This window comes from Dyadobacter sp. BE31, from assembly GCF_031457695.1.
GTDB lineage: Bacteria > Bacteroidota > Bacteroidia > Cytophagales > Spirosomataceae > Dyadobacter.
Genome location: NZ_JAVDXA010000005.1, coordinates 230,549 through 461,234, shown reverse-complemented (window position 1 = coordinate 461,234; position 230,686 = coordinate 230,549). Strand labels below are relative to the sequence as shown.

Annotated in this window: 193 protein-coding genes, 6 tRNA genes and 1 riboswitch (2 of these 200 cut by a window edge); of the genes, 85 read left to right on the top strand and 114 right to left on the bottom strand. The window is 49.7% G+C overall.

Annotation, left to right across the window (positions count from 1 at the left end):
* Positions 1-61 carry the 3' end of a sodium:solute symporter family protein gene (locus J2Y43_RS25210; protein WP_309988076.1) on the top strand. 1,340 nt of this gene lie to the left of the window's left edge, so the window shows 61 of its 1,401 coding nt (coding positions 1,341-1,401); its start codon lies beyond the left edge, outside the window; it ends in the stop codon at positions 59-61.
* 5 nt (positions 62-66) lie between these two features.
* On the opposite strand, the gene J2Y43_RS25205 is transcribed toward J2Y43_RS25210, so the two are convergent.
* The 5 genes from J2Y43_RS25205 to J2Y43_RS25185 all read right to left on the bottom strand — a co-directional run bounded on the left by J2Y43_RS25205 (position 67) and on the right by J2Y43_RS25185 (position 5,068).
* Positions 67-1,941: a monovalent cation:proton antiporter-2 (CPA2) family protein gene (locus J2Y43_RS25205; protein ID WP_309988077.1), complete on the bottom strand. Its 1,875-nt coding sequence runs from the start codon at positions 1,939-1,941 to the stop codon at positions 67-69.
* 3 nt (positions 1,942-1,944) lie between these two features.
* On the bottom strand, positions 1,945-2,535 hold the full coding sequence (locus J2Y43_RS25200) for an NAD(P)H-dependent oxidoreductase (protein WP_309988078.1): 591 nt from the start codon (positions 2,533-2,535) through the stop codon (positions 1,945-1,947).
* A gap of 23 nt (positions 2,536-2,558) precedes the next feature.
* The gene (locus J2Y43_RS25195; RefSeq protein WP_309988079.1) at positions 2,559-3,560 is read right to left on the bottom strand and encodes a quinone oxidoreductase; all 1,002 of its coding nucleotides are present in this window, start codon (positions 3,558-3,560) and stop codon (positions 2,559-2,561) included.
* 48 nt (positions 3,561-3,608) lie between these two features.
* Positions 3,609-4,187 (bottom strand): TetR/AcrR family transcriptional regulator, encoded by a 579-nt coding sequence (locus J2Y43_RS25190; protein WP_309988080.1) that lies wholly within the window; start codon positions 4,185-4,187, stop codon positions 3,609-3,611.
* A gap of 86 nt (positions 4,188-4,273) precedes the next feature.
* Positions 4,274-5,068 carry an SDR family oxidoreductase gene (locus tag J2Y43_RS25185; protein ID WP_309988081.1) on the bottom strand — a complete coding sequence of 265 codons (795 nt, stop codon included), beginning with the start codon at positions 5,066-5,068 and terminating at the stop codon, positions 4,274-4,276.
* A 78-nt stretch (positions 5,069-5,146) separates the two neighbouring features.
* On the opposite strand from J2Y43_RS25185, the gene J2Y43_RS25180 reads away from it, so the two are divergent.
* The gene (locus J2Y43_RS25180) at positions 5,147-6,025 is read left to right on the top strand and encodes a PIG-L family deacetylase (RefSeq protein WP_309988082.1); all 879 of its coding nucleotides are present in this window, start codon (positions 5,147-5,149) and stop codon (positions 6,023-6,025) included.
* Here J2Y43_RS25180 and J2Y43_RS25175 read toward each other — a convergent pair whose 3' ends face one another.
* The 9 genes from J2Y43_RS25175 to rocD all read right to left on the bottom strand — a co-directional run bounded on the left by J2Y43_RS25175 (position 6,026) and on the right by rocD (position 18,231).
* Entirely contained in the window at positions 6,026-6,793 is a 768-nt protein-coding gene (locus J2Y43_RS25175; protein ID WP_309988083.1) for a class I SAM-dependent methyltransferase, read from the bottom strand.
* Positions 6,790-7,710 carry a glycosyltransferase family 2 protein gene (locus J2Y43_RS25170; protein ID WP_309988085.1) on the bottom strand — a complete coding sequence of 307 codons (921 nt, stop codon included), beginning with the start codon at positions 7,708-7,710 and terminating at the stop codon, positions 6,790-6,792. The genes J2Y43_RS25175 and J2Y43_RS25170 overlap by 4 nt, the downstream gene beginning before the upstream one ends.
* Positions 7,707-8,801 (bottom strand): DegT/DnrJ/EryC1/StrS family aminotransferase, encoded by a 1,095-nt coding sequence (locus tag J2Y43_RS25165; protein ID WP_309988088.1) that lies wholly within the window; start codon positions 8,799-8,801, stop codon positions 7,707-7,709. The genes J2Y43_RS25170 and J2Y43_RS25165 overlap by 4 nt, the downstream gene beginning before the upstream one ends.
* The gene (locus J2Y43_RS25160; protein ID WP_106595540.1) at positions 8,798-9,193 is read right to left on the bottom strand and encodes an FdtA/QdtA family cupin domain-containing protein; all 396 of its coding nucleotides are present in this window, start codon (positions 9,191-9,193) and stop codon (positions 8,798-8,800) included. Before J2Y43_RS25160 ends, J2Y43_RS25165 begins: the two co-directional genes overlap by 4 nt.
* Positions 9,194-9,489: 296 nt before the next feature.
* Positions 9,490-10,689 (bottom strand): hypothetical protein, encoded by a 1,200-nt coding sequence (locus tag J2Y43_RS25155; protein ID WP_309988090.1) that lies wholly within the window; start codon positions 10,687-10,689, stop codon positions 9,490-9,492.
* 48 nt (positions 10,690-10,737) lie between these two features.
* Positions 10,738-13,836, bottom strand: a complete 3,099-nt coding sequence (locus J2Y43_RS25150; RefSeq protein ID WP_309988092.1) for an SMC family ATPase — start codon at positions 13,834-13,836, stop codon at positions 10,738-10,740.
* Positions 13,837-13,954: 118 nt separating this feature from the next.
* Complete coding sequence (locus J2Y43_RS25145) at positions 13,955-15,469, bottom strand: GH3 auxin-responsive promoter family protein (protein ID WP_309988094.1); 1,515 nt, start codon at positions 15,467-15,469, stop codon at positions 13,955-13,957.
* A 111-nt stretch (positions 15,470-15,580) separates the two neighbouring features.
* A complete protein-coding gene (locus tag J2Y43_RS25140; RefSeq protein ID WP_309988096.1) occupies positions 15,581-16,972 on the bottom strand; it encodes a S41 family peptidase in 1,392 nt (463 codons plus the stop codon).
* Positions 16,969-18,231, bottom strand: a complete 1,263-nt coding sequence (gene rocD / locus J2Y43_RS25135; protein ID WP_309988097.1) for an ornithine--oxo-acid transaminase — start codon at positions 18,229-18,231, stop codon at positions 16,969-16,971. The genes J2Y43_RS25140 and rocD overlap by 4 nt, the downstream gene beginning before the upstream one ends.
* A gap of 151 nt (positions 18,232-18,382) precedes the next feature.
* Between rocD and J2Y43_RS25130 the strand changes: the two genes are divergently transcribed.
* From J2Y43_RS25130 to J2Y43_RS25105, 7 genes are all read left to right on the top strand, one after another.
* Positions 18,383-18,619 carry an addiction module protein gene (locus J2Y43_RS25130; RefSeq protein WP_309988098.1) on the top strand — a complete coding sequence of 79 codons (237 nt, stop codon included), beginning with the start codon at positions 18,383-18,385 and terminating at the stop codon, positions 18,617-18,619.
* Positions 18,620-18,628: 9 nt separating this feature from the next.
* Positions 18,629-18,931, top strand: a complete 303-nt coding sequence (locus J2Y43_RS33655) for a type II toxin-antitoxin system RelE/ParE family toxin (protein WP_409014483.1) — start codon at positions 18,629-18,631, stop codon at positions 18,929-18,931.
* A 44-nt stretch (positions 18,932-18,975) separates the two neighbouring features.
* A riboswitch (TPP riboswitch) is annotated at positions 18,976-19,070 on the top strand.
* A gap of 69 nt (positions 19,071-19,139) precedes the next feature.
* The gene (locus tag J2Y43_RS25125) at positions 19,140-21,587 is read left to right on the top strand and encodes a TonB-dependent receptor (RefSeq protein ID WP_309988100.1); all 2,448 of its coding nucleotides are present in this window, start codon (positions 19,140-19,142) and stop codon (positions 21,585-21,587) included.
* Between the two features lie 104 nt (positions 21,588-21,691).
* Positions 21,692-22,369, top strand: coding sequence for a DUF433 domain-containing protein (locus tag J2Y43_RS25120; protein WP_309988101.1), 678 nt, complete (start codon positions 21,692-21,694; stop codon positions 22,367-22,369).
* Complete coding sequence (locus tag J2Y43_RS25115; protein WP_309988103.1) at positions 22,366-22,767, top strand: hypothetical protein; 402 nt, start codon at positions 22,366-22,368, stop codon at positions 22,765-22,767. The genes J2Y43_RS25120 and J2Y43_RS25115 overlap by 4 nt, the downstream gene beginning before the upstream one ends.
* A 48-nt stretch (positions 22,768-22,815) precedes the next feature.
* Positions 22,816-23,844, top strand: a complete 1,029-nt coding sequence (gene hemE / locus J2Y43_RS25110) for a uroporphyrinogen decarboxylase (protein ID WP_309988105.1) — start codon at positions 22,816-22,818, stop codon at positions 23,842-23,844.
* A gap of 2 nt (positions 23,845-23,846) precedes the next feature.
* Positions 23,847-24,371 (top strand): HAD family hydrolase, encoded by a 525-nt coding sequence (locus J2Y43_RS25105; protein WP_309988106.1) that lies wholly within the window; start codon positions 23,847-23,849, stop codon positions 24,369-24,371.
* A 241-nt stretch (positions 24,372-24,612) separates the two neighbouring features.
* Here the strand turns inward: J2Y43_RS25105 and J2Y43_RS25100 are convergent, their stop codons facing one another.
* Positions 24,613-26,106, bottom strand: coding sequence for an arginine decarboxylase (locus J2Y43_RS25100; protein ID WP_309988108.1), 1,494 nt, complete (start codon positions 26,104-26,106; stop codon positions 24,613-24,615).
* Positions 26,107-26,657: 551 nt separating this feature from the next.
* On the opposite strand from J2Y43_RS25100, the gene J2Y43_RS25095 reads away from it, so the two are divergent.
* The 11 genes from J2Y43_RS25095 (at position 26,658) to J2Y43_RS25045 (ending at position 43,891) form a co-directional block, all read left to right on the top strand.
* Positions 26,658-27,299 carry a TetR/AcrR family transcriptional regulator gene (locus J2Y43_RS25095; RefSeq protein WP_309988110.1) on the top strand — a complete coding sequence of 214 codons (642 nt, stop codon included), beginning with the start codon at positions 26,658-26,660 and terminating at the stop codon, positions 27,297-27,299.
* Positions 27,274-28,635, top strand: a complete 1,362-nt coding sequence (locus J2Y43_RS25090; RefSeq protein ID WP_309988112.1) for a TolC family protein — start codon at positions 27,274-27,276, stop codon at positions 28,633-28,635. Before J2Y43_RS25095 ends, J2Y43_RS25090 begins: the two co-directional genes overlap by 26 nt.
* A gap of 46 nt (positions 28,636-28,681) precedes the next feature.
* The gene (locus tag J2Y43_RS25085) at positions 28,682-29,812 is read left to right on the top strand and encodes an efflux RND transporter periplasmic adaptor subunit (protein WP_309988114.1); all 1,131 of its coding nucleotides are present in this window, start codon (positions 28,682-28,684) and stop codon (positions 29,810-29,812) included.
* A 137-nt stretch (positions 29,813-29,949) separates the two neighbouring features.
* Complete coding sequence (locus J2Y43_RS25080; protein ID WP_309988116.1) at positions 29,950-33,381, top strand: efflux RND transporter permease subunit; 3,432 nt, start codon at positions 29,950-29,952, stop codon at positions 33,379-33,381.
* 124 nt (positions 33,382-33,505) lie between these two features.
* Positions 33,506-33,579: transfer RNA gene (locus tag J2Y43_RS25075), tRNA-Pro, on the top strand.
* 621 nt (positions 33,580-34,200) lie between these two features.
* Complete coding sequence (locus J2Y43_RS25070; protein WP_309988117.1) at positions 34,201-35,250, top strand: hypothetical protein; 1,050 nt, start codon at positions 34,201-34,203, stop codon at positions 35,248-35,250.
* 256 nt (positions 35,251-35,506) lie between these two features.
* Positions 35,507-36,064, top strand: a complete 558-nt coding sequence (locus J2Y43_RS25065) for an RNA polymerase sigma-70 factor (RefSeq protein ID WP_309988119.1) — start codon at positions 35,507-35,509, stop codon at positions 36,062-36,064.
* Positions 36,065-36,147: 83 nt separating this feature from the next.
* Positions 36,148-37,281, top strand: coding sequence for a FecR domain-containing protein (locus J2Y43_RS25060; RefSeq protein WP_309988121.1), 1,134 nt, complete (start codon positions 36,148-36,150; stop codon positions 37,279-37,281).
* 220 nt (positions 37,282-37,501) lie between these two features.
* Complete coding sequence (locus J2Y43_RS25055; RefSeq protein WP_309988123.1) at positions 37,502-40,876, top strand: TonB-dependent receptor; 3,375 nt, start codon at positions 37,502-37,504, stop codon at positions 40,874-40,876.
* Between the two features lie 20 nt (positions 40,877-40,896).
* A complete protein-coding gene (locus J2Y43_RS25050) occupies positions 40,897-42,687 on the top strand; it encodes a RagB/SusD family nutrient uptake outer membrane protein (protein ID WP_309988125.1) in 1,791 nt (596 codons plus the stop codon).
* Between the two features lie 115 nt (positions 42,688-42,802).
* On the top strand, positions 42,803-43,891 hold the full coding sequence (locus J2Y43_RS25045) for an acyltransferase (RefSeq protein WP_309988127.1): 1,089 nt from the start codon (positions 42,803-42,805) through the stop codon (positions 43,889-43,891).
* A 25-nt stretch (positions 43,892-43,916) separates the two neighbouring features.
* Here the strand turns inward: J2Y43_RS25045 and J2Y43_RS25040 are convergent, their stop codons facing one another.
* Positions 43,917-47,246 (bottom strand): C25 family cysteine peptidase, encoded by a 3,330-nt coding sequence (locus J2Y43_RS25040; RefSeq protein ID WP_309988129.1) that lies wholly within the window; start codon positions 47,244-47,246, stop codon positions 43,917-43,919.
* 248 nt (positions 47,247-47,494) lie between these two features.
* Between J2Y43_RS25040 and J2Y43_RS25035 the strand changes: the two genes are divergently transcribed.
* A complete protein-coding gene (locus J2Y43_RS25035; protein ID WP_309988131.1) occupies positions 47,495-47,776 on the top strand; it encodes a hypothetical protein in 282 nt (93 codons plus the stop codon).
* An 86-nt stretch (positions 47,777-47,862) separates the two neighbouring features.
* On the opposite strand, the gene J2Y43_RS25030 is transcribed toward J2Y43_RS25035, so the two are convergent.
* From J2Y43_RS25030 to J2Y43_RS25010, 5 genes are all read right to left on the bottom strand, one after another.
* Complete coding sequence (locus tag J2Y43_RS25030) at positions 47,863-48,228, bottom strand: hypothetical protein (RefSeq protein ID WP_309988133.1); 366 nt, start codon at positions 48,226-48,228, stop codon at positions 47,863-47,865.
* 233 nt (positions 48,229-48,461) lie between these two features.
* A complete protein-coding gene (locus J2Y43_RS25025; protein ID WP_309988135.1) occupies positions 48,462-50,402 on the bottom strand; it encodes a KUP/HAK/KT family potassium transporter in 1,941 nt (646 codons plus the stop codon).
* Between the two features lie 53 nt (positions 50,403-50,455).
* On the bottom strand, positions 50,456-51,427 hold the full coding sequence (locus tag J2Y43_RS25020; RefSeq protein WP_309988137.1) for a hypothetical protein: 972 nt from the start codon (positions 51,425-51,427) through the stop codon (positions 50,456-50,458).
* 134 nt (positions 51,428-51,561) lie between these two features.
* Positions 51,562-53,706 carry a molybdopterin cofactor-binding domain-containing protein gene (locus tag J2Y43_RS25015; RefSeq protein ID WP_309988139.1) on the bottom strand — a complete coding sequence of 715 codons (2,145 nt, stop codon included), beginning with the start codon at positions 53,704-53,706 and terminating at the stop codon, positions 51,562-51,564.
* Positions 53,707-53,708: 2 nt separating this feature from the next.
* On the bottom strand, positions 53,709-54,170 hold the full coding sequence (locus J2Y43_RS25010; RefSeq protein ID WP_106595588.1) for a (2Fe-2S)-binding protein: 462 nt from the start codon (positions 54,168-54,170) through the stop codon (positions 53,709-53,711).
* Positions 54,171-54,385: 215 nt separating this feature from the next.
* Here J2Y43_RS25010 and J2Y43_RS25005 point away from each other — a divergent pair, with 215 nt between their 5' ends.
* On the top strand, positions 54,386-57,247 hold the full coding sequence (locus J2Y43_RS25005; RefSeq protein WP_309988141.1) for a M12 family metallo-peptidase: 2,862 nt from the start codon (positions 54,386-54,388) through the stop codon (positions 57,245-57,247).
* Here J2Y43_RS25005 and J2Y43_RS25000 read toward each other — a convergent pair whose 3' ends face one another.
* The 17 genes from J2Y43_RS25000 to J2Y43_RS24920 all read right to left on the bottom strand — a co-directional run bounded on the left by J2Y43_RS25000 (position 57,248) and on the right by J2Y43_RS24920 (position 73,961).
* Positions 57,248-57,577 carry a DUF3467 domain-containing protein gene (locus tag J2Y43_RS25000; RefSeq protein WP_041736494.1) on the bottom strand — a complete coding sequence of 110 codons (330 nt, stop codon included), beginning with the start codon at positions 57,575-57,577 and terminating at the stop codon, positions 57,248-57,250.
* Positions 57,578-57,734: 157 nt separating this feature from the next.
* Positions 57,735-62,057 carry a DNA-directed RNA polymerase subunit beta' gene (gene rpoC, locus J2Y43_RS24995; protein WP_309988145.1) on the bottom strand — a complete coding sequence of 1,441 codons (4,323 nt, stop codon included), beginning with the start codon at positions 62,055-62,057 and terminating at the stop codon, positions 57,735-57,737.
* A gap of 81 nt (positions 62,058-62,138) precedes the next feature.
* The gene (gene rpoB, locus J2Y43_RS24990) at positions 62,139-66,005 is read right to left on the bottom strand and encodes a DNA-directed RNA polymerase subunit beta (RefSeq protein WP_309988147.1); all 3,867 of its coding nucleotides are present in this window, start codon (positions 66,003-66,005) and stop codon (positions 62,139-62,141) included.
* A 280-nt stretch (positions 66,006-66,285) separates the two neighbouring features.
* On the bottom strand, positions 66,286-66,672 hold the full coding sequence (gene rplL, locus J2Y43_RS24985; protein ID WP_223400673.1) for a 50S ribosomal protein L7/L12: 387 nt from the start codon (positions 66,670-66,672) through the stop codon (positions 66,286-66,288).
* 89 nt (positions 66,673-66,761) lie between these two features.
* Positions 66,762-67,292 carry a 50S ribosomal protein L10 gene (gene rplJ, locus J2Y43_RS24980; RefSeq protein ID WP_090381982.1) on the bottom strand — a complete coding sequence of 177 codons (531 nt, stop codon included), beginning with the start codon at positions 67,290-67,292 and terminating at the stop codon, positions 66,762-66,764.
* Position 67,293: 1 nt separating this feature from the next.
* Positions 67,294-67,992, bottom strand: coding sequence for a 50S ribosomal protein L1 (gene rplA / locus J2Y43_RS24975; protein WP_015812906.1), 699 nt, complete (start codon positions 67,990-67,992; stop codon positions 67,294-67,296).
* Between the two features lie 36 nt (positions 67,993-68,028).
* Positions 68,029-68,478, bottom strand: a complete 450-nt coding sequence (gene rplK, locus J2Y43_RS24970) for a 50S ribosomal protein L11 (protein WP_019944910.1) — start codon at positions 68,476-68,478, stop codon at positions 68,029-68,031.
* A gap of 75 nt (positions 68,479-68,553) precedes the next feature.
* Positions 68,554-69,108: a transcription termination/antitermination protein NusG gene (gene nusG, locus J2Y43_RS24965; protein WP_015812908.1), complete on the bottom strand. Its 555-nt coding sequence runs from the start codon at positions 69,106-69,108 to the stop codon at positions 68,554-68,556.
* A 33-nt stretch (positions 69,109-69,141) separates the two neighbouring features.
* Complete coding sequence (secE, locus tag J2Y43_RS24960; protein ID WP_015812909.1) at positions 69,142-69,333, bottom strand: preprotein translocase subunit SecE; 192 nt, start codon at positions 69,331-69,333, stop codon at positions 69,142-69,144.
* 19 nt (positions 69,334-69,352) lie between these two features.
* A tRNA-Trp gene (locus tag J2Y43_RS24955) sits at positions 69,353-69,423 on the bottom strand.
* 102 nt (positions 69,424-69,525) lie between these two features.
* Entirely contained in the window at positions 69,526-70,713 is a 1,188-nt protein-coding gene (tuf, locus tag J2Y43_RS24950; RefSeq protein ID WP_106595592.1) for an elongation factor Tu, read from the bottom strand.
* A 164-nt stretch (positions 70,714-70,877) separates the two neighbouring features.
* A tRNA-Thr gene (locus J2Y43_RS24945) sits at positions 70,878-70,949 on the bottom strand.
* A 97-nt stretch (positions 70,950-71,046) separates the two neighbouring features.
* A tRNA-Gly gene (locus tag J2Y43_RS24940) sits at positions 71,047-71,119 on the bottom strand.
* 63 nt (positions 71,120-71,182) lie between these two features.
* Positions 71,183-71,265: transfer RNA gene (locus tag J2Y43_RS24935), tRNA-Tyr, on the bottom strand.
* Positions 71,266-71,429: 164 nt separating this feature from the next.
* Positions 71,430-72,554: a hypothetical protein gene (locus J2Y43_RS24930; RefSeq protein WP_309988151.1), complete on the bottom strand. Its 1,125-nt coding sequence runs from the start codon at positions 72,552-72,554 to the stop codon at positions 71,430-71,432.
* A gap of 11 nt (positions 72,555-72,565) precedes the next feature.
* Positions 72,566-73,390 (bottom strand): hypothetical protein, encoded by an 825-nt coding sequence (locus J2Y43_RS24925; RefSeq protein ID WP_309988152.1) that lies wholly within the window; start codon positions 73,388-73,390, stop codon positions 72,566-72,568.
* Entirely contained in the window at positions 73,371-73,961 is a 591-nt protein-coding gene (locus J2Y43_RS24920; RefSeq protein ID WP_309988154.1) for an RNA polymerase sigma factor, read from the bottom strand. The genes J2Y43_RS24925 and J2Y43_RS24920 overlap by 20 nt, the downstream gene beginning before the upstream one ends.
* Before the next feature lie 132 nt (positions 73,962-74,093).
* Between J2Y43_RS24920 and murI the strand changes: the two genes are divergently transcribed.
* Positions 74,094-74,903 carry a glutamate racemase gene (murI, locus tag J2Y43_RS24915; RefSeq protein WP_309988156.1) on the top strand — a complete coding sequence of 270 codons (810 nt, stop codon included), beginning with the start codon at positions 74,094-74,096 and terminating at the stop codon, positions 74,901-74,903.
* A 33-nt stretch (positions 74,904-74,936) separates the two neighbouring features.
* On the opposite strand, the gene J2Y43_RS24910 is transcribed toward murI, so the two are convergent.
* The 21 genes from J2Y43_RS24910 to smpB form a co-directional block, all read right to left on the bottom strand.
* Positions 74,937-77,459 (bottom strand): glycosyl hydrolase, encoded by a 2,523-nt coding sequence (locus J2Y43_RS24910; protein ID WP_309988158.1) that lies wholly within the window; start codon positions 77,457-77,459, stop codon positions 74,937-74,939.
* Between the two features lie 134 nt (positions 77,460-77,593).
* Positions 77,594-77,875, bottom strand: coding sequence for a hypothetical protein (locus J2Y43_RS24905; protein ID WP_309988160.1), 282 nt, complete (start codon positions 77,873-77,875; stop codon positions 77,594-77,596).
* Entirely contained in the window at positions 77,872-78,411 is a 540-nt protein-coding gene (locus tag J2Y43_RS24900) for a DUF420 domain-containing protein (protein WP_309988161.1), read from the bottom strand. The genes J2Y43_RS24905 and J2Y43_RS24900 overlap by 4 nt, the downstream gene beginning before the upstream one ends.
* Positions 78,412-78,417: 6 nt before the next feature.
* Complete coding sequence (locus J2Y43_RS24895) at positions 78,418-79,014, bottom strand: hypothetical protein (RefSeq protein WP_309988163.1); 597 nt, start codon at positions 79,012-79,014, stop codon at positions 78,418-78,420.
* A gap of 9 nt (positions 79,015-79,023) precedes the next feature.
* Positions 79,024-79,359, bottom strand: coding sequence for a cytochrome C oxidase subunit IV family protein (locus J2Y43_RS24890; protein WP_309988164.1), 336 nt, complete (start codon positions 79,357-79,359; stop codon positions 79,024-79,026).
* Positions 79,360-79,390: 31 nt separating this feature from the next.
* Entirely contained in the window at positions 79,391-80,161 is a 771-nt protein-coding gene (locus J2Y43_RS24885) for a cytochrome c oxidase subunit 3 (protein WP_106595602.1), read from the bottom strand.
* Between the two features lie 14 nt (positions 80,162-80,175).
* Positions 80,176-80,763: a cytochrome c oxidase subunit 3 gene (locus J2Y43_RS24880; RefSeq protein WP_223400682.1), complete on the bottom strand. Its 588-nt coding sequence runs from the start codon at positions 80,761-80,763 to the stop codon at positions 80,176-80,178.
* Between the two features lie 17 nt (positions 80,764-80,780).
* Complete coding sequence (gene cyoE / locus J2Y43_RS24875; RefSeq protein ID WP_309988168.1) at positions 80,781-81,674, bottom strand: heme o synthase; 894 nt, start codon at positions 81,672-81,674, stop codon at positions 80,781-80,783.
* A 20-nt stretch (positions 81,675-81,694) separates the two neighbouring features.
* Entirely contained in the window at positions 81,695-82,723 is a 1,029-nt protein-coding gene (locus J2Y43_RS24870) for a COX15/CtaA family protein (RefSeq protein WP_309988169.1), read from the bottom strand.
* Positions 82,698-84,581, bottom strand: coding sequence for a cbb3-type cytochrome c oxidase subunit I (locus tag J2Y43_RS24865; RefSeq protein WP_309988170.1), 1,884 nt, complete (start codon positions 84,579-84,581; stop codon positions 82,698-82,700). Before J2Y43_RS24865 ends, J2Y43_RS24870 begins: the two co-directional genes overlap by 26 nt.
* Before the next feature lie 29 nt (positions 84,582-84,610).
* On the bottom strand, positions 84,611-85,720 hold the full coding sequence (locus J2Y43_RS24860) for a cytochrome c oxidase subunit II (RefSeq protein ID WP_309988171.1): 1,110 nt from the start codon (positions 85,718-85,720) through the stop codon (positions 84,611-84,613).
* Positions 85,721-85,741: 21 nt separating this feature from the next.
* Positions 85,742-87,118, bottom strand: coding sequence for a quinol:cytochrome C oxidoreductase (locus J2Y43_RS24855; RefSeq protein WP_309988172.1), 1,377 nt, complete (start codon positions 87,116-87,118; stop codon positions 85,742-85,744).
* A 34-nt stretch (positions 87,119-87,152) separates the two neighbouring features.
* A complete protein-coding gene (locus J2Y43_RS24850) occupies positions 87,153-87,776 on the bottom strand; it encodes a cytochrome c (protein WP_309988173.1) in 624 nt (207 codons plus the stop codon).
* The gene (locus J2Y43_RS24845) at positions 87,776-88,306 is read right to left on the bottom strand and encodes a DUF3341 domain-containing protein (RefSeq protein ID WP_309988175.1); all 531 of its coding nucleotides are present in this window, start codon (positions 88,304-88,306) and stop codon (positions 87,776-87,778) included. The genes J2Y43_RS24850 and J2Y43_RS24845 overlap by 1 nt, the downstream gene beginning before the upstream one ends.
* Positions 88,307-88,354: 48 nt before the next feature.
* Entirely contained in the window at positions 88,355-89,788 is a 1,434-nt protein-coding gene (gene nrfD, locus J2Y43_RS24840; protein WP_309988177.1) for an NrfD/PsrC family molybdoenzyme membrane anchor subunit, read from the bottom strand.
* Between the two features lie 51 nt (positions 89,789-89,839).
* Complete coding sequence (locus J2Y43_RS24835; RefSeq protein WP_309988178.1) at positions 89,840-92,938, bottom strand: TAT-variant-translocated molybdopterin oxidoreductase; 3,099 nt, start codon at positions 92,936-92,938, stop codon at positions 89,840-89,842.
* A gap of 45 nt (positions 92,939-92,983) precedes the next feature.
* Positions 92,984-94,255, bottom strand: coding sequence for a c-type cytochrome (locus tag J2Y43_RS24830; protein WP_309988957.1), 1,272 nt, complete (start codon positions 94,253-94,255; stop codon positions 92,984-92,986).
* Positions 94,256-94,549: 294 nt separating this feature from the next.
* Positions 94,550-94,620: transfer RNA gene (locus tag J2Y43_RS24825), tRNA-Cys, on the bottom strand.
* Positions 94,621-94,707: 87 nt separating this feature from the next.
* Positions 94,708-96,504, bottom strand: a complete 1,797-nt coding sequence (rpsA, locus tag J2Y43_RS24820) for a 30S ribosomal protein S1 (RefSeq protein ID WP_291200783.1) — start codon at positions 96,502-96,504, stop codon at positions 94,708-94,710.
* A gap of 293 nt (positions 96,505-96,797) precedes the next feature.
* Positions 96,798-97,307, bottom strand: coding sequence for an HNH endonuclease (locus tag J2Y43_RS24815; protein ID WP_223400692.1), 510 nt, complete (start codon positions 97,305-97,307; stop codon positions 96,798-96,800).
* Positions 97,308-97,454: 147 nt separating this feature from the next.
* A complete protein-coding gene (gene smpB, locus J2Y43_RS24810; RefSeq protein ID WP_291200789.1) occupies positions 97,455-97,913 on the bottom strand; it encodes an SsrA-binding protein SmpB in 459 nt (152 codons plus the stop codon).
* 59 nt (positions 97,914-97,972) lie between these two features.
* Between smpB and J2Y43_RS24805 the strand changes: the two genes are divergently transcribed.
* On the top strand, positions 97,973-98,446 hold the full coding sequence (locus tag J2Y43_RS24805; protein WP_309988181.1) for a nuclear transport factor 2 family protein: 474 nt from the start codon (positions 97,973-97,975) through the stop codon (positions 98,444-98,446).
* Between the two features lie 95 nt (positions 98,447-98,541).
* Here the strand turns inward: J2Y43_RS24805 and accD are convergent, their stop codons facing one another.
* The gene (gene accD, locus J2Y43_RS24800; protein ID WP_223400695.1) at positions 98,542-99,384 is read right to left on the bottom strand and encodes an acetyl-CoA carboxylase, carboxyltransferase subunit beta; all 843 of its coding nucleotides are present in this window, start codon (positions 99,382-99,384) and stop codon (positions 98,542-98,544) included.
* Between the two features lie 219 nt (positions 99,385-99,603).
* Between accD and J2Y43_RS24795 the strand changes: the two genes are divergently transcribed.
* Positions 99,604-100,146, top strand: coding sequence for an NAD(P)H-dependent oxidoreductase (locus J2Y43_RS24795; RefSeq protein WP_309988182.1), 543 nt, complete (start codon positions 99,604-99,606; stop codon positions 100,144-100,146).
* 45 nt (positions 100,147-100,191) lie between these two features.
* Here the strand turns inward: J2Y43_RS24795 and ftsZ are convergent, their stop codons facing one another.
* The 15 genes from ftsZ to J2Y43_RS24720 all read right to left on the bottom strand — a co-directional run bounded on the left by ftsZ (position 100,192) and on the right by J2Y43_RS24720 (position 114,882).
* Positions 100,192-101,631, bottom strand: coding sequence for a cell division protein FtsZ (gene ftsZ, locus J2Y43_RS24790; protein ID WP_309988183.1), 1,440 nt, complete (start codon positions 101,629-101,631; stop codon positions 100,192-100,194).
* Positions 101,632-101,664: 33 nt separating this feature from the next.
* The gene (gene ftsA, locus J2Y43_RS24785; RefSeq protein ID WP_309988185.1) at positions 101,665-103,011 is read right to left on the bottom strand and encodes a cell division protein FtsA; all 1,347 of its coding nucleotides are present in this window, start codon (positions 103,009-103,011) and stop codon (positions 101,665-101,667) included.
* A 15-nt stretch (positions 103,012-103,026) separates the two neighbouring features.
* Positions 103,027-103,803, bottom strand: coding sequence for a cell division protein FtsQ/DivIB (locus J2Y43_RS24780; RefSeq protein ID WP_309988186.1), 777 nt, complete (start codon positions 103,801-103,803; stop codon positions 103,027-103,029).
* Positions 103,804-103,828: 25 nt separating this feature from the next.
* Positions 103,829-105,232 carry a UDP-N-acetylmuramate--L-alanine ligase gene (murC, locus tag J2Y43_RS24775; RefSeq protein ID WP_409014492.1) on the bottom strand — a complete coding sequence of 468 codons (1,404 nt, stop codon included), beginning with the start codon at positions 105,230-105,232 and terminating at the stop codon, positions 103,829-103,831.
* Positions 105,233-105,250: 18 nt separating this feature from the next.
* Positions 105,251-106,348 carry an undecaprenyldiphospho-muramoylpentapeptide beta-N-acetylglucosaminyltransferase gene (gene murG / locus J2Y43_RS24770; protein WP_309988190.1) on the bottom strand — a complete coding sequence of 366 codons (1,098 nt, stop codon included), beginning with the start codon at positions 106,346-106,348 and terminating at the stop codon, positions 105,251-105,253.
* Between the two features lies 1 nt (position 106,349).
* Positions 106,350-107,504, bottom strand: a complete 1,155-nt coding sequence (locus J2Y43_RS24765) for an FtsW/RodA/SpoVE family cell cycle protein (RefSeq protein ID WP_106595622.1) — start codon at positions 107,502-107,504, stop codon at positions 106,350-106,352.
* Between the two features lie 64 nt (positions 107,505-107,568).
* A complete protein-coding gene (gene murD / locus J2Y43_RS24760) occupies positions 107,569-108,912 on the bottom strand; it encodes a UDP-N-acetylmuramoyl-L-alanine--D-glutamate ligase (RefSeq protein WP_409014484.1) in 1,344 nt (447 codons plus the stop codon).
* A gap of 152 nt (positions 108,913-109,064) precedes the next feature.
* Entirely contained in the window at positions 109,065-109,394 is a 330-nt protein-coding gene (gene mscL / locus J2Y43_RS24755; protein ID WP_309988192.1) for a large-conductance mechanosensitive channel protein MscL, read from the bottom strand.
* A gap of 25 nt (positions 109,395-109,419) precedes the next feature.
* Positions 109,420-110,352, bottom strand: a complete 933-nt coding sequence (locus J2Y43_RS24750) for a DUF3078 domain-containing protein (RefSeq protein WP_309988194.1) — start codon at positions 110,350-110,352, stop codon at positions 109,420-109,422.
* A 99-nt stretch (positions 110,353-110,451) separates the two neighbouring features.
* Positions 110,452-111,054 (bottom strand): RNA polymerase sigma factor, encoded by a 603-nt coding sequence (locus tag J2Y43_RS24745; protein ID WP_309988196.1) that lies wholly within the window; start codon positions 111,052-111,054, stop codon positions 110,452-110,454.
* Positions 111,055-111,190: 136 nt separating this feature from the next.
* Positions 111,191-112,027 (bottom strand): translation elongation factor Ts, encoded by an 837-nt coding sequence (gene tsf / locus J2Y43_RS24740; RefSeq protein ID WP_223400705.1) that lies wholly within the window; start codon positions 112,025-112,027, stop codon positions 111,191-111,193.
* 184 nt (positions 112,028-112,211) lie between these two features.
* Positions 112,212-113,030, bottom strand: a complete 819-nt coding sequence (gene rpsB, locus J2Y43_RS24735; RefSeq protein WP_090382083.1) for a 30S ribosomal protein S2 — start codon at positions 113,028-113,030, stop codon at positions 112,212-112,214.
* 191 nt (positions 113,031-113,221) lie between these two features.
* Positions 113,222-113,608, bottom strand: coding sequence for a 30S ribosomal protein S9 (gene rpsI / locus J2Y43_RS24730; protein WP_015812950.1), 387 nt, complete (start codon positions 113,606-113,608; stop codon positions 113,222-113,224).
* A gap of 3 nt (positions 113,609-113,611) precedes the next feature.
* Positions 113,612-114,055 (bottom strand): 50S ribosomal protein L13, encoded by a 444-nt coding sequence (gene rplM / locus J2Y43_RS24725; protein ID WP_026350982.1) that lies wholly within the window; start codon positions 114,053-114,055, stop codon positions 113,612-113,614.
* 125 nt (positions 114,056-114,180) lie between these two features.
* Positions 114,181-114,882 (bottom strand): hypothetical protein, encoded by a 702-nt coding sequence (locus J2Y43_RS24720; protein WP_309988198.1) that lies wholly within the window; start codon positions 114,880-114,882, stop codon positions 114,181-114,183.
* 18 nt (positions 114,883-114,900) lie between these two features.
* Between J2Y43_RS24720 and J2Y43_RS24715 the strand changes: the two genes are divergently transcribed.
* The 4 genes from J2Y43_RS24715 to J2Y43_RS24700 all read left to right on the top strand — a co-directional run bounded on the left by J2Y43_RS24715 (position 114,901) and on the right by J2Y43_RS24700 (position 118,226).
* Entirely contained in the window at positions 114,901-115,653 is a 753-nt protein-coding gene (locus J2Y43_RS24715) for a DUF1080 domain-containing protein (protein ID WP_309988200.1), read from the top strand.
* 53 nt (positions 115,654-115,706) lie between these two features.
* Positions 115,707-116,510, top strand: a complete 804-nt coding sequence (locus J2Y43_RS24710; protein ID WP_309988202.1) for a DUF2520 domain-containing protein — start codon at positions 115,707-115,709, stop codon at positions 116,508-116,510.
* A gap of 64 nt (positions 116,511-116,574) precedes the next feature.
* The gene (locus J2Y43_RS24705) at positions 116,575-117,096 is read left to right on the top strand and encodes an HAD family hydrolase (RefSeq protein WP_223400709.1); all 522 of its coding nucleotides are present in this window, start codon (positions 116,575-116,577) and stop codon (positions 117,094-117,096) included.
* 11 nt (positions 117,097-117,107) lie between these two features.
* On the top strand, positions 117,108-118,226 hold the full coding sequence (locus J2Y43_RS24700) for an acyltransferase (RefSeq protein ID WP_309988204.1): 1,119 nt from the start codon (positions 117,108-117,110) through the stop codon (positions 118,224-118,226).
* Here the strand turns inward: J2Y43_RS24700 and J2Y43_RS24695 are convergent, their stop codons facing one another.
* Positions 118,227-119,054, bottom strand: a complete 828-nt coding sequence (locus J2Y43_RS24695; protein WP_309988206.1) for a polysaccharide deacetylase family protein — start codon at positions 119,052-119,054, stop codon at positions 118,227-118,229.
* 44 nt (positions 119,055-119,098) lie between these two features.
* Here J2Y43_RS24695 and J2Y43_RS24690 point away from each other — a divergent pair, with 44 nt between their 5' ends.
* Positions 119,099-120,319, top strand: coding sequence for an exonuclease subunit SbcD (locus tag J2Y43_RS24690; protein ID WP_309988207.1), 1,221 nt, complete (start codon positions 119,099-119,101; stop codon positions 120,317-120,319).
* Positions 120,320-120,524: 205 nt separating this feature from the next.
* Here the strand turns inward: J2Y43_RS24690 and J2Y43_RS24685 are convergent, their stop codons facing one another.
* The 5 genes from J2Y43_RS24685 to J2Y43_RS24665 all read right to left on the bottom strand — a co-directional run bounded on the left by J2Y43_RS24685 (position 120,525) and on the right by J2Y43_RS24665 (position 129,155).
* Positions 120,525-120,911, bottom strand: coding sequence for a TraR/DksA C4-type zinc finger protein (locus tag J2Y43_RS24685; protein WP_106595637.1), 387 nt, complete (start codon positions 120,909-120,911; stop codon positions 120,525-120,527).
* A 190-nt stretch (positions 120,912-121,101) separates the two neighbouring features.
* Positions 121,102-122,082 carry a pyruvate dehydrogenase complex E1 component subunit beta gene (locus J2Y43_RS24680; RefSeq protein ID WP_309988210.1) on the bottom strand — a complete coding sequence of 327 codons (981 nt, stop codon included), beginning with the start codon at positions 122,080-122,082 and terminating at the stop codon, positions 121,102-121,104.
* A gap of 208 nt (positions 122,083-122,290) precedes the next feature.
* Positions 122,291-123,166, bottom strand: a complete 876-nt coding sequence (locus tag J2Y43_RS24675) for a transglutaminase family protein (RefSeq protein ID WP_309988213.1) — start codon at positions 123,164-123,166, stop codon at positions 122,291-122,293.
* A complete protein-coding gene (locus J2Y43_RS24670; protein ID WP_309988214.1) occupies positions 123,156-125,708 on the bottom strand; it encodes a circularly permuted type 2 ATP-grasp protein in 2,553 nt (850 codons plus the stop codon). The genes J2Y43_RS24675 and J2Y43_RS24670 overlap by 11 nt, the downstream gene beginning before the upstream one ends.
* Before the next feature lie 27 nt (positions 125,709-125,735).
* Complete coding sequence (locus tag J2Y43_RS24665; RefSeq protein WP_309988217.1) at positions 125,736-129,155, bottom strand: transglutaminase family protein; 3,420 nt, start codon at positions 129,153-129,155, stop codon at positions 125,736-125,738.
* A gap of 222 nt (positions 129,156-129,377) precedes the next feature.
* On the opposite strand from J2Y43_RS24665, the gene proC reads away from it, so the two are divergent.
* Together proC and J2Y43_RS24655 are read left to right on the top strand one after the other, a co-directional pair.
* The gene (gene proC / locus J2Y43_RS24660; protein WP_309988219.1) at positions 129,378-130,181 is read left to right on the top strand and encodes a pyrroline-5-carboxylate reductase; all 804 of its coding nucleotides are present in this window, start codon (positions 129,378-129,380) and stop codon (positions 130,179-130,181) included.
* Between the two features lie 76 nt (positions 130,182-130,257).
* A complete protein-coding gene (locus J2Y43_RS24655; RefSeq protein WP_309988222.1) occupies positions 130,258-131,169 on the top strand; it encodes a DUF1338 domain-containing protein in 912 nt (303 codons plus the stop codon).
* On the opposite strand, the gene J2Y43_RS33650 is transcribed toward J2Y43_RS24655, so the two are convergent.
* From J2Y43_RS33650 to J2Y43_RS24645, 3 genes are read right to left on the bottom strand one after another with little or no spacing between them, the layout of a single operon-like run.
* On the bottom strand, positions 131,166-131,453 hold the full coding sequence (locus tag J2Y43_RS33650; RefSeq protein WP_409014486.1) for a type II toxin-antitoxin system RelE/ParE family toxin: 288 nt from the start codon (positions 131,451-131,453) through the stop codon (positions 131,166-131,168). The genes J2Y43_RS24655 and J2Y43_RS33650 overlap by 4 nt on opposite strands.
* Positions 131,428-131,676: a hypothetical protein gene (locus J2Y43_RS24650; protein ID WP_309988225.1), complete on the bottom strand. Its 249-nt coding sequence runs from the start codon at positions 131,674-131,676 to the stop codon at positions 131,428-131,430. Before J2Y43_RS24650 ends, J2Y43_RS33650 begins: the two co-directional genes overlap by 26 nt.
* A gap of 56 nt (positions 131,677-131,732) precedes the next feature.
* Positions 131,733-133,670, bottom strand: coding sequence for a GDSL-type esterase/lipase family protein (locus J2Y43_RS24645; protein ID WP_309988228.1), 1,938 nt, complete (start codon positions 133,668-133,670; stop codon positions 131,733-131,735).
* Positions 133,671-133,771: 101 nt separating this feature from the next.
* Here J2Y43_RS24645 and J2Y43_RS24640 point away from each other — a divergent pair, with 101 nt between their 5' ends.
* Positions 133,772-134,056 carry a hypothetical protein gene (locus J2Y43_RS24640; RefSeq protein ID WP_291200882.1) on the top strand — a complete coding sequence of 95 codons (285 nt, stop codon included), beginning with the start codon at positions 133,772-133,774 and terminating at the stop codon, positions 134,054-134,056.
* A gap of 181 nt (positions 134,057-134,237) precedes the next feature.
* Here J2Y43_RS24640 and mraY read toward each other — a convergent pair whose 3' ends face one another.
* The 5 genes from mraY to rsmH form a co-directional block, all read right to left on the bottom strand.
* Positions 134,238-135,452: a phospho-N-acetylmuramoyl-pentapeptide-transferase gene (mraY, locus tag J2Y43_RS24635; protein ID WP_309988232.1), complete on the bottom strand. Its 1,215-nt coding sequence runs from the start codon at positions 135,450-135,452 to the stop codon at positions 134,238-134,240.
* A 71-nt stretch (positions 135,453-135,523) separates the two neighbouring features.
* Positions 135,524-136,999, bottom strand: coding sequence for a UDP-N-acetylmuramoyl-L-alanyl-D-glutamate--2,6-diaminopimelate ligase (locus J2Y43_RS24630; RefSeq protein WP_309988235.1), 1,476 nt, complete (start codon positions 136,997-136,999; stop codon positions 135,524-135,526).
* A gap of 6 nt (positions 137,000-137,005) precedes the next feature.
* Positions 137,006-139,150 (bottom strand): penicillin-binding protein, encoded by a 2,145-nt coding sequence (locus J2Y43_RS24625; RefSeq protein ID WP_309988237.1) that lies wholly within the window; start codon positions 139,148-139,150, stop codon positions 137,006-137,008.
* A 22-nt stretch (positions 139,151-139,172) separates the two neighbouring features.
* Complete coding sequence (locus J2Y43_RS24620; protein ID WP_106595648.1) at positions 139,173-139,586, bottom strand: FtsL-like putative cell division protein; 414 nt, start codon at positions 139,584-139,586, stop codon at positions 139,173-139,175.
* 274 nt (positions 139,587-139,860) lie between these two features.
* A complete protein-coding gene (gene rsmH / locus J2Y43_RS24615) occupies positions 139,861-140,778 on the bottom strand; it encodes a 16S rRNA (cytosine(1402)-N(4))-methyltransferase RsmH (RefSeq protein WP_309988240.1) in 918 nt (305 codons plus the stop codon).
* Between the two features lie 140 nt (positions 140,779-140,918).
* Here rsmH and J2Y43_RS24610 point away from each other — a divergent pair, with 140 nt between their 5' ends.
* The 4 genes from J2Y43_RS24610 (at position 140,919) to J2Y43_RS24595 (ending at position 145,737) form a co-directional block, all read left to right on the top strand.
* Positions 140,919-142,166: a TlpA disulfide reductase family protein gene (locus J2Y43_RS24610; protein WP_309988243.1), complete on the top strand. Its 1,248-nt coding sequence runs from the start codon at positions 140,919-140,921 to the stop codon at positions 142,164-142,166.
* Between the two features lie 145 nt (positions 142,167-142,311).
* Positions 142,312-142,779, top strand: coding sequence for a MarR family transcriptional regulator (locus tag J2Y43_RS24605; protein WP_309988246.1), 468 nt, complete (start codon positions 142,312-142,314; stop codon positions 142,777-142,779).
* Positions 142,780-142,815: 36 nt separating this feature from the next.
* Entirely contained in the window at positions 142,816-145,221 is a 2,406-nt protein-coding gene (locus J2Y43_RS24600; RefSeq protein ID WP_309988249.1) for a 3-hydroxyacyl-CoA dehydrogenase NAD-binding domain-containing protein, read from the top strand.
* Positions 145,222-145,293: 72 nt separating this feature from the next.
* Entirely contained in the window at positions 145,294-145,737 is a 444-nt protein-coding gene (locus tag J2Y43_RS24595) for an Rrf2 family transcriptional regulator (RefSeq protein ID WP_223400728.1), read from the top strand.
* A 9-nt stretch (positions 145,738-145,746) separates the two neighbouring features.
* Here J2Y43_RS24595 and J2Y43_RS24590 read toward each other — a convergent pair whose 3' ends face one another.
* The 8 genes from J2Y43_RS24590 to dctA form a co-directional block, all read right to left on the bottom strand.
* Positions 145,747-147,369 (bottom strand): hypothetical protein, encoded by a 1,623-nt coding sequence (locus J2Y43_RS24590; RefSeq protein WP_309988252.1) that lies wholly within the window; start codon positions 147,367-147,369, stop codon positions 145,747-145,749.
* Between the two features lie 4 nt (positions 147,370-147,373).
* Entirely contained in the window at positions 147,374-148,321 is a 948-nt protein-coding gene (locus J2Y43_RS24585) for a glycosyltransferase (protein WP_309988254.1), read from the bottom strand.
* Between the two features lie 54 nt (positions 148,322-148,375).
* Positions 148,376-149,452 (bottom strand): NAD-dependent epimerase/dehydratase family protein, encoded by a 1,077-nt coding sequence (locus J2Y43_RS24580; RefSeq protein ID WP_106595656.1) that lies wholly within the window; start codon positions 149,450-149,452, stop codon positions 148,376-148,378.
* Positions 149,453-149,692: 240 nt separating this feature from the next.
* Complete coding sequence (locus J2Y43_RS24575) at positions 149,693-149,947, bottom strand: hypothetical protein (RefSeq protein ID WP_309988257.1); 255 nt, start codon at positions 149,945-149,947, stop codon at positions 149,693-149,695.
* Between the two features lie 77 nt (positions 149,948-150,024).
* Entirely contained in the window at positions 150,025-151,758 is a 1,734-nt protein-coding gene (locus J2Y43_RS24570; RefSeq protein WP_309988259.1) for a M3 family oligoendopeptidase, read from the bottom strand.
* 61 nt (positions 151,759-151,819) lie between these two features.
* Complete coding sequence (locus J2Y43_RS33645; RefSeq protein WP_409014488.1) at positions 151,820-152,170, bottom strand: DUF5615 family PIN-like protein; 351 nt, start codon at positions 152,168-152,170, stop codon at positions 151,820-151,822.
* Positions 152,167-152,397 carry a DUF433 domain-containing protein gene (locus J2Y43_RS24565; protein WP_309988262.1) on the bottom strand — a complete coding sequence of 77 codons (231 nt, stop codon included), beginning with the start codon at positions 152,395-152,397 and terminating at the stop codon, positions 152,167-152,169. The genes J2Y43_RS33645 and J2Y43_RS24565 overlap by 4 nt, the downstream gene beginning before the upstream one ends.
* 45 nt (positions 152,398-152,442) lie before the next feature.
* Positions 152,443-153,714 carry a C4-dicarboxylate transporter DctA gene (gene dctA / locus J2Y43_RS24560; RefSeq protein WP_309988266.1) on the bottom strand — a complete coding sequence of 424 codons (1,272 nt, stop codon included), beginning with the start codon at positions 153,712-153,714 and terminating at the stop codon, positions 152,443-152,445.
* 213 nt (positions 153,715-153,927) lie between these two features.
* On the opposite strand from dctA, the gene J2Y43_RS24555 reads away from it, so the two are divergent.
* The 7 genes from J2Y43_RS24555 (at position 153,928) to J2Y43_RS24525 (ending at position 161,326) form a co-directional block, all read left to right on the top strand.
* Positions 153,928-154,275: a DUF6686 family protein gene (locus J2Y43_RS24555; protein WP_309988268.1), complete on the top strand. Its 348-nt coding sequence runs from the start codon at positions 153,928-153,930 to the stop codon at positions 154,273-154,275.
* A 59-nt stretch (positions 154,276-154,334) separates the two neighbouring features.
* Positions 154,335-155,114 carry an ABC transporter substrate-binding protein gene (locus J2Y43_RS24550; protein WP_309988270.1) on the top strand — a complete coding sequence of 260 codons (780 nt, stop codon included), beginning with the start codon at positions 154,335-154,337 and terminating at the stop codon, positions 155,112-155,114.
* Positions 155,115-155,121: 7 nt separating this feature from the next.
* Positions 155,122-156,228: an iron ABC transporter permease gene (locus tag J2Y43_RS24545; protein ID WP_309988274.1), complete on the top strand. Its 1,107-nt coding sequence runs from the start codon at positions 155,122-155,124 to the stop codon at positions 156,226-156,228.
* Entirely contained in the window at positions 156,225-157,022 is a 798-nt protein-coding gene (locus tag J2Y43_RS24540; RefSeq protein ID WP_309988277.1) for a heme ABC transporter ATP-binding protein, read from the top strand. The genes J2Y43_RS24545 and J2Y43_RS24540 overlap by 4 nt, the downstream gene beginning before the upstream one ends.
* Positions 157,023-157,047: 25 nt before the next feature.
* The gene (locus tag J2Y43_RS24535) at positions 157,048-158,094 is read left to right on the top strand and encodes a ChuX/HutX family heme-like substrate-binding protein (RefSeq protein ID WP_309988280.1); all 1,047 of its coding nucleotides are present in this window, start codon (positions 157,048-157,050) and stop codon (positions 158,092-158,094) included.
* 287 nt (positions 158,095-158,381) lie between these two features.
* Positions 158,382-160,934 (top strand): adenosylcobalamin-dependent ribonucleoside-diphosphate reductase, encoded by a 2,553-nt coding sequence (locus J2Y43_RS24530; protein ID WP_309988285.1) that lies wholly within the window; start codon positions 158,382-158,384, stop codon positions 160,932-160,934.
* A 161-nt stretch (positions 160,935-161,095) separates the two neighbouring features.
* Positions 161,096-161,326, top strand: a complete 231-nt coding sequence (locus tag J2Y43_RS24525) for a helix-turn-helix transcriptional regulator (RefSeq protein ID WP_223400741.1) — start codon at positions 161,096-161,098, stop codon at positions 161,324-161,326.
* A gap of 5 nt (positions 161,327-161,331) precedes the next feature.
* Here J2Y43_RS24525 and purB read toward each other — a convergent pair whose 3' ends face one another.
* Positions 161,332-162,687 (bottom strand): adenylosuccinate lyase, encoded by a 1,356-nt coding sequence (purB, locus tag J2Y43_RS24520; RefSeq protein ID WP_090149533.1) that lies wholly within the window; start codon positions 162,685-162,687, stop codon positions 161,332-161,334.
* A 154-nt stretch (positions 162,688-162,841) separates the two neighbouring features.
* Between purB and J2Y43_RS24515 the strand changes: the two genes are divergently transcribed.
* On the top strand, positions 162,842-163,582 hold the full coding sequence (locus tag J2Y43_RS24515) for an MIP/aquaporin family protein (protein ID WP_309988289.1): 741 nt from the start codon (positions 162,842-162,844) through the stop codon (positions 163,580-163,582).
* 1 nt (position 163,583) lies between these two features.
* On the opposite strand, the gene J2Y43_RS24510 is transcribed toward J2Y43_RS24515, so the two are convergent.
* Together J2Y43_RS24510 and J2Y43_RS24505 are read right to left on the bottom strand one after the other, a co-directional pair.
* Positions 163,584-169,043, bottom strand: a complete 5,460-nt coding sequence (locus J2Y43_RS24510; protein WP_309988293.1) for an MG2 domain-containing protein — start codon at positions 169,041-169,043, stop codon at positions 163,584-163,586.
* Between the two features lie 141 nt (positions 169,044-169,184).
* Positions 169,185-170,408 (bottom strand): 4-hydroxy-3-methylbut-2-enyl diphosphate reductase, encoded by a 1,224-nt coding sequence (locus J2Y43_RS24505; RefSeq protein WP_309988296.1) that lies wholly within the window; start codon positions 170,406-170,408, stop codon positions 169,185-169,187.
* A gap of 178 nt (positions 170,409-170,586) precedes the next feature.
* Here J2Y43_RS24505 and J2Y43_RS24500 point away from each other — a divergent pair, with 178 nt between their 5' ends.
* The 3 genes from J2Y43_RS24500 (at position 170,587) to J2Y43_RS24490 (ending at position 173,070) form a co-directional block, all read left to right on the top strand.
* A complete protein-coding gene (locus J2Y43_RS24500) occupies positions 170,587-171,150 on the top strand; it encodes a sigma-70 family RNA polymerase sigma factor (RefSeq protein WP_309988299.1) in 564 nt (187 codons plus the stop codon).
* A gap of 287 nt (positions 171,151-171,437) precedes the next feature.
* Positions 171,438-172,046 (top strand): hypothetical protein, encoded by a 609-nt coding sequence (locus J2Y43_RS24495; protein WP_309988301.1) that lies wholly within the window; start codon positions 171,438-171,440, stop codon positions 172,044-172,046.
* Positions 172,006-173,070 carry a hypothetical protein gene (locus J2Y43_RS24490; RefSeq protein WP_309988302.1) on the top strand — a complete coding sequence of 355 codons (1,065 nt, stop codon included), beginning with the start codon at positions 172,006-172,008 and terminating at the stop codon, positions 173,068-173,070. The genes J2Y43_RS24495 and J2Y43_RS24490 overlap by 41 nt, the downstream gene beginning before the upstream one ends.
* A gap of 9 nt (positions 173,071-173,079) precedes the next feature.
* Here J2Y43_RS24490 and bshC read toward each other — a convergent pair whose 3' ends face one another.
* The 7 genes from bshC to J2Y43_RS24455 all read right to left on the bottom strand — a co-directional run bounded on the left by bshC (position 173,080) and on the right by J2Y43_RS24455 (position 183,550).
* Entirely contained in the window at positions 173,080-174,630 is a 1,551-nt protein-coding gene (gene bshC, locus J2Y43_RS24485; protein ID WP_309988304.1) for a bacillithiol biosynthesis cysteine-adding enzyme BshC, read from the bottom strand.
* Between the two features lie 251 nt (positions 174,631-174,881).
* On the bottom strand, positions 174,882-176,696 hold the full coding sequence (locus J2Y43_RS24480) for an acyl-CoA dehydrogenase family protein (protein WP_309988307.1): 1,815 nt from the start codon (positions 176,694-176,696) through the stop codon (positions 174,882-174,884).
* 165 nt (positions 176,697-176,861) lie between these two features.
* Positions 176,862-179,750 (bottom strand): putative Ig domain-containing protein, encoded by a 2,889-nt coding sequence (locus tag J2Y43_RS24475; protein WP_309988309.1) that lies wholly within the window; start codon positions 179,748-179,750, stop codon positions 176,862-176,864.
* Position 179,751: 1 nt separating this feature from the next.
* Positions 179,752-180,867 carry a glycosyltransferase gene (locus J2Y43_RS24470; protein WP_309988312.1) on the bottom strand — a complete coding sequence of 372 codons (1,116 nt, stop codon included), beginning with the start codon at positions 180,865-180,867 and terminating at the stop codon, positions 179,752-179,754.
* On the bottom strand, positions 180,864-181,871 hold the full coding sequence (locus J2Y43_RS24465) for a glycosyltransferase family 2 protein (RefSeq protein WP_309988315.1): 1,008 nt from the start codon (positions 181,869-181,871) through the stop codon (positions 180,864-180,866). Before J2Y43_RS24465 ends, J2Y43_RS24470 begins: the two co-directional genes overlap by 4 nt.
* A gap of 106 nt (positions 181,872-181,977) precedes the next feature.
* Complete coding sequence (locus J2Y43_RS24460) at positions 181,978-183,156, bottom strand: acetyl-CoA C-acyltransferase (protein WP_309988318.1); 1,179 nt, start codon at positions 183,154-183,156, stop codon at positions 181,978-181,980.
* A gap of 160 nt (positions 183,157-183,316) precedes the next feature.
* A complete protein-coding gene (locus J2Y43_RS24455; protein WP_309988321.1) occupies positions 183,317-183,550 on the bottom strand; it encodes a PspC domain-containing protein in 234 nt (77 codons plus the stop codon).
* A 295-nt stretch (positions 183,551-183,845) separates the two neighbouring features.
* On the opposite strand from J2Y43_RS24455, the gene secA reads away from it, so the two are divergent.
* Entirely contained in the window at positions 183,846-187,190 is a 3,345-nt protein-coding gene (secA, locus tag J2Y43_RS24450; protein ID WP_309988323.1) for a preprotein translocase subunit SecA, read from the top strand.
* 261 nt (positions 187,191-187,451) lie between these two features.
* Positions 187,452-188,111, top strand: a complete 660-nt coding sequence (locus J2Y43_RS24445; RefSeq protein ID WP_309988326.1) for a phosphatidylserine decarboxylase family protein — start codon at positions 187,452-187,454, stop codon at positions 188,109-188,111.
* Here the strand turns inward: J2Y43_RS24445 and J2Y43_RS24440 are convergent.
* Together J2Y43_RS24440 and J2Y43_RS24435 are read right to left on the bottom strand one after the other, a co-directional pair.
* Positions 188,103-188,723, bottom strand: coding sequence for a rhomboid family intramembrane serine protease (locus tag J2Y43_RS24440; protein WP_223400756.1), 621 nt, complete (start codon positions 188,721-188,723; stop codon positions 188,103-188,105). The genes J2Y43_RS24445 and J2Y43_RS24440 overlap by 9 nt on opposite strands.
* Positions 188,724-188,747: 24 nt before the next feature.
* Positions 188,748-189,722: a polyprenyl synthetase family protein gene (locus J2Y43_RS24435; RefSeq protein WP_309988328.1), complete on the bottom strand. Its 975-nt coding sequence runs from the start codon at positions 189,720-189,722 to the stop codon at positions 188,748-188,750.
* 151 nt (positions 189,723-189,873) lie between these two features.
* Here J2Y43_RS24435 and J2Y43_RS24430 point away from each other — a divergent pair, with 151 nt between their 5' ends.
* Positions 189,874-190,704, top strand: a complete 831-nt coding sequence (locus tag J2Y43_RS24430; protein ID WP_309988330.1) for an aminotransferase class IV — start codon at positions 189,874-189,876, stop codon at positions 190,702-190,704.
* A 62-nt stretch (positions 190,705-190,766) separates the two neighbouring features.
* On the opposite strand, the gene J2Y43_RS24425 is transcribed toward J2Y43_RS24430, so the two are convergent.
* The 3 genes from J2Y43_RS24425 to J2Y43_RS24415 form a co-directional block, all read right to left on the bottom strand.
* The gene (locus J2Y43_RS24425) at positions 190,767-191,621 is read right to left on the bottom strand and encodes a hypothetical protein (protein WP_309988333.1); all 855 of its coding nucleotides are present in this window, start codon (positions 191,619-191,621) and stop codon (positions 190,767-190,769) included.
* Positions 191,622-191,765: 144 nt separating this feature from the next.
* Positions 191,766-192,788 carry a thiamine-phosphate kinase gene (thiL, locus tag J2Y43_RS24420; protein WP_309988336.1) on the bottom strand — a complete coding sequence of 341 codons (1,023 nt, stop codon included), beginning with the start codon at positions 192,786-192,788 and terminating at the stop codon, positions 191,766-191,768.
* Positions 192,789-192,869: 81 nt separating this feature from the next.
* Complete coding sequence (locus tag J2Y43_RS24415) at positions 192,870-193,325, bottom strand: hypothetical protein (protein WP_309988338.1); 456 nt, start codon at positions 193,323-193,325, stop codon at positions 192,870-192,872.
* 139 nt (positions 193,326-193,464) lie between these two features.
* On the opposite strand from J2Y43_RS24415, the gene J2Y43_RS24410 reads away from it, so the two are divergent.
* The 28 genes from J2Y43_RS24410 to tssD (J2Y43_RS24275) all read left to right on the top strand — a co-directional run bounded on the left by J2Y43_RS24410 (position 193,465) and on the right by tssD (J2Y43_RS24275) (position 220,887).
* Positions 193,465-193,701 (top strand): cytochrome b5 domain-containing protein, encoded by a 237-nt coding sequence (locus J2Y43_RS24410; protein WP_309988340.1) that lies wholly within the window; start codon positions 193,465-193,467, stop codon positions 193,699-193,701.
* A gap of 19 nt (positions 193,702-193,720) precedes the next feature.
* Positions 193,721-194,590, top strand: coding sequence for an N-acetylglucosamine kinase (locus J2Y43_RS24405; RefSeq protein ID WP_309988342.1), 870 nt, complete (start codon positions 193,721-193,723; stop codon positions 194,588-194,590).
* Between the two features lie 105 nt (positions 194,591-194,695).
* Complete coding sequence (locus J2Y43_RS24400; RefSeq protein ID WP_223400764.1) at positions 194,696-195,946, top strand: sensor histidine kinase KdpD; 1,251 nt, start codon at positions 194,696-194,698, stop codon at positions 195,944-195,946.
* A complete protein-coding gene (locus J2Y43_RS24395) occupies positions 195,946-196,632 on the top strand; it encodes a response regulator transcription factor (protein WP_223400765.1) in 687 nt (228 codons plus the stop codon). The genes J2Y43_RS24400 and J2Y43_RS24395 overlap by 1 nt, the downstream gene beginning before the upstream one ends.
* Before the next feature lie 93 nt (positions 196,633-196,725).
* Positions 196,726-196,965, top strand: coding sequence for a 50S ribosomal protein L28 (gene rpmB, locus J2Y43_RS24390; protein WP_090384950.1), 240 nt, complete (start codon positions 196,726-196,728; stop codon positions 196,963-196,965).
* 91 nt (positions 196,966-197,056) lie between these two features.
* Complete coding sequence (folK, locus tag J2Y43_RS24385; RefSeq protein WP_309988348.1) at positions 197,057-197,548, top strand: 2-amino-4-hydroxy-6-hydroxymethyldihydropteridine diphosphokinase; 492 nt, start codon at positions 197,057-197,059, stop codon at positions 197,546-197,548.
* 279 nt (positions 197,549-197,827) lie between these two features.
* Entirely contained in the window at positions 197,828-200,191 is a 2,364-nt protein-coding gene (locus tag J2Y43_RS24380) for a TonB-dependent receptor (protein ID WP_309988351.1), read from the top strand.
* Between the two features lie 35 nt (positions 200,192-200,226).
* Positions 200,227-201,150 carry a DUF4249 domain-containing protein gene (locus tag J2Y43_RS24375; protein WP_309988354.1) on the top strand — a complete coding sequence of 308 codons (924 nt, stop codon included), beginning with the start codon at positions 200,227-200,229 and terminating at the stop codon, positions 201,148-201,150.
* 90 nt (positions 201,151-201,240) lie between these two features.
* Positions 201,241-202,359, top strand: coding sequence for a P1 family peptidase (locus J2Y43_RS24370; protein ID WP_309988357.1), 1,119 nt, complete (start codon positions 201,241-201,243; stop codon positions 202,357-202,359).
* Between the two features lie 236 nt (positions 202,360-202,595).
* Positions 202,596-203,246 (top strand): response regulator transcription factor, encoded by a 651-nt coding sequence (locus J2Y43_RS24365; protein WP_309988360.1) that lies wholly within the window; start codon positions 202,596-202,598, stop codon positions 203,244-203,246.
* 92 nt (positions 203,247-203,338) lie between these two features.
* A complete protein-coding gene (locus J2Y43_RS24360; RefSeq protein ID WP_262903923.1) occupies positions 203,339-203,575 on the top strand; it encodes a response regulator transcription factor in 237 nt (78 codons plus the stop codon).
* Positions 203,576-203,596: 21 nt separating this feature from the next.
* Positions 203,597-204,760: a hypothetical protein gene (locus tag J2Y43_RS24355; RefSeq protein ID WP_309988363.1), complete on the top strand. Its 1,164-nt coding sequence runs from the start codon at positions 203,597-203,599 to the stop codon at positions 204,758-204,760.
* A 170-nt stretch (positions 204,761-204,930) separates the two neighbouring features.
* Positions 204,931-205,875 carry a hypothetical protein gene (locus tag J2Y43_RS24350; protein WP_309988366.1) on the top strand — a complete coding sequence of 315 codons (945 nt, stop codon included), beginning with the start codon at positions 204,931-204,933 and terminating at the stop codon, positions 205,873-205,875.
* A gap of 32 nt (positions 205,876-205,907) precedes the next feature.
* Positions 205,908-208,379, top strand: coding sequence for an ATP-dependent Clp protease ATP-binding subunit (locus J2Y43_RS24345; RefSeq protein ID WP_309988368.1), 2,472 nt, complete (start codon positions 205,908-205,910; stop codon positions 208,377-208,379).
* Between the two features lie 42 nt (positions 208,380-208,421).
* The gene (locus tag J2Y43_RS24340; RefSeq protein WP_309988370.1) at positions 208,422-208,889 is read left to right on the top strand and encodes a hypothetical protein; all 468 of its coding nucleotides are present in this window, start codon (positions 208,422-208,424) and stop codon (positions 208,887-208,889) included.
* A gap of 43 nt (positions 208,890-208,932) precedes the next feature.
* The gene (locus J2Y43_RS24335; RefSeq protein ID WP_309988373.1) at positions 208,933-209,772 is read left to right on the top strand and encodes a hypothetical protein; all 840 of its coding nucleotides are present in this window, start codon (positions 208,933-208,935) and stop codon (positions 209,770-209,772) included.
* 42 nt (positions 209,773-209,814) lie between these two features.
* On the top strand, positions 209,815-210,963 hold the full coding sequence (locus tag J2Y43_RS24330) for a hypothetical protein (protein WP_309988376.1): 1,149 nt from the start codon (positions 209,815-209,817) through the stop codon (positions 210,961-210,963).
* A gap of 42 nt (positions 210,964-211,005) precedes the next feature.
* A complete protein-coding gene (locus tag J2Y43_RS24325; RefSeq protein ID WP_309988379.1) occupies positions 211,006-211,836 on the top strand; it encodes a fibronectin type III domain-containing protein in 831 nt (276 codons plus the stop codon).
* Between the two features lie 4 nt (positions 211,837-211,840).
* Positions 211,841-212,962 (top strand): hypothetical protein, encoded by a 1,122-nt coding sequence (locus J2Y43_RS24320; RefSeq protein WP_309988382.1) that lies wholly within the window; start codon positions 211,841-211,843, stop codon positions 212,960-212,962.
* Entirely contained in the window at positions 212,959-214,293 is a 1,335-nt protein-coding gene (locus J2Y43_RS24315; RefSeq protein WP_309988385.1) for an OmpA family protein, read from the top strand. The genes J2Y43_RS24320 and J2Y43_RS24315 overlap by 4 nt, the downstream gene beginning before the upstream one ends.
* 16 nt (positions 214,294-214,309) lie before the next feature.
* Positions 214,310-215,311 (top strand): hypothetical protein, encoded by a 1,002-nt coding sequence (locus J2Y43_RS24310; protein ID WP_309988387.1) that lies wholly within the window; start codon positions 214,310-214,312, stop codon positions 215,309-215,311.
* Between the two features lie 66 nt (positions 215,312-215,377).
* A complete protein-coding gene (locus tag J2Y43_RS24305; protein WP_309988390.1) occupies positions 215,378-215,677 on the top strand; it encodes a PAAR domain-containing protein in 300 nt (99 codons plus the stop codon).
* A gap of 32 nt (positions 215,678-215,709) precedes the next feature.
* Positions 215,710-216,159, top strand: coding sequence for a hypothetical protein (locus tag J2Y43_RS24300; RefSeq protein ID WP_309988393.1), 450 nt, complete (start codon positions 215,710-215,712; stop codon positions 216,157-216,159).
* 62 nt (positions 216,160-216,221) lie between these two features.
* Positions 216,222-217,589 carry a DUF5458 family protein gene (locus J2Y43_RS24295; protein WP_309988395.1) on the top strand — a complete coding sequence of 456 codons (1,368 nt, stop codon included), beginning with the start codon at positions 216,222-216,224 and terminating at the stop codon, positions 217,587-217,589.
* An 84-nt stretch (positions 217,590-217,673) separates the two neighbouring features.
* Complete coding sequence (gene tssD / locus J2Y43_RS24290) at positions 217,674-218,081, top strand: type VI secretion system tube protein TssD (RefSeq protein ID WP_309988399.1); 408 nt, start codon at positions 217,674-217,676, stop codon at positions 218,079-218,081.
* 2 nt (positions 218,082-218,083) lie between these two features.
* Complete coding sequence (tssD, locus tag J2Y43_RS24285; protein ID WP_309988403.1) at positions 218,084-218,584, top strand: type VI secretion system tube protein TssD; 501 nt, start codon at positions 218,084-218,086, stop codon at positions 218,582-218,584.
* Positions 218,585-220,423 (top strand): phage baseplate assembly protein V, encoded by a 1,839-nt coding sequence (locus J2Y43_RS24280; RefSeq protein WP_309988406.1) that lies wholly within the window; start codon positions 218,585-218,587, stop codon positions 220,421-220,423.
* A 47-nt stretch (positions 220,424-220,470) separates the two neighbouring features.
* Entirely contained in the window at positions 220,471-220,887 is a 417-nt protein-coding gene (gene tssD / locus J2Y43_RS24275) for a type VI secretion system tube protein TssD (RefSeq protein WP_106595708.1), read from the top strand.
* Positions 220,888-220,937: 50 nt separating this feature from the next.
* Here the strand turns inward: tssD (J2Y43_RS24275) and J2Y43_RS24270 are convergent, their stop codons facing one another.
* On the bottom strand, positions 220,938-221,705 hold the full coding sequence (locus tag J2Y43_RS24270; RefSeq protein WP_309988411.1) for a TssN family type VI secretion system protein: 768 nt from the start codon (positions 221,703-221,705) through the stop codon (positions 220,938-220,940).
* A gap of 78 nt (positions 221,706-221,783) precedes the next feature.
* Here J2Y43_RS24270 and J2Y43_RS24265 point away from each other — a divergent pair, with 78 nt between their 5' ends.
* The 3 genes from J2Y43_RS24265 (at position 221,784) to J2Y43_RS24255 (ending at position 225,041) form a co-directional block, all read left to right on the top strand.
* Positions 221,784-222,212: a GPW/gp25 family protein gene (locus J2Y43_RS24265; protein WP_309988414.1), complete on the top strand. Its 429-nt coding sequence runs from the start codon at positions 221,784-221,786 to the stop codon at positions 222,210-222,212.
* A 1-nt stretch (position 222,213) separates the two neighbouring features.
* Positions 222,214-224,055, top strand: a complete 1,842-nt coding sequence (locus J2Y43_RS24260) for a type VI secretion system baseplate subunit TssF (RefSeq protein ID WP_309988417.1) — start codon at positions 222,214-222,216, stop codon at positions 224,053-224,055.
* An 86-nt stretch (positions 224,056-224,141) separates the two neighbouring features.
* Complete coding sequence (locus tag J2Y43_RS24255) at positions 224,142-225,041, top strand: type VI secretion system baseplate subunit TssG (RefSeq protein WP_309988420.1); 900 nt, start codon at positions 224,142-224,144, stop codon at positions 225,039-225,041.
* A gap of 32 nt (positions 225,042-225,073) precedes the next feature.
* Here the strand turns inward: J2Y43_RS24255 and J2Y43_RS24250 are convergent, their stop codons facing one another.
* Positions 225,074-226,309, bottom strand: a complete 1,236-nt coding sequence (locus tag J2Y43_RS24250; protein ID WP_309988423.1) for a hypothetical protein — start codon at positions 226,307-226,309, stop codon at positions 225,074-225,076.
* A 210-nt stretch (positions 226,310-226,519) separates the two neighbouring features.
* Between J2Y43_RS24250 and J2Y43_RS24245 the strand changes: the two genes are divergently transcribed.
* The 3 genes from J2Y43_RS24245 to J2Y43_RS24235 all read left to right on the top strand — a co-directional run.
* Positions 226,520-226,912, top strand: a complete 393-nt coding sequence (locus J2Y43_RS24245) for a hypothetical protein (protein WP_309988425.1) — start codon at positions 226,520-226,522, stop codon at positions 226,910-226,912.
* A 125-nt stretch (positions 226,913-227,037) separates the two neighbouring features.
* Positions 227,038-230,025 (top strand): protein translocase subunit SecDF, encoded by a 2,988-nt coding sequence (gene secDF / locus J2Y43_RS24240; RefSeq protein ID WP_309988428.1) that lies wholly within the window; start codon positions 227,038-227,040, stop codon positions 230,023-230,025.
* A 123-nt stretch (positions 230,026-230,148) separates the two neighbouring features.
* Positions 230,149-230,686, top strand: the beginning of a protein-coding gene (locus J2Y43_RS24235) for an amino acid permease (protein ID WP_309988431.1). Its footprint extends 1,112 nt past the window's final position; only the first 538 of its 1,650 coding nucleotides appear in the window; its start codon is at positions 230,149-230,151; the stop codon falls past the right edge of the window.

The window sequence follows — 230,686 nt, the reverse complement described above, 5'->3', positions numbered from 1 at the left end:
GGGTTGGATTCGGGAAAAAATCCGCCGGTCGTCGGACGCCGAACCATCGCGCATATCCTGAGGAAATCAGGCTGTTTCGGCTTCCGCTTTGCGATCCCAGCCGGCCAGCGCATTCAAATTCACGGCATCCCTGTCGGCTTGCATAATCATTTCCAGCTCTTCCATGTGCTGCCGCGCGGCGTGGATATATTCCTCGTCGTTCCGGATGCTCGACAAATGCTTCAAAGTCCGTTCGTCATGGACAAAAAATGTCTTGGCCATGCGCGTCGCTTCATGTGCGCGATGCCCGAGCAATTTCAATGCATCCACGCCCAGGCGGAGGCTTGTATCGAACGTCTCCCGGTAAATGTGCATCATCCCTGCATTCATGAGGTCGTATGCATCATTGCGGTTGGTCGAGCGCACGAGCATATGCAGGTGAGGGAAATGTTTTTTCACGGTTTCAATCAATTCCAGTCTCTTTTCTTCGTCACTGATCGCGATGATGATCATCTGCGCACGACCTGCTCCGGCAATATCCAGCAATTCATAGCGGGTAGCATCGCCATAATACACTTTAAGGCCCATCCGGCGGAGGAAATCGACGTTGTCACTATCATTATCGAGTACCGTCGCCTCCACGCCGTTCGCCCGCAAAAAGCGGCCTACGATATTTCCGAAGTGCCCATAACCGGCGATGATCACCGGGTTATCCTCCTCTTCGACATCACTTGGGCGCTGCGCCGTTTGCAGCCCTGCGCTTACGAGGCAGAATCGCGTCAGGATAAATTTCTCATTCACCATCATCGCCAGCGGCGTCATGGCCATGCTGATCGCCACCACGGCCGTCATCGTATCCGAAACTTCTTTACCCAAAACACCTTCCTGGACCGAAAAACTGAGCAATACAAACGCGAATTCGCCGATCTGGCTCAAACCGATGCTAAATATGAAGTTCTGCGCATTCCGCACTTCGAATATTTTGCCTAAAACAAAGAGAACAGCCATTTTCAGCAGCATCAATCCGGCCACCAGTCCAATAATCAGCAGCGGCTTGGAAACCACCAGTGAAAAATCAATGGAGGAACCGACCGAAATGAAGAATAGCCCCAGCAACAGGCCCTTGAAAGGATCGATAGAACTTTCCAGCTCGTGGCGGTATTCGCTGTTGGCGAGTACTACCCCAGCCAGAAATGCACCCAGCGCGGGGCTAAGGCCTACCGACGTCATGAGCACGGCAATCCCCACCACGAGCAGCAATGCCGTGGCGGTGAACATTTCGCGCAATGCGGTACGGGCCATCATGCGGAAAACGGGCCGCAGCAGGTATTTCCCGGTCAGCACAATAGCCGAAACCGAGAGCAATACCACAATAGCCTGCTGCCAGGCGGGCAATGCACTTACGAGCGAGCCTCCGCCGGCATGGCCGTCGGCCAATCCCGCGTGGTCTGCGAGTAGCGGAAACAATGCAAGCATCGGGATGATCGCCAAATCCTGGAATAGAAGCACCGCGAACGAGCTCTGGCCGGCAACGGTTTTAAGCCAGCCTTTTTCATTCAGCGTCTGCATGACAATCGCCGTGGACGACATCGCGATGATCATCCCCAGCGCGAGTGCCTCCTTCCAGCTGACGCCGAATAGCATAGCAACTCCGGCCACGAGGGCGGTCGTAACGCCTACCTGCAACCCGCCAAGCCCGGCAATGCTCTTGCGCATACGCCACAAGCGCGAGGGTTCAAGTTCCAGGCCGATGACAAAGAGCATCATCACCACGCCGAATTCGGCAAAATGCATAATATCCTGGCCTTCCATTCCAATGAATTTCAGGCCCGCCGGACCGATGATCACCCCGGCAACCAGGTAACCCAGCACCGATCCCAACCCCAGCCGTTTGGCAATAGGGACCATTACCACCGCAGACGCGAGGTATATCATTGCCTGAAAAAAGAAGGATTGTTGCATGGTTCAGTGTGGAAAAAGTTCGTTCAGATATTCGACCCCGGCCAACTCCGCAGGATCGATGCGATCGTGTACAAGCGCATCCAGCAGTTCGGCATATTGCTCGCCGTAAGCTTTCAGCGTGTAATCTTCAATCGTATAGGTTTCATGCACCACAAACGGCGGCAAATAATCCATCCGGCATAAATAAGCCGTCTGGTTGAATGGCAGCAGGTACTGCCCTACGGGAAAGCGGTTGTACCCCGACGCCGTGTAGGCATCGCGCCCGCCCCCGCACGACACCGCATTGAATATCTTCTTGCCTTTCAATGCATGTCCTTTCGGCCCGTAGGCCCAGTTATATTCCAGCACAAGGTCCTGCCACTGTTTCAGGATCGGAGGACTGCTGTACCAGTAGAAAGGGTGCTGGAATATGACGATATCGTGCTTTGCCAGCAACTGCTGCTCCCTTTTGATATCTATGAAAAGATCCGGATAATGTTCATACAGATCATTAAAAGTCACCCCTTTTACCTTGCGGGCATATTTTTCCAACGTCTTTTGTACGTTGGATTTACTGTGAGTGGGGTGGGCAAACTGGATCAGGACTTTGGACATAACATAGAATTGATGCAAAAAACTTACGGTACCAAAATTACGGAACCTATTGTTTTCCGCGCTTCGAGATCGGTCTGCGCCTGATATGCTTTCGATAATGGATACCTTGTAATGGCGAGCTCTCCGAAGATTCCGCTGCTGAATGCATCGAAAGTATCGGCTGCATATTCTTCCAGCGTCTCGCGGTCGGTGATGTACGCGCTGAGCGTGGGAGTTGCCATCACGATGGATCTTTCACGCAGCAAGGCGTGGTCGATGTGCTCGGGCTGGCCCGACGACGACCCATAAAGCACGACTTTACCGCCCTTGCGGATCACATCCAGCGAATAGCTGAATGTATCTTTCCCTACCCCGTCGAACACGACATCCACACCGCGGCCCTCCGTGATTTCCAGCACCGAGTGTACAAATTCCCGGCATTCTGCCAGAAAAACGTAATCGGCCCCATTCGCCAGCACCACTTCTTTCTTCTCTTCCGAGCCCGTCGTGCCGATGACCGTCGCGCCGAGTGCCTTGGCCCATTTGGTAACCAGGGTACCTACGCCACCGGCCGCCGCATGCACCAGCACCACGTCGCCCGGCTTAATGGGATTCACTATTTTCACGAGCATCCTGGCGGTAAAGCCCTTCACGAGCATGGCCGCCGCTTGTTCCGATGTGATATTGTCCGGAATATGGATCAATTGCTGCGTGGATACCACGCGGCTTTCCGCATATGCTCCGGGGATGAAGTGGTAACCCACGCGGTCGCCCACATTGAATTCCGTCACCCATGGCCCTACGGCCTCGATCACGCCCGCGGCCTCGACGCCCGGCGTGTAGGGAAACGATTTGACGGGAAACTTCCCGTCGCGGTAATAGGTATCTACAAAATTCAGCCCTATGGCTTCCTGCCGTACTCTTACCTGGCCGGGCCCCGGCTCTGTGATGGTCTCGCGTTCGTAACCCAGCACCGAAGGCGCTCCTTGCTTGTAGATTTTTACTATACCCGATTTATTTGCTATTGCTGTAACTAACCCTGACATGTCCGTAAGCATTGTCATTATGGAATGCTTGTTCCATCATTGGACAAATTATTTTTTGATAGATTTTATTAAAAATTCGGCTTGCTGCTGTACCAGTTCCCCATCACCATACACCAGGAAAGTCTGCCAGAAGCCGGTAAAATTCGATACAATAAAGTTTGCAAGCATTGCCGGATCTCTTTTATTACTGATTTCCTCCGCTTTCTGGGCCTTTTTTAAAAGGTCTTTCAGCAGGGCCGTCAGATTGCTGGTGTTTTGTTTTAACAGGGCGTGTACTTCTTCGTCCACGGAACCCAGCTCGAACGTCGATTTCACGCCCATGCAGGTCCTTTCCTCCTCCACCGTCCTGATCGCCGCCTTTTTGATGATCTTTTCGACGGCCTTTATGGGCGACTTCGTTTCCTCCGCCACTTTCCGATAATCTTCAAACATGCCTTCGGTATAACTTCTGAGGCATTGAAGGAACAAGCTGTGCTTGTCGCCGTAAGTGTCGTAAATACTTCCGCGGTTCAGCCCCATCGTATCGACGAGGTCTTGCATAGAGGTGGCGTTGTAGCCCTTTTGCCAAAAAAGGCATTTCGCCTTTTCCAGCCTCTCTTCCGGTTCGAATGCTTTATTGCGTGCCATGACTATCAGACAATTATTTCAGAACGAACGTTCCAGAATTGGCAAATATTCCGATCACGAATCTAAAACACCGATCGTGCAGCGTATCAGATAATGAACTTAGCCACGCCGCCGTCTACTTTCAGGGCAGCGCCGTTGGTAGCCGATGAGAGCGGGCTTGCTACGTAAGTTACGAGGTTAGCAATTTCCTCCACCGACGCAAAACGTTGCAGCAGCGACGTTGGCCGCGCATTTTTAAAGAAGTCCTTTTCGGCCTGTTCCGCAGACATATTGTTGGCTTCTCCCAGCTGTTTGACAAAATCGGCGACGCCTTCGGATTTGGTCGGACCGGGCATGACGGTGTTCACAGTAACGTTCGTACCCTTGGTTAGTTCGGCCAACCCGCGGCTCACGGCGAGCTGGGCAGTTTTGGTGGTGCCGTAGTGAATCATTTCCTCGGGGATATTCACACCCGATTCGCTGGAAATGAAGATGATCCTGCCCCAGTCTTTGGCGATCATTTTCGGAAAGAAATGCCTTGCCAGGCGCACGCCGCTCAGCACATTCACTTCAAAAAAGCGGAACCATTCATCGTCCGAAATCTCGGTAAATTGCTTCGGTTCGAAAATACCTGCGTTGTTAACCAGGATATCGATATCCGGCAGCTGTTGCAGCAGTGCATTCACTTCTTCCACTTTTGAAAAATCGGCCGCAATGCCGCTTACATTCGCTCCCGGCGTTGATTCTTTCAATTTCTGCACTGCTTCCGCGATTTTACTTTCCGAGCGGCCATTGATGATCACATGCGCGCCTTCTTTCAATAAACCTTGTGCAATGGCAAAGCCGATACCTTGTGTAGAACCGCTGACGAATGCGATTTTTCCGTTGAGTTTCAAATCCATAAAACTTTGATAATAAGAGCGTGATGAATGGTTGAAGAATCCATAATTTTACAACACATCACCTAACAAAATGATCGCATGAGACACATTTATCTTTTGTTACTATTGCTGCTTCCTCCATGCCTGTACGCACAAGGCCCACGTGTTCTGATCGTTACGGCACACCCGGACGATGAAACCATGTTTCCGGTGACGGTCTTTAAAATTACCCACGAACTCAAAGGCTCCGCCGATCTTGCGTTGATCACCGATGCCTCGGGCGGGTACAACGGCCTCGTAGCATCGAGCTACTACGGCCTGAACCTCGTGGATTCTGCAACGGGCAGGAAACATTTACCCTTGATCCGTAAAAAAGAGCTCATGGCCTCCGGAGAGGTGATGGGAATTGGGAATTTCTTCTTCCTCGACCAGCTCGACGATTACTACAACCGCGACGAGAAACCCTATTTGCAAGGCAAGAACTGGGACATTGCCTACGTGGAGAAAAAGCTGGATAACATCCTGGCCAACGGCAACTATGACTTTGTATTCTGTCTCATTCCGCACGAAAGCCAGCATGCGCACCACAAAACCGCGTCTATCAGCGCAATACGGGCCGTGCAGCGCTATAAAGGTGCGAAAAAGCCGATTGTATTAGGCGGGCAGTCACAAAACAAGGGTTATACTTTCTCATTCGCCGGGCTTGCCGGTTATCCTGAAACCGACATTCTCAAAACCGCTCCCGTTTTCGAATTCGACCGTTCACATAGCTTCGGAGAGGATAACAAGCACAGTTACATGATCGTCGCCGACTGGGTGAAGGCCTCCCACAAGTCACAGAGCGGTGATATGAACCAGGCCATGCACCGGGGCGATCTGGAAGTGTTCTGGTATTTTGCGCTTAATGGCGCGGAAGGAATTGCGAAGACAAGGGCGCTGTTTGACGCGGTGAATTCCTCGGGGTATTCTAAAAAGTAATCAGACTGGCTGGAAAGTCATGAAAAGCGAACTCCCGAAAGGCGCCTTGCCGAGAATGGAAGACTCGGTTTTGGTAATGGCTTTTAAAACCGCATTCACCGTGTCGCCCGGGTATTCAACATCCGAGTCGAGGTGATCGACATTGATCTTGTTTCTGCGGATCTGGTAATTCTGCCATTGCCGCACGAGCAAAATCGGCAGGGACAGTGCAAAAGGCCAATAGGTGTTGTAACCAATGCGCAGCCCGGCCGCCTTGCCGAATGCCTGAAACTGCTCCAATTTGAAACGTCGCGAGCTGCCTACCGCGAGATCGTGCGTGCCAGAGAAGGCTTCGAATGCGTGAATATTAATGATGATCAGCCCGTTGCGGTTCAGTCGGTTTTTGAATGCGGCGAGCGCGCGGATGATCTCCTCGTCGGTCAGGAAATAGAGCGCGTCGTTGCAGGTAATGATATCGAAAGTCTCGCCCGGTTCGAATGCTTCCACATTCCTGAGGTCGCCGAATACGACATTCAGGCCGCGCTCGTTCGAGAAATCGATCGCATGCTGCGAATAATCGAAGCCCCGCAGATTGGAATAGCCATTCTCCTTTAAAAACGACATTAACCCACCCGTACCGCAGGCGGCGTCGAGGATTTTGAGATCGGGGTCCATGGCCCGGAAATGCTTGCGAATCTGGCCCAAAACCTTGCCGTGGAGGATCTGGTACCACCACAGCTTGCGTTCGGTTTCGTACATACGCTGGTATTCGAGCCGGTTATCGATCATACGTGTTCGGAGCTGTTATATTTGATCACATACTGCGGCTGACCGCTCTGTGCCATAAAACTCTTACCGATGTATTCCCCCAAAACGCTCAGCAGCATGCATTGAATCCCTCCGATGAAAATGATGGTAGCCGTCACTACCTGCCAGCCTTTCGGGTCCGGACCGATGATCCATTGGATGGTCAGGAAGAGCAAAAGCAAAAAGCCTAAACTGAATAATCCCACGCCAATAGGCACAAAAAAGCGAATCGGCAACGACGAGTAACAGAAAAGGATATTGAGGAAAAGTGATATTAACTTATGAAACGTGTAGTTGGAAGCCCCTTCTTCGCGCTTCTGGTGCGCTACCTGCACTGTACCGATGTTCCGCGTGATCCGGAATATCAGCCCGTCGATGTAGGGATAAGGCCCATGGTATTTAATAATTTCCTGCACCACTTCCTGCCGGATCAGCTTGAAGCTCGACAAATACAGGTCCTTGGGTTTATTTAAAAGGTAGCTGGTGAGCCAGTTGACAAACTTGCTGCCCATATTGCGGCCAACAGAATGCTGTTTTTTGGCGTAATAGGTGTAAACCACGTCGTAATCCCCCGATTCGGCGGTTTCCACCAGCTTCAATATCTCCTCCGGCGGGTTCTGAAAATCATCGTCGATCATCACGCAGTAGTTGCCGTAAGCCCAGTTGAGGCCGCACATAACCGCATTGAACTCCCCGTAATTCCGGCGCAATGAAATAAACCGCACATTGGCATAGGTATCGGACAACTCGCGGCACACCTGCTCCGACCGGTCGCGGCTGCCGTCGTTGACCATCACGATCTCGAATGATATTTCTGATAAAGTGGCTTGTAGCTTTTCGATCAGCGGCCGGATGGTTTTTTCGCTGTTGTAAACCGGGATAATGACCGATAGCTTCATTGACGATCGAATTGGTTGACGGTTTGTATGATATAAGCCACTTCATCGTCCGTCAAAACCGGGTTAAGTGGCAAGCTGATCACCTGCTGATGGATCTGCTCTGTCAAAGGCAAATGTAAATCTTTAAATTCTTTGTAAGCCAATTGCTTATGGATGGGCTGCGGGTAATGAACGTTCGTCTGCACGCCATGCGCATCCAGGAAAGCGACAAACTCCGCGCGACGGGGATGCCGCACTACAAAGAGGTGCCACGCATCCTCCAAAATCCGGTCGGCGGGAGGCAAAATCAGCTCGCTGCATTTCAATTCCTGCAAATACCGGCCGGCAATCTCCCTCCTGCGCACATTTTCAGGGTCAAGATAAGGCAGCTTCACGCTGAGTATCGCAGCCTGCATTTCGTCCAGGCGGCTGTTTACACCCTGGTACTCGTTCTGATAGCGGATTACCGAACCGTAATTGCGCAGGTACCGGATCTTTTCGGCCAATGCGGCATCGTTGGTCGTAATGGCACCGGCGTCCCCCAAGGCTCCCAGGTTTTTGGTAGGGTAAAAACTGAATGCCGTTGCGTCCGCCCATGCGCCTACCTTCCGGCCTGCGTGCGTTGCCCCGTGCGCCTGCGCGGCGTCGGTAATCACTTTAAGGTCGTGCTTACGTGCAAGATCCAGGATCTGTGCAATTTCGCAGCTTCGCCCGTAAAGGTCTACGGTGATAATGGCTTTCGTCCGCGGTGTAATAGCTTGTTCGATCAGCGCGGGGTCGATCAGCATCGTATGTGGGTCGGGCTCCACGAACACGGGTGTCAGGTGCAGGTAACTCACCGGCAACACCGAGGCGATATACGTATTGGCGGGAACGATGATTTCGCTATCCTTGGGCAGCTCCATTGCCAGCAGTATCAGCGTAATTGCGTCGAGACCGTTGGCCGTCCCTACACAATGCTCCGCCTCGCAATATGCAGCAAATGCCTTTTCGAACGATTTTAACTCATTGCCCAAAATATACCACCCCGAGCGGATCACACGGAGGGAAGCATCTTCGATCGCTTGCAGATAAGGGGCATTTACCTGATTTAAATCCAGAAATGGGATCATTGAGATACTGTCTGGATTAGCTGATTCAGGGGATAAGGATCGTCGATGTAATCGGCTTTGTCATAATATTCGTTGGACAATACCAACAGGATCGCATCGTCCGAGAAAGAATCCATAATGTGCCAGTCTTTCGGTTCAAGGATCAGGCACGACACTGGATTGTCGAGGATGAAAATCTCCTCCTTCTCGCCGTCGTTGGAGTATATACGACAACTTCCGTGAATACAAACCAGGGCATTCCACGTTTTGTGATGCCTGTGCCCACCTCGCTGCGTCTCACCCGCGCCGTAAATGTAAAATACGCGTTTAATTGTACCGGGGATGATTTTTTCAAAGACTGTGAGATTGCCCGATCCGGTGTTAAATGTATCCAGCTGTACTAAAAGCGGCATATGGAAATTTCTAGGTTGTTAGGGTGTGGTCAAACTCTTTCAAATACACGATCTGCTTCAAAAGTAGCCGATTAGTAAATGTCAGACATTTTTTCCTTTAAAATACAAAAATACCTTCCACATAAAAAAATCGATTATCCTGAGGCAAGGCTTAATGATCTTTTAATGCGTACCGACACCGAGTGCTGCCACTCTGGCGTTGACCAATGTTATCAGGTATTGGTTGGGAGAGGACGAAAATAATCGGCGCTACCCCTATCCGGAGGACCCTATCCGGGCGACCCTGTCCGGGCGACCTAACTAAACAGCCCCCATTGCAGGCGGTGGTCGATCAGCATGAAGATCTTCACAGGCAGCGGTTCCAGCCAGAGTATTTTATTATAACCCATGTAAAAAACCTGCGGATGTGCCACGCAGACGACCATCGTGAAAAACAGGATAAGCCGGACAGACGATGTAGAGGAGGTTTCGATTAATATAAAAACGGCGAGCAGAATAAACGGAAAACCGTATGACAATGCCCGGTCGATATCGTGGACGTAGATCCCGGTAGCCACCAGTACCGCGAAACCGGCCATGAGCGCCAGCAGAAGCCAGTAACGCCTCGTGAGGCATAGCACCGCAAAAGCGGCGATCAGGATCAGCCACGTACCTTCAAATGCACCCCAGATACTGCTTCCCAGCCCATTGCGGTGGGCATTGGCCAGCAATACCGGCGTTCCGATCGTAGAGTAGGAATGGTGTGGGAAATAGGTAGTCTGCACGTATTCACGGATGGTGAAATAGATCGCCCACGCTACCCACACGACGAGGCTCTCCCCGGTAAAAGCCGATCTGATCAAGCCGGGAACACCAAAATTGTTATTCCGATAAGCTTTTGTCCCCATCCACCAGAGCAGCAAATAGCCCCCCGCCACCACAGCCCGCTCGTCGGTGAAGAATGCGATCAGCAGCGAGAGGAATATCACAAGCGAGTTTCTGCTCAACAATGCCAGCAGGAGAAAGAAAAAGGCGAACTCGTCGCCGTACCCGTGCACGTCGGCAAAGGCCCACACGCTTACGAAGATGTTGGCAATGGCCGTCACAAACAGCGCAGTGATCACTTTATCGCCCGACACCGAAAAGATATAACCAGCTGTTTTATAAAGGAATAACACACCCAAAACTGCCTGAATGATCAGGATCAGCAGCACATTATGGCCTGTCAGGAATGAAAGGGCCGGCAATGTCCAGCGAAAGATCATATTCTCCCGGCGAACGTCGTAATCCATGTCTTTCGGATGCAGAATGTCCTGCGCCTGATTGTGAATAAAAACCCAGGCATCGAGACTCACTCCATTGCTTCTTAAATGGTCGAGCAGGAGCGAATAGGGTGGAAATGCAAGAAAAAGCGATAGTGCGACAGCAAAAAAAGTGAGCTTCCACAACCAGTTCTTTCCAGACAACTGTGCTTCAATCCAAAGGAGAGACGACCCGTAAAAATTTTCCAAAAGCATAGGACGGCTTGGCCAAATACGCTCAAATATACATTTAATGTGCAATACTCATTTCCAGCTCGGCACGATCCGGCTGCCTTCTTCGCTTTCGGTAATGCGCAGGTAGGTCTGGATTTCCTGTTGCAGGTCCTCTACGTGACTGATAATGCCCACGATCCGGTTCTCCTTTCTCAATGATTTTAACGTTTCAAAGACCGTTTGTAATGCATTTTTGTCGAGGGAACCGAAACCTTCGTCGAGGAAGAAAAAGTTGTGTTTCGATTCATTCCTGACGTGAATATGGTCGGCCAACGCCAGTGCCAGCGACAATGCCGCCTGAAACTTCTGCCCGCCTGAAAGTGTCTTCAGCAACCGCATATGCCCGCCGTTGAGCAGGTCCCTCACCCAGAAACTGTTCCCTTCTCCTAGTTCGAGGTGGAGTTGCTGGTGGGTCATCTGGTGGAAACGGTGATTGGCCGCCTGGATCAGGTTTTGCAGGTAAATACTCGACGCATAATCCACAAAACCGCTGGAACGGAACAATTTCGCCAAGTCGTCCAGATGTTCTTTCCGAAGCTGCAAACGGCCTTTCTCTGTCAATAGCGTAGCTTTTTTGGCCAAATCTTCCGCCATTTGTTTCAGCCGCCCGCCGATATTCCCTTCTTCTTTCCGCTGGGCATTGAGGTTTTCGGTCAGCGTATTTTTTAATGCCGTTACTTCCTCGTGTTTTGCGGCGTCGTATTGTTCGCCGACATGATCTTCCAGCAAAGTTTTCAACTCCGCGCCGGTTGTTTCAAGCGCCATTTTGAACTCGTCGATCGCCTTCCGCTCGGTATCAATCCGGATGGGCTTTTGCAGGATTTCCGCCACCTGCGCTTCCGATTCGAATGCATAAGCGGCCAATTCGCTATCAATCCTTTCCTGAACGATCACGAGCTCTCGCCTGCTTCCTTCCAGCGCGGCCAGCAATGTAGCCTGGCTTCCGGAAAGCGTGTTTTGCTCTTTTTCCAATGCATCCACTTGCTTTTCAGCCTCTGTAAATGCACTGGAAAGCTGCTGGTATTCGGTTTTGAGGGCAGCTATTTTCTCGGTAATAGTAGTTTTTTCAACTGTTTCAAAATCCGCCAGATTCACCCTTGAAAGCTGTTCCGAAAGCGTCTGAACCGTGTTTTCAAACCTTAAAATCTCGTCCCTCAATACTTGCAGCGGCTTTTCGATCCGCTCTGTTTTCTCTTTGATGGCCGCCTCGATTTGTTCCGCCAGTGCTTTCAAAGTTGCTTCGCCGGTTTTGATTTCAAACTGCAAACGGCTGCTTTCCGCAAATCGCTTTTCAAAACTTTCCCTGTCCGTTTTATTGAATGCAGGCCAAATAAAAGCTTCATCGTGCGCTTTCAACCGCCCTTGTGCCTCGGTATAGCGCTGTTTGATCGAGCCTTTTTGCTTTTCAAGGCTTTCTATCTGGTTAAAAACGCGCTCTATCGGAGATTGCAAACGCCTTAACAGCCTTTCCTTCTCATCCAATGCATTCAACTGCTTTTCAATCGCCGCTATTTGCGCGGACAACGCGCCATCGGCAGTTAACACTTCGGGATGGTGCAGCGAACCACAAAGCGGGCAGGGCTCTCCGTCTTCAAGATTACCCGCATATTGATGCAACGCGACCCGGGTACTAATGTGCAGCAACTGACGGTTCAGCTCCTTCCTGCCACTTTCTCCGCCTTCCAGGTATGCGCCAATGCCTTTTTGAAATCCCTCCAATGAATGCTCCTCGCCAAACTGAATGCCGAAGTCGCCCGTAATCTCGCGCAAGCGCTGCGCGAGGCCGTCGCTAAGGGTTTTGATCTCCGCAGCCAGGGCTTCGGCCTCTGCTTTGATTACCTGGCGATCCGCTGCAAGGTCGTCGACTTTCACGAACCACGATTTCACAAGCCCCATTTCGAGCACATCGCCCAGACCTGCTTTGCGCTGCTCATTGGCAGTTTCCAGCTCTTGTTTTTGTTGTTTTTGTATTTCAATGGCGTTTTCCTTCTCCTTCAACTGCTCTTCGCCGCGTATTAATGCATCTTTCCGTTTGGTAACCGCCTGCGAATGCTCGATAATCCGTATGATCTTTTCGAATTCCTCGGCAGTAGCAAGCAACTCGTCACGCTTTTCATAGCGCGGTTTTAGAATTTGGAGTATCTCCTGCTGTCTGCTAAGTGAAGTCGTCAGTTCCGCCAACCTCGTGTGATTATCAGCCGAAATACGCTCGTCCCTCGCGATGTCGGTCAGTAGCTTACTTTTTTGATCAAAAATGGATTTGAAATGCAGCGAGCAGGTTTCAAAAGTCTTTAACGTCGCCTCCCGCTCCTGCATGGCAGCGCGCTGAGCATCAAGTGTCGCCAGGCGGCTTTGCAGCATCCGGATCTTCTCTGCGGCAAGTTTGAGTTTCTGAAACTTACTTTCAAGTTCGGTTTGAACCACCAGCTCGTTTGAAATCTGCTGAATTTGCAGGCGAAGGTACTTCAACTGTTGCTCACCCTCTGCGAGCATTTCCTTCGTCACCTCCCCGAGGCCCAGCAATTGACCATCCACGTTCGATAATGCGAGGTCGTTCTGCTTGCTCAACGAGCCTACATTGCGGCTCAGGTCATACTTTTCGAGCTGGAAGAGCTCTTTCATCATTCGGGTGCGCTCGGCGTCTTTCAGTTCGATAAACTCCTGAAAACGCCCCTGCGGTATGATGATCGTCCGACGGAAATTGTCGTAGCTAAGGCCGATAATGCTTTCGGTCGATTCGCTTTCTGCCAAAGGGACCCAGTCGTTCTCTTGCCAGACGTAACCTTTCCGTTCAAAGGTCTTTACATCCTTGAAGTTCTTGCTATTCCGCTTGCCGCGCACGGTGAACCTGTAACGCTCGCCGTTTTTGCCTGCAATACATTCAAAATCGATCAGCAGATCGTCCGACCGCAGGTTCATCATATTGTAAGTACGGTCGTCGCCCGACTTGTTGAGCCGCTCGGTATCCCCGTATAATGCAAATGTGATTGCTTCCAGAATAGAGGATTTCCCGCTCCCCACAGCCCCGAATATACCGAACAACGAAGCGTCCGTCAACGGATCGAAATCAATTTCCTGCTCGGTTTGGTAAGAATATAGTCCTTTGATTTTTAAGCGTTTGGGGATCATGGATGGCTATCGGCAGTCAGCTATCGGCTATCGGCCGTTGGCTTTGTGCCTGTCGAATACGGTTTTTATAAAATATTTGCTTAAAAAATCCGACAGCCGATAGCCGACTGCCGAAGTACTACAAAGCATCGAGCAAGTCATCCAGATACTCCCGTGTATTGCTCAGCCTCGGTACCTTGTTCTGGCCGCCGAGCTTGTGCTGCTTGCCGAGCCAGGCGTAGAAGGTACCTGCGGGCGCAAAATGCACTTGCGGGCGTGTGAGGGCCATATCTTTGTATCGTTTGGCATCATAATCGGAGTTGACTTCGCGCAATGCGGCGTCCAGCGCCTGCACAAATGCATCGCGGTCCTCCGGTTCTTTGGTGAATTCGATGATCCATTCATGACAGCCGCGTGAACCATCGCCCATGTACACGGGCCCGGCGGTGTAGTTGGCCACCAATGCGTCCGTCTCGTGCGCTGCTACCTTAATCGCGTGGTCGGCATTTTCCACGATCACTTCCTCCCCAAATGCATTGATAAAATGCTTCGTGCGCCCGCTCACCTTCACGCGGAACGGGTAGATAGAAGTAAATTTGACCGTGTCCCCAATCAGGTAGCGCCAGAGCCCGGCATTGGTCGAGATTACCATGGCGTAGTTCTTTCCTACTTCTACTTCGTCCAGCAACAATGCTTTGGGATGTTCCTTACCCATTTCTTCAATGGGTATAAATTCATAAAAAATGCCATAATCGAGCATTAGCAGCATTTCTCCTACCCTATTAATATCGTCCTGGATCGCGAAAAAGCCTTCCGACGCGCTGTATGTTTCAAGGTACAGCACCTGGTCGGAAGGGAAATATTTGGTCATGAACAAATCACGGTAGGGCTCGAATGACACCGCCCCGTGCACAAAAACCTCAAAATCCGGCCAGATTTCAAGCATATTCTTTTTGCCGGTACGTTCGAGTATCTGGTCGAGTAACACGATCGTCCAGGTAGGCACGCCGAGAATGCTGGTCACGTTCTCCTGCGAGCATATCGACGCCATTTTGTCCAGCTTGCTTTCCCAGTGGTCCATCAATGCAACTTCCAGCGGCGGGGTGCGCATAAACTCCGCCCAGGAAGGCAGGTTTTGCATAATAACCGCCGACACGTCGCCGATCTGGGTATAATCGTCAAAAGGGTTGGCATGCAGAGTCCCGCCGATCGAAAGGCCCTTTCCGTCGAAAACGCGGGTATCGGGCCGGTTGTTGATCAGCAAGGTCATCATGTCCTTTCCCCCTTCATAATGGCATTCCTCCAACGCCTCCGGCGAAACGGGCAGGAACTTGCTCCGTGCGTTCGTCGTACCCGACGATTTGGAAAACCATTCGATCTGCGATGGCCACAGTACATTCGGCTCGCCTTTCAGGACGCGCTCGATGTAGGGGTAAAGTTGCTCGTATGCCGAAACGGGTACCTGCTCCTGAAATTCCTTGACCGATTTGATTTGACCGTAATTGTAGCGGCTGCCCCATTCGGTGTAGCGGGCGGTTTCGATCAATTCGGAAAATATACGCTGCTGGGTTTCAATGGGGTACTTCATAAACTGTTCGATCCGTTCGAAGCGCCGCTTCATAAACCAGACAGTCATATCATTTACCAGCTTCATAAAGGTCAATTAGTTAGAAATACGCAAGTTTGTAAAAATAGCAATAAAAAATGGTGAGAGAACAGTTGCAAGCTGTTCTCTCACCATTCGGGAAATTTTATCGGCAGGCGGTTATCTGTCGAAGAACATATTGCTGCCGCCCGCCTTTTGGCTGATCGACGACGACAGTTCCGCGCTTGCTTCCTCCGCCAGCACGCGTGCACTCCGGAGCTGCCGCGTCACGTGCGTACCCGTGATCTGGAAGAGCGCCTCGCCCAGCAAAGGATCGCGGGGATCACCATATGGATAAAGGATATTTCCTTCACTCACCTTCACATCCGGCTCAAAGCCAACATGGTAGTCCGACTTTTTATCCTTATTCAGTGATTTGGAGACAATCGGCTGCAATCCCACCTTAATACCATTCTTCTCGTCGCTGATCGTGACCGACCCTACATTCTTGCCAACTGTTTTCCCTCCCACCAATGTTACCGTCATAAATGGCTTCAATCCGTTGATCACCAATTCACTGGCGGAAGCGGTCCGTGACGACACCAGTATCACAAGGTGTTTCAGGTCGTTGCCGACATTTTGGCTTTTGGATACAAACTTGTCGTAGAAGTAGGTTTCACCATATTTTTTGAGGCTTGTCTCGGTCACCTGCTTGTTGTATTCTTTGTAATAAAATACGTCGTTGGCCGTCACCTTGCCCATAAGACTCGCCAGGTTGGTTGCAGAACTTACGTAACCTCCCGGGTTATAGCGCAAGTCGAGGACCAATGCATTGATGTTACTGTTTTTGAACTCCGAGAAAATCGCATCCAGCTTCTTATCGTACGCTTTGCTGCTGGTTTGATAAGGCTCGGGAATGAACTGGTGATAAACCACATAACCGATTTTGCTGGCCCCGATCGTGTAAACCGAATCGAAGAACACCGGATCCTCCTGCAATACGATGGGCGTCACGTCGCGAGTCGTTGTGGTTTCCTTCAATGTGCCGTCCTTAATGTCGGCCAGGGTGTAAGTGGTCTTATCCTGGGTATTCAGCAGTTTCGAGTAGTTCGAGTCCGTCATTTTCTGACCGTTCACGCTGCTGAAAACATCGCCCCGCACAAAGCCGGCCTTGGCGGCGGGCGAGTCGGGGATCACGTAAAGCACAATGCCTACAACATTGCTGGTATTGGCGGGGAAATACACCAGTTTATATTCCATGCCGCTGGTTTTGGATTCGCCTCCCAAAGACGCTTCCAACTCCTTCGCGCTTTCCTGCATCCACGAAAACCGGTCGCCGTCGGGGCGCGCGGTCGCATCATACTTATAAAGGAGAGAGCTGAAAAAATCACTCGGCGTTTTGTTGTAATCAGGCGACGCTGTGATGTGGTCTGTCCAGTAATACCAATATTTCATGTTGGTATAGATCCACTCGTTAGTCTCGGTATCATTCTTGGGATCGGCGTTTTTTTCCTTGCAAGAAAAAAGGCAAACAGCGAGTAAAATGACAGGCAGGAGAAGTCTCAGTTTCATAGATTTCCGTTCATTTCTAAAAATACCTCTTCAATAATGCGGCAAGCTGCCTCCATCTGCGACTCATTGATCACCAATGGCGGTGCAAAACGAATTTTGTTGCCGTGCGTAGGCTTGCACAACAGCCCTTTTTCCATCATTTTATAACAAAGATCCATGGCCGTGCTGCTATCCTCGGAGTCGTTGATCACGATCGCATTCAGCAACCCTTTCCCTCTAACGCTTTCGATCAGAGAACATTGTTTTTGCAGCTCTTGCATTCTCCTGCGGAAGATCCGGCCCATTTGTTCGGCATTTTCAGCGAGGTTCTCCTCCTGAACCACCTGTAATGCGGCGATCGTCACCGCGCATGCCAACGGATTGCCGCCATAGGTAGAGCCGTGCTCACCTGGTGCGATCGTCAGCATGATTTCATCGTCGGCAAATGCGGCCGAAACCGGCATCGTGCCGCCCGACAATGCTTTGCCGAGAACCAGGATATCAGGCTTCACCCCTTCCCAGTCGCACGCCAGGCGTTTCCCTGTACGACCGATGCCGGTTTGCACTTCATCGGCGATGAAAAGGACATTATATTTTGTGCACAGTTCACGCACACCTTTCAGGTAACCATCCTCGGGCACCACCACTCCCGCTTCGCCCTGAATGGGCTCCACCATGAAACCGGCGATGTTCGGGTCATTTTTCAGCAGATTTTCCAGTGCGGCAAGGTCATTATAAGGAATGATTTCGTAGCCGGGAAGGAACGGGCCGTAATCGTTGGTCGACGAAGGGTCTGTGGAAGAGGATATCGCCGCCAGTGTCCTGCCCCAGAAATTACCGGCCGCATACACTGTCTTCGCCTTGCCGGGTTCGATACCTTTTACTTTATATGCCCATTTCCGGGTCAGTTTCAATGCTGTTTCGCCGCCTTCCACGCCCGAATTCATCATCAGGACCTTATCATACCCGAAATAATCGCAAAGAAATTTCTCGCATTCGCCGAGGCGGTCGTTGTAAAAAGCACGGGACGTGAGCGTCAGCTTTTGCGCCTGTCGGACCATCGCATCCACGATCTTCGGATGGCAATGCCCTTGGCTCACCGCGCTGTATGCCGAGAGGAAATCGAAATACTGCTTTCCCTCCACATCCCACAAAAAAACTCCTTCGCCCCGCTGGATCACTACCGGCATGGGCTTGTAGTTGTGCGCCCCGTAGCGGTATTCGAGGTCGATGGCGCTCTGGGAAGGTGATATATCGGTTGTGTCTGTATAGTTTGGCATATCCGGCAGAAAAATGAATGACGATGTTCGTATTAAATTAGGTAAAATTAAGGAAAACCGTTAGAAAATTGGGGGCAAAGCGGATTTAAAGGGTTGCCCAACTTTCGCTATATTTGTTCAAAGCGAAAGCAACACCATCCAGTTGGCAATCATGAAACTTCGATATTTATCAGGGCGCGGAAGTATACCCAAAAGCTTTCTCATACCAATCTCAGAATGGAACGCTCTCAAAGCCAAATCCCGGAACGCCAGCGAAAAAGAATGGCCTGAAATACCGGAATGGCACAAACGCCTGTTGGAAGAAAGAATCGAAGCCTATGAAAATGGGGTTGAAGAAGTATTTGATTCTGAAGAGGTTTTAAAAGACATCGAAAAAGAGTTGTATTGATATTCTTGAATGTACAAAACCGTATTCCTGAGTCGCGCCAGGAAGGACATCCGGGATGCTGCGAGATGGTATGATACACAGCAACCAGGCCTGGGCAGGCGATTCACACACGCTATCAGAAGCAAACTTATTTTGATTGGAGAGAACCCTTATCTCTACGCAGTCCGTTACAAAAAAACGAGGGCAGCATGGCTGAGGTATTTCCCTTTCCTGATTCATTTTAATATTAGTGAGCGGCAAAAGATTGTTGTCGTAATGGGAATATGGCACACAAGCCGAAACCCTGATGAAATTCAGGAGCGGAAACAATAAATCTTTTCACTTGAAAGATCCCGAGCCAACCCTTAATTTTGCAGCATAATCTCAAGGGGTGCCCTACCGAACGGGCTGAGATCATACCCATTTAACCTGATCCGGGTAATGCCGGCGTAGGGAGAGAAAGCCGGATCGGCTGTTTTCTGTTAACATTTTATCGAACTTTCTGATAGGTGGCCCCTGCCTGTTGTAATTATTGATCGCAATGCGAAAAATTACTACCTATCTGCTGGCACTCGTGCTCAGCACCACGTCACTCCTCAGTTTTGCACAAAAAAGCGTTTCCGGCCGTGTGACCGATGCCGAAGACGGCAAACCGCTCCCCGGTGCAACCATTAAAGCCGGCGAAATCCGCGGTACGAGCACCGACAAGGATGGTCATTTTGTTTTGAAAAACATCTCCGACAATATCGATGCGCTCGACATTTCTTACATCGGCTATCAAACTTCGAAAGTCGCCATCGGCGCTGCAAATCAGCTGGAAATCAAGCTCAATAAAAGTACTTATCAGGCTGATGAAGTGATCATTAATGCCACCCGAGTGAACGACAAAACAGGAATGGCGTACACCAACGTGACCGCAGCCCAAATCGACAAACAGAATATGGGTCAGGACCTGCCGGTACTCCTCAACTTCTCGCCCTCCCTCGTGAGCACAAGCGACGCAGGCGGCGGCGTGGGCTACACGGGCATTCGCATACGAGGCTCCGACGCGACGCGTATCAATGTGACCGTGAATGGCATTCCTTATAATGATGCTGAAAGCCAGGGCGTTTTCTGGGTAAATATGCCCGATTTTACATCTTCGGTGAGTAGTATCCAGATCCAGCGCGGCGTTGGAACTTCCACCAACGGCGCCGGCGCATTTGGTGCTTCGGTGAATATCAACACCAATGCATTCCGTGAAACAGCGTATGCGGAGCTTAATAACTCCTACGGCTCGTTCAACACATTTAAAAACACGTTGAAAGTAGGCTCAGGCCTGATTAAGGATAAGTTTACATTCGATGCGCGGCTTTCGCGGGTTTCTTCGGATGGTTTTGTGGACCGGGCTTCTTCGGAATTGCATTCTTATTACCTCTCCGGCGGATATTTTGGCAAGAAGAGCTTTGTACGAGTGAATGTATTTTCGGGAAAAGAACGCACTTATCAGTCGTGGAACGGTGTGCCGGAGGCCAAACTGCGCGGCGATCGCGAGGGTATTCTGGCTTATATTGACAGAAATTATTTAGGAGAAAAAGACGCCCAAAACCTGCTCAATTCCGATAACCGGACTTATAATTCCTATACATATAAAAATGAGGTGGACAACTATCGCCAGGACCATTATCAGATCGTTTCGTCTCATAACCTGAGTAATAAACTGACGTTCAACCTCAATGCATTTCTCGTCCGCGGACTGGGCTACTATGAGCAATATCGTTCCGGTGATGATTACAGCAAATACAATCTTCCCAATGTGATCGTTGGGAAGGACACACTTACCAGCACCGACTTCATCCGCCGTCGCTGGCTGGATAATTACTTTTACGGAAGTACCTTCTCGTTCGATTACAACAGCTTCAAAAAGCTGACAACAAGCTTCGGCGGTGGCTGGAACCAATACGACGGCGACCACTATGGCCAGATTATCTGGGCACGCAATGCCGGAAACATCGAGAATGAGCATCAATACTATTTCAGCACGGGTAAAAAGAAAGATTTCAATTTGTATGGAAAGGTTTACTACGCATTCACCGATCGGCTGACTGCATTTGCGGATTTGCAGTACCGTCGCGTAAGCCACGCCATCCACGGAACAGACAACGACCTGGTTCAACTGGCATTTGACCAGTCGTATTCATTTTTTAATCCAAAGGCTGGTATTACTTATCAACTGGCTGAGCAAAGCTCGGTTTACGCCTCATACAGCATTGGTAACCGTGAGCCAAACCGGGATGATTTCACATCTTCAACCGCCAATCTTTTCCCCAAAAGCGAGCGTTTGCAGAACGTAGAAGCGGGTTTCCGCACGCAGCAGGGTAAATGGGCATTTGCGGCGAACTACTATCTGATGAGTTATAAAAACCAACTCGTGCTTACCGGCCAGATCAACGATGTAGGCGGCTCGGTGCGTGTGAATGTGCCGAAAAGCTACCGCACCGGTATTGAATTGGAAGGCGCTGTGGTTTTCAACAGCCATTTGAAATGGAATGCGAATGCGACTTTCAGTCAGAACAAAATCAAAAACTTTACGGAATACATTGTGGACTATGATAATGGAGGTTATAAAACCGTCGATCATGGCAAATCGGATATTTCATTCTCTCCGAATGTGATTGTCGGAAGTCAGTTCACATATTCGCTCCGTAAAAACCTGGAATTAGCCTTGCTAACCAAGTATGTGGGCAAGCAATACCTGGACAACACCTCCACCGAAACCCGCAAACTGGACGCTTATCTCACGAACGACATTCGTTTGTCATGGACAATCAAGCCATCGTGGGCGAATGAAATCGCATTCAATTTGCTGGTCAATAATGTCCTGGACGAGAAGTATGAATCCAATGGTTATACCTACGGTTATATTGCCGGCGGCGCGCTCACGCAGGAGAATTTCTACTTCCCGCAAGCGGGGCGAAATTTCCTGATCGGGGTTAATTTCAGGTTTTGATAACCACTTTCTCCAAGCCCGGCACGCGATTGCCGGGCTTTTTTGTGTTTGTCGATTTCTTTAAATTGGCAGACTGTTTAACATTCACACACCACACATCGAATATGACGCCCTTCGAACCACAAAGCCTTATCGGTGTCGGCACCGGAATCTACACGCTCCCCGACATCTCTTACATTTTGCACCTACCAACCGGAAAGGTTCGAAAATGGATGCACGAGTATTGGCAACTCCGTTTCAGTTCATCTGCGGAATCAGGATTTTCTCATGGATCCGGCAAAGAGCTTGTCACTAACTTCCTTACGCTGATCGAATTTTTTACATTCTACCAACTTCGGCAGGAAGGAGTGAGCGCACAAAAAATTGTTAAAGCGCACCAGATTCTGGCAAAAACATTCCGTACAAAATACCCTTTCGCCAAGTCCAGTCTTCTGACCGATGGTGAACGAGTCTTGTTCAACGGCGATGCCGGGAACATCATCCAGGCTGATGAAACGCTGCAAATCAATATCAAAGAAGCGATTGAACCATTTTGCAAAAAGGTTGAATTTAATGACGATGATATGGTCAAGCGTTTCTACCCCCTAGGCAAGGATCACAGCATTGTCATCGACCCCAAGCGGCAATTCGGTCAGCCAGTTATTGGCGATACCAATATTCTGGCGGAAACGATCTATAACCTTCATCGGGGTGGAGAATCCATAGATACGATAAGCAGCCTATACTCACTAACCGTCGGCCAGGTAAACGATGTAATTAACTACTATCGGAGGGCGGCATGACAAAAATTTATATAGACGAAAACCTCCCGCTGAACATCGCGGAAGGACTGAATATCCTGGAAGCTCCGAATCGTGACGGATTTGAAGTACTCTCTATCAAAAAAGTATTTGGCTCCGGCACGGCTGATGAGGATTGGCTCGCAAAAATCGGCCGTGAAAATGCGGTTGTTATTACGCAGGACTTCAACATTCATAGAAATCATTATCAACGGGCGCTGTATCAGCAGCATAATGTGGGAGTTTTCTTCATAAGTCCGCCTTCCAAAACGGGTTATCAATATTGGGAGATGGTCGAGCAGATCATCAAACGTTGGCGTGACATCAAAAAACATTGCAAAAGCCAACGACCGTTTGCCTTCCGATGCACCTCTCGGAGTACTGACTTTGAGCGACTATAAATCGCCATCGGCTCTTTTCCATAACCACTTTCTCCCTACCTTTGCCGCATGAATCTGAAAAATGACCTTTTGCTTCGGGCGGCGCGGGGGGAGAAAACCGAACGCACGCCTGTTTGGATGATGCGCCAGGCCGGACGCATCCTTGTAGAATACCGGGCCGTTCGCGAAAAAGCCGGAAGTTTTATCAATTTGGCCACTACACCTGAAATGGCAGCAGAAGTGACCCTGCAACCTGTCGACTTGCTGGGCGTGGATGCTGCCATTATATTTTCCGACATCCTGGTAATCCCCGAGGCAATGGGGCTGCCTTACGAAATGGTGGAACAGCGTGGGCCGGTGTTTCCAAGCACGGTACATTCATTGGCTGACCTGCAAAAACTGCATATCGCCGAGCCGGAGACGGACCTCAAATATGTACTGGACGCCATCAAAATCACGAAAGAAGGTCTCGCAGGCCGCGTTCCGCTAATCGGTTTCGCCGGCGCGCCTTTCACGATCTTCTGTTACATGACGGAAGGTAAAGGCTCCAAAACCTTCTCGGTTGCGAAAAAGCACTTGTACGCCGATCCCGAGTTTTCGCATACATTATTACAACAAATCACCGACAGTACGATCGCTTATCTGAAAGCACAGATCGCAGCCGGTGCCGACCTTGTACAACTCTTCGACTCCTGGGCGGGCATCCTGTCGCCTGAGCAATACCGCGTGTTCTCGCTGCCTTATATCAAGCAGATTTGCGATGCAATCACCGAAGTACCGGTGACCGTGTTTGCAAAAGGTGCATTCTTCGCAAGAAAGGAAATCGGTGAACTGAGCTGCTCAGTGGTAGGCCTCGACTGGAATATGGACATCGCCGAGTCGCGCGAGTTGATCCCGAACAAGACTTTGCAAGGTAATCTCGATCCGTGTGTGCTCTATTCTTCTTACGATCAGATCAGGGCGGAAGTGAAGAAAATGGTGAACCAGTTTGGCACCCAACGGTACATTGCCAACCTGGGCCACGGTGTTTATCCCGACACCGATCCTGATAAAGTAAGGTGCTTCATCGAGGCGGTCAAAGAGTTTTCTTCCCTTTAAATATGGCTTTGCATCAAAATAAATGTGTATTCCTCGACCGCGACGGAGTACTGAACGAGGATTGCCCGGATTATTTGTATAAACTGGAAGAACTCGTCATACCGGAAGGTGTTGCAGAAGCGCTCAAAATGCTGAAAGAGGCTGGTTATCTGCTCATTGTGATTACCAACCAGGCAGGGATTGCCAAAGGTCTCTATACGGCGGATAATGTGTATGCCATTCACGAAGCCATGCAGCAAGTGTCTGATAATGCATTGGACGACCTGTATTTCTCGCCTTACCACCCGTCGTATTCCGGCAATTCACTGTCGCGGAAGCCGGGTTCGTTGCTGATCGAGAAGGCCATGGCCAAATACGATATCGATCCGGCACAATCGTGGATGATCGGCGACCGGGACCGTGATATGGAAGCAGGAAAGAATGTCGGTTTGAAAACGGTTCACATCATCCCGAATGCGGAAGACTCGACGGGTGATTATGCCGCTGTGAATTTGCTGGAAGCCGCCAGGCTTATATTGCAGCGGTAAATTAAGCTTTTACTACCGGCGCAGGCTGAGTTTTCTGTACTGATCCGTAAGCAGGGCAGGCGTGTTTCGTGCAAGATGATGCCACCGCCAATGTTCCGCAGACAGCCAGGAGAAGTAAGATCTTTTTCATTTTCCAGTTCGTATAAGTTTTTGTCACTACAAAAATATTAAATTAAGTTCTTTGGATGAGCGTTTTAGCCTAACTAATAACGAACTCATCCAAAGAACTTTATATACGGCGTCAGATTTTTGTTTCTGCCAGCTCCTCTTCGTGCTCTACCGTTTTGGTATCCTTCTGCGGCTGGCGGTCCTGCGGGGCACGGTCCTGAGGGCCGAAAGGCTCTTCTCTGAAACCCAACACCCTCAACATCGAGTCGCTGTTTTGCTCCTCTGCAAAAACGCGGGTCGTCAAACGGCCTTCCTCGTCACGATCGATCAGCACGTGTTTCGGTGCCGGGATCAGGCAGTGCTGAATGCCGCCGTAGCCGCCAAGTGACTCCTGATAAGCTCCGGTATGGAAGAAACCGATGTATTGCGGCTCGTTATCTTCGAAAATAGGCATGTACAAATCCGCACTATGCATTTCACTGTTATAGAAATCCTGCGAATCGCACGTTAATCCACCGAGATTTACCTTCTGATAAGGATTATCCCAGTTATTAATCGGCAGCATAATGTACTTCTGATTCATGCCCCACGAATCGGGAAGCTGGGTAATGAACGATCCGTTGATCATATACCAGAGCTCCTTGTCGTTTTGAAGCTTCTTGTCGATGATTTCATAAATCACCGCGCCGCTCTCTCCGACGGTATAGCTTCCGAACTCCGTGAAAATATGCGGAACAGGAACATTGTTCTTGTTGCAAATCCACTGGATGTTCTCGATGATCTCGTCGATCATCTGCTGGTAATCATAGTTCGATTGCAACGAAGTCTGGATCGGAAGGCCGCCGCCGATGTCGATCGAATCGAGATCCGGGCAGATCTTCTTCATTTCGCAGTATTTGAACATGAAGCGGGTCAATTCACTCCAATAGTAGGCACTGTCTTTGATGCCAGTATTAATGAAGAAGTGAAGCATTTTGAGCTTGAAACGAGGGTTTGGCTCGATCTTCTCCTTATACAGCTGCTGTACATCATTATAACGGATCCCCAAACGCGACGTATAGAATGCAAAATTCGGTTCTTCGTCCGTAGCAATGCGCATTCCGAAATGCACCGAATCCGCCGTTACCTGTGCCTCGTACGATTCGATTTCTTTGAGGTTATCCAGAATAGGCACCACGTTGAAACCTTCGTTGATCAGCTCGCTCAGGTATTGCGTGTAGCGCGGTAGCTTGTAGCCATTCGCCAGAATGTACGTGCTCTTATTGACCTTGCCACGACGGTAAAGCTCCCGGATAATGGGGATATCGAAAGCGGAAGACGTCTCGATATGGATGTTATGCTTCAGTGCCTCTTCCAGCACGAAGCTGAAATGTGACGATTTCGTGCAGTAGCAATAGGTATAAGTGCCTTTGTAATTATGTCTTTTGAAGGCATTCCGGAAGAACATGTTGGCATTCTCGATGTGTTCTCCGATCTTGGGCAGATAATTGATCTTTAACGGCGTACCATGTTCCTTGATGATATCCATCAGAGGTACATTGTTGAACAGCAATTCATTATTATCAACGTTGAACTCCATGGTGGGAAACTCGAACGTCTGCTGAATCAGGTCAATGTAGCTTTTCATTGATTTGTTTGTCGCGATGGCAATTAGTGAATTGGGTGTTAAAAAATAGGAACGAAAATGACCCGAAAATTGGGCAGAATATGTGTCATTTCCAAACACGGATCACTGTCAAATCATTCCCGTTCGAAGGCAATTTATCTCTCTATTTGCCAAGTTCATACCTGAAAATCCCCGCTTAATAATTTTTTAATTGACGAACCGGCGCCACGCTACCTATTTTCAGGCCGGAAATTCGGAAATCAACTCCACGCTTTCTGCTTCCGGACTCATTCACAGTATGTTAGATTGGACTATTTATTCTCAATATAATCCTATTTAAAATTTATACATTTCTCAACAGCTAAAAACCATTTCTATGATCTCTCTCAAAATGGCCTCGCTTTGTAAACGGCCTAAACACCGTCGAAACTGCTAATTACCAGCGTTTAAGGGCTTTCACCAGCTCGCCTTGTGCCCTATTTGACGACAATTGATTACTAATGCGTAGAAAACTTTAAACATTCTCAGAGTTTTCTTAGTTTTTGTCATTCGAAAATTTCAAATTTGTCGCTGTGAAAGAGCGAATTATCAAATCGGCACTGAACCTTTTCTGGCGTTACGGTATCCGTAGCGTCACGATGGACGACATTGCCCGCGACCTGGGGATTTCGAAGCGTACCATTTACCAGCATTACTCCGACAAGGAGGCCATTCTCGCCCTTGTGATACAGGAAGAGATCCGCACCCAGAAATGCGAAATGGAGAAATTGGAAGAGCTCGCCGAAAACCCGATCGAGGAAGCGATGTACGCCACGGTGCAAATGCAGGAAACACTGGCCGACATGAATCCCACGCTTTTGTATGATTTGAAAAAGTATTATCCCAATGCCTGGGAGCTGTTTCAGACCTACAAGCACGAGTACATTATCAAAAACATGCGGGAAAACCTCCTCAAAGGAATCGAAATGGGTCTATACCGGCCTGACATCGACGTGGAGGTTCTTTCCTTGCTGCGTGTCGAGCAGATCGTGCTCGCTTTCGACCCGACCGTTTACCCCGCCAAGAAGTTCAATATTATGCACGTGCAAACCCAGTTTCTCGGGCACTTTTTAAGGGGGATACTTTCGGAAAAAGGCTTTGAATACTACAACACCATAAAAGATAAACCAGCAACTGAACTCAATATCCATGAAAAATGCCAGAACAATACGTAGCACTTTGATGCTGCTCGCGGCACTGATCTATTTTGTACCACTTCATGCACAAACCGGCTATTCATTAAAAGAGGCCGTTGACTACGCGATCAAGCACAATCTGAATGTCAAGAATGCACAACTGGATGCGGTTTCCGCCGAAGCGCGCATCGGAGAAATCCGTGCAGCGGGTCTGCCGCAGGTTACAGGAGCTGTTTCGCTAACGAACAACATTATTATCCCAAGGTTCTTCTTGCCGGCGAAAACCTTCGATCCATCGGCGCCGGACGACGCACCACCGAGCGCCGTGAAGTTTGGGATTCCCTGGCAAGGCTCCGCTTCCGCCAATCTTAATCAGCTGATTTTCAACGGATCTTATTTCATCGGATTGAAAGCAGCTGCTACTTACCGCGAACTGGCGCAAAAAAGCACTACTTCTTCGAAAGTGACTGTCGCCGAAGCGGTAACCAAGGCTTACTACTCGGCCCAAGTAGCGGAAGAACGCGCCAAGCTGCTCGACCTGAACATCGCCCGTGTAGACTCGTCCATGCGCGAGACGAAAGCGATGAATGCAAGCGGTTTTGTGGAACTCCTGGATGTAAATCGCCTCGAAGTGCAGATCAACAATTTGCAAACCGAGCGCCAAAAAGTGCAGAACCTGATCGAGCTGAGCTATGCATTGCTGAAATTTCAGATGGGTATGCCCGCGAACGAGCCCATTAAGCTGACGGATGATATCAATGCGGTAAACGTGGCCGAGCTTCGGTCGGAGTCCGAGAGCCTGGATGTGAGCTATGAGAAAAGAATTGAGTATTCTTTATTGAACACACAGGAAAAACTGGCCATGCTCGATCTGCGCAATGTACGCTCCGGCTACCTGCCCAGCTTATCGGCATCCCTGGGATACGGCTACAATGCGGGTATGGACAAATTTTCCCAGCTATTCAATAATCCTTGGTTCAACAACATGGTACTGGCCGTGAACCTGAACATTCCGATTTTCGACGGTTTCACCAAAAAGTACCAAATCGCTCAGAAAAAGATCGCGCTCGACAAGGTCAAGAACAACCAGACCCTGCTGAAACAGTCGATCGATCTGGAAAACAATCAGGCGAGCATTAATATCAAGAATGCATTTGCCACGCTGGAAACCCAGAAACGGAACCTGACGCTTGCCGAGGAGATTGTGCGCGTTTCGAAAATCAAATATAAAGAAGGGGTAGGCTCGAACATCGAGGTGGTCAATGCCGAATCTTCTTTGAAGGAAGCGCAGACGAACTACTTCACCGCGTTGTACGACCTGATGATCGCCAAAGTGGACCTCAGTAAGGCCAAAGGCGAGCTTTATTCCGAATGATACCAATAACACTTAACAAAATTTGAAACAGCTACTTACCAATACCATGAAAAGCAATATTCTGATTATAACCGCCGTTGCCACCGTTCTGGCCTCCTGCTCCGCCAAGAAAGAAGGCCTGGAAGGTAAAAAAGAAGAACTTGCCGCGCTGAAAGCGGGGCAAGTTGAGACTGCCAAGAAGATCAAGGAGCTGGAAATCGAGATCGCCAAGCTGGATCCGAAGAAAACAACGGAAGCCAAAGTGAAGCCGGTTTCGATCACGACGTTGAATGCCGAGACGTTCAAGCACTATGTAGAGCTGCAAGGCACCGTCGACGCGAAAAACAACGTGATGGTTACACCCAAAACAGGCGGTGTGATCGTGGCGATGTACGTCAGGGAAGGCGACGCAGTGAAGGCAGGAAGCGTGATCGGCAAGATCGACAACAGCATTCTGACCGAATCCATCGAGGAACTGAAAACTTCGCTGAGCCTCGCCAATACGCTTTACGAAAAGCAGAAAAACCTCTGGGACCAGAAGATCGGTACCGAGCTGCAATACCTGCAGGCGAAAAACAACAAGGAATCGCTCGAAAAGAAACTGGTTACGCTGAATACCCAGCTTTCGCAGACGAATATCGTATCGCCGATGGCAGGCGTGGTGGACCTCGTGAATGTGAAAGTAGGTGAAATGGCTTCCCCGGGCGTGGGCGTAGTTCGCGTAGTGAACCTGGCCAACCTCAAAGTTTTGGCCAAAGTATCGGACGTTTATGCTGCCAGCGTGAAAAAAGGCGATGAAGTGATCGTCAAATTCCCTGACCTGAAAAAGGAATTCAAAGCGAGAATTTCATTCGTGAGCACCGCAGTTGATCCGTTGTCGAGAACATTCACCATTGAGGCCAACCTGCCTTCCGACCGCGACATCAAGCCCAATATGATGGCGCAGGTACAGATCAACGACGCGACCAGCAAAAACGCACTAGCCATCGATCAGAACTACGTTCAGAGCACGGAGAAAGGGAATGTGGTGTACGTAGCCGTTACCGAAGGCAACAAAAAGGTGGCCAAAGCGAAAGAGGTGAAGACCGGTCTGAGCTACAATGGCAAAGTCGAGATCCTTTCGGGCCTTTCGGCAGGAGATCAGCTGATTACGCTCGGTTACCAGGAAGTTTCCGACGGCCAGCCGATCAGCTACTAAATACGAATAAGAGTGACGGCCGTCAAAAGGTCAGTTATAGTCAGGAGTTGTCAGGAATGTACGACTCTTGCCCGTCCCGGCGGGATCATTCACTCATTCACTCATCGCACCGGCGACCCGGTCAATCATTCAACATTATGAAATTTAGCGAATATAAAACCTTAGGCTTCACCAACTGGTGCGTAGAGAACAGGACGACGATCTACATCTTTACGTTCATCATCACGCTGGCGGGCTTCATGGTGTACAATAACCTGCCGAAGGAGCAGTTCCCGGATATTAAAATTCCGCAGATCTACATTAATACGGTGTATTTCGGAACAGCGCCGGCCGATATCGAGAACACGATCAACAAGCCGATCGAGAAGCAGCTCAAATCCCTCAACGGGGTCAAGAAGATCAAATCCAATGCATTGCAGGATGTTTCGGTAATCCTCGTAGAATTTACCCCGGATGTGGCTGTGGAAGTGGCTTTGCAAAGGGTGCGGGATGCCGTAGATAAAGCCAAAACCGACTTGCCCCAGAACCTCGACTCCGGCCCGACAGCCCAGGACGTGAACTTCTCGGAGTTCCCGATCATGAACGTCAACATAGCCGGTAACTATTCTTTGAAACAACTGAAGGAATACGCCGAAGACCTGCAAGACGGCATCGAAGCATTACCTGAAATTACCCGTGTGGATATCCTGGGGGCATTGAACCGCGAAATCCAGATCAACGTGAACCTGGATCGCATGAAATCGACGGGTTTGACATTTTACGACGTTCAAACGGCCATCCAGAGTGAAAACATTAACGTGTCGGGTGGCGAACTGAATGTGCAGGGCGTTCGTCGTACGCTGCGCGTGAAAGGCGAGTACACCGATGTGAACGACATGGCGAACATCCGCATACGCACGTCCACGGGCGCAACCGTCCGCCTGGGCGACATCGCCGAAGTGGTCGATAGCTTTGAAGAACAACAGGATTTTGCTCGTCTGGCCAACAAATCGGTAATTACGCTGAACGTGATCAAGCGTTCGGGAGAGAACCTGGTCGACGCGGCCGATAAAATTGAAAATGTCATCGCGGATTATAAAGAAAATCGTTTTCCTGCCGGTCTGGATGTTAAAATTACCGCCGACCAATCGATCCAGACGCGCGCCGACCTGCACGACCTGATCAACACCGTTGTACTTGGCTTCATTTTCGTGGTACTCGTACTGATGTTCTTCATGGGTGTGCGCGACGCGATCTTTGTCGGGCTCTCCGTACCGCTATCCGCGCTGGTAGCATTTGTATTAATGCCGATCATCGGCCCGATGGTAGGCACCGAATTTACATTGAACACCATCGTACTATTCGCATTCCTGTTGGGTATCGGTCTGGTAGTGGATGACGCGATCGTGGTTATCGAGAACACGCACCGCTTGTTCAACATGCATAAGGATTGGACGATCCAGCAGGCAGTGAAAGCGGCGGCCGGTGAGGTATTCATTCCCGTACTTTCAGGTACACTCACGACCATCGCGCCGTTTTTCCCGCTCCTTTTTTGGTCGGGGATAGTCGGGGAATTCATGAAATTCATGCCGCTCACGCTCATTATCACGCTCGGAGCATCGCTTTTTGTGGCTTATGTGATGAACCCGGTATTTGCGGTGTCGTTCATGGGCCGCCATGATGATGAGAAGGAAGCGCATGACACCAGTTTCAAAGCGATCCGCCGGCCGGTGATTATCCTTGTAGTAGCCGCAGCAGTCGGCTATCTGATCGACCGCGGCGTGGGTAATTTCTTTGTATTTATATTGATACTCTGGATTTTCAACCACTACATTCTGACGCCGCGCATTCTCGTCCCATTCCAGGACAACTTGCTTCCTGCACTAAAGAACGGCTACCGCAAGCTCATCGACTGGCTGCTCAGAGGATGGCGCCCGGTGGTAGCGATTATAGGTGTGTTCATCCTGTTGATTGCCACCTTTATCATTACCGGCATCGCGCAACCCAAAGTGTTGTTTTTCCCAAGCGGCGATCCCGACTATGTGTATGTTTATAACAAACTACCGATCGGAACAGACGCCCGCGTAACCGACTCCGTAACCAAGATCATCGAGAAACGTGTTTTTGATGTTTTGGAAAAGGAAAAAGCCATGGATATGGTGAATTCGGTGATTGCCAACGTGGGCAAAAACGCGGGTGACCCATACAACCCCGACCGCTCGGCCACGCCGCACAAATCCAAAGTGACCGTAGCATTCGTGTATGGCACGGAGCGCGGCGGCAGGTCTTCCGAATTGATCCTGCGCAAAATCCGCGACGCCGTATCAGGCATTCCGGGCGCTGAAATCTCCGTAGAACGTGAAGCAGTCGGACCGCCGACCGGTAAACCCATTTCGATCGAAATTTCCGGTGATGAATTTGAAGTACTTCAAAAACTGGAAAAAGACGTGCTGAAAAAGGTGCAGGATTCAGGTATTGAAGGAATCGACCAGCTCCGCTCCGACCTTGTAACCAACAAGCCCGAGATCGTGATCGACATCGACCGCGAGAAGGCACAACGTGAAGGCATCAGCTCGCAGCAGATCGCGCTGGCAGTTCGTACGGCATTATTCGGTCTGGAAGTTTCGAAATTCCGGGATGATAAGGATGAATATCCGATCATGGTAAGATTGGAAAAAGACGACCGTGAGCAGATAGAGAAACTATTGAGCCTGAATGTGGTTTACCGCGACATGAATATGGGCGGTGCATTGCGTCAGGTCCCGATTACTTCCGTTGCCAATATTCACTATTCAACGACTTTCAGCCAGATCAACCGCCAGGACCAACGCCGTATCGTAACATTAGGCTCCGACGTATTGCCAGGCTACAATGCCAACGAGATCGTGGCACAGATCCAGACGCTGATCCAGGATATGGAGGTGCCTAACGGCTATATTATTAAAATGGGGGGAGAGCAGGAAGAGCAGGCCGAATCCATGTCGTTCCTTGGAACTGCATTCGGTGCGGCGATCATGCTCATTTACCTGATCCTCGCGACGCAGTTCAACTCCGTGATCAAGCCATTCATTATCTTCTTCACGATCGTACTATCGCTGATCGGGGTGTTGCTGGGCTTTGTCATCTTCCACAAAGACTTCTCAATCATCATGTCTGGTGTGGGTATCATCGCGCTGGCTGGTATTGTGGTGAAAAACGGTATTCTCCTCATCGAGTTCATCGAAGAGCTCCGCGGACGCGGGTACCCGATGCGCGAGGCTATTATTGAAGGCGGCGCGATCCGTTTGACTCCGGTATTGCTCACAGCTTCTGCGGCTGTACTTGGTCTGGTGCCGCTTGCATTGGGTATCACAGTCGATTTCGTCGGCCTTTTCCGCGACCTCGAACCCCACCTGATCGTCGGAGGCCCTAGCTCAGTGTTCTGGAACATCCTCGCCTGGACGATCATTTTCGGTCTGACATTCTCAACCCTGCTGACGCTCATCATGGTACCATGCATGTATTACGTGAACGAGCGCATCCGCGACAAATGGTTCCGGAAAGGCAAGGTGGATGTCGTGAACCCGAACTGGCAGAACGAAAGCATCTAGTTAACCAAGCATTTATTGTTCATTTCAGGTTAGTTCAATTTTTTTCAACCTGAAATGAACAATAATCCAAAACATTCTTAGATTTGCAACCCCAAAGAGCAGCCGTAAGGCATTCTTAGAAGTTCGGGATGTAGCGCAGCCCGGTAGCGCACTAGCATGGGGTGCTAGGGGTCGCAAGTTCGAATCTTGTCATCCCGACATTGATTATCAGGCTTTTAAGTGTAACAACTTAAAAGCCTGTTTTGTTTAGTCGGACATTTTGCGAGATTGCTTGGGCTGTTGTGGACAGAATTGTTAGTGACCTATTAAAATCTAGATAAAACTTTTCGAGATTTTCACTAGCAGCTTCTCGACCAGCACTAAAATACCGTCACACCTCCGGCGAATTACCCTGCTGCCAAGCAACACTTGAATCAAATATTACAAACCGATAAGATCGGCTTAGAGTGAATTTCATCTCTTGATCGGAGGCTGGCTGCTTATAATATCATACTGTTATATAACATTTCGTATACACGTATCCTAATTCACTGATAAATTCGGCTCAGAGCTTAGCCGGGATTGCAATTACGGATTTTCGTAGTGGAAAGATTCACGGTGAAAACGTACTGTAAACTCAAAAAAGAGAGACGATTACGATGAAAATCAAATTTTCATCTTTCCCAGATAACACTAAGTACTGTGTTAGTGAAAGGTTGATAGAGTCCGAAATCCGGCGGATAATAGCGGGGAACGCTTGGTATTAATTTTAGAAAAAACAAGGTATATCTCTGTTTACTTTGATACATTTGGCATGACTCAATATGTATCAAAGTATCAATGCGCCTCTATCAACCAGTATTAACCTTTCTTGCCTTTTTGGCGTTGTCTATTTCCTGTAAGAAAAAAAATGAAGAAGTTAAACCCGTCGAAAACTGCCGGTTTGTGGGCAAATCGATTATCTCGGAACAAAAAACCGCTGCTGAGACATCGGTTGGGACAACCGAGTCGAATTTCAAGCAGGATGACCAAGGCAGGTTAACGCTTGTAACGTTCTCGCGAACCGAATCCAGGAAAGACTCAACGGGTGTTTATGCCAGCAGCACAGACGAAGAGACCTACGAATTTGTTTACGATACAGAAGGTTTTTTGACAGAGTTGAAGCGACACGACTTGCGATTACAACAAGGGTCCGCAAATTTTTTATTCGGCTATGCTACCCTTCGATATCGAAAAGGAAGAATGGAAACAACCAGCGTTACATCCTTTGTATATAATGAAGGCCGGTTGCAATCGTCAAAATATGTCAGCAATCTTGTTGTTCAAGGTGATAACCTGCCGGCTGCAAACTTTCCTGAAAGTTACACAATCAGCTATAAATATGATTCGAAAGGCACTATCCAAACAGCGACTGGCGGTGGCTGGGTAGCAAAGTACACAAATGGAGTCCGTGCATCCAGCGCCTCAGATGATGGCAAAATTGTTTGGAAATATGATGACCTGGGAAGAATGATCAGCTATTCGTCTCCATATGACGAAAGAACTTTCAAATATGATCAGAGAGGAAATCAAATTTTTCAAGATTCCTATGACAACGGGGTGTTTGTTTTCTCAACCGAAACCAAATTTGATGACCATACGAATCCGGACAGTACAATCCCATCTCGCTACAAGGGAATTCCCGACCCCATTAAAGTCACTTATGCGGATGACAATTCAAACAACATGATCGAAAGTACAGTTCTTCATCGAAATGACGAGCCACTGATCACATCAAATGTTTGGACTTATCATCCCAACGGCTTGCCAGCGGCATCCACTATGAAAACCGGAACGGATTTCTATAAGACAACCCAAATCACAAAATTTAAGTACGAAAACTGCGATTAGGATTCAACCCCAGATAATTAAGTAATGAACTGAGAAATATCCAATAGGTACCAGGAGCCTTAAAGGCGAGTCTGGTCATCCTCTCCGAATAGTAAAATGCCTTCGGTATACACCAAAGGTTACTTTCAACCTGCTGATTATCTGGCGTGGACGAGCCTTAGAAATTTAACATAATGGTCATGAACAGCCGTGACGGACGCCGTAAAAATGATTACCTTTCGAGTTAATTTAAGCTCGTGAATAATCTGCGCTGTCAATGAAAGACCAAGTTCCATATTGGGCCGAGAGAATAGCTCTTTACAGCGATCAATCGGCCTATGAAAATTTGTTTTTTCATCTTTACGATCCCCTGGTAGGATGTTCATACGCCATTCTCAAAAACAGGGAGACTGCGGAAGAGATTGTATCCGATGTGTTTGTCAAATTATGGCGCGAACGTGGCAGGGTATCGGAAATCCTCAATCTTCGCGTTTACCTGTATGTGTGCGTCAAGAATGACTCGCTGAAATGCCTTGCCCGCACCAGCCGCATGAAGGAAATCAGCTGGCACGACTTGCCTACCGACGCTCAAACCGGAGCTTCGCTGTCGCCGGAAGAAATGCTGATCTCCAATCAGACCGTCAGACAAATTGAAGCCGCCATAGAATCCCTCCCGCCCAGGTGCAAAGAGATTTTCAAAATGGTTAAAGAGGACGGACTTAAATACAAGGAAATAGCAGAAATGCTGAATATCTCCGTCAAGACGATCGACGCTCAGATGGCGATCGCCGCGAGAAAAATCACGGAATCCATCGGTTTTCTGATGAACCATTAAAATTTTAAAAAAACTTCCCCCGCGCTTAGGTGATTCCGCTGATTTCGGGATCCTTGGTTCAGAAGTCCTAATGAACCAGAAGCATGACCAACGATCAAGTATACGAGCTGATTGCCAGAAAACTCTCGGGAGAGGCCACTCCGGATGAGCTGAAGGCATTGGATCTCCACCTGAAAAACGAGCCAGAACTTGCCCATCAGGCCGAACTACTTGATCTGTATTTTTATCAGCCAGCATCTGTTAAAGCGGATACCGATGAAAAATCCCGGGCCTGGGAAAATCTTCGGTCGAAGCTGAATAGCGAGTTTCCGGATGAATATCCTGTTAAACCGCTCGCTTCAAAATCCGTCAGACCTGCCATTTTCATCCAGTACAGAAGTTGGATAGCCGCCGCTGCGAGCGTGTTGCTCATTGTTTCATTGGCAGTGTTTTATTCAGGCTGGCGCAGCCGGCACGGCGTATCTGCTTCCCTGGCCATTAGCAAAAAAGCATTTATTGAATTAAAAACGGAAAAAGGAACACGGCTTAACAAGGTGTTGCCCGACGGCACCAAGGTATGGCTCAATGGAGATAGCTACCTTTCCTACAATGCCGACTTCGGCAAAAGCAAGCGCGACATCACGCTCGTAGGCGAAGCGTTTTTCGATGTAGCACATAATACCCGTGTACCATTGACTGTTCATGCGAAGGATGTAAATATCCTCGTTACCGGCACCGCGTTTAACGTAAAGAGTTACTCCGGAAACAATAAAGTGGAGACAGCCCTGCTCCGCGGATCGGTGGAGGTTTCGCGTCAAAGCCAGCCTGAGCAGGTGGTCAAATTAAAGCCCAACGAGAAAATCACCATCAATATCGACGATCCAGCGTCGGCATCCTCCCATGAAGTACTCCCAATTGGCAAAGCAACGGAACGTAACGGAGCCTCCTCAGTGAAGTATCAAATTGAGGGCCTTAAGGAAAGCTCGATAGCCAATATGATCCCCGAAGTTTCGTGGGTGGAGAATGTGCTGCTGTTCGACAACGAGCCTTTCGGCGAAGTGATCGACAAAATGGAGAAATGGTACAATGTTGACATTCAAGTGCAGAATCAGGAATTGATGTCGCGGAGATTTTCAGGCGTTTTCAAGGATGAGAATATCATACAAGCCGTTGAAGCTCTTCAAATCATCATACCGCTGCAATTTGAGCAGCATGGAAAAACGATAATTATTAGATAACCTAAACCAACCTCTATGGCATAACCTCAACCATCCCATAAACAAAAAGAGATGCGCTAACATCTCTTTGAGTTTACCCGATTTCAAAACGATACATACTTCTTTGAGCGGACGTCTGTATCATTTTTTCAACCTTCAGGTCTTCAAATTTATGAAAAAAATGATTGTATCCCAATCATCATGGGATACCCTTGCCAAATTCCGCAAACTGTTCTTAATCATGAAATTGACTGCAATCCTGTGCATTGTAGTGTGTTTGCATGTTTCTGCAATAGGCTATGGACAAAATAAGATCAGCATCAAGGTCAAAGACATTGCGCTGAAACATTTGTTCACCAAGCTTCAAAAGCAGACCAGCTACCGTTTTCTGTATGAAGACTCGCAATTGCCCAAAAATGCGCGATTTGACGTTGATGTGGAAAATGAATCCATACAGGGAGTGCTGGACAATGCCCTGAAAAACAGCTCTCTGCAATACAAAATCCTGAACAACAATCTGGTGGTAATTACCTCGGTGGCGACCGGGCCGTCCGTCCGGGTATTGAATGGAGAGGTTAGGGATGAAAGCGGTGAACCGCTTCCGGGAGCGAACATCCAGATCAAAGGAAGCAGGTCGGGAGCGACTTCCGACGCAAATGGCCGGTTTTCGATTGAAGTCACCGAGAATACGACTCTGATTATCTCGTTCATCGGATACATTACCCAGGAAATCAATGCACCCGACAGCGGTTATATGCGGGTCAGTCTGGTACCTGGCGACAAAAACCTGAATGAGGTAGTTGTGGTGGGCTTTGGTGTGCAGAAAAAAGCAAATCTCACAGGCGCCGTTGATGTAGTGACCTCTCAGCAGTTGGAAAGTCGCCCGCTGTCAAGCCTGGGTGGAGGGCTCCAAGGGCTTATTCCGAACCTGAACATCACCCTGGATAACGGACGCGCTACGACTGCGGCCAATTTCAACATTCGCGGTTTCACGAGCATCAATGGCGGAGAGCCGCTGATCCTGGTGGACAATGTACCTTTTACGATGGCCGAAGTAGCGATGTTCAATCCTAATGACATTGAAACAGTGTCGGTTTTGAAAGATGCAGCAGCTTCTGCTATCTACGGCTCCCGTGCTGCTTTCGGCGTTGTGTTGATCACAACCAAATCGGCGAAGGGAAACAAAATGAATGTCAGCGTGAATGCGAATATGGCCTTCAGAACTGTGGGCAAGTTGCCGGAACTCGTCACAGACCCATACCTGGTAATGAAGTACAAGCATGACGCGGCCATCCCTCTCTACAACTTGTTTCCCGATGCGGCGCGCGTGTACGCAAAGGAACGATCGGAAAACCCTTCATTACCGGCCGTCATCATCAATCCGACCAACACGGCCAACTGGGCTTATTATGGTTCCACGGATTGGATCAAGGAAGCCTATGAAAAGGGCGCACCGACGTACAATACCAATATTAGTTTGTCAAAAAAATCGGAGAAGCTGAGCTATTATTTTTCAGGAGATTACTATCGCCAGGATGGAATGCTGCGGTTCGGAAATGACATTTACAACCGCTACAATGTCCGAGGCAAGGTTGACTTGAACGCAACGCGCTGGCTTACATTCTCCAACAACACGCTGCTCACCGGCAATAAATATGATTCGCCGGTATTTATCGACGGCGACTTTTTCTGGAACGTGAACAGGACCAGTTCCCTTGACGTTCCCAAAAACCCCGATGGAAGCTGGACTTCCGCAGGAGCCAGCCTATTAGGCAGGTTACAGGAAGGTGGCAGGGCCGACAGCCGCACCAACGATTTCCAGACCACGTTTTCATTCAATGCGGCCTTAGTGAAGGATGTCTGGGATGTAAAGGGAGAAGCTACCGTCAGGCGCGGCGCGACGTTCGTGAAGTCGTTCGATATCCCGATTGGTTATAAAACCGGGCCGAACAACCCGATCGGCTATGCCGGCTCTACCAATACCTGGGCACAAAACGGCAGCACCAACACCAACTACACGGTGCTCAACCTCTATACGGATTTCCATAAAAACATCGGCAGCCATTTTGTGCAAGGGCTCGTCGGCTACAATCAGGAATACCGGATTGCAAAGACGTACACCGCCCGGCGCAACAACCTGATCGCCAACACGCTCCCTTCCATCGGATTGAGCACCGGCTCCATGGTGGAATCGGAAAATATCGGAGATTACGCCTTGCGAGGATTGTTTTACCGGCTTGCCTACAATTACAAAAACCGCTATTTGCTCGAATTGAACGGAAGGTATGACGGATCTTCCCGGTTTCCTCAAAACAAGCGCTGGGGATTCTTCCCTTCGGCATCTGCCGGCTGGCTGTTGTCCGAAGAGCAGTTCATGGCGCCTGTCAAGAGTGCCATTGGCCTCACTTTGCTGAAAGTTCGAGGTTCGTACGGCTCGCTGGGTAACCAAAGCGCAGTGGGCAACTACGATTACATCCCTACGATGAGCAGCGCTCAGGTGGGTCAGATATTGGGAACCGGCCGCCCGATGACGGTAAATGCTCCCGGCGCAGTTTCCGACAATTTTAGTTGGGAAACCGTTTCTACGCTCAATTTTGGCGTTGATCTAGGCTTTTTCTCCAACAGGCTTGAATTCAATTTCGACAAGTACACCCGTTACACCCGCGACATGCTGATTGCAGGAAAAACCCTGCCTGCTGTTTTCGGAACGTCGGTGCCGCGCGTGAATGCCGGTGACCTCAAGACCAGCGGATGGGAATTGCGGTTGAACTGGCGGGATAAAGGAGAGCTGGCCGGATCGCCGTTTTTCTACAATATCAATTTCTCCCTGGCCGACAACCGGACCACCATTACCCGATTCGACAATCCTACCAAACTCCTCAGCAACTACTATGTCGGACAGCAGATCGGCGAGATCTGGGGAGCGGAAATCGAAGGATTCTTTCAAAATGAGGACGAACTCAAGAGCCATCCTAACCAGCGGGCTATGGGTACCGACGATCAGTCCTACCAGTTTTTTGTGGGCGATCCGAAATTCAAAGACCGCAACAACGATGGCATTGTCGACAAAGGAAACAGCACGGTTGATAATCCCGGGGATTTGTACAAAATCGGGAACTCTACCCCGCGCCTGGCCTACGGCCTCGATCTTTCGGGAGGATGGAAAGGATTCGATTTGCGGGCTTTCTTACAGGGAGTCGGCAAACGCGACTGGTATCCTGGTGCCTCAAATGTTTATTTCTGGGGTGTTTACGCCCAGCCATGGACCAATGTTACCGTGCAGAACCTCGATAGCTGGACCCCGGACAACAGGGATGCCTATTTCCCCGCGATCCGTGCCTACACCGCCGAGGATAATATGGAGCAATTGGGGATACCTAACAAAAGATATCTGCAAAATGCGGCCTACATGCGCGTGAAGAACATTACGCTCGGCTACACGCTGCCACGATCGATGCTCAAAAAGGTGGGTCTGGAAAAAGTACGTTTCTATATCAGCGGAGAAAACCTCTTTGAGATCTCGCATATCAAAGTCAATATCGATCCGGAATCATTTGGAAAGGCAGCCTACCCTTTCCAGCGCACCTATTCATGCGGGTTGAACTTCAATTTTTAGGAATAAAATCTCTTACTGACATGAGACTTTTTCAATATATACTAACTCTTGCGGGCATTTTCCTGCTTGCGTCTTGCGACGACGACTTTCTCCAGAGAACGCCGCAGACGGCGATTACCAAAGAAGATTTCTTCAATTCCCCCCGCGACCTGGAAACATACACCAATGGCCTTTACGGGAACCTGGGCGCGAGCTGGGATGACATCTATTCCGACAACATTTCCATCTACACGGGCGGAAATGAAACAGACAATCTGATTCGCGGCGGTGTGACGCCCGCTACCGTAGGCGGATGGAATTCGTGGGCTCAGCTTCGCAGTATCAACTATATGCTGGACAATACGTCCAAAACTACCGGTGACGCTTCACTCATCAACCATTATGTAGGGGTTGCCCGGTTTTTCAGGGCGCTGATTTACTACCGTATGGTGAAAAGATACGGCGATGTGCCCTGGTACTCCCACGTAATGGGTACCAACGACGAGGAAATGCTTTACAAAGCGAAAGACCCGAGAACTGTCGTGGTCGATTCCGTTATGAGCGATCTGGAATTTGCTGCCGCAAACGTACTGCCTTCCCGAACCAACAACACTTTGCTAACCCGCTGGGCGGCGCTGGCGCTTCTTTCCAAAATAGCTTTACACGAAGGGACTTTCAGGGCCTATCATGACGAGCTTGGGTTAAAGGCTTCCGCGCCTCAATTCCTGCAAAGAGCAGCCTCCGCCTCGCAGGAGCTTATGGAAAAAGGTGGGTTCGAGATTTATAATACCGGGGCGGGAGCTGCCGATTTCCGTGCATTGTTTTCAAGCAATAATCTTTCTGCCAACAAGGAGGTGATATTCCTTCAGAAGAACAGCAAGGAAGAAGGCGTCGCCAACAACACCCACGTGGTACTCGACTGGCAATGGGCCCTGAGCGGCAGCCTGGCCAATGAATTCCTGATGAAAGACGGAACGGCATTTACCTCGCTGCCTGGCTACGATAAGAAAACGTTTGCCGACATCTTCCGTGATCGCGACCCAAGAATGGCCGAGACGATCATGCCTCCGGGATTTTCGACCGTTCCGGCGACCAACAATCCGTACATTATCAAACCGAGCTTCGGCGGTTACCTGCAACTCAAATTTTATCCGCGTGATCCCGCTTTGAGAGGAGGTTGGGCGCTGAATTATACAGACCTCCCCATTTTCAGATATGCGGAAATTTTGCTGATCAATGCCGAAGCAAAGGCTGAACTCGGAACGATTACGCAAGGCGATCTGGACAAAACGGTAAACCTTTTAAGGCGGCGTGTAAAAATGCCCGACCTCAGTCTATCGGCGGCAAATTCATCCCCGGATCCTTATCTGGCTGCGCGGTACCCGGCGGTAACCGGTGCTTCAAAGGGCGTTATTCTCGAAATCCGCCGAGAACGCCGCACCGAAATGGCTTGTGAGGGGTTACGCTTCGACGATCTTTACCGCTGGAAAAGCGGTGCATTGCTCGGGCAGGACTCCAAAGGTATGTATGTGCCCGGATTGGGCGGACTGGATGTGACGGGCGACGGCGTTGCCGACATCGCCATCCTGAAAGCAGTGGGCGAAGAGGCCCCCATCGCCGGACTTCCCGAAGAGGTTAAATCGAAAGTGGTGAAATACTACCTGTCCGACGGCAGCTTTTACCTTTCGAATGAAACATCCGGCAATATCATGTTCGGCAGGGACAAGCAACAGCCGAGAAGTTTCAACGAAGCGAAATACTACTATTTCCCAATTCCACTCGAACAAACGATTCTCAACAAAAATTTGAAACAACCCAAAGGCTGGGAATAAGATACCACTTCTGATTATGCTTTTTCAGGACATGGGACTTTGCTATCAAAGGCCCATGTCCTTGCATAACCGGAACAAAGTCGGGTTATTTGAGTTTCTTTTTTAGATCCGAGATTTGAGCACGAACAAAACCGCCTCCACACTTCCACAAACCAAACAGCATTTCGAAACTCTCGACGGGCTCAGGGGCGTTGCCGCATTCGCCGTTGTCATATTTCACTTTATGGAATGGGTTTATACCGACCCCTCCCAAAACTTTATCGGCCACGGCTTCCTCGCAGTCGACTTCTTTTTCTGTCTTTCAGGCTTTGTGATCGGCTACGCCTACGACGACCGGATCGGCAAAATGGGTCTCCGCCATTTTTTCATATCACGGATCATCCGGCTCCATCCGCTCGTTATCGCGGGATCGGTATTGGGCCTGCTGGCGTTCTTATTCGACCCATTTGGCGGCCATCCCGAACTATACAGCACCGGTAGAATCATTCTCACGTTTCTGTGCTCGCTATTCCTCATCCCCTTTCCTACAATAGCCGACCGCGCATTCAACCTGTTCAGCTTCAACGCGCCGGCATGGTCGTTGTTCTGGGAATATGTAGCCAATATTGCTTATGCATTGGTACTTTACCGGATTGCCCGCAGCTATCTGCTTTTACTGACGATCCTTTCAGCTCTGGCTATCTGCTTTGTAGCTTACCAATCGGGAAATCTGCTCGGCGGTTGGAGCGGCCCTACATTCTGGGACGGATGCGCCCGCGTTTCGTATTCCTTTTTGGCGGGACTGCTCATTTACCGTTCCAACTGGATCATCCAAAACAAACTTGGATTCGTGGGAATGGCAGCATTGCTATTGCTTGCTTTTCTGATGCCCATTTCTCAATGGAACTGGCAATCTGAGCCCTTGGTAGTGTTATTTTATTTCCCTTTACTAATCGCTTTGGGGGCAGGAACCACGCCATCCCCCCGCTTAAAAGCACTTTCCATGTTCTCCGGCAAAATCTCCTATCCTCTGTACATGACGCATTATGCAGCACTATGGATGTTCGGAAATTATTACCTTAGCCACAAGCCGGATGGTATGCAGTTGACCCTCGTTATCGTCGCCGGAGTGATGGCTCTGACGGCGGCGGCATACTTGGTAATGGTGATTTATGATATTCCGGTGAGGAGGTATTTGAGCGATAAGCGGGCTGGGAGGGTTTGACGAAGAGAAGTAATCGGCTGGTATATTAAGGCTGCAAAATCACTTTACCTGTTTTGCTATCGAGCATTGTCCCATCTTCTCCTTCCAGGAATACCTTGTAGCTGAAAACCCCTGCCCGGATATTCTCTGGAATCCAGAACCACTCGACTACCGGTAACCCCGCAGCAACCGTCAAAGTTTTATCATCTATTTCGTTCCCCCGCTGATCATAAATAATATAGCGAATCGACCTCAATGCCTCCGACTTAGTAGTTTTTAATTCAAATCGTACAAATGAAGTCGCCGGATTGGGGCTCGCCACCAGGCTGTACTGTATTTCATCTTGTTTGAATATTTCAAAGCACATTCGATATGGCTGGGAAACTTCAATGCCGGCCCGATCCCGGGCATTAACCATCATTTCGTACTTTCCCGGCCCCAACTTACTCGAATAATTCAACGTCACTCCTCTGCTTCCCAACGCTTGCATGGCCAGTTTGTTTCCTGCATAAGAAAGCCGCTCAAAATCGCAACGGTCATCGGTACAAGGCTTTATAAACACATCAATAAGTGTGGTATCTGGCGACAGGACATTATCGTCGCAGAGGATTATACTAAATGATGGATTGATGGCAACAGGTTCATTTTGTTTCAGAAAACGTCCTGCGGACTGGACGACCAAAATGGGCGGAATGTTGTCTTTTAACGATTTACTGGAAAACATCTGCCTGTCTTTCACCAAGTCCCAGTCAATCAGCAATTCGGCATTGTTATTCTCACGTGTAAGCTCATTCAAAGTGTGCCCAGGGTCGATCCGCACTTTGATCGAATTGAGATCCTTTTCATTGGCGAAGGATAACTTTAAAAGTTGCTGGGTGGGGAAAGATTTAATATCGAGCCTGATCGAATGTGTCGCTTGCTTTCCTGACCAGGTGATCTCCAACGGCACAGTTTGTCCTGTCGTAAATCTGCCGAAATTCTTTAAATCAATATGCACACGCAGCGAATCCGACTCGCCAATCGTTTTATCCGACGAATCGGAAAATAGTGTGATCCCGCCGTCGGTCCCGAACGCATAATCGGGCTTCGCCGCTGCAAGCATCCGTAGGGCAGGATCGCCCTGCAACAACGATTGGTGTACGTAGGCAATGTTGTACTTGTCCTTATACCTGGATAAAATATCGTTGGCTGTTGCCAGCTGTATCTTGCCGATAGGCAGGTTGACAGTCGCCTGATTCTCGAACATATAATGGTACAAAGTATTCAGATAAGTCATTCCTGGGCTCACAAAACTTTCAAAAGAACTTGCAATGACCGCGATAGCCCCCCGCTCCGGTGCGAGGAGCCAATCGAGTGACAGCGTAATCCGGTCACCTGCATTAGGTGTGGATGGGAAAGGGTTGAAACGATTGCAAAACACGTTTCCGACCCCGCAACCATTAAAGTACATTACCGGATATTTGTTCAGGTTTCGGTAACCTCTCGCTTCATCCCTGGCGTGACCTATGTTCGGGTCGGTAATGATTGTCGAACCATGACCGAAAAATGTGATCATTCCTACGCCTTCATTCACATCTGCGGTGATATCGACGGGCTCCACTTCCTCCGTGGCCTGATGCTTTACATAGGCCTTCACCGTCCCGCCCACAGCGCCTTGTTGGACCATCGGTTCCAATGCGCGTAAATAATCCCGGAGCTGTATAATTTCACTGGTCGTTTTCCCTCCGCTCAAATGCAGGATCTTCTTCCGCCAGCCCGTTTCGCCTGGCCCGGCAGCCTCGTAAATTTTTACTTTCTGAAGATAGTCAACAATATTCTGGTTAGTCACTGCCGACAGCCTGCCAACGGGAATCACCGGTGCATTGACCATCCCGCCAGCTATCCCTTCCACCAGCAATGCATCCGAACCTGGAAAGCCAATCGTAGGAACTTCGTCGGGTAACTCTCGTACCATGCGTTCATTTTGCGTAATGGATTTCCCGATCAGAAACAGATACTTGTCCCTCACTCCATCAGAAAGCATGAAAGACATGAAGTTTTTGATTGCGACTGGGCTGGGTTCGCCGTAGTTGAACTGGTTATAAATGTCTTGTATTTCAAAAATTGCGGGCTTTAAATTTCCTCCGGCCAGCGATGCCCGGTACGTTGCATAGCTCATAGCACCCTTCCTGAGTGGTTCTGTGGTGATGATAATATAGTTCGCCGATTGAGGATCGTGCGCTTTTAACTTCACCTCGCTGATTTTTGTAGGAGCAACTTCGAATATTTCGGATGTGGCCAGCAATACTTGTTTCTTACCTGGTTCTCGCTCAATCATCAGGGTTTCTCCCACTCTGTTGAGAACTATCGGATCGTCCGCATCCGAAATATCGACAAACCTAAATTGGGGCGGAACACCTTTGACAAGGACCTTACTCCATTTGCCCGTAACACCGCTCAATCTGAATTCTTTGCTTGGCTGACCTCCGATTTTAAGCACCTGAGGATACTCAATCGAATAGTAAGCGATTGAAAACCGCTCCAACGGATCATCACTTACAGAACGGATCACCAGTACACCATTCTTCCCGGAATCCATATCTTCTGGTTTCATGTCAAATGTACATTCGGACGCAGCAAAGCCAGAATTGTCTATTACTTTTACGAGGCGTAATACCTCCTTGTTCTTGCCTATATAGCATTGCAATTTCCGGTCATTTTTACTCCTCCCATACAGCAGCAACTTGACCGTCGGTTTATAGGTATTTGAAGCAAAATCATTCAACTTAAACTCAAATACTGCTTCCTTCCCATTCTTATACACTTCACTTGTCCTGCTCGCCCCCAGCTCAAAATAACTATTGAAAAACCCTGGATTAATCGAGGATTTAGTTCCCATGGAGTAATCCTGCTGAAAAATCTTTATGAGCTGCTCGTTGTGATCCGGCATAACCGGCAGGGAGGGATCATTTGGCTGGTCTATCACCCGAGCCCTCTTACCCGGCTTATCACCCACCGTCAAAAAATACGCACCTTCATCCCCGTACATGCTGAAATACGGGTTCACGCGTGAGCTCATGGGCCGGTAGAGCAGCGAATCGCTTGCGCCATCGTTCGGAACCGCGTAAAAAATAATTTCCTGGTTAGCTGTACTGATGATGGACACCTCTTTGCCACGTCTCCATAGCTGCAATTTTTCAGGGGAATTAGTAGGAAAACCTTTCGGCAAGGATGAGAATGCAACCCGGTGCAAGCCCTTTTTCAATATCCCGATTTTGACGTAAGGCTTATTATAGTCGATCCAGCTGTTGGCATAAGGCGCCGTCCACTGGGCTTGTAATTGATGGCCGGCCAGCAAAGCCACAATCAGTAGCGCCTGCCTTGTGAAGTACCGCATATATTCAGGAATGTCTGATGAATCCTCAATAAAACATTACCTGGCGACTTCATCAGCTTCCTTCCAGCGAGCGTCATAGATGGATTAGCAACTGGCTTTTGCTGCCACTCCGCGTTTGTCGTAGCTTTGTTGAAATATTTCTACCCATCGATTCACCAGAGATACTACACCCATGCCGCTCTTGAAAATGTATAATTTCTGGCACAGGATTTGATTTTTATGTTCCTGCATAAATCAACTCATGACCAATGGACACTTTTAAGTTTATGAAAGACGATTGGGTGAAGGAAAAAGGCGGCGACCAGCTCATGCAGGTCGACGAATACCAGATCGTCGAGACCGTGGTTAACCATAACGGATCAGCCACACATCCTGTCACCAGACGGGTGTTCAGTGGGAAGGTTTGGTGTACCTGGGTCAACAAAAACAAAGCGGTGGTCACACAGCCGTTTTGGGAAGACGATCTGGAGCCTGCTACGCACCGGCAGAACGACCAGTACATCCACTCATCCCTTAATCACGCACACTAGTTCACGAAAGCCTATTCTCTTCTCGAAACTAAACACCAAAGCCCGGAATCTCTCCCGGGCTTTTTCAGTTTCTGATCTCTCCGTTATCAAGGCTTTCCCGCGGGATCTCTTTGCGGTTTCACCGAAGTGGTGTCATCGGTTTCAGCTGTTCCTTTGCGGTTTTTCCGTCGTTCCGAACGCTCTTTTCGCTTGTCATCGGTAGGCATCAGCGTATCGTGAATCACGGCTCCCGAGCTTTTTTGTCCCTTAATGAGCGTATCCTCCGAGGGTATCTGAGCAGGCCGGGCAGGTGATTGCGGCGAATTGAATTCAGGCTTCGTTTCTGGTGCTGTTGTCGGAACAGGACTTTGCGGTACTGGCTGTGGCACAGACGGTTCCGGCGTTACCGGGTTCTGTGCAAATGCCCCTGCGATTCCCAGGAGCATCATGAACGTGTATGCAAGGTATTTCATGGTCCATGCTGGTTTAGTGAACAAAAACTACCTCTACTATGGCGGCTTTTTGCACTAAAAGCATTCCAGAACCGTGCGGCGCTCCCAGGCCTTCAAGGGCATGCTTCGAAAGCGGTTCCAAATGCGTTGACCACAAAATGCGTAGCGATATACCCAAAATGTGCGACGCATCTTTGGATAAATGTGGTTTTAAAAACCTGCCTCCTACCTCGAAATACTTCGTAGACTTTTTACTAGCTGTACACCCGTTTCATGCGGATCTTCTCGCTCGGGGTTAACACCAGCGGCACTTTTTCCACTTTCACCGAGCTGCTGTCGAGCCCAAACCACTTATCCTCCGACGTAGTAATGCTTTTGATCCCGAAATAGATCTTCATGATCAGTTCTTCCATGAATGGCAGGTTGTTTTCAAGCGACAGGTAGCGTTCGAGCACAATAAAACGGAAGTCACCGGTAATATTCTGCCGGCTCAGCGACTCGTAACGGCTCGTAATATCCACCTCTTTATTAAGCACCATATCTTCCACTACCTTACGGAAGAAAAGGTTAATGCGTTGCTCGATCCGGAAACCTAAACGGAACGTTACTTTGATCACATCGTCCTCCGCGAGGGTATTCACATGATAATCCATGGTGTACGGCTCATCGGTGGTTTCCACATGCACAAACCAGTAGATATCGGCGCGTTTCGGGCGTTTATAGAAGATCGAATAGATGATCTTGTTCTCGATTTCGCTCTCCCGCGAGGCATTAGACATGAATATCAGGTGCGTCGAGTATTTGGGAATACTGATGTCGTTGCTCAGCTCCTTCAATGGACCGATGTACTTTTCCAGGCTTTCGAACTCCGTCAGTCGCATTTTGATATAATATGCTTTCAACCAAACGGTAATCACCAGGCCGATAACCGTGGCCAGTACCAGCGAAACCCAGCCGCCGTGCGTGAATTTCAACAAGTTCGCCGCCAGGAAAGAGCCTTCAATAGCCAGGTAGATAACCAGGAAAACAATCACAATAGATTTGCTTACCCGTTTCACATACAGATATACCGACATGAGGATCGTAGTCATGATCATCGTAAGCGTGATCGCGAGCCCATACGCCGCCTCCATATGCGACGACTCCTTGAAATACAGCACAATACCGATACAACCCGCCCAAAGCAGCCAGTTCACGCTCGGTACATAAAGCTGCCCCTTCTGATCGCTCGGATAGACCAGCCTTACTTTCGGCCAGAAGTTAAGCCGGATCGCCTCCGAAATGAGGGTAAACGAGCCGCTGATCAGCGCCTGGCTGGCAATAATAGCGGCAGTAGTAGCGATGCCGATCCCCGGCAGCAACCACCAGTCGGGCATGATTTCGTAAAAAGGCTTGCGGCCGTTCAGCAGATCGCCCGAATGCACGATCAGCCAAGCACCCTGCCCGAAATAGTTCAGGATCAAACAGGTCTTAACAAAAACCCAGCTGATACGGATGTTTCCACGCCCGCAATGCCCCAGATCGCTGTACAATGCTTCCGCACCCGTCGTACACAGGAAAACAGCGCCAAGCATCCAGAACCCTCCGTGATGGTTGGCGAGGAGCCGGTAGGCATATACCGGGCTCAGTGATTTCATGATCTCGGGGTGGTCGATCACCTGCGCAACGCCCAGCACAGCCAGCATGAGAAACCAAATCATCATCACCGGGCCAAATGCGCGGCCGACAATCGTCGTTCCAAAAACCTGAATAATGAACAGCAGCGTGAGAATACCGATCACAATCGGGATCGTCTGAATATCGGGATAAAGTATGCGCAAACCTTCCACCGCGGACGACACCGAAATGGGCGGTGTAATGATCCCATCGGCTAATAGGGTACTCGCCCCGATAATGGCCGGTACCGTCAGCCAGGCCGCACGCCTGCGCACAAGGGCGAACAATGCCAGAATACCACCTTCCCCTTTGTTATCGGCCCTGAGAATGAGGATTACATACTTAATGGTCGTTTGCAACGTGAGCGTCCAGAAAATGCAAGACACGGCCCCGTAAACGACGTCACTCGTAATCTTATTGGTACCGATTACCGCCTGCATTACGTAGAGCGGCGAGGTTCCGATATCTCCGTAAATAATCCCTAATGCTACCAGAAGCCCGGCGGCCGATGCTTTATCCAGGTGTTTATGCGAACCCATTCGTTAGTCTGTTGAAATGCGGTGCGAATTTAGAAAAATCCGGCTGCTCTTCGTTAAAAGGTGTAAAACTCGTAGGTCACCTTCCATTTGATCTCCTGGCCCGGCTGAGCGGCGATCTTAATGTATGGCTCAGGGCAGGAAGTGGTCGGGCAAGCCCAGTAAACCAGCTTTTCCAGTGGCTGATCGCAGGTAATCCTCACGCCCGCCTTTGTTTTGGTATTTTCAATCCTGATATCATAATCTTTTGCAGTAGGTCCGAAGCCTTGCAAACCGGCGCTGAAAACCTGGTCGCCTTTGACCACCTCCCGCGAGTAGTTCAGCATTTTACCATTTGCATTGATAATGCTTCCGAAACCTTTGCCCTCGCCTTTCACTTCAAAAGGAAACACAATGCGGATGTTCTCATTCGACGGCTCGTTGTCGATCATGAAGAAATTGTGGTTGTAAGTACTCGCCACGATCGGTTTGGAGCCTGTGTTTTTCAATGTATGTTCCAAAACGAGCTGCGGTTTTCCTTTTACCAGTTTCAATGTCTTATGGTAATCATAGCCGTAGCCGGTTTCATCCTTCAATTCATGGGTAAATGCGACCTGGTCTTTACCCTTCGTCACCGACCATTTACCCGGATTTCTGATCGCATAATTAGTCGCGAAAGAGTACTTTTTATCGTCGGGTTTCGTAAGAACGCCTACACCGATCTTGACAAACTGCTCTCCCGGCTTTGCTTCATCGAAATTCAGCGGTGTGAATTCTTCCACGGGTCCCATGATCGCGTCGTGTAACTTGGGATCGTAAGGCGCCTGGTTCCAGGTGCCGAAGTAGGTATGCCCTTTGTATTCCAAACTCGGCACCACACCCGCCCAGTCGAAGCGGACGCCCCGGTAATATCCTTCGTTTCCATCAGGCAAATACAGTTTGGCCTTGATCACTCCGTTTGAAATATCGGTTTGCGGAAACTCCGCGATGGTAAATGCAGTGATAGCGAGGCATATCAATGCAGAAAACAGGATAACGATCTTTTTCATTTGAATGCAATGGTTTAGGAAGAAAAACGGGCCGGACAGACAACACTTCGGACGCGCTATAAATAAAGGCAGTAAGATAAAAATGCGGTATCACATTTTCACCTTACTGCCTTACTATTTACATGATTTAATATCTACGAAATGCCTTTGAAAGCTTCCTCATTGATAAAAGGCTGGTTCCTCAGGCGCTGCTTGGTCGCTTTATAAAACGCATTGGCCACTGCTCCTCCCGCCGGCGGCAACGCAGGTTCCCCTAAACCGGTTGGAGAAATGCCGTTGTCCACGAAATGCACATCGACCTCGGGAATCTCGTTCATGCGGATCAAACGGAATCCGTTGAAGTTGCTCTGGTCTGGAGTACCCGCTTTGAAAGTCATATTCCCGAACATCGCATGGCCCACACCGTCGACGACCCCGCCGCGTACCTGCTGCAACGAGCCACTTTTGTTGATCACAATGCCGCAATCGACAGCCGCAATGATGTTTTTCAATGTAGGCTTACCTTTTTCAACGACTACTTCCCCTACCTGGGCCACGTACGACCGGTGTGAAAAGTAAACGCTGAAACCCTGGTGAACGCCTTTTTTCTTACCCCAGTTGCTTTTCTCTGCCGCCAGTTTAATCACCGCAATCATTCGGTCGACGTCATATTTCACTTCGCCGGCCGGTGATTTTTTCGCTTTTTCCAAAAGGGCGAGGCGGAACTGTACCGGATCCTTACCCGCTGCCTCAGCCACTTCATCGATAAACGACTGCTCGGCATAGGCGAGGAAGTTAGTAATAGGCGCACGCCACGGACCGGTGGTAATAGCCGATTTGTGCTCCACCGAATCGATCAGCAGGTTATCCACAGAACCGGAAGGAAAATTATCCTCGCGGGTAGGATTACCCGAGTTGATACCCACGCCACGTAGCTTGTAGCCGATCATTTCACCATTTTTATCCAATGCAGCCTCGAACCGATACCGCACCGCCGGGCGATAGGTTCCGCCGGTCATATCATCTTCACGTGTCCAGATTACCTTCACCGGCGCTTTCACCAGTTTGGAAACATGTACTGCTTCAATGGCAAAATCGGCCGAAAGTCTGCGGCCGAAACCACCTCCCTGCCGTGTGATTTCCACGGTGATTTTTTCAGTCGGGAAGCCGGTAATTTTTGCCGCTGCCTCGCGTGCGCGGTCGGGTGTTTGCGTCGGGCCTACGAGTTCCACGCCGTCCTCGCGTACATGCGCGAAAAAGTTCATGGGTTCCAGCGGGCTGTGAGGCAGGAACGGGCATTGGTATTCGGCTTTAATCACTTTCGCTGCGCTCTTGAATGCAGCCTCGACGTCGCCATTCTTCCTGCGAACGGTGGCCTCGCCATTGTCCATCAGGTTGGAGAAAATGCGGTTATGATCTTCCGAGCTTTCGAGGTCGGCCGCCTTTTCGTATTCGATTTTGAGAACCTCGCGCGCCTTTTTGCATTGCCAGGTCGATTTCCCAACTACGGCCACACTGTTTTCGAAAGTAACGACGTCCACAATGCCGGGCATTGCCTTGGCCGCAGCCGCGTCAACCGATTTCAGTTTAAATCCGAATGCCTTAGGCCGCTGGATAATGGCAAACAGCATTCCTTCGCGATAGAAATCCAGCCCGAAAAGCGGCTTACCGGTCGCAATGTTCTTGTTGTCGACATTCCGAACCGATTGTCCTATTAGCTTGAACGACTTTTCATCTTTTAATTTAATGTCGGTCGGAGCCGTGAGCTTACCAGCCGCCTCCGCGAATTCTCCATAACCGGCAGATTTACCGGATGCTTTATGGAACAACTTACTATCCGCAGTCGTGATTTCGGCCGCAGGTACGCCCCATTTGGCCGCCGCTGCATTCACGAGCAGATGCCGCGCCGTCGCGCCGGCCTTGCGCAGGCGCTCCCATGAATGCGGAACCGCGCCACTACCACCCGTTACCTGCCGCTCGAACGCTGCATTGTCCAGCTTACCCTGCACGGTTTTCACGAGTTTCCAATCGGCGTCCAGCTCTTCGGCTACCACCATAGGAAATGCCGTTTTAATTCCCTGGCCTATTTCGGGGTTTGGAGAAACGATCGTAATGATGTTATCGGAACCGATTGACAAGTAGCTATTGAATTTCACCGATCCCGCAGCGATTTGCTTGGCGTCCACCACAACGGGTGCCGCTGTTGTGTCCGACCAGTTGAATCCCAGGAACAAACCGCCACCGGCCGCAGCCGCGATCTTCATGAAGTCGCGACGCGATGTCTGATTTAACGTGCTCATGGTTAATTGGTTTTAGAAGCTGCAACTTTCACGGCCTCGCGAATGCGGTGGTAGGTTCCGCAACGGCAAAGGTTGCCGCTCATCGCTCCGACGATCTCCTCTTCGGTTGGTTTGGGCTTTTCTTTGAGGAATGCCGCGGCCGTCATAATCTGGCCGGCCTGGCAATATCCGCATTGCGCCACATCCACTTCGTCCCACGCTTTCTGAACCGGGTGATCTCCTTTTTCCGACAACCCTTCGATCGTGGTCACCTTTGCTTTGCCCACCGCCGACACAGGCAATACACAGGAGCGGACGGCTTTGCCATCCAGGTGAACAGTGCAAGCGCCGCATTGCGCGATCCCGCACCCGTACTTGGTGCCTACAAGGCCCAGATTATCGCGCAATACCCACAGCAGCGGGGTATCACCCTCCACGTCTGCGCTGTATGCACGATTGTTGATTGAAAGTTTGAATAATGCCATGGTGATTAAGAGTTTGCCAAAAAGTTACAAAAAAAACACTAAGGAAGCCAAACTCTTAATTCGCGAAGTGCCTGATTGATAGCGATGTAGCCTTGCTTACATTTCGCTCCGACGATACATAGGATAAATTTATATATCTGTGTAAATCAGGAGTTTCACATAAATAGTATAATTTGGTTACTTAAATTGATATTAGCTGCCCCTTTCCTATCAGTATGCGTTTTCTCTATCTTCCGTTAATACTGTTTCTTTCGTTATCCACGGTTTTTGCTCAGCAAAAACCGGTGGTCTGCGGCACCAGCGACGATGCATTACCCAAAGTGATTCTCGACAAAATGGCCATGCTGCCGACTATCCTGCAAGAGCAGCAAGCCCGCACAGGCGCAGGTGAAATGAACGTCTGCCGGATAGCGGTTGAAATCGACTATCAGACCTACGTCCAGTTCGAGAAGGACACAAACCTTATTTACCGACAGGTTCACGAAGACATTCAAAAGGTTTCGGAGGTTTACGAAAGGGAGATCAACACGCGGATGGTGGTTACGGGTATCCGCATTTTCAAAAATCCCGATACCGACCCCTTCGGTAGCACATACGACATTTTTCAAATAATTGGCATTCTCGAAGCCATGGCTCCGGTAAATCCGGACTTTGATAAGAAGGCGTATCTTTTTACAAAAACGCTCATAGGCGCAGGAGGCGTGGCAAACCTGAATGGAAAAGCGAGTGTATCGCCACTGGGTAATCCGCAAGTAGCCATGCATGAATTCGGGCACAATTTTGCATCGCTCCACACGCACAACTGCAATTGGCCCGGCGGCCCTATCGACTTTTGTGTAAATGCTGAGGGCGATTGCTACGATAAAGCACTTGAAACGCTCCAAGACCGGTCGGGAACGCTCATGAGCTACTGCACGAAACAGTCGACTTTCCATCCGTTGTGTCAGGCCATTATGCGGGACCACGCCGACCAACTGTTTTCAAAGATCCGCAGCATTCCGGCAACTCCCGCATTAAGTGCCAATGCCCAGGTAGCTCCGGGGGATTTCCTTTTTTGGCAACCTTCACCTACCGCACTTTCATATGAAGTCACTTACGCCCCAAGCGCTGACTTTTCCAATTCAAAAACCGCTTCCGTTGCATTCAACGGTTTCCAGGTCAGGGGAGTTGGGGTAGCCAATACTCTATTCGTCAAAATAAGGGCTGTTAACACTTTCGGCGCATCTTCGTGGTCGCAGCCTGTTACAGTCAGCACAGGTTCGGGCAAGCTTCCGCCTCCTGAAATCAATGTCCCGGCAACACCACCTATTTTTCCAATGGGTACGGTTGTGAAATTGTCGTACGCCGCCGTTCCTGGTGCAACGAGTTATGAAATACAGATTGGAAATCCGACCGACGCCTCATTCGAAAACCCGTATCTTAAGATTGTTTCAACTACTTCGGAAGCACAATACACGGCGAATCTGCCCACAATGCTCAAATGGAGAGTGCGGGCGGTTAATGCTCAGGGACAAAGCAAATGGTCTGAGTCAGGCTTCTTTTCCGTGAATCCTTCCCGAACGTTTCCATTGTCGATCCCCTTTTACCAAAATGCTCCGACGACTTTCCCGTTTGCGTATAGTCCGCCGTCTTCCCGTGTGAAGGTAAGGGTGAGCATCGCTGACAATCATGATTTTAGCGATGCTGTCTTTATGAAGGAATATGACCATATTGGTCCGGTAACGGACGTGGTTTCAAATCTTCCACCCAATACAAATCTGTTTTTCAAGCTGGAAGAATGGAACGAGAGCGATAACGGTTATCCCAAAACGAAAACCATAGATTATACATTCTCTTTTTCCACTGCAAATACGACGCTTCCAGCCGGCCTTACATTCCTGTCGCCATTGGCACCGGATGTATTCAACTATGCCTATCCAAAGATTGCTCTGACGTCCAAGAACGTATGGATGGCATCCCGGACCAAGGGCTTTGTGCGTGTAGATCAGAAAGATTTCCGTTATCAGGCTTTTAATAGGGGCAATACCGACGGGCTTCTTGGTTCTATGGATCTGCCCGCCCCGTTTCAGGTAGATGATAGTCTGAATATCGAGTTTACGAGTTTTCGAAACATCAGCAGCTTTGTCAGGACCAAATTTCGTGATGACGAGCCATCGAATCCCACGCCGCTTAGTCCCCTTAATTTCACCGGCGGCATTGCAGGGTACAATCCGTCCCATCGGCTTTATTGGAGCAATTCAGTAGTTTACAAGGAAATCAACAATACCCTGGCCCCATTGAAATCATTTCCCGGAGACTGGTTTATCAGGAAAGTAGTCGTAATGTCGGGCAAGGCGTGGATTCTTGCAGCCAACTACAAGGGACAGGCTGAAATTACGGTGATCGACCCGGTTTCCGGTTCAGACATAGAACGGATTAATTCCTCGACCCATCCGGAGCTGTTACTCGGGATGGATTCGTTTGCACTTAGTCCTGATGGAAAAATCATGATTCTGCAATACGACCCGATCGCGATGGGAAATCGCGTATCATTGTGGGATAAACAAAAATGGACTGTGCTGGACGGGCGGGATCCACTGGTATCGGGCGGCGCGATCCGATCGATCGCCAGCTCTCCGTCCGGTGAGCTCTACACTATGGTATGGGGCTTGCAAACCCGTATTTTGAAATACAACGGATCGGAGTGGGAGAAAACAGGCGAGGATATTCCTCTGCTGGAATTCGCAACCAGTATGGATATCGACGCGAGCGACAATATCTGGCTCACTGGTATCTATGGACTCGCTAAGTTGGCACAGATAGTTCCCGAGCCTATTACGGGCATTGCCGAGCCGTCTTTGCCCAAGGTGAGCGTTTATCCCAATCCGAGCTCGGATAGAATTTTAATTCAGTATGCCGAGCACAATAGCAAGCCCGATTCTTACCACATTGCCGATATCCGGGGCAATATCCTGGCGTCGAAACAAGTCCGCGAAAAACTGACTGAATGGGATATCAGCAACCTCGGAGCAGGAATTTATGTATTATGGACCGTCCACAATGGTCATAAACGGTCCTGGAAAATCGTGAAGGATTGATTATGCCTCGCCACCCGGCCCCCCGAAACTGATCGGGAAATTGAATGTAGGCTCGCTGTCCTGCGAATTCTGAATGGGGCCGTATTGATCTTCGTATTTCTGGATATTGTCGCGCAATGCGGCTACGAGGCGCTTTGCGTGCTCGGGCGTTACGATTATGCGGGCCTTTACCTTCGCACGCGGAACGCCTGGCATGAGGCGGATAAAGTCAAGAATAAATTCACTGTTGGAATGGGCGATCATCGCCAGGTTGGAATACACACCTTCGGCCATTTCTTCCGACAGCTCCACATTAATCTGTTGTTCGTTCTCCTTGTTTTCTTCTTTCATTGGTTTTAATTAGCTGCGCTATCGAATTTACTTTGGGTGGGGAAATTACTAAAAATACCGGGCTTGGAAAAGCCCGGCCTTCCATGCCGGGCCTGGAAAGCAAAGAGCCGGTCCCGCTAATGCAGGCCGGCTCTTTGTTTACTCCTATTCGGCTGGATTACGCCAACTCTTTTTTCTTGCGTGATTGTCTCTCGCGAGAATCGGATAGCGCATCGTATTCTTCTTTCGATCCAACGATCAGGTTTTCGTATACACGCATACCTGTACCGGCCGGGATCAGGTGACCTACGATCACGTTCTCCTTCAAGCCTTTCAGTTCATCGCGTTTACCACGAACAGCCGCTTCGCTCAATACTTTGGTTGTTTCCTGGAATGAAGCCGCAGAAACAAAACTTTCGGTACCCAAAGAAGCTTGTGTAATACCCATCAACGTTGGTCTTGCAACCGCAGCCTGTGCATCACGAGCAGTAACCAGTTTCAGGTCGCGACGTTTCAAGCTCGAATTTTCATCGCGCAAACGACGTACTGAAATGATCATACCCGGCTTCAATGTTTCGGAGCTACCAGCGTCTTCAACCACTTTCATGTCGAGGATCTTGTCGTTTTCCTCGCGGAATACCACGCGGTCGACAGCCTGCATTTCGAGGAAGTTGGTGTCACCAGCGTCCAGGATATCCACTTTCTGCATCATCTGGCGTACGATACATTCGATGTGCTTATCGTTGATCTTCACACCTTGCAGACGGTATACTTCCTGAATCTCGTTCACGAGGTATTCCTGCACCGCGGTTGGTCCTTTGATAGAAAGGATATCCGCAGGGGTAATAGCACCGTCGGAAAGCGGGTCACCGGCTCTTACGAAGTCACCATCCTGAACGAGGATGTGTTTCGAAAGAGGTACCATGTAACGGCGCTGTGTTCCGTCTTTCGATTCGATATGGATTTCACGGTTACCGCGTTTTACGCCACCATAAGATACTACACCGTCGATTTCAGAAACCGTTGCAGGGTTGGACGGGTTACGTGCTTCGAACAATTCGGTCACACGTGGCAGACCTCCCGTGATATCGCGTGTTTTACCAACAACACGTGGGATTTTCGCCAGCGGCTGACCAGCCTTGATAGCTGCACCTGCCTTCACAACCAGACGCGCTCCGACAGGAAGGTTGTAACCTTTTTCAGTCTGATCTTTCAACAAGGTAGACTTACCTTTCACCACGATAGCCGGGTTTTTGGTTTTGTCACGTGTTTCAATGATCACCGACTCCTGGAAGCCTGTTTGTTCGTCAAATTCTTCACGGAATGTGATACCTTCTTCGATAGCGTCGAAAGATACAGTTCCTGTGAATTCAGAAAGGATTACCGCGTGATAAGGGTCCCAGGTACAAAGTTCCTGTCCTTTGAATACGGTATCGCCTTCTTTCACTTGCAAATGCGCACCGTAAGGTACGTTGTTCGAGATCAGTAGTTGTTTCGTTTCAGGGTGAACGATTTTCACCTCACCTGAACGGCCCATTACTACGGTTACCTCGTCGCCTTCTGAATTAACAGATTGTACCAAACGAAGGTCTTCGAACTGGATCAAACCGTCGAATTTCGCTTTGATGTTGGCTTCAACAGAAATGTTGGAAGCCGTACCACCCACGTGGAATGTACGGAGTGTCAGCTGTGTACCCGGCTCACCAATTGACTGGGAAGCGATTACACCCACTGCCTCACCGATGTTTACCATCTGGGCAGACGCCAAGCTGCGTCCGTAGCACTTCGCACAAACACCGTCACGGGTTTCGCAAGTCAGTACCGAACGGATTTCGACAGTTTCAAGGCTTGTTTCGTCGATATAAGCCGCGATCTCTTCCGTGATTTCCTGTCCGGATGTAAGGATCAATTCGTTGGTCAACGGATCGAACACGTCGTGAACGCTCACACGGCCGAGGATACGCTCCGACAATGGTTCTACGATATCCTCATTGTCTTTCAATGCTGAGATCGCGATACCACGGAGCGAGCCGCAGTCTTCTTCTACTACTACCACGTCTTGTGCAACGTCGTGCAAACGACGGGTCAGGTAACCCGCATCCGCAGTTTTCAACGCTGTATCGGCAAGACCTTTACGCGCACCGTGGGTAGAGATAAAGTATTCCAAAACGTCGAGACCTTCTTTAAAGTTAGAAAGAATCGGGTTTTCGATGATTTCACCGGCACCACCAGCGATGTTTTTCTGAGGCTTGGCCATTAGACCCCTCATACCACCCAACTGACGGATCTGCTCGCGGGAACCGCGGGCCCCGGAGTGCATCATCATATAGATTGAGTTGAATCCGCCTTTGTCTGTTTCCAGCTGCTTCATCAACGTTTCTGTAATGCGTGAGTTAACGCGCGTCCAGATATCGATCACCTGGTTGTAACGTTCGTTCTCGGTGATAAGACCCATCAGGTAGTTGTTCCAGACGTTTTCAACATCGCCTTTCGCTTGCTCGATGAGTTTTTCTTTTTCACTTGGAACCATTACATCGTCCAATCCCATTGACAAACCGCCTTTGAAGGCCATTTGGAAACCAAGTTCTTTGATTTCGTCAAGGAATTGTGCCGTACGGGCCACGCCAGCCTGTTTGAACACCAAACCGATGATCTGTTGAAGTTTTTTCTTGGTCAACAATTCGTTGATATAACCAACTTCCTCAGGAACAGCCTGGTTGAACAGGAGACGACCTGCAACGGTATCGATCAGCTTAATTTCAAATGTACCGTCCTCGTTACGAACGCGAACGCGGCATTTGATATTCGCATGTTTCGAAAGCTTGCCTTCGTTGATCGCGATGATAACCTCATCCGGACCGTAGAAGATTTTGCCTTCGCCTTGAATAGGATATTGCTCGGTGCTTACGCGACCTTTTGTCACATAATACAGACCCAAAACCATGTCCTGAGATGGTACCGTGATCGGCGCACCGTTGGCAGGGTTCAAGATGTTATGCGAAGAAAGCATCAGCATCGAGGCTTCCAATACCGCTTCCTGGCCCAGTGGTACGTGTACCGCCATCTGGTCACCGTCAAAGTCGGCGTTGAATGCCGTACACACCAATGGGTGAAGCTGGATCGCCTTACCTTCGATCAGTTTAGGCTGGAATGCCTGGATACCCAAACGGTGAAGTGTCGGAGCACGGTTGAGGAGCACAGGGTGTCCTTTCAAAACGTTTTCCAAGATATCCCAGATCACAGGATCCTTACGGTCTACGATCTTCTTCGCTGATTTCACCGTTTTAACAATACCCCGCTCGATGAGCTTGCGGATAATGAACGGTTTGAAAAGCTCGGCAGCCATATCCTTAGGAAGACCGCATTCGTGCAGCTTCAATTCAGGACCTACCACGATAACCGAACGACCAGAGTAGTCGACACGCTTACCGAGCAAGTTCTGACGGAAACGGCCTTGCTTACCTTTCAGCATGTCTGAAAGTGATTTCAAAGCACGGTTACCTTCCGAACGTACCGCGTTCACTTTACGGCTGTTGTCGAAAAGGGAGTCAACCGCTTCCTGCAACATCCGTTTTTCGTTACGCAGGATCACCTCAGGTGCCTTGATCTCGATGAGGCGTTTCAGACGGTTGTTACGGATGATCACACGACGGTAAAGGTCGTTCAAATCCGAAGTCGCGAAACGGCCACCATCCAGGGGCACAAGCGGACGCAATTCTGGTGGAATAACCGGTACCATTTTGATCACCATCCATTCAGGGCGGTTTTCGATACGGGTATTCGCATCACGGAATGCTTCTACCACTTTCAGACGTTTCAAAGCTTCCGCTTTACGTTGCTGGGAAGTGTCGGTAGCAGCCTGGTGACGGAGCTCGTAAGAAAGTTCGTCGAGTTTAATGCGGCTCAACAGCATTTCCAATGCATCGGCACCCATTTTCGCGATGAATTTGTTGGGGTCCGTGTCAGGAAGCAACTGGTTCTCGCGTGGGAGCTTGTCGATGATATCGAGGTATTCATCTTCGGTCAGGAAGTCGAGGTAGCCAACGCCGTCCTCTTCTTTGATACCTGGCTGAACAACTGCGTACCGTTCGTAATAGATGATCTGGTCAAGTTTCTTGGTAGAAAGTCCCAGCAGGTAACCGATTTTGTTCGGCAAGCTGCGGAAGTACCAGATATGGGCAACAGGAACCACGAGTTCAATGTGACCCATGCGCTCGCGGCGAACCTTTTTCTCGGTTACCTCTACACCACAACGGTCACAGATGATTCCTTTATAACGAATGCGCTTGTATTTCCCGCAGTGACATTCCCAGTCTTTTACAGGACCGAAAATGCGCTCGCAGAACAGACCGCCCATCTCCGGCTTGTAGGTCCGGTAGTTGATGGTTTCAGGCTGGGTTACTTCACCGAAGGAGCTTTCTAGGATAGACTCCGGTGACGCCAGACTGATCGTCATTCTGGAAAAGTCGCTGTTTAATTTTTTATTCTTTTTGAAAGACATAATAAAGAGTCGTTTGTCTGTTAGTCGAAACTAATTCAATTGCATTTCTATGGCGCGGTTGCCCGCGCCAACGACTAGAAATTAGTCCAGTGTAATCTCCAATGCTAGTCCACGAAGCTCGTGAACGAGTACGTTGAATGACTCTGGGATATTTGGTTTCGGAAGGTTTTCACCTTTCACGATCGCTTCGTACGCTTTGGCACGGCCCACCACATCATCGGATTTCACCGTAAGGATCTCCTGAAGAATGTGCGATGCACCGAACGCTTCAAGCGCCCACACTTCCATTTCACCGAAACGCTGTCCACCGAACTGCGCTTTACCACCCAATGGTTGCTGGGTAATGAGCGAGTATGGCCCGATAGAACGCGCGTGCATTTTATCGTCAACCAAGTGGCCCAGTTTCATCATATACATCAGACCGACTGTTACCGGCTGGTCGAACTGCTCACCAGTCAAACCATTGTACAGATAAGTACGTCCCCAAGCCGGCAGACCCGCCTCTTTCAATTCGGCAGCTACTTCCGCTTCTGTTGCGCCGTCGAAGATCGGTGTCGCGTAACGACGGCCGAGTTTCAGACCAGCCCATGCCAGAATCGTTTCGTAAATCTGACCGATGTTCATACGTGAAGGTACCCCAAGTGGGTTCAACACGATGTTTACCGGAGTTCCGTCTTCCAGGAATGGCATATCTTCGTCACGAACGATACGGGCAACAACCCCTTTATTACCGTGGCGACCCGCCATTTTATCACCCACTTTCAGCTTGCGCTTCTTAGCGATGTAAACTTTGGCAAGTTTCACGATACCGGCAGGTAGCTCATCACCAACTTCCAATGCGAAACGATCGCGTTTGAAGCGGCCCATTACTTCGCTGCGGGCATTCAGGTAGTTTTTCAACACCAGTGAGATCTGACGGTTGGTGTCAGCATCTTCTGTCCACGAGTCAGTCAATACGTCACCGATGAGGTTAACCTCTTCTGGTACTGCGTACTGGCTTTCGTCACGATACGGGTTGTTTGCAGGGAACAGGTTCTCGGAGATGTTTCTCACGTTGAACTTCATTCCTTTGCTGATCAGCTCGTCACCGAATTTATGTTTTACACCCGAGCTGGTTTTGCCGTCAGTCAGCGTCACCAGTTTGTCGATCACACGACCGCGCAATGCAGTCAGGTCGCGGCTGTATTTTTTCATCAACAGACGAAGCTCGTCTTTGTGTTTTGCACGCTCTTCTTTGGTTGGGCGGGAGAACAGTTTGGTATCGATTACCACACCTTTCATCGATGGTGGTGCCTTTTTCGAAGCATCCTTCACATCACCGGCCTTATCACCGAAGATCGCACGAAGCAATTTTTCTTCCGGAGTAGGATCAGATTCTCCTTTTGGAGTGATCTTACCGATCAGGATATCGCCTTCTTTAACTTCTGTACCAACTTGTACGATACCGTTTTCGTCGAGGTTCTTCACAGTTTCCTCGCTTACGTTCGGGATCTCAGCAGTCAGCTCTTCTTCTCCGCGTTTGGTATCACGCACTTCGAGTTCGAATTCTTCAATGTGGATTGAAGTAAAGATATCGTCGCGTACTACTTTCTCGGAGATTACGATCGCATCCTCGAAGTTGTATCCCTGCCAAGGCATGAATGCAACCAAAAGGTTACGGCCCAATGCAAGCTCACCACCTTCGGTACCATAACCCTGGCAAAGCGGTTCGCCTTTTTTCACTTTCTGACCTTTCAACACCATTGGTTGGAGGTTCAAGCAAGTGTCCTGGTTGGTACGACGGAATTTCACGAGGTCGTAGGAAACGCTGTCGTCAATGAAGCTCACCAAACGATCTTCGTCTGTACGGTCGTATTTCACGACGATCTTCTTCGCATCCACGAATTCGATTTCGCCGTCGCCTTCTGCTACTACCAATGCACGGGAGTCCATTGCCACGCGGCGTTCCAAGCCGGTTCCTACGATAGGAGCCTGCGGACGCAACAGAGGCACACCCTGGCGCTGCATGTTAGATCCCATCAAGGCACGGTTAGCATCATCGTGTTCGAGGAACGGAATCAATGAAGCCGCTACTGATACGATTTGGTTGGCCGCAACGTCCATATAGGATGCTTGCGAAGGATCCACCATCGGGAAGTCACCTTCGAAACGCGTTTTGATTTTATCAACGGTGAAGTTTCCTTCTTTATCCACAGAAGCATTGGCTTGTGCGATGTATTTGGAATCTTCTTCTTCCGCTGTCATATAGATCAGCTCGTCGGTCAGTTTACCAGCGCTATCGATCACACGGTAAGGTGTTTCGATGAAGCCCATGCCGTTCACTTTCGCAAATACGCAAAGTGACGAGATCAGACCGATGTTCGGACCTTCCGGCGTTTCGATCGTACACAGACGCCCGTAGTGGGTGTAGTGAACGTCACGAACCTCGAAACCTGCTCTTTCGCGGGAAAGACCACCTGGCCCGAGTGCCGACATACGACGTTTGTGCGTAATCTCAGCCAATGGGTTAGTTTGGTCCATAAACTGAGAAAGCTGGTTGGTACCGAAGAACGAGTTGATTACGGATGACAATGTTCTTGCATTGATCAAATCAACAGGTTTGAAATCTTCGTTATCACGTACGTTCATACGCTCCTTGATGGTACGCGCCATACGTGCAAGACCTACGCCGAACTGTGCATATAGCTGCTCGCCCACGGTACGTACACGACGGTTCGACAAGTGGTCGATATCATCAACTACCGCTTTCGCATTGATCAGACCGATCAGGTATTTCACGATGGAAACGATATCGCCGGTGGTCAGAACGCGCACGTCGAGGCTGGTATCCGATCCCAATTTCTTATTGATACGGTAACGGCCTACATCGCCTAGGTCATAACGCTTATCCGAGAAGAACAAGCTCTGGATCACGTCACGTGCAGTTTGCTCATCCGGCGCTTCTGCATTACGCAGCTGACGGTAAATTTGCTCAACAGCTTCCTTGTCGGAGTTTGAGCTATCTTTTTGAAGCGTGTTATAAATGATGTTATAATCCGCTACGTTCATGTCCTCTTTGTGCATGATGATCGACTTCTGACCTGATTCCAGGATCACATCGATATCATCTGCCGAAATGGAAGAATCACGTTCCAGCAACACTTCGTTACGCTGGATAGATACTACCTCCCCGGTGTCCTCATCCACGAAGTCCTCAGTCCATGTACGGAGAACCCTTGCTGCCAACCGGCGTCCCACTGCCTTTTTCAGGTTCGCAGGTGTTGCACTGATTTCCTCAGAAAGGCCGAAAAGGTCGAGGATGTCTTTATCAGATCCAAAACCGATCGCTCTTAGAAGGGTTGTTACCGGGAACTTCTTTTTACGGTCGATGTACGCGTACATCACGTTGTTCACGTCCGTAGAGAATTCGATCCAGGAACCTTTGAATGGAATAATCCGCGCAGAATATAGTTTAGAACCGTTGGTGTGCTTGCTCATAGAGAAGAACACGCCTGGTGAACGGTGAAGCTGAGATACGATTACACGCTCAGCACCATTGATCACGAACGAACCGCGTTCGGTCATGTAAGGAATGTTTCCGAGGAATACTTCCTGCTCAATGGTTTCAAATTCTTCATGATCGGCGTCGTTACAGATCAAACGCAGTTTCGCCTTCAGAGGCACTGCATAAGTCAGACCGCGATCAATGGATTCGTCGACAGAATACTTCGGTGGTTCAAGGAGGTAATCGATGAACTCGAGAACGAAGTTTTCGCGTGAGTCGGCGATGGGGAAGTTTTCAGCGAAAACTTTGTAAAGTCCTTCTCCGGAGCGGTCTTCAACCGATGTATCCAGACTAAAGAAATCACGGAACGATTGTACCTGGATTCCCAAAAGATCGGGATAATCGATAATCTGATTAATCCGAGAGAAATTCTTTCTTGGTGTTTTTGGATTAATAGTAGCCAAGGCTATGTGTGATTTGGGTTAGCAGAAAAACTAATTAGTTTTAACCTAATCTATTGCCTCGTAGAGAAAGGTTAACCGTCCCTGTTCTTCCATTCTACGAGTAAGGAAGTGTTTCGGACAAAGTAAACCGGAAGGGGATTTTGGAAGTGATCTCGTCACCGCCTCTAACCAGAACGACAAAAAAGTACTTTTCGTTTGGTTTGTATACAAAAACAGGAAAAGACCTGACGGTTGTCAGGCCTATTCCCTAAGAATTTATCTTCTAATGCTGTGGAGCAAATTACTTCACTTCAACTTCTGCACCAGCTTCTTCAAGTTGCTTTTTCAGAGCGTCAGCTTCGTCCTTAGCAACACCTTCTTTTACAGGTTTTGGAGCGCCGTCAACGAGTTCTTTCGCTTCTTTCAGGCCAAGACCAGTCAGGTCTTTAACCAATTTCACAACAGCCAATTTACCAGCACCAGCCGATTTCAAGATTACATCGAAAGATGTTTTCTCTTCAACCGCAGGAGCATCAGCACCAGCGCCAGCGCCAGGACCTGCTACCATTACTGCACCAGCAGCTGCTGGCTCAATACCGTACTCGTCTTTAAGAATTGCAGCCAATTCGTTCACTTCTTTAACCGTAAGGTTAACAAGCTGTTCTGCGAAAGCTTTCAAATCTGCCATTTTTATTTTGATTTTTTTGATTATACAATAAGATGATTTAAAAAGGCTCCTTTAATTATAAACCCGGGGAGCAAAGCCTGGCTATTTAATTAGTCTTCTTTTTCAGACAAAGTTTTCAAGATACCAGCCAGGTTCTGTCCGCCGCTTGTAAGAGCGCCGATAACATTTTTGGCAGGTGATTGCAACAATCCGATCACTTCGCCGATCAGTTCTTGTTTCGATTTCAGAGAAATCAGAACGTCCAGCTGGCTTTCTCCAACAAACAGGGCAGTATCAACAGAAGCTCCTTTGAACTTCAATTTGTCGCTGCCTGATTTCTTTTTGAAATCCTTGATCAGTTGCGCAGGAACTTTACCTGACTCCGGGTGAAACATTACTCCAGAAAATCCTTTCAACACTTCGTCGAAAGAAGAATAGTCTGTATCTAATGTCTCGAGCGCTTTTTTAATCAATGTATTCTTCACAACACGATACTCAACACCACGCTCGAAGCAAAGGCCTCTGAGGGTATTTACCTCGCTCACGGTCATACCGGTAGCGTTGGTAATGTAGAAGTATGGCGTGCTGGCGAATTTCTGACTTAATTCGTCAATAATTACTGCTTTTTCTTCCCGTGTCATATTACAATCCTGGAATCGTGTTTTTGTCAATAATAACACCCGGGCTCATCGTGCTTGACAAGTGAATGCTTTTTACGTAAGTTCCTTTGGCCGATGAAGGCTTAAGGCGAACCAAAGTATTGATAACTTCCGTTGCGTTTTGTGCAAGCTGGTCAGTTCCGAAAGAAACTTTACCGATGCTCGTGTGGATGATACCTGTTTTGTCAACTTTGAAGTCGATTTTACCAGCTTTCACCTCTTTCACCGCTTTCGCTACATCCGGAGTTACAGTTCCTGACTTAGGGTTTGGCATCAGACCGCGAGGACCCAACACTTTACCAAGTCTACCTACTTTTGCCATTACACTCGGCATTGTAATAATCACGTCGATGTCTGTCCAGCCTTGCTCGATTTTTGTAATGTATTCGTCAAGACCAACATAATCCGCTCCTGCCTCTTTCGCTTCTGCCTCCTTGTCGGGAGTACACAGCACCAATACGCGAACTTCTTTTCCGGTTCCGTGTGGCAATGTTACCACGCCACGCACCATTTGGTCAGCTTTACGAGGATCTACGCCCAAACGAACGTCGATATCTACGGAAGCATCAAATTTGGTATAGGAAATCGTTTTCAGAACATCCGCAGCTGCTTCCAGGGTATAAGCCTGGGTTGCGTCGTATTTTGAAAGAGCTTCTTTTTGCTTTTTGGTCAATTTTCCCATGTTCTTTGTTTCTTTGGCGTATCTATAAATCTACGCTCAGTTGTTTTCTTCCCATGGGGCCTTGCCAGCCACGGTGATACCCATACTACGAGCCGTTCCCGCGATCATTTTCATAGCAGACTCTACGGTGAAGCAGTTCAGGTCGGGCATTTTAGTTTCAGCGATCGTTTTAACTTGATCCCATGAAACTGATCCTACCTTAATACGGTTTGGCTGAGCCGAACCTGTTTTCACTTTTGAGGCTTCCAGAAGAAGAATAGCGGCCGGGGGGGTTTTGATGACGAAGTCGAAAGACTTGTCTTTGTAGTATGTAATAACTACCGGCAATACCACACCCATTTTATCCTGGGTACGGCCATTGAACTGCTTGCAAAACTCCATGATATTCAAACCCTTCGATCCTAGTGCAGGACCAATTGGAGGTGATGGGTTGGCTTGGCCACCTTTCACCTGCAGTTTGACGTATCCACCTATTTCTTTTGCCATTGTTTTGGAATTTGTCGGTTCATCGATTGACTAGCGGCTCACATGCAGTTGGAAGCCTACCTGCCCGCTATTCGCTCAACTATCCTTTTCTACTTGTGCGTAACTGAGTTCCACGGGTGTATTACGCCCGAATATTTTTACAACTACATTGAGTTTTTTCTTCTCATCGAATACTTCTTCCACCAGACCGATAAATCCGCTGAACGGACCATCTACGACTTTCACAGTCTCGCCTTTGATGAAAGACATGCTTGGCGCTTCTTCGTGCTGTTCTGCTTCGTCGACCTTACCGAGGATACGGTTAATTTCCGACTGGCGAAGAGGAACAGGCACTTTAGAATTTCCTTCGGCATTGCCCAGGAAACCAATTACGCCGGGAATACTTGTAATAATGTGCAGAACCTCCCCTTTGGACAGATCGGCTGAAATGATAATGTACCCGGGAAAGAAGTTCTTCTCCCGTACACGCTTTTTACCGTTACGCATTTCGTAAATCTTCTCCGAAGGGATTAGGATTTGCGGAACGAATTCATTTAGCTTCTGGCGTGTGATTTCATTTTCAATGTAGGACTTGATTTTTTTCTCTTGCCCAGACACTGCCCTTAATACAAACCAATTTAGACTACTCATACCTTTCAGGGGGTTATCTTTACTAAAATAGCCTTAGAAAGACTGGTAAAACAGTTTCAGTGCGTTCTCAAATACGAGATCCATTACACCTACCACGAAGGCAAAAATGAGCGAACCTACAAGCACCAGTGTGGTGTTGGCTTGCAGCTCGTTGAAAGGCGGCCATGTCACATGTTGGGTCATTTCTTCCCAGGACGCTTTCAAAAAAGAAGTAAATTTTTCCATTTCACCTTTTCGATTTATGCACGGGTGGAGAGATTCGAACTCCCATCAACGGTTTTGGAGACCGCTATTCTACCCTTGAACTACACCCGTTTATCGTGCAATTGCCCATTCGGGGCTGCAAAGATACGACTTTTTTATAAAAAACAAGTGCATTCCAAAAGAAATGCACTTGTTTTAATATTGCTATCTTGATTAGTCAAGAATTTCAGTTACCTGACCAGCACCTACGGTACGTCCACCTTCACGGATCGCGAAACGAAGACCTTTTTCCATAGCGATTTTGTTGATCAGCTTCACTTCGATAGTGATGTTATCACCTGGCATAACCATTTCAACACCTGCTGGAAGTGAGATTTCACCTGTCACGTCAGTGGTACGGAAGTAGAACTGAGGACGGTATTTGTTGAAGAATGGAGTGTGACGTCCACCTTCTTCTTTCGACAGTACGTAAACTTCACCTTTGAAGTGCAGGTGAGGCTTAACTGAACCTGGCTTACAGATTACCATACCACGACGGATCTCTTCTTTGTCGATACCGCGAAGCAACAAACCTACGTTGTCACCAGCTTCACCGCGGTCAAGGATCTTACGGAACATCTCAACACCAGTTACGGTTGATTTAAGACCTTCTGCACCCATACCGAGGATATCCACAGGATCACCAGAGTTGATCACACCACGCTCGATACGACCAGTTGCAACAGTACCACGACCAGTGATCGAGAATACGTCTTCAACAGGCATCAAGAATGGAAGATCAGTCATACGTGGAGGAATTGGAATCCAAGTATCCACAGCTTCCATCAGATCTTCGATCGTTTTAACCCACTTAGGCTCGCCGTTAAGACCACCCAAAGCAGATCCCTGGATTACAGGAATGTTATCGCCATCGAATTCGTAGAAGCTCAGAAGCTCGCGGATTTCCATCTCAACGAGTTCAAGAAGTTCTGGATCATCAACCATGTCCACTTTGTTCATGAACACAACAAGCTGAGGTACACCTACCTGACGAGCAAGAAGGATGTGCTCACGAGTTTGTGGCATAGGACCGTCAGTAGCAGCAACCACGATGATTGCGCCGTCCATCTGAGCAGCACCAGTTACCATGTTCTTCACGTAGTCAGCGTGACCTGGGCAGTCAACGTGCGCATAGTGACGGTTGGCTGTCTGGTATTCTACGTGAGAAGTGTTGATTGTAATACCGCGCTCTTTCTCTTCAGGAGCATTGTCGATTGATGAGAAGTCGCGTTTCTGTGCAAAACCTTTATCAGCCAACACAGTTGTAATCGCCGCTGTAAGGGTAGTTTTACCGTGGTCAACGTGCCCGATAGTACCAATATTTACGTGGGGTTTCGAGCGGTCAAACGTCTCTTTTGCCATGACTTAAGTACGCTTAAAATTAAAAGTTATTACGAATTTATTATACACTACTAATTGATCCTGCTGGCTTTACTGCAATCAAACACCGCAATCATTTACCAAACCAGGATCAAACCATCGCAGGTCAACCTGCTCTTTTGAATCTCGCAGACTCAAAATTTCTGAGCTTTTGAGGGGATTTGAACCCCTGACCTCTTCCTTACCAAGGAAGTGCTCTACCCCTGAGCTACAAAAGCATTGTTACTAAAAGCATTGTTCTTAGAACCAAAAAGCGATTAGCGAAAGTTATCTATTGAATGTTTTCGCTAATCGCTTCGATGATGCTTCTAATTGAGCGGAAGACGAGGTTCGAACTCGCGACCTATAGCTTGGAAGGCTATCGCTCTACCAGCTGAGCTACTTCCGCATTTGTTTTCGTCTTTACCTCAAAAACTGGCCTTAATTGAAGCATTTTTTCAGACTCAAACTGTGGGGGCGGATGGATTCGAACCACCGAAGACATAAGTCAGCAGATTTACAGTCTGCCCCATTTGGCCACTCTGGTACACCCCCAGACAACATTTCAACACAAGCGTGAAAACCGTTTGTTTCACAATTTGGAGTCGCAAAATTATACCCATTTTTTAGATTCTCAAATTCTTTTGAAAAAAAAAATTAAAAAAAATGCGGCCTGGAATCAAAAACAGCGATTCCAGGCCGCATGGGCACTTTTCGACTTAAAATAATCTCACTCCAAAACTCAGCATCCGGACCGACGGCCCCCGGTTGGCTTCGAAAAGATAGTTCAAGTCGTAGTTCACAAAGAAGTCAGGAAAGTTACGGATACCAATTTCAGCTGCTAAACCATAGCGCAAATCTTCGATGTAAAAGTTACGCCGGTCGTGGTCCACATCCTTCGTTCCGACCTTGCGGACCTTCGTGTAACTACCGATCCGGTAACCGCCGTAAGCACCCGCGCTGATATACGATATGAATGAGTGTGAAAAGCTTAGCGTAGGCATAACGGAGAGATTGACGTACGGCACCACAAGTTTCGATTTCCTTACTTCCACCGGTTTACCCTGGTCGTCCACCACATCCCGGAACTCGACCCCGTCATCCGTCTTGGCAATTGTATTATTCCCGTCGTACATCATGTTGTACCACGAAAAATCGACGCCGAAGTCCAGATGTAGCCGGGCATTCTTACCCCGTGCAACACTTGCGCTGGCCACATAACCCAGGCTCACGTAGCGCGATCCGAATGGTTTCAGGTCGTAATCCGATTTATTGAAACCTGCCGTAGCCTCATTCGTACCATAGGTGTTCAGCCCCAATGCGACATTAAAACCCTTCCTCGGGCTCGATCCCCCCCATGACTTTCGCTGGAACCGTTTCCCGATGCGCCGGTAAGTCGAATCCGACCCGACCACCTCGTCACCTTCTTTTACCTCCACACCCGAGCCATCAATGGAAACCTTTGTGTCCCCATCCTTGATATGAATACCACGAAGGCCAATCCTTACGTAGTCCTTATCCGCCACCTGATCAGCATCTTTCAGATATTTGTTCCCATTGAATTCTTCCCGCAGGAACGTCGTATCCGCCTTTGTACTGTCCAATCTCATTTTCAGGTCCTTCAAAAGCGCGTTAAGGTCGTACTTCATGATCTTTTCGAGCTCCGTCCGGTTCTCTCCGTAAATGATCAGCCGCGTTTTATCGCCGAAAGTCACGATAATCGAGTCCTTGTCCTGGATACCAGGGCGCCAGTGTTTTTCATCGTTGGATTTCAGCGAACCGGCGCGCGTGCCAATGGCTGCCAATACAAACAGCACCGCCATTGCATATATTTTACTTTTCATGGCACAATAGATTACAGTTTTGTCTTGTCTTTAGGGTGGTCTTTTTCTGAACTTCTGTCTTCCTTGTTACGCAGGCGATCGTCCACACGTGCTACAAGGTTTTTTGGATTAAAACCCACTTCATCCCAGTCGACTTTCTCGCCTGCTCTCGCATTTTTGAGCTGACGGAAAACCCTTGCAAAACGGGTATTACGTGGTTTCTCTTCCGCTTCATTAGTACCGGTCTCTACCGCAACGACAATCGTTCTTGTCGGTTCGGGTTCCGGCTTGCTTACCCGGCTAACAGCTGGCTCATCGGGCAAAGTCTTTATATCCTGTGCAACAGGACTTTTTATTTGTCCGGGTTGAATGGTATTCACCGGCACATCTGATTTCTCTGCAATAGCCACCACCTGCGCATTCTGAATTGGCTCAGCATCAGCAACCGATGTTTCAATTACCTGGTGGGTAGCTTTTGGTGTTTTGGCTATTTTGGCGAAATGGGTAGCTGGTTTAATATCGTTTTCTTCCGTTGCCGCTAACTGCCCAACCGCCTCTTCTGGTTTTTCAATCGGCGGAAGCACCGAATCAACAGGCGCAGGCTTAACCACGGCAACAGTCTGTTGTGTTTGGATACCGCCCGGCGAAACACCCTGCTGATTCTGCCAAACCAGGTATCCTCCTATCACCGCCGCAGCCACACCGGCCGCAGCATACCAACCCCACACAACCGGGCGCCGCCGCACGGGACTCGCCGATTGTTTCTCCTGAATTTTCAGCCAAGCATTTTCCGAAGGCTTTCTTTCCAATCCTTCGAGTTTACGTTTGAAAAGATCATCAACAGGATGCTTTTTCATAGTCTACTTTTTTTTTATAATCATTCTGCCATTCCGCCACCATCTTCTGCAACAATGCGCGGGCGCGGTGCAACTGTGATTTCGATGTACTTTCGGTAATACCCAGCATCTGGGCGATTTCAATGTGTGCATAGCCTTCAATGGCGTAGAGGTTAAAAACCGTCCGGTAACCCACCGGCAATGCTTCAATCAACGCCATCAATTCTTCGGTTTCCAGGTTCTGATCGGCGTGGAGGTAATCGGCAATGTTATTGGCTTCATCCGAAAGGTTGTCTTCCAGAATCCGCTTTTGTTTCCGCAAATACCCCAGCGCCTCATTCACCATAATCCGCCTGATCCACCCTTCGAAACTTCCTTCGCTGTTAAACTGGTTTATTTTTTCAAAAACCTTCAAAAAGCCCTCCACCATCACATCCTCGGCCGCCATTTCGTCGCATACATAGCGGAAGCATAAAGCCAGCATTCTATGGCTGTACTTGTCGTAAAGCTGTCGCTGCGCCTTCGGATCTTCTTTCCTGAGGGCTTTGACAAGCTGTGCTTCCTGGCTAAATAGTGCTAAAATTCGACCCATTCTAATTGGTGGTTTCGACAGCAAGATGCGCAATCCTCCGCGTGAGGTTGCATGTGCCGGAAAAGTTTTTTGATATATTTTTTAGCTTTGATGCGAATATCACTCATTGATCACCAAAAGGACTTTTCTCCAATGCTCGACTCCTCTGCGCCCATCGGAATTTTTGACAGTGGAATCGGCGGTATGACCGTCGCCAGCGCCGTAACCCGGTTGCTTCCACAGGAAAACACCATCTATTTCGGCGACACGGCGCATTTGCCTTATGGCGATAAATCCACGGCTGCCATCCAGGCCTATTCGATCAAAATATGCAATATGCTTTTACAGCAAAACTGCAAACTGATCCTCATCGCCTGCAACTCCGCGTCCGCGGCCGCCTACGAGCTCGTGCGCGAGTACGTGGGAAGCAAAGCCAAGGTGCTGAATGTGATTGATCCCGTGGTAAATTATGTGAAGGAGCATTATGAAGGAAAAACGATAGGCCTGATCGGTACCAAGCAGACGGTCCTGTCCAATGTGTATAAAAAGAAAGTAGATGCGCTGGATCGAAACATCCACCTGAAATCCCTCGCTACGCCATTGCTCGCACCCATGATCGAAGAAGGCTTTTTCGACAATAACATCAGTGAAAGTGTGATTGCTAATTACCTTTCCGATCCGTCTCTCAATGGCATTGAGGCATTGATCCTCGGTTGCACGCATTATCCATTGATCAAAACGCAGATCCGTAAATTCTACGGTGATACGGTAGAGACGCTCGACACCTCGGAAATCGTCGCGCGCTCGCTAAAAGCCTGGCTCGAACAGCATTACCTGATCAACGAGAAAGGGGAAGGCAAGCGGCAGTTCTATGTGTCGGATTATACCCTGTCATTCGAGCAATCGACTAACATATTCTTCGGCCGGCAAATCCAGCTCGAACATTACCCGCTTTGGGAATGACGCTTTTCCAGTGGAGCATTTACCATTAATGCATTAGTAAACCAACTTCACCGGCCCCAGCAAGCCCGACGGCATCGGCTGCCAGAGCGTGGCATCAAACTTCTTGTAAGTAATGTCCACGATGTTGATATCGTAAAATTTCTTCCAATTGGGCTGTTGCTGATCGAGGAGGCGCATGTAGTTGGCGGAAAGGTTGGTTACCTCTATTTCCAGCACATTACCTTTCGTTTTTAATGCATTTCCTACCGGAAGAATGAATGGAATATGCCAGGCCACGCCGAGGTCTTTCCCATTCAGCTTTACATTAGCCACTTCACGCACATCGCCCAAATCCAGCGACGCGTTGGCATAGCTCGCAGCAGAACCGGGCAGGTCGAAAGTAATGCGGTACCGTGCTTTGCCTGAAAAATACCCGGCAGAATCCGGCAAAGAAGTCCACGAGGTAAGCCCGGTAAGTTGTGCGGCGGCGGGTAGTTTGGGTTTACCATTCAAAAAGGTAAGCTCCCACTTGCCCTTAATGTCGAAATGTTTGCCGGTACTGCTCACTTCCGGCGCATCCTGCCCGTCGGCGGAAGTAGTCAGGAAGCACGATTCACCCGGTAAAAGCCGCAGAAAAATCTCTTCGCTGCCTTTGGTTCCACGCATCCTAGGTGTAGAAACGCCGCTGAGGGGATCTGATTTGAAGAATACTCCTCCCTTACCAATTTTTACCCAGCCTCCTTTAAATGTATTTCCAAGATTCGCTACGAAATAAAGCGGTACGCCCTCGCCGAGGCGCTTGCGTATGAATGTCAGTCCTTTTTCAGCTAATTGTTCCCTCACCACGCCATTCGCAGCCAGATCAGCGTTCAGGTCCGTTGAAACCTTTACATTTTTCAGTTTCGAAAGTCGTGTCAATGCGTCGCTGAATGCATTTTGCCGTTGCTCGTGATTGGCATTACCAGTTACGGTAGCAGGCAACTTTTGATCAAAAACAATCTTCGCGCCTGCATCCGCGAGCCGCTGTAATTCTTTCAATGTCTCCTCGGGCAGGTACGTTGCCGACGGGATGAGCAAAGTCTTGTAGTTAGCATTGCCGGAACTCAAAATACCATTCACTTCGACTGTGAACTTCTTCAATTGCAAATCCGACACGAAATCGAATGCGTAACCTTCCTTCCAAAGCTTTTCGGACAGTTTTCCAAAGGGCAGATCCAGCAACCAGCGGTCTACGTGGTGAACTTCGAGTAAATGCACACCTCCGCCCGATTTAGCCTTCGTAGCCCACAAATCATGAATCGGGAAATAGACCAGCACATCATTATCCGGCTGGCTATTCTGCAATTGGCGTTGGCAAAGGTCTACATACCGGTTCAGCAGCGGGAAATGCTCCGAGAAATGGGAGGTTTTGCCAAAATTGGTGGATGCATAAAATAGCCAACCCGGGAAACCTTCCTTGTCCGGCGAATAAGTGGTACCATGGTAAAAAACGTGGTTTATACCGGCAGTAAAGAGCTCGTCGATTTGCGGCTTGATTTGGGACAATGAAACTTTGAAATGATTCGCCAGCCAGGTCCCGGTCTCAGAACTTACCAGTTTCTTCCCCGACAAATTGGCCGCCGAAGAAGCAAACTTCATCGCCAGGGGGTTCGGGGTCCCGAACTGATCGATCGAATAATCCGGATCGACGCGCAAGCCGGAAATATTGAAACGGCTGGTACCGAATGATTCCGTTTCCGGGATATCCGCAGCTTCGTAAAGGTCGAGCAGGTTACCCGGTGACCCGTGTGCCTGGTAGCGGGTCACAAATCCGTGCGCGCGGCTCCAATCCGTCCAGGGCTTTGCGTAGCGTTCCAGTAGCAGCTCCGCCAGTGTCTGGTGATAGTCTATTTTTACCAGCGTAGCCTCCGCGTTTCCTGTCGAATCGTTCAATAGTGACAGCTTATCCAGCAGGTGATATTTCCGGCGGGATTGAAATTGCTGGACAAAATCCTCGGTCCAATTGGCTCCATAGGCTTCGTAGGAGTCGTTATACATCGCTCTGGGCTTAGCGGAAGCCTTGCTGAATGCCGAATCAAACCGGGAGAGATATTGCGACATTCCATTTGCATTAAAGGGATCCAAAACCAACCCTTCTCCGCCCGGAGCCGCCCGCTTCACTTTCTGGCCCGTTGGCTTTACCACCGGCTTCCCATCAACGACAGTCATACTTTGCGCCGCAGTGGCCACCGTCACATTCGGGCCGCCGAACGGCCATCCGGTACCTGTGGTCATGTCCACCCCCAATCCTAGGCGCTTACCTTCGCGCAGGGTGTGCTGCATGACTTCCAGCCATTGGTCCCCTAGAAAACGAATCGCCGCTTTTTCATACCCTTTAACCCCATAAATCGGAATAATATGCACGCCACCGAGCCCCGACTTGCTGAAATATTCGAGCTGGGCCGTGATATCCGCCTTGGTAACCGCGCTCCCCATCCACCACCAGTATGTCCAGGGTTTGGACGTCGACAATTTTTGGGCATTGCTATGGGCAAACTGGGCGAATATCAGGAGGACAGCGAGTAGAATCCGAAACATGACAGGACAGTGTTTTTCTTTAAAGACACGCAATGCATTATCTACGCCACTATAAAGGAATATTTTGTAAAATGGAACGCACAAAAAAGGCAGAACCGATTGGCCCTGCCCTTGAATGTCTTCTTTTTTGCAAATCAGTTCTCGTATGCAGACCGCACGCGCGCCGCCACGAACTGACGCTCGGCCTGTGCCCGCTTGGAATTGCGGTACCAAAGGTAACCGATCACCGCTACAAGGATGTATGGGATCACAAAGAGGAACATAATGCCGGTGTTCAACCCGACACCTACATTGTTGCGCCCGTTACCCATCGAGCTCTCCACTGATCCGCGGCACATCGCGCATTGCGCAAATGCGCCTGCGCTGTTCAGGACGAACATGATCACCAATCCGGATATTGCCAAAAACTTTTTCATACGTAATAAGGACTAATCATCAAGTAAACGATTACACCGGTAACACTCACATAAAGCCAGATCGGCATGGCCCATTTCACAGCCTTCCGGTGTTCGGCGATTTGATTGGTATATCCAAAATACACCGCTCGCAATACAAACCAAACGACCCCAATCGACAACACGATATGCGAGATCAGTAAAAAGTAATACACGGGCCGTACAAATCCGGTTCCCCCGAATGGTGTCGCCTCGTTGGAAACATGGTAAAGCACGTAGCATACCAAAAACACAGCGCCTAGCGCGAATGCTGTGGTCATCGTCTGCCGGTGTGCTATTACATTTTTTTGCTTGATAAAATAATAGCCCATGATCAGCAACATAGCCGTCAGGGTGTTAATTACGCCAATCACGTGCGGGAGTACTTTCGTCCACGCCCCGAGATCGATCTTCTGCCGGATTCCCAGCAGTAATGCAACCACCACCGGAATGGCAATTGCCAGAATATTGATGATACGCTCGTACTTCGGTTTTCTTTCGATTGTTAATGTAGCCATACCCACTTATTTCTCATTCTTTTTTTCATAATCGAGGATCTTGATCTCGGCCATCAGCCGGTCGGTCTCCTCTCCATCTCCGGCTTTATAAAAGCCTCTCACATATTTGCTACGGTCGATCAGTACTAACTGCCCTGCCCGGCCGTTAAATGCGTCACTTTTTCTTTCCGCATCTGTTAATTCCTGCGCAAAGCAGTCGGCTATCGTCACACTATCCGCCTTTACCGATTGCCATTCTCCGCGTCTCACAGTATCGGTCGCAATCACCAACACTTGCAATTCCGGGATTGCAGCTTTCAATGCGGCAATGCGAGCTATTTCATCGACCGCCCTATCACAAGGCTCTCCGCATTTCGAGGGCATTCGGCTTACGATGGTCAATCTTCCGTCCAGGTTTACACCACCGAACACACCGCAATCCGCCGAAACCTGATGAAACACCGTATCGCCATTTTGCACGACGATCGAGCCGTTACCATCCTTTTCCGCCACGAAGTATGGCAGGTCGTAATGGTTCGTCCCGAACAGTTTCAGTAAAGCAAAAATCAAAGCCGGTATTACTAATGTGACGATCAGTAATCCGGCTTTGGGAAATTTCTTCATTCTAATCTATTATCCGAAAATCGCTTCGAAAATTGCATTGCCTTCGAGCATGAGCGCCAGGATGAGCCAGGCCACAAATATCACCGGCACTAATATGGACCAGATGAGCGTCTTTGTTTCATGTTTCAAGTGCATAAACTCTCCTACGATATAAAATGCTTTCACGATCGTCAGGACGATAAAAATCGATATTTTGAAAGTTCCGTGTGGAATTGTAAATGCGATCGCAAATTCGCCAGCTGTAATGAAGAGAAGAATCCAAAAGGTCTTCCAGATCGCTTTACGTTGCTCGGCTCCTGCCTCGGGATCCTGGTTATGTACGTGGTGATGTTGTACTTCCGCCATTTTACTTCAATTTTAAATATTGTTCTATAAATTAAACCAGGTAGAAGAATGTAAATACAAACACCCAAACCAGATCCACAAAGTGCCAGTAGAGACCTACTTTCTCAACCATTTCGTAGCTTCCTCTCTTGTCATAGAACCCTGTCGCCGCACGGAAGAAGATCAGAATGTTCAGGATCACACCCGAGAATACGTGCGTTCCGTGGAAACCGGTAATGAAGAAGAAGAAGTCGGCAAATGCGGGAGGGCCGTATTGGTTCTCCGTCAGGTTAGCACCGAAGATCGTTTTCTCAACCCATGTACCGTTTTCGATCACTTTCATCACCGTACCGGCATCGGTTCCGTGGATGAAGTGGCTCCATTCCCAAGCCTGGCAACCAAGGAAGGTAAAACCGCCGAGGATAGTCCAAAGCATATATTTCTCAACATTCGCGCGGTCCATGCGGTGACCTGCCTCCACTGCAAGTACCATGGTAACGGAGCTCGCGATGAGGATGAATGTCATGATACCAACGAATACCAGCGGCAGCGAAACACCGTGCAGGAATGGTACGGCTTCGTAAACCCTTTCAGGTACCGGCCAGTACATGTTGGAGAAGGTGAAATCTTCGTGTTTTCCGGTGAATGCAGGGAAACTAAACCGGGCTGTACCATATGCCACCAGCAAGGCAGAGAAAGTAAAGGTATCCGAGATGAGGAAGAACCACATCATCAGTTTACCGTAACTTGCTTTCATAGGCTCAATACCCCCCAACCACATTTTGGGTTCTACCGCGCCGGGTGTTGTTACATGTGCCGCCATTGATAAAGAAATTATTAATTAAAGGTCAATAAAAAAACAAAAAGGTATAACCAGAGTATGTCCAAAAAGTGCCAGTAAGTAGCACTGATCTGAATTCTTCTCAGATTTTTGGAATGCACGTTCAGCTTAAATGCCGAGAACAGCGCGAATACCAAAACAATCAGGCCGGTAATGATGTGGAAACCGTGAAGCCCGGTGAACACGTAAAAGAACGAGCCGGACGGGTTTCCTACAAAATAGACATTCATCGCCACCAGCTCTTTCCAGCCCTGAAACTGCATGTAAAGGAAGATCAGGCCGAGTACAAAAGTAATAGAAATTGCTATTTTCAATTGTTGGAACTGATCTTTTTTTGCCGAGAAATAGGCCCATTGCATCGCTACACTACTCATTATGAGCACCACGGTGCTGTACCAGAATATCTGCGGCATTTCAAATTCGAGCCAGTTACCTTCTGCGCGACGCACGAGGTACGCGCTGCTCTGAGAGGCGAAAAGCATGATGATCGTCACGAGGAACAACCAGAGAATAAACTTCTTCGGGTCCATCGCCAACGTCTCCTGCGGCTCTCTTTCCAATTTATATTGCTGAACGTTTTCCATTTTCTCTCAATTCAATATCACAATTTATCCAACAAAAAAGCAATCTGTACAATGGGCAGGTAAATGAACGATCCGAACATCAGCTGCTTCGCGGTCTTGTCCGTACACTTACGCATAAGGTGGAACGTCTGCGCGAGGAACAATACCCCGAAAACCGTCGCAATGAATGCGGAATTAATACCCGTCATTCCCAGCTCGTACGGCAACCAGCCGATCGGAAGCAGGAACAGCGTATAGATCATGATCTGCAATGTCGTATCAGAATCTTTCAAACCGTTGGCGGGCAACAATTTGAAACCTGCTCTTTTGTAATCTTCGTCCAGTACCCATGCAATGGCCCAGAAATGCGGGAATTGCCAGAAAAACTGGATCGCAAACAGGATACCGGGTTCCAAGCCAAAATGATTGGTTGCCGCTACCCAACCGATCATCGGAGGAAACGCTCCCGGGAATGCACCCACGAACACCGCGATCGGACCGACGCGCTTCAACGGTGTGTAAACAAAGCCGTAAAGCACGAGCGACAGCAGGGAAATAAGCCCCGTTGTCAGGTTAAATACCATTACAAATATCGCCAGCGAGGCTACCCCGAGGATCACTGCCCACACAGCAGCCTGTTCCACGGTAATTCTTCCGCTTGGCAACGGCCGTGAAGCCGTTCTTTTCATCATTTTGTCCAGATCTTTTTCCAAAATCTGGTTGATAATGTTCGCAGCACCAGTAATACCGATCGACGCCAACACAAAAAGGACCATATCTCCGGCCTTCACATCCCGTGAACCCAGGCAATATCCCATTGCTCCGGAGAACGCGATCAACGACGCCAACCGGAATTTGAGTAATTCAAATAAAACCCCTAATCTCTCTCTGATCTTCCCAACCCCGCTTACACTTTCCTCTACTGAAATCATTATTACAGAAATTGATAATGCTAAAACTGGCTACCAGCCGTCGCGGCCACGCCTTCATATTTTAAATACTTCTTGCCATTCACAACCAGCCATACGATAAACTGCAAGCCGATTAACAGGATGGCGAATGTGAGATGAACAGGCTGGGCAAATGCGGGAACCCCGAAATATGCCATGATTACACCCGTTGCAATCTCCGCTATCAATATCCAGAAGCAGGCTTTGGCGATTTTACCCGCTACCGTTCCCTGGTTACCGGTTTTCAAGACTTTGTTGATCCAGATTGCATTCACAATAAAGACCAGAATTGAAAATGACCGGTGTATGTAAAAATTAGCGCCTAATTCATCTATCCATTGTGACCGGGCACCGTAACCGAGCCGCATGATCACTACATCCATTGCTTCCCGAACTTGCGTTCCGAGCAGGATCTGGAACAACGACAGCACCATTACCGCGATCCCAATTCTGCTGAGTACTTTCTCGCTGCCTTCACGCAGTGTAAGCACCTTCTCGACATAGCCGGCCCACGTAAAAACGTAAAGCACGATGAAAATGATCACTATGGCGAGCAGCATGTGTACTGTGACGATCAGCGGGTGCAACTCGAAAGAAACTACTTTCGCACCGAGCCAACCCTGGAAGCCGGTAAGCAAAAATGCAGTGAGGCTCCAAAAGAATACTTGCTTGTTTCCGGATTTAAGAAAAGGAATGGAGGCCAGCAGCATCAGGAAAATAATGACACCAGTGAGCGCTCCTACAAGCCTGTTTACGTACTCAGTCCAGGTTTTCGTCGCATTAAACTCGACTTCTCCTTTCAGCTTCGCACCGTAAATCTCCTTGTAATTGGCAGGAAGTTGTGATGCTTCGGTAGGAGGGACCCATCTGCCGAAGCATTTAGGCCAGTCGGGACAGCCCATTCCTGAGCCTGTGCTTCTCACCACGCCGCCTGCTATGACTACCAGGTACAGCGAAATGAGCGTATTTAAAGCGAATCGCCGGAACCGGCGATTCGCTTTAAGATCAATGATGTGTTTTGAACTGGTCATTGAAGTTTTGTGACTCAATCACCTTCTCGGTCGCGATCAGCTCATTTTCATGAGGGAAGTTCGATTCAGGTGTTTGAGAATACGGGATGTTCTGAGGGATGAAATCCTCTTTCGCACCCGGTTTGCTGTAATCATATGACCAACGATATACCGCAGGAATTTCCCCTTCCCAGTTTCCGTGACCCGGAATAATAGGTGCAGTCCATTCGAGCGTGTTTGAACGCCATGGGTTTTGCGGAGCTTTTCTTCCTTTGAAAATGCTGTAAAAGAAGTTCCAGAGGAAAATGAACTGTGCAAGGAACGTGAATATCGCTGCGATAGAGATAAACATGTTCATATCCATGAACTTATGTGTAAAGTCGTAGCTGGTGAACTGGTAGTAGCGACGAGGGAAGCCCGCGATACCTACGTAGTGCATTGGAATAAATACCAGGTAAATTCCGATGAAAGTCAACCAGAAGTGTGCCTGACCCAATGAAGTGTTCATCATGCGGCCGAACATCTTAGGGAACCAGTGGTAAACCCCGGCGAACAGACCGAAGGCCGACGCAGCACCCATTACCAAGTGGAAGTGAGCTACTACGAAGTAAGTATCGTGCAATTGAATATCCAATGCACTGTTACCCAGGATAATACCGGTAAGACCACCTGATACGAACAGGGAAACCAGACCGATTGAGAACAGCATACCCGGAGTGAACACGATGTTACCTTTCCAGAGTGTTGTGATGTAGTTAAAACCTTTCACCGCAGAAGGCACCGCGATAATCAGCGTCAGGAACATGAAGACCGATCCGAGGAATGGGTTCATACCTGTTACGAACATGTGGTGCGCCCATACGATAAATGCGAGGAATGCAATACCGAGCATGGAAGCGATCATTGCACGGTAACCGAAGATCGGCTTGCGTGAGTTCGTCGCGATTACTTCGGATGTGATACCCAAAGCTGGCAAGAGTACGATGTATACCTCAGGGTGACCGAGGAACCAGAACAAGTGCTGGAACAAGATCGGGCTACCACCCACGTTTGGCAGCGCTTCACCATTAATATAAATGTCAGAAAGATAGAAGCTGGTACCGAAGTGACGGTCGAAGATCAGCAGCAATACAGACGAAAGCAATACAGGGAAAGAAATCAGACCCAGCACCGCAGTGATCAGGAATGACCAGATCGTCAGAGGCAGGCGGTCGAAAGACATACCTCTTGTACGCAGGTTGATAACCGTAGTAATGTAGTTAATACCACCCAACAGCTGCGAAACGATAAAGAATGCCATACTAGCCAACCACAATGTCATACCCATGCCTGAGCCAGGGTGCGCCTGTGGCAATGCGCTCAATGGAGGGTAAATTACCCAACCGCCGGCAGCAGGTCCTTGTTGCAGGAACAAAGATGCGAACATGATCACGCTGGCCAGGAAGAAGAACCAGTAAGATAGCATGTTCATAAAGCCTGACGCCATATCACGTGCTCCGATCTGAAGCGGGATCAGGAAGTTACTGAAAGTACCGCTCAACCCTGCCGTCAATACAAAGAATACCATGATGGTACCGTGCATTGTAACCAAGGCCAGGTAGAAGTTTGGATCGAGCTTACCTGCGTCGCTGATCCAGCCACCAAGGACAGGCTTCAACCATGACAGGTTAGAATCGGGCAAACCGAGCTGGATACGGAAGATCACCGACATGGTAATCCCGATAACAGCCCACAAAATACCCGTGATCAGATACTGCTTGGCAATTACCTTGTGATCTTCACAAAATATATATTTCTGCCAAAAGCTTTGTGCTTCGTGGTGGTGGTCATGCTCGTCTGCGTGGTGGTGAGCTGTTTCCAATCCTTCAATAGCTGACATATACTTTTATTGTAATTTAATTAATAGAATTATCGTAGACTAGAACTTGCTCCGGCACCGCCAGCTGATGTTGCTGAGGTATCAGCCGCAGGGGTAGCTGCTTCGGCAGGCACATATTTCATCGCCTTTGCTTTCAGGTTCTCAGGAACTTTCGCAAGATACTCTGGGTAAGTCGACAGGAAAGTAGCCTGCTCTGAAACCCATTTTTTGTATGTAGCCTCGTCGTCTACGATCAATCTCATCTTCATTGAAAAGTGACCTTGTCCACATACCTCCGTACAAGCAATCTCGTAGTCAAATTTCGGGTTACCGGTCTCGGCGCGCATATCAGCGGTTGTCTTGTCCGGAACGAACCAGAATTTGGTCGGCATACCTGGAACAGCATCCATTTTCACACGCATGTGCGGAATGAACACGCTGTGCAATACGTCGCGGGCGCGGATTTTCAACAATACCGGACGGCCCACCGGAATGTGCATTTCAGAAGGGTTGGTAAAGTCGTCGAAGGAGTTTTCATCCGACAGGTCGATACCTACCTCGTTTTGAGCATCAATCAATTTATAATTGTAATCACCAAGCTTGTTATTATCCACACCGCCGTAACGAGCGATCCAGTTGAACTGCTTACCGGTGATCTCGATCACTTCCGCGTCGCGTGGCGCCTCCGCCGTGATATCCGACCATGCTTTCCAGCCTGTGAATACCAGCAATGCCATTACGATAGCAGGGATGATAGTCCAGATCAATTCCAGCTTGTGGTTCTCAGGATAGAATGTCGCTCTGTGTCCCTTTTTGTGTTGATATTTCCAAGCGAAGAAAAACACCAGGAAGTTTACAATAATGAAAGGAATGGTAAGGATTCCCATCGAGAACCAGAACAGGTCATCGGTTCTTCTACCGTGGATCGAAGATGCTTCGGGAAGGAAGAATTCACGTGCATGCAGGTATGACCAGGTAATGGAAACAGCGCCTCCAATCAGGATCACGATAAACATGGCACCATTGAATTTATTACCAGAAGTTTCAACCTCCTCTGAATCGGTTTTGTTGATACTCTTCAAAACACCCTGCAGCCTGGATATCACAACCCCGGTGAGGACAATAAATACAAGAGCAACTAATGCGATAATAATATACATGATGATTTACTGGTTTTGCAATTAGGCGATATCGTGATGCAGTGATTCCTCCAACATCGGGTGATTTCTCGGGATCAGATTTGCCTTGGTCAACTGGTTTGCGATTGAATATGCAAAGGCACAAAGGAAGATCAGGAAGAAGCCCCACTCCAAAGGTCCAAGCTCAGCGCTAGCACCTACCGTTCCCGGCATAACGTTCGTGTAGAAATCGAACCAGTGTCCGACGATTACACTCCAGCAAGCCACTTTCAGGATCGAATGTGTGAACTTCGCGTCGCGGGTCATCAATACGAGGAACGGGAAGAAGAAGTTCAGGAACAATGTAATGAAGAAAGGTGCCTTGAAGAACCCACCGTGTCCGCGGAAACGCTCGATGAAATAGATCGTTTCTTCCGGAAGGTTAGCATAGTAGATCAAAAGGAACTGTGCGAACCACACATATGTCCAGAAAATACTGAATGCAAATACAAACTTGCCAAGGTCGCGCAGGTGGCTTGAATTAACAGCTCTCAGGTAACCTCTTTCGCGGAGCATTACGATTGTCAGGGTGATTACCGCCAGACCAGCTACGTGCCAGCTAGCCAAAGTATACCAGCCGAACATGGTGCTGAACCAGTGTGTGTCGATTGACATCACGAAATCCCAGGCAGATGTAGAAGACGTAACACCGAATACCACGAGGAACGCAGTTCCGATGCGGATTGATTTTTCGTAGAACTCAGTCCCACCGATTTCGTCTTCCTGCAATGACAGGTTACGAATCACTTTCCACAGGTAGTACCAGATTGCAAAGTAGGCAACCAGACGCGCCAGGAAGAAAGGGGTATTCAAATATCCGCGCTTGCCAGCGATGATCTTGTCATATTCAGGACCGCCCACTTCGTAAAGTCCTTCATGCGTCCAGTGGAACAAGTCATGTCCGCCGAGGAGGAAAGTAACGATCAGCACTACGCCTGTTACTGGGAGGAATGCAGGCAGCGCCTCAGGTACTCTTTTGAATACTGCCGACCAGCCAGCTTGCGCCAGGTAGTTATAAGAAAGGAAGAACATCCCGATAACGGACATTCCGGTAAAATATACACCATTTACCCACAGGTTAGCCCAAATGCGAGCCACCCAGCTTTTCGCGTGGTGACCGCCTTCTGCTGCAGCGCCGTGAGCGTCCGCGCCGTGTGCCGCAGCCGCTGCTCCGTGCTCAGCTGCCGCGTGGCCTGCTGCCGCAGCATGTTCTGCTCCGTGCGCAGCCACTTCATGACCACCACCGCCATTGGCTGCGAGGTATGCTCCTAATAGTACAAGAGCCAGTCCTACACCGCCACCAATGAGCAAACTTCTCTTAGCTCCCGATGTAAATTCAAACCGTTCTTCAATAGAAGGAATCGAATGTCCTGATGCCATTATTTAAAATATTTCTCTGTTTTCAAAATTGTACTTAAGCCCCTTTCTGCAATTTCTGTACGTAGTGTACGATCTTCCAGCGTTCCTCAGGGTTGATCTGGGATCCGTGAGGCCACATGCGTGCTTTCCCGTGTGTGATCACGTGGAAAATATGTCCTTCATTCAGGTTTTTGTAAGCATCGCTCGCGTAGTTGGGAACACCTTTGTACATCGCTCCCACTTTTCCATCGCCGGCACCGGAAGCACCGTGGCAATGCTGGCAGTATCTGTCGTAAAGTACTTTTCCTTCTGCCAGCGTTTTCTCGTTCAGAGGAACCGGATTTTTAAGTACTCTTTCCGAAATCTCGATGCTGTCGGCAGGAATGTTGTAAACCATCAGGTCAACCACTGCCGAATCAGAAGATCCGAAGCTTGTGTGGTAGTTACGACGAGCCACAGTACCAGCCACCGGCAAACGCATGGTCAATCCCTGCGGGTTGATCGGGTTGGCCTTTTCCTGCTTATATGGTTCATAACCTACGGGCAGGTACATGTTTGGTGCATATTCCTTTCCGGGGTTGCTTGGATCCTTTTTACAACCAGCAGCGGCAGTAAGCAATACGGCAGCAACCAATAGAGATCTATATAAACTTTTCAATTTCATTGCTTTAAACGCCATTAGAATTGCTTAATGTTGACTTCTTCCGCTCCGCTGTCCTTCAATGCTCTTGCTATTTCTTCCTCGCTCATTGAGTTTCTGCTCATTTCGATCGCCATGATAAACTTGTTGTCGGTGGCGCGTACGTCAAACCGCGGGTGGAAATGCGTACCAGGTCCAAGTCCATTCGAAATCAAGAAGGTGATCACCATACCGAAGGCGGTGAAAAGTACCGTCCCTTCGAAAGTAATGGGGATATAGTTAGGAATCGAGATCGGATCTTTGCCACCGATGATCATCGGCCAGTCAAATCCCATTGTCCAGATCATCAGCGTCAGCACACAGCAGCATCCTGTCACTCCAAACATAAAGGCAGCGATACCGATACGTGTTCTTGGGTGACCCAGTGCTTCGTCCAGCCCGTGGATAGGGAATGGAGAGTATACTTCTTTGATTTTCACACCGGCTTTTCTCAGCTTGGGAACCGCGTGAAGAACAGTATCGTCATCGTCGTAAACTCCGACCAAATATTTACCAGATAATTCTGCCATACTATTACTTAATTATAATCTCTATAATTCGCTTTTACGCAATGCTTTTTATTCCTGATCCTTATTGTAAGCGGGCTCAGCAGCTCCGCGCTGTCTTACTTTCGCAACTCCGGCGATTTTAGCAGGTAACTGCGCAGATGTCGAACGCAATACCGCTTTTACTTCCGCCATGTTTACTACCGGCAGGTATTTCGAGAACAGAAGGAACAATGTGAAGAACAAACCGAAGGAGAAAATGTAGTCCCCGATGTCGTACCGTGTTGGCGAGAACATTGTCCAGCTCGAAGGAATATAGTCACGGTGCAGGGAGGTTACGATAATTACGAAACGCTCGAACCACATACCGATGTTTACGATCACAGAGATGAAAAATGTAAATGAGATGCTACGGCGCAGTTTTCTTGACCAGAAAAGCTGTGGAGAGATTACGTTACAAGTCATCATCGCCCAGTATGCCCACCAGTAAGGACCAGTCATACGGTTGAAGAATGCGTAGTATTCGTATTCAACACCACCGTACCATGCAATGAAGAACTCAGTAATGTAAGCCACACCTACTACCGAACCGGTAAGCGTGATTACCTTATTCATGGTCTCGATGTGTTCAAGGGTAATGTAGTCTTCCAATTTGTAAACTACACGTGTGATCAGCATCAGGTTTTGTACCATCGCGAATCCGGAGAAGATCGCACCCGCAACGAAGTACGGAGGGAAGATGGTTGTGTGCCATCCCGGGATTACCGAGGTAGCAAAGTCCATACTTACAATGGTGTGTACAGAAAGTACGAGTGGTGTAGAGAGACCCGCAAGGATCAAAGAAATGTATTCGTAACGTGCCCAGGTTTTTGCTGAACCATCCCAGCCCATTGCAAATGTTCCGTACATGAATTTCGAAACTTTGCTGGTAGCGCGGTCGCGGATGGTGGCAAGGTCAGGGATGAGACCGATGTACCAGAATACCAACGATACGGAGAAATAAGTACTGATCGCGAATACGTCCCAAACGAGCGGCGAGTTGAAGTTAACCCAAAGTGAACCGAATGCATTTGGCAATGGGAGCGCCCAGTAAGCCATCCAGGGACGACCCATGTGCATCAAAATAAAAGAAGCAGCACAAATAACGGCGAAGATCGTCATCGCTTCCGCTGCACGGTTGATGGAAGTTCTCCATTTCTGGCGGAAGAGCAAGAGGATCGCGGAGATCAGCGTTCCCGCGTGACCGATACCTACCCACCATACGAAGTTGGTGATGTCCCAGGCCCAACCTACTGTTTTATTCAAACCCCAAACTCCGAGGCCTTCCCACCAGGTCCAGGCTAGACACACAGATCCATACGCCAGAACGATGAGCGAAAGTCCGAAAGCAATCTTCCATTCTTTCGTTGGAGTTGCCTCCACGTGACGACATATGTCTTCCGTTACGTCCGCGTACGTTTTCCCACCTTGGATCAGCGGTTCTCTTACAGGTGAAGTAACATGCATACTACTATTTATTTATAATGATTGGATCGTCAATAATTCTAAACTCTGATATTAAGCGTGCTCTTTCTCAACCTTCTCAGCTTTGGCAGCTGCCGCGTCCTTGTTACGGACTTTGGTGAGGTAAGAGATTTGCGGACGAACGTTGATTTCTTCCAGCATGTGGAATGCACGTCCTTCTCTTTCGACTTCGAGCAATTTCGAAATGCGGCTTTCCGGATCGTTCATATCTCCAAAAGTAATCGCGTCGGTAGGGCATGAAGATGCACAAGCTACGTTTACTTCACCGTCAACAATGCGTCTTCTTTCTTTCTTCGCAGTAAGCTTAGCTTCCTGGATTCTGTGAACACACATCGAGCATTTCTCGATAACCCCTCTTGAACGTACAGTTACATCAGGGTTAATGACCATTTTACCAAGGTCATTGTTGAAATTGTAATCGAAGTTGTCGTTATCAAAATATTTGAACCAGTTGAAGCGACGTACTTTATATGGGCAGTTGTTTGCACAATATCTGGTACCTACGCAACGGTTGTAAGTCATTTGGTTCAAGCCCTCGGAGCTGTGGGTGGTAGCCAATACCGGACATACCGTCTCGCAAGGAGCATTGTTACAGTGCTGGCAAAGCATTGGCTGGAATGTAACTTCCGGGTTTTCAGAAGCGATTTCCAATCCGCGAAGATCTTCCACATCCGCATCGCTGCTGTAATAGCGGTCGATACGCAGCCAGTGCATTTCACGTGCATTGATGATCTCCTGACGGCCAACAACCGGAATGTTGTTCTCGTTCTGGCAGCTGATCACGCAAGATCCGCAACCGAAGCAGGTGTTCAGATCGATCACCATACCCCACGAGTGGTTTTTGTATTTGTGACCGTTCCACAACGATAGGTCAGTTGCATCAACTTCACCTTCCGAAGTCTGAATTTTCGGAACGAAACGTCCGGCCATCGGGTCTTTCTGGAAGTGAGCGAGTACAGTCTCTTGCAGAACCGACTTACGGTTCATTACTGTATTGTGCGTCTGAGTCTGAGCGATTTCGCGGGTTTCACCTGTTTTTGAAACAGTTACTTCGCCCGGAGTGAAGTTCAGGAAGCCGTCGGTGAATGTAGCAAACGGGAATACGTTTTTACCTACACCATTGGCAGATTTACCAGCTTTTTCACGACCGAAACCAATCGCAACGGCAACGGTTCCTTGTGCAAGACCTGGCTGAATGATCACCGGCAATTCAACTGATTTGCCTTTCAGATCTACCTTCACGACGTCACCTTGTGCGAGGCCAAGTTCCTTCGCAGTCTTTTGTGAAAGACCAGCGTGGTTATCCCAGCAAGCTTTTGTGATCGGATCAGGATTTTCCTGCAACCATGGGTTGTTCGCGGCAAAACCGGTACCCATGCCTACGTTTTCGAAAATCGCCAGCTCCAAGCCTGATGAAGACGCTTTGTATCTTTTTGCGATCGCAGCAGCAGCAGCAGGAAGATTTCCTGAGAATGCAGCACCAGCTCCCGTAGCAGCCGAGGCCACTTCGAACACACCGTCGTGCAATGACTTAATCCAGAATTTCTCAAAGTCGCCACCACCCGCCTGCGGGAAGATGTTCTTTCTCCAGTATGCTTTTACATACTCATGGTAGTCAGCCGAAGCTCCCGCCCATTTCAGAAGCGAAGATTGTGCCTGGCGAGTGCTGAAAATCAGGCTGATCGCTGGCTGCATCAAGCTGTATGATCCTGCAACAGGCTCTGCATCACCCCATGATTCGAGGTAGTGCGGTGCAGGAAGGATGTATTTCAAAAGTGAAGACGTTTCATCAGCGCGGTCGTTGAATGACACGCTCAATGAAACCTGTGGCAATGCCGATGCCAGTTCAGCACCACGTGGGTGATCGTAAACCGGGTTAGCACCCCACAAAATCAATGCAGATACTTTGCCGCCTTTGATCTCGTCGATCAGTTGGTTGGTAGCAATATCGTTACCCTGGCGGTAGTTTGCAGGTTTGTCAAGGTTAATGGTAGAACCGTAGCTTCCGAGCAGGCTGTTCAGCGCGTTCACTACCACTTGTACCGAAGGATCGTTGATACCCGATACAACCAATGCCTGTCCTTTCGCCGCAACGAGGTCCGCAGCAGCTTTGTCCAGGTTATCGATAGTCAATGCAGGTGTTGCAACAGCAGCACCGCCCAATTTCGCCGCTACTTTATTATATAGTGCAGCTGCAACCAGACCGATCTGCGAAGGTTTCACAGAAGTACGGTAATCCGCATTGGCGCCAGTTAGTGAAAGCGTCGATTCGAATTGGTACAAACGGGACATTTCCTTCTTACCTTCTTTCTCGCTGCTCACGCGACGAGTGTCTGCGAATTGCTTAGAGAAGGTATCAGGAGCAAGCCATGTTCCGAGGAAATCGCCGTCGATGCCTACGATTACTTTCGCTTTGCTGAAATCGTAAGAAGGGATAACGGCTTTACCGAATGACAACTCATTGCCTTTTACAATCGCGTAAGAAGAGTTGGCATCGTAAACCACGTGAGTAGTGGTTGGATATTTTGCGGTGAAGTCTGCGATTACCGCCTTGGTCGACGGGCTCAATACAGTGGAAGTAAGGATGCGGATCGCTCCGCCTTTTACTGCGATTTGTCCAAGCTGATCAGCGATCTCCTTGTCGACAGTTTCCCAGCTTACTTTGGTATCTTCTCCTTTTTTAGGACCTTTCAGTTTCTCATTGTCGTAAAGGCCGAGCAATGAAGCGTGTGCGCGTGAGCTCACACCCCAGGAAACTTTTGAAAGGGAATTGCTTTCTATTTTGATAGGTCGGCCCTCACGGGTTTTGACCAGGATACTCGCGTAATCTCCACCTTCTGCGTAAGTGGATGCATACCAGTTAGAGATAGTAGGGAATTCGCCTTCGGGCTTGTTTACGTAGGGGATGGCCTTCTTAACCGGTGTTTCGCAAGCTGCGAGAGATACGGCTGCCATTCCAAAACCCAGTACTTTAAGGAAATCACGACGGTGGGTTCCTACGCCATCCACCAGGCTTTCATACTGACTTTCGGTCGGTGCGCTTGGGAACTCAGAACTTGCATCTTTGACAAACTTTTCGTCATTCCTCAGCTCTTCAAGTCCCCGCCAGTATCTTTTATTAGTATTTTCCATAAAACTATTCAATACAATGAGTTGTATCCGGTATTAATTTCTTGATTAGTAGTGGCACTTAGAACATTCCAGACCACCAATATCCGCTACTTTCAAAGCCTCTTTGCTTTCAGAAGCGTGCAACTGTACCAGCTTGTCGTAGTACTGATTGTCCTTAGTATTTACCTCAGTTTTACGGTGACAATCAATACACCATCCCATCGTCAGTGACGAACGTTGCTGTATTACTTCCATTTTCTCCACTTCGCCGTGGCAGTTCTGGCATTCCAGGCCACCCACGTTCACGTGCTGGGCGTGGTTGAAGTAAGCCAGGTCAGGCAAGTTGTGAACGCGCACCCATTCGATAGGCTGATTGTTCTCGATAGAAGTATAAATCTTTTGAATTTCAGGAGATTCCTTTTTGATAACACCGTGGCAGTTCATACAGATGTTAGCAGAAGGTATGTGTGCCGATTTACCGCGGTTAACGCCGGTGTGGCAGTAGTTACAGTCGATTTTGTATTCGCCTGCATGCAGTTTGTGAGAGAATGAAATAGGCTGCTTAGGAGCGTATCCTTGCTGAACCCCTACATTAAACGCACCGTCCAAAGTAGATTTCAAAACGAGCAAAACGAAAATCCAGAGTGTCGCAGAACGAATGGCAGGATCAACAGTGATTCTTTTCAGCAATCCACCGAAACCTTCACCGGCAGCAGCCTCAGTTTCAGCGCCGCCACCTTTAACCGCTTTCGATAGAAGCGATACGATCACGAGCAGAACGCCGAGTACCAGTACCATTACAACTACCAATGCAACCAGTACGATCACGAACAGATCGGAAGGCGCACCGCCTTTGGCATCGCCGGCAGCAGCACCACCAGCAGGAGCAGCACCGGCCGCCGCAGCAGCAGGAGCAGCAGACGCCTGGTCTACATAAGCGAAGATCGCTTTGATGTCATCATCCGAAAGGTTCGGGAAGCTCGTCATCTGAGCTTTCGAATACTCGTTGTAAATCTTGACAGCGTAAGCATCGCCGGAAGCGATCATCGCCGAAGAGTTACGTACCCATTTGGTAAGCCATGCAAAATCGTGGCGGGAGCTTGCCCCTTTCAAACCTGGACCCACTACACGTTCGTCTGTCGGAGCGTGGCACTGGGCGCAGTTGTTTTTGAAGATCGACTCACCTTTTGCAGCGTCGCCACCACCAGCGGGTGCAGCAGCAGCGGTAGCGGTGCTATCCTGGGCTGACACTAAAGTGGGTACGCTTAATAAGATAGCTAAGAGGATAGCTACAAAGGTTTTTGAGTAATTAAAGAAGGAACAAAACTTAGCGTCCATTCGGAATGGTATATTCATAATCAACTATTCATTATTCTTCAACAGACAAAACTAGCTTACGATTTTTTATCCACAAAAGTATTTCAGGGATATTTTACCCCACCTTCTTATTTATAATTTGTCTAATTTGCTAGACTAAATTAACAACAGTTACAAAATTCATAGGGCCTGATTTTCAGCCAACTAGCAAAAAAAATACCATTTGGAGCTCGTTTAAAAAGCGGTATCCAAATGGTATTTTTCAGGCATTTAATTGTGTCCAAAATCTGGGGAAAATGACCACAATTCAAGGGGAGGTTCCGAGCGGATTCGAACCGCTGTACGAGGTTTTGCAGACCTCTGCCTAGCCACTCGGCCACGGAACCATTTTTTAAAATCAGCTGCCTGCACGAGGCTGGCAGCTGATTCCGGGTGCAAAAGTATTAAAAAATTCTTCTACACCATATTTTATTTTACTTTTTTCCTTTCTTTTCGCTCTCTTCCAGCTGCTCTTTCAAAGCAGACAGAACGCTAAGGTCTCCGAAAGTAGATTTTTCTACTTCTTTGTTCACTGATTCAGCAGCAGGAGCTTTGGCAGCTTTTGCTTCTTTCTTTTCTTCAGCAGGAACACCTTTTACTTTAGAGTGAGTCAGAACGATCTTCTTCTCGTCTTTCAGGAATTCAAGAACAGTGAAGTCAAGGCTCTCACCTACCTCAGCAAATGTTCCATCTTCTTTCGCAAGGTTTTTGATAGAAGCAACACCTTCGATTCCGTAAGGAAGTTCGAGTGTAGCGAATTTATCACCCTTAGCAACGATAGTCGATTTGTGTACTGAACCTACTTCGAAAATGCTTTCGAAAGTATCCCATGGGTTTTCTTCAAGCTGCTTGTGACCCAGAGCCAGACGACGGTTTTCCGCGTCCAGTTCAAGTACAACTACTTCCAGCTCGTCGTTTACTTTCACGAAGTCGGAAGGATGCTTGATTTTCTTAGTCCATGAAAGGTCAGAAACGTGTACCAGACCGTCGATACCTTCTTCCAATTCAATGAAGAGACCGAAGTTGGTCAGGTTACGAACAACACCTTTGTGACGGGTACCGATCGCATATTTCTCTTTCAATGAACCTTGAGTCCAAGGATCTTCGGTAAGTTGTTTGATACCCAGAGACATTTTGCGCTCCTGACGGTCAAGCGTCAATACAACCGCGCTGATCTCGTCGTTCACATTCATGAACTCCTGTGGATTGCGCAGGTGCTGAGACCATGACATTTCAGAAACGTGGATCAGACCTTCAACACCTGGTTTGATTTCAAGGAAAGCGCCGTAGTCAGCAACGTTCACGATGCGACCTGTAACTTTCGATCCAACCTGGATTGACTCGTCCAGAGAATCCCATGGGTGAGACTGAAGTTGTTTCAGACCCAAAGAAATGCGTTTTTTCTCTTCGTCGAAGTCGAGAACAACCACGTTCAGTTTCTGATCCAGTGAAAGGAGGTCAGATGGGTGGTTGATACGGCCCCAAGAGATATCAGTAATGTGCAACAGACCGTCAACACCACCCAAGTCGATGAACACACCGAAGTTGGTCATGTTTTTGATCACGCCTTCCAGTACCTGACCTTTTTCAAGGTTGTTCAGGATTTGCTGACGTTGTGCTTCGAGGTCTTTCTCGATCAGGATTTTGTGAGATACTACTACGTTATCGTTAGCGTAGTTGATTTTCACAACTTTTACTTCCATGCGCTTTCCAACGAATACGTCGAAGTCGCGGATTGGTTTCACATCGATTTGTGAACCTGGCAAGAAGGCTTCAATGCCGAAAATATCAACGATAAGACCACCTTTGGTTCTTCTCTTAACATTTGCATCGATAACAACATCCTCGTCGAATGATTTCTGGATGTTATCCCATGCAGTGATAACTTTCGCTTTTTTGCGTGAAAGTACCAGCTGACCTTGTGCGTCTTCCTGGTTCTCTACGTAAACTTCCACTTCGTCGCCGATTTTCAAACCTGGCAGGTCGCGGAATTCATTGGATGAAACGATACCATCAGATTTGAATCCGATGTTTAGGATCACCTCACGGTCTGTAATACCTACTACAACACCTTTAACTACTTCTTTTTCCGAAACCGGAGAAAGGGTAGTCTCATACATTTGTTCCAGACGGCTACGGTCAGCTGATGAATAAGCGGTTCCGAAACCTTTGTCTGATGCTTTATCCCAATCGAATTCGGGAAGCGGTTGATTTTGTTTTTCCTTAGACATAAATAGGAATAATGGCCCTTGAATACATCAGCCGCCAGGCTAATCGGCTGAAAATTAGTTCAACAAGTATTTTTGAAAAATCAGGACGCAAAATTACACAATCCCAGCGAGAATCCGAAGGGTTGGCAAATTTAATTTGGCAGAAAGGAGATGGGCGCCATTCGGGCGCGAAAAAGTCAGGTTGTGGTCAGGAAGTAGTCAGGTAATCGTCAGGTTTTCAGGAGGCATAATTTGAACAAAACAACAAATAACCTCTCCTGACAATGCATGACAATAAGCGAAGAAGATGCCGATCAGCAAGACCGTTCCTTTGATCCAAGATAAGGCAGCCATTCATCATCGGCCATGCCTGAGAAATCACGAATGAACATTAAAAAAGAAGGCCGGAACGGTCGCTGCTTTAACGGCATGTCAACCTCTTCCGGCGTATGGTCTCCTTTGCGGGAGTTGCATCTTTTACATGCGGTGGCCAAATTATCCCAGGTGGTTTTCCCTCCCCTACTTTTCGGCATCACATGGTCCAGGGTCAGATTATCGTGGGTTCCGCAATACTGGCACCTGTTGCCGTCCCGCTTGAAGAGGTTTTGCCTGGTCATGACTACGCCCCTGTACGGTATGTGTATGTAACGATGGAGACGTATCACGACGGGCATGGGATACCTGTCGTTGACAGTCCTGAGATGCTCCTGTTGAGACTCTGCGAGCATTTCCGCTTTTTTCATATAAACCAGCAGAAATGCCTTCGGAACTGTGCAAACACTTAGTGCGCTATAATCTTGATTCAGAACCAGTACTTTACCCATGAGCCCTGTGGTAGTTAATTCCCACAATATAAGAATATTTCACCAGAAAAAACGCTCCGGTATTTTCAAATATTGTTGAAGAAATTTAACAGAAAGTCCCGAGGATCACTGGATTAGCACATTTTGCATGTCAAAGCTGCTGGCTAGTCAGTAACCCGCCCTGTCGTTCTCACGCTTCACGTCCCGTTCTTTTATACTATCGCGCTTGTCGTAAAGCTTTTTACCTTTGGCCAATGCAATGTGCAGCTTCGCTAACCCACGATCGCTGGTAAATAACCGGACAGGTATAATCGTAAGGCCCACATCCTTCAAGCCTTCTATTAACTTTTTACGTTCGCGCTTGGTAATCAGCAGTTTGCGGTCTCGCATGGGCTCGTGGTTGTAATGCGTACCTTCCGTATAAGGCGAAATGTGGAGGCTGCGGATAAAGAGCTCCCCATCCATAAAGAGGCAGTAAGCGTCCTGAAAATTGACCTTACCCTGCCTGATCGACTTGATTTCGGTGCCCGTTAGCACCATACCGGTCGTGAACTCTTCCAGAAAGAAGTACTCGAATGAAGCCCGCCTGTTCCTTATATCTACTTTTTTAACTATTTTTTCCGACATATCGATTCCCAAAATTTTACGAAGGGGCTCAAAATTAAGTTTTTGTTAAAACTATACCAATGAAACCTATTAGCCATTTCCTGACACTTGCACTACTCGCAAATGCATTTGCCTCCGCCGCAAGCGCCGCTATGCCGCCATCCGACGAAACCGACGCCCGGCAGGTCGTGGATAAGCTGTTCACGGGGATGCGCACCGGCGACTCCACGGCCGTCAGAAGCGTATTTACCAAAACAGCCGCATTGACTTCCATTTCCAAAAACGCCGCCGATTCGGTGATCACTCACAAGGGTAGCGTCGATGGCTTCGTAAAGGCTGTTGGCACTCCACACAAGGAACAATGGGACGAGCGCATTTACGACGTCAAGGTTTCCATCGACGGGCCAATGGCCGTTGTTTGGGCGCCCTACAAGTTTTACCTCGGCGACAAATTCTCGCATTGCGGCGTCAACGTTTTCAATCTGATCAAAACCAACACCGGTTGGAAGATCAACGACATTACCGACACGCGGCGCAAAGACGCTTGCCCCTGATCCGCACATTCCGCATTCAAATGCAAATGGCATTTACCTAAATACAAAGCGGCCCGCCAGATAACCTGACGGGCCGCTTTGCTAAATGTTATTGCCTATTTGAGCATATTCAGCAGGCTTGTCAATTTATCCTTCAAATCCTTGCGATCGACGATGAAATCGAGGAAACCGTGTTCCAGAACGAATTCCGCGCTTTGGAAGCCTTTCGGCAGGTCTTTACCGATCGTCTCCCGGATTACACGCGGACCGGCAAAACCGATCAATGCTTCGGGCTCCGAAATATTAAAGTCTCCCAGCATCGCATAAGACGCTGTTACACCGCCGGTTGTAGGATCGGTTAGCAGAGAAATATAGGGTACTTTGGCCTCCGACAATTGCGCCAGGCGTGCCGAGGTCTTAGCCATCTGCATCAGTGAAAACCCTGCCTCCATCATCCGGGCTCCTCCGGACTTCGAAATCATCAGGAAAGGGATCTTCTTTTCGAGCGAATAGGAAATCGCGCGGGCAATTTTTTCTCCCACAACCGACCCCATCGATCCGCCGATGAAACTGAAATCCATACAAGCGATCACGAGGTCCAGGCCATTCATTTTACCATGTCCTGTGCGAACCGCATCCTTCAACCCGGTTTTCTTCATGGTCGACTTAATCCGGTCGGGATAAGCTTTGGTATCCACAAAACCCAGCGGGTCACCGGAGATCAGGTTAGCGTCGAGCTCGATGAACTCGTTGTCGTCGAAAAGCAAATTGAAATATACATCCGAACCCACCTTCTCGTGGTAGTTACAATGCGGGCAGGTAAAAGCATTCTGCTTATGTTCCCTGGTAGGAGTGATTTTTTTGCAATTAGGACATTGATACCACAAACCGTCCGGCGCTTCGCGCTTCATTTCAGTTGGTGTATTGATACCTTTTTCTTTGCGAATAAACCAGGACATATTTTATGTGGGTTGATTTATGTATAACAATCTGAAAGCCAGATAATTACTTAAATTTCATGATGAATAACGGGCTCAAATATAACAATAATTGTTGTGTATCATGAAAACCACCATGGTAAGGTGTCGGTTTGACGGTTAGATTTGCTGCCAGTAACGGCGTCGCTAGAACAATTTCAAACATAATTTGTTACTAGTGACAAGAACATTAACCGGCACATGACTGCATCTACATCGCCTATTGTGATCATCGTTGGTACCAACCGGCCCAACTCGATGTCCAGGAAAATAGCGGAATATTATCAGGGAATTCTACAACAGTTGCACGCACCGAGCATTATCCTTGATCTGGTGAACCTACCCGATGATTTTACGGTATCCGCATTATATGCCAATACCGGCAAGAACGAATCATTCAACAACCTGAAATCATTACTGGAACAGACCGACAAATTCGTTTTCATCGTGCCTGAGTACAATGGCTCCTACCCGGGTGTGCTCAAAGCGTTTATTGACGGTCTTCCTTATCCTAACAGTTTTTCCAACAAAAAAGCCGCATTGGTAGGATTGTCGTCCAACATGCAAGGCGCGGCCATTGCATTAAGCCACCTGAACGACGTTTTCAGTTACCTGGGCATGAACACGCTCGCGCTACGTGTGAAGCTCGCGCAGATCCGCTCGCATTACAACGAAAATGTGATGTCAAACGCATTATATAAAGAACTGCTCGAAATACAGGCAGGACAGATCATCCACTTTTAGGACATTTAAATGCATTAAAAAAGGGAGCTCATCGCTCCCTTTTTGCTATTTCAGCCAGTGCTGTTCCATTTCATGTGCCGGAATCGTAGGTCGCTTCCAGAGTTCCACCCTGCTGCGACGATACGCCGGGCCTTCCAGATCGGCATATTTCACCAGCCCATCCCGGAACGACTTCACCATCATTTCCATTTTTAGGGCATCTTCGTCGGTCCAGTCGTTCGCCGGTTCAATTTCCGTCAGCGAAATGTTGATCGGATCAAAGCCATGCGTTACTCTTTCATCTTCCAGAACGAGGTCGATCGAGCTGGTTGGTGTATTTTCTTCCAGTTCACCTGTCAATACCAATTCCTCTTCTTCAACTACAACGGGAGGAAGCTCTTCTTTGGGCTCTTCCACAACTACGGGAGTCGGTTCGGGCTGCCCTTTCACTCCTTTGAGCTGAATACCGGGGATCGGCGATTCGATGCTGTCGAAACCCGCCGCCACGACGGTAACCCGGAGCTTATCGCCCAGCGAATCGTCGGTGATCGTCCCCAGTTTGAACATACGTGCTTCGCCACCCACTTGTGAGAGCACATATTGCCAGATTTCGCGCTGCTCTCGCATGGTAGCCTCCTTTTTCTTGCTGGTAGCAAGCGTTACGAGGATCCTTTTTGCGCCACGAATGTCGCGGTCGTTCAGAAGCGGTGAGTCCAGTGCTTCTTTGATGGCATTCTGCGCACGGTCGGCACCGGTGGATTCCGAAGTCCCCATAACCGACTGACCGGCACTTTTCAACACTTTCTCCACATCTTTGAAGTCGGTGTTGATATTACCATTCGTGGTAATGATCTCGGAAATACTTTTCACGGCATTGAGCAAGATCCCGTCCGCTTCTGCAAACGCCTGCGTCAATGTCATGTCCTCGTACAATTCTTCGAGCTTGTCGTTGAGCACCACGAGGACCGTGTCGCTATATTCTTTCAGCTGCTCGATACCTTCGAGCGCTTGCTCTTTCTTATCAAGTCCCTCCCAGGTATAAGGAGCGGTCACTACGGCCACCGTCAGTTTGCCCATTTCCTTGGCCAATTGAGCAATCACCGGTGCTGCACCCGTTCCCGTTCCACCACCCATACCGGCGGTGATAAATACCATCTGTGTAGAACCTCCCAGGAGGCCTTTGATCTCCTCGATGGTCTCCAAAGCCGCTTCCTTGCCTTTCGTGGCGTCGGTACCGGCTCCCAGGCCTTGTGTCAAAGTCGCACCCAACTGGATTTTGACAGGTACCGGGCTATTAGCCAGCGCTTGCCTGTCAGTATTACAAACCGCAAATTCTACATCCTTGATTTTTTTCTCAAACATGTAGTTCACAGCATTGCTACCACCCCCACCAACACCAATCACCTTGATGATAGCCGGTTCACCGTGGCCTTCTCCGTTTGGGTCTTTGATGATTTCGTTCACTATATAGTCCTGGTCTAATGCGTGCAACAAGCTATTGTTCATATTCTTTCCGGGGTTGAGTATGTGATATGGCTGTTAGTAGTCTCCCAGACTCTCGTCTTTCTTACCGATAATGCCTGTTATGTTATCCCAAAACGTACCATTACGCTTTGGTGCCTCTTTTACTTCCTTCACAGGTTCCTTCTGAACGACATTGCCCGTGTTGAATGCAGATGCAGGCTTGCAAACCGATTTCACCCGTGGATCCACTGATTTCAATCCAGCCCAGGCCAGTCCGATTGCGGTATTAAACGAAGCATTGCTTACCGCATCCGCCTTCGCCGTCCGTTCCAGGTTTTCGGGATAACCCACGCGCACCGACATATCGGTAACCCTTTCGAACAATGCCTCGATCTCCGGAATATTCGCCGAGCCGCCGGTGAGGACGAGCCCGCCGATCAGTCTGTCGGCATACCCCGACTTGATGATCTCCGCATACACCATCGCCGCGATTTCTTTCAGACGCTCTTCGATGATCAAGGCCACATTCTTTTTCAAAACCGGTTTCGGCTGGCGCCCTGCCAGGTAGTTGATCAGGATTTCTACGTTCAAAGGAACGTCTGCGGACACTGCCACGCCATATTCCTTTTTCAAATGCTCCGCATTCTCAAACTGAATCCCGCAGCCCACTTCTAGGTCGGAGGTGATGTGCCGTCCGCCGATCGGGAACGAGGCAATATGACGCACAATGCGATCGTGGTAAATGATCAAGTCCGTAGTATGGTCGCCAATATCCACCATCGCGATGCCGGCTTTCATTTCGTTGTCGGTCAGCACGGCCAGGCTGGTTGCCAATGGCGCCAGTACCAGCTTATCGCATTTCAACGCCTGGTCCGCTTCGGCGAGGCTTTTCTTGGTACGCAATACCGACTGGCTGTTGGCAGATACCACCAGGAAGTTACCTCCCAGCTTAATGCCCGTGCGGCCTACCGGCTCACGTACGCCTGTCGAGTTATCGACGGTGAAATCCATCGGCAACACATGCAGCACATCGAAGTTCGGTTCGATTTTCGCGCGGTACATATCGTCGACCAGCTGATCTACATCCCGCTGCGTTACTTCCTCTCCCGACGATGCCGACGGTCTGATCACGCCGTCGCTCTGCGCGCTCACTTTCACGTGCGTGCCGCCAAAGCTCACATTGACTATTCCTATATCGAGATCGGACCGTGAACCGGCTTCCGCCAGTGCTTCCTTGATCGCGCTGCCAACCTGTTTAATGTTTTCAACGGAGCCGTTTACTACTGCTCCCGACGGCACAGGGACTTCGCTGAAGCCCAAAATCTCGATATTGTTCCGGCGTGTCGCTGAGCCTTGCGCAGCCACCACCGTTATTTTAGTACTTCCAATATCTACCCCAACTACAATCTTATCGTGTGCCATGCTGATGGTGAATTATTATTCACAAACTATTTGATCTTGAAACTTAACACTAATTCTCTTATACCTGCCCCAATCCTTGCTAAGCACCTTATCGTAAAAGATGCGCAGCTTTTTGAATTTGGACTCGAAATCTTCCGCCATCCCCAGTTCGATCCGTTGATCGCCCAGCAATGTCGTAAGGTCTATCTCACCATCCTTATCCACATTCATTTGCGTAACCTGCGCCTTCCAGAACGGGTCGGTATTCAGAAAACGCAATAACTCCAAAACCTGAGCGCCCTTTTCGGACCTCAGTTTTTGAGGGTTCTGGAAATACGCCCCTGAAACCAGTAACGTTCTTGCTGAATAACTTTCTGATAGAGGAAAAAAAACGCCCTCATGGTTGATATAGTATCCCGAGGTGTTTCGCATTTCCCCATTATCCGACGTGTTAATCCAGCGCGCAAGCGGTTTCTCCTGCTCTACTTCGACTACTATATTGCCCCTGAGGTCACGAAAAACCTGACACTTCTTGATCAATTTGTTGCGGCTGACACGGTTTTCCAGATCATGCAGGGCTACATCACTGAGCCTGGCTCCGATCAACGGGTCACCGCCGTTCTCGGTCAGCAGCATTTGTACATCCATTTGGTTCAGGAATCTTGTACCCGAATCGCCCTGGATCGATATTACGAGATTTGTACAACGCTGTTGACCCAGCTTGCTTTCCGCCATACCGATGCCGGCAATTGGCAGAATAAGCCACAAACTACGCTTCAACAAAGTCCATGAATAGTCAAATTTACGTAACATCTTAGTAATATTAAAAATGCTTTGACTAATTATTCGCAACTGGATTTTGCAGCAAATCGCGTATCGGGCCTACCAAAGTATCGATGTCCCCGGCGCCTATCGTGACCACAATATCCGTATTTAATTCTTTTAAAAGTTGTAAAACTTCTTCTTTTGCAACCAGTTGTTTATCATTCGAGGTCACTTTGTCCAGGATCATTTCAGAATTGACGCCTTCGATCGGCAGTTCGCGTGCGGGGTAAATGTCCAGTAACAAAAGGCGATCGGCCAATGATAAACTTTCTGCGAAGCCGTCGGCGAAGTCGCGCGTGCGGGTGAACAGGTGCGGCTGGAAGATCGCCGTCACATGGCGCCCTGGGTACAGGCCCTTCACCGAAGACAGGAATGCCTCGATTTCCGTCGGGTGATGCGCATAGTCGTCGATATATACATTGCCTTCTTCCTCGACCTGGTATTCGAAACGGCGCTTCACGCCACCGTAACTTTCGAGCGCTTCCTTGATTTTCGCAGGTTCCACACCCACATACAATGCTACGGCACTCGCCGCGATCGAATTTTCGATGTTATGGTAACCCGGGATTTTCATCGCAATGCCTTCGATCACACCGCCGGGGTAGATCAGGTCGAATACGAAACGGGCGTTTTCAATGCGGATATTCTCCGAGCGGTAAGGGCCGCTATTTAATGAGTAGGAAAACACCTTCGCCTTACAACTGTCGGCGATTTCGAGGCCCTCGCGCATGAACAATGCCCCGTTTTCGTCGATCTGGCTCACATAATCGCGGAACGATTCGAGCACGGCTTCGTGCTTGCCGTAAATATCGAGGTGGTCGGCGTCGGTAGATGTTACAATCGCGATTTCCGGGAACAATGTAAGGAAAGAGCGGTCGAATTCGTCGGCTTCAACTACACAAAAAACCTCTTCCAGTTTGTCGGTAGGTTCGTTGAGCAGCAGGTTCGTGCCGTAGTTTTGGGTAATACCGCCCAAAAATGCTGTATTGTTCACATGCGCGTGGCGCAGGATATGCGCTACGAGTGAGGACGTGGTCGTTTTCCCGTGCGTACCCGCGACACCGATCGTCCTCAGGTTTTTGGTCAAAATACCCAGTACCTGCGAGCGTTTCAGAATCATGAAATTTTCGTCCCGGAAATAAAGCATTTGCTTGTGCTGCACAGGCACGGCAGGTGTGTACACGACGAGCGTTTGCTGCGGATCGGCTTTAAAATCAGCCGGGATCGTCGATATTTCATCTTCGAGCGTCACCGGAATGCCTTCTTCAATGAGTTTGCCCACCAGTGGAGTCATGGTTTTGTCATAACCGGCCACTTCAAAGCCATTAGCCTTAAACCAGCGGGCCAGCGCACTCATTCCGATCCCGCCTATTCCTACAAAATAGATATATTTCCAGTTTGTCACAGAGGATGACATCATATTCAAATCTTGGGGTTATTGAATCAAATTAAAAACTTCCGCGGCAATATCGTCGGCTGCGCTGGGACGTGCCAGCTTATTGATATTCGTCTGCAATTCGCGTTGGCGCGTCACATCATCGAGCAACGCCAATGCCTGATCCACCAGTCTCGTGCGTGCTTCGGAATCTTTCACAAGAATGGCCGCATTGCTGTCGACGAGGTTCATCGCATTCTTGGTTTGATGGTCTTCCGAAGCATACGGGAACGGCACGAGGATGGCCGGCTTCGCAGCAAGGCACAACTCCGAAACCGATAACGCACCAGCACGTGACACTACCACGTCGGCCACAGCATATGCCAGGTCCATCGTGTATATAAAGTCAAATGCTTTTACCCGGTCGGTTCCCAACTTTTCAATAGCGGCTTTGGCCTTGTCGATATCATTCTTACCGGTTTGCCATAATACCTGATACCCGGCCTCTACCAACCGGCCCAGCCCTTCGGTAATGCTTTCGTTGATCGAGCGCGCGCCGAGGCTGCCACCCATGACGAACAGTGTTTTTGCGCCCTCATTCAATTCAAAATGCTCCAAAGCCGAGGCGCGCTTTAAATGCACATAGGTAATATCACTCCGAACGGGATTGCCAAGCATCGTGATTTTCTCTTTCGGGAAAAACGCTTCCATACCGGGGTAAGCCACGCATATTTTGGCGGCTCGTTTGGCAAGCAATTTGTTGGTAACGCCCGCATAGGAATTCTGTTCCTGGATTAAGATAGGAATGCCCGCCATAGATGCCATCATCAGCAATGGCCCACTGGCAAAACCACCTACGCCCACTGCAACATCAGGTTTGAAGTCTTTGATCACCGCCCGGGCCTTCATCAGGCTTCGAAGCATTTTGAACGGAAGTGTGAGGTTTTCCAGCGAAAGACTTCTTTTAATCCCCGCAATGGGAAGCCCTACAATTTTATATCCTGCCCGGGGGACTTTTTCCATCTCCATTTTGCCCAAAGCGCCTACAAACAGGATTTCCGTGTCCGGCTCCCTGTGCTGCAATGCATTGGCAATGGCAATAGCCGGGTAAATATGCCCGCCGGTGCCTCCCCCGCTGATAATGATTCTCTTTGCCATGTTAGATGCGTTTTTCCTCCACGATTTCGCCCCGGCTCACGCTGAGGATCATGCCCATTGCAATACCCGTAAATAGCAGCGACGTTCCCCCCTGACTAAAAAAAGGCAGCGTTTGCCCGGTCACCGGCACCAGCCCGACCGTCACAGCCATCGCCGAAAATGCCTGGCTCACCACGATGAATGTAAGCCCGGCCGACAGCAGCCCGCCGAATGGTCGTTTGGTCGCCTCGATGGCTTTCAGGCCGCGATATAATAGGATCAAATAAAGGATAATCAATGCAGTACCGCCCAATGTGCCGTATTCTTCCACCGCCACCGCGAAAATGAAGTCCTTTTGGGGCTCCGGGAGGAAGCGGCGCTGGCGGCTTTTGGAAACTCCTTCTCCATACAATCCGCCGCGGGCCATAGCCATGTAGGATTGCTGGGATTGGTACACGACCACGTCTTTATCAAAAAACGTCGAAATCCTGCTTTGCGCCGTTCCGGATCGCTGCGTGGAGTTGAGCAAAATGGCGATCGTCGCGAAGAATACCAGACCGAGCGCTGTAAATGCGAGGTAATGCAACGGCACTTTTCCAACAAACATCAGCAAAAAGCAAATGCCTGCCAGCATCACGGCCGTCGATACGTTACTCACGAAAATCAGCCCGCACACGACGCCTACGAGCGCGAGCGGCTCCATGAAAAGCTCCCGGGTATTCCAGCCGCCTTTGATATGCCGGGCTAATATCAGCGACAAATGCGCTACCAATGCTACCTTGGCCCATTCGGAGGGCTGGAAGCGCTGGCCGATCACCGGGATTTCGATCCAGCGGGCCGCGTCGTTCACCGATCTCCCGAAAAACATCGTGAATATCAAAAGCAGGATGGAGCTCCAAACGGCAAGCCGCGTTACATACACGAATTTGATGTAAGGCACACGGTGAACGAAATACATCACACCGAGCGACAGCACGCACAGCAATGCATGTTTATAGAGGTAATATTCGGTGTTACCGTCCATCTGGCTGTAAGCGTCCTTGACAGAGGCGCTGTACACCACCACGATGCTCCACATCAGCATGATGATGCATATCCCCCATATCCAGGGATCGCCTTTAAGGTTTTTGCTAAACCATGCCTGGGTATCTTCCCTCGTTTTGTTCAGGAAATCCATATCGTTTGGCGGCTAAATTTGTTGTCAGGTATAGTCGGGAATGGTCAAGTATTGTCAGGGATGGTCATTGAATGAGGTTTCTGACAGCAGCTTTAAATTGATCGCCCCGGTCTTCGTAGTTTTTGAACAAATCAAAACTCGCGCAGGCGGGCGAAAGCAGAACGATATCCCCCGGCACGCCCCATTCCCGTCCTTTGTTGACGGCGTCCTGGACGTCCTCGGTGGCATATATTTGCGGGACTTTGCCTGAAAAGTAGTTTTCCAGCTTTGCCGGATCTTTCCCCAGCACAATCAGTCCTTTTACTTTTTCCTTTACCAGTTCATCGATTTGTGAATAATCATTCCCTTTATCCACACCACCAGCAATCAGGATCACCGGTTTGTCGAAACTACCCAACGCATAGAATACAGAATCCACATTGGTAGCCTTGGAATCATTAATGTACGTCACATCATCGATCACTTCCACCTGTTCCAAACGATGGGGTGCATTGGTGAACGATTTCAGGCCTTCGCTGATCTTTTCCGCATCGATACCGAGTAGCTGTGCAACCGAAATTGCTGCCAGCGCATTGATCGCATTGTGCGGGCCTTTGATCGGCAGCTCACTGAATGCCTGCCCAAATGCACGGCCATTGATATTGGAAATCAGCTGACCGTTTTCAAGGTATGAGCCCGATTCCAATACATTTTCCAGCGAAATCTGCACCGTCCCAACCGCCGGGTTCCTCTTGTCGAGCTCCTTTGTAATCACTTCACTTTCTTTATAATAAATGAAATGATCCGCGGCTGTCTGGTTACGGATAATGTTAAACTTGGAATTCACATAATTCTGAAAATCATACCCATAACGATCGAGGTGATCGGGAGTGATATTCAGGAGGAGCGAAATATAAGGATGGAAATCGACGATGTTGTCGAGCTGGAAGCTACTGATTTCCAATACATAATAATCAAAATGCTTTTCAGCAACGGCCCAAGCGAAACTGTCGCCGATATTACCGGCGAGGCCTACATTCAGCCCGGCGGTTTTGAGTAAATGATAGGTAAGTAATGTGGTCGTTGTCTTGCCGTTACTGCCCGTGATCGCGATCAGCTTCGCATCCGTGTAGCGCGAGGCAAATTCGATTTCAGAGATCACCGGAATGCCCTTTTCTTTCAATGCGACGATCAGAGGCACCTTATCCGGAATACCCGGGCTTTTCACCACGAGGTCACTTTCGAGGATGCGTTCCTCCGAATGCTGTCCTTGTTCAAACGGAATATTTTCACTGTTCAGAATGTCAGCGTACTTCTGATGCAACTGGCCCTTATCCGATAAAAAAACTTCAAAACCTTTGGATTTCGCAAGAATCGCGGCACCGGCGCCGCTTTCTCCTCCACCCAGAATCGTCACCTTTTTTTGCACAAGAATCGAATTAAAACGTTGAACAATCTGCAATAACCACGAAGGTAAATCTTTTGCCGAAAACTTTTTTTAATGCCCTCCCAATAACATGGATAAAAAAAGAGGCACACGAAATATGCCTCTCTTTTATTATTTATGAACTTTAACTAGTTCTACTCCTTCTTCAAGGATTCGGATAATTTGAGTCGATTGGCTGCTTTTACGATCAGGAATATCACCCAGGCGATAAGCAGGAATTGAATGAGGGTCTGGATAAAGTTTCCATAACGGATCGCCACTTCCGGGGTTTCCCCCACAGCTTCTTTGAGCACCACTTTAAGCTGTGTAAAATCCACTCCACCGAGGATGAGGCCCAGGATCGGGTTGAGAATATCTTCCACCAACGAAGTAGTGATTTTTCCAAATGCGGCACCGATCACGACACCGACAGCGAGGTCGAGCACATTCCCTTGTGCAATAAACGTTTTGAACTCCTTTAGCATAACAAGATGAGGTTAGTTGATTAGATTAAAAAGCGAACAAAAAGCCTATGCTGAGGGCCTGAGCAAACTGTATCTTGTTGCTCTGGTCTTCGTCGTAAACCATAATGGCGCCGAGGTTGACATTGACATACTTATTGATCTTCGCTGTCAGCTGGGCATCCAGACGGTTATCTATATTCAAAGGATGTTTAAAGCTCGAAAACATCAGGTACCGGAATTTCAGGTTGACATCCTTCGCGATATCCTTGTCAAAATTGGCTACCAGCTGGATCAGCGCCGCTTCCGTACGCACTCGTTTGCCGATAGGCACGCCATAGTTCTTCTGGTCGGGGGTATTCACGTATAGTTCCTTGTCTACAACGATGGTCTGCCGCAATGCCCCGGGCGCGAGGTCAATGAAGAAATAGGGAACGGGACGGTATTCGATACCAATCGCCTCGGTCAGATAGGCGGGAGCGAGTATTCCGGATACCTTTTTCTTGAACTTAACCGTATCCGTCTCGGAGGAATACTCATAACCGTTACCAAATTGCGAAAGGAAGTTGACATTGGCGAAAAGGCTCCATTTGGCTGTCAGTTCGCGGTTATACTTGGTATCGAAGAATATCCGGTCGACGTTCTTACGGCTTTGCTGGCCCTTGTTGCGGACGATACCATACTGTCCCTGGAAGTCATTTCGCCATGAATTCTTACCTACTTTTTTCTCGCTCAATGCATTCAGGAAAAGCCCGAGCGCAATGGAGTTTACGCCGCCACCCGTCCAGTTGGAACTGAAAGAACCCTGGTTCAGGTTGGCACCGAATTCGACTTTGTGCCAGGCAGTGTCATTAGCGGTTTTCAAACGGCCGGAATTGATCGAATTGGAGAGATCAACTTTGTTTTGGGAAACGGCCGGGAATGTCAGAAGTGCGAGTAAAGTTAAAGCAATAAAGGATGTACGTTGAAGTTTTTGGCTCATAGTCAATGTGTTTAGTGGGACCATACTCATTAAATTTCCACAGTTTACAACTAACAAATGAGGAGGTTTACGGCCAAAGTAAAGCAATTTCTGACGCTTTCAAAAAAAATTGCCGCCATCTGAAAGTTTATGATACCACTTGCGGAGTTTCCTCCGCGACCGCATCAGGCGCATTTTAACCGCACTTTCGGTGATCTTGAAGAGGCTTGCAATGTCGCGGATACTACGGTCGTCGAGGTAGCGGAGGTAGATCATCGCCTTGTCTTCCAGCCCGAGCAAATCGAGCGCCTCTTTCAGCATCATCAGGTTCAGCTCTTCCTCAAACAAGCCTTGCAAACAAAGCTCTTCTTTCCCTACACATTCGGGTGTTTCCGCCTCGTGCACGAGTATAACCCTGCGCTTGCTCCCGCGCGCGAGGTCCATGCAATGGTTATGAGTGATTGTGAAAAGCCAGGTGGAGAATTTGGCGCCGGTCTTAAAAGAACCCATTTTATGGATAAGTTTAAGAAAGACATCGTGCATAATGTCTTCGGCGCGGGTAGCGTCTCTGGTGAGTGTGACGCATTTTTGATAAACCTTGACGGCATAACGCTCGTAAAGTTGCTGAAAATGACGATTGTCCCTTGATTCGAGGAAGAGTCTAACTAATTCTTCATCTGTCGAATTATGCTCCGAACAGGAAATGCTCCGTGTTTCAACCATTCTGCCTGATGAAATGCCGCCGATAGCGTGTGTAGAAAATTAAATTGCATTTAACTTTCTGTAAATATGAAAAAACAACGCCTGGTATACAAATTAGATACCAGGCGTTGTCAATATATTTTGTTGCTGAAAAGGCTTATCCGCCGATCGCTACACGTTTGAATGAGGTTACAGACAAACCTTTTGAAGTTTTCTCAAGCAACTGACGGATAGTCAGTGAAGAATCCTTCACGAACTCCTGGTTCAACAGGGTGCTGTCTTTGTAGAACTTCTGAAGTTTGCCCTGAGCGATTTTCTCAAGCATTGCCTCAGGCTTACCTTCTGCACGAGCCTGCTCTTTACCAACTTCGATTTCGCGCTCGATAGTAGCAGCGTCGATACCGTCTTTGTCAAGCGCCACCGGCTTCATAGCGGCAATCTGCATTGCTACGTCTTTACCAAGTTCAGCAACATCCGTTCCGTTTACGCCGGCGAATGCTACCAACACACCCAATTTACCGTTTGAATGGATGTAAGGGACAACTTTGTCGGCTGTTACGTTCTCGTAAGCGCTGATTTCCAGTTTCTCTCCCAGTTTACCTGTCAGTTCAACCATATGCTCTGACACAGGACGGCCGTCCGCCAAAGTTGCAGCCAAAAGGGCATCTTTGTCAGCGATGTTATCCGCTACTGCTTTGTCAAGGATAGATTGCGCAAGGTTTTTGAAATCTTCCACGTTCGATACGGGCTCAGTTTCGCAAGCCAAAGCAACGAGTTTACCATTGGTACCGTCTTCGCTGATGTTGATCAGAACAGTTCCTTCTGATACAGCGTTGTCAGCACGTTTTGCAGCAACTTTCTGTCCTTGTTTACGGAGAATATCAACGGCTTTGTCGAAATCGCCATCTGCTTCCTGCAGGGCTTTTTTACAATCCATCATGCCCGCGCCGGTCATCTGGCGGAGTTTGTTTACATCTTGTGCGGTAATTGCCATGATCGTGATAAATATTATGTATTAATGTTTTGGATCGAAAGGACCGTTAACCTCGAATGATCAAATAGTTAAGGAATCCGTTTCAGGGAATTTTAAAAAAACGTAGCCCATAGCAAGAGGCTATGGGCTACCGTATATGTCAAGTATGGCGGGTCATTTTGAAAACTACGCCATATTGCCCTTTTTACTCTTCGTCAGATTCAGCAACTTCTGCTTCTGCTGCAACTTCGGCGCGAGGGGCTGCCTCTTCACCTTTGTCAGCTGCGCGTTTAGCTTCTTCCTCCTCTACCAGGCGCTGATCGTCTTTATCTTGTTTGCGTTCCATCAAACCTTCTTCGATAGCCTTACCGATCGCCAGCGTGATCAACGAGATGGCTTTGTAAGCATCGTCGTTAGATGGGATAGGGAAGTCAACCAATTCAGGGTTTGAGTTGGTATCGCAGATCGCAAAAATAGGGATGTTCAATCTTTTTGCTTCTGCAACCGCAATGTGCTCGCGTTTTACATCAACGATGAAAAGTGCCGCTGGAAGGCGAGTAAGGTCCGCTACACCACCTAGTACTCTTTCCAGTTTCTCCTTTTCACGTGTAAGCATCAGGCGTTCTCTTTTCGCAATATTGCTAACCGTGGCTTCGTCTTTCAGCATCTTCTCGAGAGTCTGCATTTTTTTCAAAGACTTGCGAATCGTGCCAAAGTTTGTCAGCATACCACCCAACCAACGATCGGTCACGTAAGGCATTTTAAGGCGTTTCGCCTCTTCCGTTACGATTTCCTGCGCTTGTTTTTTAGTAGCAACAAACATGATCTTACGTCCTGAACGAACGATCTGTTTCAACGCAGCTTCCGCTTCGTTAAGGCAGCTCAAAGTTTTGTTCAGGTCAATGATGTGGATCCCGTTCTTCTCCATGAAGATATACGGAGCCATCCGTGGATCCCACTTGCGGGTAAGGTGACCAAAGTGGACACCTGCATCCAATAGTTCTTTATATTCTATTTGTGCCATTGCCAAATTTGATTTAAAAATATTTTAGACTTGTTACGCAGCACGAAGCATCGGGCACGATAAGCGACGTCTGGACAATTTTTAGTCAGGTTTTGTCAGTTATTGTCATTTGTAGTCAGGCATTGTTCTAGCAAAACAAGAAAACAACACATGACCATTCTTGACTATAAATGACCACATCTGACCACTTATTAACGTTTCGAGAACTGGAATCTTCTGCGAGCCTTAGCGCGTCCGTATTTCTTACGCTCAACCATACGTGGGTCACGGGTAAGGAATCCTTCTTTTTTCAATGCGCCACGGAATTCGCCGTTGTATTGAACCAGTGCACGTGAAACCGCCATACGGATCGCTTCCGCCTGGCCTGAGATTCCACCACCTCTTACGTTTACTTTGATATCGTAACCATTTCCACCGGAGATTGTCGCGAACGGTTGTTGCAACACGATCTGGTGTACTTCAAATGGAAAATATTCTTTGTAATCACGACCGTTAACTTTGATGTCGCCTTTACCAGGTGTAAGGTAAATACGAGCAACGGCTGTTTTTCTTCTACCTATTGTGTTGATCACTTCCATGAATTACAATTGGATTTGCTTTGGTTGCTGTGCGCTGTGCGGGTGTTCTGCGGCAGCGTAAACAAACAGGTTTGTAAATAAACGACGTCCCAAACGGTTCTTTGGAAGCATGCCTTTCACGGCTTTCTCGATCACACGCTCAGGGTGTTTTTCGAGCAACTCGCGAGGAGTTTGAAAACGTTGACCTCCTGGGTAACCTGTGTGGCGAACATAAACCTTGTCCGTCATTTTCTTACCTGTCAACTTGATCTTATCGGCGTTGATAACGATAACGTTATCACCACAATCCACATGAGGAGTGTAGCTTGCTTTGTGTTTGCCTCTGATAATCTTAGCAACTTCGCTGGCCAAACGACCAAGAACTGCATTTTCAGCATCCACAACAATCCACTCCTTGTTTACTGTGTTTTTGTTCGCCGAGATGGTTTTGTAGCTTAACGTATCCACGATTAACAAAAAATTAAATTGATTTTCAATAATTTACACTGTAACAAGACAGTCCATCGCAAAATGGGAGTGCAAATATAGAGTTTAACAAATTGAATTACAAGTATGTTTGTGAAATTCATTTGTCAATTCCCTAATCCAAAGGCCAATGCGACGTATGGAAGGCCGTAAAGTTTGGACACATGTCGCTGGTTGTTATCGAGGTAAACGTTGAAACCGTCGCTTTTTTTCGTGGTATACGTAAGCCGGGTATAAGTGTAACCGAGCTTCACGCCCACTCTTCGGGTTGCCATCAAACGCACAAATGCTTCCGACTGCCCGGTGTTCCTGCGCAGCGCCAGCGGCAACGCATTGAACAGCGTGGGTTTGCTGGCTAGCCACTGATTATAGTTGGGCACGCCGGTACCGTTTGTGGGAACATTTTTCTCATAGTACCCGTGCCTTTTCGAGCCGTAGGTCAGGCCGATCAGATCGGTATTCACACCAATATCCAGTTTCCAGAAACTCACGTTCACACCTGCGATAAAGCTGAGCCCGTTGACAGAAACGTCCCGATATTCCAGGTAGTCCTTGACACCCGCAATGCGCTCGGTGTAGAGGTTTGCCCTACCGCCGTAGAGGCCCCATGCCCTGAAACCGACACCAATCCGCAACCAGGGTAGCCGTTGCGAACCTATTTCCTCGTGATACATGATAGAGGGTGCCCACGAGTTGCTCCCTAAGCTGGCACCGACATCCACACCGCCAGCAATCGGGGAAGTATATTGTGCGTGTGTGGAAGTGGCATTCAGTAATAAAATGATCAATAGTCCTTTTAAAATTTTCATTGCTGAACCCATAGTTAGATGATGAATTCTACAATAATAACTCATACCCGAAAGAAATCGCGGGTTATCCGTTTGCAAGCGGCTATATTGCTACTCTGCGGATTATCCGGGGCCAATTTGCTCGCACAAAGCACCGATCATCTGGGATTTGTGCCACTTTTTAACGGCAAAAACCTGAATGGATGGGTTGACGTGAACACCTCCAAAGAAACCTGGAAAGTCAAAAACGGGACATTGATCTGCTCCGGTAAACCCATTGGCGTCATGCGCTCCGACCGGCAATACGAAAACTTCATCCTCGAAGTGGAGTGGAAGCATATGGAAGCCGGCGGCAACTCGGGCGTATTCATCTGGAGCGAGGGCACCCCGCAGGAACACGACCCGCTCACCAAGGCCATCGAAGTCCAAATGCTCGAACTCGAATATGCCCCGCAACACAATGCGACCGAAGACTACGTGCACGGCGAGCTCTTTCCTACGATGGGCATGACCGCCATCCCCGACAACCCACGCGGCATCCGCAGCAAATCGCTCGAAAAACGCTGCAAGGGCAAAGGCGAATGGAACAAATATGTGGTCGTGGCCGTGGATGGTACTGTAAAACTGTCCGTCAATGGCAAATTCGTGAATGGCCTACGCGCCTCCGAGCGCAAGAAAGGCTATATCTGCCTCGAAGCCGAAGGCGCCGAAATCCATTTCCGGAACATGCGCATTATGGAATTGCCGGGTGGGATCACTACGCCGGAACAAGTGGCGCCGGTGGTGCATTGATTTGGGAAGTTGCCTTTCTCCGAATATCTTGTTGAAGATTTCAATCTTTTGACATGAAAATCTCCTTCATAGGCGCTGGTAACGTTGCCTGGCATCTGGCGCAGGCGTTTGAGGATGCGGGGCATTGGATTTGCGAGGTGTATAGCCGCGAGACGCAGAAAGCGCGTCAGCTGGCTTCTTCCTTATATGATACCAATATCCAGCCCGACCTCAATTTCTCGGAAAGCGAAGCGGAAGTAATCGTGATTGCGGTAACGGACGACGCTATCGAGAGCGTGATCCAGCGCATTGTGTTGCCCGAAGGTGTAATACTCGTGCACACTTCAGGCACACGCTCGCTGGCTGAATTTCAGAAACTTGTGGAGATTTACAGCGACGTATATGTCCACACGGGCGTGTTCTATCCTTTGCAGACATTCACAAAGGACGTCGAAATGGATTACAGCGAGCTGCCGTTCTGCATCGAGTCGCGGAATGAGCTCATTGAAGGAAAACTAATGCACCTGGCGTCGAGCGTGAGCAATAATGTAACCCGGATGGATTCCGACGAACGCTTCATTCTGCATGTAGCAGCCGTTTTTGCGAGCAATTTCACCAATTACATGCTCACAATCTCCCACGACCTGCTCGAACGCGAGCAACTCAACTTCGACCTGCTGAAACCGCTCATCCAAACCACTATTTACAAGGCCCTGGCTTCCGACGACCCGTCGATCGGCCAAACCGGCCCGGCCCGGCGAGGCGATTGGAAAACCACCGCACGCCACCTCGAATATTTGCAGGAGACCAACGAGGATTATACGGAAATATACCGCCTGCTCACCGACAAAATCCGCAACCTCTACATTTCAAAATAATAAGTAGCCGCATCGTCACGAAAAAAGTTAGGCTATATTTGCAGGATTCACAATTCGGCTATTCATGGATTCGACTTTAACGGAACGTTTCAAGCGCATTACTACCTTCATTTTTGATATCGACGGCGTCATGACCGACGGTAGCGTCATTGCTCTCGAAACCGGCGAGCAGCCCCGCATTTTTAATGTGCGCGACGGGTATGGCATCAACCGGGCGATCAGAATGGGCTACCGCGTGGCCATTATCTCCGCGCAAAGCCAGGTAGGTGTTCGGAAGCGTCTCGAATACCTGGGTGTTTCCGACATTTTCATTGGCACATCACCGGACGGCAAACTCCCCGTTTTCAAGAAATACCTTGCAGAAACCGGCCTTACCGAAGACGAAATCGTGTTCATGGGCGACGACCTGCCCGATTACGAGGTCATGCGCACGAGCGTAATGGGCGCCTGCCCGGCCGACTCCGCTGACGAGATCCTCGCTATCGCCGACTATATTTCCCCAAAAAACGGCGGCCGTGGCGCCGTTCGCGACCTGATCGAACAAGTCATGAAAGTGCAGGGGAAATGGATGGCCTGGTTTGAATAAAAAGCTTGGTGGTGGACAAGAAAAAGCGCTATTTCCCGAATCTGAACGGTATCCGTGCCATTGCCGCATCGCTGGTGGTATTTCACCACCTCGAACAGGCTAAGCATGCATTGGGCATTGCCAATGTGTACGATATGCCCATTATCCAGCATGCGGGAAGGCTTGGTGTGGGGTTGTTTTTCGTGCTGAGCGGCTTTCTGATCACCTATTTGCTGCTCGAAGAGCGTGGGCGGTTCGGGGATGTTGACGCCAAAAAGTTCTATCTGCGCCGTGTTTTCCGCATATGGCCCATTTACTTTCTCATCATAGGGTTATCGTTCTTCATTTTTCCCCACATTCCGATATTCGACTACCCGGGCATTGAAGAAAAGTTGACCATAAACCTGCCCGAGCGGCTCACGTTGCTGCTTTTGGTACTGCCCAACTTCGCATTTGTTCTGTACGATCTGCCCTACTGGTGCGCGCAAACGTGGTCCATCGGCGTGGAAGAGCAATTCTATTACCTCTGGCCGTGGTTGATCAAATATCCCAAAAAGCGTGTTCCGATATTCATTTTTTTCCTTTTACTAACCGCGGGATTGCTTTATCTAGGCCTCGAAATGGTTGACCCGTCGGAGGAAACCCGCAAGTCGATGATCACGACATTCCTCGGCCAGTTCCGCATTCAAACGATGGCATTGGGCGGCCTGTGCGCGTGGCTGGTTTATAATGATAAATTGAAATTCCTCGGTTTCATTTTCCGGAAAGACGTGCAGATCGTCGCGTACACAATCCTGCTTGCATTGTTCTTTTCCGGCGTGCATTTCTTTGGATTCCTCGAAGTATATGCGCTTTTCTTCGCATTCTTTGTGCTCAATGTCTCCTGCAATCCGAATACAATCGTGCATTTGGGGCATCCGGTGATGGATCATCTGGGCAAGATTTCCTATGGCCTTTACATTTACCACGTAGCGGTGATTGTCATGATTATCAACCTGTTCGAAATGTATGCGCCGGGCTGGCGGGATGCGGGTTATCAGGCGGTACTTTATGTCGTAAGCTTCGTCGGCTCGGTGGCGGTCGCTACTTTTTCATTTAATTATATTGAAAAACCCCTCCTGGCGTACAAAGATCGTAAGTTCGGCCGCTAGCTATTTCACCTTCGGCAGTTCCGACATCGTGTAGAATTTCAGTTTCTGCTTATCCGCCTCGCGCAAAACCGCGGCCAGAAAACTTACATTGAACCCATATTTACCATTCTGAGGCGCGCTATATAATGGTTCATGCCCGAAAACCATCAATGCAGTGCCATTTTCCTTCGCTTCCCGAATCGCCTCCACAATTTCCTCTTCGGTCACTTCGTCGTAGTCGATCATCAATGCATCCACTTTTTGCTCTCCTTTGAATGCATAATATATCGCATTCATCCACCGCGGCGGCCAGGCATAAAGCTGAATGCCTTTGAACTTCCTCCTTGAAATAGCCACATCGCGTAAAATTGTAAACCCTTTCGCCAAAAGCACTGAATCGACGCGATCGTTATGGTTTCCGCCGGGGTGCGCATAGGAGGTGGGTTTGAAACCAGCCGCATGCATGTGGCGCAGGCCCGGTTCGAGCTCGGCTTCAATGTATCCTTTCGGTCCGCCGGCAGCCATGAGTTCGGTGGATTTGGCGTGGACTGTTCCATGAAAACCGATTTCGTGACCTTCTTTTTCAAGCTGTTTCAGCATCGCTACCTCTTCCGCATTCAGGCTATCAGGGCAAGTTATGAAGAAGGTCGCTTTGGCATTATATTTCTGAAATAATGGCCGGAGCTCGTACCATTCTTTGATAAAATGATCGTCGAATGAAATGGCAATGCCGCCCGCATCGGGCTTTCCGGATGGGCTTCCGCAGCCCCAGAATACGCTCGCCAGCACGAAGAGCAATAGCCCACGCAATCCATTCAATGCATTGGAAGACGTTTTAATGTATTTCAAAACTTCGGAAATGATCTGTTATTTTCGCTAAATTAATGACACGGATGAAAATACTGCACACCGCCGACTGGCATATCGGCAAAAAGCTCGATAACTTTTCCCGCCTCGACGAACAGCGCCTCGTCCTCGAAGAAATCTGCGAAATCGCAGAACGCGAGGCCGTTGACGCGATCGTCATTGCAGGCGACTTGTTCGACAATTTCAACCCGTCGTCCGAAGCGACCGAGCTTTTGTACAGTACATTACACCGCCTTTCGGCCAACGGCACCCGCGCGGTAATCGCCATTGCCGGCAACCACGATTCCCCCGAGCGCATACAAGTACCCGACGCGCTCGCGAAGGTATGCGGCATTCTCTTTGTTGGTTTTCCGAATACGGAAGTCAAGCCATTTTGCACGCAGGGGCAGGTGGATATTGTCAAAACCGCGCCCGGTTTTCTGGAAATCAAACTTCCTAATGCCCCCTTCCCCTTGCGCGTCCTGCACACGCCTTACGCGAACGAGCAACGTTTGAAAACCTTCCTCGGCGTGGAAGAGTCGGAAGAAGCATTACGCATTCATTTGCAGGAACATTGGCAAAACCTTGCGGATCAATATCTGGATGATAACGGCTTCAACCTGTTGGCCACGCATTTGTTCGTCATGCAAAAAGGCGGTCCCATGCCCGAAGAGCCCGACGACGAGCGCCCGATCCTGCACATCGGCGGCGCCCAGGCCATTTATACCGAAAATTTCCCGAAACAGGTGCATTACATCGCATTAGGACATTTGCACCGGTTCCACCAGGTAGATAAAGTTCCGGCGCCATCGGTATATTCCAGCAGCCCGCTGGCTTACAGCTTTTCGGAGGCCAATCAGAATAAATATGTGATCCTGATCGAAGCAGAGGCCGGAAAGTTGGTCGGCTACAAGCCTATTGAATTGTTGAAAGGGAAAAAACTGCGTCGCAAGAGTTTTCATAGCATCGATGAAGCCATTGAATGGCTGGCTGAGCATTCGGAAGATTTAATTGAGCTCACCATCATTTCCGACAATTACCTCGAAGCCTCTGATAAAAAGCGGCTTATGGAAGCGCATTCGGGCATTATTCAGATCATTCCGCAGATTAAGAAGAGCGAGGTGGCGGATAACTCATCCGAAGTCGATCTATCCCTGAGTATGGAGAAGTTGTTTCAAGAGTATTTCAAAAGCAAAAACAAAGGCCAGGAGCCCTCCGAAGGCTTAATGGAAGTTTTCCGCGAGGTACTGGGAAGCGAAGCGGAGTAGTAAGAGCAATGGCGCGAAGGTTTCCTTCGTGCGCACTATTCGCAGGCCTCCGGCCGGTCATTTATGCAAAATCGTCTTTCGGTGAAGACCGGCCGGAGACCTGCGAATAGGGTGTGCAAAGCAGGAATTTTGCACCATCGCACAAAAAAGCGGGCTATCCCATTTGGAATAACCCGCTTTCTGTCCTATTTGGTCTTGATGAATATCAGCTTGCTCTTTTCAGCTTCGCTTCAATGGTTTGCTGTGTATGCGGTACAATGCGCAGACGTTCTTTCGGGATTAGTTTACCGGTGTCGATGCAAATGCCGTAAGTACCGTTTTTGATGCGGATCAGCGCGTTTTCGAGCTGTACCGAATATTTTTGAAGACGTGCGGCCAATTGGCTCAAATTCTCACGCTCACTGGCATCTGCCCCATCCTCCACTAATTTGGCCGCTCCGGCTGTTACGTCCGTGCCGCTATCGTTCTTTTTACTCAATCCTGTTTTGATGTATTCGAGCTCACTTCTTGTCGCTTCCAGCTTCCCACGGATCAGCTCTTCAAACTCCTTTAATTCTTCCTCTGAATATCTTGTTCGTTCTTCTTGCATAATCTGAATTGATTTGTTAGTCTACATCAAGGAGCGTTCAAAGCACAAAAGTACTAGTATTCTGCCTATTTCGGAATAGTATTTAATTAATAACCACTTTCAAATGAGAAACTTACTAACACTGACATCAGGGGCTATAATCAACAAAGCCAAAACCTGGGTCGGTAATGGCTTCGCTGAGAATCTCTGAAGATTATTTATAAAGCACCGATTTCACGGCCTCCACTGTGCGCTTCACGCTAGGCAGGATCTCCTCGATCAGCGTAGGCGCATAAGGCAGAGGTACATCGCGGCTGTTCACACGGATCACCGGCGCATCCATATAATCAAATGCATGGCGTTGGATGTGGTAAGCAAGTTCCGAAGAAATAGCAGCCAGTGGCCAGGCTTCTTCCACCACCACGCAACGGTTCGTTTTCTTAACTGACTCGATCACGGTAGCGTAGTCGATCGGGCGAACAGTGCGCAAATCAACCACTTCCACGTCGATACCTTCTTTTTCCAGTTGAAGCACCGCCGGCATGACCACGCGGGGGATCATTTTACCAAAAGAAACAATGGTAACGTCTTTACCCTGGCGTTTGATATCTGCCTTACCCAGCGGAATGAGGTACTCTTCCTCAGGTACCGCCATTTTATCACCGTACATCACCTCCGACTCCATGAAAATCACGGGGTTATTGTCGCGGATGGATGATTTCAAAAGACCTTTTGCGTCGTAAGGGTTCGAAGGAACGACCACTTTCAGACCGGGCGTGTTAGCAAACCAGTTTTCGAAGTTCTGGGAGTGCTGTGCACCCAATTGGCCTGCATTACCGGTCGGGCCGCGGAACACGATCGGGCAACCGTACTGGCCGCCTGACATCGAAAGAATTTTCGCCGCGCTGTTGATGATCTGATCGATCGCCACCAGCGAGAAGTTGAATGTCATGAACTCGACGATCGGACGAAGGCCGTTTCCGGCAGCACCCACCGCAATCCCCGCAAAGCCAAGCTCCGCGATGGGCGTATCGATCACGCGGTCGGGACCGAACTCATCGAGCATTCCCTGACTCGCCTTATAAGCACCGTTGTATTCCGCAACCTCTTCACCCATCAAAAAAATACTCTTGTCAAGGCGCATCTCTTCCGACATAGCGTCGCGAATGGCATCTCTAAATGCTATTTCTTTCATTCGTAATTCTGATAATTATTAATTCTTAGAAGAAACCACCGCAGCATCATTGCATCTGGTACAGACCGACCTGCGCGGTTACATTAAAAGAGGTTTTGTACACTTGTTTCAAAATGATCTGGTAAAATTAGGCAACACCGGCCAATTCTCAAATTCTTTACTTGAACCATTCTGTTAAAAAATGGGGTAAATGCAGCCCATTCCAGTATTAAATCGGGATCACGTCCACTTCTACCGAAAGCGTGTGTTTTCCATAACTGAAAATAATGCCTTTCAGCGGCGGCACATCGCTGTAATCGCGGCCCCAGGCGGTGACGATGTGGCGTTCGCCGGGCACTACATTGTTCGTGGGATCAAAGTCGCACCAGCCGTAATCCGGGATAAAAACCGAAATCCACGCATGCGACGCATCGGAGCCCTGCAACTTGGGTTTTCCCGGCGGAGGAAGCGTTTCGAGATACCCGCTCACATACCGCGCGGCAAAGCCGAAACTGCGGATACAAGCAATGGCCAGATGCGAAAAATCCTGACAAACGCCCTTTTTAGCCGCCAAAACCTCTTTAATAGGGGTATTAACAGTCGTAAAATCCGGCATGAACTTGAATTCGGTGTAAATCTTTTTGCAAAGCTTCGCAATGCATTCGTACAAAGGCACCTGATCATCGAAACAATCGCTCGCAAATGCCCTCACTTCGGCGTCCCATTTCACCTGCGGACTGGGTAATGTGTATTCCAAAACCGAAATCTTCGTCGCGCGGTCGCTTGTAAGCCGCTCTCTGGCCTCTCCACTGGTGACCGACGACGGAATGAACAGCGAGCCCGTACGCTCTTTCAGACGTTCGACAATAGCCGTTGTGAGCACAGTGAGCGTTTTATGCGGCGAATGCAGGGAAAAATAATGCGTGGTATTGCCGTAAAAATCGACCCGCTCGCTGATCTGAGCGGGTTCAGGGGTGATTTTAATGCTGAAATCCTGACAAAGCTGGTCCGGTAGTGTGCGCGGCGTAAGACACACGAGGCTGTGGTAATTGTTCACTGCCTCGGCGTATTTGTATTCGGTTTTATGGATCAGCTTATACTTCATCCGTATCGTAGTCCAACGGTTCGAAAGAGTGGTGTATCAATGTATGGCTGAAATACTGGTTGGTGAGGTAAATGGATACCGAACTCACCAGCCTTGCTACCTCTCCGAGCAGGGTGAAGAGCTCGTCCCGCTCGTCGTCGGCATTGCATTTGCACAAATCCTGGATGTTCGAAAGTTTGATCAGCGTCGATGCTTTCAATGCAAGCTTTTCGGCCTCATTCAGCCTTTCCCCATGCACGGTAGCAGGCAGTTCCGCCAGGTTTTTACCCAGTTCATCGAGCATATATGTCAACGAATAGGGCAGCCGCGGTTCAAGCAAAATCATATCCAGCATGGCTTCCACACTCAAATGCGACTTATAGATCTGCCGGTAATTCACCAGCATATGATGGTTGATCAGCGTCGCTTCTATCAGCTCATTCTCCACGGCAGCCGTACGCCCCACGCCGAAGTTCGACTGGATCACGCTGATTCTCGACAATATCCGCTCAATCAGTTTCCCGGTTTCCAGCAACAAATAGCTATTATCCCGCGGCATGCTTTCGGCGATCACACCCAGGAACGTGAACATATTGTTGAACAGCCCGTCGAGCGTGCGCTGGATGTTGGTGCTGTTCATGTGCGACGCATTCCGGATCTCGTGGTAGCCGTTGTCGATCAGATCCACGATCCGCCATATTTCCAGCTCCCATTGGTTCCGTACCGCACCCACAGCATTCAGGAACGAGCCAATATTCGACGCGACGGTGCCTGCCCGCCCACTATCGGAAATCAATGCGATGATTTCCTTGTAAGGGTCATTCAGCTTTTCATCCCCATCCAGAAACCCGGGATACGTGGATGAGACGTGCGTCAGCGACTGTAAAAGCACTTTGATATGCTCCTGCTTCGCCGACCCTCCGAAGTTCCGATCGAGGTTGAGCACATTGATCGTAACATTCATAAACTTGATCACGGCCATTGCCCGCTCGCAGTACCGCCCTACCCAGAACAGGTTTTCGGCACTACGGCTCGGAAGCGACACATGCTTATTCACCGCGGCAGGGGTGTTCAGCACAATGCGTTCCTGCGGCTCGTCGGATTTGTCGGAGACGATCCAGGTATCTTTGGAAAAACCACCCTGTTGGTTGGAAATCACAAACCGGTCCTTCACCGCCGAGCTCCGCGTAAGCCCGCCCTGCATTACGTGATAACCGTTTTCGTCGGCCACCATAAATGCCCGCAGCGCAGCATAGCGCGGCTCAATCGCACCGTTGATCAATGAAGGTGTTGTGGAAAGGCTTACTTCCTGCTGCGCGATAAAATCGTGCGGTCGCTGGATAATCATCGCTTTCAACTTCTCTTTTTCCTCCTTGCTCTGGGTCCGGCCATAAATCGAGGCGAATTTGGATTTGCGGTTCGCCTTTTTGATGATCAGCTCGTCGATATTGTCGAGTACGTAAGCCAGTTCTTTCTGATGCCCGCACCACCAGGTGGCCACATTAGGCATAATCAACTTTTCGCCCAGAAAATACTGGCATATATTTTCCATGAATGCCAGAAAAGCGTGGTTTTCGAGCACGCTCGATCCCGGCGGGTTCATCACCTGCACGTTGCCCAGGCGGATCGCTTGTAAAAGTCCCGGTACACCCAGCCGGGAGTCCTCCCGCAATTCCAGCGGATCGCACCATTCGTCGTCGACCCGGCGGACAATCACGTCCACTTTTTGCAAGCCGTCGATGGATTTCAGCCATACGCTCCCATTACGTACAAGCAGGTCATCGCCCTGCGCGAGCGTGTAGCCCAGGTACGAAGCCAGGTAAGCATGTTCGAAATAGGCCTCATTGCCCGGTCCGGGGGTGAGGTACACGATATTGGGGGCATCGCGGGTTTTGTCCGCCAGCCTGAGTACCGTGTTTTGAATGCTGTTAAAAAAAGGCGAGAGCTTGCTTACATACATGCCGTCGGCCAGCTCGGGCAATAGCTTGCTCATTACAATGCGGTTTTCGAGCGTATAGCCCGAGCCCGAGGGCGCCTGCGTGCGGCTGTCGAGCACCCACATTTGCCCGTCCGGTCCCCGCGCCATGTCGGCCGCGAATAACGTCAGCTGCCGCGGGCCGGGGACTTTGATATCAATGCAAGGCCGTAAAAATCCTGTGTTCTCAAAAACGAGCTCCGCCGGGATGACGGCGTCCTTCACCAGGTTTCTGGGCCCGTATATATCTTTTAAAATAAGGTCGAGTAATACCGCCCGCTGCTGTAAACCTTTCGAAATCTTCTCCCATTCACGATGTTCTATCAGGAAAGGGATCGGGTCGAGCTGCCAGGGACGGTTCATGCCGTCGGGACTGCCGTAGACATTGTAAGTCACACCATTCTCCCGCAGCTTACTGATAATCTCCTGGTTACGGTTTTGGAGCTCCCCGATGCCCAGCTTTTCCAGCGTGGCAAAAAGCGCCTGCCAGTGTGGCTTCAATTTTCCGTTGGGATCCAGCACCTCGTCGTAGGAAGTCAGGCCGGCTTGATAGGATTGTAACAGATTCACGGAAGCCTCGGTAAGCATATTCAAAGTCAGGGTTATACTGCAAATCTATCGCGATTTCCAGAATTTGCGTAAATCCAGCGTATTGGGATACTCCGGATTGATCAGTTCGATCGGGGTGTCGCCGCGCATTTCCTTTTTCGTTTCGGCTACAAACCGGGAAACACCCGAGGCCGTTTTCTCGATAACCGGCACCTCGCGGGTAGCCGACGGTGTATGCCCGAATCCCTGGAACAAGCTGATTTTGCGTGATTCGGCCTCGAAACTATTGACCGGATAAGTATCAAAACTACGCCCGCCAGGGTGCGAAACGAAATAGGTACAGCCGCCCAATATACGGTTATTCCAGGTATCCACAATATCAAAAACCAGTGGTGCATCAGCCCCGATCGTCGGGTGCAATGCCGACGGCGGGTTCCAGGCTTTGTAGCGGATTCCCGACACATATTCGCCCTTGATACCCGCACTCCGGAGTGGGACGCGGCAGCCGTTGCAGACCAGAATATGCCTTCCTTCCACAAAACCGCTCACTTTCACCTGCAACCTTTCGAGCGAGGAATCCACAAACCGCGCGGTACCCGCATTCGACAATTCTTCTCCTAAAACATGCCAGGGCTCAATGCCCAGGCGCAATTCCAGCTGAATATTGTCGACCGTAATTCCGCCGTAATACGGGAAGCGGAACTCGAAGAACGGGTCGAACCACGAAATATCGAAATTGTAACCTGCCGCTTTCAGGTCGTTCACCACATCCACCATATCGAGGTAGGCGAAATGCGGCAGCAGGAAGCGGTCGTGAAGCTCCGTACCCCAGCGGATGAGTTTATGTTTGTAAGGTTCTTTCCAAAACTTCGCGATGAGCGCGCGTATGAGGAGCGTCTGCACGAGGTTCATATGCTTGTGCGGCGGCATATCGAATGCCCGGAATTCGAGAATACCCAGCCGTCCGCTCGATGAATCGGGCGAATACAGTTTATCCATACAAAACTCCGAGCGGTGGGTATTGCCCGTGATATCTACCAATAAATTCCTGAAAATGCGGTCGACCATCCAGAACGGCACTTCGCCATGCTCGGGAATCTGGTCAAATGCGATTTCTACTTCATACAATCGCTCGTCACGGCCTTCGTCGATACGCGGCGCCTGGCTGGTGGGGCCAATGAACGGGCCCGCGAAAAGGTAGCTCAACGCCGGGTGATGTTGCCAATAGGTCAAAAGGCTGCGCAGCAAGTCGGGGCGGCGCAAAATCGGGCTGTCGGCCGGTTTGGCACCGCCGATGGTCACGTGGTTACCGCCGCCGGTGCCGGTATGCCGGCCATCGACCATGAATTTATCCGTTCCGAGCCGCGAGAAGAACGCCTCTTCATACAATGCGCTGATATTATCGACCAGTTCCTGCCAGTTTTTCGCCGGATGGATATTCACCTCAATCACCCCGGGATCTGGCGTGACGATCAGCTTCTGCACCCGGTAATCCGACGGCGCCGGATATCCTTCGATCCGCACCGGCATTTTCAGCTTCTCGGCAGTGGCTTCAATGGATGCCATCAGGTCGAGGTAATGTTCCAGGTAATCGGTGGGCGGCAGGAACACGTAAATAATGCCGTCGCGCTCCTCCACGCAAATCGCCGTTTTAATCACCGGCACGTCGAAAAGCAGGTTATTCTGAGCTTCTTCTTCCGGTTTTTTCTTTGAATCCTCGTCAATCGGCAACACATTCAAAGGCAATTCGTATACGGGTGCTACCGAACCGTAGCGTGCCTGCACAATGGGTTGGTAATCGGCCAATGCAGGCAAATCCTCAAACGGGCTGCGCTCCACAGGTTGCTCCCGCCGTTCTTTGGCGATTTCGGGCAGCGAGTTCAATGGTAAACGATAACCCATCGCCGAATTCCCTGGGATCAGGAAACAGTTGCCGCGGCGGAACTGCCAGGCCGTACTCGTCCAATGCTTCCCACTTTCGTCCCATTTCACCGGAATCACGAACCCGGCAGGGTTATTCAAGCCCTTTTCGAGCAATTTGGCCAATGTCCTGCGTTCGACGGAATCTTTGAGATTCACCTTCAACGGGTCGACATTCACCGGCAATTTGCCCTCTTCCATGGCCCAGTAGATAGGATCCTCGTAGGCCGGGGTAATGTTGTTGGTATCGAGGCCGAGGTATTTGGTTAATTCATTAGTAAAAACCTCCGCATCCCCGAACGTGAATTTCGTTTGTCCTTCCTTGGCTACCAGATCATCGTTTTTCCACATCGGGACGCCGTCATTCCGCCAGTAAAGCGCATATTGCCAGCGCGGGAACAATTCGCCCGGGTACCATTTACCCTGACCAAAATGCAACAGCCCGCCATGCGCAAATCTGTTTTTAAGCCTCAATGAAAGGTCATAAGCCAGTTGCCGCTTCAACGGCCCGTCGGCAGCCGTATTCCATTCGGCCGATTCGTAATCATCTATGGAAATGAAGGTAGGCTCGCCGCCCATTGTGAGGCGAACGTCGTTTTCCTGCAAATCCTTTTCCACATCATACCCGACCTGCATCACCTGCGCCCATTGTTCCTCAGAATAGGGCTTGGTCACGCGCGGGTCCTCGTGAATGCGGAAAACCTTGTTATCAAATTCAAAGGTCACTTCGGCAACATCCGTAGCCCCCGAAACCGGGGCTGCGCTGGCGTAATCGGGCGTGCAGCAGAGCGGAATGTGGCCTTCGCTGGCAAAAAGTCCGGAAGTAGGATCCAGGCCAATCCATCCCGCTCCGGGTACGTATGCCTCCGTCCATGCGTGAAGGTCGGTAAAATCGGCCTCCGGCCCGGAAGGCCCGTCGAGCGACTTGATATCGGAAGTAAGCTGCACCAGGTAGCCCGACACAAACCGCGCTGCAATGCCCAGATGCCGCAGGATCTGCACCAGCAGCCACGCCGAATCGCGGCAGGATCCGCTTTGGATCGTGAGCGTCTGTTCGCAGGTCTGCACACCCGCTTCCATGCGGATGTTGTAATTAATGGCCTTGTACAGCTCCTGATTGAGATACACCAGGAAATCGACCGTTTTGATATCCTGCTGAATATTCAGTTTTTGAATAAAATCCATCAAAAGCGGCCCCGCTTCGCGTGGCTCGAGGTAAGGCCCCAGCTCCTTTTCCAGGGTTTCCTCGTATTTGAACGGATATTTATCCGCGTAATCCTCCACAAAAAAGTCGAACGGGTTGATCACCTGCATTTTGGCGATCACCTCCACATCAATGCTTAGTTCTGTTGCTTTTTCGGGAAACACCACCCGCGCCTGGTAATTTCCGAACGGGTCCTGCTGCCAGTTGATGAAATGGTTTTCGGGCGTAATTTTCAGGGAATAGCCCTCGATCGGCGTGCGTGAATGCGGCGCGGGGCGCAATCTGAAAATATGCGGTGAAAGCGAAACACTCCGGTCGAACTTATATCTTGTTTTGTGCGAAATAGCAACTTTTATAGCCATAATAGGAGTATTATTATAAAATCATATAATTTGGCGCACGGGAAAATACATTACCCTAAACAAATGCTTTACGCTTATTTTTCAAAATATAAGATTGAAGCAAATGAATGAAACGAAATTTTCTTTCAGGCCTATAATCATACCCGCCCGTCCGGGGCTGATAATTCCTTAAAAGTTACGACATTCGCCAAAATCCTTACGATACCATTAGTTTAGTCCAAAATGAAAATTGCTATCATCGGCTGCGGCAACATGGGTATGGCCTTCGCCCGCGCCTTCCTGAAATTTGACCTTGTCAAAAACCAGGACTTTTTACTGGTTGAAAAAAGCGCAGACCGTATGGACAGCCTCACAAGCTTCCAACCGGGCGTAATTACGGGCATTATCGGCCCGCAGATCGGCGAGTACGACCTGATCATCCTTTCAGTGAAGCCGCAGGATTTTCTTTCGGTAGCCGGCGCACTCAAAGAAGTCATCAAACCCAGCCAGGTAGTATTGTCGATTATGGCCGGCGTTACCATCGAAGGCATTCAGAATGCGCTGGACCACAAAGCGGTGATCCGTGCAATGCCTAACACGCCTGCAATGCTTGGAATGGGCATTACGGCCTATTCAGCATCCCCCGAAGTGGATATTCATCAACTACGCAAAATAGAAAACCTCATCAACGCAACCGGCCGGTCGGTATTTCTTGAAGAGGAGGAACAACTGAATGCGGTGACGGCGTTGAGCGGCAGTGGTCCGGCTTACTTTTTTTATGTCGTAAAAGCGATGATCGAAGCCGGCAAGCAAATGGGCTTTGAAGAAAACGTGGCCGCATTGCTCGTGAAACAAACCATGCTCGGCTCCTACCACCTGATCAACACGGCCGATAAGTCGCTCGACGACCTGATCAAGGCGGTTGCTTCCAAAGGTGGTACTACCGAGGCTGCATTGCGCCAGTTTGAAGCCGGTGAACTTGATAAGACACTTGAAAAAGGCATTTTTGCCGCGCAAGTGCGGTCGGCAGAGTTGTCAAGAGGATAATAGTATTGAATAAAGCCCCGCGCGGCAAGCGTCCGCGCGGGGCACACACTTCACAATCATCAAACACAGAAAAATAATGGGAACGTCCGCCAGTAAACTCGCCACCCTTGACATTGTTCTGAACGGCCTCATGCGCCGCTACAAAGAGCGCGTCCCCGACGTAGGTGTTATCCTCGACGCGATGGTAGCTGATGGCGTCGTTGAAAATGCTAACGATATCGAAAACGACCACATCGCATTCCGTACGATGGGTGTGCCTCAGCTCGGCGTGCAGTCGTTTGAGAAAATTTTCCTGCATTACGGCTACGAAAAGCGCGACCATTACTTTTTTGAAGGCAAAAAGCTCGATGCATGGTGGTACGCCCCGCCCCGCGAAACCGATCCGCGCATTTTCGTGAGCGAGCTTCGCGTTGGCGATCTTTCGGAGGAAAGCCAGCGCACCATCCGTAGCTACACCGACGAAGTGCTCACGGATCCCGCCGATTCGCTCGACCTCGACGATGGCGAAGCCGTGGACGCATTCCTGCACCAGCCGCTCTGGCGCACGCCGACGGTTTCGGACTACCAGTCGTTGCTCAAAGAAAGTGAATACGCCGCATGGGTCATTTACAACCGCTATTATCTCAACCATTTCACGATCAGCGTCCATAACCTCCCGGAAGGCTACAACACCGTCGCGCAGTTCAACGAATTTCTCGAAAAGCACGGCATTAAGCTGAATACTTCGGGCGGTAAGATCAAAGTAAGCCCTGACGGAGGGTTATTGCAAAGCGCTACTGTGGCCGAAATGCTGGATGCCGAGTTTGCTAACGGCGAAAAACTGCGCATTTCAGGCTCTTATGTGGAGTTTGCGGAGAGGAAGGTGCTGCCGGAATTTGTCAGTCTTCCAGCCGGTGAAATCAAGAGAAAACACCGCCGGGATGGCTTTGAGGCAGGTAATGCGGATAAAATTTTTGAGAGTACCTATACAACGCAGACGGGTCGTTAGGAGTTATTACGCCGTGTATTCCTGATTGATAACACATTAATTAGCCGATTATCGACGATTCTATAATAAATGATAATATGCTTGTTCACCACGCATTCCCGGACACCGGGTTGGTTTGCGGACTCACGACACATATGGGGCATTTCGCTGATGGCCTCCATTTTGTCAGTGATGCCGATCAGAAAGTCCATTTTTACTTTCGCCGACCAATTCTGTTCCAAATATTCTGCAATTTCTTCAATGTCTGCCCTTGCCCGGTCAGATAGTCTTACGTTCAATGCCATGTGTGTCCTTCATATATGCGAAGAAATCGATGTCGCGACCAGCATCGGCATCGGCAATGCCTTCTTCAATTGCCGCTTTCGTTTCTTCATCTAGTGTGTCCCAGAAATCTTCCTCAACTTGCGCTTTTCTGGCCAGGAAAATAATACAGGCTTCTAGTATTGCCTTGTCATTTATCCGGTCTATCAGCGAATACAGGGTGGACTTCAGATCTATTTGTGTCATCACAATAGTGGTAATGTTTAATACTAAGTTAATCAAAATTTACCACCCAAAAAATCTTACTCATTCACAAGCAAATGCACAACCCGCAGCGCATTCCCTTCACTCTTCTCATTTTTCTCCGTTGAAATCGTCAAATGCAGCTTGTGCTTACCTGCTGATAGTTCATCGGCCAGCATGAGATACCATGGCAAGTGCAGCTGATTGCTCCAAGGCGTGTAAGTATCGAGCGTCTGCGGCTTTTTGCCGTCGATGGTGTAGGTGATTTTGCCCGCGTCGGGTCCTGAAATGATCGCGATACCGACGCCACGCCCTTTGAATTCGAAATCCAGCGAAGAACCGGCCGTTTCGCTCACCAGCATCGGTACGTTCACAAATCCAGGCCTGGTAGAAAACTTCACCTTCGGTTTCCAATCGGGATCGAGCGTGAATCCTTTGAGATTTTTAGCTTCTTCCAGTTTATGGTAGCTCCCTTTCTCGTAGCTAAAACGGTCCATCGCAGCGGGAAGCTTTATAGCACCAGCGGCAGGAGATTCCATTTTCAGCATTTCCTTGATGGTTTGGGCATAAATTTCCTGGCCATACGGCGACGGGTGCAAGTCTTTGAAATCGTATTTCCAGGTGAATTCACCAGCCTTAATGCGGTCGTACACCTCTTTGGCGAGGTTAATGTAAACGGCCCCGTAATATTTCGCCACGCGCTCGTGCACACCTACCTCCACAGGTTCCTTGCCGGCTTCATAGTCGTCATTCTTTTTCGGCTCTGCAAAAGCCATCATCACCACATTCGCTGTCGGATTGGCTGCATACATTTGCCTCAAAATACCGTCCAATGCCCTAATTTGCGCCTTTTCGCTGAAACCATTCCCACGGTCATTTACGGCTGCCTCTACGAAAAGTAAGTCGGGCGTTCCTTTCGCGAGCACGTCGCGGCTGAAACGCATGGAATGTGGCGTGCTGCCCAGCGATGGAATGCCCGCAGCGATGAATGTGAACTGAGTATCCGGAAAATGCTCCTGCAAATATTGGGAGGTTTTATCGCGCCAGCCGGGGTTGTGGGTGATCGAGCCGCCGAGGAATGCGACAGTGCCTTTTTTGGTAGTCCTGAATTTGTCAAATGCATTGCCCAGGCCATTATTTAAAGTGATATAAGGCGTGTGCAACAGCGGTTTTTGAACGGGTACACTATTCTGTTCGATAAAATTGGCGAAAAATTCGGGATGCTCGATCGGGAAGTGATGGCCTTCCAGCGTCTGCTCGCCGCGCGTCATCGGGTATACGCTCACGGGCCCGCCTAATGCGAGGTAATTTTTGACAAGCAAATCCGTATTTTCAGCAACCGGCGCATGTTCGTCTTTTAAGCCTACCACATGGACGATAGGCACTTTATAGGAAGCTAACCCGGCCAGGTCGTTCAGTGGGATGTCGGTGAATGTGGCCGCCTGCTCTTCGGTCATATTGAAAATCTGCTTCCACGCCTCCCAGTCCTTGGGCGAGCCTTTGCCCTTACCCTTTCCGCCGGGCCAGCTTTTCGGATCGGCAACGGGTGCTTCGGCGTAAATGCAGCTTATTTTATCAGGATTCCGTTTCGCCCAGCCATACACGTACAGACCACCGCGGCTGACGCCTTCCAATGCCACTTTCGGGGCGAAATGCTTTTCCTTCACGAGGTAATCGTAAAAAGCGTCCCATACCTGCATGGCTTTCGGATGTGCGAACATGTCGTTCGTGTTGACGTACGCCACGTGAAACCCGCGTGAGAGCAAAATACTGTCCATATCGGTGTGCCATGTGGGGAAATGTGCCCTCCATATCCACGGATTGCCGTCGATGGCCTTTCTGGGCTTCACGTACCACGCATTGCGGTCCTGAAATGTGAATTCCACTTTTTCAAAACCTTTCCACTGGGTCGTTTTTTCGGGGATTTGGGCTGAAATATAGGTTGCGGACAGTAGCAAAACGGCCAGCAGGTTCCATGAGAAGCTTTTCGTGTTCATAGCCTTCAAAAGCACGCACGCGACCCATTTTACCGGGAGGCACATCTGCTTTGGTATGATATTTTAAATATTTACCCTGAAAACAATCTTGAAAAAGACTTATGGATAAGATCGAAAAGTTTAAGACCATGGAGAAAATCCTGCGCGAGATCGAGGATTTGAAAAACAGCGAGACTGCCGTGATCAAGAAGATTGGTCAGATTGAAACAGAAAACATGAACGTCAACGTCCAAAACCTCGACAAGTCACTGAACGAGATTTACGACGGTGTTTATAAAAATCTCCAGAATGTGGAAAACCTTCAAAACTCGTTCACCGAAACGGTAGCCGATTTCAAGGAGAAGAACAAAATCACCGATGAGATGTTACTTGAACTAAGAGAATAAATTACCCCTATATCATCAGACTAAAAACCAAAAGAAGCCCGGATCGCATGATCGCGGGCTTCTTGTTGATGGGAGAAAGGAGGAAAAGGAGGAAGGGGAGGATGGGGAGGAAGGAAGAAAGGGAAAAGGCAGATTAAAAAATCCCTTTCCTCCCCTTCCTCCATCCTCCCTTTTCTCCCTGCTAACGTAGCTTCAACGTAGCGAGCGTCAGAATCGCGAGGATAATGCCGACAATCCAGAACCGTGTTACGATTTTGGCCTCGTGAATGCCTTTTTTCTGGTAATGGTGGTGCAGCGGCGACATCAGGAATATTCTTCGCCCTTCGCCGTATTTCTTTTTGGTGTATTTAAAATAACTGACCTGTAATATCACCGACGCATTCTCGACGATGAAAATCCCGCACATGACCGGGATCAGCCACTCTTTACGGATCGCCAGCGCTACCACGGCGATCACCCCGCCGAGCATCAAACTACCCGTATCACCCATAAATACCTGTGCAGGGTACGCGTTATACCATAAAAACCCGACACAGGCCCCTATGAACGCCGCACAGAATATTACCAGCTCTCCCGAGTTGGGGATGTACATGATGTTCAGGTACTGCGAAAATTTGGTATTACCCGACAAATACGCCAGCACGCCGAGCGTCAATGCGATAATGCCCGACACACCCGCTGCAAGGCCGTCGATACCGTCGGTAATGTTAGCGCCATTGGAGATCGCGGTGATGATGAAAATCGCGATAATGGTGTAGATAACCCAGGTATATTCTTCGGGCAGCCAGCCAAAAAGCAGCGCCTTGTAGTCGAATTCATTGTTCTTGATAAAGGGAATGGTCGTTACCGTCGGATGGATAATGTCGCGGTAGCGCTGCACCTCGCCCAGGCTGGAACTCAGCACCGGCTGGTCATACACGCGGATTTTGACATTATCATTAAAAGAAAGTGTAATACCGACGATCAGACCCAAGCCTACCTGGCCGACGATTTTGAAACGGCCGGCCAAGCCGTCCTTATTGTTCTTGAACTTCTTTAGATAATCATCCAGAAACCCGATACCGCCCGTCCAGACAGCTGTGATAATTAGCAAAACGATGTAGACATTGCTCAATTTCGCAAACAACAAAACGGGGATCAGCAGCGACGCCAGGATAATAAACCCACCCATGGTAGGCGTTCCCGCTTTCTCCATCTGGCCTGCCAGCCCAAGGTCACGGATCGACTCGCCCATTTGCTTTCTCCGAAGGAGATTAATAATCGACTTTCCGTAGGCAGCAGCGATAAACAGCGACAAAACCGTCGCACCCAACGCCCTGAACGAGATATACTGGAATACCCCGGCCCCGGGAATGTTGAATTGTTTGTCTAAATAATCGAAGAGATAATAGAGCATGAAAAAGCGTGTTGGGATGACGGCTGCAAAATTGGTTTTTTTAATAGACTACGCCAAAAGCATAGTGATTTTTAATTGCCCGCCCGTTTTGCGAACACTTCCATCAGCACTTCTTTGTCATCAAAATGATGTTTTACGCCTTTTACATCCTGGTAATTCTCGTGTCCTTTACCGGCGATGAGGATAATGTCGCCCGGCGCCGCTTCGAGCCCTGCTTTGAGAATAGCCTCGTGGCGGTCTTCGATCACCGTCGTTTTTTTGTAATCCAATGGCGGCACGCCTTTCCGCATCTGGTCGAGGATGTCCATCGGATCTTCAAAACGCGGGTTATCCGATGTCAGGATCACGCGGTTGCTGTACCGGCAGGCGATTTCCGCCATTTTGGGACGTTTTTCTGCATCGCGGTTACCGCCGCAGCCCACCACCGTTATCACTTGCTCATTACCCTGCCGCAAATGCGTGATTGTTTCCAGCACATTTTCGAGCGCGTCGGGCGTATGTGCATAATCCACAATGCCCACAATATGGTCAGCCGAATGGAATTGCTCGAAGCGTCCCGGAGGGCTTTTCAGGTTGGAAAGTTCGGTTAAAACAGCCTCTTCTTTCTCGCCCAAAAGCACCGCTGCACCATATACTGCAAGCAGGTTGTAGGCATTGAAACGGCCGATCACACGAAACCAGACTTCCTGGCTATTGATTTCCATATGCATTCCCGCGAGCGTATCCGAGATGATCTTGCCTTTGAAAGTCGCGAGCGTCTGGAGCGAGTAGGTTTCGATACGCGCTTTGGTGTTTTGCACCATCACATTCCCACGGCGGTCATCGATGTTAATTAATGCAAATGCGGATTTAGGCAATGCATCGAAAAAGCCCTTCTTGGCTTTGATATAGTTATCGAAAGTTTTGTGAAAATCGAGGTGATCGTGGGTAATATTGGTAAAAATTCCCCCCGCAAAATGCAGCCCGGTAATGCGGTGTTGCGCCACGGAATGCGAGCTCACCTCCATAAACACGTGGCTGCATTTCCGGGCAGCCATTTGCACCAGCAATGCATTCAATGCAACGGCGTCCGGCGTGGTGTGTGTAGAAGGGATAACCTCGTCTTCGATCTGGTTCTGGACCGTCGATAGCAAACCGCAGCGATAGCCCAAAGCCCTGAAAAGCTGGAACAGGAAGGTTGCCACCGAAGTTTTACCATTGGTGCCGGTTACCCCCACGAGTTTCACTTTTTTGGAAGGATGCCCGTAGAATGCGGCGGCGATCAGCCCCATGGCCGCGGCGGAATCCTCCACCTCTACGTAGGTAACATCTTCCCTTACATTTTCCGGCAATTCCTCACACAGGATGGCCGTCGCGCCGAGCTCGGCAGCTGTGTGGATAAACTGATGGCCGTCTACCTGTGTGCCACGCAATGCCACAAAAAGGCTTCCCGGCAGTACTTTTCTGGAATCCAGAATGATATTCTTGACCTTGACGTCGGCATAGCCATGAATAATGGCCCCTTTAACTTCGCCGAGCAGGCTGCTCAACACTTGTTCGTTTTCCATGAAGGATTATTGTAATGTAAGCAGGATTGTCTTGCTTCCTGATTTATTGCTGCCCGGCGGTAGCGATTGCTCCACCACCTTGCCCGAGCCTTTGAATGTGACCCTGAAACCCTTGTTTTCCATTAAATACAAAGCATCCCGCATCGACATGCCTTGCAGGTTGGGCACATCGCGCGAGTCGACTTCGCGCGGGTTCCATTTGGTTTTACCTTTTTTATAGAGCGATGCCGCCGCATATTCGCTTTCTTCCGGTGCCGGTGTCATGTTCAGTGATTTGCTGATCACATTCAGGTCGCTGGTAATGCCCGCCCATTTCACATCCTCCGATTTCTCAGGAACCGAGTCCCTCACCGGTTTCTGAATGGCCACGTCATAAGCATAAATGCGATCGGCTACTTCCTTGAACACAGGTGCAGCCACACTTCCCGCGTAACGGGTATAATCGGCACCGGTACTTTTCGGGTTATCGATAATCACAATGCAGCTGTATTTGGGCTTATCGGCCGGGAAGTAGCCCGCAAATGAGGTATAATTCTTACCCTCGGTATAAACGCCGTTGATCAGCTTCCGCGCCGTACCGGTTTTCCCCGCAATCTGATACAAATCACTTTTAATGTGCTTTGCCAAACCCGCATTCACGACGCCTTCGAGCATTTTCTTCACTTTTCGAATCGTTTCGGGCGAGCAAATTGGCTTTTCTTCCACATAAGGCGGGATTTTGTCTTCGATTTCCTCTGCATTCCGGATCTCGCGCACAATCATCGGCCGCACCCAGTAACCGTTATTCGCCACGGCATTGTAGAAAGCGAGCGTTTGCAGAGGCGTCATTTGCATTTCATAGCCATGCGCCATGAAGTACATCGAATAACTGCTCCATTGCTTCGATTTGCGGTCGCGGATCAACGGCGGCTTTTCGCCCTTCATATGAATGCCGGTGGGCTGGGTGAGGTGGAATTGTTTGAGGTAGCTCAGATATTTGTCGGGCTTATTAGCAAAGTAGCGTTGCATAAGCTGTACAATGCCGATGTTGGATGATTTTTCTAAAACCTGCGAGGCAGTAATGGTACCGAAGCCCCCCCGGTGCGCGTCGCGGATAATGTGGTTGCGGAACTTCATGGCACCATCGCCGGTATTCACTGTCACCTGGTCGGGATCCATGTGGGTTTCTTCCAGCAAGGCCATCATCGTCGCCAGCTTGAATGTCGAGCCGGGGTCGTTGCTTCCAGCCAAAGCATAATTGAAAACTTCCTCGTATTTACCCGGACCGCGCTTGGTAAGGTTGGCCATGGCTTTAATTTCGCCCGTAGCCACCTCCATAATGATCACCGAACCGAAATCCGCATCCATTTCGAGGAGCTTCCGGCGCAGTGCGATCTCCGTACGCTCCTGGTAGTTCATGTCGAGCGTGGTGTAAATGTCCCTTCCGGCCGCGGGCTGCACGTTCAATGCATCCCCTACCGGGATTTTCAGACCACCTTCTACTTTTTCTACCCAGCCGATACCGGGGCGCCCTTCGAGCTGCTTGTCAAAACTCGCTTCCAGGCCGATATACCCGCGTCCGCTTTTCGGATCAATGCCGCCAATGGTACGGTCGGCCATTGGGCTGAATGGCTTGTAGCGCTTGTAAATCGTTTCGAACTTGCCGCCGCCGCCTTTACGGTCCTTGGCAAAAAACGGCCACTTTTTGAGCCGCTCGCGTTCCAAATGTGTGATTTCCTTGCTTTTCAGGCGCAGGTACCGCTTGCTTTTGCTTACGCGGTAGCGCATGATCTTGCTCTTGTAGCCTTCGGCCGTGTTTTCCTTGAAGTTTTTGGCGAGCAGCGACGCCAGCTCGTCGATATGGTTATAGAAATAGGCCGAATCGGCGACTTTGGTGTCAAAACCTACATAATAATACGGCAACGAGGTCGCGAGCAAGCTGTTGTCGCTCGCGTAGATGTTCCCGCGCATAGCCGGGATCGTGTCCAGTTTCAGGTCGTTCTTTTCCGAATACTCCGCCCAGGTTTTCCCCTTGAAAGTATCGTAATACTGTACCCGTATCAGCTTCACGAAAACCATGATCGCCAATACAAACAGCAACCAGCCGACCAAACGGGCCCGGTTGATCAGCGCTTTTTTATTGTTCTGACCGCTTTCGACTTCGTTTTTCATGAGGCGTTGAGAAAAAAACGGCTTATTCTTCGTCTTCTTTTAAAATGATTTTCTTAGGCGGGGTAAGGTTCTCTACCAATCCTTCGGCCTGTACTTTCTCTACCACCACCGATTGCTTCCCTGCCCGCTCATATTCGGCATGAATGGAGGTATACTCCGCTTTCAGGTCGTCGACCTCCTTTTTGAGCTTAATGCTTTTCCGCACATAATCCTCGGACTGGAACCCGATCCGCTCGTAAGCGACGAGCAGGATGATCACCCAGCCGAAATAGTAAAAGTATTTCACCGGCAAACGCTCTTCCTGCCCCGGCAGCTTCTCGCCAAAGACCTTATCGAGCGGCAAAAACTTGTTCAGCCAGTTGAACAGCGAATATTCCCGCTTTCGTTTCGGCGGTTTTGGCGGTACCGGCTTTGGGCGTTTTCTATTTTCAGCCATGTTTTGTTCGACGTTACATTAAGTATTGGTCGGATTGCATTTAGTCAGGAGGTTGTCAGGTGTAGTCATGTATTGTCAGGAATTGTTAAGTGTTGTCATTTATTGTAAAAAATTCTCTCTCAAATATCATTAACTACCTCTGGCAACACCTGACTATCAATGACCACACTTGACTACAAATGACTATCAATGACTACACTTGACCACAAATGACTACCCTTGACTACACTTGACTACACTTGACAATACCTGACCCCTCCGCAACCCGGTATCGTCACGCCCTGGTCGCTACGCGCAACTTCGCACTTCTGGCGCGCGGGTTTACGGCTACCTCCTCGGCAGTTGCTTCGATGGGCTTGCGGGTGACGCTTTTCAGCGGCTTGATCTCGTTCCCATAAAAGTCCTTTTCGACCTCTCCGTAAAACTTCCCTTTCTGAATGTAATTTTTCACCAGCCTGTCTTCCAGCGAATGGTATGACATTACCACCAGCCTTCCGTCGGGCGCAAGCACCTCGGGTACCTGCGTGAGGAACTCTTCGAGCACCGCCAGCTCATCATTCACCTCGATCCGCAGCGCCTGGAACACCTGCGCGAAATACTTGTTCTCGCGGTGCTTGGGCGCGTAGCGCATGAGAATGCTTTTCAGATCATTAACGGTTTCGATTTGCGAATTGTATCGGGCGGCGATGATCGCCTCCGCCGCAGTGCGGGCATTGGTCACTTCTCCGTACATCCCCAAAATCCGTTGCAATTCCCCTGCCGAGCGTGTTTTGAGCACCTCGCGGGCCGTTTTTTCGGTATTAGGGTTCATACGCATGTCCAGGTCGGCGTCAAAACGGGTAGAAAACCCCCGCTCAGGCGTGTTGATCTGGTGCGACGAAACACCCAGATCGGCCAGAATGCCATTCACCTGGGGTGCTTTGTTCAGTTTCAGATAGCGTTTGAGGTGCCTGAAATTGGCTGGAATGAATGTAAAGCGCTCATCATCCTTGAATTCCAGCGCGTTGGCGACCGCATCGGGGTCCTGATCGAAAACCAGCAAGCGGCCGGTCGTAAGCCTTTCCAAAATGGCCCGCGAATGCCCGCCGCCACCGAAAGTAACGTCGACATAAATGCCATCAGGCTGTATTTGAAGGCCTTCCAGACACTCGGACAACATGACAGGAACGTGGTAGGTACTAGGCGAATCCATTTATTAAAAGCAATGTACTGAGGAACTATTTCCGGCAATCCGGCAGTTACAAACTTAGCAATTTTCAAGCGTAGGAATCACGCCCGCGCGGGGAATTAATTTTAGCACCACTAATGTCTTTAAACACCATTTAATTGAATATGAGACTCCTGTTATTATTTGGAATACTTTCATCTTTTATCATCTCAACGAGTTTTCCAGCATTCTCCGACACTCCCGTAAAATCGGGCATCTGGCGGGCCACGCTCACCCGCGACAAGCAAAAGCTGCCCCTGATACTCGATATTTCGCAGAATCCCGACGGCAAAACGCTCACCGTGCACATCATCAACGGAACGGAAAAGCTGAAAATGGACAGTAGCTATTTCCAGAACGACTCTCTCGTGATCCCGATGATGATGTTCGACGCCAAGATCATCGCCAAATCCACCGGCGACGAGCTGAAAGGCACTTATTACCGCTATGCCAACGGCGCGGTGGCAGGCTCATTGCCTTTCGAAGCCGAGCAGGGCGAAAATTATAAGTTTTTCAAAAAAGGCGAAGCCAAAAGTAGCCGTAATGTAAGCGGCAAATGGGCCACTACCTTTAAAAACCCCGCTACGGGCGACGAATCGTTTGCAGTAGGAAATTTCACCCAGCAAGGTACCGACGTAACCGGCTCGTTTCTGACGCCAACAGGCGACTACCGCTTCCTGACGGGCAGCGTAAATGGCGACAGCCTCTATTTATCCACATTCGACGGTTCATTTGCCATGCTGTTCAAAGGAGGCTTCCAGCCAGACGGATCCCTGAGCGGCAACCAGTGGTCGGGTGTAAAAGCATTCAAAACCTGGACGGCCAAGCCCGACGCGAATGCCAAGCTGCCGGATGCGACTAAAATGACATTCCTCAAACCAGGCTTCGAAAGCGTCGATTTTGAGTTAAAAGATACCAAAGGCAAAACCTGGACACTGAAAGATCCGCGTTTCGCGGGTAAGCCGGTCATTATCCAGATCATGGGATCATGGTGCCCCAACTGTATGGACGAAACCAATTACCTCGCGCCGTGGTACAAAAAGAACAAAAGCCGGGGCGTCGAGATTATAGGCTTGTCCTTCGAGCGCAACGACAAGCCCGAGATCGCCAACCCTAAAATCGATAAAATGGTGAGCCGCTTCGGTATCGATTACCCGGTAGTACTCGCGGGCACCAGCTCCGATGCTTCTACCGCAAAGGCATTGCCGATGCTGAATAAAGTAATGTCCTACCCGACCACTATTTTCATCGACAAGCACGGCAAAGTGCGCGAGATACACACCGGTTTCAACGGCCCGGGCACCGGCCATTATTACGACGAGTTCGTGACCGATTTCAACACCTTAATGGATAAGCTTATCAGCGAGAAATAATCGGCAAAAACAAGAGAGGCACACCGTCACATTGCGAGGCGGTGTGTTTTTTATTGACCACAAATTAGTATGCTTGCATAATAGTAAGCACATTGCTTACATTTGTGATAAGGGCATTACCTGATACCAATAGCTTTTTGAAACGATGCGCAAGGAAAAAACAATCGATTTCCAGATCAAATGGGCCTGGCATTCCATATCGCGGATGTACAATGCCTATGCCGCCCGTTTTGACACGACGATGGCCGTCGGGTATGTGCTCCTGAATATCGACATCGAACACGGCACGCCGGCGACGAAAATAGCTCCTTTGCTCGGCATGGAACCACGCAGCCTGGTACGGATGCTGAAAAACCTTGAAGAAAGGGGCCTCATCCGCCGGGAAGTGAGTAAAGACGACAAGCGCTTCGTCCGCATTGTGCTCACCGAATTGGGTAAGGAAAAACGCGAACTTGCACGTGAGGGTGTGATCTCGTTCAACACGATGATCCGCGATAAGATACCGCTCGATAAGCTGGTCGTGTTTTTTGACGTCATTAAAGATATAAACCGATTGGTGGAAGAAGAGAACCAGAAGCTGAAAGCCGGCGAGGTCGCCGAAGATCTGGAATAACCATCAATCCCATCCTGAAAACCAACCTGAGTAAAAATGAATCGTTCCATTCGTAAAGTAGCTGTTCTTGGTTCAGGCATTATGGGTTCACGCATTGCGTGCCATTTTGCCAATATAGGCGTTGAAGTACTCCTGTTGGACATCGTCCCGAAAGACCTTACCGACGCCGAAAAAGCGAAGGGCATCACGACCGACCATCCCGCGTTTCGGAACCGGATCGTGAATGATTCGTTCCAGGCGACGCTCAAAGCGACGCCCGCGTCATTGTACAGCCCCGCATTCGCGTCGCGGATCAAGCTCGGCAACTTTGATGATAACCTGGCCGATATCAAAAATTACGATTGGGTCATAGAGGTGGTGGTCGAAAGGCTGGATATCAAGAGAAGTCTTTACGAAAAAGTGGACGCGCTCCGCAAGCCGGGCACGCTCGTTACTTCCAATACATCCGGGATTCCTATTCACCTGATGGCCGAAGGCCGCAGCGAGGATTTCCGTAAGAATTTCGCAGGAACACACTTTTTTAACCCGCCACGTTACTTACGCCTGCTGGAAATCATCCCGACGGCCGATACCGACGAGAGTGTGGTGGATTTCCTGATGCATTACGGCGAGCTGTTTTTGGGTAAAACGACCGTGCTCTGCAAAGACACACCGGGCTTCATTGCCAACCGGTTGGGTATTTACGCATTAATACAAACCATTCGCGTGGCCGAAGAAATGGGCCTGAGCGTGGATGAAGTGGATAAACTGACCGGCCCCGTTGCCGGAAGGCCGAAATCGGGTACTTACCGGCTTTCGGACGTGGTCGGGCTTGATACGACGGTACATGTGGCCAATAACCTCTATGCGTCCGGCGAAGGCAAGGATGAATCGCGTGATGCGTTCGTGCTGCCGGAGATCATGCAAAAGCTGTTTGATAACAAATGGCTGGGCGATAAAACAGGACAGGGTTTTTATAAAAAGATCAAAGACGACAAAGGCAAGTCGGTAATCCTGGCGCTGGATTTCAAGACTTTGGAATACGTGCCGTCGGGTAAAGTGAAATTCGAAACGCTGGAAGGCACGAAGAATATCAGCGACGTGTACAAACGCTTCGGCGCGCTGGTAGCGGGTAAGGATAAGGCCGGCGAGTTTTACAGAAAGACGTTTGCCGATGTGTTCAAATACGCCACATTCCGCATTCCTGAAATCTCCGACGAAATATTCCGCATCGACCAGGCCATTACTGCCGGATTTGGCTGGCAATACGGCCTTTTCGAAACCTGGGATGCCATTGGTGTGAAAAATATGCTGGCGATCATGGAATCGCTGGATCTGAAACCGGCTGCTTGGGTGTACGAAATGCTAGCGGCAGGTAACGAGTCGTTTTATAAAGTTGAGCATGGCAAGCGGCTGTATTATGATATTCCTTCCAAATCGTACAAACGCATTCCGGGGCAGGACAGCTTTATTTTGCTCAGCAACCTTTCCAACAATATTGTGTGGAAAAATGCAGGTGCTAATCTGTACGACATCGGCGACGGCATCCTGAACCTTGAATTCAAGTCCAAAATGAATACCATGGGCTCGGAAGTGATCGAAGGCATTCAGAAAGGCATCGGCCTTGCCGAAAAGGATTTCCGCGGATTGGTGATCGGTAATGAAGCGGTGGAAGCATTTTCGGCCGGAGCCAACCTGGCGATGCTGTTTATGTATGCGGTCGAACAGGAGTTTGACGAGATCAATCTCGTGATTTCACAGTTCCAACAGACAATGATGCGCGCCCGGTACTCGTCGGTGCCGGTGGTGGTGGCGCCTCACACGCTCGCGCTCGGGGGCGGCTGCGAGCTTACATTACACGCAGACAAGGTGGTCGCGCACGCGGAAACCTATATTGGTCTGGTCGAATTTGGTGTGGGATTGATCCCTGCCGGCGGTGGTACCAAAGAAATGGCGCTGCGCTGCTCGGATATGTACCAGGCAGGCGACCCTGAATTGAATATCCTGCAAAACGCATTCATGAACATCGCGCAGGCAAAAGTGTCCACGTCCGCGTACGAGGCGAAAGCGATGAATTACTTGCAGGATAAGGACCAGATCGTGCTCAACCGCTCCCGGTTGATCGCCGAAGCGAAACAGGCGGCGATTGATTTGGCTGAAAACGGTTATACGCAACCCAAACCACGCCACGATATAAAAGTACAGGGAAAAACGGGCATTGCATTGTTCCTGGCGGGCATTACCCAAATGCGGCTCGCCAATTACATCAGCGACCACGATGCTAAAATCGCGGGCAAACTGGCCTATGTGATCAACGGCGGTGATTTGAGCTACCCTCAGCTGGTTTCGGAACAATACCTGATCGACCTTGAACGCGAAGCCTTTCTTTCCTTGTGCGGGGAGAAAAAGACACTGGAAAGAATGCAGGGGCTCCTCAACGGCGGAAAACCACCCAGAAACTGATCGGGAATTATTGTTTCACCAAATTATGTTTCATCTTTACGGTTGCTGACCCAAAAGTACATTTGATCAACAATGATTTCGAAAAAAGCTAAATACGCGCTCAAGGCCCTCAAAGTTCTGGCGGAACAATATGGAAAAGGACCGGTATTAATCTCTTACATTGCTGAAAAAGAGAAGATTCCGAAAAAATTCCTGGAAGCGATCCTGCTCGATCTGCGGAACAATGGCGTACTGCAAAGCCAAAAAGGAAAAGGCGGCGGTTATCTGCTTCGCGTACCTCCCGGGGAAGTTAATTTCTCGAAGGTGTTGCGGATCATCGACGGCCCTATCGCCCCTGCGCTCTGCGTTTCCATGTTCTTTTATGGCAAATGCGATGACTGCAAGGATGAAGAAACATGCAGCTTGCGCACCGTTCTCGAAAGATGGAGAGATGCCAACCTGGCTGTTTTGGACAAAACAACGCTGAATGACCTGTTGCAGGCTGAAAACGCCGCGTCAACCGACATTCTATCGTAAGGCGGCCGACTACTGGCGCGGGGTCGCCCCCCGATTGTTGCGGATGTAAAGCCGCACATCGTCATATTCGCCCAGCAAAGTGTAGTGATTACGGATATATTGATTTAACTCAGGGTAGCTTTCGATGCCCTGAGTTTTTTTGTCCTGTACCCAATGGCTGTTCTTGCCCACAGCATCGACGACAAATGCAGGTTTGGTCCTTTCCAGGTCCGACATATAGCGCTTGCGATAAGTATCACGCATCGGATGTTCAAAAATGGATCGTTCGGAGTGATTTTCGGCCGTTCCCTGCGCTAGTTGGGCTTCTACATAATAAGAGCAATTCCAGCCCCATACCACCATATAGTCGCCTTCTTTCTTCCGTTTCAGGATCTCGGTTACCACCGGGCTTTGCTGCAACGTCGTTTTGCCCACCGAATCGAACGCATTCAACCGGCGCTCTTTCACAAAATGCAGCGCGTCATAGCCGCCAAACCACAGCACAAGGATCGCCGGAAATGCAAGCGACCAGCTTTCAACAGCCGAAAAGCCGTAGGCAGCCAGCAATGTCCAGGGAATAATGCAGAAATTGAGGTAATGGATAAAATCGTTACCCGACTTGGTAGCGGCGTAAATGCTCGCCAGAACAAGGAACAAAATGGTGAACGGCACATGGAAATCCATTTTCCCGGGCACGTAAAGCCGCACGATCCTGACCAGCCCGATCACAATCGGAACGATCAAAGCGAGGCTGAAAAATTGAAAATCCGTCGATAGCGAAACAATTTTATAGAACTGAGCGGGAATTTCTACGAAAGTGCTTCCGCCCGCATAAATCGCATTTCCCAGTACATAAAAATCGATGAGGTCGTCGAAAACACCGAACACCAGGGTGAATACAAGGAAAAAGAGCGGCACAGTAAGCCCTCCCAAAACCAATGCGCCGGCAGGTTTGAACTCCCCATATCTTTGAAAACGGCTGAACAATACCCAGAATGCCGACAAGACGATTACAGCCACAATCGGTACGGCCTGCAATTTCCCGAAAGGAACCGCTCCCGCAGCCAATCCCAGCAGATAAAGCCCGCCCAATGAAGGCGCCGTTTTCGGATCGAGGCGCGAGAGTTGGTACACACAGAATGCGAGCAACAGTACCGGAAGCTGCTCACTCGAATAATGCACGAAATCGATTTCCTGCGTAAAAGCAACGAAAAGCAGCGAAACTATGGAAACGCCGCGCGCTATGGTCGTGCCAAACCAGTTTTTCAATGCCGAAAACAGCAAAAGCCACGCTCCGGCAACGCAAAGCAAGCCCATGAAACGGGCAGCCGTATAATCGATCTGGAAACCCAGCAGTTTGGGAAGTACGAGCAGATAGTTATCCAGCGGGCCGATGGTCGTGCCATCAACCGACCGCCAATATACCGGATCCTGCAAAAGCGTAATCGCGTGGCTGAGCATCTGGCTCTCGTCCTGGTTGAGCTCACGGTTGAAAACGATCACCGGCAACCGCATCATCACAAGTAACAAAACGCCTAATGACAGGTACGCCCGGTTAGAGAGTGACTTGTTTTGTGAGATAAAAATGACAACAGCTGCCAATAAATAGCCCAGGAACCAATAAACAGGCGGAGAATTGTCGAAGCTCAACATACGATTAGCTAAAAGACTCTACTTTCTCGACAAAATCGCGGTAGTGAACGGCGGGAATAAAATGTTGCTGCGACCGATACTGCAACACCATAAACACCAGAAACAGCGAAATAAGGAAGGATTGCAGCATGAGGATCATGAGCGTACTACCCAATGTCGATGCCCAACCGGGCGTAGCATTCCCGATCAGTTTCAGGAAAAGAATGAAGAATATAAATCCAATGGCGACGGCCGACATGAAGATCGAGAAGATCAGAATGCGCACCGCAGTGGTATCGACCATGACCGAGATGGCACTCAGACCGTGCAGTACGAGCGACACGAAGTTCATTTTACTCTCGCCGGCCAGCCTTTTGGCGCGATTGGTGAGCACCGAGTCGTAAGGAATGCGCGATTTGATTACACCGCCCGGATAGTTGTTCCAGATTTCGGAAACACGAACGAGGTTCTGCAAACGGCTTTGCGGCACCAGGCTGAAATTGCCGAAAGTGATCACTTTGCCGGTCAGCAGTTTGAAAACATATTTGTAAATCACATAGAAAAACCGGAACAGAAAGCCTTCGGTACGCTTGTTGCGCTCCGCAAAAATGATCTTGTCGGGCTCCTCTGCCGACCTCTCCGCCAGCCTGTTAATATCACCCGGTGCATCCTCTCCATCCGCGTCCATCACAATCACCTTATCTGCCTTCATATTTTCGGCGGCATACGACAACCCGATCGCAATCGCTTTCTGGTGGCCGAGGTTGCGGTATAGCCGCAGCACTTTCAGCTCTTTTCCGCCGAAAGTCGCAAATGGTGCCGTTCTCGCGCGCGAAGAGCAATCGTCGACGATGAGCAGTGTGGTATTTTGAAGGATCGGGGTATTTAAATCTGCATTAATCTTTTGAATCAGCAGATTAAGTGCCTCCCAGTCATTGAATTGGGGGATAATAATGACGTAATTTTCTGGCATGGGAGAGAGTTACGAAAGCCTCCGGAAAGAAGTTCCGGAGGCTTTAAGTGTGATTTAAACCGTTTTTACGCCCAATCGCGACGAAATTCCGTCGTGGATCTGGGTGAGTGTTTCCACCAGGCCGTATTCCCAGTTCCAGTCCGGGTAATGCGACTTGAACTTCGAAAGATCACTCACGTACCAGATATGGTCTCCGATACGGTTGGTCTCTGAGTAAGAGTAAGAAAGTTTGTTTCCGGTAATCTGCTCGCACAACGCGATCGCTTCGAGCATCGAGCAGTTGGCAAAACGACCACCGCCGGCGTTGTAAACTTCGCCCGGACGCGGGTTTTGGTAATAATGCCAGAACATGTTCACCAGGTCGTGGCTATGGATATTGTCGCGTACCTGCTTGCCTTTGTATCCGAAAATCGTGTAATGCGTTCCGGTAATGGCACATTTCATCAGGTAGGCCAGGAAGCCGTGCAGCTGTGCGCCAGAGTGGTTAGGGCCTGTGAGGCATCCTCCACGGAAAACAGCCGTTTTCATGCCGAAATAACGGCCATACTCCTGCACCATGATATCGGCAGCGACTTTGGAAGCTCCGAAAATAGAGTGCTTCGTGTGGTCGATGCTATGGTTTTCGTCGATACCGTTTTCGAAATACGGGTGGTTCTCATCGATTTCCCAACGTGTTTCAAGCTCTACCAATGGCAGATAGTTAGGGTTATCCCCATAAACCTTGTTGGTAGAAGTGAAAATAAACACTGCCTCAGGAGCGTGCAGGCGGGTCATTTCAAGCATATTCAGTGTACCTACCGCGTTCACTCCGAAATCCGTGAATGGTTCGCGGGCCGCCCAGTCGTGGCTTGGCTGCGCCGCCGCGTGAACGATCATCTTAATGTCCGTTCCGTACTCCTTGAAAATAGGTTCGAGTTGGCTTACCTCGCGAATGTCCGCAGCATAGTGCTTGTAGTTGCCGAAAGCCTCTTCGATACGGTTACGGTTCCACTCGGTGTTTCCATCCGCACCGAAGAAGTACTGACGAAGGTTGTTATCAACTCCGATGACCAGATCAAACTTGCCAGCCAAAAAAGCAACTGACTCACTTCCAATTAGTCCGGCGGAGCCGGTGACCAAAGCTATGTTCATGTTTTGAATACTTTTTAATCGCTTATTTCTTTCTAAAATTTTGGCTTCGCCTTGCCTCGAATACGTAAAGTAAATTAAAAATGTTCAATCGTCACAACTTCACTTAGTCAATGGGCAGAATCCAGAAGGATAATACGCGCAAAGCAATATTAAAATTGTTCAATAACTAAAAAAATAGGGCAAAAAAAAGATATCCCCATTTCGTGGGGATATCTCGTATATTTTCTCAATGAATGGTTGCTATTCTTTCACCAGCGAGCTAGGAATTTTACCACCGTAAAGTTTCGCGCGGATGTCGTTTACGCGGGCATCGAGCTCAGGCTTCGCATCATACTTGAATGACATCTGACGCGGCAGGGAATCAGGGCTTACACCGTACACCCACTCATTACCGGCGTTCACATCCTTCTGGTCCTTGTGGTTATACTTTTGGTATTCACAAGAAGAAAGAAGCACCACACACGCAACAAAAGCAACTATTTTATTGAATTTCATTTCTTTGATCGTTCATAGTATTGTGCGCAAAAATAACCGCCAATTTCATAACCACCAAATTGCGGGCTGCTGAAATATTATTTTTTTAACTCGGCCAATTCATCGCGCACAAACTGCATCAGCTCAGCGATATGCCGCTCCGAGAAATCGAACGGAATATTGGCCGCCTGGTAAATTTCGCCGATCGTGGCCGTGTAACCCAGCTTCAACGCGTCCAGGTAACCCTTCAAACCTTTCGCAGCATCCTCCCGGTAGTTTTTCCAAACGCCAATCGCCCCAAGCTGCGCAATACCGTATTCAATGTAATAGAATGGCACTTCGTAAATGTGCAGCTGGCGCTGCCAGAGGTACTTTTTGAAGTTTTCCAATCCCGACCAGTCCATCACCGTATCCGTAAACTCTTCGTAAATGCGTACCCACGCTTCGGTGCGCTGCTCCGGCGTGTGCTGCGGGTTCTCGTACATCCAATGCTGAAACTTATCCACCGTCGCAACCCAGGGTAATGTTTCGATAATAGACTCCAAATGCGTGATTTTCGCACGTTTCAAATCTTCCTCATTCTCAAAAAACTCATCCCAAAAATCCATCGTGATCAACTCCATCGACATTGAAGCGAGCTCTGCCACTTCCGACGGCGTGTGTTTGAAGGAATTCAAGGCCAGGTCGCGCGTCACGAGCGAATGCACCGCGTGCCCGCCCTCGTGCAGGAGCGTGACCATATCGCGCAGGTTCGAAGTCGCATTCATGAAGATAAACGGCACACCAATCTCGTCGAGGGGATAGTTATACCCGCCCGGCGCTTTACCCTTCCGCGATTCGAGGTCGAGGTGTTTCATGGTCTTCATAATGCGCAGGCAGTCGCCCAGGAACGGATCGAGGCGCGAGAACGCGCGGATCGTTTTATCCAAAAGCTCTTCACCCGTTTCAAATGGCTTCAACGGCGGTAACCCTTTCGGATCGACTTTCGTATCCCACGGACGAAGCGCGTCCAACTGCAATGCAGCCTTGCGTTCTGCCGCCATTTCATTCAAAATCGGCACAACCGCCTTTTTCACCGAGTCGTGAAAGTTGAAGCAATCCTGCGGTGTGTAGTCAAAACGGCCCATTGCCGCGAACATATAGTCACGATAGTTATTGAAACCGGCATTACGGCCCACGGTGTCACGCAGGGTTACGAGCTTGTTCAGCAATTCATCCAGTTTGTCGTGATCCTCATACCGGCGCCCGCTGATCGCGCGCCACGCCTCCTCGCGCACGCGGCGGTCGGTAGATTGCAAACGATCGGCGGCACGTTGCAGGGTCATTTCCTCGCCATCAAGGGTCACCGTCATCGCACCGGCGATAGCGCCGTATTTGCGTTCTTCGGTCTGCATTTCGGTGATCACCGGGATATTCTCTTCCCGGAAGATCTCGATCGCCTTCTTCATTCCCCGCAACGTGATCGCAAAGCCGGGCTCGGTAAGCTCGCCCAGAAATGGGTTATCGACAATCTTCTTGTCGAGCGCATTGCCGTATTCCGCCAGTTTCGGCTGAATTTCGGTGATAAAAAACTGCAATGCGTTGATCAACCCTGTATTTGCGGTATCGCAAGTCTGGCGGATATAGCGCCATGCGAAATTTTCGGAGAGGTATGATTCTATCTCGCTCCGGTCCGAAAACCATTGTTTCAAATCTTCCAGGGAGTTGATTTCCCTGTTTTTCAAATTCTCGAAGAACGGCTGAACATCATCCCATTTCTTCAAATCAAATTCTTCCCCAATAAAAGGCCGTTTCGCCCGCGTAGGTATATGAAGTGTTTCCTGATTGGACATATAAGAGGTACTTTGTTAAAAAATCAAATGTAAAAATTGATATCCCATGGCTGCAAGAAGATTACAAAAATGGTTTTGAACGGATTTTTTGGGTTGTAATTGTCGTAAAATGGCCAAACAATTCCTTTGAACGCTCGTTCAGCAATCTGATCAAAATTTCTGAAATGGCTTCCGTTTCAGGGAAAGCATACCGAAGAAAGATCACACTGATGCCCGAAATGTTGTGCGCAAAGACCCATTCTCCGAAGTCCTTGTCCTCCGTAAGAATAATGCGCGGCGGGTTTCGCGAAAATTCGATAATGGCTTCGTCAGATAAACCTCGGTTGCTTTCGTAAATAGAATGGACTTCAAATCCAACGCTCCTGATCGCTTTGATCAAACTGTGATCTATATTTTCATCGGCAAGGATCATCGCGCCGCTTCCAGACTTTCCTCATTAGCTATCACCTCCGCCGCATATTGCAAAGCCGCTTGGATTGCCTCGGAACTCAAATCGGGATACATACGAATCAAATCAGCATGCGTAGCACCCTCTCCCAATTTTCGCAAAATGAGCTCGACGGTCAGTCGCGTCCCCTTAATGACCGGCTTACCGAGCATTATCGTATGATCAGATGTTATAAACTCTCTGTAAGTCATAAAATCAATTTTCAAGCATAGAACACTAAAATACAACTTTTGGCACTACAACTTCGTCTGTTCCGGCTGCGTTACATCGCTCAAATTATCGGTAACAACATTCTCTGTTTCCTGAATATTGTTGAACGCGTATTCCATTTTGCTCCGGTCGAACTCCTTTTCGTTGTTCGCGAGCCAGATGGTGGCTACGCCGTTGCCGATGAAGTTGGTAATGGCGCGGGCCTCTGACATGAAACGGTCGACGCCCAGCAGAAGTGCCAGCCCTTCGACAGGAATTACCTTAATGGCAGTCAAAGTCGACGCGAGCACGACGAAACCGCTGCCTGTTACACCCGCGGCGCCTTTCGAGGTCACCATCAAAATGCCGATCAGCGATAATATCTGCCCCATATTCAAATGTACGTTGAAAACCTGCGCGAGGAAGATCGTCGCCATGGAAAGGTAAATGGTGGTACCGTCCAGATTGAATGAATATCCGGCCGGTACGACGAGCCCCACCACCGGCTTCGAACACCCCATTCGTTCCAACTTGGCCATTAGGGAAGGCAAGCCCGCTTCGGAAGAGGAAGTACCGAGCACGATCAGCAGTTCTTCCCTTATGTATTTCAAAAAGCGCCATAGGCTAATTTTATAAGTCCTTAAAATCAATCCCAAAACCCCGAAAATAAAAACCGCCATCGTGGCATAAACCGTCCCCATAAGCTTGGCGAGGGGCAGCAGCGTGTGAATGCCGTACTTCCCGATCGTGAACGCCATCCCGCCGAATGCGCCGATCGGCGCGAAAATCATCACGAGATGTAGTGCCTTGAAAACGTATTTGGACACAAAATTCAGGCCGTCGACCATGCGCTGCTTGGCTTCGATGCGGCTTAGTACCGAGCCGAAAACCAATGCAAACAACAAAACCTGCAAAGTGACATTATCGAAGAAAAATTGCAGCCAGCTGAAATCGTGCGCTTTACCGGCATATTTGGAAATATCCCCCTTTTCCAGTGAATCGGTGACCACGCCGTGACCGGGGCGGATGATGTTGGCAACGATAATACCCACAATAAGCGCGAGGGTCGTTACCACCTCAAAGTAGAGTAATGCCTTCGCACCCACTTTCCCTACCTTTTTCAGATCGCCCATACCCACAATGCCCAGCGTGATGGTCAGGAAGATGATAGGATTGATAAAAAGCTTCACCACCGAAATGAAACCTTCACCGAGGATCTTCATTTCGACCGCCTTTTCGGGGAGATAGTGGCCGAGCAAGGCACCGGCAGTAATGGCGGTAAGGACCCAGAAGGTCAGGTTGGTAACAAGCTTTTTCAAAGGCGTTCAGGTAATAGGAATGAAACAGATCGTGTCGGGCGCCGCCCACAGCAATCGGGCAACTTACCAATTTACAATAATAAGAAGTCTGCCAGACGATTCCGGGAAGGCGGAAGTAAATTTTTATCAACTATTTATACTTGGTCTAAATTAATACCATATATTTGCCACAGACAAATGGCGGGTATTCACATCCATGATTATTAACAGGCTATGCAGGAGGATTCGCATTCATACAATTCGCTACGGATTTTGAGCCACACCGGCAAGGGTTACATAGGGCAGTGCCATTGCTGCACGCATTTCAATTTCGCCTACGGCAATGTGCTGTTTGTATTCACAGAGGACGGCTTGCGGGGTTTTCAATCCATTTTGTACGACCAATACCACATGCAAAGCGTCGGTGAAGCGCTGCCGCACGGCAAAACCCATTTACTACCATCGCCTATCCCGAATTTCATGCTCTCTTTCGACGACACCGAGCTGGAAGAGATCCGCACGATGTTCCAGGAGGCGCTGCTGGTATTGGAAGTAGATAAAATATTCTCCTATAAAAAGTAACCCCTGAAATGACGCCAGTTTCGAGATTCCTTATTTGTTTGATACTAACCCTGTCGACGATGTGCTCCGGTTACGCGAAAGCACTCCGGATCGTTTCGGCGAACGGGACCCTGAGTGAAATCCTCGTAGGACTTGGTTTGGAAAAACAGATCGTGGGCGTGGACGTGACGAGCACCTTCCCCGCTTCCCTCGAAAAACTCCCTAAAATCGGCCATAACCGTACCATCTCCGCCGAAGGCATCCTGGCCCTGAACCCCGATGTAATCCTATACACCGACAAGAGCATGCTTTCGCCGGCGGTTGTGAAGCAACTCAACGGCAGCGGTAAAAAACTCGTCGAGTTCAAGCACGAATATTCCAAAGAGGGCGCTATCAAACTGATCCGCGAAATGGGCGCCTATTTTAAAGCACAGGCACAAGCCGAAAAAATGATTAACGCATTGCGGACCGATCTGGCGAAGATCCCTGCCCCGGCTAATCCCAAAAAATTACTCTTCATCTACGCCCGCGGCGCGGGTACATTAATGGTTTCCGGCACGGGCACGTCGCTCGATAAAATGTTCGCATTGGCCGGGCATAAGAACGCGGTAAGTGGCTTCACCGATTTCAAACCCCTCACCGCGGAGTCGCTCATTGCGGCCAATCCCGATGTGTTGGTGCTGTTTTCCAGCGGACTCGAAAGCCTGGAAGGCATGGACGGCCTGCTGAAAGTACCGGGCGTTGCCAACACCAATGCGGGCAAAAACCGCCGGATCGTAACCATGGACGGCCAGTTACTCACGGGCTTTGGACCACGGGTCGGCAAGGCAGCCATTGAACTTTCTCAAAAAGTAAAATAAGGAGGCAATGCTGACAGAAACGGTAAACGAGCGGGAGACAACGAAAACGGAGACGTCCCAAAAACACATTTTGCCTTCTTCGACGGGGAAAATGGTATGGATACTGGGCTCAATCCTGCTGGCATGCGTGATTTTCGCGGCCTGTACCGGAGCTTTGTCCATTTCCGTAAGCGAGTTATGGCGGATCGTCGCATTCAAACTCGGCTGGATTTCCGAAACGCAGGTCGAGGAACAGAAATCAATCGTTTTCTGGATCATCCGCCTGCCGAGGGTATGCCTGGCAGTGCTCATCGGCGCTGGATTGGGCATTGCGGGCGCGTCGCTGCAAGGGCTTTTCCGCAATCCGATCGCCGATGCGACGCTCATTGGAGTCACTTCCGGCGCATCGCTTTTCGCTGTGTTCGTCATTATGCTCAACGTTAAGTACTTCGGAATGCTGAACGAGCTCGCCGGCGCGTACAGCATTTCGTTTGTCGCCTTCGTCGGTGCGGCTTGTACGACGTTACTCGTGTACCAGCTATCGAAGCTCGCGGGCGACGGCGGTGTCACCACATTGCTGCTCTGCGGGATCGCGATCAACGCATTTGTAGGAGCGATGACGGGCCTGATGACCTACCTCGCCGACGACGCACAGCTCCGGAGCATTACCTTCTGGAACCTCGGCAGCCTCGGCGGCGCTAACTGGACGTCCGTCATGGCCGTAGGGCCGTTCGTAGCGGTTTCGATTTTCTTCATGCCTTATCTTTCCAAAGCATTGAACCTGCTCGTGCTGGGTGAAAGCCAGGCGGCCAGTCTCGGTGTAAATATGAAATCTTTGAAACAAAAGGTGATTATCCTCGCAACAATGGGCGTAGGCGCATCTGTGGCTGTTGCGGGAACGATCGGCTTTGTGGGATTAGTAGTACCACACATTATACGCACATTGTTCGGGCCAAACCACCGGACATTGATTATCGGCTCGGCATTTTCGGGTGCTATTGTGCTCACGCTGGCCGATACCCTCTCCCGCACTATCGTAGCGCCGTCGGAACTCCCGATCGGCATTCTCACGGCCATGCTCGGCACGCCGTTCTTCATTTATATTTTGTGGGAACAAAAACGCAAGCGGCTATGATCGAGGTCAGGAATGCGGGATTTGAGGTTAGGGGCCGAAAACTGCTTGAAAATGTCAGCTTTTCGGTCAAACCCGGTGAGTTCTGGGCGGTCGTGGGCGCTAATGGTGCCGGAAAATCGACATTGATCAAACTGCTTTCAGCGGAGCACGACGTTACTTCGGGCGCAGTACATTTCCACGACCGCGACCTTCGGAAATACAAGCTGAAAGAACTGGCCCTAAAACGGGCGGTACTGTCCCAGAAAAACAATATCACACTTTCGTTCACCACGCAGGAAATCGTGCTGATGGGCCGCTACCCGTTTTACGACGCCGACCCTGCCCAGCGCGACCTGGCGATCGTGGATATGTGCCTGAAAAAAGTGGGTATTGGCCATCTGAAAGGTCGCCTTTATCCGACATTATCCGGTGGGGAACAGCAGCGCGTACAACTTGCCCGTGCGCTGGCACAGGTGTGGGAGATCGACAGCGGCCTGCTCTTGCTCGACGAGCCTACTACCGGAATGGACCTTTTGCACCAGTACGAGACATTCCAGCTGGCGAAGGAGCTCACCCGTAAAAACTTCGCGGTGATTGCCGTGATCCACGACCTGAACCAGGCATTGCAATACGCCGACCGCGTACTGATGCTCAAAAACGGGCATATGCATGCCATTGGCTTACCCGAAAACGTGCTGACCGAGCAAGCCATCCAGGAAGCCTTCGGATTGCCGGTACAGATTATCCAGCCGGAAATGACGCCCTACCCGGTCATCGTGCCCCAGGTGGCACCTGTTTCGTACCATTTACCCTGATTAGCAACTATTAAAATACCCAAAGATGAAGTCAACCCTTTCACCGGACAGAACTGAATTGAAAGAACGCTGGGCAGAATACAAGCTCGCCAATCCCAAATCACGCATCCGCGACGACGCCAAAGCGCTCGGCACCTCGGAAGCCGAACTCCTTGCCACCGGCCTTGGCTCTCATGTCCAGCTCCTCGACGGCGATTTCAGGGAGCTGATCAAGGAAATGGGCTCACTCGGACACGTGATGGCGCTCACACGTAACGACCACGTGGTGCACGAGCGCAAAGGCGTGTACGAGAAGATTTCGTTCAATAACCACGTCGGCCTCGTGCTGGGCGAGGATATCGACCTGCGCCTGTTTCTGGGCGATTGGAAATTCGGCTTCGCGGTGTCGGAAAACGAGCGTTACAGCCTGCAATTCTTCAACAGCTTCGGCGAGGCGGCGCATAAAATTTATCTCACGGAAAAGAGCGACAAAAAGGCCTACGACGCGCTGGTGACCAAATACCTGGCGACCGACCAGGACGTAAACCTGTTTGTCACCGAGAAAAAAGAGAAAGTAGCCGAACCCGACGAGGTTGCAGACTTCGATCAAGCCGTATTCCAGCAGGAATGGCTTGCATTGAAAGATACCCACGACTTTTTCACGCTGCTGCGGAAGCATAAGCTGTCGAGAAAGCAGGCGTTGCGCAATGCACCCGAAGGCTATGCCCACCGCATTAAGCCGGAGAGCATGAAGCCGCTCTTCGACGCGATTTCGGAGACCAGGCTACCCATTATGGTGTTTGTTTCAAACCCGAACTGCATTCAGATCCATACCGGCCCGATCAAAAAGATCTTCGTGATGGGCCCATGGTTGAATGTAATGGATCCGGAGTTCAACCTGCATTTAAGGGAGGACGCCATCGACGAAGCCTGGGTGGTGCAGAAGCCTACCGAAGACGGCATCGTGACCGGCATCGAGCTCATCGATAAGGATGGAGTGATGTTCAACCAGTTCTTCGGCAAGCGCAAGCCGGGAATCCCTGAACTGGCCGAATGGCCTGCGCTGATCGAGCTGCATTCGATCAAATTTTGACCAAAAGCATTTGTACAAGCATATTAAGATTAAATTTCGCCATAGTAATTAGAAATTGCCGGCTTCATTAGTGAGCCGGTATTTTTTTGTCAAAATTTCCAAGATCTTTTTTCAAGTCAAAACAAAATTTGTGAACTTTTTTCACATTGAAATATCATAATCATCTGAAATACAATTATTTAATGATGAATATTTGAAAACTTTTTCTCAAAACACTTTTCATTTAAATTCCAAAATTCGTAAATTTGAAATTCTCAACTTCTTCAAAAAACGTCTGATACCACCTAATGGAATCCATAAAATCTTCACAATCAGAAAGAACCTACACCAGTGACGAAGCCTTTCAAGCCTCGCTGGAATATTTCAGGGGCGACGATCTTGCGGCCCGCGTTTGGGTGAATAAATATGCATTGAAAGATTCGTTCGGAGCCATCTACGAAGCGACGCCAAACGACATGCATCGCCGCATTGCGTCGGAGATCGCGCGCATCGAGCAGCGCTATCCAAATCCGCTGAGCGAAGCCGAAATTTTCGATCTGATCAAAGATTTCAAATACATTATCCCGCAAGGCAGCCCTATGACGGGCATTGGCAACCCGTACCAGATCGCTTCGCTTTCCAATTGCTTTGTAATCGGCAACAATGGCGTTTCAGACTCCTACGGTGGCATCATGAAGATCGACCAGGAGCAGGTGCAGCTCATGAAACGTCGCGGGGGTGTAGGGCACGACCTTTCGCATATCCGCCCGAAAGGCTCGCCCGTGAAGAACTCGGCACTCACATCAACCGGCATTGTGCCGTTTATGGAGCGCTTCTCCAACTCTACCCGCGAAGTGGCGCAGGACGGCCGCAGGGGCGCATTGATGCTTTCGGTTTCCATCAAACACCCCGATTCCGAAAGCTTCATCGACGCCAAAATGGAGCAAGGAAAAGTTACCGGCGCCAACGTTTCGGTGCGGATCGACGACGATTTCATGAAAGCGGTAGACTCTGGAACCGCCTACCGCCAGCAATATCCCATCAAAAGCGATAGTCCTTCGCATATCAAGGACATCGACGCGACGGCGCTCTGGAAGAAAATCGTGCATAATGCATGGCAGTCGGCCGAGCCGGGTATTCTGTTCTGGGACACGATCATCCGCGAATCGGTACCCGATTGCTACGCCGACCTTGGTTACCAGACCATTTCGACCAACCCTTGCGGCGAAATCCCGCTTTGCGCGTACGATTCCTGCCGCTTGCTGGCCATTAACCTCTTCTCGTACGTTGAGGATGCATTCACTCCCAAGGCAAAATTCAATTGGGAGCTGTTCAAAAAGCATATTGCAGCGGCGCAGCGCATGATGGACGACATTATCGACCTCGAACTCGAAAAGATCGATGCGATTCTGCAAAAAATTGATGAAGATCCGGAAGATGCCGAAGTAAAGCGCGTGGAGCGCAACCTCTGGCTGAATATCCAGACAAAAGCCAAAGAAGGCCGCCGCACCGGCATTGGTATTACTGCCGAAGGCGATATGCTGGCTGCATTGGGCCTACGCTATGGCAGCGACGAAGGCAATGCATTTGCCGTGGAAATCCATAAAACCGTAGCGCTCGAAGCTTACCGCGGATCGGTTCACACGGCCAAAGAACGCGGACCGTTCACGATTTTCGACTCGGAAAGGGAGAAAAACAACCCGTTTATCAACCGCCTGAAAGAAGCCGACGCGCAGCTTTATTACGAAATGCTGGAATACGGCCGCCGGAATATTGCATTGCTGACGATCGCGCCGACGGGCACGACGAGTTTGATGTCGCAAACCACGTCAGGTATCGAGCCAGTTTTTCTTCCGGTTTATAAAAGAAGAAGAAAGGTCAACCCGAACGACAAGGACGTTCGCGTGGACTTTGTCGACGAGGTAGGCGATTCGTGGGAAGAATATGTGGTTTTCCATCACCGTTTTAAGGAATGGATGGAGGTCAATGGCCTGGATACCACCAAAAATTACGCGCAAAAAGACCTCGATGAGCTGGTAAAAAAATCGCCTTACTACAAAGCCACTTCCAACGACGTGGATTACCTGAAAAAGGTAAAAATGCAGGGCGCTATCCAGCAGTGGGTCGACCACTCGATCAGCGTGACCATCAACATGCCGAACGACGTGACCGAAGAACTCGTGGGCGAATGCTACATGGAGGCTTGGAAAGCGGGCTGCAAAGGCGTTACGGTGTATCGCGACGGCTCGCGTTCAGGCGTTTTGATCGCCAACACGGAGAAAAAAGAAGAACCGAAAGACGGCAGCCCGATGCCATTCCCGACCGAGCGCCCGCAAACGCTGGAAGCGGATGTGGTACGTTTTCAGAATAAAAAAGATAAATGGATCGCGTTTATCGGCCTGATCGACGGTCGTCCGTACGAGATTTTCACCGGTTTTGCGGACGACGAAGATGGTATCCTGATTCCCCGCTGGGTAAATGAGGGTTTGATTATCAAAAACCGGGAAGCCGACGGCAGCTCGCGCTATGATTTTCAATACAAAAATACGCGCGGCTACAAAACGACGATCGAAGGGCTGTCCTACAAATTCAATCCTGAATACTGGAACTACGCGAAGCTCATTTCCAGCACATTGCGCCACGGAATGCCAATCGAAAAGGTGGTAGACCTGATCAGCAGCCTCCAACTCGACGAGGCGATCAACACCTGGAAAGCCGGCGTTGCGCGCGCATTGAAACGTTACATCCCGGACGGCACCGAAGCAGCGAAGCAGAAATGCCAGAACTGCGGCTCGACAAATTTGCTGTACCAGGAAGGATGTTTGACATGCAAGGATTGCGGCTCGTCGAAATGCGGATGATTTTCTTAATTTTGAATGATTGAATGATTGAATGATTGAATGACCGAATATCGCCTATTCAATCATTCGGTCATTCAGTCATTCAAAACTACTACTACTCACGCCACTCATACCCCACCGCCTCGCCCCGGTTCAAAGCATTCACGCTTTAAACCGACACCATGGTTATTTCGCAAATCCTGATCAGGTACCGCAGAGATAATGCGCTTTCTCAGAAACAAATGTCCGATTTGCTCGGCGTTTCGCAGGTAGGTTATCACAAATGGGAAACCGGCACCACCAAAATTGAAATGGAGCATTACTGCCGCATTGCGACGTTATGTGAGGTGAGTTTGCTGGATCTTCTCCCGCGCGACTGGCAGGAGAAGATCAGGGATGAATTGGGAGTATAACTTCTTTAAAAAGTGTCCTCTACAACGCCCAGGTAGTTGAATGGGCTCAATGCGCGAAGCTCTTCCCGTATTTTTTCAGACACATCCAGTGTTTCGATGAAACGCGAGATCGAATCGTGGGTGATTTTTTCGTTGGTACGCGTCAGTTCTTTCAATGCCTCATAAGGCTTCGGATAGCTTTCGCGGCGCAGGATCGTCTGGATCGCTTCGGATACAACCGCCCAGTTTTCTTCCAGTTCTGCTTTCAGTACCTCGCCGTTCAATTCGACTTTGCCTAAGCCTTTCAGCAGGGAGTTCAAAGCAATGGCCAAATGCGCGATAGGCACACCGATGTTACGCAATACCGTAGAGTCGGTAAGGTCGCGTTGCAGACGTGAAATAGGCAATTTGGAAGCAAAATGCTCGAACAATGCCGACGCAAGACCCAGGTTACCCTCAGAGTTTTCGAAATCGATCGGATTCACTTTGTGCGGCATTGCAGAAGAACCCACCTCGCCGGCTTTGATCTTCTGCTTGAAATAGCCCATCGAAATGTACGTCCACATGTCGCGGTTAAGGTCGGTGAGGATCGTGTTCAGGCGTTTCAGACAGTCGAAAGTGGCGGCGAGGTTGTCGTAATGCTCGATCTGCGTCGTGTGGCGGCTTCTTTTCAGTCCTAACCCTTCCACAAAATGGTGGCCGAATGCCATCCAGTCCTGTTTCGGATAAGCAACGTGGTGCGCGTTGAAGTTACCGGTAGCACCGCCGAATTTCGCCGAATGCGGGATTTTATCGAGCATTTCGAGCTGGCGCTCCAGACGTTCTACAAACACCAGAAATTCCTTGCCCACACGTGTAGGCGACGCGGGCTGCCCGTGCGTGAATGCGAGCATCGGCACGTTTTTCCATTCGATCGACATGCGTTTCAACACAAAAAGCACCTGACGGAACAACGGCTTGATCTGGCGCTCCATCGCGTCTTTCAGCGAAAGCGGGATCGCCGTATTGTTAATATCCTGCGAAGTGAGACCGAAGTGGATAAATTCCTGGTAAGATTCGATGCCCAGCTTTTCGAATTGCTCCTTAATGAAGTACTCGACAGCCTTCACATCGTGGTTGGTCACCTTTTCGATGTCCTTTATATGCAATGCGTCTGCCTCACTGAAATCCTCATAGATTTTGCGCAGTGACGCGTATTTTTTCTTGTCAAATTCGGATAGCTGAGGGAGGGGAATTTCGCAGAGTGCAATGAAATACTCGATTTCGACATACACCCGGTAGTAAATCAGGGCATATTCCGAAAAATAAGCCGAAAGTTCAGATACTTGTTTGTAATAACGGCCATCAACCGGAGAGATCGCCGTAAGCTGATTTAATGACATGATTTTCAATACAAAAATTGATTATCAGGCAAAGTTAGCAGAATTCACGGTCCTAAAATGGTAAAACAAGAATGAAAAATTCTTTTTGGGATTGGAAATAGAAATTATAAAACTATTCGCATATTCGTTCACTAACCTTGATTATACAAAGCACATGCAGCCTTCGCCTTTCATTGGAGAATTAGTCGGAACAATGGTCCTTATTTTATTAGGCAACGGCGTCGTCGCCAATGTCGTGTTGAAAAAAACCAAAGGCGAAAGCGGTGGCTGGATCGTCATTACAGCAGGATGGGCGTTCGCGGTGATGTTTGGGGTATTCACGGCCAATGCATTCGGCAGCGCGGCAGCGCATTTGAACCCCGCGGTAACTGTGGGCTTTGCGGTACTTCAAAATGATTACAGCCTTATCTCAACTTTCATCCCGGCTCAGCTGATTGGCGCATTCCTGGGGGCTGTGCTGGTTTGGGCGCAATATCTGCCGCATTGGGGCGCTACCGAAGACAGCGGGGCCAAATTGGCCTGTTTTTCAACCGGCCCGGCCATTAAAAGTACCGGTGCCAATTTTTTGAGTGAGTTTATCGCGACTATGATACTGATCGTCGGCATTGTCGCCATCGGCTATGCCGGTACTTCTGACCCCGAAAAAGGCGGCATTCCTTCGGGTGTAGCGCCTTACCTGGTGGGTATGCTGGTTTGGAGCATTGGGTTATCGCTCGGGGGTACCACCGGCTATGCGATCAACCCCGTACGCGACCTCGGCCCGCGCATTGCGCATGCTGTCCTGCCTATTCCCAACAAAGGAAGCTCCGATTGGGGTTACGGCTGGATCCCCGTGGTGGCCCCCATTGCGGGAGCCATCATCGGCGGACTGATTTTGCGTAGCTTCTCTTTTTAATCTATTCAACCGTGATTTTGCCGCCGCCCGAATAGCTGCGGTATTCGCCCCGGTACATCGCGTCGGCAGCGGCCGGCCCGATTGTGAATGTGCCTTTGGCTACGATTCTCACCTGATAGTAGAATGTCCTCGGCTGGCCATCGGCATTGGTGAAGAAATGAATGCGGTCGTCTCGGATGTCGTAATATTCCGGAACGGCTGCATTCGTAATCCATGGCATATCACGCGGTTCGGTGATCCTTGGGTTTTCTATCTCAAAGCCTGCGGGCAGCAAGTCGGTAACGACGATGTCTTCCACCGGCAACCCGTTATTGCTGTTAAGCGTCAGTTTCACCACCACGAGGTCGTTCTGATGGAAAGTTTGCACCGGCGCTCCATTGCGGTTCAGGAACTGGCGACGAATGCTGATGCCCTGGTCTTCCTCCACATAACTTCCCGTGGCCGACATACCATCCGTTTGCGCGAACCAGTACAGATCGCCTTTGCCCTGCGTTTTGACCTGCAGTTTCTGGTTCAAAATGCCTTTTGAAATCTTCAATTCCTTACCCGAAAACTGACCGAGCGACTTGCCATTTGCGGAAACAGAAGCCGTTACCGTCGAGTTGGAGGTCCTTTTTGCCAGTTTACCCAAAGCGAGCACCGCAAATGCTGCTTCCTGGGTATTGAGATACGAGGCCGATTGAATGGCCATAGAAAGCTGCCGGCCCAACACCGGGATTTGTGCATTGGAAGGGTCGGATTCAATTAATGTATTCAAAACCAAAGACATATTCCGCAACGGCGATGAATAGCTGTTGTCGTAATAATGTCCCGCATTCTCGGCTACGTATTTTTTAGGCAACAATGCATTGAAACTCCGCGCATCGCCCGCGAGCTGGAATGCGCCTGCGAGCAGATATTGGGAATCCTGCGTGAGCAAATGCGGGTTTTGTTTGTAATAATTCATCGAAGCGCGGTTCGGATGGCCGTTTAATGCCAGCACGTAAAGCGAATAAATGGCTTCACGACGCGCAACACTCTTTTTTGTCTGTGTGCCTTTCGGCTGTCCTTCGTATGCCAATCCGTTGTTGGTACTCGCAATCACGACTTCCTTATTGGCCGTCGAGCCGCTTTGCGCTGTCAGATATTCCACCGCGCGACTTAGTGTTTTGGCATTAACCTCAAAACCTGCCCTCCGCGCTTCTTCCAGAAAATGCACCGCGTAGGCAGTAGCCCACCAGTCTTCCAGCTGCGCCCCCGGCCACATGCCCATGCCTCCGTTGAAAAGCTGCTGCGATTCCACTTTACGAATGGCTTGCTGCACGTTGGTCATCGGGTTAAAATCACTTTCTCCGCTTTTGACCGTGTAAACCGGCGCAGCCATTGCCTTGGTAAGGTCTGCGAAATAAATCTGCGGGAATGCCTTGGAAACGGTTTGTTCCAGGCAACCATAAGGATAGCCAAGCAATGTCGATAATGCCTTTCCGCCACCTTGTACCAAAGGCGAGCGGCTCAACACGATCTGGCTGCTGCTTGTGGCAGGGATGAACGAGGATTTAAGGTCGATCAGCCCTTGTTTATCACCCGCAATAAGGCCGGATGTAGTGGTTTTGAGCAATGGTGATGCCGGACGAACCGTAATTTCGGTCTGGTTAATAAATGTCTCTTTAAATGCATTCACCTTCACCACTACTTTACCGATGCCGATGGCCGTTGCAGCTTTCACTGTAAACATAGCACGGCTCTCTTTTCCGGCGGGAATCGTGATGGTTTGTGTAAGCGGAACCGAACCGGCCGCCAACGGACCAGCCAATTGCACGGAGACGGTAGCGGTAGTCGCTTTCGCTTCGGTGTTACTGACGTTCACTGGCAGCACCAGCTCATCGCCCGGGCTCAGGAAGCGCGGCAGACCGGCGCTGATCACGATCGGGTCCGCAACTTTCATATTTTTAGTAGCCGAGCCGAATGCATTGTCCTTATATGCCACTGCCATAATGCGCAGGTCGCCGCTGAACTGCGGGATATTGACATCGAAAGTCACATCGCCGCTGCCATTCGCTTTTAACTGGCCACTCCAAAACGACACCAGCTCCGTACGACCGTTGCTGAGTGGGTTAATCCTTCTTTCCAAATCATAACCGTCACCACCGGAGCTCGACGTACCGGAGATCGTTAATTCAGGGAAAAGCTGGGCATACAAATCGTGACTGGAAACTTCCAATGCCCGTTTTTGATAAAAATGCCCGTGGATGTCCGGCGTTTTGGAGTTTTTGATCTGCAAAATACCTTCATCCACCACAGCCAGCGTCAGTTCCGCATTCGGCTCTGTTTTGATCCGGATCTGCTGCTTCATTTTCGAGCGCGATTTTTCAACAGCAGCGATAGCGACGTTCAGTTTCCGCTCGGGATCTTCGACCAAAATGGCCTGAAAACCGTGCGCGACCGTCAACGGCATATCCGACGCGTCCAGCGGCCGGATGAGCGTCGCCGTAACAAATACATTGGGCAAATGCTCCTCTTTGATTTTGAATGTTAATTCAGCCGCCTTTTTTTCGGTCGTCAGAATATGCTGTTCGAGTACATTGTTGCGCTCCACAGTTACAAGTAACCGTCCGTCAAAAGGGGTTTTAAACAATACCTTTGCCGACTCACCGGTTTTGTACTGATCCTTATCGGTTTCCATCAGCACCCGGCCTTCGTTGCTCACCTCAAAGGACGAATATTGCGTGTAACCATAGCCATAAGCGTAGAAATTCGCCAGCGTATAATGCGCGGCGCCTGGGCGCCGCACGCGTACCTCGTACTCGCCCGAAACCGTGGGCACATATCTGAACGTCCCCTTTCCACCCGAAAGCGTCAGTTTGTTGGAATACACCAGTTTCTCACTCTTCCGAGAGGTGTACTGCAAACGATCATATTTCTTTTCCACGACGGTCTGGTATTCCAGCCGCACCACTTCGATACTCGCAGTGGCGCCATTCTGCAATGCGCCGTTTTTGCCTACGCCCACAATATCCACGGGAACCGGCGCATTGGTACCTACGTAAGCATCCGGCAGGCGGATACCGTAAAATACGGGCTGCGTGTACACGTCGAAACGCTGTAACCTGTTGACAGGCCGTCCGTTTTCATCGAAAACCGTTACGTAAATCTTGCCTTCGAGGACGCCAATATCCTGTAAGCCGGATAGCAATGTAAACTGCTCGTTCGCCTGCCCTTGCTCATTGGTCGTGCCCTGGCGGCTATCGCGTTCGAAAGTCGTCTCGGCCGGGATATCAAATGTATATTCAGGAAAACCTTTGGCTGAAAAACCTTTCCGCTGTAACTGGAAATCCATTTCGTAGGTGCGGTTGCTCGCGGGAGGGCCAAACAAATTGGTAGCGGTAGCCGTAAGCGCCACTTTTTGGCCTGAAACATAATCCTTGGCAGCCCCGCTGAGATCGACCTTAATGCGATCGGGCATGAATTCCTCCACGCTCACTGCTTGCGAGCCCAGCAAAACCTCATTGGCATTGTACACTTCCAGAATATAGGTACCTGTGAGTACACCGGCATCGAGCGGGATCTCCGATTCTACGGCACCCTGGTCGTTGGTGGTCTTGCGCCATGTGCGGAATTCACGGCCATTCGGAGTGAGCAAACGCAGTTTCAGAGGCACTTTTCCTGCGGTTTTCCAATCCTGCATCCGCAGCACGGTGTTGAAATGCATGGTTTCGCCCGGCCGGTAAATGTCGCGCTGCCCGTAGATGAAAACCTGATAACCTGATGCATTGTCCCGCAAGCCTTCCACATCGAACCGAGAGGTAAGCACCTGTGTATCTTCGAGTAAGAGGTAATTAAAATCATCCTCCGAGCTCGCCGTGATCATCGCGATCTTGAATCCCGGCGCCTTTTCGCTTAGCTTGTCGACATGCGCAATGCCATCGCCATCGGTTTTAACCGTGTGTACTGTCTGATTATTGGAGCTGACGAGCGTCAATTCAAGGTCTTTGATCGGGTCATTGGTTTTAATCGAGTTGGCAAAAACCCAGAGCTCATCCTTACCCTGCTTGGCGATGAGGCCGATATCGGAAATGGAAACCAGCTTGGTAGCACCGAGGTATGCTTCCTCCTCCGAATTCACGGCTACGAGGTACACGCCTTGCCGTTTGTTATCGTCCGGCAATGCGATGTTCAATGCGGATATACCCTTGTTTTTGGATAAATTTTTGGTTTCAACTGTCTTATTAACAATCACATCGCTTAACTGACTTTCGCGGTCGTCGCTGTAATTGAAATTGCCGGTCGGCTGCCAGTCGTCACCCACGTACGCGTAGTCGCTCCAACGATTGTTATGGATGTAATGCAGGATATTATTGGCATAAAGCTTCGAAATGCGGACCTGAACTTTCGGCACATTCACGATATTCACGCCGATATTACGCGAGCTTTTGGACGACAAATACAGCCCCTTTTTATTCGCGAACGAGATTGCAGCGGGCATTTTGCCAAAAAACAGGTCACGCGAGGTCTCTTCTTCCAAATTCTGCCCCAAGATTCCTTTCAGCGACTGTTTAAGCTGCAATACATACGTTTCCGTTTCATTGAATGCCCCGCGAATGACGAAGCCGTTCTCGGTTGGTTCGGTTTCTACGGCTGCTTCGGGGTTGATAGTAAAGCTGTTGGCAATGCTTTCCTTGTCGAGCTCCTGCGTGGTCACGATCCGCGCGTAGCCCGCATTGTTTTCAAAGCCTGTCTTGATATCCACCACTTCCAGATGCAACGGGGATGGAACGCTGACGGTCCTCGACAATGCTTCCTGGCTACTGTATGACGTGTTCTGCACCTTTACGCCCTTCTCGATCGAGATGTTGACCGGCGTTTCATTATTATCCGCTTTTCCTACCTTCGCCAACGCCAGTGTCACCGTCGACTCGTCCTGCGAAGGCAATACCCGGTAATCCAACGGCTGGTTTTCGAACAGTACTTTCAGCTTCTCGGCCACATTCTGCCCGTTTACCGGGTAGTTGAAATGCAATCGCAGGCGTGCCTCCTGCCTGACGGTTTCTGTCGAAAGCGTCCACCAGCTTTCGGTTTCTACCAGTTGCAAATAAGGTGTGTGAAAGGCGATCGGCTCCTGGGAAAGCTTGTATTTCTTTTCCTTATCCGTCTTTTCCGTAATGAGCTCTGTCAGTTGCGCCTTATAGGACGTAGCGGCTCCAAACCCCGCGACGGGTGAAAACACGAGCTCATTCGGCGCGGTCCATTTGAACTTGCCCCGAACAGCCGGCTCGAACGTCACATATTGCGTCGAATCCCAGTTATCCAGCTCGGCCGTCGAAACGAGGTCCTTGTTGAAGGTAAATACCAGGTTTTGCGATTGCCCTACCTCCTCCGTGAAGTTGGTACCCGCCACGCGGATCTCGTTGAAGGAAGAGCAGCCACTGAAAACCCAGACAAAAAAGAGGAAGCAAAAAGAACTTAGGATGGCAGTCTTTTTCATAGGAAAGCAGATATAAAAAACGGATGATTTTTGTAAGCAAAACCATCCGCCTAAATTAAACTATACAAGTTAATTCGCTCTTAATAACCTCTTTCAAATGATTCAACGGTGCCCCTGCCAGATTTAGCGGTAACCGTTGCTTCAAAATGCCTGCATTACGTCTTCGATCGGCCTTGCCCCTTCGAAAAATGAAAGCAACCGCACGAGAATTCCCTCCACCACTGCATCCGGGCACGACGCGCCGCACGTGAGCATGATACGCACGGGAGTTTTTGCCGGAATGTAGTTCTCTGTTACCACTTCTTCCTTCTTATGCAGATCAAAATGGCGGATCAGTTGCCTGTCCAGGATTTTATTGACTGATTCGATAAAGTATGTAGGAAACTTCTGTTCACACAGCTCCACCAAATGCGTGGTGTTAGAGCTGTTATACCCACCTGCCACAACCACCAGGTCGGCGTCGTGCGTGAGCAATGCATAAGTAGCATCCTGGTTATCGTTCGTCGCGTAGCATAATGTGTCGCGCGTGTTTGCAAAACGGTCCTCTACCTGCTCGGGCCGCAGGCTGTAATGCCTGATCATGACATTTTTGAGGTAATCGGCGATGCCTTGCGTGTCGGAAGCCAGCATAGTAGTCTGGTTCACGACGCCGATCCGCTGCAAATCTTTTGCGGGATCGAAACCTTCGGAATATTGATTTTTAAAATCCTCGAAAAACTGTGATGCCGGTCTGGCGCCGGTCATATATTCGGCCAAAATCTGCGCTTGCTTCATATTTTCCACCACTACCGTCGGCGCATTCTCCTTGCTGTGCGAGAATGTAGCGCGGGTTTCTTCGTGGTTGGGCTTTCCGTGGACTACAATGGTGTAATCCTTCTCGCCGATCTGCGCCGCACGGTTCCAGACTTTCTCCACAAACGGGCAGGTTGTGTCGTACACATACGCATTCACACCCAGTTCCGAGAGTTTGTGCTGGTTTTCCACCGTGGTACCAAATGCGGGAACGATCACAATATCCTCCGCAGTAAGCGCCTCCCAGCCGATCAGCTGGTTGCCTTTGGTATCCATGATAAACTGCACACCTCGCTCTACCAGATCCCGGTTTACGTCGGGGTTATGGATCATTTCGCTCAAAAGGAAGATCCGCTTGCCCGGGTTTTCGGCAATGGCCTTGTAGGCAATATCGATCGCATTCTCTACCCCGTAACAAAAGCCGAAATGGCGCGCAATGAGAAATTGTACCGGTCCGAAGTCAAGCACGGTAGGCGAATAATCCCTTTTCAGCTTGTCGTTCTTACGGCGGAATCCCTTGATCGGCGTGATAATGCGGCTCCGGTAAAAATCGGGGATATTGAAAGTTTTCATGTACTAAAATCGGTAGATTGCATTAGGCAGCACAAAGATAACCCTGCCTTTTCTAAGAACAACACGGTATGTCCCTTTGTTCGGTATGCGGCATTTTGAAAAAATTTTTAAAACAAATGCAACATGCCGCATAAACGATTGTCTTTGATCCAGAACGTTCAAAATATAAACCTTCTGCTTGAAAACACAAATTTACCCCGACCGGCACGTCGAACTGGTGGAGCGTTGTAAACTCGGAGAGCGCAAAGCGCAATACGAGCTTTATAAACATTACTCAAAAGCCATGTTCAACATCTGCATGCGGATACTGAACCATTTGGGAGAGGCTGAGGATGCTTTGCAGGAGGCTTTCGTGGATGCATTCACGAACCTCCACCAGTTCAGGCAGCAGTCGACGTTTGGGGCATGGTTGAAGCAAATCGTGGTCAATAAGGCTATCAACCACATGCGGAGCAGGAAGGTAAAATGGGTGGAAATCGACGAATTCCACGAGACATTAGAGCACAGCGACCGGAATGAGGATTCTTTCGGACTGGATGAGAGCGACACGACGCTCGAAATAGAAAGGGTTCGCAACGCGGTACAGAAATTGCCGGATGGTTACCGGGTGGTATTGAGCCTGTATTTGTTCGAAGGCTACGACCACGAAGAAATCGGCGAAGTGCTCGGGATAAGTGAAACCACCTCCCGGACGCAATACATGAGGGCCAAGCGGAAATTGACCGAGATGCTGGTACGGTAACGAAACCGTCAGAAGTGGTCAGGAAGTAGTCAGGTGTGGTCAAGAGAAGTCATGAATGGTCAAGTATGGTCAGGAAGTAGTCAGGCGTGGTCATGAATAGTCAAATGGGAGAGAAACAATACATGACAACACTTGACAATAAATGACTAAAAATGACAATATCTGACCGCGCGGCGGACCGCAACAAATGACTAAAAATTAGATTGTGCAAAACACGAATTACGATACTTACCTAAAACTATTACGGATTTGAGACTATTATTTACACTTGACAAGTTAATTAATCTATGAAAAATTCTTCTGATAAAAAGGATCGATTGGAGCGGTTTGTGCGTGATAACAGGGATGGATTTGATACTTTCTTACCGCAGGATTCTTTATGGAGCCAAATTGAGAGCCAATTACATAACGAGATTCCGATAGTTCCTGAAAAATCGAAAAAAAAAATCAGGCGTCTGAGTAACCCCTATTTCGACTGGCGTATTGCCGCGGGGGTATTCCTGGCGCTCGGGATCGGGTTTCTGGTGTACCTCAATAACGAATACGGCATTACCCGTGATCCGCGCGTGGCCCTGAAAGTTCCCGCATATGCCCGCGAATTCAATCAATACAATGTTGCAATAGACCAAAAAAGGGAGGAGATCATCAAGCTGGCCCGGAACAATCCGGAGCTCTACAAGGATTTCTCCGCTGATTTGGAAAGTCTGGAATCGAACTATAAAAACCTTCGATCCAACTTGTCGAACGCCCCTAACCAGGAAGCACTGCTCGAAGCAATGGTTCAGAACCTGCAATTACAGGTCGATCTGCTGAACCAACAACTGGAAATTTTGCAACGCATTAACAAAGTGAAAAATGATAACGATAAAGAAAATAGCCCAGCTCCTGTTATTTAGTGTGATTGCCGCACTCCCACAGGTAGCCAGTGCAACCCTCGATCCCGACGATTCCGAACAGAATGGACTGGTAGAGAAGCGAAGGAATATTGTAAAAGTGTTCGACGTCAAAAAGAGCGACGCGCTTGAAGTTGATAATCAATTCGGCCTCGTAAAAGTGAATCTGTGGGCCAAGGAAGAAATTAAAGTGGAGATCGTCGTTACCGCCAATGCGCCCTCCGACAACCGCGCGGCCGAATACCTGAGCTCGGTGAATGTCGACGAAAAACGCGTCAAAAACGTTATCAGCCTCACTACCCGCATTGATCGCAACCAATTCGGCAACAATGGCTGGAACAAGAGCAAGGGTGACAAGAATTTCATTCAGATCGATTACACGATCTACATGCCGAAGGAAAATTCGCTGACCGTTCGCAACAAATTCGGGAATACGGACATCCCTTCGTTCTATGCTCCGCTAACGGTCGATTCCAAGCATGGTAATTTTATGGCTATGCTCCTCGAAAACCCGGACAATGTGATCGATATCCAGTTTGGAAGTGCCAAAATCGGCAAAATGGATGGTGGGAAGCTGGATTGCCAGTATGCCAATGTGAAGCTCGACCAGGCCAAGAAAGTATGGCTGAGCAATAAATTCGGCGAACTGATGATCGGCGATGTCGTAAATCTGGATGCCGCTATCGATTACTCAGGCGCTAAAATCGGGACGATCCGTGGTACCGGTAAGATCAAGCTTAACTATTCGGGTAATTTCAAAATTGAGGAGCTGATGCATTCAGCCCAGAATGTGGACATCCAGGCGCAATATTCTTCGATTGTGTTGCCTGCCGAATCCAACCAGTTCAATGTAAGTGTAACGTATGGTAAATTCAGTTACCCGACAGAGAATGTCAATTTCTCAATGCAACCGGATAAAGACGGTCGACCCGACAAGATGAAGCATTACCAGGGAAAAGTTGGCTCCGGCGGAGGGCCCAAGATTACCGTTACCTCGGTCTTCGGTGATGTAAAAATGAAGAATTAAACCCCTCCCCTATTCTTCGAGAAGTACATTATACCTGAAATCCAGCGGATCGAAGGCATTAACCAGCTTCTGAATGAACTGAGGGTCATTAATATAAAAATTCAGCAGATTATCATACCGTTCCTGGGCGATTCCGTTCGGGAACAGTTTGTTTTTAAGCGTCAGTAATTGCTCAATCTCCGATTCGTGATTACGTTCCTCGGCGCGGATAATGCGTTTTTCGAGATGCTTCAATGAATTCAAAAGGCGTGTCTGCTCGGCTTTTACAGCACCGTGCATGGTTTGGTCCACCTCCGTTGCTTTGGCTAGGATCTGGTCAAAAATGGCGTTGAATGCCTCTTTCTGCTCGTCCAGGTTCAGCTCGTGCTCGGTATTGCGCTCGATGAAGGTCTTACGCAATGCGATCTCGTCCAGGAACAGGTCTTTGTAATCGATTTTCAGCTTCTGCGCCTTCTTATACTGATGACCGTTCATGTACAATGCAAAATTCCGCGGCATCAGCATCGGGTAAGGCACACCGAAATGATCGAAGACGCCTTTCAGCTGCATCCAGTAAGGCACTTCTGACGGCCCGCCTATATACGCAAGGTTGGGTAAAATCACTTCTTCATACAATGGCCGCAAGATTACATTCGGGCTGAAACGCTCCGGATTGGTTTCTGCCAGCGCCAGTAGGTCCGCTTCGCTGAATTCCAGCTCGGTATTAAGTACCTTAAACACCTCTCCCTCGCGCACAATGCGTTCGCGCAGGTTGTCGTCGAGGTAGAAGAAATTGATTTCGCGCGCATGCAGGGGAGTGTGATAACCGAGCGCATTCAACCGGGAAGTGGTTTCTGTAACGAGTTTCTCCGAAATGGAGTCTTTCAATTCTTCCTGAATAACCGGCAGGAAGTGCCGTTTCAAATCTGCATGGTCGGCATCGATGCTAACCAGCCCGTAACGTCCGAAGAGCTCGTGCATATAACATCGCACGGCGTCGGCTAATGTGCTGTTTTCCAGGTAAGCTTTGGCGAAAAGCAGCGGTTTATCCGGCAATTGCTTCAAAATACCTGCCAATTCCTTGGGATTCAGCTTCCCTACGGCTCCTTTATGTTCGCCCGTCCACTTGTGCGTCTGCCCGAAAAGATGAAAGGAAGCGATTTCTTCAAAATCATGATCCTCCGTAGCCATCCAGTAAATCGGCACGAAGTTATACTCCGGATACTTCGTTTTTAATGCTTCGGCGAGCTTAATGATCGTGACGATCTTATAGATAATGTACAACGGGCCGGTGAAGATATTCAGCTGGTGGCCGGTTGTTACAGTAAATGTATTCTCTTGTCGTAAAACCGAAAAATCGGGCAGGTAAGGCAAGCCGTGGTATTGCTTCGTGAGCACATCCACCAGCGTTTTGCGCTTGTCGGCAGAGAAGTCTTTTTTGTTCAAAATAGCCTTTTCCGCATTTTCTAACGTCGGGAAGATGCTGTAAAAAGATTCAAGCGTAGGTTTCTGATCGAGGTAATCGAGTAGTAATGCAGGAAACTGGCCTGTGGTACGCAGATCCACGGAATGCAAAGTCATGAAAGGTGGTTTTTCAGTAGCTAGTAGAGAATCCAACGTATTTATTTTTGCTATTTGACTCAAAAAAGAAACCTACTATCTAACGAGAAAGGCGCCGTTTTTGGTTTCCCAAAATTGCGCATTTTGACCGATAATCGAAAACCTTTTACCAAGATACAAAAAAGCCGCATCTGAGTCAGATACGGCTTTCAAACGTGTACATTTTGGTTTTCAGTTGTAGCAGGTTATTCGCCTGAGATATTTATGGTTTTTTAAAAGACGTAGTCATTTTTGGCTATCAGCTCGTCGGCAATGCGGCGGCGTGCATCTTTGAGGTTCATTGGTTCGATCTTCGTGAATCTTTTCAGTCCCATCAGCATCACACGGAGCTCGTCGCTCTCGGCAAAACTGGTAATGGCAGAACGACCGGCATTATTCGCTTTTTCGACGGCGCGGTTCAGGTAAATAAGCGCTATATCCTTCTGCAATGCATTCGCCTCTTCGCCCAGCAATCCGATTCGCTTCTCCACCCGCAATAACACCGATTCGGCCACATAAATTTCAATTACCATGTCGGCGAGATCCATGATAATCTCCTGTTCCTCAGAAAGTTTCATCATAAACTTCTGTACCGCCGCACCAGCAATCATCAACGCGGCCTTTTTCAGGTTTTTGATCACTTTTTTCTCCGCCGCGAACAACGTTTCGTCCTCATCCCAACTAAAATCGGGAATTGATAGAATTTCTTTGCCTACCGCCATGGCCGGCCCCATCAGGTCGAGCTGGCCTTTCATGGCGCGTTTCAGCAGCATATCCACCACCAACAGGCGGTTAATCTCATTAGTACCTTCAAAAATCCGGTTGATCCGGCTATCGCGATAGGCGCGATCCATGGGAGCATCGGCCGAGAAACCCATCCCTCCATACACCTGCACACCTTCGTCCACCACAAAATCCAGCACTTCCGACCCATGCACTTTCATGATCGCGCACTCAATCGCAAATTCTTCCAGGGCCTTCAATTTCGCCTCGGCATCGTTCATCCCCTTGTCCTTGAAGGCCTGGATGAGGTCATCTATATTTTGCCCTACCCGGTAAGCCGCCGATTCCGTTGCGAACATTCCCACCGCCATTTCAGCGAGTTTGTGCTTGATAGCGCCGAAATTGGCGATCGCGGTACCGAACTGCTTGCGTTCATTGGCATATTGTATCGCTTGCGAAGCCACGCGTTTGGAGCCACCCAGAGCTGCCGCAGCCAGCTTAATGCGGCCGATATTGAGGATATTAACCGCTATTTTAAACCCGTTACCCCGCTCGGAAAGCATATTTTCAACCGGCACCAGGCAGTCGTTAAAGAACAACTGGCGCGTATCCGAGCCCTTAATGCCCATTTTGTGCTCAGGTTCGTTCATAGTGATGCCGCCGAACGACTTCTCGATGATGAATGCGGTCAGGTTTTTATCAGTCTCGCCATTCTCTTCGATTTTGGCAAACACAATAAACACATCCGCAAAACCGCCATTCGTGATCCACATCTTCTGACCATTGATCACATAATGCTGTCCGTCCGCACTCAGTTTAGCTTTGGTTTTACCCGAATTGGCATCCGAACCCGAATCAGGCTCGGTGAGGCAGTAGGCTGCTTTCCATTCGCCGGAGGCGAGTTTCGGCAGATATTGAGACTTCTGCGCGTCATTGCCATAATAGAGAATGGGGAGTGTCCCGATGCCCGTGTGCGCCGAAAGCGCCACCGAAAACGAGTTGCCGGCTCCCGTCGCTTCCGCTACCAGCATGGAAGTATTGAAATTCATTCCAAACCCTCCAAACTCTTCCGGAACCGCGGTTCCCAGCAAGCCCAACTCCCCCGCTTTATCCATCAATCCCGAAATCAGCGCCGGGCTTTTGGCCTGGTCTATTTCATCCAGATGCGGCCAAACTTCCTTTGAAAGGAAATCACGGCAAGTATCGGCGATCATTCGCTGCTCTTCGTTGAATTCTTCCGGGATAAAAATCTGGTTCGCCAGGGTTTCCTTGATCAGAAATTCACCTCCTTTGATGGACGTCTGGTTTACTGCTGCAACGGACATATCTGAATGCGGGTTAGTCGGAAAAGTATTGAGTATGCTTGCATACTATTAGCGATTGATGCAAATATAGCCCATAAAAATTATTATGCAAGCATACTATTGTCAAAATAAATGAAAATGACCGCCTTCAATGGGCGGTCATTCATAGTGCAGCGTAAGTATCTGCTATTTCTTGAAAATCCTGAATTGTTTCACCAGCTCCCCATTGTTTTCTACCCTGATAAAATAGATCCCTGAGGATAACCCGATAGCATCCAGGTCCAGGTTTGCGAGCTCGTCGGACACCTTTACGAGCGACCCGGGAATCGGCTTTCGCTTGCCCGCTACCGTGACAATCTCCCAGCTCAGGTTGTCGCCCGGCTGGTATTCGGGGAGTTTGATATTGACAATGCTTTCCACCGGGTTCGGATAAAACGCCCAGTCTTCCATGTTTTTGCTGATATTGACCTTATCTCCGGCCGAAATACCGAATTCGATGGAATTCGTCACCACGGCGGAGTCCTCTTTAAATGCAGTAACCGTCAGCGTATACCTTCCCACATAAGGGGCAAAGCCGGAAGCATCTTCATACAATGCGTACGGGAAAATCGCTGTCGTTGCTTTTCTGCGGAAAGGACCGTTCAGGTCAAAGGAAACTTTGTCGTACTCGAAATTTCCGTAGGCATACATATTCAATTTCGAAGGCAGTGAGTCGTAAGGGATCACATCATCCCCAGACAGTTTCCTGATCACGCGCTGATCCACCTTGCTGCCACCCTGCACAAGTTCAAACCGAATCTCGGGGATTTGTACCAGCAACACCAGCGGGATTTCCACGTAGGCGCCCGCGTTGTCGTAAGCGCGGATAATCAGCCGGTACTCACCTTCTTCCGTAGGTGTTCCCGAGAACTCATTCAGTGCGAAAGTGAGCCACGACGGCCTGTTTTGTACCGTGACGGATGAAATATACCCGTCCGTATCTCCGAAAATGTTAGTCGGCAGAATGTAATTGAATGGCATGTTGATCTGCGCATACTTCACGGGCAATCCGCTGGTAGCGAATGGAGGCGCATTCAGGAACTGCGGCTCCACGACTTTAACCGTAAAGTAAGTTTCCACAAACGCATTCAGATCATCATATGCTTTGAGGATAATGCGGTAGTCGCCCAGTTTGGTAGGCGTGCCACTTAATATGCCATTCGAGAACGTCAGCCAGGAAGGCAGTTCGCTCGCTTCGACTTTGGTAATGCTACCATCCGGGTCCACGAATGCCGTTTTGGGAATGGTAATGGTAAATGGTTTATCCACGGCCACCATCTGGTTCGAGAAATTGCTGTCAACGGTCGGTGGCTTGTTCGCATTCTCGCGGGTATCTACACGGATAGTAAAAAACGCTTCCGCCGAACCACCCTCATCGTCGATACCTTTCACCGAAATTCGGTAATCGCCGAGCACCGTAGGCCTTCCGCGTAAAACGCCGTTCTCGTAGCGCAGCCACGCGGGTAACGCGCCCACATCTACACGTACGATCTTACCATCCACGTCCGAGAAAGTATCAATAGGAAGCCTGTATTCGAAATCTTTATTGACCGGAATGATCTGCATCGGCACCGGCCTGAAAACGTAAGGCATGTTGTTGGACGCGTCGTCCCAATAGCTAGGCGATAAAATGTCCTCGATCAAACGAATCCGGATAGGACGCGGTTTCGCCGGGTCGGCATAGGCACGTTTGGCCCATTCATCGTAAATCACCCCTTGTGCGCCGCCTTTTTCGGTCGCTGCCGACAAGCGGTACGACACCGAATCGGCATACACGATAGGCGTCATTGGTTTGTTCAACCAGGTGACTGCGCCCTGTCTCAAAAAACCTTCGGCGCGGGCCATCTGTTCTTTTGTCGAAATCACCGCGGCCACCACATTTGCCCCGTGCTCGAAGTTCTCGTTGATCTGCTTCATATGGGCGGCATTATCGAGGTATGAGCTCACAAAAAGCTCATTGGCCGTGATAAAACCCGCAGGCGCATCGCTTTTCAGAATATCCACCGACCACCGGTGATCGTGTGCCGCCAGGTTGTCGTTAACCTTGATCCCGTCTGTCTTTTCGTTCAGATCCCGAAAGCCCAATGTACCCCGAGTGGCCGATTGCCCATCGAATACCGACCCGTAATCCGATACATATTTAATGCCCGGATCGACGCCTTTAACTGCCGCCACCATCTGCTCAGTAAACCTTTTGAGCATCATGTGGCGATAGATGTACCAATCCTTTCCATAGCGCTGGCGGAACGAAAGGTTGGGCTCCCAGGCAGTTGCCGGTGGATTAGCCTCGTCGAACGACTTGAAAGTCATCCCCCACAGGTAATTGATCCGCTCGATTTTTTTGTATTTTCCTTTAACGAATTCCTTAAAACCCTTCACCATGGAAGGAGAATAGTCGTAAACAGCCGCATTTTCCTTGCCATTTTCGATCAAACCGCCGCCGTACTCGCCTTCCTGCGTACCTGTGCAGGTCACCGACACATACAGTAGTTTCTTCTCCGTCTGCAAATACTTGTAATGGTTCATTACCTCTTTCACGAAGGCAACTCCCTTATCCAGAATAGGCTGGTTATCAAATCCGAAAAAAGTATCCTCATAACCACTGAGCAGGGGCTTGCCTGAATGGCTGAACTGGCTGTCGGAAACATCCCAGAAACCTTTAATGCGCGTGCTGTGCCGACCGAGGTGAATGCGCAATGCCACCTTCATGCCCAGGTCCGTCGCAATTTTGATCTGCTGATCGTACTTGGCCCACTGCGGCTTATCGGTAGGAGAATTTAGATAGATTTTGTCCCAGGGAATGGTAATGTACACCGCATTGAGCCCGTAACTATTTGCCGATCGGATCAGATCCGGCTCCGGACCGATATCGTCCGGGTTGGTGAGGTTCAGGAGCATCAGCGCAAGGTAGCGCTGGTTATCTGTTTCGGTGGTTCTTTGCGAGCTTTGCGCCGATACAGGACCGGCCCACACGAGGACGGTCAGTAACAAGGCAATACGGGTCAAAAACTTACACGCGCACGTAGAATTGAGCATACTAACGGGTTTTGTCAATTAATTCGATCCACTCATTATATCCGTTTTCCACATTGAACCGGCTCGCTACTTCGATGCTCCGGGCACTGTCGGTTTTGATTTCACCATTCATCAACGACCGCATGGCCGCAACCATTTGTCTGACGCTCAGATCTTCCGTAACCACACCCATGCCATCCCTGACAAACTCGGAAACACCCCCGGAAGGAAATGCAACAATAGGCTTACCCAGCAACGCAGCTTCTATCATCACCAGTGGAAAAGGGTCCTGCCGTGAGGTAAGCAGAAAACCATTTCCCATATTAAGATAGGCATAATAATCTTCTTTCTGCTTGCCGGTCAGGTGAATTTTGGTCGCCGACGTGTTGTTGGCGCAGCGTTGCTCGGTATAATACACCAATCCATCGTCGATCGTTGCACCAACCCACACCAGATGTACCCGCGGGTCATTCACTTCCGCGGCAATATCCGGCAGCATATCGAAACCCTTGCGTTCGGAAGTCATTCCCGACAATATCCATACAAATACGTCGGCCGGGATACCGAGCTTTTTCCGTAGTTCGGCAGAACGGTTATCATCCTTTTTGACCAGGGACGGGTCGATAAATGAGTAAAGCAACCCTACGTTTTTCCCACCGGCGTCTTTCAGTGAATCGCAAGTAGTTTGCGAGCAGCCTATGAGCAGCTCCGAGTAATCCACGATGCTTTTGAAATCGGCTGCGCTCAGGTACGCGTATGTGAGCGGCATTTCGTGAAAATGGGTAATCACTTTTATTCCAAATTCCTTTGCCACTACGATTGTCTCGGGAATCATCGTCGTATTCACATACCAGAAATCCGCCTGGAAACTTTTGGCCAGTTTTCTTAATGCCCTCAGCGTGGGATTAATGCCGAGGTGGAAAGAAATTTTCTCGATCGTATTGAATTTGCGCGGGGCAATATGGACGGGAATGTCCTGGGGAAACTCGGCAAGTAACTCGCCATTCGCGAAACTGACGATACCGACGTCGAACCGCGAGCGGTCTATTTTTTTCAAAATGTACAACAGCATCATTTCCGATCCTGTACGTGTGGCATAGGGCGTAAAAAAGAGGATTCTCTTCTTGGATTGATTCATGCAGAGGCAGTTAAGAGGTCGATGTTCTCCTGGGGCTTGATTTTGTACAACCCCTCCCTGAGGAACAGCGTTTTCCAGAAATATTTTAAAAGAACGCGTGTCTTCCTTACATATATATGTTGTGTGCGAAGTTCCGAGAACGGATTTCCGCTTTTTCTCAAATTAAACAGCATTTTCCACCCGTAAACCACCGGCACCATGATAATGTAATGCAGGATCAGCATGATGTAGGGCAAAACGCCGTACTGCTTCCTTACCCAAAGGAAATTGGAAACCTGCATTTGGGTGCTGAACCGGTTGATCCACGAAATATGCGTCCGCCGGAACGGGTTGTTGTTTTCCAAATGGATAAAAGTACAGTCCTGAAAATAACACAGCTTCCCGAGCTTTCCCAACCTGCCCGACCATTCCACGTCTTCGCCGTACATGAAAAAGTCTTTGCTGAAACCGCCTGTCTTTTCAAAACCTTCCCTTCTTACAAACATAAATGCGCCAACGAGCCAATCGTGCTGATCGGGGTCGGAGTAGACAGGCTCCGGATAAAGTTTGTTAACGACCTTATCTACCAGACCGCTTGGAGGAAGTATGAAAAACGTCTTCCGGAATTCGTTAAAGCTCCGGTAGAAGGGCATCGGGGTGCCATCGGGGTAATATTGCAATGCGCCGCAGGCGATAATATCGAGCCGCTCGTTCATCCGATGAAAACATCGGCCGATCACATTGTCGGTCAGTAGTGTATCGGCGTTCAATAGCAGCAAGTATTTCCCTTTGGCGATTTCCATGCCGCGGTTGTTGGCAATACCAAAACCCGCATTGTACTCCATATCGATCCACTGCACTTCGGGATGAGCCTCCCTCACCAACGCACCGCCACCATTTGCCGGATCATTGTCTACTACTACTATCTCGAAGGTTACTTCGGAAGTAAACCGTTTGATAGAATCTAAGCAATTGATAATGAGTTGAGGCGTCCTGTAATTAATGATAATAATGGATACATCCATGAAAGCGGGCGTGCATGATGAAAGGGCAAAAATAAAAAATCTCCCCGGAAGATGGGTAACCATTCCAGGGAGACCTTTAAAATCGGGTCGATTGTTAGTCTACGGCCTAATTGAGCCTTTCATAAATACCGGCAACACCCTGGCCGCCACCTACACAGGCAGTTACCATGCCGTATTTCTGGTCGCGGCGCTTCATTTCGTTGAAAAGTTGCACCGAAAGCCTGGCGCCCGTCGAGCCCAATGCGTGCCCTAATGCAATGGCGCCGCCGTTCGGGTTCACGATCGTGGGATCGATGCCCAGTTCCTGTATCACCGCCAACGATTGCGCCGCAAAAGCCTCATTCAATTCCACTTGTTGAATGTCGCCCAGTTTCAAACCGGCTTGTTTCAATGCAAGTGGTACAGCGGCTACGGGACCGATGCCCATAATGCGCGGGTCTACGCCCGCAGTCGCGTACGACATCATGCGTGCGATGGGTTTCAGGCCGAGCTCATTCACCAGCCTTTCCGACATAACCAGCACAAATGCGGCCCCATCCGAAGTTTGGGAAGAGTTACCGGCCGTTACCGAGCCGCCCGCTGCAAAAACGGGTTTCAACTTATTCAATGCATCCACAGTCGTATCCGCACGTGGGCCTTCGTCCTGGCTGATCACCGTTTCCTTCGTCTTTTTCTTGCCGGAAGCCTGGTCGAAATACGTTTCTTTCACGGTCACCGGCACAATGCCATCCGCAAACCAGCCTTCTTTCTGCGCGCGCAGCGCTTTTTGGTGTGATTGGAATGAAAATTCATCCTGCGCTTCGCGACTGATATTGAAATCCTTTGCAACCTGTTCGGCGGTGAGGCCCATGCTGAGGTAATAATCCGGATTGGTATGTGCTATTTCGTAGTTCAAAGCCGTTTTCCAGCCCATTGTAGGCACTAGCGACATCGACTCCGTACCGCCCGCAATAATGCATTCGGCCATTCCGGCATGGATTTTCGCCGACGCCATCGCGATTGCCTCTACGCCCGAACCGCAATAGCGATTGATGGTAATTCCGGATACATTCTTAGGCAACGAAAGTAATGCCACATACCGGCCCATCTGCATGCCCTGCTCGGCCTCAGGCACCGCATTACCCACAATTACATCATCCACACGGGTCGGGTCGAGCTGCGGGGTTTGTTCCAGCAAATGCTTGATCACCGCTGCACCGAGGTCGTCGGGACGAGTAAACCGGAAACCGCCTCTCGGCGCCTTGCCCACCGCGGTGCGATAGCCCGCAACAATGTATGCGTTCATATTGGATCTGTTTTGGAAATCGATATTAAGCAGACATATTAATTAGTATGCCTGCATACCATTCGTAAAAATAGGTATTAATCCTAAAACAACAAACCGCCGGAGTTTGTTTTCCGGCGGTTTGCAACTACCAAGTCTTTGCTGATGGAAGTCTTAATTTTTAAGAAGGGATATGTCCTTGTTCCAGCTCTTTGGGGCGTTTTGCGATGTCGGGCATGACGATCCACAGGATGATGTAAAACAAAATGACAGGGAACGTCACCGGAATGAAGACTGCGAGCACGAACAATACACGGATAATGGTGACGTCGATTTCGAAGTAATCGGCTAATCCTGAGGCTACACCGCCGATCATTTTGTTGCTGGTGTTACGGAACAATCTATTGTGGTTCATGGCTATATCTGTTTAAATCGTTTTGATGTTTCAAAGGTACTATGCATTGCCTAGTAGTGGTTTTGAATCTGTACAAACGGTCCTACACCGTTGGCACGGGTGATTTTTGAGGATAGAGTAATGGCTGTGAAAAGATTAGATATGCATTAGGATTCTGCCGGATGTTGCGTAATACTATTGGCAATGAATTACCTTTGGGATTGTAAATGCGGGTTTTGCTGACAATGTGACACGCGATTTGTGGCAGGCTCAATATTTTATAAGGAAAAACCGGTTAAAAAACATACAACACATCATGTTTAAAATATTTTCCAAGCTATTTGGCACGAAATCGGAACGGGACCTCAAAGAACTGACCCCGTACGTTGAAAAGGTAAATGCCGAATATGCATTGCTAGCCTCTCTGTCGAACGACGAGCTCCGGGCCCAGTCCGCGAACTTGAAACAACATATTGCCGATCAACTGAAATCCGTCGATGAACAAATCGCTGCATTGAGACAGCAGGCAGCCGACGAACCGAATGTGGACAGCAAAGAGGCGATCTTCAAGAAAATAGACGCGCTCGAACTGGAAAGAAATAAAGAACTGGAAAAGGTGTTGCTGGATATCCTTCCAAAAGCATTTGCGATTGTGAAAGACACGGCGCGCCGTTTTACAGAAAATGATAAACTGGAAGTAACCGCCAACTATTTTGACCGTGAAATCGCTTCTAAAAAGTCGAATGTGACCATTAGCGGCGATAAGGCACTTTGGAATACAACCTGGGACGTGATCGGCCAGCCTATCAAATGGAACATGGTCCATTATGATGTGCAGCTGATCGGTGGTGTGGTGTTGCACCAGGGTAAGATTGCCGAAATGGCGACCGGTGAAGGTAAAACCCTCGTGGCTACCCTTCCTTCGTTCCTGAATGCCCTCGCAGGACAAGGCGTTCACATTGTAACCGTGAACGACTATCTCGCGAAACGCGACGCCGAGTGGAATGCACCGCTTTTCGAGTTCCATGGCATGAGCGTCGACTGTATCGACCGTCACCAGCCGAACACCATTGCACGCCGCAATGCCTATAAAGCAGACCTTACTTACGGTACCAACAACGAATTCGGCTTCGACTACCTGCGTGACAATATGTCACGGACGCCGGAAGAACTCGTTCAGCGCAAGCACCATTTCGCAATGGTGGATGAGGTTGACTCCGTTTTGATCGACGACGCGCGTACGCCTTTGATCATCAGTGGTCCGGTGCCGCGCGGCGATGAGCAGGAATTTTTGGAATTGAAACCCCGTGTTGCAAGGATCGTGGAGGCCCAAAAACGCCTCGCGATGGACTTCCTCAATGATGCAAAGAAGAAAATCCAGGCAGGAGATAAAAAAGAAGGCGGTCTGGCATTGTTCCGTGCACACCGCGGTATGCCGAAATACAAGCCTTTGATCAAATACCTCAGCGAAGGCGGCGTGAAGGCCATTATGCAGGAATCGGAATCGATTTACCTCGCAGAAAACCAGAAACTGATGCCGCAAGCCGATGCACCGCTCTATTTCACAATCGACGAGCGCCACAACAGCATCGAGCTGACCGAAAAAGGGATCGACTTCCTTACCGGCGAATCGGAAGAGAGCAATTTCTTCATTCTCCCCGATATTGCCGTTGACCTCGACGCTATCGAAAAAGATACTTCGCTCAGCGAGCACGACCGTGTAATAGCGAAAGAAGCATTGATCCGCGATTATTCCGTTAAAACAGCCCGTATTCACACGGTAAACCAGCTTTTGAAAGCATTTACTCTGTTTGAAAAAGACGTGGAGTACGTGATCATGGACGGAAAGGTGAAGATCGTCGATGAGCAGACCGGCCGAATCATGGAAGGCCGCCGCTATTCTGACGGCTTGCACCAGGCGATAGAGGCGAAGGAAAGTGTACGCGTGGAAGACGCTACGCAGACTTACGCGACGATTACCCTTCAAAACTACTTCCGGATGTACCACAAACTGGCTGGTATGACCGGTACCGCGGAAACCGAAGCGGGCGAGTTCTGGGAAATCTACAAGCTCGACGTCGTTTCGATCCCTACCAACAGAGGAATCGTTCGTAAAGACCAGGAAGATAAGGTTTACCGCTCGGTTCGCGAGAAATACAATGCGGTAACCGACGAAATCGTGGAACTCGTAGAAGCAGGCCGTCCGGTACTCGTGGGTACAACTTCGGTTGAAAACTCCGAGATCATCAGCCGGATGCTCACGCTCCGCAAGATACCGCACCAGGTTTTGAACGCGAAACAACACCAGCGCGAGGCGGAGGTTGTTGCGGAAGCGGGTAAGCCGGGCACAGTGACGATCGCCACCAACATGGCCGGCCGTGGTACCGATATTAAGCTGACGCCGGAAGCGAAAGCCGCAGGCGGTTTGGCGATCATCGGTACGGAGCGCCACGAAAGCCGTCGCGTCGACCGCCAGCTGCGTGGTCGTTCGGGACGCCAGGGTGACCCGGGTTCATCTCAATTCTTCGTTTCGCTCGAAGATAACCTCATGCGTCTCTTCGGTTCCGACCGGATGGCGAAAGTAATGGATCGTATGGGCCTTGAAGAAGGTGAGGTGATCCAGAGCAGCATGATCACAAAATCGATCGAGCGTGCACAGAAGAAAGTTGAAGAGAACAACTTCGGAATGCGTAAGCGTCTCCTCGAATATGACGATGTAATGAACTACCAGCGTGACGCGATTTACACGCGCCGTCGCAACGCATTGTTCGGCGATCGTCTGGCGGTGGATATCGCTAACACATTGTACGACGTGTGCGACGAAATCGCGACTACCGCAGGAAGCTACGCAGAACTCGAACTCGCAGCCATTACTACATTGGGCATGGAAGTGCCGTTCAGCGAGGCTGAATATGGTACCATGAAGCCTTCCGACCGCTCGCAGAAACTGTACGACGCTGCCGAAAAGCAATATCAGGACAAAAACGACAGCATTTCAGGCAAAGCATTGCCGGTTCTCCGCTCGATCTACGCGGAGCGCGGTGCGGTGATTTCCGAAATCATGATCCCGTTCACCGATGGTATCCGTCAGGCAGGCGTGGTAGTAGGCCTCCAAAAAGCCATCGAAAGCGAAGGCAAGGACATTACCCGCGAAATGGAGAAAGCCATCGTACTTTCGCTCATCGACCAGGAATGGAAAGAGCATTTGCGTGAAATGGACGATTTGAAGCAGTCGGTTCAAAATGCCGTATTCGAACAGAAAGATCCATTGCTGATTTACAAATTCGAGTCGGTGGAGCTCTTCAAACGCTTCCTGAGCAAGGTGAATTTTGATATGATTTCCTTCCTGATGAAAGCTGATATTCCACAGGAGGAAGCAGCACCGCCAACTGCCGTAGCGCAGCAGGTTCGCAGACCGGAGCCCACGCCTGAGCTGCACACCAACCGTGAGGAAGATTACGACGTAGAAACCGACACATTCCATTCACAGGAATCGACTACCAAAGCGCAGCCCGTGCGGACCATTAAAATCGCCGACCGTAACCAGCGCGTTTCGGTTCAGTACCGCGATGGCCGCATTGTCCGTGATGTGAAGTTCAAAAAAGTAGAGCACGAGGTGAAAAACGGCGATTGTGTCGTGGTTGACGTGCATGAAGAATAGTCACTTATTGTCAGGCGTAGTCAAGAATAGTCAGAGGTTGTCATTTTTTGTTTAAAATTAGATTATACAATACCTGACTACAAAATCAACACTTGACCAACACATGACAATACCTGACTACAAATGACAACACTTGACCTCCAAGCATAATGTCAACGAAAAGCCCCGGCGCCACTCGTCGGGGCTTTTTCGTTGCCGGAAAATCAGGATTTATGCGATATTTGCATTTCGGAGACCATCATTAACAAAAAACAAGCTTGCATGAAACTGCATAGAGAAGGATATACGATCATGGCTGTAACGGCCATTGTGCTGATCATGATCAATTTAGGGATCAACTATCTCCTTCCCGACGGCTACTGGATCCCCCGCATTGTATTAACTGCAAGCATTGTCATCTTCTTCCTTGTAGTACAGTTTTTCCGGGTTCCCACGCGTGTGGTACGCCAAAGCGACCGCGAAATCGTAGCGCCCTGTGACGGTAAAGTTGTGGTGATCGAAGAAGTGGTGGAAACAGAATACTTCAAAGGACCGCGCCGGCAGATCAGCATCTTCATGTCGCCGCTGAACGTACACGTGAACTGGAACCCTATCAGTGGGGTGATTCAATATTTTAAATACCACCCTGGCTTGTACCTCGTAGCCTGGCACCCGAAATCCAGTACCGAAAACGAACGTACGACAGTTGTAATACGTAATAAGGAAGGTATCGAAGTACTATTCCGGCAGATCGCGGGCGCGGCTGCCCGTCGTATACGCTGGTATGTGAAGGAAGGTGATAAAGTGGAACAAAGCACCGAGATGGGCTTTATCAAATTCGGGTCCAGAGTCGATCTTTACATTCCCCTGGACGCCGAAATCAATGTCAATCTTCAAGACAAAACGGTAGGTAGCGTTACTGTGCTGGCTACATTAAAATAAGCGCCAGCTCAGGATCTGCTCAAAAAACTGTGGTACCGCATTGGGATACACCACAGCCATAAAAACCATCCCGAAAATCGCCCCATACATGTGTGCGCTGTGGTTTACATAGCTCGTACCTCGCCGTGCCTCGTAAAAAGAATACCCGAGGAAAAGCAAGCCGAATATGAAACCGGGCATGCAAATGAAGAAGTAAAGGCAGATCTGCATCAGCGGAGCAAAGAGGATCGCCGCGAAAAGTACTGCCGAAACGCCGCCCGAAGCCCCGAGAGAATTATACTTCGAATTTTTCCGGTGTTTCAGAAATGTAGGAATGTCCGACACGATAATGCCGACCAGGTACAGGAACAAATAGTAATACGTTCCACTCGGCCCGAAAAGCATTGAAAACAGCCGCTCGATGCTCTCTCCCACAAACCACAAACTGAGCATATTGAAAATCAGGTGCCCAAAATCTGCGTGCACAAAACCCGAGGTCACAAACCGGTAATATTCGTTGCGTTGCGTCACGCGGTATGGGTTCAGGATCAGCTTATCCATTAAGCTGTAATTGTTGAATGCGTAATAGCTGATCCCCGAAGTTATGATCACTAAAATGAGGGTAATCGACATATAATGGGTTATTTGTTGATAAGATTACTTTTCCCGCGCCACAAGCTGCTCCACAAACTGCAAGAGCACTTCTTTCTGAACGCTGTCTGTGCGCAGTTGCTGTAAACTAGCCATTCCACGCGAGAAATATTCATTTATTTTACGTTCGGTAAATGCGCGGATGTCCAGCGCATCGTAAATCCCAGTCACAGCCGCCACTTTCTCCGCATTATCGAAGGTATCAAGGCTTATCCAGCGGTCGAGCTCGGTTTTCAAACCGCCTTCTGCTTTGGATAATGCTTCGATCAGCAGGAATGTCTTTTTATTGGCAATAATATCGCCGCCCACCTGTTTTCCAAACTTCGCGGGATCGCCGTAAACATCCAGCAAATCGTCTTTCAGCTGGAAACCGATACCCATGTTCTCACCCGCCGAGTATAAAAGTCTCGCCGTCTCCTCATCCGCTCCGGCGATCACCCCGCCCAGTTCCAGCGCAAAACCGAGCAGCACCGAAGTTTTCAGGCGGATCATACCAATGTACTCTTCCTCCGTCACATCCCAGCGTGTTTCGAAATTCATATCGAGCTGCTGGCCTTCGCACACTTCCGCGGCGGTTTGGTTAAACCGGCTCAGAACTGCGCGCAATTTTTCTTTATCTACATCCAGCAGTAGGTCATAGGCACGGATCAGCATTACATCTCCCGACAGAATAGCCGTATTCGCATTCCATTTCTCGTGCACGGTAGGCATACCCCTGCGCAGGGGCGCGCGATCCATGATATCGTCGTGCATAAGCGTGAAATTGTGGAACACCTCCACCGCCATAGCCGGTTTCAGGGCCTTTTCGATATCCGTATCAAAAATAGAGGCGGCAAGCAGCGTCAGCAACGGCCGGAAACGCTTCCCGCCCAGCGACATAATATAGGTTATCGGCTCATAAAGCTCCACAGGCGCATCGCCATAGGAATGCCGGTCAAATTCAATCTGAAGTCTTTCAAGTAATGATGTGGGTTGGATCATGCGAAGCGTAATGTTGCGGGGCCCATGGATGGCCCTACGGGTTATGTGAACCGCAAAGATAAAACCTAAAAACTGGCATTTACATTTACAAAAGCAGTATTTAAAAAGCCTTTATCAATAACTTTACCCCGATCAACAAAATCTGCTTTCAATGCCTTTCTTCCAATATTTTAACGGCGAAGTCTGCCTGCTCGACCAGCCCGTTTTCCAGACCAGCGACCTCGGCTTACTGCGGGGCTACGGATTATTCGACTTTTTCAGGACTTATAACGGCGTTCCGTTCCGGTGGAACGATTACTGGCAGCGTTTCGAGAATTCGGCGCGGTTGCTGAAACTGCCGCTTCCGGTGACGCAACAAGAGACGGAAAAGATCCTGGCCGATTTGCATTCGATGTCCGGAGAGGCCGAAGTAGCATTCCGGTTTGTACTTACAGGCGGCTACGCGCCGGATGGCGTGCACGTGGTTCAGCCCAATCTGCTGATCCGCACCGAAGCGCTGCCCCAGGATAACCCGGCTGGCCGGTTGAAAGGTATTAAAGTGTTACCTTATGAATATGTTCGCGATTTGCCGGAGATCAAAAGCACCAATTATGTGCATATGGTGCTCATGGCCGACGAAATGAAACGCCAGCAGGCCGCAGATCTGCTTTTCCATAAAGACGGTGAAGTGAGCGAACTCACGCGAAGCAACCTGTTCGCATTCCAGGGCGATAAGCTCATTACCTCTGACCGTAATGTCCTCAACGGCGTGACGCGCCGTGTCGTGATCGAGCTTGCCAAGGCAGATTTTGAGGTGGAAATACGTCCGGTAACCTACAAAGAAGTGATTACCGCCGATGAAGTGTTCACTACCAGCACCACCAAATGGGTTATGCCGGTAGTACATATCGGCGACCAGCCTGTCGCAAACGGCCTGGCTGGTAAGCGAACTTTACATCTGCAAAAGCAATTTGAAGAACTGGTAGCCCGCTGGGGTAAATAACAAAAAAGTGGCGATCCGTTGGGAAAGCCACTTTTCTACTACGCTTCGTAATAAGCACTTATTTAGTTAGGCGCAACTGGTGAGGCAATATTGACGATCGGCCACTTACCTGGCACAGGAACACTCACACCCTTGGTGGCGCCTCTTGTCGTTCCGTCCGCACCGAAATAGTAAAGCGGCCAGCCTTTGTAAGTCAGCTGCTTTTTCCCGAATACATCGATCGTGCTGAACAATGTCTTATCCACACCCGTCGGCAGCGATTTCAAATCGGCGGTGTAAATAGGCCAGGCACCGTCATTCGAGAAATCGGCCTTGGTGTAATTGTTCTTATTGTTTTTGTCGTTGGCAAACGCATACAATGTCCTTCCCTTACCGTCGGTGAAGAACTGGGTAGTACCGGTGCCCTCGGTGTAATCCGATTTGTACGATTTTCCGTCATTGCCCACCAGCTGCCCGCTGGCGATCATAATGGTGTAATCGGTTTTGGCCACAAACCAAACTGTTCCTACATTCTCTCCTTTTACATCTCCCGCAGCCACGTCGTCTTTATAATAGTAAAGCGGCCAACCTTTGTAAGTAGTTTGCGACTGCCCATTCGTGGTAATCGTGCCGAAATCGGCCTTATCCAAACCGGCATCGAGCTTGATCGCCGTCAGGTCGCCTGCCGAATAGATTGGCCAGTTAACTAAGCACTGTCCTGAGCAAGCCGAGGCACCGGAGGCATCTTTTGAGAAGTAATAAAGCGTTTTACCATTTTTGTCCGTCAGGATCTTGCCCAGCGTCGCATTGTCTTTCAATTGAACATCGTTGGTGGGTGTTGGGGTAGGATCGGTTTTGTCGTCGTCGGAGCACGAGAAGCTGACCGCCATTAACAGTCCCAATGCAACCAGCATTCTGGAAGTTGAAAAGATTTTCATCGGATTTAATTATGATTTGTGAGAGATGAATTGGATACGTCGCGATTACGACCAAACCTTTCCGATGGTTGCGTGTATGGGTTAAAACAAAAAAAGCATAACCGGAGAGGGTTATGCTTTGAAACTTTTCAGACGAGCAACAAATCAGGCATTCCAGCCCTGTGCCGTAAGCGGCACGCGGGAATCGCCCTTCGTATGGAGCTCCACCTCGCCTTTTTTATCGGTGATATAACCGATAAAAGTGATCTTGGGATTGTTCTTGATCTGCTCGTAGGCTGACTGCGAAACCGTGAAAAGCAGTTCGTAATCTTCGCCGCCGTTCAGTGCCGCGGTAGCCGCACCGATATTCAGTTCCGAAGCCGCCAGGTAGGTTTGTTCGTCGATCGGCAGCCGCTCTTCGAAAATCACCGCGCCTACGCCCGATTGCGCGCATATATGCAGGAGATCGGAAGCGAGGCCGTCCGATAAGTCGATCATCGAAGTCGGTATCACCCCGGCTTCGTCGAGTTCATAAACCACGTCCATTCTCGCTTCCGGGCGCAGCTGGCGCTGGATCACGTAGTCCTTTCCTTCGAGCTCCGGTTGCATATTCGGGTTGGCCAGAAACACCTGTTTCTCTCTTTCGAGCAATTGCAGGCCCATATAGGCCCCACCCAGGTCGCCCGTCACGCAAAGCAGGTCGTTCGGCTTTGCCGTATTCCGGTATGCGATTTTATCTTTTTTAACCTTCCCAAAAACACTCACGGATATGATAAGCCCCGAACGCGAGGAAGTGGTATCACCGCCTACGAGATCTACATTAAAATCTTTGCAAGCCAGCTTCATTCCCTCATAAAGCTCATCCACTGCTTCTACCGAAAAGCGGTTGCTTAATGCGAGATTGACCGTAACCTGCCGCGGAATACCGTTCATAGCAGCAACATCGGAAATACCGGCTGCGATGATTTTATACCCAAGATGTTTGAGCGGGAAAAACGTAAGGTCGAAATGGATGCCTTCGAGGAACATGTCGGTCGTGAGCAAACCGAATTCTTCGCCCAGATCGATCACCGCCGCATCATCGCCAATGCCCCTCACGGTATCGGGCAATGTAGTCCGTATTCCTTTATTTATTCTTTGAATCAGCCCGAATTCCCCCAGGCTGCTTATTTCAGTTCTTGTTTCCATGCCGCAAAATTAGATAAAAAAGCGAAGCCATTCCCGCATTGGAAATGGCTTCGCGATCGATATGCTATATTGACTTTCCGCTTACGGGTTGCTCAATGTGTATTCATTAATGGTGTTTCCCGTTTTAGGACTTGCCGTGAGGCGTGTGAGCACTACCCGCGAATCTTCCAGCCCGCTGATCGTGAATTCCAGCTTACCTCCCGAACCGGTTGGTTGCGGAGTCAGGTTGGTGAGTACCAGCTTGGTATCGCCTTCCAGATCCCAGTTTCCTGTGAAGGTTTTGCCGTCAACATCTGTTAGGCTCACTGTTTTTGTACCGCCAGTGTTAGTAAGCGTCAGCCGGAAGCCGGAGTAAGCGGCTTCGATGTTGCCGGAACCGCCACGGGTATAAACCACCGTTGCACCGTGCTTAACAGATTCTGCCGTCCAGGCCTTTGCGATCCTTTCAGATACAGGTGCAACTTTCTTTTTGCAACCGGCAGCCAACAGTCCCAGAATCATCACTGAACACCAAAGAAGAGCGTAACTTTTTCTCATATTTTATTTTTCGTGAATGTCTTTTCAAAACGCCAAGTTCTTACTTTTTAGTCTTATAATCAAAATATTCATGTCAGATCGTTTTCTAAATTTTCCAACGGAATACCCTTATCGCTAAATTGCGCGCTAAAACAATATAATGAAAGTATATACCAGGGCACAACTGGCGCTTCGCAATGGGCAGGACCGGGAAGAAATATGGTGTGCATATAAAGGAATGATTTATGACGTAAGCTCCTCACGGCTCTGGCGCAATGGCCACCATTACGAGCACTGGGCCGGCCAGGACCTCACCAAAGAGCTCGGCGATGCTCCGCATACCGAACGCGTTTTTGAGCGGTTCAATATCATCGGCAAGCTGCAATTACCCGAATAACCCAACCGAACGATACCAAATGGCTTCCAAATATATCCTTATTGCCGACAGCGGTTCTACCAAAACAGACTGGGCTATTGTCGACTACGGCAATGGTAATTATCAATCGGTACAATCCGCAGGTATTAACCCCTTCTACCAGACTACCGAGGAAATCATCCCCGTTTTGCAAAGCCAGGTCGTGCCCGGCATCGGCGGAGATATTGAGGAAATCCATTTCTATGGTGCGGGCTGTGCCAACGACCAATCCAGCTTGCCGGTTACCAATGCCTTGAAGCATTGTTTCCCGTCCGCAACGGCGGTAGAAGTGGCTTCTGACATGCTCGGGGCCGCACGTGGATTGTGCGGGCATGAGCCCGGGCTTGCGTGTATATTAGGCACAGGCGCGAACAATGCGTTTTTCGATGGCAGCCGTATTACGCATTCCATTGGCTCGCTGGGTTTCTGGCTGGGTGATGAAGGTAGCGGCTCCTATCTGGGCAAGACGCTGGTCGTGCATTACTTGCAAAACGAGCTACCGGAGGATCTTCACGAAAGTTTCACCAAAGAATATCCCGGCCTCGACCGCCTTACCGTGCTCGACCATGCCTATAAAAAGCCTTATCCGAACCGGTATTTCGCCTCGTATTCCAGATTCATTGCGGAAAACCGTACCCATGAATTCATCCAGGCTTTAATCAGCAATGCATTCGGGCTGTTTGTAAAGAAATATGTTTTGAAACATGCGAATGCGGCGCAACATCCCGTGCATTTCACCGGCTCGATCGCCTATTATTACCAGGATATTCTTCGGGTAGTGCTCGAAAATAATGGTTTAAAAACCGGCCGTATTCTGAAATCGCCTTTGGAAGGATTGATCGGTTATCATCTCACCGATTTGAAAGCTTAAAAAGTTAATGAAATGTTAAACAGCGCAGCGCCGGTCATGTTACGGCTGGCACGGCTGTTTAATTGAACGAATGGCCGTATATTTATTGGTCATTTCGAGTTAGTTATGTCAAGACGTACCATTCAATCCCTCACGGTTTTTTCTGCATTGCTCATTATCGGCGTTGTTATCACGCAGATTTACTGGGTAAAACAGGCGCTCGACCTCCGGCACCGGCAGTTCAACCAGAATGCCCACATAGCATTGCAGGACGTGGCCGGAAAACTCGCCCACGTGTGCGGGGTAATGCAAACGACCAATCCCGTAGAGCAGCTTTCACCGGAATATTTTCTCGTGAATACCAATGCCACCACCCAGCCCGAAATGCTGGAACATTTTATCAAGGACAGTTTTCAAAAACATAACCTGATCACCAATTTCGAGATCGGGATTTACGATTGTACTACCAACCGCATTCGTTACGCAATGTCGTTGAGTACGAAGAATAACGATAAAATTCCCGCTAAAACGACCAATTGGGTTAAAACCGACAAGTATCCCTATTACTTTGGCGTGCGCTTCCCCGAGCAGGAAACCTATTTCGCGGGCAGTATTAATGGGGCCATCTGGTCGTCGGCGCTGGTTATGGTGGCGGTGTCGTTCTTTGCGTATGCATTGTTTGTGATTCTAAGGCAAAAACAGCTTTCGGAAGTACAGCGTGATTTTGTCAATAACATGACGCACGAGCTGCAAACGCCCATTTCGACCATCCGCATCGCCGCCGACGTGCTCAATTCCGACAATATCGTGTCCCAGCCTGTGCGGCATAAGCGCTATGTACAGATCGTACAGGACGAAATCCTTCGCTTGCAAGGCCAGGTGGAAATGGTACTCTCCATGGCCAAAGCCGAACGCGATGCATTGCATTTGCAAAAGGAACGGCTCGACGCCCGGCAGATGATCGAATCGATTCTGCTGCCTTATGAAGAAAAAGTACGCTTCCAGGCCAATGCGACCAACAGCATGATCGACGCCGACCCGTTCCACCTCCGCTGCCTGATCAGCAACCTTGTCGATAATGCATTGAAGTATTCCGACGATGTGCCGGATGTGGTGGTGGAGACATACAATAAAGGCAATAACCTCGTTATAGCTGTCCGCGACCAGGGTATTGGCATCGCGCCCGAATACCAGAAGAAGGTTTTCAACCAGTTTTTCCGCATCCCTTACGGCGATGTGCATAATGTGAAAGGCTTCGGGATCGGTTTGAGTTATGTCAAACAGATCGTCCGTGCGCACCGCTGGCACCTCGGATTGGAAAGCGCCCTGGGCAAAGGCAGTACATTTAAAATCACTATTCCGCAGAAACACGCTTGATGAAAAAGAGAATCCTGTACGTTGAAGACGACCCCAATCTGGCATTTGCCACCAAGGATAACCTCGAACAATACGATTACGAAGTCGTGCACGCGACGGACGGCGCCGAAGCGCTGGAATTTTTCGGAAAAGAACATTTCGACATTTGTGTGCTCGACATCATGCTGCCCAAAATGGACGGCTTTACATTAGCTGAGAAGATCCGCGCTTCCGACAGCCAGGTGCCGATTCTCTTTCTTTCCGCTCGCTCGATGCAAGAGGACAAGATCAAAGGCCTCAAACTCGGCGCCGACGATTACGTTACCAAGCCATTCAGCATTGAGGAGCTGAAACTCCGGATCGATGTCTTCCTTCGTCGTAGCAAAGCCGACTCCATATTGGTCGTAAAACCTGGCAGCAAGCAGATCGGGAAATATGTATTCGATTTTCAAAAACTGACACTGACACTCGACGGCAAATCGCAAAGCCTCACATTCCGCGAGGCCGAAGTGTTGAAATTCATGGCCGAACGCACCGATCAGGTAATCCGCCGCGACGAGCTTTTGAAGGCTATCTGGGGCGACGACGACTATTTTATGGGCCGCAGCCTCGATGTTTTCATTTCGAGATTACGCAAATATCTTTCGGGCGATCCGGATATCCGCATTGATAATGTGCACGGTGTGGGTTTCAGGATGAGATGGTAAAATGGAGTTTTTTTGAAAATTTGTTTTGCCGTTACTTGCTCAACAAAAATTAATTACGCATCTTTGCACCCTCATTTGGAAAAATTGTAAGTCATGGCTAAGGTTTGTCAAATAACAGGTAAAAGAACTCGCGTCGGAAATAACGTTTCCCACGCTAACAATAAAACAAAACGTAAATTCTTCCCGAATTTGCAAAAGAAACGTTTCTTCCTTCCTTCATCAGGAGAATGGGTTACGTTGAAAGTAGCAGCTTCTGCTCTTCGTACCATCAACAAAAACGGTATCGAAGCAACTATACAAAAAGCATACGACAAAGGAACGCTTACGTTCTAAAAGGAATTTTACGAATTTATTTGGAAAAGGACTTTCCTCCGATCGGGAAGTCCTTTTTTTCGTGGATTGATTATTCCAGACAAATTCCGTGATGGCAACTACCGGCCAGGTCTTTCTGTTGTTAGGCTCCAACCTCGGCGATCGCCCGCAGGTGCTCGCAGCCGCGCGTGAAGCCATTGCCGAACAGGCCGGAAGCATTACTAACCAATCCGCGATCTACGAAACCGCTCCCTGGGGCATTACCGATCAACCGGCATTCCTGAACCAGGTACTCGAAATCACCACCTCCCTCCTCCCTGAGGATTTGCTCAGGATCATTCTCAACATCGAGCACGACCTCGGGCGCGTACGTTACGAGCGCTGGGGCGCACGTGTGATCGACATCGACATTTTGTATTTCGGGCAAACCGTCATGGATTCCGCCCGGCTTACCTTACCGCACCCACGCATTCAGGACCGCCGTTTTGTATTGGCGCCGCTGGCTGAGATCGCACCCGATTTTATTCATCCCCTTTTTCAAAAAACCTCCTCCCAACTGCTGGAACAATGCCCCGACACATCCGCCGTGTCAAAAACACCTTGAAATAGTACCATAGGCATTTTCTCTGTTTCATTTCCGGCGTAAAGCCATTTATTCAGGTTTTTTACCAGTTCATCATTTTTTACTGTCTTTTTAGGCTGATTAACACGTGCTTTGTCGGACCTCCCAAAAAATGTCGAAATATTTTTTAGTCATTGGAAGGGGGTATATCCACACTGAGTTGTCAAGGAGAAAAGGAAAAATTCAATTTGATCGTCTGTAATAATGACCGCCTTCGTCGACAGCAACATAAACCAATTTGATAGTAAACAAATCCAGTCCATGAAAAACAGAATACTCAAATGCCTTCTATTAGCCTTGATCAGCCTGCCGGCCCTCGCCCAGAACCGGCATTCCGTGAGCGGTTACGTCAAAGATAACTCGAATGGCGAGGGACTCATTGGCGTATCCGTTTACGTACGTGAAGCCGAAACCGGCGTTGTTACCAACCCTTACGGTTTTTATTCACTGACACTCCCCGACGGCAAGTACACGCTCGTATTTACCTATATCGGCTACCAGAAAGTGACCCGCGAAGTGGTACTCGATGGTGACAAGACTGTAAGCATTGAAATGGCCGACGAAAGCAACCAACTCGCGGAAGTGACGATTTCGACACAAAAAGAGGACGAGAACGTGCGCAGCATTGAAATGTCGGTGAACAAGGTGGAAATGAAAACCATCCGCAAAATGCCCGCATTGCTCGGCGAGGTCGATCTCATCCGCAGCATTCAGCTGCTTCCCGGCGTGACGACCGTCGGCGAAGGGGCCTCAGGTTTTAACGTACGCGGTGGGGATGTTTCCCAAAACCTGGTATTGCTCGATGAAGCACCGGTTTATAACTCTTCTCACTTATTCGGCTTTTTCTCGGTATTCAACCCGGATGCGGTGAAGGATGTGAAGCTCATCAAGGGCGGTATTCCGTCACAATATGGCGGCCGTATTTCTTCTATTCTCGATGTGCGGATGAAAGAAGGTAATGCCAAGAAACGCGAAATCAACGGCGGTATCGGTTCGATATTCTCCCGCCTGACTTATGAGCAGCCTTTTGCAAAAGGAAAAGGATCGTTCATTGTCGCAGGACGTCGTTCGTACATTGATATTCTGGCAAAACCTTTCCTGAACTCGGATTTGAAGGATTCGAAATTCTATTTCTATGATCTGACGGCGAAAGTGAATTACCAATTGGGTAATAAGGATACCTTCTACGCATCAGGATATTTTGGAAAAGATGTGTTCGGCGGCGGTGATTTCGGCTTCGGATGGGGCAACAAAACGGCCACAGCCCGCTGGAACCACATTTTTTCCAATAAGCTCTTCATGAACCTGACCGGTTATTACAGCAACTACGACTATAACCTGGGCCAGAACCAGAACAAACCCGACGCAAAAGACAAGTTTGACTGGAAATCGAAGATCATCAGCACCAGTATCAAGCCTGATTTTACATTTTACATCACTCCTAACAACCAGTTGACGTTCGGTGGCCAGTACATTTATTACGATACACGCCCCGGAAAAGCGACGTTCGTTTCGGAAGGCGATATGCAAGACATCAGCCTTGAACCACGCTATGCCGACGAGTCTGCATTATATATAGGTAATGAATTGAAATTCGGCGACCGCATTTCATTGCAGTATGGCGCGCGCTACTCCTACTTCCGCAGCCTCGGGCCAGCCACAGAATACGAGTACGCCGACAAAGGCAAGGGCGTCCGCAGAGATCCGATTTTCCCGGGGACGGAATACAAAAGAGGGGATGTGATCAAGAGCTACGGCAACCTGGAACCGCGTGCGGCATTGAACATCGGTATTACCAGCAATGCGTCCATTAAGGCCAGCTATAACCGAACATCGCAATATTTGCACTTGCTTTCCAACACTGCAGCCAGCTCACCACTCGATGTCTGGACTTTGAGCGGCATCAATATCAAGCCCGAAAAGGCCGATCAGGTTGCATTAGGCTGGTTCCAGAATTTCAAGGATAATACCTACGAGGCTTCTGTGGAAGTGTATTACAAAAAACTATACAACCAGATCGACTATGTGCCGGCTTCCGACCTGCTGCTGAACGAATATTTCACCGGCGACCTGCTGTTCGGCAAAGGACGCGCTTACGGGGCGGAGTTTTATGTAAAGAAAAATAAAGGCAGACTGACCGGCTGGGTAAGCTATACGCTTTCGAGAACAGAGCGTTTGGTAGAATCCATTAACAATGATGATTGGTTCCCTGCCCGTTTCGACAAACCGCATAATATTACCGCGGTAGCTATCTACGAACTGAACAAGCGCCTGTCACTTTCGTCCAACTTCACTATTCAAAGCGGAACCCCGGCAACATTCCCGACCAACCGTTACAGCACCGGGGGCTTTGAGATTGGCAACAATTACAATGGCTTGCGCAACAACAGCCGCATTCCGGCTTACCACCGCCTGGATTTGGCCGCGACATTGAAAGCGAAAAAGAAACTTTTCAAAGTCGGAGAAGGCGAATGGGTATTCTCAGTATATAATGTATACAACCGTCGCAACCCGTTCTCGGTCTACACGAGGGTCAACGAGGATAACCCGCTTAAAACAGAGGCCGTACGTTATTCAGTGATCGGAAACTTCATTCCTTCCGTGACCTACAACTTCAAATTCTGACACCTGCAAACTGAAATCACGCCAGAAAAACTGCAATGATGAAAACATTAAAATATATCAAATACCCTGCATTGTTCGCGCTTGCATTGATGTCCCTCACAAGCTGCGAGGATGTGATCGACCTCGATACGGCGAACGGCCCTTCCCAGCTCGTGGTAGATGCCTGGCTTACCAACCAACCCGGTGAACAGGCCATCAAATTGTCGTGGTCGCAAGCCTATTTCGACAACAATACCCCCAAACCCGTGCTGGGCGCACAAGTAACCGTTACCGACGACAAAGGCAAGGTTTACAAATTCGAAGACACCGACGGCGACGGCAAGTATACCTGGGGCAAAACCACCGCCGACACGCTCGGGCACGTAGGCCGCACCTACTCCCTCAAAGTCGTGAACGGCACCGACACCTTCACCGCCCAGTCCGAACTGAAACGCGTACCAACCGTGGATTCGGTGGTATATCGCCACGAAAAATGGCCATTCGAGCCCGATAAAGGGCCCCGCGAAGGTTTTGTGGCGTCATTCTATGCCCGAGATCTGGAAGGCGTAGGCGATACTTACTGGATCAAACCGGTAATCCGCGGAAAAGCGGTGGTAGATAAGGCAGCCAATATTTCCATTGCCTACGACGCCGCATTCGGTGCCGGCGCGCCATCCGACGGGCTGATATTCATCCTTCCGTTACGCGAATCGATCACCACCGACTCCTTGTATTCAGCAGGAGCGCAAATAGGTGTCGAGCTACACAGCATTACCTACGAGGCATTCGAGTTTCTCAAACAGGTGAACGAGCAAGGTACGAATGGCGGGTTGTTCGCCACCCCGATTGCCAACGTCCGGTCGAATATCATCAATGCCGATCCCAAGGGCCCTAAGGCGCTCGGATTTTTCAGCGCATCGGCTGTGAGTCGCATGGAAACTGTGATTGACCCGGAAAAAGCCCGGCCCGACAACGATTAAAAATTACACTTCAACAGCAGATGTATCCACTGGAGAGCCCCGGTTCCCAGTGGATTTTTTATTATATTTCATCCTGAATCAAACTAACCTATGAAGCGCCTCTTCTCACTCCTGCTCATACTCCCGATCACGCTTGCCGCCCAGAAACGCCCCCGCGACCTGGGTATCAAAATCGGTGTGCTGCCCACAGGCGCATTGAATGCGATCACCGATGTAACGGGCGTGAAGGTAGGCCAGGTGACGCTCACGGAAGGCGCGGATGTACGTACGGGTGTGACGGCCATTCTCCCGCACGACGGCAACATGTTCCAGCAGAAGGTGCAGGCGGCAATGTATATTGGCAATGGTTTTGGCAAAATGACGGGCTATTCGCAAGTCGAAGAGCTTGGTACCATCGAATCTCCCATTGTTTTAACCAACACATTAAGCGTCCCCACCGCCGCCGACGCGGTGATCGACTGGACGCTCGGCCAGAAAGGCAACGAGAATGTAAGATCGGTGAACCCGGTTATAGGAGAAACCAATGACGGCTTCCTGAACGACATCCGCGGACGCCATGTGCGGAAAGACCATGTTCTAAATGCATTGGCCCAGGCCGAAACAGGCCCAGTAGCCGAAGGTAATGTGGGCGCGGGAACAGGTACGGTTTGTTTTGGCTGGAAAGGCGGCATCGGTACAGCTTCGCGGAAACTACCCGAAAAGCTCGGCAACTACACAATAGGTGTGTTGGTACAGACCAATTTTGGAGGTGTTTTGAAGGTAAACGGTGTGCCCGTAGGCCAGGAACTGGGTAAATATGCCTTCAAAGAAGCCCTCGACAAGTCGTCCGATGGCTCCTGTATGATGGTAATCGCTACCGACGCGCCGCTGGACGCCCGCAACCTGAAACGGCTTGCAAAACGCGTTATGCTCGGCATGGCACAAACGGGCGGCATTGCCGCGAACGGCAGCGGCGACTATGTGATCGCATTCTCGACAGCCAACAAAGTCCTGCACGAAACGTCCGAAGCAGTTTTCAGCTCGGCATTCTTGCACAACGATTACGTTTCACCGCTTTTTATGGCGGCCATGGAAGCAACTGAGGAAGCTATTATCAATTCGCTTTTTATGGCCAGGACTTCCGAAGGTACTCAGGGGCACAAAGTAGAAGAACTCCCGAAGGACAAAGTACTGGAAATCATGCGCAAATACGGTCGGATTAAGGAATAGCCTGAGAAATAGTTCGACGTATATGGTAAACAGTCAGTGAATACCCCTAAGGGAATCACTTATATTTTGGGTAATGCAAACAATTAGTTAGGATTTTAGCTGAAAAGCGCTAATTTTCAACCCTTTACGAAACCGGGTAATCTTACCTGGCTTTTCCTGTACTTTCCCGTATTGACCAGACCTGTCGCTTAGAATTAATTTTGATGTGTAAATTCTAGTACTCAACCCCGAAAAGTATGGAACATTCTATTACACACGCGTGCCTCGTCCATCCGCACCCCTTAGAGTGCGAGGCGGTTGCAGAATGGCTGAGGAGGAGGTCTTACATCGAGCTGGTTGGTAAGTGTAATAATCTTGAACAAATCACCCAGTTACCCTACCTGAAAGAAATTGATATCGTAGTTGTATTCGCTCATCACGCCGAGAAGACGGCAGACCAGATTTTAAAGATCAGAAAACTCTACCCCAAACTGAAATTCCTCCTGCTTGCCCCCAGCCCATCGGCCGAATCGGTCCGTGAAGTAGTGCGGTCGGGCGTAAGCGGTTATATTGTTTTTGAAGCCGAACTCGATGAATGGGAACGCGCCATACGGGCCGTTTCGGAAGGAAAAGTGTACTATGGGCAAGAAGTAATGCTCAAACTCGCTGAGACTTCCATGGACAAATATATCCAGGACCCCGCCCCTTCCACACGTGATTTTTTAAGCAAGAGAGAAGTTGAAATCCTCCGGCTCGTTGCCAGCGAATACTCTACCAACAAGATCGCCAGCGAACTGTGCATCAGCGACAAAACCGTCGAAACCCACCGCCGTAACCTCTTTCAGAAACTGGGTGTCAGAAACTCGGTTGGCCTCACCAAAATAGCCGTCCGCATGGGCGTAGTGTAGTTTTTCACCGGTTTTCATAGTGGGAAACCCTTAAAAACAATAGTCAAAACCATTAGTAAAATCAGGGTAAAAATCCGGAAAATTCAGGGTATCTGCCGATTGAAATAGCGCTTGCGCCGCAACAACTTTGTCTAAGTGTTTTAATTATGGAACTGACAAAGCGCGAAAAGGAAATCCTGGATCTGATCATGGACGAAATGAGTTCCAAGGAGATCGCCGAAAGGCTGCAAGTGAGCATTTCCACCGTAGAAGCCTACCGGCGAAGTCTGTTCAGAAAATTCGGTGTACGTTCGGTGATAGGGCTGGTAAAAGCAGCCATGAAAATGTAGTACTCGTAATTGCAAATTGGTATGGCAGATATCCGTCGCATGGCCGTCAACTGGGTCGACGGGATGAAAATCTCGCGGCAACATTTTATCGAAACAGATCATTACCACACCGATCAGGTTCGACGCGCCGGAGCCGCATTACTCACTCCGCTGAACTTTGGCCTGCTCCTTCCCAAAGACGGGAACGACCCGCTGGAAGTACAGGTACTGGGCGACGCGGGCAATCAGATCAGGGTGAAAGTGAACCGCTGCCAGGCGATAGCACCCGACGGCAGCCTGCTCGACGTCGAAGAAACGGACGAACTGAAACTCGACACGTCGCTGGCCGGAATCCTGGAACAATACCGGCTTCCGATGACGCAGAATGTGGAAATATACATGGTACTCAGCGTGGGCATGTTCGAAAGACAACCTGCCGGAACGCCTTCGGAGTCCGAAATTCCGGTGCGGCACCCTTACACACTCGCGCTTTCACGCGTGAGCCTGGTGCCTTCGGAGCTTATCAATATCGAACAATGGGGCGGTCCTGGGCTGATTATCGGCAAGCTGGCATACAGCAACTCCGAATTGCGCGTTTTGCACGATTTCGTTCCCGCAAGCCGGACAGTGCGCAGCCACAAAAACCTCCGCGAATGGCATAGTCGGTGGACGGGTTATTTGAATGACATCGAAATGTACTCGTTCAGGATTTTGCAGAAGATCAAAACCAAAAGCCAGAAAAGTACGCTCGCGGATAGTGTACAAATGATGGTGGAAGGGCTTATCAGCACGATGACGATGTTGAATATCAGTTTCCAGCGAATAATTCCCTTCGAACCGCCGGTACAAATGGTAACATCGATGATCCAGACGGCTCAGGCTATCCGTGTAGCGATGGAATGCCTCACAGACAGAGAGAAAGAAGAACTGCTGGGTTACCTCGGCGAATGGGCCGATGACTCGCCCGGAAGCATTGAAAAGCAGCTGTTAGCCGTGATACAAGCGCCGTTTAATCAAAACGACATGTTACCGGGTCTGCGGGTCATCGATAATTTTTACGCCATGTGGACCGCCCTGTTCCTGAAACTGAGCCAACTCGAGTTTATCGGAAAACGCAAAGGACAGCAGGTGTTTATCATCGAAAGTCCTGTACACGAGCCGCCCGTGCAACCGGAGAAAGCAAAATCCCGGTGGAGCCCTCTTTAGCTCATCTGCCCGTCGGTCCCGCACAGTCCCGTTCCCAGGGATTTAAATCCCTGGATATAAAATGTACCGCGCCTCTGGCGCTACCTGAGATACCCTAACCCAGGGTTTCAACCCTAGGCCTCCAGACGACACGTTACCCTACCACATAACGGCACGCATATGTAGCAACTATGGAACCAACTAACAAAATCCAGCGAAAAACAGCGATAGGGCGGTTTGTAGGCATGTATGTACTGTCGCTCACGTTCCCGCTCGCGGCTGTGTACCTGCTCATGCGGGTACCCGACTCTGTGTCCGCTTCGGAGACCCGCAAGTATCGCGAGATCGTCGAAGAGCAGGACCCGATGCTGGTCGATACCGACACGCTCAGCCAGATATCGCGCAGGCTCATCCAGCTCGACGGCGTTTACAGCAGCGCCACCGATGAAATGGCCAAAGCCACGGCGAGAACGCAGTTGGTTGACATTGAGAGTCGCGTTAACGGCATTATGAGCCATTTTAACAATCTGGCCGCCGCCGCCGCGCATGAGCAGAACAAGCGGTTATCGACCGGTATTGCCAAACTGACCGAAGCATTGGTTACCTACCGCCAGACCATCGGCGAGCTTAGGCGCACACTGGACAGCAAAGGCATTGATATGCAAATGGTGAATGACCTCCGCAACCAGATCAATATGAAGGATCTGGAAATCAAAGGAATGGAACGCCAGTTGCTTACTGCCGCAGCAGGCGGTGGTGGCGGAGGCGGAGGAGGTGGCGGTGGAGGCCCAGACAAGGAGCTGCAAGCCAAACTGGCTGCGCTTCAACGCGACCTCGATAATTGCAGGAGTTCCAAATCGAGCGGCGGGGACATCGCCGCCATTCAACGGCAGCTCGATGAATGTCTCGCAGCCAAAAATGGTACGGCCGTCACTTACCGCGAATGGCTGCGGTATTCTGAAGCCGAAGGGTATTACCAGTTGCTCACGCAAGGTAACCTGCGCAAAAACGACCGGAAAGTGTATTACGACCAGGCGAAACAGATATTCGACGGTTTACAGGTTTCGACAGCCAACAAAGACATGAAAGCCAAGGCCTCTGAACGGTTATTGGCATTGCAAAAAAATCAGCCCTGAGAAACAGCGTTCCAAATCTATCCTATTGATCCATGCAAACCGAAGCACTCAGATACGCGATCACGATCGCACAGTCGCTTGCGCGAGAATACCGGCAGGAGCGGTTTGGTCCCGCGCATTTGCTCATGGGCCTGCTGCATAACGACGTCGGCCTGGCTTCCGAACTCGTAATGGCTGGCAAAGACCTTGCATACCTGCGCGACTGGGCCGAGGTACGACTGGAAGAAAGCGCAAAATCGGTGCGGGTGCCGGAGCTTCCGCAGCCCGATAACCAGGCCACCTCCGCGCTGGAACTTGCAGAACTCATTGCATTACAGTTCAATATCGATACCGATCCGCTTTGTGCATTAGCCGCTTTACTCAAACCCGGGGTGGGGTTTTCTTCCGATCAGTTGAAATCCCTTCCTATTACTCAAAAAGAAGTACTGGCACTTCATAATGCGCCTCCTGTTGCAGGCAATAGCAAAAATCAAGCTGCAAAACCCGCTGCGCCGGCAGCAGCAAAAGGCACCGGTTATCTGGATAAATACACGTCTGACAAAACACAGCGTGCCGCCGAAGGCAAAACCGACGACATTATCGGTCGCGACCGGGAAATCCGGCAAATGGCCGAAATACTAGGCCGCAGAAGCAAGCCTAATGTGATATTGACCGGCGAACCGGGTGTTGGCAAATCGGCGCTGGTGGAAGGCTTTTCCAAACTCATAGCGGAAAAAAAAGTCCCTCAGCTGCTGCAAAACGCCCGCTTACTGGAACTTGACACCGGTACGCTGGTAGCCGGTGCATCCTACAAAGGCGAAATCGAAGAGCGATTGAAGGGTATTTTAAATGAATTGAAAGGATTTGACAAAGCGATTCTGTTCATCGACGAAATTCACATGCTACTCGACCCCAAAGGGTCGATCGGTGCGGGAGTTGCCCAACTGCTTAAACCCGAACTGGCCCGTGGCGAGCTTACATTGATCGGTGCGACTACGCCGGAGGAATACCGGAAATACATTGAAAAAGACGAAGCATTTTCCCGGCGGTTCGAAATACTGCATGTGGAGGAGCCCGACGAAGCCACTGCCACACGCATGATCGAGCACATGCTGCCGGTGTATGAAGCCCACCACGGCCTGAAAGTGGCCGAAGGCACCGCAGCCGAGGCTGTGAAACTGGCGAAAAGGTATGTCAAAGACCGCCGCCTGCCCGACGTCGCCCTCGACCTGCTCGACCGCACCATGGCCGCGATGCGCTTAATGGACGAAGTGTCTGAAAATGAACTAAATACCTTACAGACCGACCTCGACACGCTGATGGCCGTGGATGAAGCGGAAAGGCTGCATGAACTCAAATGGTTTGCCCGGCAGCTGCCTAACCGGCTCAGCCCCCTGCTCACCGGTCAGCTCAATGCCCATGATGACCCCGACCTTGAAACACCAGAAGGAATTCATAATCAATTAAGTACCAAACTTTCAGCGCTGCGTGACCTGGCCACACGACGCTCCGATTCGATCGGCAAAAATGACGTAGCCGCCATTATCTCTCACAAAACGGGTATACCGCTCGGCAAGCTCCAAAGCTCCGAACGTGACAAGCTGCTGGGAATTGACGAAGTATTGAAGAAAAGGGTGGTAGGCCAGGATCAAGCCGTGAAAGCATTGAGCGAAGCTATTCTGGAATCACGCTCAGGCCTCATCAAGGCCGGGCAGCCTATTGGTTCGTTCTTTCTGCTGGGACCAACTGGGACCGGAAAAACCGAAATCGCGAAGGCACTGGCAGACTTCCTGTTCAACGATGAATCGTTCCTGATCCGGTTCGATATGTCGGAATTCAAGGAAGAGCATTCGGCGGCATTGCTCTATGGCGCTCCTCCGGGGTACGTGGGTTACGAGGAAGGTGGGCTGCTGGTGAACAAAATCCGCCAGAAACCCTATTCGGTGGTTCTTTTTGATGAAATAGAAAAAGCGCACCCTTCTGTTTTTGACCTTTTCCTTCAAATCCTCGATGAGGGCAAGTTACACGACAGGCTCGGCAAGGAAGGTGATTTTTCTAACGCGGTAATCCTCTTTACTTCCAACATCGGACAGGAGCATATTATCCAGGAGTTTGGGAAAGGAGGTATTCCGCAGTCGTCCGATCTGATGGAGATCATGGCTAAATATTTCCGCCCCGAGTTTCTGGCCCGGTTAACCGAAATCGTCCCTTTTGCCCCGATTTCAGAGGATAATGTGGTTAAAATATTCGATATCCATTTGCGCAGTCTTACCGACTTGCTCGATAAGCAGGGTATCAGCCTCAACCTTACCGCCGAGGCACGGAAAAGCATCGCAATGCAAGGTTTTACACCAAGATACGGCGTGAGGCCGCTGAAAGGCGTCATCCGGAACCTGCTAAGGCGGCCGGTAAGCCGGATGATTATCTCGGGCCAGGCCGGGAAAGGATCGGTGATCGACCTCAGCACCGACGACCATGGAGAGGTCATCTGGAATGTCCACCAGGCCGAAAGCATATTAGAATAGCACCCATTTTGATAAACTATCCACACCTTCCTGAATCGAACAATGAGTGTACTTGGAAATGCAGTCGCGCAATTCGCGCAAACTAACCTGGCCAGCCAGGTAGGAAACGGAGAATGCTGGACGCTGGCCGAACGCGCGCTGCAAAGTGCCGGCGCCAGAACTTCCACCGAAATCATGGGCAACGTAGGTCCGAACGACAACTACGTGTGGGGTACCGCCATTACCGCGGCCAACCTCGAAGCGGGCGATATTATCCAGTTTCGTAACTACACGTTCCGGTTCGATAGTTCGGATGGCGCCTGGCGGACGGAATCCCGCCCGCACCACACGGCGATCGTTATGTCGGTCGATACGTCCGGCGCCGTAGAAGTTTATGAATGCAATGTCAATGGCAGCAAAAACGTACAGCAAAACCGCCTGTACCTCCGCACCGGCGCGATGAGCGGCGGCAGCGTGACGGTCTCCGGGCAAATGTGGTTCTACCGACCGCAGGCACGGCCAACCACCTGACCCTCCGCACCGAGAAGTTATCCATCCGAAAATCTGAAACATTATGCACATTCATCTATTCAGAAATGCGAGGCGGTGGGATTCGTGCCTTGTTCCGATCGACGATACGACGTTCGGGATGATCCTGCAATTTAAAGTGCGCCTGGTGCGTGTTGAGCCAAACACCCGCTTTTTCATGGGTGAAACCTTCGCAACCGGCAACGGAATGCTGCACGACACCTACGGCCATTTTCACCTCGACCGATGGGACGATCACGAATGGGAAAATTACAAGGACCGGTTCGTCAACGTAGTGCAAAGGCATTGGAGCGATAAATTCATCCTCGATCCGAACAAGGATTGGCATGTCCCCCGCACCACATCCCCGCGCAACTCGGCCACTATTCAATGCGGATTGTCCATCCAGCTCGTCGACAGCTCCTCTCAGGCGCACCAGACCTACCGGATCATTCACCCGCGCGAAAGCACATTCAGATCCTATGTGGAAGAGTTCAATCGAACCGGCGTATTCACTCATAACGACCTGGAACCTCACTGGAACGACCGCCTTACCCGCATTGGCTCGGAAAACCACAATGTGTCGTTTTTGCAAACGACGGTTAACCACGAATTTGGCCACACGCTCGGGCTAAACCACGTGAAAGGGGTAGGTAACAGCGATGCCAATTATGGTGTGACATTGTCCGAACGCGAAAACCAGATGGGTATGGGCGGATTGCTCACGCCGCGTCACGCGCAGCCATGGATCACGCGCCTGCGCAACCACCTGATCCCGCAAACGCATTACGATACCACCGTTTCCTTCCGCGGAAGGGTTGCAAGCCCGCAGCTGATCGAATATTGGGATAACGACTGGCGTCCAGCCGCACCGGCAGCTTCCTGAAAATATGAATGAACAAATCCGCTGAACGCAGCGATTAAAGCCATGCAAAAGTTAACCAGCATACTGATTATTACAGGAATTGCCTTCTTCACCGAAGCATGCAATATGTTCGCACCGGTGGACCCGCTGGCGCCCGCGGCCTCGGAGGTGAGCGTGGAGCAGGTGTGGACATCGGGGGCAACCGTGAGGGGAAAAATCGATAACCTCGATCCTAAAAACGACCGCCAGGAAAAGAAAAGCGGGAAGATCCTTGAATATGGCTTCGTTTGGGGTACCCAGAATCAGCCTACGCTCGAAGCCGGAACGGTGATCAAGGTAGGAGAAGACAATCCTCCGACCCCATTTGAATTCGTGCGGGAAATCAACCGGCTCTCCGTGCTTACCACCTATTACGTGCGCACCTATGCCCGAAACCAGGGCGGCGGCGTGGGATACGGGCCCGTGGCGACATTCAAAACAGACGATTATGTTTTTGCCGAGCTTTCATTGGGTAAGATAACCACCACTTCCAAGGTGTCGGCTGATATTGTGGTCAATATCTTATCCCTGGGCAATGCTGAAATCTCGTCCTTCGGCGTCTGTTATTCGTCCACCAACAATGAGCCTACCACGAAGGACAGCCGGGCGACAGCCAACGGCAAAGCAGCCAAGGGTAGTTTCACCGTCAATGTAGGCGGATTAGCCGCCGGAACCACCTATTACGCCCGCGCATTTGCGATCACTTTGGGCGGCATCATTTACAGTGATGCGACGACCGGCTTCTCGCTCGGCGAACCCGCTGTTTTTACACCCAAAAAATCATTCACCATGTACTATTCCAACCCTTATGACCTCGATCAGGGCGCGTTGGTGTCGCAAGTGGGCTCGGAAGACTTAAACTGGTACCCCTATAACGACAAGCCGGGCATTTACCCGAGGAACGGGGCTAAGTTCGCGGTTTTAGGGGCCGTGAATTTCGACCAGGTGAAATACAGCGATCTCACCCGGGCCAATCTTAGTACCGGCTTCATCAACGGCAGCTATACGGATGTAATGGCAAACCAGTTGCAGAACGGCACCGTGATCGCATTTCTGACCAACCAGGGCAGGTATGGGAAGCTGCGTGTCGATGCCCACGGCGAAGACCGCCGGCCCGGATCAGCAAGCGGCGGCGATATGGAAGTGACGATCCTAACCTACGACCAACCATAAGCGTATATACGTAACCGTAAGGTAAATTATTTAAAGGGAAGCATGAAAAGTTGGCTGTTCATATTGGTGGCTTTCGTATCGGCTGTGGTGTTTCAGTCGTGTAACCTCTTTGCGCCGGTCGATCCGCTTCCGCCTGTGTTATCGAAACTGGAAGTGGTGGATATCAAACGCACCGAGATCACAGTCAGCGGGACAATCGACAATCCCGACAGCAAGAACGACCGGCAGGAGAAAAAGAGCGGTGTCATTAAGGAATATGGTCTGGTATATGGTACTGCATCGACCCTCGATGTGCAGAAGGACAAGGTGATCAAACTTGGCGAAACACCCGGGCAAACCCCGGTTTTAATCCAGAACCAGAAGATAGCAGGGCTCATGTCCGATACGCGCTATTACATCGCGCTCTATGCCCGAAATGAGGGCGGCGGAATCGCCTACGGAGAGGTGCTGGACATCAAAACAACTCTTATACCACCCGCCGTAGTGACACGCAACTCCGTGAAGGTTGCCAGAACCAAAGCACTTTGGTACGACCTGGACACCGGCACCCCGCTGCTCACCGCGGACGACCCGAAAAAGGACATTACGATCGATTTCTTTGTCATATCGGCCCGGGGCACGGTACTCGAAATCAATACCGCTAACAAGCTGCAATTCGCAAACCTGGACCTCGCTGACTACGACAAACTCACTTATCTCGACCTTGTACGCATCACGAACTACGGCAGCATGAGCATTACCTACGTATTCAGTAACCTAACGGACAATACCGTGATCGCATTCAAAACAGGGGAAGGCCGGTTCGGGAAATGGCGGATCGAAGACGTGACAGCCAACGACATCACGATGAGCCTCATCACTTATGAAAACTAATGGTATGATGAAGAAACTCTTTACATTTTTGATGATGCTCCTCGCCGTTCAGGCGCTGGCCCAGGATCGGATCTGGCTCGATAACGGCAATCCCGTACAAGCCAAACTGAGCCGTGCGATGGACAGCAAACTGGAATGGATCGCCTCGGACGGTATCCCGCGGGTTTACCACCGGAAACGCTTCCTGGTCATATTCGGGTCAGCAGGACAATTTATGGTGATTTCCGAGCTGAACGAAAGCCCGAACAAGGCCCAGACGCAAATCGAAGCATTTTACAAGGCTCCTCCTCGGAATGTGAGCCAGGATATTATCATCAAAAGCGTCCCGCTGACCGTGATCACCGGCAACATTTCCTACGAAAGCGACGACGTGATCAACTACCTCACGATGGAAGGCAACGCGGCGTCGATCAACAAAGAGGAAGTGGCGACGGTGATTTACCGCGACGGCCGACACGAAATCCTGCGGGATGTGGTGGATGTGGCACCATTGCTTGCATTGGCACATAAGGAAATTGAGAAAAAGGAAAGAGAAATTGTCAGAAAAGAACCGGACCCAGCCCAAAACCAACCTGTTGCTAAGAAAGACGTTCCGCCCTCACCGAAAGAACAGGTAAAACCGGTGCTGACCGACGCCGAATACAAGGAATACAGCGCGAAAGGTATCCGCCGGGTGGATGAATTCACCTCCTACCTGCGCATCATCGGCGATAAAAGCATGAAATCGGAAGATAAGAATAAGGCGGTACAGCAAGCATTAAGCCTGTTCGAACCGCAGGCCACCGTAGCCGTGAGTTCGGCAAAAGGCGTGAAGAAATATCCGGTGAAAGAGTACCTCAACCGCCTGAAACTCCTGCCTTATGCCAAAATCAATATTACCTGGAATGAGGTTAAATATGTGAGTGAGCTGAAACAGGAGGCTGACGGCAACTACTACGGTACGATCGCCGGGCAGCAGGTCTTCGAGGGTTATTCTGCGAATGGAAAGGTCGCCTACGGGGATATTACCCGCAAAAATATCCGTGTGAAGCTCGAATCGTATCAGAAAACCATCGACGGTAAGGATACGGTGAACTGGGAAGTTTTATTGGGAAATATAGGGGTCGAAACCAACGAGGGACAATGAAAACCGGGCTATACATCATCCTGCTTTTGTTTCAGGCCGCCACCGCTTCGCTGTATGCGCAATGCGGTTACCTGGCCGGCAAGATCACCGATATTTCGGGCGCTACGCCCCTCTTGGCAAGCCTGTCCGCCAAAACCGAGCAGGGCAAACTGCGGCTCGGCAAGTCCGACAGCCTGGGCGTATTCAATGTGGAAATGCCCTGCCATATCATCGAGCTCACCATCGAATGCCCGCAGTTCCAGACACAACATATCCCCGTGAATATCGACGGCAAAACCGAAGGCACGTTTTTCATCACATTAGCCATGATGCCTCTGGGCAAACAAACCAGCGACGAGCCGTACGCACAATCGGAGCAAAAGCATTTCGAATTGAAAGATTCGCTGAAAGCAGTTTCCATTGTGCGGCGGATCGAAGTTCGGGACGCATTGTCCGACCAGAGACTGCCAGCCGAGATCTGTCTTTATTATACCCAAAAACAAAAAAAGGATTGCTTCTCGCTGACGACCGACCGCCCAAGGGCCGAAATCGTATTTACCGAGAAAGACATTGTAGCCATTGAAGTCAAATCGGGCGGATACCAGGCCTACAACGGCAACCTCATTCTCGACAAAACCGACCAGGAACCCCGGACTTACATCATCAAACTGAACCGCCAGCGAACCATCCTGTCCGTCAACATCCTGCAAGCCCAGCAGGGAATGCTGTGCCGGTTATGGAGTGACGGCCAGTCGGACATTACCCTGAACCGGGTGAACGACAGCCACTATTTCGCCGACCTCGTGCCGGGCCGCGACTATAAATTCGGCATTGCGCCCGCATCCAGCCAGCCGGAACTGGTTACCGCTATGGCGTCGGTAAAGGAAGGCATTACCTTGAAAACTTTGCGTGTGGCCGAGCGGGCACCGGAGCGCCCGGCGCCGGAGCGTCGGCCGTCGGTAGTTACCCGGGTAGAAACGCCGGCTGCCAGAGGCATTACCGCTTCGAACAAGACACTTTATTTCCCGAAAAGCGACTACAAGCTGCCGCTGCAATCGCGGACCTACCTCGATTCGGTAGCGGTGTACATTCTTGAAAACAAAAACAAAGGCCTGCGCATTACCGGCCATACCGACAACGTAGGCAACCCCGGCCTGAACATCACGCTCTCGGAATACCGCGTGCGGGTGATCTCGCGGTACCTCATCGGCAAAGGTGTGCCCGAGGGCGTGATAGCCGCGGTGGGCGTCGGCAGCAAGTTTCCGGCACGTCCCAACGACAGCGAGGAGAACCGGCGCATGAACCGCCGTGTAGAGGTGCAGATCATTGACTTAGATCCAAAAAGCAACTAAAAATATGAAAACGGGAATGAACAGTTTTAAATGGCGGGTGGCCTTCCTGACACTGGGCATTGTGGGCGCCGCTTTGCAGGTGGACGCGCAGACACTCACACGCAGGGATGCGGACGAGATACGCGTACTGGCGCGCGAAAAGGTGAAAGGCCTCAATGATCTGCTCAATGCGATTGCCAACGAGGACCTCAGTAACTACGAGCGCCGCTACCTGATGATGAACAGCTATATGCCGAGCAACGATCAGATTTTCATCAACGACGGTGTAATTGTGGAGGACGATATAGACCCGAAACACAAATCCAGCGCGCCGGGCCTTGATACGCCCATTGAAAAGTACCTCAGCAATTTCGACCTGTTTTATACCAAATCGGAAACCAATACGATCGAATTCACCAGCCTGGTCGTTTCGGACGTCAAGGTCGATAAATACCCGTTTGTAAAGGTGTTTTACACCCAGCAGTTCAAAGGCAAAAGCAACAAGGATAATACCCCCTACACGCCCATTGCAAGAGTAGCCGAGCTCCGGGCCGACAAATCGGGTAATGACTGGATCGTGTTCCTGACGCGCATTGCATTCAATTCTGCCGAAAGCGCCAAATCTGTACCGGTAACACCGAAACCTTCCGCTACCTACGATTCGCTCCAACGCAAAAAAGAGCCGGTAGTAAGCAAAGCCTCGGACCGGCCGCCGGTTGCTAAGCCGGAGGATGCCAAGGAGGGCGAGCGGGTTTTCAAAGAACTCAACAAACCCAATGCCGAAGCAGCCGCCAACGCCCGCAAATGGGGCGCGATCAAACTCGGCGCCGGCGTGGCAGCGCTCGCGTTCGGTGCGGTGACTTACAGTATGCTTAATAAAGATTATAAGGAATACAAAAGGCTGATAGACAACCCGGAAGGGCTCACCAGCTATGCCAAACCGGGCATTTACGTCTCGGTAGGCGCAGCGGCAGTCGGCCTCGGCGTATCGCTCACTTCGCTGTTCGATTTCAAGCGCGCCAAGCAGTTGTCGCAGTAGTGTATTCTGATTTACAACATTCACCAGGTTGACCGCCGACAGCCAACAGCCGAAAGCCCCAAAACCATGTCCCAACCCGCAGCAAGAATTGGCGATATGCACGTATGCCCGATGGTTACCCCCGGAACGCCTCCGGTGCCCCATGTAGGCGGACCCGTGCTGCCCCCGGGCACCCCCACTGTGCTTATAGGCGGGCAGCCGGGCGCTTGTGCAGGCGATATGTGCCTGTGTACGGGCCCGCCCGACTCCATTGTAATGGGTTCCACCTCGGTACTCATCGGCGGAAAACCGGCGGCGCGCCTCGGCGACGCCACGGCCCACGGCGGCAGTATCGTAGCAGGCTGTCCCACAGTTTTGATCGGTTAGCAACAACAGTATTTACTTAATCCTATACAACTATGTTCAACTACGGAATAGGCGGTAATGAACGCAAGATTGACCAGTCCAGTGAAGGGATTGCTGACATTCCTCAAAACCGCACCCTTTTCGCCACGCAGCTGACAGGCGAGCCGTCGCCGCGGCCGGAAATGGTTTACGATCTCAAAACCACCGAAGAAGTTTTCGCGCATTATCAGCCCGAGGCGGAAGTAGAGTTCATCACTTCCGACGGCAGTTTTATCAATGAGAACCTGCGGTTCAGGAATCTCGGGGATTTTGGTAAAAAAGGAATTATCGCTCAAAGCGCATTCCTGCAAGACCTCGACGCCCGCAATGAAGCCTACCAGCAGGTAGTGAGGCATCTCAAAGTGAACAAAATCCTGAAAGCCGCGTTGGAAAAACCCGAAGCCAAAGCCGCATTGCTCGGCGTGTTCCAGACGCTGATTAACGAGTTGGAGGAAGCAGGGTAGCGATAGAAGTTTCAATCACAATTCATTCAGTCATTCAATCATTCAGTCATTCAAAATTGAACATGGCAGACGATACAAAAACATCCCAAGAAGCCGCACCGGCGCTCAAAGAACGCGTAGCCGTTCCGCTGGAAACCGGCCTGCCGCTTCTCGCCAAATATGGCAGCTTCGACCTCGTGGAAACGATCATCGAAGGCGCCGCGAATATTAACCCCGAGAAGAAGGCCCGGAAAAAGATATTCCTCACCGAAGCCGACAAGAAGAAAGAGCGCCAGCAATTGAAAAAGCGCCTGGAATTGTGGTCGGAGCTGCTGAGCAGCGCGGAAAGCGTGCCGGATATGATCGAAGCGGGTCAGAAACAGGCAGACGCCGCATTTGAATTATTGAAAGAAAACCTGGGCAAGGCCGTGGAGCAAATCCGCCCGCTGGAACAGTCGTACCGCTCGGTGGCGATGTTTTTCAAAAACACGGAGCAGGATAAGGTCAAAAACGTCACATTCCTGAATGCGGCGGCTGATCAGTTGCAGGATCTGGATGTGACTACATTTATCGATGCTGTTGGCGAGGAACTCGCCTCGAAATACGACCGCCTCGATTTGCGCGAAAACTACTCCATCCTGAATGTGCCGGGCTACCTGGGTTCGGGGAAAGTAGTGGACAAATGGGCGAAAATGGCGCATAAGAACAAGGTAATGCTATTAACCGACTTCATGCACCTGGATGCACCCGAAGACGTGATGGAGCTTTTCGAATCGGCTAACCTGACCGGCGGCGCGGCACATTTGTCGAATGTGATGATGACCTGCAACTGGCTGGTAGGCCGTGCAAAACACGATGATCTGGGCGAAGAGGACGATCTCTACATCCCGCCATCGACTGCATTGGCCGGTAATGTGTATAAAACCCTGATGTCGCAGGTAGCCGCGGGTAAAAAACACGGTACGCTCAGCGAAGTGGACGGCGTTCGGTTCCCGCTGAAAAAATCGGAGATCGCCGACCTCGAAAAAATGGGGCTGATCCCGATGGTGAACGAGTACAGCAAGGTAATGGCGTTTTCGGCAAAAACGCTCTTCAACGGAGATAATGTGGGCTTGCAAACCTATTCGGTAGTCCGGGTTTTCGACTACATCACCAAAGTGCTCATCGACTTCCTGAACCGACGCGCATTCGAAAACTTCGATTACAACACCAAAAATGACCTGAAAAAGCAGATCATCAAGTTTCTCGACAGCGTTACCGGGCCCGGCAAGCTCATCGAAAAGTTCAGCGTCATGCGTTTCGAGCAGGATAAGGACCAGAAGGACAAGGTTTACCTCGACATCCACATGGTACCCTATTTCCCCGCGAAAAACTTCATGATAGCCCTGACGGGCCAGAAAGGAGATGACCTGGACGCTGCGGCCTGGGCCGCGGAGTATGCGCAACAATGATTGCGAGTTCATGAGTTGAGAGCTTATGAGTCAAGCACTCTTACTCATCAACTCATAAACTTTAAACTCATCCGCTCATAAACCATGCCATTCAGCTCCACCGTAAAAATCGACGGCGACCACGAGTACAGCGTCATGTTCATGCAATTCGAGTTGCATCAGACGGTGGACGACGCGATGTCCATTACCTCGCCGATCCAGTGGGCGCATTTGTACATGGAGCTGGGAATGGTCCTCGATGATTTTTTGGTTGAATGGGCCAACAAGCCTTCGCAGAAATACGATCTCACGGTGGAACAATTCGGCGAAACCGGCTCATTCAAAACGCTGAGTTTCAAGGAGGCTGTTTGCATTGAATTCGTAGAAATGTTTGACGACGGTACCGACGACCTCGACAAGGCGCTTTCCAGCCGGTTGCAGAATTTTATCACTTGCATTACCGTAACCGCCGGCAGCGTGGAAATCAACGAAGCGAAACTCGAAAATTTTTAGCCATGGCCGAACAGGACGCCAGTATCGGAGTAGAGGCGCACCTTACCCTGGACGGGAAGGAGTTTATGGTCAAAAAGATCGCCTATGGGTGCAATCGTAATGCGGACGAACGCGGGAGCCCGACGGACTCGCCCAAAGCGCGGCTGATACGCATGACGATTTCGCCCACGAAGAACGACGATTTCGCATTGCTCTACGACTGGGCATTCAAAAACGACCGGCAGCTCAGCGGAAAGGTGGAGTTTAAATACGACAACGACTCGCAGATCCTGCGCAAAATGGAGTTTGAAGAAGCCTATTGTGTCGGTTTTCGGGAGTCGTTCCGGGCGAAGCAGTCGACGATCCGCGGGCACAAGCTGGCGCATGTGCCGGATACCAAAGGCTATCTGCCGCAGCACCGTGGCAAGGACTATTTCCTGCGCGACAGCAGCCTCGCATTGGTTTACGAGTTGGTGATCTTGCCTCAGAAAGTCAAAATAGGTCAGGTTGAAATAAGCAGTTAAATGGCACGACAGGTTAACACGAGCATTGAAATCGAAGGTGGCGTCGAGATTACCCGGCACCTGGGGCTGGTGATCGAGCAGGATTTGTTCGCCCATCACTGGTTTGAGTTGCTGGTACCGTTCGATCAGCTGGAAGACGAGGGAGAGCATTTCTTCAACCGCTCGCACCGTGCGGTCATGGGCAAGAAAATCACGTTCTCGTTCAGTCCGCGCCTCGGTTCCGATTCCTTCGACTTCGTATTTCAAGGCATTGTGACCGAGATCCGCCTCCGCAGCCTGAGCGACATGAGCAGTGCATTCGTGCTGAAAGGATATAGCCCGACGATCGTGCTGGAAGATTCTGTGCAACGGCGCTCGTTCCTGCGGTCCTCGGTTCAGGACCTTTTCAATAATGTACTGCAACCGTACCCGCAAAATCTGCTTAGGAAACAGCTTAATCCCGAAAATGGCAGCCGGCGGGTCCCGTTTACACAATACAATGAAAGCAATTACAAGTTTCTTTGCCGGGTAGCCGATCGTTGCTGCGAGTGGTTCTATTACAATGGCCGCGAACTCGTGCTGGGCAACAACGACTCGGAAGAAGTGGATTTCCTGGTCGACGGCTTACAGAATTTCGACGTAGCGATCCGGCTTCAACCAACGGTATTCTCCTTTGAAGGATACAACTACACCGTTCCCGAAACATTCACGGGACAATCGTCGTCGCAAAACGTGGATGGCCTTACAGCACTGAGCGAATTCGCATTGGAACAATCCGACAGCCTTTTTGCCCAAACATCCCTCCTGCCAGCGCCGGAGATTATCGGAAACCAGGGCGAAATCGACGAGCTGACCCAAATGGAGCGCTCGGCAAGGGTTACTTCAATGGTTGATTTCAAAGGCTCCGGGGAAACTCCGACCATGAGTGTGGGCACGGTACTGGCCGTTAAAGGGCAACGCCTCAACGAGCGCGGGGAGGCCTATGAAGAGAATTTCGGAAAATATCGTGTAGTACACATCCGCCACGAAGTCAATACGGCGGGCAGCTATCAGAACACATTCAATGCGGTGCCGGAGTCGGCGCAGCACCCGCCTAACAACCCGTATGTGCGTAACCCGCTGGGAGAAACCGAGCAGGCGGAAGTGATTGACAACGATGACAGCGAAAGCCTCGGGCGTGTACGTGTGAAGTTTTTCTGGGGACAGGGCCGCCAGCAGGACCAGGAATCGTACTGGATGCGGGTAGGCACGCTCCACAACGCCGAAGGCCGCGGCATCAATTTCGTACCCGAGATCGGCGCGATGGTCATGGTGGGCTATGAGGGTAACCTTGCCGAAAATCCTTTCGTAATGACCTGCCTGTATCCAAAACCCGAAGAGGACATCGACTATTCACCCGAAAACAACGATGTGAAGGTGATTGCCACGCGCTCGGGTAACATGATGATATTCATCGACAAGGAAGGCGACGCCAAAATCCAGATCAGTAACCGGAACAAGACCGACACATTCCTGGAATTCGCATTCAAAGACGACGGCCAGATCAGGCTGCACGTCGAAAACGGGTTAGTCGAAGTCAAATCGAAGGAGATCAAGATCGAGGCTACCACGGACATTACCGTCAGTGCGGGCGGGAAATTCGACTTGCATGCCGGCGAAATCGCTATGAAGGCCGATCAGAACATTAAAATAGAAAGCGGTACCGACACCAAAGTCAAAGCCGGCACCGAGTTCGAAGCCGAAGGTACCGCAACCGCGAAAGTGAAGGGAGCGCAGCTCAGCCTCGAAGCAGACGCTATGGCCGAGCTGAAATCCAGTGCCGCCACTGTGGTGCAGGGTAACCCGATCATGCTCAACTAAGTCAATATATCCATAAACAATTCATTCACTTTTAAACACTTACAACTATGCCAGCTTCAAGTTTTGACGCTTATTTTACCTGGGATGGCGGCCCGTCGGGCGACGGCATCGCCGTGATCTCATGCAGCTATTCCCTGTCGCAATCCACCGACGATAAAGGACGTGTTTCTTCCAAAGTGTATGGTGGAAATGTCTTTATACAAGTTGACTCTTCCAGCGCCGACGATAGCAAGAGCCTCTGGGAGTGGATGGTAGACCCGGACGGAAAGAAATCGTCCGCAAAGATTACTTTCAAAAATGTAGACGAAGAGCAGACTCAAAAGGAGCTCGAACTCACCGATGTGTACTGCGTGCAATATGCAGAAAGCTTCGTAGAAACCGGCTCCATGCCGATGACCACCAGCATTACGCTGTCGGCACGGGAAATCAAACTGTTTGGCACCCCGCACACCAACCGCTGGTAAGCAGAAAGAGGCGGGATATGCGCCCGCCTCCTTCTGAAAATTTTTAAATGCTATGCTCTCACGGCTACGATTGTCTCATTATCGACAATGTGGTTAGCCTGAAATGTTAAGTCCGGATCCATATAAACACGGCGTTTGTACCAGGGCTGTTTTTTATAAAAAAGCCAGCCGTAAGGCGCACCGTCGGGCGCGAGATATTCCACCGGGCTGCCGGGGTTACGGTCGTTGTAGTCGTTCAGAAAGATAAAAAACAGCTCGCCGAAGAGCATTGAATGCGGCGCTTTGGCCCGGAAGTTCGTAAATGCGGCTTCATCGGCCTTTTTGGTAAACTCAAACTGAATCACCAGCACGCGGGAGAGATCGAGAAGGTCCATATCCGGCAATGGCTGGCCCACGGGATAATACCACTTTTTGTATTCTTTGAGGGGTATTTCGAGGTAATTCTGGTAAACCCGTACTACAAAAACCGGAAACAGAAAACCCACCAGCGCCGTGGCCATACCCAGGCCTTTTGAAAGCTCATCTGCCAGCTTATGGTAGAGAAAAATAACCACTAATGCCGTCAGCAGCGTGATCAGCAGCGTAAAACCGATCGCCCTGGCGGAACGGTTCTCGAAAAGAATATCAAACCATTGTGAAAGCAGGTAAACGTGCAGAATGCCCAAAACCAGAAAACATGCCATCGCCATCGGATAGGCGTCGTGGTAATCGGTCACCCAGAAACCCAGTGCCCCTACCAATGTCAGCACGGCTATCAGAACGACTGCATACAATAGTTGGAGACGTTGCGTGACAGTTTTAACAAACGGAAGGTTCATCGGGGACGTGCGTAGTTGGTGAACAAACAAAAATAAGCCAGACTTTCATTAATACAACCACAATTTATTAAACGCCGGATGGAAGATCAAAACTATTCTTTGCCTCTCGCGCTCGACCGCATCGTAGCCGGCCTGCCGCATCCGAAATGTCCTGACAGAGAAGCCATCCACCAACATTTATATCTGTTAATGGTAACCCACTTCGACGAAAATCGTTTCGATAGCCGCTATGGCTGCGCGCTTTGGGAGCATGATTTTTCGGTTTTGTCGCAGATTAAATGGAAAGACCTCATCCGCGAATCACTCGAAGAAGCGGTGAGTACCTACGAACCGAGGCTTACCAATGTCAAAATCAGGGTTGAAATGGAGGAATTTGAGGTTTTGAGCAAAACCAACAACTATATCCGCAAACGCGTGGGCATTGAGATCAAAGCTACCATCCGGCGCACCAATGAACCTTTCGTGTTCTTCGAGCGCATTTTCATATCCCCTTTATCCATCGAATAATATGCCCGAAACGATAAGTTATACCAAGGAGAACATCTCCCGCCGGCTGATCAGGCGCTGTGCCGAGCTGTGGGGTATCGACGACGCCCAAACCGACCATTTCGACCCGCTGGTGCGGCTGCTCGCAGAGGCATGTTCGGTGGAGTTTGAAAAGGTAGGGCAGGAAATAGAGCATACCGAACTCCGGCTGATGACGCGTCTGGCCGAAATCCTTTCCCCCGAAACCCATAATGCACCCCAACCCGCAACGGCCATCGTACAGGCGCGCCCGCAGGAACCTACGGGCTGGATAGAGCCGGAGAACCAGCTCACCGGTAAGCGTACCAATGCGCGGAAGGGCGAAACCACCGAAGTCCATTTCGCCCCGGCGGACCGCTACCCGCTAGTAAATGCGACCATTGCGCAATACGCGACGCCGCAGGGGCTGTTTGTCATAGAAAAAGGCGCGAAAACATTAATAGCCAAAACATTACCCCAGCCAGGCGGCGAACAAAGCATTTGGCTCGGGCTGGAAGTCGAGCCGGGCATTACCTCCTGGGAGGGCTTCCGGTTCTATTTCGACTGGGCAGGAGACCCCGCAGAATACCAATACCGCGAGTTCCTGCAAGCGGCGAACTGGCAATGGAACAATAAAACGCTTCCCATCCTGCATGGCTTACAGGACAGTGCCGTAGACGATTCCATTCTGATCTACCACAACAGCTTCGTTCGCTTAAACAGCGACGATTCCTGGGAGAAGGGCAAACTGAAAGCAGAGCCCTATCCCGATGCATTTGAAAGCATGTTCGATACCCGGACGCTGCAATCACTGAAAAAGCCTTTGACATGGCTCCGAATCACATGGCCGGCCATATTTCCGGCGGCAGGGTTTGAACAAATGAATGTTTCGCTAAATGCATTTCCCGTGCAGAACAAGCAGCTAAACAAAATCACCTACCGCCTGCAAACCGGCCTGAACGGCATTGCATTGCCCAGCGGCGACGCTTTTATGGGTATTCAAAGTGTGGTTAATCAAAAGAATCAGGCTTATGCTGCATCTGAAAAGAGCCTTTATACCGACGAAGAAACGTCTTTCAATGCCGGTACGTCGCAATTGGGCGGGGCGCCCGCTGGCGCAGTACGCGTGTACACGCTCCGCAGGCAAGGCATCGGCCGTTTCGACAAGCGCGATGCGCGGGCAGTGTTGTACCAGCTCCTGGAACTGCTGCGCGACGAAGTGACGGCTTTTAATGCGATCGGTGAAGATTTCCTGGCCTCCATTCTTCGCGAAATCGCGCAAAATATGGCGCGGATCGAGCAGAAGCTGGGCACCAAAAAAGCCAGTGAAACCACCGCTCAGCCATTCCTGGTCATTCGTGGTGATAAAACCCCCGACGTGCTTTTCATTTCCTATTGGAGCACGCTCGCCGAGCAGGCCAATGGCATTCCCGCGGGCACGCGGCTGCAATCGTACGCGGCTTCGGGCGTGAGCGGCGCGGACATTACCATGCTCACGCGCTCGTCCGGAGGGAAATCCCGCCCCGATGAAGGCGATTACGTGAACCAGCTCCGGAAGAACATCGTCACCCGCAACAGGCTCGTAACGTTGGAGGATATGCGGGCATTCTGCACCGCCGAGCTCGGCGACCGGCTGCGAAAAGTGCAGGTGAAGCCGCATTTTATGCCTGGTAAAATGCCCGGCCAGGGCTTCGTCCGCTGTTTGCAGATAGGCCTCACGCCCGCCTCACCCGCCCGCGGGAGCGACGATTGGGCACGCGAATGCGAGCTCCTGCAACTGAAAGTAAGCCGGCTTTCCACAGGAATGTATCCCATCCAGGTAGTAACGCTACCCGGCAACTCCTGACCCTTCCCGACAACTTCTCACAACCCGTGACAACTCCTGACCATCCCTGACAACTCCTGACTATTCTAACCGCATCCGCCAGAAAAATGGAACCCCGTCCCGATCTTAGAGCCGAATTCATCGCCAGTGCATGGCTCGAAAACGATATTCCTGCCCGGCAGATCCTTTTCCGCCCGCTGGGGGATTTCAAACGGCGCAGTCATCGCGATATCGAAAACACGCGGGAGCTGGAAATAGGCAATTTCAAAGGCCAGGTAATTGATTCGAACCGAAGCGGTATTTACGATCATTTGCCCGAGCAGCTATTCCATTTGCCGTCGTCTACGAACTTGAATTCCACTAAAAAGAAGGTCGATGAAATCCGCCTCCAGCGGGAGAAGGAACAGCAGTCCCGGCTGTTTTTCCTTCCGTTGGAACAGGAATTCTTTCTTAACCGCGTGAGTTTGGCCCGCCTGGAACAATGCGCCTGGGAACTTGGGCCGGAGTCGGGGTTACTGGAAGAGTTGAAAGCATTCTGGCAGGCACCTCCTTCCCTCGACGAAAGCGTGTTCGTGCAGCTGTTGCCGCTCCTTCCGCTCGTCTCCGAAAATCGCGGTAATCTCGAAAAAGCCGCTGATATCATGACGGTCGCATTGCGGTTGCCCGTTGAAATACAAACCATTTTCGGCTTGAAATACCACTTCGAATCCGAAGCAGGCATGGGCGACGCCCTGCTTGGCGCAGATACCGCATTAGGCGGCGAGCTGGATACCTATCTGCCGCAGATCAACGTCGGCATAGAAGTCCCCGACCCTGCCGCTCTGGACCAATACCTGCACAACAAGAACTTCGACACCTTGGTAAACTGGCTACTGGGCTGGTTTATCCCCGTGGAATACGATTTTGCGGTATCACTCACACTCCCGGCGGGCGTATCGGCATTCACGCTCGCTTCCGATGACGGGCCGTCGATTCCGCTGGGTTATGCAACGCTGATGGCTGTTTAGATGCGGACAAACTTACCATGCTGGTACCATACCTACTTTTCCAGAAAGCGATAGGATAGCAGGAAGTAGTTACGCTTGACGTTCGATGTCAATTTATAGTAACGGGACATCCCCTCTGAGATTTCCTGACGTACCTCTAAGCCGAACTTCTTGTAGCTGATACCCAAACCATAGATAAAACCGAATTCGTATTTTTTGGGCGCACTTATCGCCTCTTGTCTGGTTACAATCGGATCTGAATTCTGAAACCTATCCTCCTTCTTTCTTTCATTAGTTACAGAAATCGCTTGGCCATTTGTTACCCCTCCGTTCAGAAATAATTTAAATCCACCAATCGGGATTTGGTATCTGACCATGTTAACGAGCTTGATATAGCCAAAACCGAATGTATTCGTAACCTTGCTCAGGCCATCGTCCGAAAAGGTGCTCTCCCTGACAACGCTTGACTTGTAGGAAGTAAATACCAATTCATTATACAACGAAGCCCGTTGTTTCAACCGCGGGAACACAAAATTCAGGAATACGCCGCCTGAAACCTTGTTGGATAAGGGAAAATCTCCATTCACCAATTCTGGCACCACGGGTCCTTCGAAACTCAGTTTCGAGCTCGATAGGCCGGCCACTACACCTACCTGGATTAAGGAACCGGTAGGTTTATACGAAGTAACAGCTCCCTTTTGAGAGGAACATTTTTCGTAAAACCGGTCGAAGACTTTGCCTATCGATTGCTGAGAATAGGGCAACATCCGCTGGTCGGCGATGAGTCCCGGGCAATCTGCGAAGAAATTTTTCAATTGCTCGCGATAGTAGGTAACGTTGACCACCTGCCCGTTGGCAGCGAGATAGCGGTGATTGATCAGCAATTGGTAAGGCCCATCCTTATCCCTGATGTAGAGCTGAACTTTCCCATCTTTATCTTTCAGGTAAAACAGACCCTTCGGGCCGTTATTCACCACCAGCAAAAAGGCGGCTGTCTTTACGACTTCCGGTACCGGTGAGGAGGCTAAATTGTCAATTTCGGTCGCGCTTATGTTTACCTCTACATGCGCTTTGACGTAGTTTTCTCCATGCACTCCGAAGCCTTCCATATCGCTAAGCCCGTAAGTTTCGGTTTTCTCGCCTGTTAGAGCCTTGAAGTTAATGGTCTCCGGATTGCGTGACCAGCTCTTGTAATCAATGTACCCCCTGACTGTATCATTTGGAGCAATTACGATGTAGCCCGGTTCAAATGGCTTTTGAGCTTTGGAAAAATGAAAGGATAAGAGCAAAAATGTAAAAACGGCAAACTTGCTGTCATTTTACCCGTCTGATTTTCATTCGCTTATAGAAAAGTCGGCCGAAATGGCCATTTCCCTTAAAAAAACACACAAAACACAAGTTATTAGCAGAATAGTAATATCGGGTTCTAGGAAATTTATCTTGCGATTCTGATTTTTTCGAATCAAATTTGCGGTTTCATTGAAATCCCGAATCTGAAAGTGAAGACTGTACGAGTGATTAACCAGGCCATCAGCTTAATGCTTGCCGTCATGTTATTGACGGTGGCGGGAGCGCGGTCGTGGTCGGATCATACGGATCGGGGCGCTTTTCAGGGAGCTAAGACCGAGGCGGTCGCCAAAGATCTGGCTAAGAAGGCCAATGCGCAATCAGGCCAGTCGGAACAGCCCGAGGTAAGCGCGCTGAGCCTGAATGCGGTCATTACGCCCGCCATTTCCTTCGATTTTTATCAATACCTTTATTTTTTACCTCAGCCCGTCTGGCATTTCGTTGCCAAAAAACTGGTCGTCCGGACTATATTCAGCGAGCCGGTGTACCTGGTTTCTCATTTCCAGCGGGTTTTCGGCCGATTTATCGTCACCAACGCTCCGTAATGTGTGAGCGGGCCCAGCAGGCCCGCATGTCCGCATTTTCTCAGAAAGCCTGCGCCGTTTTATATTTCCAGCCGGGCTGTTTTCAGTTGTATTTCAAGGATTTCAATTAAATTTTTCATTTCAAAATGACCAACAAGAACGGGATAATCGCGTTGACGATCGTCATCGCCCTTATTAGCGTCTATAACCTGTCCTTCACTTTTGTGTCGCGCAATTTCAAAAGCAAGGCGATCGCCTATGCCACCGACGCGAAGGGAGAGGTTGACGTGACCAAAAAACAGCATTACATCGACTCGCTGTGGCGCGAAGAGGTATACCTCGGCCACACATTGCAGGAAGTTACCGAGCGCGAACTCAACCTCGGCCTTGACTTGCAAGGTGGTATGCACGTGGTATTGGAAGTGGCTCCTGCCGACATCCTTAAAGGAATGGCTGGCGGTAATGCCCGCAGTGCAGCATTCCAGAATGCATTGAAAAAAGCAGGTGAAGATAAGTCGGCCAACAACAGCACATTTATCAACCGTTTTGTAAGCGCTTATAAAGAAGCTGCTCCGAACACCAGCCTCGCGTCGGTATTTGCTACCAGCGCCAACCGCGGCAAGATCAACAGCAACTCGTCGGATTCGGACGTGATCAAAATGCTGAAAACGGAAATCGACGGTTCTATCGACCGTGCATTCCAGATCACCCAGGCACGTATCGACAAATTCGGGGTGACTAACCCGAACATCCAGCGCCTGCCTGGCCAGAACCGCGTTTTGGTGGAGCTCCCTGGTGTGGATAACCCTGAGCGTGTTCGCCGCCTCCTTTCCGGTGCTGCGAAACTGGAATTTGCAGAAGTATACCTGACGCAGGAACTCGGTGCCGGCCTCGAAGGCCTGGGTCGTTACCTGACTCAACAGGCTGAAATCGAAAAAGCGGCTAAGAAAACTGCCGCACCTGGTGCAGCTGCAACTGCTTCTACCGATACTACTAAAAAATCGACCGAGGGCGGCCTGGCTGCGCAGTTGGAGAAAAAAGCAGATTCTACTGCCACTGACTCGGCTGCATTGGCGGCTCAAAGCGCTGCATTGACCAGCCTGTTCGTACCGATGCCGCAAGGCCTTGGTGTATACCTGAAAGACACTGCGCGCGCCAGCGAAATCCTGCGCCGCCCGGAAGTACGCTCGCTTTTCCCTTCGGACCTCGTGTTCATGTGGGACCGCAAAGGAACCGAAGCAGGTGGTAACCAACTGATTTTGCCTTTGTATTTCATCAAGAAAACCAATGGCGAAGCAGCTATGGAAGGTGATGTGATCGTGAATGCAAACCACGACTACGACGACCGCGGCCGTCCGGAAGTAACGATGCAAATGAATGGTGAAGGTGCCCGCAAATGGCGCTCACTGACTGCCCGCAGCGTAGGCCGCCCGGTAGCGATCATCATCGACGGCCTGGTTTACACAGCTCCTACCGTGCAAGGCGAGATCCCTAACGGTAACTCGTCCATCACCGGTAGCTTCACCGTGGAGGAGACAAAAGATATGGCGAACGTGTTGAAAGCAGGTAAACTGCCGGCTCCGACGCACATCGTGGAAGAAGCAGTTGTAGGTTCTTCTCTCGGCGCTGAGGCGATCAACGACGGATTGTGGTCTTCGGCCGTAGGTCTTTTGATCGTACTCGTATTCATGGTGGCCTACTACAACCAGGCTGGCTGGATTGCTGATATCGCATTGTTGATCAACTTGTTCTTCCTCTTGGGCGTAATGGCTTCTCTCGGAGCTGTACTGACGCTCTCGGGTATCGCGGGTATCGTACTCTCGATCGGTATGGCGGTGGATGCCAACGTACTGATTTACGAAAGTATCAAGGCCGAGCTGGCGGAAGGAAAGCCATTTGCGCAATCGATCCGTGACGGTTTCAAACACTCCCTCACAGCGATTATTGACTCCAACGTTACTACACTTTTGACGGGTATCATCCTTTACACATTCGGTACAGGTCTGGTATTGGGTTTTGCAACAACCCTCGTTTTGGGTCTTTTGACTTCCCTCTTCAGCGCGATCTTCATTACCCGCCTGTTGCTCGAACAAAAGCTCAAAAACGGCAAGACTTTTGCATTTACCAATACGCTAACCAAAGGCTGGTTTCAGGATAACCACTTCGACTTCGTTTCGCAGCGCCGTCGTTTCTACATCATTTCGGCGATCATTATCGCGATTGGTGTAGGTTCATTCATCTTCAAAGGGTTCGGTTTGGGTATCGACTTCAAAGGAGGCCGTTCTTATGTAGTTCGTTTTGAAAACAATGTGGATGCGGATGCGCTCCGTACCAACATGGACGAAGTACTCGGCTCGACTACCGAAGTGAAAACTTTCGGAGGACAGGATCAGGTGAAAGTCACGACTCCTTACCTCATCGAAGACGTTACGCCGGAAGCTGATCAGAAAGCGGAAGCGAAAATCCTGGAAGCGACCAAGAAAATCGCCAACAACCCTGCCAAGATCGTTAGCTCGAACAAAGTGGGTCCTACTATGGCGAAAGACACTCTTTGGAGCGCGGTATATGCGGTATTGCTTGCATTGGCAGCGAACTTCGTGTATATCCTGATCCGATTCAAGCGCGTAGCGTTCTCGTACGGTGCGGTATTCTCTCTCGCGCACGACGTGGTGATTATCCTCGCAATCTTCTCGCTGTTCAACGGCTGGTTGCCATGGTCGCTCGATATCGACCAGGCATTCATCGGTGCGATCCTGACCATGATCGGTTACTCGATGAACGACACCGTCGTAATTTATGACCGTATCCGTGATTACCTCGCCGACGAAAAGTCACGCGGGCAAAACCTGTCGACCGTTATCAACAACGCATTGAACAGTACTTTGAGCCGTACGGCAGTAACCGGTATCTCGGTAATCCTCGTGTTGATCGTTCTGATGATCTTTGGTGGAGCGGTTATCCGCGGATTTACCTTCTGTATGTTGCTCGGGGTAATCGTGGGTACTTATTCTTCACTCTTCGTAGCGGCACCTATCGTGGTTGACCTGCTGCAACGTTCAAAGAAGAATGAGCCTGCGCCGGCAGTAGCAGCAGACGCTACGGCGGCAGCGGCAACCAAAAAAGCAAAGGCTTAAAATAAAAGAATAAAAGAGGGTAAGTATTGCACTTACCCTCTTTTTCTTTGGTGTCTATACGTAGTTAGCAAATTTTCTTTTAGCTTTATCAGACCATCATTTCTACAACAACAAACCTAATATATGGCAAGTCAACTCTGGATTAAAAAACCACTTGAAAAACTATTACACGAATCTACCGGAGAAGGTAACCAGCTGAAACGCACGCTGGGCCCGGGAAGCCTTGTGGCACTGGGAATCGGTGCGATCATCGGCGCGGGTCTATTCTCCATCACGGGTGGAGCGGCTGCCAACCAGGCCGGCCCTGCTATCACCATCTCCTTCATCGTAGCGGCATTGGGCTGCGCATTTGCCGGTCTTTGTTATGCCGAATTCGCTTCCATGATCCCGGTTGCAGGTAGTGCCTACACCTATTCCTATGCCACCATGGGCGAGTTCATCGCGTGGATCATCGGCTGGGACCTTGTATTGGAATACGCCGTAGGTGCCGCCACGGTAAGTATCAGCTGGAGCCGGTATTTAGTCAAGTTCTGCGAGGGGTTTGACGTCCATTTACCCGCGGCACTCACAGTTGGTCCGTGGGACGGCGGTGTGATCAACCTACCCGCTATTTTCATCGTAATCCTGATGAGCTTGCTGCTCATGAAAGGAACCCAGGAAA

What these genes read in the sequence shown, in the direction of transcription:
- J2Y43_RS25205 (WP_309988077.1), bottom strand. Translation starts at nt 1,941, where the DNA reads ATGCAACAATCCTTCTTTTTTCAGGCAATGATATACCTCGCGTCTGCG.
- J2Y43_RS25200 (WP_309988078.1), bottom strand. Translation starts at nt 2,535, where the DNA reads ATGTCCAAAGTCCTGATCCAGTTTGCCCACCCCACTCACAGTAAATCC.
- J2Y43_RS25195 (WP_309988079.1), bottom strand. Translation starts at nt 3,560, where the DNA reads ATGTCAGGGTTAGTTACAGCAATAGCAAATAAATCGGGTATAGTAAAA.
- J2Y43_RS25190 (WP_309988080.1), bottom strand. Translation starts at nt 4,187, where the DNA reads ATGGCACGCAATAAAGCATTCGAACCGGAAGAGAGGCTGGAAAAGGCG.
- J2Y43_RS25185 (WP_309988081.1), bottom strand. Translation starts at nt 5,068, where the DNA reads ATGGATTTGAAACTCAACGGAAAAATCGCATTCGTCAGCGGTTCTACA.
- J2Y43_RS25180 (WP_309988082.1), top strand. Translation starts at nt 5,147, where the DNA reads ATGAGACACATTTATCTTTTGTTACTATTGCTGCTTCCTCCATGCCTG.
- J2Y43_RS25175 (WP_309988083.1), bottom strand. Translation starts at nt 6,793, where the DNA reads ATGATCGATAACCGGCTCGAATACCAGCGTATGTACGAAACCGAACGC.
- J2Y43_RS25170 (WP_309988085.1), bottom strand. Translation starts at nt 7,710, where the DNA reads ATGAAGCTATCGGTCATTATCCCGGTTTACAACAGCGAAAAAACCATC.
- J2Y43_RS25165 (WP_309988088.1), bottom strand. Translation starts at nt 8,801, where the DNA reads ATGATCCCATTTCTGGATTTAAATCAGGTAAATGCCCCTTATCTGCAA.
- J2Y43_RS25160 (WP_106595540.1), bottom strand. Translation starts at nt 9,193, where the DNA reads ATGCCGCTTTTAGTACAGCTGGATACATTTAACACCGGATCGGGCAAT.
- J2Y43_RS25155 (WP_309988090.1), bottom strand. Translation starts at nt 10,689, where the DNA reads ATGCTTTTGGAAAATTTTTACGGGTCGTCTCTCCTTTGGATTGAAGCA.
- J2Y43_RS25150 (WP_309988092.1), bottom strand. Translation starts at nt 13,836, where the DNA reads ATGATCCCCAAACGCTTAAAAATCAAAGGACTATATTCTTACCAAACC.
- J2Y43_RS25145 (WP_309988094.1), bottom strand. Translation starts at nt 15,469, where the DNA reads ATGAAGCTGGTAAATGATATGACTGTCTGGTTTATGAAGCGGCGCTTC.
- J2Y43_RS25140 (WP_309988096.1), bottom strand. Translation starts at nt 16,972, where the DNA reads ATGAAACTGAGACTTCTCCTGCCTGTCATTTTACTCGCTGTTTGCCTT.
- rocD (WP_309988097.1), bottom strand. Translation starts at nt 18,231, where the DNA reads ATGCCAAACTATACAGACACAACCGATATATCACCTTCCCAGAGCGCC.
- J2Y43_RS25130 (WP_309988098.1), top strand. Translation starts at nt 18,383, where the DNA reads ATGAAACTTCGATATTTATCAGGGCGCGGAAGTATACCCAAAAGCTTT.
- J2Y43_RS33655 (WP_409014483.1), top strand. Translation starts at nt 18,629, where the DNA reads ATGTACAAAACCGTATTCCTGAGTCGCGCCAGGAAGGACATCCGGGAT.
- J2Y43_RS25125 (WP_309988100.1), top strand. Translation starts at nt 19,140, where the DNA reads ATGCGAAAAATTACTACCTATCTGCTGGCACTCGTGCTCAGCACCACG.
- J2Y43_RS25120 (WP_309988101.1), top strand. Translation starts at nt 21,692, where the DNA reads ATGACGCCCTTCGAACCACAAAGCCTTATCGGTGTCGGCACCGGAATC.
- J2Y43_RS25115 (WP_309988103.1), top strand. Translation starts at nt 22,366, where the DNA reads ATGACAAAAATTTATATAGACGAAAACCTCCCGCTGAACATCGCGGAA.
- hemE (WP_309988105.1), top strand. Translation starts at nt 22,816, where the DNA reads ATGAATCTGAAAAATGACCTTTTGCTTCGGGCGGCGCGGGGGGAGAAA.
- J2Y43_RS25105 (WP_309988106.1), top strand. Translation starts at nt 23,847, where the DNA reads ATGGCTTTGCATCAAAATAAATGTGTATTCCTCGACCGCGACGGAGTA.
- J2Y43_RS25100 (WP_309988108.1), bottom strand. Translation starts at nt 26,106, where the DNA reads ATGAAAAGCTACATTGACCTGATTCAGCAGACGTTCGAGTTTCCCACC.
- J2Y43_RS25090 (WP_309988112.1), top strand. Translation starts at nt 27,274, where the DNA reads ATGAAAAATGCCAGAACAATACGTAGCACTTTGATGCTGCTCGCGGCA.
- J2Y43_RS25085 (WP_309988114.1), top strand. Translation starts at nt 28,682, where the DNA reads ATGAAAAGCAATATTCTGATTATAACCGCCGTTGCCACCGTTCTGGCC.
- J2Y43_RS25080 (WP_309988116.1), top strand. Translation starts at nt 29,950, where the DNA reads ATGAAATTTAGCGAATATAAAACCTTAGGCTTCACCAACTGGTGCGTA.
- J2Y43_RS25070 (WP_309988117.1), top strand. Translation starts at nt 34,201, where the DNA reads ATGCGCCTCTATCAACCAGTATTAACCTTTCTTGCCTTTTTGGCGTTG.
- J2Y43_RS25065 (WP_309988119.1), top strand. Translation starts at nt 35,507, where the DNA reads ATGAAAGACCAAGTTCCATATTGGGCCGAGAGAATAGCTCTTTACAGC.
- J2Y43_RS25060 (WP_309988121.1), top strand. Translation starts at nt 36,148, where the DNA reads ATGACCAACGATCAAGTATACGAGCTGATTGCCAGAAAACTCTCGGGA.
- J2Y43_RS25055 (WP_309988123.1), top strand. Translation starts at nt 37,502, where the DNA reads ATGAAATTGACTGCAATCCTGTGCATTGTAGTGTGTTTGCATGTTTCT.
- J2Y43_RS25050 (WP_309988125.1), top strand. Translation starts at nt 40,897, where the DNA reads ATGAGACTTTTTCAATATATACTAACTCTTGCGGGCATTTTCCTGCTT.
- J2Y43_RS25040 (WP_309988129.1), bottom strand. Translation starts at nt 47,246, where the DNA reads ATGCGGTACTTCACAAGGCAGGCGCTACTGATTGTGGCTTTGCTGGCC.
- J2Y43_RS25035 (WP_309988131.1), top strand. Translation starts at nt 47,495, where the DNA reads ATGGACACTTTTAAGTTTATGAAAGACGATTGGGTGAAGGAAAAAGGC.
- J2Y43_RS25030 (WP_309988133.1), bottom strand. Translation starts at nt 48,228, where the DNA reads ATGAAATACCTTGCATACACGTTCATGATGCTCCTGGGAATCGCAGGG.
- J2Y43_RS25025 (WP_309988135.1), bottom strand. Translation starts at nt 50,402, where the DNA reads ATGGGTTCGCATAAACACCTGGATAAAGCATCGGCCGCCGGGCTTCTG.
- J2Y43_RS25020 (WP_309988137.1), bottom strand. Translation starts at nt 51,427, where the DNA reads ATGAAAAAGATCGTTATCCTGTTTTCTGCATTGATATGCCTCGCTATC.
- J2Y43_RS25015 (WP_309988139.1), bottom strand. Translation starts at nt 53,706, where the DNA reads ATGAGCACGTTAAATCAGACATCGCGTCGCGACTTCATGAAGATCGCG.
- J2Y43_RS25010 (WP_106595588.1), bottom strand. Translation starts at nt 54,170, where the DNA reads ATGGCATTATTCAAACTTTCAATCAACAATCGTGCATACAGCGCAGAC.
- J2Y43_RS25005 (WP_309988141.1), top strand. Translation starts at nt 54,386, where the DNA reads ATGCGTTTTCTCTATCTTCCGTTAATACTGTTTCTTTCGTTATCCACG.
- J2Y43_RS25000 (WP_041736494.1), bottom strand. Translation starts at nt 57,577, where the DNA reads ATGAAAGAAGAAAACAAGGAGAACGAACAACAGATTAATGTGGAGCTG.
- rpoC (WP_309988145.1), bottom strand. Translation starts at nt 62,057, where the DNA reads ATGTCTTTCAAAAAGAATAAAAAATTAAACAGCGACTTTTCCAGAATG.
- rplL (WP_223400673.1), bottom strand. Translation starts at nt 66,672, where the DNA reads ATGGCAGATTTGAAAGCTTTCGCAGAACAGCTTGTTAACCTTACGGTT.
- rplJ (WP_090381982.1), bottom strand. Translation starts at nt 67,292, where the DNA reads ATGACACGGGAAGAAAAAGCAGTAATTATTGACGAATTAAGTCAGAAA.
- rplA (WP_015812906.1), bottom strand. Translation starts at nt 67,992, where the DNA reads ATGGGAAAATTGACCAAAAAGCAAAAAGAAGCTCTTTCAAAATACGAC.
- rplK (WP_019944910.1), bottom strand. Translation starts at nt 68,478, where the DNA reads ATGGCAAAAGAAATAGGTGGATACGTCAAACTGCAGGTGAAAGGTGGC.
- nusG (WP_015812908.1), bottom strand. Translation starts at nt 69,108, where the DNA reads ATGAGTAGTCTAAATTGGTTTGTATTAAGGGCAGTGTCTGGGCAAGAG.
- secE (WP_015812909.1), bottom strand. Translation starts at nt 69,333, where the DNA reads ATGGAAAAATTTACTTCTTTTTTGAAAGCGTCCTGGGAAGAAATGACC.
- tuf (WP_106595592.1), bottom strand. Translation starts at nt 70,713, where the DNA reads ATGGCAAAAGAGACGTTTGACCGCTCGAAACCCCACGTAAATATTGGT.
- J2Y43_RS24930 (WP_309988151.1), bottom strand. Translation starts at nt 72,554, where the DNA reads ATGAAAAGTAAAATATATGCAATGGCGGTGCTGTTTGTATTGGCAGCC.
- J2Y43_RS24925 (WP_309988152.1), bottom strand. Translation starts at nt 73,390, where the DNA reads ATGAAAAAGCATCCTGTTGATGATCTTTTCAAACGTAAACTCGAAGGA.
- J2Y43_RS24920 (WP_309988154.1), bottom strand. Translation starts at nt 73,961, where the DNA reads ATGGGTCGAATTTTAGCACTATTTAGCCAGGAAGCACAGCTTGTCAAA.
- murI (WP_309988156.1), top strand. Translation starts at nt 74,094, where the DNA reads ATGCTCGACTCCTCTGCGCCCATCGGAATTTTTGACAGTGGAATCGGC.
- J2Y43_RS24910 (WP_309988158.1), bottom strand. Translation starts at nt 77,459, where the DNA reads ATGTTTCGGATTCTACTCGCTGTCCTCCTGATATTCGCCCAGTTTGCC.
- J2Y43_RS24905 (WP_309988160.1), bottom strand. Translation starts at nt 77,875, where the DNA reads ATGAAAAAGTTTTTGGCAATATCCGGATTGGTGATCATGTTCGTCCTG.
- J2Y43_RS24900 (WP_309988161.1), bottom strand. Translation starts at nt 78,411, where the DNA reads ATGGCTACATTAACAATCGAAAGAAAACCGAAGTACGAGCGTATCATC.
- J2Y43_RS24895 (WP_309988163.1), bottom strand. Translation starts at nt 79,014, where the DNA reads ATGAAGAAATTTCCCAAAGCCGGATTACTGATCGTCACATTAGTAATA.
- J2Y43_RS24890 (WP_309988164.1), bottom strand. Translation starts at nt 79,359, where the DNA reads ATGGCGGAAGTACAACATCACCACGTACATAACCAGGATCCCGAGGCA.
- J2Y43_RS24885 (WP_106595602.1), bottom strand. Translation starts at nt 80,161, where the DNA reads ATGGCGGCACATGTAACAACACCCGGCGCGGTAGAACCCAAAATGTGG.
- J2Y43_RS24880 (WP_223400682.1), bottom strand. Translation starts at nt 80,763, where the DNA reads ATGGAAAACGTTCAGCAATATAAATTGGAAAGAGAGCCGCAGGAGACG.
- cyoE (WP_309988168.1), bottom strand. Translation starts at nt 81,674, where the DNA reads ATGATTTCAGTAGAGGAAAGTGTAAGCGGGGTTGGGAAGATCAGAGAG.
- J2Y43_RS24870 (WP_309988169.1), bottom strand. Translation starts at nt 82,723, where the DNA reads ATGACCAGTTCAAAACACATCATTGATCTTAAAGCGAATCGCCGGTTC.
- J2Y43_RS24865 (WP_309988170.1), bottom strand. Translation starts at nt 84,581, where the DNA reads ATGTCAGCTATTGAAGGATTGGAAACAGCTCACCACCACGCAGACGAG.
- J2Y43_RS24860 (WP_309988171.1), bottom strand. Translation starts at nt 85,720, where the DNA reads ATGTATATTATTATCGCATTAGTTGCTCTTGTATTTATTGTCCTCACC.
- J2Y43_RS24855 (WP_309988172.1), bottom strand. Translation starts at nt 87,118, where the DNA reads ATGGCATCAGGACATTCGATTCCTTCTATTGAAGAACGGTTTGAATTT.
- J2Y43_RS24850 (WP_309988173.1), bottom strand. Translation starts at nt 87,776, where the DNA reads ATGGCGTTTAAAGCAATGAAATTGAAAAGTTTATATAGATCTCTATTG.
- J2Y43_RS24845 (WP_309988175.1), bottom strand. Translation starts at nt 88,306, where the DNA reads ATGGCAGAATTATCTGGTAAATATTTGGTCGGAGTTTACGACGATGAC.
- nrfD (WP_309988177.1), bottom strand. Translation starts at nt 89,788, where the DNA reads ATGCATGTTACTTCACCTGTAAGAGAACCGCTGATCCAAGGTGGGAAA.
- J2Y43_RS24835 (WP_309988178.1), bottom strand. Translation starts at nt 92,938, where the DNA reads ATGGAAAATACTAATAAAAGATACTGGCGGGGACTTGAAGAGCTGAGG.
- J2Y43_RS24830 (WP_309988957.1), bottom strand. Translation starts at nt 94,255, where the DNA reads ATGGACGCTAAGTTTTGTTCCTTCTTTAATTACTCAAAAACCTTTGTA.
- rpsA (WP_291200783.1), bottom strand. Translation starts at nt 96,504, where the DNA reads ATGTCTAAGGAAAAACAAAATCAACCGCTTCCCGAATTCGATTGGGAT.
- J2Y43_RS24815 (WP_223400692.1), bottom strand. Translation starts at nt 97,307, where the DNA reads ATGGGTAAAGTACTGGTTCTGAATCAAGATTATAGCGCACTAAGTGTT.
- smpB (WP_291200789.1), bottom strand. Translation starts at nt 97,913, where the DNA reads ATGTCGGAAAAAATAGTTAAAAAAGTAGATATAAGGAACAGGCGGGCT.
- J2Y43_RS24805 (WP_309988181.1), top strand. Translation starts at nt 97,973, where the DNA reads ATGAAACCTATTAGCCATTTCCTGACACTTGCACTACTCGCAAATGCA.
- accD (WP_223400695.1), bottom strand. Translation starts at nt 99,384, where the DNA reads ATGTCCTGGTTTATTCGCAAAGAAAAAGGTATCAATACACCAACTGAA.
- J2Y43_RS24795 (WP_309988182.1), top strand. Translation starts at nt 99,604, where the DNA reads ATGACTGCATCTACATCGCCTATTGTGATCATCGTTGGTACCAACCGG.
- ftsZ (WP_309988183.1), bottom strand. Translation starts at nt 101,631, where the DNA reads ATGAACAATAGCTTGTTGCACGCATTAGACCAGGACTATATAGTGAAC.
- ftsA (WP_309988185.1), bottom strand. Translation starts at nt 103,011, where the DNA reads ATGGCACACGATAAGATTGTAGTTGGGGTAGATATTGGAAGTACTAAA.
- J2Y43_RS24780 (WP_309988186.1), bottom strand. Translation starts at nt 103,803, where the DNA reads ATGTTACGTAAATTTGACTATTCATGGACTTTGTTGAAGCGTAGTTTG.
- murC (WP_409014492.1), bottom strand. Translation starts at nt 105,232, where the DNA reads ATGTCATCCTCTGTGACAAACTGGAAATATATCTATTTTGTAGGAATA.
- murG (WP_309988190.1), bottom strand. Translation starts at nt 106,348, where the DNA reads ATGGCAAAGAGAATCATTATCAGCGGGGGAGGCACCGGCGGGCATATT.
- J2Y43_RS24765 (WP_106595622.1), bottom strand. Translation starts at nt 107,504, where the DNA reads ATGGATTTCCTGAACAAAACGAGGGAAGATACCCAGGCATGGTTTAGC.
- mscL (WP_309988192.1), bottom strand. Translation starts at nt 109,394, where the DNA reads ATGCTAAAGGAGTTCAAAACGTTTATTGCACAAGGGAATGTGCTCGAC.
- J2Y43_RS24750 (WP_309988194.1), bottom strand. Translation starts at nt 110,352, where the DNA reads ATGAGCCAAAAACTTCAACGTACATCCTTTATTGCTTTAACTTTACTC.
- J2Y43_RS24745 (WP_309988196.1), bottom strand. Translation starts at nt 111,054, where the DNA reads ATGGTTGAAACACGGAGCATTTCCTGTTCGGAGCATAATTCGACAGAT.
- tsf (WP_223400705.1), bottom strand. Translation starts at nt 112,027, where the DNA reads ATGGCAATTACCGCACAAGATGTAAACAAACTCCGCCAGATGACCGGC.
- rpsB (WP_090382083.1), bottom strand. Translation starts at nt 113,030, where the DNA reads ATGGCACAAATAGAATATAAAGAACTATTGGATGCAGGTGTCCACTTT.
- rpsI (WP_015812950.1), bottom strand. Translation starts at nt 113,608, where the DNA reads ATGGAAGTGATCAACACAATAGGTAGAAGAAAAACAGCCGTTGCTCGT.
- J2Y43_RS24720 (WP_309988198.1), bottom strand. Translation starts at nt 114,882, where the DNA reads ATGAAAATTTTAAAAGGACTATTGATCATTTTATTACTGAATGCCACT.
- J2Y43_RS24715 (WP_309988200.1), top strand. Translation starts at nt 114,901, where the DNA reads ATGATGAATTCTACAATAATAACTCATACCCGAAAGAAATCGCGGGTT.
- J2Y43_RS24710 (WP_309988202.1), top strand. Translation starts at nt 115,707, where the DNA reads ATGAAAATCTCCTTCATAGGCGCTGGTAACGTTGCCTGGCATCTGGCG.
- J2Y43_RS24705 (WP_223400709.1), top strand. Translation starts at nt 116,575, where the DNA reads ATGGATTCGACTTTAACGGAACGTTTCAAGCGCATTACTACCTTCATT.
- J2Y43_RS24690 (WP_309988207.1), top strand. Translation starts at nt 119,099, where the DNA reads ATGAAAATACTGCACACCGCCGACTGGCATATCGGCAAAAAGCTCGAT.
- J2Y43_RS24680 (WP_309988210.1), bottom strand. Translation starts at nt 122,082, where the DNA reads ATGAAAGAAATAGCATTTAGAGATGCCATTCGCGACGCTATGTCGGAA.
- J2Y43_RS24675 (WP_309988213.1), bottom strand. Translation starts at nt 123,166, where the DNA reads ATGAAGTATAAGCTGATCCATAAAACCGAATACAAATACGCCGAGGCA.
- J2Y43_RS24670 (WP_309988214.1), bottom strand. Translation starts at nt 125,708, where the DNA reads ATGCTTACCGAGGCTTCCGTGAATCTGTTACAATCCTATCAAGCCGGC.
- J2Y43_RS24665 (WP_309988217.1), bottom strand. Translation starts at nt 129,155, where the DNA reads ATGGCTATAAAAGTTGCTATTTCGCACAAAACAAGATATAAGTTCGAC.
- proC (WP_309988219.1), top strand. Translation starts at nt 129,378, where the DNA reads ATGAAAATTGCTATCATCGGCTGCGGCAACATGGGTATGGCCTTCGCC.
- J2Y43_RS24655 (WP_309988222.1), top strand. Translation starts at nt 130,258, where the DNA reads ATGGGAACGTCCGCCAGTAAACTCGCCACCCTTGACATTGTTCTGAAC.
- J2Y43_RS33650 (WP_409014486.1), bottom strand. Translation starts at nt 131,453, where the DNA reads ATGGCATTGAACGTAAGACTATCTGACCGGGCAAGGGCAGACATTGAA.
- J2Y43_RS24650 (WP_309988225.1), bottom strand. Translation starts at nt 131,676, where the DNA reads ATGACACAAATAGATCTGAAGTCCACCCTGTATTCGCTGATAGACCGG.
- J2Y43_RS24645 (WP_309988228.1), bottom strand. Translation starts at nt 133,670, where the DNA reads ATGAACACGAAAAGCTTCTCATGGAACCTGCTGGCCGTTTTGCTACTG.
- J2Y43_RS24640 (WP_291200882.1), top strand. Translation starts at nt 133,772, where the DNA reads ATGGATAAGATCGAAAAGTTTAAGACCATGGAGAAAATCCTGCGCGAG.
- mraY (WP_309988232.1), bottom strand. Translation starts at nt 135,452, where the DNA reads ATGCTCTATTATCTCTTCGATTATTTAGACAAACAATTCAACATTCCC.
- J2Y43_RS24630 (WP_309988235.1), bottom strand. Translation starts at nt 136,999, where the DNA reads ATGGAAAACGAACAAGTGTTGAGCAGCCTGCTCGGCGAAGTTAAAGGG.
- J2Y43_RS24625 (WP_309988237.1), bottom strand. Translation starts at nt 139,150, where the DNA reads ATGAAAAACGAAGTCGAAAGCGGTCAGAACAATAAAAAAGCGCTGATC.
- J2Y43_RS24620 (WP_106595648.1), bottom strand. Translation starts at nt 139,586, where the DNA reads ATGGCTGAAAATAGAAAACGCCCAAAGCCGGTACCGCCAAAACCGCCG.
- rsmH (WP_309988240.1), bottom strand. Translation starts at nt 140,778, where the DNA reads ATGGATTCGCCTAGTACCTACCACGTTCCTGTCATGTTGTCCGAGTGT.
- J2Y43_RS24610 (WP_309988243.1), top strand. Translation starts at nt 140,919, where the DNA reads ATGAGACTCCTGTTATTATTTGGAATACTTTCATCTTTTATCATCTCA.
- J2Y43_RS24605 (WP_309988246.1), top strand. Translation starts at nt 142,312, where the DNA reads ATGCGCAAGGAAAAAACAATCGATTTCCAGATCAAATGGGCCTGGCAT.
- J2Y43_RS24600 (WP_309988249.1), top strand. Translation starts at nt 142,816, where the DNA reads ATGAATCGTTCCATTCGTAAAGTAGCTGTTCTTGGTTCAGGCATTATG.
- J2Y43_RS24595 (WP_223400728.1), top strand. Translation starts at nt 145,294, where the DNA reads ATGATTTCGAAAAAAGCTAAATACGCGCTCAAGGCCCTCAAAGTTCTG.
- J2Y43_RS24590 (WP_309988252.1), bottom strand. Translation starts at nt 147,369, where the DNA reads ATGTTGAGCTTCGACAATTCTCCGCCTGTTTATTGGTTCCTGGGCTAT.
- J2Y43_RS24585 (WP_309988254.1), bottom strand. Translation starts at nt 148,321, where the DNA reads ATGCCAGAAAATTACGTCATTATTATCCCCCAATTCAATGACTGGGAG.
- J2Y43_RS24580 (WP_106595656.1), bottom strand. Translation starts at nt 149,452, where the DNA reads ATGAACATAGCTTTGGTCACCGGCTCCGCCGGACTAATTGGAAGTGAG.
- J2Y43_RS24575 (WP_309988257.1), bottom strand. Translation starts at nt 149,947, where the DNA reads ATGAAATTCAATAAAATAGTTGCTTTTGTTGCGTGTGTGGTGCTTCTT.
- J2Y43_RS24570 (WP_309988259.1), bottom strand. Translation starts at nt 151,758, where the DNA reads ATGTCCAATCAGGAAACACTTCATATACCTACGCGGGCGAAACGGCCT.
- J2Y43_RS33645 (WP_409014488.1), bottom strand. Translation starts at nt 152,170, where the DNA reads ATGATCCTTGCCGATGAAAATATAGATCACAGTTTGATCAAAGCGATC.
- J2Y43_RS24565 (WP_309988262.1), bottom strand. Translation starts at nt 152,397, where the DNA reads ATGACTTACAGAGAGTTTATAACATCTGATCATACGATAATGCTCGGT.
- J2Y43_RS24555 (WP_309988268.1), top strand. Translation starts at nt 153,928, where the DNA reads ATGCAGGAGGATTCGCATTCATACAATTCGCTACGGATTTTGAGCCAC.
- J2Y43_RS24550 (WP_309988270.1), top strand. Translation starts at nt 154,335, where the DNA reads ATGTGCTCCGGTTACGCGAAAGCACTCCGGATCGTTTCGGCGAACGGG.
- J2Y43_RS24545 (WP_309988274.1), top strand. Translation starts at nt 155,122, where the DNA reads ATGCTGACAGAAACGGTAAACGAGCGGGAGACAACGAAAACGGAGACG.
- J2Y43_RS24540 (WP_309988277.1), top strand. Translation starts at nt 156,225, where the DNA reads ATGATCGAGGTCAGGAATGCGGGATTTGAGGTTAGGGGCCGAAAACTG.
- J2Y43_RS24535 (WP_309988280.1), top strand. Translation starts at nt 157,048, where the DNA reads ATGAAGTCAACCCTTTCACCGGACAGAACTGAATTGAAAGAACGCTGG.
- J2Y43_RS24530 (WP_309988285.1), top strand. Translation starts at nt 158,382, where the DNA reads ATGGAATCCATAAAATCTTCACAATCAGAAAGAACCTACACCAGTGAC.
- J2Y43_RS24525 (WP_223400741.1), top strand. Translation starts at nt 161,096, where the DNA reads ATGGTTATTTCGCAAATCCTGATCAGGTACCGCAGAGATAATGCGCTT.
- purB (WP_090149533.1), bottom strand. Translation starts at nt 162,687, where the DNA reads ATGTCATTAAATCAGCTTACGGCGATCTCTCCGGTTGATGGCCGTTAT.
- J2Y43_RS24515 (WP_309988289.1), top strand. Translation starts at nt 162,842, where the DNA reads ATGCAGCCTTCGCCTTTCATTGGAGAATTAGTCGGAACAATGGTCCTT.
- J2Y43_RS24510 (WP_309988293.1), bottom strand. Translation starts at nt 169,043, where the DNA reads ATGAAAAAGACTGCCATCCTAAGTTCTTTTTGCTTCCTCTTTTTTGTC.
- J2Y43_RS24505 (WP_309988296.1), bottom strand. Translation starts at nt 170,408, where the DNA reads ATGAAAACTTTCAATATCCCCGATTTTTACCGGAGCCGCATTATCACG.
- J2Y43_RS24495 (WP_309988301.1), top strand. Translation starts at nt 171,438, where the DNA reads ATGAAAAATTCTTCTGATAAAAAGGATCGATTGGAGCGGTTTGTGCGT.
- J2Y43_RS24490 (WP_309988302.1), top strand. Translation starts at nt 172,006, where the DNA reads ATGATAACGATAAAGAAAATAGCCCAGCTCCTGTTATTTAGTGTGATT.
- bshC (WP_309988304.1), bottom strand. Translation starts at nt 174,630, where the DNA reads ATGACTTTGCATTCCGTGGATCTGCGTACCACAGGCCAGTTTCCTGCA.
- J2Y43_RS24480 (WP_309988307.1), bottom strand. Translation starts at nt 176,696, where the DNA reads ATGTCCGTTGCAGCAGTAAACCAGACGTCCATCAAAGGAGGTGAATTT.
- J2Y43_RS24475 (WP_309988309.1), bottom strand. Translation starts at nt 179,750, where the DNA reads ATGCTCAATTCTACGTGCGCGTGTAAGTTTTTGACCCGTATTGCCTTG.
- J2Y43_RS24470 (WP_309988312.1), bottom strand. Translation starts at nt 180,867, where the DNA reads ATGAATCAATCCAAGAAGAGAATCCTCTTTTTTACGCCCTATGCCACA.
- J2Y43_RS24465 (WP_309988315.1), bottom strand. Translation starts at nt 181,871, where the DNA reads ATGGATGTATCCATTATTATCATTAATTACAGGACGCCTCAACTCATT.
- J2Y43_RS24460 (WP_309988318.1), bottom strand. Translation starts at nt 183,156, where the DNA reads ATGAACGCATACATTGTTGCGGGCTATCGCACCGCGGTGGGCAAGGCG.
- J2Y43_RS24455 (WP_309988321.1), bottom strand. Translation starts at nt 183,550, where the DNA reads ATGAACCACAATAGATTGTTCCGTAACACCAGCAACAAAATGATCGGC.
- secA (WP_309988323.1), top strand. Translation starts at nt 183,846, where the DNA reads ATGTTTAAAATATTTTCCAAGCTATTTGGCACGAAATCGGAACGGGAC.
- J2Y43_RS24445 (WP_309988326.1), top strand. Translation starts at nt 187,452, where the DNA reads ATGAAACTGCATAGAGAAGGATATACGATCATGGCTGTAACGGCCATT.
- J2Y43_RS24440 (WP_223400756.1), bottom strand. Translation starts at nt 188,723, where the DNA reads ATGTCGATTACCCTCATTTTAGTGATCATAACTTCGGGGATCAGCTAT.
- J2Y43_RS24435 (WP_309988328.1), bottom strand. Translation starts at nt 189,722, where the DNA reads ATGATCCAACCCACATCATTACTTGAAAGACTTCAGATTGAATTTGAC.
- J2Y43_RS24430 (WP_309988330.1), top strand. Translation starts at nt 189,874, where the DNA reads ATGCCTTTCTTCCAATATTTTAACGGCGAAGTCTGCCTGCTCGACCAG.
- J2Y43_RS24425 (WP_309988333.1), bottom strand. Translation starts at nt 191,621, where the DNA reads ATGAAAATCTTTTCAACTTCCAGAATGCTGGTTGCATTGGGACTGTTA.
- thiL (WP_309988336.1), bottom strand. Translation starts at nt 192,788, where the DNA reads ATGGAAACAAGAACTGAAATAAGCAGCCTGGGGGAATTCGGGCTGATT.
- J2Y43_RS24415 (WP_309988338.1), bottom strand. Translation starts at nt 193,325, where the DNA reads ATGAGAAAAAGTTACGCTCTTCTTTGGTGTTCAGTGATGATTCTGGGA.
- J2Y43_RS24410 (WP_309988340.1), top strand. Translation starts at nt 193,465, where the DNA reads ATGAAAGTATATACCAGGGCACAACTGGCGCTTCGCAATGGGCAGGAC.
- J2Y43_RS24405 (WP_309988342.1), top strand. Translation starts at nt 193,721, where the DNA reads ATGGCTTCCAAATATATCCTTATTGCCGACAGCGGTTCTACCAAAACA.
- J2Y43_RS24400 (WP_223400764.1), top strand. Translation starts at nt 194,696, where the DNA reads ATGTCAAGACGTACCATTCAATCCCTCACGGTTTTTTCTGCATTGCTC.
- J2Y43_RS24395 (WP_223400765.1), top strand. Translation starts at nt 195,946, where the DNA reads ATGAAAAAGAGAATCCTGTACGTTGAAGACGACCCCAATCTGGCATTT.
- rpmB (WP_090384950.1), top strand. Translation starts at nt 196,726, where the DNA reads ATGGCTAAGGTTTGTCAAATAACAGGTAAAAGAACTCGCGTCGGAAAT.
- folK (WP_309988348.1), top strand. Translation starts at nt 197,057, where the DNA reads ATGGCAACTACCGGCCAGGTCTTTCTGTTGTTAGGCTCCAACCTCGGC.
- J2Y43_RS24380 (WP_309988351.1), top strand. Translation starts at nt 197,828, where the DNA reads ATGAAAAACAGAATACTCAAATGCCTTCTATTAGCCTTGATCAGCCTG.
- J2Y43_RS24375 (WP_309988354.1), top strand. Translation starts at nt 200,227, where the DNA reads ATGATGAAAACATTAAAATATATCAAATACCCTGCATTGTTCGCGCTT.
- J2Y43_RS24370 (WP_309988357.1), top strand. Translation starts at nt 201,241, where the DNA reads ATGAAGCGCCTCTTCTCACTCCTGCTCATACTCCCGATCACGCTTGCC.
- J2Y43_RS24365 (WP_309988360.1), top strand. Translation starts at nt 202,596, where the DNA reads ATGGAACATTCTATTACACACGCGTGCCTCGTCCATCCGCACCCCTTA.
- J2Y43_RS24355 (WP_309988363.1), top strand. Translation starts at nt 203,597, where the DNA reads ATGGCAGATATCCGTCGCATGGCCGTCAACTGGGTCGACGGGATGAAA.
- J2Y43_RS24350 (WP_309988366.1), top strand. Translation starts at nt 204,931, where the DNA reads ATGGAACCAACTAACAAAATCCAGCGAAAAACAGCGATAGGGCGGTTT.
- J2Y43_RS24345 (WP_309988368.1), top strand. Translation starts at nt 205,908, where the DNA reads ATGCAAACCGAAGCACTCAGATACGCGATCACGATCGCACAGTCGCTT.
- J2Y43_RS24340 (WP_309988370.1), top strand. Translation starts at nt 208,422, where the DNA reads ATGAGTGTACTTGGAAATGCAGTCGCGCAATTCGCGCAAACTAACCTG.
- J2Y43_RS24335 (WP_309988373.1), top strand. Translation starts at nt 208,933, where the DNA reads ATGCACATTCATCTATTCAGAAATGCGAGGCGGTGGGATTCGTGCCTT.
- J2Y43_RS24330 (WP_309988376.1), top strand. Translation starts at nt 209,815, where the DNA reads ATGCAAAAGTTAACCAGCATACTGATTATTACAGGAATTGCCTTCTTC.
- J2Y43_RS24325 (WP_309988379.1), top strand. Translation starts at nt 211,006, where the DNA reads ATGAAAAGTTGGCTGTTCATATTGGTGGCTTTCGTATCGGCTGTGGTG.
- J2Y43_RS24320 (WP_309988382.1), top strand. Translation starts at nt 211,841, where the DNA reads ATGATGAAGAAACTCTTTACATTTTTGATGATGCTCCTCGCCGTTCAG.
- J2Y43_RS24315 (WP_309988385.1), top strand. Translation starts at nt 212,959, where the DNA reads ATGAAAACCGGGCTATACATCATCCTGCTTTTGTTTCAGGCCGCCACC.
- J2Y43_RS24310 (WP_309988387.1), top strand. Translation starts at nt 214,310, where the DNA reads ATGAACAGTTTTAAATGGCGGGTGGCCTTCCTGACACTGGGCATTGTG.
- J2Y43_RS24305 (WP_309988390.1), top strand. Translation starts at nt 215,378, where the DNA reads ATGTCCCAACCCGCAGCAAGAATTGGCGATATGCACGTATGCCCGATG.
- J2Y43_RS24300 (WP_309988393.1), top strand. Translation starts at nt 215,710, where the DNA reads ATGTTCAACTACGGAATAGGCGGTAATGAACGCAAGATTGACCAGTCC.
- J2Y43_RS24295 (WP_309988395.1), top strand. Translation starts at nt 216,222, where the DNA reads ATGGCAGACGATACAAAAACATCCCAAGAAGCCGCACCGGCGCTCAAA.
- tssD (WP_309988399.1), top strand. Translation starts at nt 217,674, where the DNA reads ATGCCATTCAGCTCCACCGTAAAAATCGACGGCGACCACGAGTACAGC.
- tssD (WP_309988403.1), top strand. Translation starts at nt 218,084, where the DNA reads ATGGCCGAACAGGACGCCAGTATCGGAGTAGAGGCGCACCTTACCCTG.
- J2Y43_RS24280 (WP_309988406.1), top strand. Translation starts at nt 218,585, where the DNA reads ATGGCACGACAGGTTAACACGAGCATTGAAATCGAAGGTGGCGTCGAG.
- tssD (WP_106595708.1), top strand. Translation starts at nt 220,471, where the DNA reads ATGCCAGCTTCAAGTTTTGACGCTTATTTTACCTGGGATGGCGGCCCG.
- J2Y43_RS24270 (WP_309988411.1), bottom strand. Translation starts at nt 221,705, where the DNA reads ATGAACCTTCCGTTTGTTAAAACTGTCACGCAACGTCTCCAACTATTG.
- J2Y43_RS24265 (WP_309988414.1), top strand. Translation starts at nt 221,784, where the DNA reads ATGGAAGATCAAAACTATTCTTTGCCTCTCGCGCTCGACCGCATCGTA.
- J2Y43_RS24260 (WP_309988417.1), top strand. Translation starts at nt 222,214, where the DNA reads ATGCCCGAAACGATAAGTTATACCAAGGAGAACATCTCCCGCCGGCTG.
- J2Y43_RS24255 (WP_309988420.1), top strand. Translation starts at nt 224,142, where the DNA reads ATGGAACCCCGTCCCGATCTTAGAGCCGAATTCATCGCCAGTGCATGG.
- secDF (WP_309988428.1), top strand. Translation starts at nt 227,038, where the DNA reads ATGACCAACAAGAACGGGATAATCGCGTTGACGATCGTCATCGCCCTT.